The organism is Agromyces zhanjiangensis (genome assembly GCF_040496055.1).
GTDB lineage: Bacteria > Actinomycetota > Actinomycetes > Actinomycetales > Microbacteriaceae > Agromyces > Agromyces zhanjiangensis.
The window spans coordinates 1-163,099 of the sequence record NZ_JBEPKB010000010.1 but is presented as its reverse complement, the minus strand read 5'-3'; the positions used below and the strand labels follow the sequence as shown (position 1 = coordinate 163,099).

Annotated in this window: 148 protein-coding genes, 4 tRNA genes, 1 pseudogene and 1 riboswitch; of the genes and pseudogenes, 89 read left to right on the top strand and 64 right to left on the bottom strand. The window is 72.4% G+C overall.

Annotated features, from left to right (window positions below; genetic code table 11):
- Positions 1-90: 90 nt before the first annotated feature.
- Positions 91-2,769 carry a prealbumin-like fold domain-containing protein gene (locus ABME02_RS16805; RefSeq protein WP_353816489.1) on the bottom strand — a complete coding sequence of 893 codons (2,679 nt, stop codon included), beginning with the start codon at positions 2,767-2,769 and terminating at the stop codon, positions 91-93.
- Between the two features lie 242 nt (positions 2,770-3,011).
- Here ABME02_RS16805 and ABME02_RS16800 point away from each other — a divergent pair, with 242 nt between their 5' ends.
- From ABME02_RS16800 to ABME02_RS16755, 10 genes are all read left to right on the top strand, one after another.
- Entirely contained in the window at positions 3,012-3,575 is a 564-nt protein-coding gene (locus tag ABME02_RS16800) for a hypothetical protein (RefSeq protein ID WP_353816488.1), read from the top strand.
- A 102-nt stretch (positions 3,576-3,677) separates the two neighbouring features.
- Positions 3,678-5,084 carry a hypothetical protein gene (locus tag ABME02_RS16795; protein ID WP_353816487.1) on the top strand — a complete coding sequence of 469 codons (1,407 nt, stop codon included), beginning with the start codon at positions 3,678-3,680 and terminating at the stop codon, positions 5,082-5,084.
- Between the two features lie 103 nt (positions 5,085-5,187).
- Positions 5,188-6,528, top strand: a complete 1,341-nt coding sequence (locus ABME02_RS16790) for a cell division protein PerM (protein ID WP_353816486.1) — start codon at positions 5,188-5,190, stop codon at positions 6,526-6,528.
- A gap of 125 nt (positions 6,529-6,653) precedes the next feature.
- On the top strand, positions 6,654-8,234 hold the full coding sequence (locus tag ABME02_RS16785) for an APC family permease (protein WP_353816485.1): 1,581 nt from the start codon (positions 6,654-6,656) through the stop codon (positions 8,232-8,234).
- A gap of 146 nt (positions 8,235-8,380) precedes the next feature.
- Positions 8,381-8,974 (top strand): phosphoribosylglycinamide formyltransferase, encoded by a 594-nt coding sequence (gene purN / locus ABME02_RS16780; protein WP_353816484.1) that lies wholly within the window; start codon positions 8,381-8,383, stop codon positions 8,972-8,974.
- Positions 8,971-10,581: a bifunctional phosphoribosylaminoimidazolecarboxamide formyltransferase/IMP cyclohydrolase gene (gene purH / locus ABME02_RS16775; protein WP_353816483.1), complete on the top strand. Its 1,611-nt coding sequence runs from the start codon at positions 8,971-8,973 to the stop codon at positions 10,579-10,581. The genes purN and purH overlap by 4 nt, the downstream gene beginning before the upstream one ends.
- Before the next feature lie 236 nt (positions 10,582-10,817).
- Positions 10,818-11,915 carry a Glu/Leu/Phe/Val dehydrogenase dimerization domain-containing protein gene (locus ABME02_RS16770; protein WP_353816482.1) on the top strand — a complete coding sequence of 366 codons (1,098 nt, stop codon included), beginning with the start codon at positions 10,818-10,820 and terminating at the stop codon, positions 11,913-11,915.
- A 130-nt stretch (positions 11,916-12,045) separates the two neighbouring features.
- A complete protein-coding gene (gene ddaH, locus ABME02_RS16765; protein ID WP_353816481.1) occupies positions 12,046-13,302 on the top strand; it encodes a dimethylargininase in 1,257 nt (418 codons plus the stop codon).
- A 396-nt stretch (positions 13,303-13,698) separates the two neighbouring features.
- Positions 13,699-15,642: an ABC transporter ATP-binding protein gene (locus ABME02_RS16760; protein WP_436408291.1), complete on the top strand. Its 1,944-nt coding sequence runs from the start codon at positions 13,699-13,701 to the stop codon at positions 15,640-15,642.
- Positions 15,639-17,447 (top strand): ABC transporter ATP-binding protein, encoded by a 1,809-nt coding sequence (locus tag ABME02_RS16755; protein WP_353816480.1) that lies wholly within the window; start codon positions 15,639-15,641, stop codon positions 17,445-17,447. Before ABME02_RS16760 ends, ABME02_RS16755 begins: the two co-directional genes overlap by 4 nt.
- 63 nt (positions 17,448-17,510) lie before the next feature.
- Here the strand turns inward: ABME02_RS16755 and ABME02_RS16750 are convergent, their stop codons facing one another.
- The 3 genes from ABME02_RS16750 to ABME02_RS16740 form a co-directional block, all read right to left on the bottom strand.
- Entirely contained in the window at positions 17,511-18,875 is a 1,365-nt protein-coding gene (locus ABME02_RS16750) for a type III PLP-dependent enzyme (RefSeq protein ID WP_353816479.1), read from the bottom strand.
- Positions 18,872-19,465, bottom strand: coding sequence for a hypothetical protein (locus ABME02_RS16745; RefSeq protein WP_353816478.1), 594 nt, complete (start codon positions 19,463-19,465; stop codon positions 18,872-18,874). Before ABME02_RS16745 ends, ABME02_RS16750 begins: the two co-directional genes overlap by 4 nt.
- A 113-nt stretch (positions 19,466-19,578) precedes the next feature.
- Positions 19,579-23,277: a DUF3376 domain-containing protein gene (locus tag ABME02_RS16740; RefSeq protein WP_353816477.1), complete on the bottom strand. Its 3,699-nt coding sequence runs from the start codon at positions 23,275-23,277 to the stop codon at positions 19,579-19,581.
- A 217-nt stretch (positions 23,278-23,494) separates the two neighbouring features.
- Between ABME02_RS16740 and ABME02_RS16735 the strand changes: the two genes are divergently transcribed.
- Both ABME02_RS16735 and ABME02_RS16730 read left to right on the top strand, forming a co-directional pair.
- Positions 23,495-24,166: a LuxR C-terminal-related transcriptional regulator gene (locus ABME02_RS16735; protein ID WP_353816476.1), complete on the top strand. Its 672-nt coding sequence runs from the start codon at positions 23,495-23,497 to the stop codon at positions 24,164-24,166.
- Positions 24,167-24,176: 10 nt separating this feature from the next.
- Complete coding sequence (locus ABME02_RS16730) at positions 24,177-26,090, top strand: sensor histidine kinase (RefSeq protein WP_353816475.1); 1,914 nt, start codon at positions 24,177-24,179, stop codon at positions 26,088-26,090.
- 49 nt (positions 26,091-26,139) lie between these two features.
- Here the strand turns inward: ABME02_RS16730 and ABME02_RS16725 are convergent, their stop codons facing one another.
- Positions 26,140-26,454 carry an MGMT family protein gene (locus ABME02_RS16725; RefSeq protein ID WP_353816473.1) on the bottom strand — a complete coding sequence of 105 codons (315 nt, stop codon included), beginning with the start codon at positions 26,452-26,454 and terminating at the stop codon, positions 26,140-26,142.
- Between the two features lie 34 nt (positions 26,455-26,488).
- The gene (locus ABME02_RS16720; RefSeq protein ID WP_353816472.1) at positions 26,489-26,947 is read right to left on the bottom strand and encodes a GNAT family N-acetyltransferase; all 459 of its coding nucleotides are present in this window, start codon (positions 26,945-26,947) and stop codon (positions 26,489-26,491) included.
- A 250-nt stretch (positions 26,948-27,197) separates the two neighbouring features.
- Here ABME02_RS16720 and ABME02_RS16715 point away from each other — a divergent pair, with 250 nt between their 5' ends.
- Complete coding sequence (locus ABME02_RS16715) at positions 27,198-28,415, top strand: NADP-dependent isocitrate dehydrogenase (protein WP_353816471.1); 1,218 nt, start codon at positions 27,198-27,200, stop codon at positions 28,413-28,415.
- Positions 28,416-28,608: 193 nt separating this feature from the next.
- Complete coding sequence (locus ABME02_RS16710) at positions 28,609-30,510, top strand: heavy metal translocating P-type ATPase (RefSeq protein WP_353816470.1); 1,902 nt, start codon at positions 28,609-28,611, stop codon at positions 30,508-30,510.
- 28 nt (positions 30,511-30,538) lie between these two features.
- Here ABME02_RS16710 and ABME02_RS16705 read toward each other — a convergent pair whose 3' ends face one another.
- Together ABME02_RS16705 and ABME02_RS16700 are read right to left on the bottom strand one after the other, a co-directional pair.
- Positions 30,539-31,180, bottom strand: a complete 642-nt coding sequence (locus tag ABME02_RS16705) for a response regulator (protein WP_353816469.1) — start codon at positions 31,178-31,180, stop codon at positions 30,539-30,541.
- Complete coding sequence (locus ABME02_RS16700; RefSeq protein ID WP_353816468.1) at positions 31,177-32,922, bottom strand: sensor histidine kinase; 1,746 nt, start codon at positions 32,920-32,922, stop codon at positions 31,177-31,179. Before ABME02_RS16700 ends, ABME02_RS16705 begins: the two co-directional genes overlap by 4 nt.
- Positions 32,923-33,123: 201 nt before the next feature.
- Between ABME02_RS16700 and ABME02_RS16695 the strand changes: the two genes are divergently transcribed.
- The 8 genes from ABME02_RS16695 (at position 33,124) to nagB (ending at position 41,803) form a co-directional block, all read left to right on the top strand.
- Positions 33,124-33,732 carry a hypothetical protein gene (locus ABME02_RS16695; RefSeq protein WP_353816467.1) on the top strand — a complete coding sequence of 203 codons (609 nt, stop codon included), beginning with the start codon at positions 33,124-33,126 and terminating at the stop codon, positions 33,730-33,732.
- 232 nt (positions 33,733-33,964) lie between these two features.
- A complete protein-coding gene (locus ABME02_RS16690; protein ID WP_436408294.1) occupies positions 33,965-35,158 on the top strand; it encodes an ROK family transcriptional regulator in 1,194 nt (397 codons plus the stop codon).
- A gap of 71 nt (positions 35,159-35,229) precedes the next feature.
- Positions 35,230-36,495: an extracellular solute-binding protein gene (locus tag ABME02_RS16685; RefSeq protein ID WP_353816466.1), complete on the top strand. Its 1,266-nt coding sequence runs from the start codon at positions 35,230-35,232 to the stop codon at positions 36,493-36,495.
- Positions 36,496-36,656: 161 nt separating this feature from the next.
- Positions 36,657-37,655, top strand: a complete 999-nt coding sequence (locus ABME02_RS16680; RefSeq protein WP_353816465.1) for a carbohydrate ABC transporter permease — start codon at positions 36,657-36,659, stop codon at positions 37,653-37,655.
- Complete coding sequence (locus ABME02_RS16675; RefSeq protein ID WP_353816464.1) at positions 37,652-38,554, top strand: carbohydrate ABC transporter permease; 903 nt, start codon at positions 37,652-37,654, stop codon at positions 38,552-38,554. The genes ABME02_RS16680 and ABME02_RS16675 overlap by 4 nt, the downstream gene beginning before the upstream one ends.
- A complete protein-coding gene (locus ABME02_RS16670; RefSeq protein ID WP_353816463.1) occupies positions 38,551-40,098 on the top strand; it encodes a glycoside hydrolase family 3 protein in 1,548 nt (515 codons plus the stop codon). Before ABME02_RS16675 ends, ABME02_RS16670 begins: the two co-directional genes overlap by 4 nt.
- Positions 40,095-41,033 (top strand): ROK family protein, encoded by a 939-nt coding sequence (locus ABME02_RS16665; RefSeq protein WP_353816462.1) that lies wholly within the window; start codon positions 40,095-40,097, stop codon positions 41,031-41,033. The genes ABME02_RS16670 and ABME02_RS16665 overlap by 4 nt, the downstream gene beginning before the upstream one ends.
- Entirely contained in the window at positions 41,018-41,803 is a 786-nt protein-coding gene (gene nagB, locus ABME02_RS16660) for a glucosamine-6-phosphate deaminase (protein WP_353816461.1), read from the top strand. The genes ABME02_RS16665 and nagB overlap by 16 nt, the downstream gene beginning before the upstream one ends.
- A gap of 60 nt (positions 41,804-41,863) precedes the next feature.
- On the opposite strand, the gene ABME02_RS16655 is transcribed toward nagB, so the two are convergent.
- A complete protein-coding gene (locus ABME02_RS16655) occupies positions 41,864-42,457 on the bottom strand; it encodes a TetR/AcrR family transcriptional regulator (protein ID WP_353816460.1) in 594 nt (197 codons plus the stop codon).
- An 83-nt stretch (positions 42,458-42,540) separates the two neighbouring features.
- On the opposite strand from ABME02_RS16655, the gene ABME02_RS16650 reads away from it, so the two are divergent.
- Positions 42,541-43,761 (top strand): ABC transporter permease, encoded by a 1,221-nt coding sequence (locus ABME02_RS16650; RefSeq protein ID WP_353816459.1) that lies wholly within the window; start codon positions 42,541-42,543, stop codon positions 43,759-43,761.
- Positions 43,762-43,859: 98 nt separating this feature from the next.
- Positions 43,860-44,225 carry a YrdB family protein gene (locus tag ABME02_RS16645; RefSeq protein WP_353816458.1) on the top strand — a complete coding sequence of 122 codons (366 nt, stop codon included), beginning with the start codon at positions 43,860-43,862 and terminating at the stop codon, positions 44,223-44,225.
- 17 nt (positions 44,226-44,242) lie between these two features.
- On the opposite strand, the gene purU is transcribed toward ABME02_RS16645, so the two are convergent.
- Positions 44,243-45,121 carry a formyltetrahydrofolate deformylase gene (purU, locus tag ABME02_RS16640; RefSeq protein ID WP_353816456.1) on the bottom strand — a complete coding sequence of 293 codons (879 nt, stop codon included), beginning with the start codon at positions 45,119-45,121 and terminating at the stop codon, positions 44,243-44,245.
- 157 nt (positions 45,122-45,278) lie between these two features.
- Here purU and ABME02_RS16635 point away from each other — a divergent pair, with 157 nt between their 5' ends.
- Positions 45,279-46,520, top strand: a complete 1,242-nt coding sequence (locus tag ABME02_RS16635) for an MFS transporter (protein WP_353816455.1) — start codon at positions 45,279-45,281, stop codon at positions 46,518-46,520.
- Positions 46,521-46,540: 20 nt separating this feature from the next.
- On the opposite strand, the gene ABME02_RS16630 is transcribed toward ABME02_RS16635, so the two are convergent.
- Entirely contained in the window at positions 46,541-48,046 is a 1,506-nt protein-coding gene (locus ABME02_RS16630) for a sigma-70 family RNA polymerase sigma factor (protein WP_353816454.1), read from the bottom strand.
- 378 nt (positions 48,047-48,424) lie between these two features.
- Positions 48,425-49,594, bottom strand: coding sequence for an N-acetylglucosamine-6-phosphate deacetylase (nagA, locus tag ABME02_RS16625; RefSeq protein ID WP_353816453.1), 1,170 nt, complete (start codon positions 49,592-49,594; stop codon positions 48,425-48,427).
- A gap of 94 nt (positions 49,595-49,688) precedes the next feature.
- Positions 49,689-49,770, top strand: a riboswitch (ZMP/ZTP riboswitch).
- Positions 49,771-49,843: 73 nt separating this feature from the next.
- On the opposite strand from nagA, the gene glyA reads away from it, so the two are divergent.
- The 5 genes and pseudogenes from glyA to ABME02_RS16600 all read left to right on the top strand — a co-directional run.
- Positions 49,844-51,163: a serine hydroxymethyltransferase gene (gene glyA / locus ABME02_RS16620; RefSeq protein ID WP_436408290.1), complete on the top strand. Its 1,320-nt coding sequence runs from the start codon at positions 49,844-49,846 to the stop codon at positions 51,161-51,163.
- A 142-nt stretch (positions 51,164-51,305) separates the two neighbouring features.
- The gene (locus ABME02_RS16615) at positions 51,306-52,193 is read left to right on the top strand and encodes a bifunctional methylenetetrahydrofolate dehydrogenase/methenyltetrahydrofolate cyclohydrolase (RefSeq protein ID WP_353816452.1); all 888 of its coding nucleotides are present in this window, start codon (positions 51,306-51,308) and stop codon (positions 52,191-52,193) included.
- A 101-nt stretch (positions 52,194-52,294) separates the two neighbouring features.
- Entirely contained in the window at positions 52,295-53,803 is a 1,509-nt protein-coding gene (locus tag ABME02_RS16610; RefSeq protein ID WP_353816451.1) for a cytidylyltransferase domain-containing protein, read from the top strand.
- A gap of 22 nt (positions 53,804-53,825) precedes the next feature.
- Entirely contained in the window at positions 53,826-54,698 is an 873-nt protein-coding gene (locus ABME02_RS16605; protein ID WP_353816450.1) for an N-acetylneuraminate synthase family protein, read from the top strand.
- 11 nt (positions 54,699-54,709) lie between these two features.
- A pseudogene (locus tag ABME02_RS16600) lies at positions 54,710-55,804 on the top strand (DUF6716 putative glycosyltransferase); the annotation flags it as partial.
- Between the two features lie 312 nt (positions 55,805-56,116).
- Here ABME02_RS16600 and ABME02_RS16595 read toward each other — a convergent pair.
- Positions 56,117-56,653 carry a gamma carbonic anhydrase family protein gene (locus ABME02_RS16595; protein WP_353816449.1) on the bottom strand — a complete coding sequence of 179 codons (537 nt, stop codon included), beginning with the start codon at positions 56,651-56,653 and terminating at the stop codon, positions 56,117-56,119.
- 94 nt (positions 56,654-56,747) lie between these two features.
- On the bottom strand, positions 56,748-58,076 hold the full coding sequence (locus ABME02_RS16590) for an APC family permease (protein WP_353816448.1): 1,329 nt from the start codon (positions 58,074-58,076) through the stop codon (positions 56,748-56,750).
- Between the two features lie 76 nt (positions 58,077-58,152).
- Here ABME02_RS16590 and ABME02_RS16585 point away from each other — a divergent pair, with 76 nt between their 5' ends.
- The gene (locus tag ABME02_RS16585) at positions 58,153-58,647 is read left to right on the top strand and encodes a YbaK/EbsC family protein (RefSeq protein ID WP_353816447.1); all 495 of its coding nucleotides are present in this window, start codon (positions 58,153-58,155) and stop codon (positions 58,645-58,647) included.
- A gap of 54 nt (positions 58,648-58,701) precedes the next feature.
- Here ABME02_RS16585 and galK read toward each other — a convergent pair whose 3' ends face one another.
- The gene (gene galK, locus ABME02_RS16580; protein ID WP_353816446.1) at positions 58,702-59,862 is read right to left on the bottom strand and encodes a galactokinase; all 1,161 of its coding nucleotides are present in this window, start codon (positions 59,860-59,862) and stop codon (positions 58,702-58,704) included.
- The gene (gene galT, locus ABME02_RS16575) at positions 59,859-61,022 is read right to left on the bottom strand and encodes a galactose-1-phosphate uridylyltransferase (RefSeq protein WP_353816445.1); all 1,164 of its coding nucleotides are present in this window, start codon (positions 61,020-61,022) and stop codon (positions 59,859-59,861) included. Before galT ends, galK begins: the two co-directional genes overlap by 4 nt.
- Before the next feature lie 84 nt (positions 61,023-61,106).
- Here galT and ABME02_RS16570 point away from each other — a divergent pair, with 84 nt between their 5' ends.
- Positions 61,107-61,922 carry a DeoR/GlpR family DNA-binding transcription regulator gene (locus ABME02_RS16570; protein WP_353816444.1) on the top strand — a complete coding sequence of 272 codons (816 nt, stop codon included), beginning with the start codon at positions 61,107-61,109 and terminating at the stop codon, positions 61,920-61,922.
- 10 nt (positions 61,923-61,932) lie between these two features.
- Positions 61,933-62,859, top strand: coding sequence for an aldose 1-epimerase family protein (locus tag ABME02_RS16565; protein ID WP_353816443.1), 927 nt, complete (start codon positions 61,933-61,935; stop codon positions 62,857-62,859).
- A gap of 48 nt (positions 62,860-62,907) precedes the next feature.
- On the opposite strand, the gene ABME02_RS16560 is transcribed toward ABME02_RS16565, so the two are convergent.
- Both ABME02_RS16560 and ABME02_RS16555 read right to left on the bottom strand, forming a co-directional pair.
- The gene (locus ABME02_RS16560) at positions 62,908-64,086 is read right to left on the bottom strand and encodes a MarP family serine protease (protein WP_353816442.1); all 1,179 of its coding nucleotides are present in this window, start codon (positions 64,084-64,086) and stop codon (positions 62,908-62,910) included.
- 169 nt (positions 64,087-64,255) lie between these two features.
- Positions 64,256-64,921 carry a fasciclin domain-containing protein gene (locus ABME02_RS16555; RefSeq protein ID WP_353816441.1) on the bottom strand — a complete coding sequence of 222 codons (666 nt, stop codon included), beginning with the start codon at positions 64,919-64,921 and terminating at the stop codon, positions 64,256-64,258.
- Between the two features lie 166 nt (positions 64,922-65,087).
- Between ABME02_RS16555 and ABME02_RS16550 the strand changes: the two genes are divergently transcribed.
- From ABME02_RS16550 to ABME02_RS16520, 7 genes are all read left to right on the top strand, one after another.
- The gene (locus ABME02_RS16550) at positions 65,088-65,774 is read left to right on the top strand and encodes a DedA family protein (RefSeq protein ID WP_353816440.1); all 687 of its coding nucleotides are present in this window, start codon (positions 65,088-65,090) and stop codon (positions 65,772-65,774) included.
- Between the two features lie 117 nt (positions 65,775-65,891).
- Positions 65,892-67,253: an alpha/beta fold hydrolase gene (locus ABME02_RS16545; protein WP_353816439.1), complete on the top strand. Its 1,362-nt coding sequence runs from the start codon at positions 65,892-65,894 to the stop codon at positions 67,251-67,253.
- 164 nt (positions 67,254-67,417) lie between these two features.
- Positions 67,418-68,008, top strand: coding sequence for an ECF RNA polymerase sigma factor SigK (gene sigK, locus ABME02_RS16540; RefSeq protein ID WP_436408293.1), 591 nt, complete (start codon positions 67,418-67,420; stop codon positions 68,006-68,008).
- On the top strand, positions 68,005-68,853 hold the full coding sequence (locus ABME02_RS16535) for an anti-sigma factor (protein WP_353816437.1): 849 nt from the start codon (positions 68,005-68,007) through the stop codon (positions 68,851-68,853). Before sigK ends, ABME02_RS16535 begins: the two co-directional genes overlap by 4 nt.
- Before the next feature lie 68 nt (positions 68,854-68,921).
- Positions 68,922-69,971, top strand: coding sequence for an LLM class F420-dependent oxidoreductase (locus ABME02_RS16530; RefSeq protein WP_353816436.1), 1,050 nt, complete (start codon positions 68,922-68,924; stop codon positions 69,969-69,971).
- 276 nt (positions 69,972-70,247) lie between these two features.
- A complete protein-coding gene (locus tag ABME02_RS16525; protein WP_353816435.1) occupies positions 70,248-71,702 on the top strand; it encodes a phytoene desaturase family protein in 1,455 nt (484 codons plus the stop codon).
- A gap of 194 nt (positions 71,703-71,896) precedes the next feature.
- On the top strand, positions 71,897-73,177 hold the full coding sequence (locus ABME02_RS16520) for a hypothetical protein (protein WP_353816434.1): 1,281 nt from the start codon (positions 71,897-71,899) through the stop codon (positions 73,175-73,177).
- A 4-nt stretch (positions 73,178-73,181) separates the two neighbouring features.
- Here the strand turns inward: ABME02_RS16520 and ABME02_RS16515 are convergent, their stop codons facing one another.
- The gene (locus tag ABME02_RS16515; RefSeq protein WP_353816433.1) at positions 73,182-74,069 is read right to left on the bottom strand and encodes an LURP-one-related family protein; all 888 of its coding nucleotides are present in this window, start codon (positions 74,067-74,069) and stop codon (positions 73,182-73,184) included.
- A gap of 253 nt (positions 74,070-74,322) precedes the next feature.
- A tRNA-Lys gene (locus tag ABME02_RS16510) sits at positions 74,323-74,394 on the bottom strand.
- Between the two features lie 579 nt (positions 74,395-74,973).
- On the opposite strand from ABME02_RS16510, the gene ABME02_RS16505 reads away from it, so the two are divergent.
- Together ABME02_RS16505 and ABME02_RS16500 are read left to right on the top strand one after the other, a co-directional pair.
- Positions 74,974-75,612, top strand: a complete 639-nt coding sequence (locus tag ABME02_RS16505) for a DNA-directed RNA polymerase subunit beta (RefSeq protein ID WP_353816432.1) — start codon at positions 74,974-74,976, stop codon at positions 75,610-75,612.
- Between the two features lie 226 nt (positions 75,613-75,838).
- On the top strand, positions 75,839-76,726 hold the full coding sequence (locus tag ABME02_RS16500; RefSeq protein ID WP_353816431.1) for an aminodeoxychorismate lyase: 888 nt from the start codon (positions 75,839-75,841) through the stop codon (positions 76,724-76,726).
- A gap of 98 nt (positions 76,727-76,824) precedes the next feature.
- Here the strand turns inward: ABME02_RS16500 and pstB are convergent, their stop codons facing one another.
- The 8 genes from pstB to ABME02_RS16460 all read right to left on the bottom strand — a co-directional run bounded on the left by pstB (position 76,825) and on the right by ABME02_RS16460 (position 86,202).
- Positions 76,825-77,604, bottom strand: a complete 780-nt coding sequence (gene pstB, locus ABME02_RS16495) for a phosphate ABC transporter ATP-binding protein PstB (RefSeq protein ID WP_353816430.1) — start codon at positions 77,602-77,604, stop codon at positions 76,825-76,827.
- 18 nt (positions 77,605-77,622) lie between these two features.
- The gene (gene pstA, locus ABME02_RS16490; protein ID WP_353816429.1) at positions 77,623-78,723 is read right to left on the bottom strand and encodes a phosphate ABC transporter permease PstA; all 1,101 of its coding nucleotides are present in this window, start codon (positions 78,721-78,723) and stop codon (positions 77,623-77,625) included.
- Positions 78,723-79,661 carry a phosphate ABC transporter permease subunit PstC gene (gene pstC, locus ABME02_RS16485; RefSeq protein WP_353816428.1) on the bottom strand — a complete coding sequence of 313 codons (939 nt, stop codon included), beginning with the start codon at positions 79,659-79,661 and terminating at the stop codon, positions 78,723-78,725. The genes pstA and pstC overlap by 1 nt, the downstream gene beginning before the upstream one ends.
- Positions 79,662-79,746: 85 nt before the next feature.
- Positions 79,747-80,841 carry a phosphate ABC transporter substrate-binding protein PstS gene (locus ABME02_RS16480; RefSeq protein ID WP_436408289.1) on the bottom strand — a complete coding sequence of 365 codons (1,095 nt, stop codon included), beginning with the start codon at positions 80,839-80,841 and terminating at the stop codon, positions 79,747-79,749.
- A gap of 194 nt (positions 80,842-81,035) precedes the next feature.
- Positions 81,036-82,124 (bottom strand): phosphate ABC transporter substrate-binding protein PstS, encoded by a 1,089-nt coding sequence (locus tag ABME02_RS16475; RefSeq protein ID WP_353816427.1) that lies wholly within the window; start codon positions 82,122-82,124, stop codon positions 81,036-81,038.
- A gap of 203 nt (positions 82,125-82,327) precedes the next feature.
- Positions 82,328-83,272: an NUDIX hydrolase gene (locus ABME02_RS16470; RefSeq protein ID WP_353816426.1), complete on the bottom strand. Its 945-nt coding sequence runs from the start codon at positions 83,270-83,272 to the stop codon at positions 82,328-82,330.
- The gene (locus ABME02_RS16465; RefSeq protein ID WP_353816425.1) at positions 83,269-85,467 is read right to left on the bottom strand and encodes an RNA degradosome polyphosphate kinase; all 2,199 of its coding nucleotides are present in this window, start codon (positions 85,465-85,467) and stop codon (positions 83,269-83,271) included. The genes ABME02_RS16470 and ABME02_RS16465 overlap by 4 nt, the downstream gene beginning before the upstream one ends.
- Before the next feature lie 45 nt (positions 85,468-85,512).
- Positions 85,513-86,202 carry a response regulator transcription factor gene (locus ABME02_RS16460; protein WP_353816424.1) on the bottom strand — a complete coding sequence of 230 codons (690 nt, stop codon included), beginning with the start codon at positions 86,200-86,202 and terminating at the stop codon, positions 85,513-85,515.
- Between the two features lie 74 nt (positions 86,203-86,276).
- Between ABME02_RS16460 and ABME02_RS16455 the strand changes: the two genes are divergently transcribed.
- From ABME02_RS16455 to ABME02_RS16440, 4 genes are all read left to right on the top strand, one after another.
- Positions 86,277-86,600: a hypothetical protein gene (locus ABME02_RS16455; RefSeq protein ID WP_353816423.1), complete on the top strand. Its 324-nt coding sequence runs from the start codon at positions 86,277-86,279 to the stop codon at positions 86,598-86,600.
- Positions 86,601-86,740: 140 nt separating this feature from the next.
- Positions 86,741-87,349 (top strand): nitrobindin family protein, encoded by a 609-nt coding sequence (locus tag ABME02_RS16450; protein ID WP_353816422.1) that lies wholly within the window; start codon positions 86,741-86,743, stop codon positions 87,347-87,349.
- A complete protein-coding gene (gene ygfZ / locus ABME02_RS16445; RefSeq protein ID WP_353816421.1) occupies positions 87,349-88,494 on the top strand; it encodes a CAF17-like 4Fe-4S cluster assembly/insertion protein YgfZ in 1,146 nt (381 codons plus the stop codon). The genes ABME02_RS16450 and ygfZ overlap by 1 nt, the downstream gene beginning before the upstream one ends.
- Positions 88,491-89,570 (top strand): FUSC family protein, encoded by a 1,080-nt coding sequence (locus tag ABME02_RS16440; protein ID WP_353816420.1) that lies wholly within the window; start codon positions 88,491-88,493, stop codon positions 89,568-89,570. The genes ygfZ and ABME02_RS16440 overlap by 4 nt, the downstream gene beginning before the upstream one ends.
- A gap of 7 nt (positions 89,571-89,577) precedes the next feature.
- Here ABME02_RS16440 and ABME02_RS16435 read toward each other — a convergent pair whose 3' ends face one another.
- The gene (locus tag ABME02_RS16435) at positions 89,578-90,387 is read right to left on the bottom strand and encodes a class I SAM-dependent methyltransferase (protein WP_353816419.1); all 810 of its coding nucleotides are present in this window, start codon (positions 90,385-90,387) and stop codon (positions 89,578-89,580) included.
- A gap of 93 nt (positions 90,388-90,480) precedes the next feature.
- Between ABME02_RS16435 and ABME02_RS16430 the strand changes: the two genes are divergently transcribed.
- Positions 90,481-91,227: a phosphoglyceromutase gene (locus ABME02_RS16430; RefSeq protein ID WP_353816418.1), complete on the top strand. Its 747-nt coding sequence runs from the start codon at positions 90,481-90,483 to the stop codon at positions 91,225-91,227.
- Positions 91,228-91,300: 73 nt separating this feature from the next.
- On the opposite strand, the gene phoU is transcribed toward ABME02_RS16430, so the two are convergent.
- Positions 91,301-91,957 (bottom strand): phosphate signaling complex protein PhoU, encoded by a 657-nt coding sequence (phoU, locus tag ABME02_RS16425; protein WP_353816417.1) that lies wholly within the window; start codon positions 91,955-91,957, stop codon positions 91,301-91,303.
- A 191-nt stretch (positions 91,958-92,148) separates the two neighbouring features.
- On the opposite strand from phoU, the gene ABME02_RS16420 reads away from it, so the two are divergent.
- Positions 92,149-93,399 carry a sensor histidine kinase gene (locus ABME02_RS16420; protein WP_353816416.1) on the top strand — a complete coding sequence of 417 codons (1,251 nt, stop codon included), beginning with the start codon at positions 92,149-92,151 and terminating at the stop codon, positions 93,397-93,399.
- Positions 93,396-94,076, top strand: coding sequence for a response regulator (locus ABME02_RS16415; protein WP_353816415.1), 681 nt, complete (start codon positions 93,396-93,398; stop codon positions 94,074-94,076). The genes ABME02_RS16420 and ABME02_RS16415 overlap by 4 nt, the downstream gene beginning before the upstream one ends.
- A 67-nt stretch (positions 94,077-94,143) precedes the next feature.
- On the opposite strand, the gene ABME02_RS16410 is transcribed toward ABME02_RS16415, so the two are convergent.
- Positions 94,144-94,605: a hypothetical protein gene (locus ABME02_RS16410; protein WP_353816414.1), complete on the bottom strand. Its 462-nt coding sequence runs from the start codon at positions 94,603-94,605 to the stop codon at positions 94,144-94,146.
- A 160-nt stretch (positions 94,606-94,765) separates the two neighbouring features.
- On the opposite strand from ABME02_RS16410, the gene ABME02_RS16405 reads away from it, so the two are divergent.
- From ABME02_RS16405 to rlmB, 4 genes are all read left to right on the top strand, one after another.
- Positions 94,766-95,248, top strand: coding sequence for a CarD family transcriptional regulator (locus ABME02_RS16405; protein ID WP_067948714.1), 483 nt, complete (start codon positions 94,766-94,768; stop codon positions 95,246-95,248).
- A 93-nt stretch (positions 95,249-95,341) separates the two neighbouring features.
- Positions 95,342-96,607, top strand: coding sequence for a 2-C-methyl-D-erythritol 4-phosphate cytidylyltransferase (gene ispD, locus ABME02_RS16400; RefSeq protein ID WP_436408292.1), 1,266 nt, complete (start codon positions 95,342-95,344; stop codon positions 96,605-96,607).
- A gap of 101 nt (positions 96,608-96,708) precedes the next feature.
- Positions 96,709-98,133 carry a cysteine--tRNA ligase gene (gene cysS / locus ABME02_RS16395; RefSeq protein ID WP_353816412.1) on the top strand — a complete coding sequence of 475 codons (1,425 nt, stop codon included), beginning with the start codon at positions 96,709-96,711 and terminating at the stop codon, positions 98,131-98,133.
- A complete protein-coding gene (gene rlmB / locus ABME02_RS16390) occupies positions 98,130-99,149 on the top strand; it encodes a 23S rRNA (guanosine(2251)-2'-O)-methyltransferase RlmB (protein WP_353816411.1) in 1,020 nt (339 codons plus the stop codon). The genes cysS and rlmB overlap by 4 nt, the downstream gene beginning before the upstream one ends.
- A gap of 38 nt (positions 99,150-99,187) precedes the next feature.
- Here the strand turns inward: rlmB and ABME02_RS16385 are convergent, their stop codons facing one another.
- Positions 99,188-100,504, bottom strand: coding sequence for a DUF4032 domain-containing protein (locus ABME02_RS16385; protein ID WP_353816410.1), 1,317 nt, complete (start codon positions 100,502-100,504; stop codon positions 99,188-99,190).
- 76 nt (positions 100,505-100,580) lie between these two features.
- Positions 100,581-101,681, bottom strand: coding sequence for an ABC transporter ATP-binding protein (locus tag ABME02_RS16380; protein ID WP_353816409.1), 1,101 nt, complete (start codon positions 101,679-101,681; stop codon positions 100,581-100,583).
- A gap of 337 nt (positions 101,682-102,018) precedes the next feature.
- Here ABME02_RS16380 and ABME02_RS16375 point away from each other — a divergent pair, with 337 nt between their 5' ends.
- The 3 genes from ABME02_RS16375 to ABME02_RS16365 all read left to right on the top strand — a co-directional run bounded on the left by ABME02_RS16375 (position 102,019) and on the right by ABME02_RS16365 (position 104,141).
- A complete protein-coding gene (locus ABME02_RS16375; protein ID WP_353816408.1) occupies positions 102,019-102,867 on the top strand; it encodes a DsbA family protein in 849 nt (282 codons plus the stop codon).
- Between the two features lie 98 nt (positions 102,868-102,965).
- Positions 102,966-103,038 (top strand) — tRNA-Thr (locus tag ABME02_RS16370).
- A gap of 116 nt (positions 103,039-103,154) precedes the next feature.
- Positions 103,155-104,141: a DMT family transporter gene (locus ABME02_RS16365; RefSeq protein ID WP_353816407.1), complete on the top strand. Its 987-nt coding sequence runs from the start codon at positions 103,155-103,157 to the stop codon at positions 104,139-104,141.
- Here the strand turns inward: ABME02_RS16365 and ABME02_RS16360 are convergent.
- Complete coding sequence (locus ABME02_RS16360; RefSeq protein ID WP_353816406.1) at positions 104,125-104,676, bottom strand: nitroreductase family protein; 552 nt, start codon at positions 104,674-104,676, stop codon at positions 104,125-104,127. The two genes, ABME02_RS16365 and ABME02_RS16360, sit on opposite strands and share 17 nt — an antisense overlap.
- Before the next feature lie 2 nt (positions 104,677-104,678).
- Positions 104,679-105,080: a peptide-methionine (R)-S-oxide reductase MsrB gene (msrB, locus tag ABME02_RS16355; RefSeq protein ID WP_353816405.1), complete on the bottom strand. Its 402-nt coding sequence runs from the start codon at positions 105,078-105,080 to the stop codon at positions 104,679-104,681.
- A 228-nt stretch (positions 105,081-105,308) separates the two neighbouring features.
- Here msrB and ABME02_RS16350 point away from each other — a divergent pair, with 228 nt between their 5' ends.
- The 4 genes from ABME02_RS16350 (at position 105,309) to groL (ending at position 108,361) form a co-directional block, all read left to right on the top strand.
- Positions 105,309-105,578 (top strand): DUF3263 domain-containing protein, encoded by a 270-nt coding sequence (locus ABME02_RS16350; RefSeq protein ID WP_353816404.1) that lies wholly within the window; start codon positions 105,309-105,311, stop codon positions 105,576-105,578.
- A 24-nt stretch (positions 105,579-105,602) separates the two neighbouring features.
- Positions 105,603-106,145 (top strand): LytR C-terminal domain-containing protein, encoded by a 543-nt coding sequence (locus ABME02_RS16345; RefSeq protein ID WP_353816403.1) that lies wholly within the window; start codon positions 105,603-105,605, stop codon positions 106,143-106,145.
- A gap of 209 nt (positions 106,146-106,354) precedes the next feature.
- Entirely contained in the window at positions 106,355-106,558 is a 204-nt protein-coding gene (locus ABME02_RS16340; protein WP_353816402.1) for a cold-shock protein, read from the top strand.
- Between the two features lie 183 nt (positions 106,559-106,741).
- Positions 106,742-108,361, top strand: coding sequence for a chaperonin GroEL (gene groL, locus ABME02_RS16335; protein ID WP_353816401.1), 1,620 nt, complete (start codon positions 106,742-106,744; stop codon positions 108,359-108,361).
- A gap of 121 nt (positions 108,362-108,482) precedes the next feature.
- On the opposite strand, the gene ABME02_RS16330 is transcribed toward groL, so the two are convergent.
- The 3 genes from ABME02_RS16330 to ABME02_RS16320 all read right to left on the bottom strand — a co-directional run bounded on the left by ABME02_RS16330 (position 108,483) and on the right by ABME02_RS16320 (position 111,505).
- Positions 108,483-108,773, bottom strand: coding sequence for a WXG100 family type VII secretion target (locus ABME02_RS16330; RefSeq protein WP_353816400.1), 291 nt, complete (start codon positions 108,771-108,773; stop codon positions 108,483-108,485).
- 144 nt (positions 108,774-108,917) lie between these two features.
- Positions 108,918-110,774 carry a sensor histidine kinase gene (locus ABME02_RS16325; protein WP_353816399.1) on the bottom strand — a complete coding sequence of 619 codons (1,857 nt, stop codon included), beginning with the start codon at positions 110,772-110,774 and terminating at the stop codon, positions 108,918-108,920.
- Between the two features lie 41 nt (positions 110,775-110,815).
- Entirely contained in the window at positions 110,816-111,505 is a 690-nt protein-coding gene (locus ABME02_RS16320; RefSeq protein WP_129235187.1) for a response regulator transcription factor, read from the bottom strand.
- Between the two features lie 112 nt (positions 111,506-111,617).
- On the opposite strand from ABME02_RS16320, the gene ABME02_RS16315 reads away from it, so the two are divergent.
- The 4 genes from ABME02_RS16315 to ABME02_RS16300 all read left to right on the top strand — a co-directional run bounded on the left by ABME02_RS16315 (position 111,618) and on the right by ABME02_RS16300 (position 115,321).
- Positions 111,618-112,853: an NAD(P)/FAD-dependent oxidoreductase gene (locus ABME02_RS16315; RefSeq protein WP_353816398.1), complete on the top strand. Its 1,236-nt coding sequence runs from the start codon at positions 111,618-111,620 to the stop codon at positions 112,851-112,853.
- Between the two features lie 59 nt (positions 112,854-112,912).
- Positions 112,913-113,734: a dihydropteroate synthase gene (folP, locus tag ABME02_RS16310; RefSeq protein ID WP_353816495.1), complete on the top strand. Its 822-nt coding sequence runs from the start codon at positions 112,913-112,915 to the stop codon at positions 113,732-113,734.
- A complete protein-coding gene (locus ABME02_RS16305) occupies positions 113,731-114,486 on the top strand; it encodes a pyrimidine reductase family protein (RefSeq protein ID WP_353816397.1) in 756 nt (251 codons plus the stop codon). The genes folP and ABME02_RS16305 overlap by 4 nt, the downstream gene beginning before the upstream one ends.
- 97 nt (positions 114,487-114,583) lie before the next feature.
- On the top strand, positions 114,584-115,321 hold the full coding sequence (locus ABME02_RS16300; RefSeq protein WP_353816396.1) for a Pr6Pr family membrane protein: 738 nt from the start codon (positions 114,584-114,586) through the stop codon (positions 115,319-115,321).
- Positions 115,322-115,328: 7 nt separating this feature from the next.
- On the opposite strand, the gene ABME02_RS16295 is transcribed toward ABME02_RS16300, so the two are convergent.
- The 3 genes from ABME02_RS16295 to ABME02_RS16285 all read right to left on the bottom strand — a co-directional run bounded on the left by ABME02_RS16295 (position 115,329) and on the right by ABME02_RS16285 (position 119,220).
- Positions 115,329-116,972, bottom strand: coding sequence for a DNA repair helicase XPB (locus ABME02_RS16295; RefSeq protein WP_353816395.1), 1,644 nt, complete (start codon positions 116,970-116,972; stop codon positions 115,329-115,331).
- A 92-nt stretch (positions 116,973-117,064) separates the two neighbouring features.
- Entirely contained in the window at positions 117,065-118,939 is a 1,875-nt protein-coding gene (locus ABME02_RS16290) for a helicase-associated domain-containing protein (RefSeq protein WP_353816393.1), read from the bottom strand.
- A gap of 5 nt (positions 118,940-118,944) precedes the next feature.
- A complete protein-coding gene (locus tag ABME02_RS16285; protein WP_353816392.1) occupies positions 118,945-119,220 on the bottom strand; it encodes a hypothetical protein in 276 nt (91 codons plus the stop codon).
- Between the two features lie 109 nt (positions 119,221-119,329).
- Here ABME02_RS16285 and ABME02_RS16280 point away from each other — a divergent pair, with 109 nt between their 5' ends.
- Together ABME02_RS16280 and ABME02_RS16275 are read left to right on the top strand one after the other, a co-directional pair.
- Positions 119,330-119,710: a cold-shock protein gene (locus ABME02_RS16280; protein WP_353816391.1), complete on the top strand. Its 381-nt coding sequence runs from the start codon at positions 119,330-119,332 to the stop codon at positions 119,708-119,710.
- Positions 119,703-120,347 carry a DUF3027 domain-containing protein gene (locus ABME02_RS16275; protein ID WP_353816390.1) on the top strand — a complete coding sequence of 215 codons (645 nt, stop codon included), beginning with the start codon at positions 119,703-119,705 and terminating at the stop codon, positions 120,345-120,347. Before ABME02_RS16280 ends, ABME02_RS16275 begins: the two co-directional genes overlap by 8 nt.
- A 16-nt stretch (positions 120,348-120,363) precedes the next feature.
- Here ABME02_RS16275 and ABME02_RS16270 read toward each other — a convergent pair whose 3' ends face one another.
- On the bottom strand, positions 120,364-120,633 hold the full coding sequence (locus tag ABME02_RS16270) for a DUF2530 domain-containing protein (protein ID WP_353816389.1): 270 nt from the start codon (positions 120,631-120,633) through the stop codon (positions 120,364-120,366).
- A 10-nt stretch (positions 120,634-120,643) separates the two neighbouring features.
- Positions 120,644-121,759, bottom strand: a complete 1,116-nt coding sequence (gene serC / locus ABME02_RS16265; protein ID WP_353816388.1) for a phosphoserine transaminase — start codon at positions 121,757-121,759, stop codon at positions 120,644-120,646.
- 152 nt (positions 121,760-121,911) lie between these two features.
- Between serC and ABME02_RS16260 the strand changes: the two genes are divergently transcribed.
- The 6 genes from ABME02_RS16260 (at position 121,912) to pgi (ending at position 128,577) form a co-directional block, all read left to right on the top strand.
- Entirely contained in the window at positions 121,912-122,604 is a 693-nt protein-coding gene (locus tag ABME02_RS16260; protein ID WP_353816387.1) for an iron-dependent transcriptional repressor DtxR, read from the top strand.
- A 277-nt stretch (positions 122,605-122,881) separates the two neighbouring features.
- Positions 122,882-123,742: a C40 family peptidase gene (locus ABME02_RS16255; RefSeq protein WP_353816386.1), complete on the top strand. Its 861-nt coding sequence runs from the start codon at positions 122,882-122,884 to the stop codon at positions 123,740-123,742.
- Positions 123,743-124,081: 339 nt separating this feature from the next.
- Entirely contained in the window at positions 124,082-124,579 is a 498-nt protein-coding gene (locus ABME02_RS16250; protein WP_353816385.1) for an HNH endonuclease, read from the top strand.
- Positions 124,580-124,799: 220 nt separating this feature from the next.
- Positions 124,800-126,413: a CHAP domain-containing protein gene (locus ABME02_RS16245; RefSeq protein WP_353816383.1), complete on the top strand. Its 1,614-nt coding sequence runs from the start codon at positions 124,800-124,802 to the stop codon at positions 126,411-126,413.
- A gap of 323 nt (positions 126,414-126,736) precedes the next feature.
- Positions 126,737-126,808 (top strand) — tRNA-Arg (locus tag ABME02_RS16240).
- Positions 126,809-126,894: 86 nt separating this feature from the next.
- Positions 126,895-128,577 carry a glucose-6-phosphate isomerase gene (gene pgi, locus ABME02_RS16235; protein ID WP_353816381.1) on the top strand — a complete coding sequence of 561 codons (1,683 nt, stop codon included), beginning with the start codon at positions 126,895-126,897 and terminating at the stop codon, positions 128,575-128,577.
- Between the two features lie 85 nt (positions 128,578-128,662).
- On the opposite strand, the gene ABME02_RS16230 is transcribed toward pgi, so the two are convergent.
- Positions 128,663-128,914, bottom strand: a complete 252-nt coding sequence (locus ABME02_RS16230) for a hypothetical protein (RefSeq protein ID WP_353816380.1) — start codon at positions 128,912-128,914, stop codon at positions 128,663-128,665.
- A 167-nt stretch (positions 128,915-129,081) separates the two neighbouring features.
- Here ABME02_RS16230 and ABME02_RS16225 point away from each other — a divergent pair, with 167 nt between their 5' ends.
- On the top strand, positions 129,082-129,417 hold the full coding sequence (locus ABME02_RS16225) for a DUF7882 family protein (RefSeq protein WP_353816379.1): 336 nt from the start codon (positions 129,082-129,084) through the stop codon (positions 129,415-129,417).
- On the top strand, positions 129,414-129,728 hold the full coding sequence (locus ABME02_RS16220; RefSeq protein ID WP_353816378.1) for a hypothetical protein: 315 nt from the start codon (positions 129,414-129,416) through the stop codon (positions 129,726-129,728). Before ABME02_RS16225 ends, ABME02_RS16220 begins: the two co-directional genes overlap by 4 nt.
- 18 nt (positions 129,729-129,746) lie before the next feature.
- Here the strand turns inward: ABME02_RS16220 and ABME02_RS16215 are convergent, their stop codons facing one another.
- From ABME02_RS16215 to ABME02_RS16205, 3 genes are all read right to left on the bottom strand, one after another.
- Positions 129,747-130,103: a hypothetical protein gene (locus ABME02_RS16215; protein WP_353816377.1), complete on the bottom strand. Its 357-nt coding sequence runs from the start codon at positions 130,101-130,103 to the stop codon at positions 129,747-129,749.
- Between the two features lie 83 nt (positions 130,104-130,186).
- Positions 130,187-130,456 (bottom strand): hypothetical protein, encoded by a 270-nt coding sequence (locus tag ABME02_RS16210; protein WP_353816376.1) that lies wholly within the window; start codon positions 130,454-130,456, stop codon positions 130,187-130,189.
- Positions 130,453-130,629: a hypothetical protein gene (locus ABME02_RS16205; RefSeq protein ID WP_353816375.1), complete on the bottom strand. Its 177-nt coding sequence runs from the start codon at positions 130,627-130,629 to the stop codon at positions 130,453-130,455. The genes ABME02_RS16210 and ABME02_RS16205 overlap by 4 nt, the downstream gene beginning before the upstream one ends.
- Before the next feature lie 182 nt (positions 130,630-130,811).
- On the opposite strand from ABME02_RS16205, the gene ABME02_RS16200 reads away from it, so the two are divergent.
- Positions 130,812-131,879 (top strand): ATP-dependent DNA ligase, encoded by a 1,068-nt coding sequence (locus ABME02_RS16200; protein ID WP_353816374.1) that lies wholly within the window; start codon positions 130,812-130,814, stop codon positions 131,877-131,879.
- Positions 131,880-131,910: 31 nt separating this feature from the next.
- Here the strand turns inward: ABME02_RS16200 and ABME02_RS16195 are convergent, their stop codons facing one another.
- Positions 131,911-132,414, bottom strand: a complete 504-nt coding sequence (locus ABME02_RS16195; protein ID WP_129233701.1) for an Lrp/AsnC family transcriptional regulator — start codon at positions 132,412-132,414, stop codon at positions 131,911-131,913.
- Between the two features lie 132 nt (positions 132,415-132,546).
- On the opposite strand from ABME02_RS16195, the gene ald reads away from it, so the two are divergent.
- Entirely contained in the window at positions 132,547-133,647 is a 1,101-nt protein-coding gene (gene ald / locus ABME02_RS16190) for an alanine dehydrogenase (protein WP_353816373.1), read from the top strand.
- A 93-nt stretch (positions 133,648-133,740) separates the two neighbouring features.
- On the opposite strand, the gene ABME02_RS16185 is transcribed toward ald, so the two are convergent.
- Both ABME02_RS16185 and ABME02_RS16180 read right to left on the bottom strand, forming a co-directional pair.
- On the bottom strand, positions 133,741-134,037 hold the full coding sequence (locus tag ABME02_RS16185; protein WP_353816372.1) for a metal-sensitive transcriptional regulator: 297 nt from the start codon (positions 134,035-134,037) through the stop codon (positions 133,741-133,743).
- Positions 134,034-134,342 (bottom strand): rhodanese-like domain-containing protein, encoded by a 309-nt coding sequence (locus ABME02_RS16180; protein WP_353816371.1) that lies wholly within the window; start codon positions 134,340-134,342, stop codon positions 134,034-134,036. The genes ABME02_RS16185 and ABME02_RS16180 overlap by 4 nt, the downstream gene beginning before the upstream one ends.
- A 45-nt stretch (positions 134,343-134,387) precedes the next feature.
- Here ABME02_RS16180 and ABME02_RS16175 point away from each other — a divergent pair, with 45 nt between their 5' ends.
- A complete protein-coding gene (locus tag ABME02_RS16175; protein ID WP_436408288.1) occupies positions 134,388-138,236 on the top strand; it encodes an AAA family ATPase in 3,849 nt (1,282 codons plus the stop codon).
- Positions 138,236-138,466 carry a hypothetical protein gene (locus ABME02_RS16170; RefSeq protein WP_353816492.1) on the top strand — a complete coding sequence of 77 codons (231 nt, stop codon included), beginning with the start codon at positions 138,236-138,238 and terminating at the stop codon, positions 138,464-138,466. Before ABME02_RS16175 ends, ABME02_RS16170 begins: the two co-directional genes overlap by 1 nt.
- 52 nt (positions 138,467-138,518) lie before the next feature.
- On the opposite strand, the gene mscL is transcribed toward ABME02_RS16170, so the two are convergent.
- From mscL to ABME02_RS16155, 3 genes are read right to left on the bottom strand one after another with little or no spacing between them, the layout of a single operon-like run.
- Positions 138,519-138,959 carry a large conductance mechanosensitive channel protein MscL gene (gene mscL / locus ABME02_RS16165; RefSeq protein WP_353816370.1) on the bottom strand — a complete coding sequence of 147 codons (441 nt, stop codon included), beginning with the start codon at positions 138,957-138,959 and terminating at the stop codon, positions 138,519-138,521.
- Positions 138,960-139,010: 51 nt separating this feature from the next.
- Positions 139,011-139,346 carry an FmdB family zinc ribbon protein gene (locus tag ABME02_RS16160; RefSeq protein WP_353816369.1) on the bottom strand — a complete coding sequence of 112 codons (336 nt, stop codon included), beginning with the start codon at positions 139,344-139,346 and terminating at the stop codon, positions 139,011-139,013.
- A 50-nt stretch (positions 139,347-139,396) separates the two neighbouring features.
- Positions 139,397-139,975 (bottom strand): 5-formyltetrahydrofolate cyclo-ligase, encoded by a 579-nt coding sequence (locus tag ABME02_RS16155; RefSeq protein WP_353816368.1) that lies wholly within the window; start codon positions 139,973-139,975, stop codon positions 139,397-139,399.
- 62 nt (positions 139,976-140,037) lie between these two features.
- On the opposite strand from ABME02_RS16155, the gene galU reads away from it, so the two are divergent.
- The 6 genes from galU to ABME02_RS16125 all read left to right on the top strand — a co-directional run bounded on the left by galU (position 140,038) and on the right by ABME02_RS16125 (position 145,346).
- The gene (gene galU / locus ABME02_RS16150) at positions 140,038-140,937 is read left to right on the top strand and encodes a UTP--glucose-1-phosphate uridylyltransferase GalU (protein WP_353816367.1); all 900 of its coding nucleotides are present in this window, start codon (positions 140,038-140,040) and stop codon (positions 140,935-140,937) included.
- 7 nt (positions 140,938-140,944) lie between these two features.
- Positions 140,945-141,601, top strand: coding sequence for a GNAT family N-acetyltransferase (locus tag ABME02_RS16145; protein WP_353816491.1), 657 nt, complete (start codon positions 140,945-140,947; stop codon positions 141,599-141,601).
- Between the two features lie 52 nt (positions 141,602-141,653).
- On the top strand, positions 141,654-142,751 hold the full coding sequence (locus tag ABME02_RS16140; RefSeq protein ID WP_353816366.1) for a hypothetical protein: 1,098 nt from the start codon (positions 141,654-141,656) through the stop codon (positions 142,749-142,751).
- Between the two features lie 51 nt (positions 142,752-142,802).
- A tRNA-Ala gene (locus tag ABME02_RS16135) sits at positions 142,803-142,878 on the top strand.
- Between the two features lie 67 nt (positions 142,879-142,945).
- Positions 142,946-143,671, top strand: coding sequence for a pyridoxamine 5'-phosphate oxidase (pdxH, locus tag ABME02_RS16130; protein WP_353816365.1), 726 nt, complete (start codon positions 142,946-142,948; stop codon positions 143,669-143,671).
- Positions 143,672-143,756: 85 nt separating this feature from the next.
- Entirely contained in the window at positions 143,757-145,346 is a 1,590-nt protein-coding gene (locus ABME02_RS16125) for an MFS transporter (protein WP_353816364.1), read from the top strand.
- Between the two features lie 27 nt (positions 145,347-145,373).
- Here the strand turns inward: ABME02_RS16125 and ABME02_RS16120 are convergent, their stop codons facing one another.
- A complete protein-coding gene (locus ABME02_RS16120; protein WP_353816490.1) occupies positions 145,374-146,039 on the bottom strand; it encodes an NADPH-dependent F420 reductase in 666 nt (221 codons plus the stop codon).
- A 171-nt stretch (positions 146,040-146,210) separates the two neighbouring features.
- Here ABME02_RS16120 and ABME02_RS16115 point away from each other — a divergent pair, with 171 nt between their 5' ends.
- Entirely contained in the window at positions 146,211-147,329 is a 1,119-nt protein-coding gene (locus ABME02_RS16115) for an LLM class flavin-dependent oxidoreductase (protein ID WP_353816363.1), read from the top strand.
- 16 nt (positions 147,330-147,345) lie between these two features.
- Here the strand turns inward: ABME02_RS16115 and ABME02_RS16110 are convergent, their stop codons facing one another.
- From ABME02_RS16110 to ABME02_RS16075, 8 genes are all read right to left on the bottom strand, one after another.
- Positions 147,346-148,548, bottom strand: a complete 1,203-nt coding sequence (locus ABME02_RS16110) for a cation:proton antiporter (RefSeq protein WP_353816362.1) — start codon at positions 148,546-148,548, stop codon at positions 147,346-147,348.
- Positions 148,549-148,561: 13 nt separating this feature from the next.
- Positions 148,562-149,056 carry a cation:proton antiporter regulatory subunit gene (locus tag ABME02_RS16105; RefSeq protein ID WP_353816361.1) on the bottom strand — a complete coding sequence of 165 codons (495 nt, stop codon included), beginning with the start codon at positions 149,054-149,056 and terminating at the stop codon, positions 148,562-148,564.
- Positions 149,057-149,154: 98 nt separating this feature from the next.
- Complete coding sequence (locus ABME02_RS16100) at positions 149,155-150,021, bottom strand: alanyl-tRNA editing protein (RefSeq protein WP_353816359.1); 867 nt, start codon at positions 150,019-150,021, stop codon at positions 149,155-149,157.
- Entirely contained in the window at positions 150,021-150,200 is a 180-nt protein-coding gene (locus ABME02_RS16095; RefSeq protein WP_353816358.1) for a hypothetical protein, read from the bottom strand. The genes ABME02_RS16100 and ABME02_RS16095 overlap by 1 nt, the downstream gene beginning before the upstream one ends.
- Before the next feature lie 74 nt (positions 150,201-150,274).
- The gene (locus ABME02_RS16090) at positions 150,275-151,441 is read right to left on the bottom strand and encodes an acyl-CoA dehydrogenase family protein (protein ID WP_353816357.1); all 1,167 of its coding nucleotides are present in this window, start codon (positions 151,439-151,441) and stop codon (positions 150,275-150,277) included.
- A gap of 9 nt (positions 151,442-151,450) precedes the next feature.
- On the bottom strand, positions 151,451-152,368 hold the full coding sequence (locus tag ABME02_RS16085) for a DUF4349 domain-containing protein (protein WP_353816356.1): 918 nt from the start codon (positions 152,366-152,368) through the stop codon (positions 151,451-151,453).
- A 124-nt stretch (positions 152,369-152,492) separates the two neighbouring features.
- On the bottom strand, positions 152,493-153,323 hold the full coding sequence (locus tag ABME02_RS16080) for an aldo/keto reductase (protein ID WP_353816355.1): 831 nt from the start codon (positions 153,321-153,323) through the stop codon (positions 152,493-152,495).
- Positions 153,324-153,350: 27 nt separating this feature from the next.
- Positions 153,351-154,559 carry an MFS transporter gene (locus ABME02_RS16075; RefSeq protein ID WP_353816354.1) on the bottom strand — a complete coding sequence of 403 codons (1,209 nt, stop codon included), beginning with the start codon at positions 154,557-154,559 and terminating at the stop codon, positions 153,351-153,353.
- A 95-nt stretch (positions 154,560-154,654) separates the two neighbouring features.
- Here ABME02_RS16075 and ABME02_RS16070 point away from each other — a divergent pair, with 95 nt between their 5' ends.
- The gene (locus tag ABME02_RS16070; RefSeq protein ID WP_353816353.1) at positions 154,655-154,990 is read left to right on the top strand and encodes an ArsR/SmtB family transcription factor; all 336 of its coding nucleotides are present in this window, start codon (positions 154,655-154,657) and stop codon (positions 154,988-154,990) included.
- Positions 154,990-155,490 carry an SRPBCC domain-containing protein gene (locus tag ABME02_RS16065; RefSeq protein ID WP_353816351.1) on the top strand — a complete coding sequence of 167 codons (501 nt, stop codon included), beginning with the start codon at positions 154,990-154,992 and terminating at the stop codon, positions 155,488-155,490. Before ABME02_RS16070 ends, ABME02_RS16065 begins: the two co-directional genes overlap by 1 nt.
- Here the strand turns inward: ABME02_RS16065 and hrpA are convergent.
- The gene (hrpA, locus tag ABME02_RS16060) at positions 155,480-159,523 is read right to left on the bottom strand and encodes an ATP-dependent RNA helicase HrpA (RefSeq protein ID WP_353816350.1); all 4,044 of its coding nucleotides are present in this window, start codon (positions 159,521-159,523) and stop codon (positions 155,480-155,482) included. The two genes, ABME02_RS16065 and hrpA, sit on opposite strands and share 11 nt — an antisense overlap.
- A gap of 84 nt (positions 159,524-159,607) precedes the next feature.
- Positions 159,608-160,969 carry an FAD-binding oxidoreductase gene (locus tag ABME02_RS16055; protein WP_353816349.1) on the bottom strand — a complete coding sequence of 454 codons (1,362 nt, stop codon included), beginning with the start codon at positions 160,967-160,969 and terminating at the stop codon, positions 159,608-159,610.
- Between the two features lie 104 nt (positions 160,970-161,073).
- Between ABME02_RS16055 and ABME02_RS16050 the strand changes: the two genes are divergently transcribed.
- Positions 161,074-161,691, top strand: a complete 618-nt coding sequence (locus ABME02_RS16050) for a TetR/AcrR family transcriptional regulator (protein WP_353816348.1) — start codon at positions 161,074-161,076, stop codon at positions 161,689-161,691.
- Positions 161,692-161,776: 85 nt separating this feature from the next.
- Positions 161,777-162,613: an aldo/keto reductase gene (locus ABME02_RS16045; RefSeq protein ID WP_353816347.1), complete on the top strand. Its 837-nt coding sequence runs from the start codon at positions 161,777-161,779 to the stop codon at positions 162,611-162,613.
- The last annotated feature ends 486 nt before the right edge of the window (positions 162,614-163,099 follow it).

Sequence of the window (163,099 nt, the reverse complement as noted above, 5' to 3'; positions counted from 1 at the left end):
CCCGAGCCCCCTGGGGGGGGGATGCCGCGCGGGCCCCGCCGGCGATCGCCGGCGGGACCCTCGGATTCAGGATCGAACTGCCTCCTCAGCTCACGGGTCGATCACGATGGTGCACACGACCGTCCTCGGTTCGAGGTCGGTGATCGTGATGCTCGGGTCGTCGATCGCGTCGGCGATCGAGACCGAGTCGGAGCCGGCCACGTCGCACTCGATGCTCGAGAACGTGCCGCCCGGCACCTGGGAGTCGACGCTCACCGTGATGTCCGTGAGCGGGGTGTTCACGAACTCCTTCACGGCTCCGGCGTTGGCGTTCGCGCAGTCGGCCGCTTCGGTCACGTTCGCCGTCTGCGTCCCGACCTCCGCGTAGCCGCCGGGGACCGCTTCTTCGATCGTGTACATCCCGGCGAGTCCGCTCACCAGGAGCCCGGTGGCGCACGCCACGCCGTTCGCGTCGGTCGTGACCGTGATGCCCTCGGCCGGCAGTTCGCCGCCCGTGATCACGAAGTCGACGCCCTCATGCGGGTGATTCACACCCAGGCCGTCGGCCGCGTGCTTCCGCAGCTTCGTGATCTCGATCGCACCGACCTCGCGCTCGTCGTGGAAGGTGCAGGTGACGTCCTCACCCGCGCTCAGCCCGATGGAAGCCGGGTCCGAGCCGTCGTCGCACGTCGCGCTGACGAGGTTCCAGTAGTCCGGAATCGTCTCAGCGACGTCGTACGTGCCGGGGTCGAGGTTCGAGAACGTCTTCGAGTCCTTGCCGGCCGCACCCGCGCCGCTCGTAGTCAGCGTGAAGGGCGACGGCGAGAGCGTCGTCGAGGTGAACTCGAACGAACCGCTGCCGCTGTCGGTGATCTTCTCGACCACGATCGACCCGAACGCCCGGTTGGTGTACGTGCAGTCGAGCACGTCATCGGCGTCGTCGATCGTGAACGTCACGACCTCGTCGACGACGACCGGCGTCACACCGCTGCTCGCGCTGCAGTCGACGTCGATGAGCTCCCAGCCTGCGGGCAGCGCGTCCTCGGCCACGGTCAGCCCGGTGCCGAACAGCACGTCGCTGTAGGTCTGCTGCTCACCGTCCTTGAGCGAGAACGTCGGGTCCGTCGCGCCGGACAGCGTCGAGAACGCCGTCGAGTAGTCGAAGGACGTGTCGCTCTCGTCCGGGCTCGGCTGGGTCGCCTTGCGCACGATCACCGTGCCACCGGTCTGGTTGCCGTAGGTGCAGTCGAGCACGTCGCTGGCATCGTCGATGTCGAACGTCACGGTCGCTCCGACGATGTTCGGCGAGACACCCGAGCTGGCACTGCAGTCGAGGTCCTCGAAGGCCCAGCCCGTCGGCAGCGAGTCCTCGGTGATCGTGTACCCGGTCCCGAGCAGCACGTCATCGTAGGTCTGGCTGTCGCCGTTGCCGAGGCTGAACGACGGGTCCGTCCCGTTGGTCAGCGTGTCGAGCACCGTCGAGTACCCGAAGCTCGCATCGCTCGGATCCGGGTCGGGATCCGTCACCTTGCGGACGATCACGGTTCCACCGGTCTCGTTGTAGTAGGTGCAGTCCACGACGTCGGAGTTCTCGTCGAGGTCGAACGTGATCGTGCCGGTCGCGACATCCGTCAGCGGAGTCACGCCCGAGCTCGCCGAGCAGTCGATCGAGTCGAGCTTCCACCCGGCGGGCAGCGCTGCGAGGTCCTCGGTCACGGTCAGGCCGGTTCCGATGAACACCTGGCTGTAATCCTGCGACTCGCCGTTCTTCAGGTCGAACGTCGGGTCGGTCTCGGTCGGCGTCACGAAATTGCTCGTGGTGTACGAGAACGTCGAGTCGCTCGGGTCCGGGTTCGGATCGGTCACCTTCCGGATGATCACCTGGGCGCAGCTGTCGATGCCCGTGTCGAGCGGTGCGATGAAGTCCTTCATCGCGGCCGTGAACGAGTCGGACGAGCGGCTCTTCAGGTAGGCGCTGCCGAACGTCACGCAGCCGTCGCCGACGATGGCCGAGAAGTCGACCGACGCCTCGCCGAAGGTGCGCGGCGAGATGTCGCCGAGCCCGTCGGCGTCAGCAGCTGGGATCGCGGACGTGTTGATCGAGCCGGTCGCGTCGCCCGCGGCCGACAGGTTCACGCGAGCGCCCCAGCACGGGGTGCTGTTGGCGGCCTCGCACTGCGACTTCGGTCCGCTGGCGACCCAGCGGGAGAGGAAGAGCTCGGGGTTGGTGCCGCCGTTGGCGAGGTCGTACTGGATGAGCAGGTCGCCGTCGGTGCGGACCGGCGTGACGCCGTTGGCCGAGAGCACGTCGGACTGGTTGAACTCGAAGTCCATGTTCGTCGTGCCGGTCGGATCCTGGACGCGGTGCCAGAACATGTGCAGGAAGTCCCCGCCCGGGGTCTCCTCGAGGTAGGTGCCGAAGGTCTTCAGGTCCGACTTGTTCGGCGGGATGGAGCCAGAGACGACCGTCGGAACCGGCGTGTCCTCCTTGGACCCTTGGCCGAACGAGTCATCGCCGGTGCCGCTCTCGAGGTCGGCCTGACGGGCCTCCGTGACATTCGCCCAATCGAGCGAGGGAGGATCGGCGTGATCGACCTTGAGGTTGGCGTCCGTGTCGATCTCGAAGTCGCTCCCGACCAGGCTCACGTCGCCGTGAGCTGCGAGCGCGGGCCCGCCGATGAACGCGGTCGCTCCGAGCGCGAGGATGCCGGTGACCGCGGCTCCGCGCAGACATCGCCGCCGGAACGTCATCCGCTCCTCGGGCGTTCGGATTCGGGTTGTGTGGGGCATCATCGCCTCCGGTGTCGCAGGCTTCATCCGGTCCGGGCGGACCGGACGTCTCCGCTGCGGGCGGTGGGCGGACTCGGGCAGTCCGTCTTCGGCGCGTCCGGCGAAGTGGGTAGGTGCATCGCCGGGCGTGCATCGCGCCGTAGGGGTCTCTCACGCCATTCCGCACGATACTCCGGTTCGTGAGCATGCCTCATGTCCCCAGATGGGGGGCATGTTCTCCGGACGCATGCGACGATGTCAGGATGAGCGAGACGTCCCGATCGGCGGACGCGGCGGACGCGGTCGGCCCCGCGCCCTCCCCAGCCGGGAGGCCCACCCCCGCCCACATCCTCCGCACGAGCTTCGTCACCGAGGAGTCGGTCTACGGCGTCATCCTCGTCTCGGGCATGATCGTGGTCGCCGGCGGGCACGGCGAGAGTTCCTGGCGGGTCTTCTGGACGGTCGTCATCACGGTCCTCGTCTTCTGGGCCGCGCACGTGTACGCCGGCACGGTCGCCCACCACGGCTTCGACGACCACCGCATGGTGAGCCTCGGCGAGGCGTTCCGCGGGGCGCTCCGCCGCTCGTTGGGCATGCTCGTCGCGGCGCTCATCCCGTCGTCGATCCTGCTGTTCGGCGCGGCTCGCGTCGTCCCCGACCTCCTGGCCATCTGGACCGCGCTCTGGGTCGGCGTCATCGTGCTCGCCGTCCTCGGCTTCATCGCCTTCCGCCGGCGCGGCGCGAGCCTGCTGATGCAGGTCGTCGGCGCCCTCGGCACGGCGGCGTTCGGGATCGCGATGATCCTGCTGAAGGCCATCATCCACTGAGACCGGATGCCGCGGGCGGCGTGTCGCGGGACCATCGACCCGTTCGCGCGGGGCGACGTCGATATCGTCGGCAGCGAAGCCGAGCCGGGGGAGTGGGCGCAGATGAGCGACGCGACGAACACCGACGACGACCTGCGCGCCAGGATCGCCGAGCTCGAGGCCGAGAACGACCGATTGCGTGCCGACGCCGCGGAGACGCGCGACCTGTCCGCGGACGTCGCGGCCGCGGCATCCGCCGCGCCCGAACGCCCGAAGCGCCGCCGCGGCCGGAGCGTGGCCGCGGTCGTGCTCGTCGTGGTGGGCCTGCTCCTCGCACCGATCGCGGTGATCACCGCGTGGGCCCGCGCAGAGCTCGTCGACACCGACCGCTTCGTGGCCACGTTCGGCCCGCTGGCGGAGGACCCCGCCGTGCAGGCCTTCCTCGCCGACCAGGTCACGGCCGCGATCGAGGAGCAGGTCGACATCCAACAGCTCACCTCGGACGTCTTCGACGGCATCAAGTCGCTCGACCTGCCGCCGCGTGCCGAGGACGCGCTGTCCCTGCTCGAGGCGCCCGCCGCGCAGGGCCTGAGCTCCCTGCTGTCATCGACGGTGGACCGCGTCATCCAGTCCGAGGCGTTCGCGAACGTGTGGGATGCCGCGCTCCGAGCGAGCCACACGCAGATGGTCGCGGCGCTGCAGGGCGACCCGGACGCCATGCTCGAGATCGGCGGGGACGGCACGCTCTCGGTGCAGCTCGGCCCGATCATCGAGGCGGTCAAGGAGCGCCTCGGCGAGCAGGGCGTGGGCTTCGCCTCGGCGATCCCGGTCGTGGACCGCAGCGTGCAGGTCGCCCAGGCCGACTCGCTCGTGCTCGTGCAGACGATCTACACGCTCGCGGTGGCGGTCGGCACCTGGTTGCCGCTCATCGCGCTGCTGCTCCTCATCGCGGGCGTCGTGGTCGCGAAGCGGCGGAGCGTCGCGCTCGCCTGGACCGCGGGCGGATTCGCGCTGGTCATGCTCCTGACCCTTGCAGGCTTCGGGACGGGCAAGCTCTTCTTCGTCGGAACCGTGAGCCCGTCGATCATGCCGAAGGATGCGGCCGAGGCGATCTTCGGCGGCCTGACCGAGCTGATGGTCTCGACGTTCACCGCGCTCACGGTGCTCGCGATCGCCCTCGCGATCATCGCGTGGCTCTCGGGGCCGTGGTCGACGTCGCGGCGCGTGCGCGGCTTCTCGGATGACGCGTTCGGCGCGGTCCGGACGAGCGCTGCCGAGCACGGCATCACGACGGGCCGCTTCGGCATCGGCCTGCACCGCTGGCGGGTCGCGGCCTACGCCGTCATCGCGGTCGTCGCCTCGCTGTTCCTCTGGTTCTCGAGGCCCCTCCAGACGTCGACCGTCGTCTGGACCGTGGTCATCGCACTGCTCGCGGTGCTCCTCGTCGAACTGCTGCGGCGACCGGATCCGGTGGTCGAGGTCGTCGTGGTCGAGGCCGAGCTCGAGTCCGAACCGCCGGCGAGCGCCTGACCCGACGCGGTCGCGCCGGGTGAGGCGCGACGCGGCATCCGCTCGCCCGTCACGGGCACGTCGCGCGCCCCGCCCGGCCGTGCCCGGGTTAGGCTCGCGTGCGATGAGACGCACGACGATCGCCCTGCTGGCCGCACTCGAGGCCACGGTCGCCGTCCTCGTCGGCCTCGGCCTGGCGCTCGTGCCGCTGATGCTGCTCTGGGCGGTCCACTTCGGCCTCGCCGCCCCGGTGGAGGCGTTCTTCCGTGCCGCGGCCGATGCCTGGCTCATCGGCCACGGCGTCGACGTCGTCGTGCACCTCGACGCCGCGACCGCGGCGACCGTCGGCGTCGCCGGTGCGGATGCGCCGTTCACGATCGGCATCGCCCTGCTCGGGTTCGCCCTGGTCACCTTCCTCTTCGGGCTGCGCATCGGCCGCCGCGCCACCGCGACCGGCACGCCGATCGTCGGAGCCGTGTCGTCCGTGCTCGTGACCGCGCTCCTCGGGGCGGTGCTCGCCGTGCTGGCCACGGCGCCGGTGGCGCAACCGGTGGTCTGGCAGGCGGCGGTGCTGCCCGGGCTCGTGATGGGCGGCGGCGTCCTCTCGGGCGTGATGGTCGCCTTCGGCCGGTCGGGGTGGGCGACGGATGCCACGACGAGCGCGGTGCGCGACCGGCTCGACACGCTCCCGTTCGTCGCCTGGGCGGGCATCCGCTCGGCGATCCGGATCGGCGTGGGGGCGGCGGTCGGCGTGGTCGGGGTCGCCGCGGCGATCCTCGCGGTGCGCATCGTCGTCGACCATCCGACGATCATCGGCCTCTACCAGGCGCTCGGCGCGGGCGTCGACGGCGGCATCGCGATCACGCTCATCGAGCTCGCGCTGCTGCCGAACCTCGTCGTCTGGGCCGCGTCGTGGATGCTCGGTCCCGGCTTCGCGCTCGGTGCGGGCACGATCGTGTCGCCCAGCGTGACGCTCATCGGTCCGGTTCCGGGCCTGCCGATCCTCGGCGCGCTGCCGGCCGAGGGGGCGCCGCTCGGCGTGCTCTGGCTCGCGCTGCCCGTCCTGCTCGGCTTCGGCGGCGCCGTGCTCGTCGGCCGGGGCAAGCGCGAACGCGACGACGAGCCGTGGTGGGCGACGCTGTCGGTCGGCGCGGGCGCCGGCCTCGTCGCCGGGCTCGTCCTGGGCGCGCTCGCGTGGGGTTCGGGCGGAGCGGTCGGGCCAGGCAACCTCGCCGAGGTCGGACCCGACGCGCTCCTCGTCGCCGGGGTGGCCGCCGCGAGCGTCGGCGTCGGGGCGATCGCGGGCGCGTTCGCCGCGCGCGCCCGTTCCCGGCAGGGCGACGACGATGACGCTCCGACGAACGCATCACGGTGGGACGACACCGCGGCCGACGAGCGGGCGTCGTCGGACGACGTCGAGACGGTCGAGTTCGAGGGCCTGATGCGCGGGAGCGGCGGCCGCTGAGCGGCGATTTCAGCGCCCTCCGGCACCATGTTATCCTCACGGACAACAAGCCCCGGGTCCCCTGACGCGCTGACGCGCGCCCCGGCGGCTGCGCACCGAACGCACCGCACTCGACGAGGAGTCACATGACCGAGACCGCTGCCCGACCGCGGCCCGCATCCGCCCCCGACCCGGCGCCCGCCCGACACGACGGCAAGGGCCTCGCCACCGGGACCCTCGGCCTCTGGGGCTCGACCGTCATCGGCCTCGCCTCCACCGCGCCCGTGTACTCGCTCGCCGCGACGCTCGGCTGGGTCGTCCTCGCCGTCGGCGCGCAGGCGCCCATCGCGTTCATCATCGCCTTCGCGCCGATGCTCCTCATCGCGTTCGCCTACCGCGAGCTCAACCGCGAGATCCCCGACTGCGGCACCACGTTCACCTGGGGCACCAAGGCGTTCGGCCCGTGGATCGGCTGGATGGGCGGCTGGGGCGTCGCGGTCTCCGGCGTCGTCGTACTGGCCAACCTCGCGCAGATCGGCGGCATCTACTTCTTGCTGCTCATCGACGCCTCGCTCGCGGAGGATCCGGTCGTCGTGACTCTCACCGGCGTCGTCTTCATCGCCGCGATGACCTGGATCAGCTGGCGCGGCCTCGAGATCGGCGAGCGCCTGCAGAACGTGCTGCTCGCCATCCAGTACGTTGCGCTCGCCGCGTTCGTGGTGCTCGTCATCGTGCAGTTCGCCACCGGCACCGCGCCCGCGACCGCGACCCTCCCGACCCTCGAGTGGTTCAACCCGTTCGGCTTCGAGGACTTCTCCGGCTTCGTCGAGGCGATCCTGCTCGCGCTCTTCATCTACTGGGGCTGGGACACCTGCCTCGCGCTCAACGAGGAGACGAAGGACCCCAAGCGCACGCCCGGCCGTGCCGCGGTGCTCACGACCGTGATCCTGCTCGTCACCTACGTCGGCGTCACCGTCGCCGCAATGGCGTACGCGGGCCTCGGCAGCGAGGGCTTCGGGCTCGGCAACGAGGCCAACGCCGATGACGTGTTCTTCGCGCTGAAGGACGCCGTCTTCGGCCCGTGGTCGTGGCTGCTCGTCGTCGCCGTGATGATCTCGGCGGTCTCGTCGACGCAGACCACGATCCTGCCCACCGCGCGCGGCACGCTCGCGATGGCGGTCTACCGCGCGCTCCCCGAGAAGTTCGCGAGCGTCCACCCGCGCTTCAAGACCCCGGCGTTCTCGACCCTGCTCATGGGCGCGGTCGCCATCCTGTTCTTCGTCGGGATGTCGCTCATCAGCGACAACCTCATGCAGGACACGATCCTCTCGCTCGGCCTCGCGATCGCGTTCTACTACGCCATCACCGGGTTCGCCTGCGTCTGGTACTTCCGGCGGACCCTGCGCGAGAGCGCGCGCAACCTCTGGTTCCGCGGCATCCTGCCCTTCATCGGCGCGCTCCTGCTCGCTGCGGCGTTCGTGTTCTCGGTCGTCGACATGCTCGACCCCGACTACGGCTACACGGTGCTCTTCGGCGTCGGCGGGGTCTTCGTCGTCGGCGTCGGATCGCTCGCGCTCGGCGTCGTGCTCATGCTCGTGTGGGCCGCGCTCCCCGCCTCGCGGCCGTTCTTCCGCGGCGAGGCGCTGAACGAGGAGACCGAGGTGCTCGTGCCCGATGACGAGGACCTCGTCATCGCCGACGCGGAGCGTCAGGTCGCGGCCCGGTAGTCCGGTCCGACACGGCGAGCGGATGCCGCGGCGCGAGCCCGCGGCATCCGCTCGCCTCGTCTCGGGCCCGCCTGCCTCGTCGGCCGCGCACGTGCGCGCCCGAGCCCGTGTCATCCGCTCACCTGCGCGACGGGTACCCTCGTAGGGTGCTGAAGCTCGTCGTGCTGATCTCGGGCACGGGATCGAACCTCCGCGCGCTCCTCGAGGCGTCGGAGGACGCCGAGTTCCCCGCGAGGGTCGTCGCCATCGGCGCCGACCGCGACTGCGAGGGATTGGCGCTCGGCGAGGAGTTCGGGATCCCGGCCTTCACCGTCCCCTACACGGCCTACGACTCGCGAGACGAGTGGGGCGATGCGCTCATCGCGCAGGTCCGCGCCTGGGGTGCCGACCTCGTGATCCTGTCGGGGCTCATGCGGCTCGTGCCGCCCGCCGTCGTCGACGCGTTCAGCCCGAACCTCATCAACACGCACCCCGCGTTCCTGCCCGAGTTCCCCGGCGCGCACGGCGTGCGCGACGCGCTCGCCGCGGGCGCCACCGAGACCGGCGCCAGCCTCATCGTCGTCGACAACTCGGTCGATGGCGGGCCGATCATCGCGCAGGAGCGCGTGCCGATCCTGCCGGGCGACACCGAGTCGACCCTCCACGACCGCATCAAGCCCGTCGAGCGGCGCCTGCTCATCCGGGCCGTCCTCGACATCGCCAACTCGCACCTCGACCTGAAGGAGCTCGCCGCATCATGAGCGGAGCACGCATCGACCCGAGCCTCTACCGCGAACGGGACCTCGTCTCCGTCAAGCGCGCGCTCATCGCCGTGAGCGACAAGACCGGGCTCGTCGAGCTCGCCACGGCGCTCGTCGAGGCCGGCGTCGAGATCGTGTCGACCGGCGGCACCTCGAAGGCGATCGCCGACGCGGGGCTCCCCGTGACCCAGGTGGCCGACGTCACGGGCTACCCCGAGCACCTCGACGGGCGCGTGCGGACGCTGCACCCCGCCGTGCACTCGGGCCTCCTCGCCGATCTCCGTCTCGAGCACCACGAGCGCGAGCTGGCGCAGCTCGCGATCGCGCCGTACGAGCTCGTCGTCGTGAACCTCTACCCGTTCGTCGAGACCGTCGCCTCCGGCGCCGAGGCCGGCGAGATCGTCGAGCAGATCGACATCGGCGGGCCCGCCATGGTGCGCGCCTCGGCGAAGAACCACGCCAACGTCGCCGTCGTCGTCTCGCCCGACCGCTACGACGAGATCGTCTCGGCCGTGCGCGACGGCGGCACGACGCTCGTGCAGCGCCGCGCGCTCGCGCGCGAGGCGTTCCGCCACACCGCGACGTACGACATCGCCGTGGCCTCGTGGATCGGCAGCGTCGTCGCGCCCGACCAGGCGGCCGAGGAGTCGCCGTTCCCCGCCTGGGTGGGTGCGGCGTGGACCAAGGACGCCGACCTCCGTTACGGCGAGAACTCGCACCAGCAGGCGGCCCGCTACTCGGCCGTCGGCGGCCGACCCGGAATCGCCCAGGCCCGGCAGCTCCACGGCAAGGAGATGTCGTACAACAACTACGTCGACGCGGATGCCGCGGTGCGGGCGGCGTACGACTTCGACGCGCCGGCCGTGGCGATCATCAAGCACGCCAACCCGTGCGGCATCGCCGTCGCGCCATCCGGTGCGGCCGACCCCATCGCCGACGCGCACCGCCGCGCGCACGAGTGCGACCCCGTGTCGGCCTTCGGCGGGGTCATCGCCGCCAACCGCACGGTCACGCGCGAGATGGCCGAGACGGTCTCCGGCATCTTCACCGAGGTGCTCGTCGCGCCCGGCTTCGAGCCCGAGGCGGTCGAGGTGCTCACGCAGAAGAAGAACATCCGCCTGCTCGAGCTGCCGGAGGGCTTCACGCCGCCTGCCACCGAGATCCGCCAGGTCTCCGGCGGCCTCCTGCTGCAGCAGGCCGACCGGTCGTTCGCGCCCGCCGCCGAGTGGACGCTCGCCGCGGGCGAGCCGGCCGAGGACGCGACGCTCGCCGACCTCGAGTTCGCGTGGCGCGCGTGCCGCGCGGTGAAGTCGAACGCGATCCTGCTGGCCTCGGGCGGCGCCTCGGTGGGCGTCGGCATGGGCCAGGTCAACCGCGTCGACTCGTGCAAGCTCGCCGTCGAGCGCGCGGGCGACCGCGCGGCCGGATCGGTCGCGGCATCCGACGCGTTCTTCCCCTTCGCCGACGGGCTCCAGATCCTGCTCGACGCGGGCGTGACGGCCGTGGTCCAGCCCGGCGGATCGGTGCGCGACGAGGAGGTCGTCGAGGCCGCGAAGGCCGCCGGCGTCACCATGTACTTCACGGGCGAGCGGCACTTCTTCCACTGACCCGCGGACGCCCGTCCGCTGCCGCCCGGAGGGTCGGTCCACGTCGGCGGATATATGATCCGGCTCCCCGTGAGCTGCGGCCTTCGTCCGGCGCGCCCGATCGTATATCCGCACTTCTGAGCGGCGGGCGGGGCGGGACCGGGCGGCGTCTCCGCGGCGGTACCCTTGAGGTGAGGGCGCCCACGAAGCGCCCGCACAGCCGCGCCCACAAGGCGATGAACACAAGGAGCCGATCGATGTCGATCACCCACGCCCCCGCGCCGTCCCCGTCCAACGGGGTCCACGCCGCACTGCCCGCCGACGCACCCGACCACGAACGCGTGCTCATCACGCGGGGTCCCCGCTCCGGGCTCACCATCATCGTCGCGGTGCACTCCACCGCCCTCGGCCAGGCCCTCGGCGGAGCCCGGGTCTGGCACTACGAGCACTGGACCGATGCGCTCGCCGACGCGCTCCGCCTGTCGCAGGCCATGACGCTGAAGAACGCCGCGGCCGGCCTCGCTCGCGGCGGCGGCAAGTCGGTCGTCTGCATCCCCGCCGGCGAGACCCTCGACGAGGCCCGTCGCCACGACGCGATGCTCGACCTCGGCGACGCCGTCGAGTCCCTCGGCGGCGCCTACATGACCGCTGAAGACGTCGGCACGAGCGCCGAGCTCATGTCGGTCGTGCACGAGCGCACCGAGCACGTGTGCGGCCTGCCCGCCGACGAGGGCGGGGTCGGCGAGCCCGCCGACGCCACCGCGGCCGGCGTGCACGCCGGCATCCTCGCCACGCTCGACCATTTGTTCGGGTCGCGCGACGTCGCCGGTCGCCACTTCGTCATCGCGGGCCTCGGGCAGGTCGGCGGGCGCCTCGCCCGGGCGCTCGCCGCGGGCGGCGCGCGCCTCACGGTCGCCGACGTGCACGAGGGCAAGCGCGCGCTCGCCGACGAGCTCGGCGCCGAGTGGGTCTCCCCGGCCGAGGCGCACCGCGTCGAGGCCGACATGTTCGTGCCGTGCGGCCTCGGCGGCGTGCTCACGCCCGAGGTCGTCCAGGAGCTGCGGGTCCGCGCGGTCGTCGGTGCGGCGAACAACCAGCTCGCCGAGCGCGACGTGGCACGGATGCTCCGTGGCCGCGGCATCGCGTGGGCGCCCGACTTCGTCGTGAACGCCGGCGGGGTCGTCTACCTCGACCTCGCGTCCGCACCGGGCATCGGCCAGGAGGAGCTCGACCGCCGCATCGCCGGCATCGGCGACGTCGTCGCCGCGGTCCACCGCGACGCCGACGCGGCCGGGATCACCACGCTCGAGGCCGCCGAGCGGCTCGCGGCGGCGCGTCTCGACGCGGCGCGCTGACCCGATCGGGGTGCGGGGCGACGGTGCGCCGTCGCCCCGCACCGTCGCCTCCGGATGCCTCGGACGGCGCGCATCGGGGCCCTCCGGGGCGTGCGCGACGGCCCCCCGCCCGGCCGATAGGCTCGACCGCATGACACCGCCCGCGACCCAGCCCCCGGCCGTGCCCGCCCTCGATCCCGCGCAGGCGACGGTCGCCCGTCGCTCGGTCGCGGCGATGGCGTCGGCCGGGGCGGTCGCGCTCATCGCGTTCGGTACCGGCGTGCTCGCGAACCTCGTCTCGCGCGACCAGAACCCCGTCGTGCTCGCCCAGGTCGTGCCCTACTTCGCACTCGCGGCGGTCGTGCTCTGGGGCCTGCTGTGCATCGGGAACGCCCTCGGCGCGCTCCGCGCGTGGTTCCTCGCGCTTCCGGTCGCGCTCACCTCGGCGGTCCTCGCCACGCTCCTCGCGGCGAGTGCCAACGTGCTGACGAGCGGCGTCCAGGTGTCGGCGCAGGTCTTCTCGCTCGTGCTCTCGAGCCTGCTCGGGCTCAACCTCCTCTTCATCGTCGCCGCCGTGGTCGCCGAGGTGTTCGTCGCCCCGCGCGTGGCCGCGTGGGTGCTCGCGCATCGTCCGCGCCGTGCCGCGCGACGCCTCGCGCTCGTGCGCATCCCCGCCTCGAACCTGGAGGAGGCCGAGCTGACCCACCTCGAGCGCCGCCCCGTCGACCAGGCGCTCGCCGACGAGCAGTGGGACGACTACTGCGCCGCGCTCGTGGCCGAGGGGTGGGAGACCGTCGAGGTCGACGCCGCACCCGACCTGCCCGACTCGGTGTTCATCGAGGACGCCGTCGTCTTCTTCGACGGACTCGCGGTGCTGGCGAACCCCGGCGCCGACTCGCGCAAGCCCGAGGTCGACGCCGTGGAGCGCGCCGTCCGCGCCTTCCCGGGCGTCGCGGTCGCACGGATCGCCGCGCCCGGCACCCTCGACGGCGGCGACGTCCTCAAGGTCGGCTCGATCGTCTACGTCGGTGCGTCCTCTCGGACCAACGCCGAGGGCATCCGCCAGCTCCGAGGCATCCTGTCACCGCTCGGCTACACGGTCGTCGCCGTGCCGATCACGCGGGCGCTGCACCTGAAGAGCGCGGTGACGGCCCTGCCCGACGGCACCGTCATCGGGTTCCCCGACCTCCTCGAGTCGACGTCGCTGTTCCCGCGGTTCCTTGCTGTGCCCGAGCCCGAGGGCGTCGCGGTGGTGGTCCTGTCGGACGAGACGCTGCTCATGTCGGCGTCGGCGCCGAAGTCCGCCGAGCTCGTCTCCGGACTCGGCTACCGCGTGGTCACGGTCGACATCAGCGAGTTCGAGAAGCTCGAGGGCTGCGTGACGTGCCTGTCGGTGCGCGTGCGCTGACGGGACCCGGGTCCGCGAACGACGCTCGCGCCTGATCGGGATTCGGTCTTGCGCCGCCCGCTGGCGCGGGCATATTCTGAAGGGCTGTCCGCTCGGGGAACCATCCGGCGGGCGATGGGCTCGTGACCACGACGCAGGAGGACGACATGAAGTACACCGGCATTCCCGCCCGCACCGTCGCGGCGTTCGGTGCATTCGTCCCGGCGCTCGCCTCCACCGTCACGGTCGACCGGGGCTAGCTCCCGGAACCGTCCAGCCGGCGGGACGCCGGCCGATTCCCTGCGGGGCACCGCCTCGCACCTCTCGTCCGCGCGCGATCACGTGCGCGACATCCGCGTCTCCCTTCGACGAGTCCGCATCCTCGCGACCCGTCGCGCTTCCCGGAAGGACCCCGGCGTGACCGCCACCCGACCCGCTCTCCACCCACCCCACGCCGAGCGCACCGGAACGGTGCGCGCACTCATGCGGCTGCGCGAGTTCGTGGGACCCGCCATGCCCGCGATCTACGCCAGCATGGCCGCCTACCTCGTCGCGCAGCTCATCGCGCTCGCGATCCCGCAGGTGCTCGAGGCGATCGTCGACGGCCCGCTCGCCGACGGCGACCGCGCCGCGATCGTCCCGCTCGCGCTGCTCGTGCTCGCCCTCGGGGCGGGCGAGGCCGCGATGTTCGCCCTGCGACGCTGGCTCGTGATCGGCCCGACCACCAGGGTCGAGGCGCGCATGCGCGACGCGCTGTACGCCAGGCTGCAGGACCTCCCCGTGAGCTTCCACGACCGCTGGCCGAGCGGCCAGCTGCTCTCGCGTGCGGTGAGCGACCTCGGCCTCATCCGCCGCTGGCTCGCCTTCGGCCTCGTGCTCCTCGTGATGAACCTCGTCGTCATCGTCGTCGGCGCCGTGGTGCTGATCTCGATGAGCTGGATGCTGGGACTCGTGTTCCTCGCCTGCTCGATCCCGCTGTGGATCGTCGGCTACCGGTTCGAGGGGCGGTACTCCGAGGTCTCGCGGCGCAGCCAGGACCAGTCGGGCGACCTCGCCACCGCGGTCGAGGAATCGGTGCACGGCATCCGCGTGCTCAAGGCGTTCGGCCGGGGCAAGCACGCCCTGAGCTCCTTCCGTGCGCAGGCCGAGCAGCTCCGTTCGACCGAGATCGAGAAGGCGCGCCTCGACGCGAACATCTGGGTGTGGATCCTGATCGTGCCGGCCGTGGCGATCGCGATCTGCCTCGTGCTCGGCGTCCAGCTCGCCGCGCAGGGCGAACTGTCGGTCGGGCAGCTCGTGGCGTTCTTCGCGACCGCCGCCGTGCTCGCCTGGCCCATCGAGTCGATCGGCTTCCTGCTGGCGTTCTCGCTCGATGCGCGGACCGCGACGGACCGCTACTTCGACATCATGGACAGCGAGAACGCCGTCCGCGACCCGGAGCGACCGGGCGAGCTCGGGTCGCCCCGCGGCGAACTCGCGTTCACCGACGTCCACTTCCGCTACCAGGACTCGCCGGATCGCTTCGGCGACCTCCTCGACGGCGTCGACCTCGTGCTGCGGCCGGGCGAGACGATGGCGCTCGTCGGCCTCACCGGGTGCGGGAAGACGACGATGACGGCGCTCACCACGCGCCTCTACGACGTCACGAGCGGCTCGGTGACGCTCGACGGCGTCGACGTGCGCGCATTCCGGCGCGAGGAACTGCGCCGCCACATCGCGATGGCGTTCGAGGACGCCACGCTCTTCTCCGCCTCCGTGCGCGAGAACGTGCTGCTCGGCCGGCCCGAGCTCACGGGCGACGCCGCGGCGGACCCGGCGGTCTCGGCCGAGGCGGAGCGGGTGCTGGACGAGGCGCTGCGCATCGCGCAGGCCGGCTTCGCGTACGACCTGCCCGACGGAGTCGACACGAAGGTCGGCGAGGAGGGCATGAGCCTCTCGGGCGGACAGCGCCAACGACTCGCGCTCGCGCGCGCGGTGGCCGCGAAGCCCGCGGTGCTCGTGCTCGACGACCCGCTGTCGGCGCTCGACGTGGCGACCGAGGCGCGCGTCGAGGCCGAACTCCGGTCCGTGCTCGCCTCGACGACCGCGCTGATCGTGGCGCACCGTCCGTCGACGGTGATGCTCGCCGACCGCGTCGCCCTCCTCGAGGACGGGCGGATCACCGCGGTCGGCACCCACTCCGAGCTCCTGCGCGAGTCGCAGCACTACCGCTTCGTCATCTCGAGCCTGGAGGACGAGGAGCGCCGCGCCCACGCGGAGGCGTCCGACCTGATCGACGGCGAGGGCCGCGACACGCGGCCGACGGAGTCGGTTGCAGCCCGAACACCCGTGGAGTCCGAACCGAAGGAGGCGATCCGATGAGCACCGTGACCGGCGTGCAGGGCGAGGAGCGCGACGAGTACACGAAGGCGGAGTCCCGGTGGATCCGCCGGCGGAGCCTGCGCCTGCTCGGCTCCCTGCTGCACCCGCTGCGGGCGCAGCTCTGGGTGACGATGGCCGTCATCGTCGTCTCGACGGCCGCCCAGGTGGCCGGCCCGGCGATCATCGCGTACGGCATCGACCAGGGCCTTCCCGCGCTCATGCGGCAGGACTGGCTGCCCGTCGGGCTCGCAGGGCTCGCGTACCTCGTGACGGGCGCCATGGGCGCGTTCCTCATCGCGTGGTACATCCGCATGGCCGCGCGCGTCAGCCAGGCCGTGCTCATCGACCTGCGGACGCGCGTGTTCCTGCACACGCAGAAGCTGTCGCTCGAGTTCCACGAGTCGTACACGTCGGGCCGGATCATCTCGCGCCAGACGAGCGACCTCGACGCGATCCGCGAGCTCATGGACGAGGGCATCAACCAGCTCGTGCGGGGGCTGCTGTACATGCTCTTCACGGCGATCGCGCTCGTGTGGCTGGACTGGCTCTCCGGGCTCGTCCTGCTCGCGACCCTGCTCCCGCTCGTCGCGCTGACCCGCTGGTTCCAGGTGCGATCGCAGAAGCTGTTCCGGCGCTCGCGCGTCGCCAGCGCGAAGCTCATCGTCCAGTTCGTCGAGACCATGACGGGCATCCGGGCGGTCCAGGCGTTCCGCTCGGAGCGGCGCAACGAGCGCGTGTTCGGCGACCTCGTCGAGGACTACCGCGACGTGAACGCCCGGGCGCTCGGGCTGTTCGCCGTGTACAACCCCGCGCTCAACTTCATGGGCTACGTCGCGGTCGCCGGCGTGCTGCTCATCGGCGGCTTCCGCGTGGCCGACGGGGTGCTCGAGGTCGGCGTGCTGCTCGCGGCGGTGCTCTACACGAAGCGCTTCTTCGACCCGATGGAGGAGCTGGCGATGTTCTACAACTCCTACCAGTCGGCCGCGTCGGCGCTCGAGAAGATCTCGGGCGTCCTCGAGGAGCAGCCGAGCGTGCCCGATCCGACCGAACCGGTCGACCTCTGGACGGCCGAGGGGCGGGTGCGATTCGAGTCCGTCGAGTTCGCGTACACGCCCGACCGGGTCGTGCTGCCGAGGTTCGACCTCGACGTGCCGGCCGGGCAGACGGTCGCGCTCGTCGGGTCGACGGGCGCCGGCAAGTCGACGCTCGCGAAGCTGATCTCGCGGTTCTACGACCCGAGCGACGGCGTCGTCGAGCTCGACGGGGTCGACCTGCGCCGCATGCACCCGAAGGACCTGCGCCGCGCGATCGTCATGGTCACGCAGGAGGCGTACCTCTTCTCCGGGTCGGTGGCCGACAACATCGCGCTCGGCAAGCCCGACGCGAGCTTCGACGAGATCGTCGGCGCCGCGAAGGCGGTCGGCGCGCACGAGTTCATCGAGGGCCTGCCGAACGGCTACGACACCGACGTGAACAAGCGCGGCGGGCGCGTCTCGGCGGGCCAGCGCCAGCTGATCTCGTTCGCGCGCGCGTTCCTCGCCGACCCCGCGGTGCTGATCCTCGACGAGGCGACGAGCTCGCTTGACATCCCGAGCGAGCGGCTCGTGCAGGAAGGCCTGCAGACCCTGCTCGCCGACCGCACGGCGGTCATCATCGCGCACCGCCTGTCGACGGTCGCGATCGCCGATCGCGTGCTCGTCATGGAGCACGGCCGCATCGTCGAGGACGGCTCGCCCGCCGACCTCATCGGCGGCACGGGCCGGTTCGCGGCGCTGCACGCGGCCTGGCGCGACTCGCTCGTCTAGGGGGAGGAGTGCGGCGAGCGGATGCCCCGGGCGCGAGCCCGGGGCATCCGCCCTGTCGTCGGCTCAGGCCGGCGACACCTCCACGACCGGTGTGCGCGCGATCCCGTTGAAGCCGGTCGCGGTCGCCCAGGTGTAGGCGCCCATCATCGGCGAGACCAGAAGGTCGCCGTCGGCGAGCGGCGGGAGCGGCAGGTGCCGCGCGACGACGTCCACGCTGTCGCAGGTCGGCCCGGCGAGCGTCACCGGAACACGCGTCCGCGTGAGCACGCGCCGCGTCGCACGCTCGGCCGCGTCGTCGCCGACCGGCCGCACGCCGAGCTCGGCCGCCGCGAAGACCAGCGCGTGCACGTCCTCGGCCGGGATGTTCGAGTAGCCGCCGTACACGCCGTCGTCGAGGTGGTGCCAGCGTCCGTCGGCGCGGTCGTTCGTCCCGATCACGCGAGTGACGAGCGTCATCGCCGGCGCGGCGACGAAGCGGCCGGGCTCGATGACCACCCGCACGTGCTCGGGCACGGCGGCGAGCGCAGGGCGGATGCCTCGCGCCAGTTCGGGGAGCGGCGGCACCGGTTCGTCGTAGCCGACGGGGAACCCGCCGCCGAGGTCGAGCACCTCGAAGCGGATGCCGTGCCGCGCCTCGAGCGAGCGCATGAGCTGCACCGTCGTCGCGATCGCCCGCACCCACGGCGTCGCCGAGGTCGTCTGGCTGCCGACGTGGAACGTGAACCCGCGCACCGCGAGGCGGGACCGCCGGCACAGGTCGACGAGCGCCGGCGCGTCCTCGGGTGCGACGCCGAACTTCGATGACAGGTCGGACTTCGCGTCGGGGTTCGGGAACGACAGCCGCACGAGCACGCCCACGTCATGGGTCGGGAGCCCTGCGAACTTCGCGACCTCCGACGGGCTGTCCACCACGAAGGTGCGGATGCCGCGCAGGTACGCGCCCGTGATGTCGGCCACCGACTTCACCGGGTGCGTGTGCAGGCACCGCCCGATGGGGACGCCCTCGCGTTCGAGCAGGTCGATCTCCCCGCGGGACGCCACCTCGAAGGAGGCGCCGAACCCGTGCACCGCGCGGATGACCGCCGGGTGGGGGAGCGACTTCGTCGCGAAGTGGATCGCGGCGGACGGCAGCTCGCGGCGGAGCGCGAGCAGTTGCGTCGCGACCCGGTCGACGTCGAGCAGGAACAGCGGCGAGCCGTGCTCGCGCACGAGCGGGCCGAGGCGGATGCGCTGCGCGTACGCCGCGAGCTCGCGCCGGACGAGCTCGCGGTGCGGCGGCGGCACTGCGATCGGGCCCGTCGCGGTGCCGAGGAGGCGGCGGCCCGGGTGGGGGCGGCGCGGGCGCAGGTCGCCAGGGGCGGCAGGCGCGTCGGGCGGGCTCGGCGCGACCCGGTCGAGGTCCGTCGGAGACTCGGGCACGAGCGTCATCGGAGCGCTCCTTCGAGACGGGGCGCCGTCGGCGCCGGAGTGGCGGGATCGCGGGCGGGCTCCGCGCGGCGGCGGCGTCGCGGCGGGGCCGGCCGGCTCGCGGCATCCGCCCCGCCGTCGGGCAGGATCAGGCGCCGCCCGAGCTCGAACGAGACGATCGCGACGGCGTAGAACACGACGTCGGCGGCGAGCTTGCCGACGAGCCAGCCCGTCGGGTTCGGCCCCAGCACGGTCGTCGCCGCGACGAGGAGCGCGGGCCTGACGAGGAACGTGTCGAGCGCCTCGGCGGGTCCGAACTCCGTGACGAGCCCCCGCAGCGTGAGCACGACCGCGACGAACGCGCGCCGCGGCGCGCCCCGATGGCGGCGCACGCGCCTCGATCGCAGGTGCCCGCGGATGCCGCGGACGACGACGAGCGCGTAGTAGCCGACCCCCTCGGCGACCGTGCCGGCCACTGCGGCCGCGACGAGCGACCCGGAGGCCTCGTACGCCGCCGCCGCACCCGCGATCGCCGCCACGGTGCCGAGCACCTCGAGCGGCAGGTATCGCGCGATCCACTGCGCGATGCGTCCGCGTTCCGATCCGAGCATGCGCCAAGCGTCGCGGGCGGCGTCGCCCGCCGGATCGGGGCGGTCACCGCCGGTCGGTCCGGGTCATCACTGAACGCCTGCAGCGGCGCGGGCGCGGTGGAGCTCCGCTCGGCTCAGCCGAGCGGAGCGCGGTCCACCCGGTCGTCCATCTCCGGCAGCCGGCTCACGGCGTCCGGCATCCACCAGACCACGTTCGCCCAGGCGATGATGAACGCCGCGGCCGCGACGGTGTCCTCGAGCAGCGGGGCGATGCCGGCCGTGACGGCCGTCGCCAGCGCGTAGGCGACGAGGCCGGCCGCGACCGACAGGAGGGTCACGGTGAGCCAGTTGACCAGGTTGACGGGGAGACCCCGACCGGCGGGGGACGGATCGGGTGCGGTGGCGATGTCGACGCAGTCCTCGTCGGACCCGGCCCCCGGGCGGCGGTAGCGGATGAGCAGCCAGTCCCAGGTGAGCGAGATCGTGACGGCCGCGGCGCCGATCGCGAGCGCGATCCAGTTGAACTCCTGGGGGACCTCGAGCACGGCGGGGGTCTCGTCCGCCGTCGCGAGCTCGACGCCGAGCTGCACGAGCGGCAGCACCCCGCCGAGCAGCGCGAAGACCGAGATCATGGCGACCGTCCGCCGGTCGCGCCCCGGGATCGGCGCGCGCGTGGCCGCGGTCGCGAAGTGCACGGCGAGGGCGCCGAGCGTGGCCGTGACGGCGATGCAGAGCAGGATGAGCAGGAAGTTGCTGCCGATGATCGCGATCATGAGCGGCACCACGCTCGCGATGGCGACGCCGGCCATGAACCAGGCGGGCCTGCGGGCCCTGAGGCGCGCACGCTCCGCGTCGTCGCGGGCGGTGCCGTGGAGGTGGTCGACGACCCGTGACCAATGACGGAATCGCGACGCCACCTGGCCCACCACGACCGCGACGGCGGCCAGGCCGGTCAACAGGGCGAGACCCATCCACAGGCCGGACCTGAGTTCGAGGTCGTCCCAGGTGAGCAGCCAGGCGGTCGCCGCCGCGAAGGCCGACACGAGCGCCAGTCGCGGCGGATCGACCACGGTCGGCACGGCGACGAGGATCGGGCGGAGGAGGGCGAGCACCGCGCCGGCGATCCAGCGCGTGCCCTTCCGCGTCGGCTGCACCACGACTCGGTCGAGCAGCCTGACGGCCCGCGACGCCATCGCGAACCGGTAGGCGGGGTCGAGGTTGAAGATCGTGTCGGTGCCGGCGCGGAGCCGACCCCGTCGGGCCGCAGCCGGGTCCGCGGCGGCGGGGGCGCCCGGCGCCGCTCCGGGCACGGGCTCGAACGGTGACAGCCCGCACTCCGCGTACCTCGGATCGTCGGCCTCGGCGAGCACCGCGTCCTGCAGGGACTCGACCGCCGGGTCGGCGAGGATCTCCTCGGGAGCGAGCGAGGCGAGGAACCGCGTCACCCCGGCGGCCCCGTCGAGGCGGCCCCACCACCAGTCGTTGACCCGCCAGTCGCGGGCGAGGAACCCGAGGAAGTTCCCGATCCCGTACCCTGCGAGCTTCGAGCCGCGGTCGAGCGCCGCCGTCTCGGACGACGCCTGGATCGCGGCGGCGGCCTGCTCGGCGGTGAGGTCGCCCTTCCTGAGGACCGCGCTCAGCATCGTGAACCAGCGATCGGCCACGAGCGCATCGAAGTCCCCGACGCGGGCGGGCGGCTCATCGACGCCGATCGCCCAGTACCGCACGTTGGAGAGCGCGGGCGGGATCCCTGCTGCGTGGTAGAGCGGCGGGAGGTCGGCGGCCGAGAGCACCGGAGCGTGCGCGAGCGGGCGCCAGGCGGAGGCCGTCCAGGCGGGCTCGGGCGGTCGGGTGCCGTCGGCGATCTCGGCCTCGACCGTCTTCGCGGCGATCCGGAGACGCGCGACGGCACGGTCGAGGTTGTCCCAGAGTTCGTGCTCGCGGTCCCGACGGCTCTCCGCCAACCACGCATCGATCCACTCGCGCAGGTCGTCGGGGGCGGGCTTCCGGTCGCCGTCCGCGAACGCCGCGGTGAGTTCGAGGACCTTCGCCGTCGCGCGATCCCGACCGTCGATCGCGGCGGTGAGCGCGTCGTACGCGGCCGTGCGGACGGTGGCGAACGCGAAGCCGTGTCGTGAACCGGGCTCTGCGGGCAGCGCCTCGAGCGCCCGCGCCCATCCGAGGACGCAGTTGGCCGCGTCGGCGAGGGCGAGCGGCGACCGGGCGAACGCGTCGCGGTGCGTCGACGAGAGCCCGGAGACCCGCTGGGCCGCGACATCCGCCATGGCCGTCAGGTCGACGAGCGGAATCGGCCGGTAGCGTCGGCGATGCCCGAGCGACGAGTGCAGCTGCCACAGGCTGGGCGCGGCGATCGTCTCGGCCAGGTGGTCGGCCAGGTCGACGCCGAGCGCTCGCTGGTAGGCCCGGCGCCGATCGGGGACGGCCGCCGGGTCGGCGAGGGAACTCGCGACGAGCGGCGCCGCGCTCTCGAATCGCGCCCTGGCGACCTGCTGCGCGGTGTTGAAGCGCTCGAGCTCCGCGACCTCGCGCGTCACCGACTCGCGCCGCAACTGCTTGTCGGTCATGGCCTTGATCGCCCGGAAGAAGCGGGAGGCGTTCGGGTCCCAGTCGACTCGCCCGCCGAGCGGCGGATCGGGTTCCGGGTCGAGGAAGAGCATCGCGCGGTCCGCCCGGCGCTGGGACATCCTCGAGCGCGCCGCACGGAGCGCGCGCTCGATCGGGACGTTGTCGAAGACCGCGCCGTCGACGACGCGGTAGGGGGTCGCAGCGCTCGACCGATGCCCGGCGAACGCGAACCGCATCCCGGGCCCGCCCGGCAGGTCGGCCTCGTCGCCGCTGTCGGCCCGGCCCCCGAACGACTCGATGTTCCCGGGCTCGAACCCGCCGGGCAGCGATGACGTCGATCGGGCGGCGAGTGCGAGCCTGCTGAGGTTCACCAGGTCGTCATGGCGGTCGTCCGCCGGCTGCGGACGCTCCGGCGTCTCTCGCTCCCGATGCCGCGCCGGGATCCGGTTGTCCAGCAGGTGCGCCTCGTGGCCGACGAACCGGAAGTGCCCGCGCCCCTCGTTCGCGTCCTCCTCGTACTCGTCGCCCGCGTCGATGACGGTGACGGAGAGGTCGACCGCGGTGTACTCGGACGCGAGGTCGGGATGCCGGTCCTCGGTGTCGTAGATCCCCGTGAGGGCCTTCGCGGTCTCACGGCGGAAGTAGTCCTCGCCCTGCATGAGCGCCAGGATTCCGCGCGCGCCGGGCGGGTGCAGGAGCCCCCAGAACCCGCCGACCGTGCCCCAGGTGCTCAGGAGGAGGTCGAGGCCGGTTCCGGCCCGTTGCGCGACGGCGTACACGACCGCATTGAGCCCGCCGGCGCTCGCACCGGCCAGGAGGTCGAACTCGACGCGGTCGTAGCCCGCCGCGTCGAGCAGCTCGGCGTACACCTGCAGGCGGGCGAGGACGGGCTCGGTCAGCGGGCGCTTCGCGGTCTCGGGGACGAGCGCGACGGTCTCGTCGCCGACGTCGAACAGGCGGATGCGACGCAGCAGGTCGAGTTCTGCGACGGTGCCGCCGATCCAGACTGCGAGGCTCACACCGCCGCGCATCGCGAGTGCGACGCGGAGCGTGCGGTTGAAGGATGCCACGGCCCCCGGGTGATCGCGCTCGAGCACGTCGGACACGGATTCGCCGGGCCGGACGACGACCAGCCGGACGGGCCGATCCGTGCCGGTGACGCGCGCCGGAGGCGGGACCGCCGCCGCGGTGACGTGCGACGGCGACGGGGACGGGGCGGATGCCGGCGACGAACCGGATCGGACCATGACGCTCCTCGGGTGGACGGCGCGGGCCGGCGCCTCGGGGTGCGCGCGGCGGGCAGGGTGCGCGACCTGCACCCAGCGTGGCACGGTCGGCGCCCCGGGCGCACGGCCCTGTCCCCACAACGGGGTCCCCCACGGGTGCGGCCCTGCGCGTATTGTCGGCAGAAGGCGGCGCATGGACGTCGGGGGCTCACGCACGCCTTCGATCGGAGGTGCCCGGATGGTTGAGCGCACGGAGGACCGGCCCCTGAGGGTCGCCATCGCTGACGACGCGCTGCTGCTTCGCGAGGGGATCGCGAAGGTGCTCGAGGGCGGCGGCATCGAGGTGGTGTCTTCCGTCGGGACCGCCGACGAACTGCTCGCCACGATCGACGACCTCGACCTCGACGCCGCCGTGCTCGACATCCGCATGCCGCCGACCCATCGCGACGAGGGCATCGTGGCGCTCGAGCGCATCCGGCAGGACGGGTCCGACATCGGCATCCTCCTGCTCTCGATGTACGCCACGCCCGAGTACGCGCTCCGCGTCATGGGTGCCGGCAGCGGCACCGGCTACCTGCTCAAGGAACGCGTGTCCGAGCCGCAGACGCTCGTGCGCGCCGTGCAGACCGTCGCCTCGGGCGGTTCGGTCGTCGACCCCGAGGTGGTCGAGCAGCTCGTCCAGCGCACGCGCGCCGACGACCCGCTCGCGCGGCTCACCGAACGCGAGCGGTCGGTGCTCGAGCTCATGGCCCAGGGGTACTCCAACGGCGGCATCGCGCAGGCCCTGTTCCTGGGCCTGAAGACCGTCGAGACCCACGTCCGCAGCATCCTGCAGAAGCTCGACCTCGAGGAGTCGCCCGAGCACCACCGCCGCGTGCTCGCGGTGCTGACGCTCCTCGGCCAGAGGTGATGCCCTGGTGATGGCCCCGGGCCGCCGCGGGCGGATCGCACGACGGACCGCGGTGATCGCGACCGTCGTCGCGATCAGCCTGTTCATGGAGGTCTCGGGCTACCTCGCGACGCCCGAGGCCCTGCGTCCCGAGCTGTCGTGGACGACCGTGCACGCGATGGTGCCGCTCGTGTTCGCGGCGTGTGCCGGCGTGGCGTGGGCGATCGGGCCGAACCCGGTGCCGGCGCGGCTCATGATCGTGTTCGTCCTGTTCTGGATCCCGCAGGCGTTCTACCCGGTCATCGAGTCGCTCGGCTGGCTCTGGCCGATCCTCCGCGGCGTCGACCTCGGGTGGGCGGTGGTCGCCGGCATCCTCGTGCTCGTCTACCCGCGCGGCGGCCTCGGCGACCGGTTCGACCGGTTCATCGCGTCGACGGCGCTCGTGGCGACCGTCGTCAACTTCTTCACGGTGCTCGCGCTCGCCGGGCCGGATTCGGTGCCGTGCGACTGCGTGCCGAACCCGTACCGGCTCGCCGAGGCCCCGACCGTCTTCGCCATCGTCGACATCGGGTACCGCTTCGTCGGGGTGGCGCTGGCGATCGCGATCGCCATCAGGCTGCTGCTGCGCTGGGTCCGCGGGAGCGTGCCGGCGCGCACGGTCGCGTTCCTGATGCCGGTCGCGCTGCTGTCGTGGGTGAGCACGCTCGCCGCGCAGATGGTCCGGTACGCGACCGGAGCCGCGCCGAACCTCGCGCTCGAGACCGTCTCGCTCATCGCGATGGCGTCGGTGCCGGTGTGCTTCGTCGCGGGCATCGCGCACGCGCGCAACATGCGCGCCCGCGTCGCCGACCTCATGCGCATCACGCGCGAGGGCGCCGACCGCGGGCTGTGGGCCGAGTCGCTCGCGCGCACGCTCCGCGACGACTCGGTGCGGGTCTTCTGGTGGGAGGAGGAGCGCGGACGGTACGTGGACGCCGCCGGTCGCCCGATCGACTCGGCCGAGGAGGGTCGGGGCCACAGCATCCTGCCGGTCGCGTCGCCGAGCGGCCTGCCGATCGCGCTGATCCGGCACGATCGGGTCCTGACGGACAACATGCGACTGCTCGACGGCGTCTCGAGCGCCCTCCGGCTCTCCGTCGACAACGGCCGGCTCCGGTCGGAGATCGAGCGGACGCTCGAGCAGGTGCGCCAGTCGCGCCAGCGCATCGTCGAGGCGGGGGACGAGGCGCGCCGGCGCATCGAGCGGGACCTCCACGACGGAGCGCAGCAGCACCTCGTCGCGGTGGGCATGCAGCTGCGGATCGCCGCGAACGCGGCGCGCGCCACCGACGACGACGACCTCGCGAGCGAGCTGGAGGAGTCGATCGCGACCCTGAACCAGGGCCTCAAGGAACTGCGCGAGCTCGCGCACGGCATCCACCCGAGCCTGCTGTCGCAGGGCGGCCTCGCGCTCGCGCTGCCCGAGCTCGCCGGGCGATGCCCGGTGCCCGTCGACATCGCGGTCCAACCCGAGGGGCGGCTCGCCGAGCTCGTCGAGTCGACCGCGTACTTCGCCGTCGCCGAGTCGCTCGCGAACGTCGCCAAGCACTCGCAGGCGACGCGCGCGTGGGTCAGGGCGTACGTCGAGGGCGACGAGCTCGTCCTGACGATCCGCGACAACGGCGTCGGCGGCGCCTCGCTCGACCGCGGTACCGGCATGCTCGGCATCGTCGACCGGATCGACGCGGTGGGCGGGGTGATCGACCTCGACTCGCCGCCCGGCGCGGGGACCAGCGTGACCATCCGGATGCCGGCGCACCTCGAGGCCGCGGAGGACCTCCCGGCATCCGGGTCAGGGCTCCTCGTGGCCGCAGAACCCGGCGTCGAGCCGCCGGATGCGGCCGCCTCGCCCTCGCCCGCGAACTCCGTTGCGCCGGGCATCGTCTCATCGCCGGCCGATCTCTGAGGGCGGCGGACGCCCCGTGGTGCGGGCCGCGTCCCGGCACCGTCGGTGCTCAGCCGCGCCAGCGGCACGCCGCGATGTCGATCCGGTACCCGTCCTCGTCATCGACGGACCGGATCGGGACGCCCTCTGCGTCGTAGTGCGGCCGCGCGGCGTCGGCGTGCCCGGCCGGCGGGCGCCCGCCCGCGCGGATCACCCGCCACCAGGGCACGTCGCCGCCGTAGCGCGCCATGACCTGCCCGACCGCGCGCGCACCGCGCGAGCCGAGCGCCGCGGCGACGTCGCCGTACGTCATGACCATGCCGGGCGGGATGTCGGACACGACCGCGAGCACGGCGTCGACGAAGCCCTCGCCGTGCCGCGGCATCCGTCGCCCCTCCGACCGGTCGCGAGCGACCGGCTCAGCTCGCGAGCTGGAGCGCGCCGATGACGTCGCCGTACTGGGTCTCGCCGATGTCGCGGAAGCCGATGCGGTGGAAGAACTCGCCTGGGCCGCCCTCGCCGGGCTCCCACAGCACGGTGATGCGGTCGAACCCGCGGCTCTTCGCCTCTTCGGCGAGCGCGTGCGCGAGGAACCGGCCGACGCCCTTGCCCTGCGCCTCGGCGTCGACGTTGATGCGCCAGATGCAGGCCCGGAACTCCTCGTGCTCGTTCTCGGGGTCGAAGTTGCCGTGGATGAAGCCGACGACCTTGTCGTCGTTGAGCGCGACGCGCTGCCATGCGGTCGCAGGGTCGACGACGGAGGACTCGGCGGCGTAGGTGACCGGTGCGATGAACTGCTCCTGGCCCGGCTTCAGCGACAGGGTGTTCGCGGCGACGATGTTCGTCGCGTTCAGTTCTTCGAGTCGCAGATCAGCCATGCATCGCAGCCTAACCGCATGAGGTGGCGGGCCGGTAACCCTCATGCGACCGGATGGAACGACGACGGTCGGCGCGGCTCCGCCGGAACACCGGCGGGCGACGGGGGTCGGTGGGCGCAGCCGTGCCTCGTCGATCTCTCGATGTCGAGATATTCCGACGACGCGGTAAGCTGGTCGACGGCGTGTCCGGACACCCCCGAGACTTCCTCGCTTCCCAAGCAATCCCACGAGATCCCAAGGAGACCGCCCCTTGTCGAAGATCAAGGTCGAAGGTACCGTCGTCGAACTCGACGGCGACGAGATGACCCGCATCATCTGGCAGGCCATCAAGGACCAGCTCATCCACCCGTACCTCGACGTCAACCTCGAGTACTACGACCTCTCCATCCAGAAGCGCGACGAGACCGACGACCAGATCACGGTCGACGCCGCCAACGCGATCAAGCAGCACGGCGTCGGCGTCAAGTGCGCGACGATCACGCCCGACGAGGCGCGTGTCGAGGAGTTCGGCCTGAAGAAGATGTGGCGGTCGCCGAACGGCACCATCCGCAACATCCTCGGCGGCGTCATCTTCCGCGAGCCGATCATCATCTCGAACATCCCGCGGCTCGTGCCCGGATGGAACAAGCCGATCATCGTCGGCCGCCACGCGTTCGGCGACCAGTACCGCGCCACCGACTTCAAGTTCGAGGGCCCCGGCACGCTCACGATGACCTTCACCCCGCAGGACGGCTCCGAGCCGCAGCAGTTCGAGGTCTTCCAGGCGCCGGGCTCCGGCATCGCGATGGGGATGTACAACCTCGACGCGTCGATCCGCGACTTCGCGCGCGCCTCGCTGAACTACGGCCTCGACCGGAACTACCCGGTCTACCTCTCGACGAAGAACACGATCCTGAAGGCCTACGACGGCCGCTTCAAGGACATCTTCCAGGAGGTGTTCGACACCGAGTTCAAGGACAAGTTCGAGGCCGCCGGCATCACCTACGAGCACCGCCTCATCGACGACATGGTCGCGGCCTCGCTCAAGTGGGAGGGCGGCTACGTCTGGGCGTGCAAGAACTACGACGGCGACGTCCAGTCCGACACCGTCGCGCAGGGCTTCGGCTCGCTCGGCCTCATGACCTCGGTGCTCACCACGCCCGACGGCAGCATCGTCGAGGCCGAGGCGGCGCACGGCACGGTCACGCGCCACTACCGCCAGCACCAGCAGGGCAAGCCCACCTCGACCAACCCGATCGCCTCGATCTTCGCCTGGACGCGCGGCCTCGCGCACCGCGGCAAGCTCGACGGCAACCAGGAGCTGATCGACTTCTCGCACACGCTCGAGGACGTCATCATCACGACGGTCGAGTCCGGCGCCATGACGAAGGACCTCGCGCTCCTCGTCGGCCCCGACCAGGAGTTCCAGACCACCGAGCAGTTCCTCAACACGATCGACGCGAACCTCAAGGCGCGCCTCGGCGCCTGAGCCGCCCCGCTCGAGCGGTCCGAAGGGCCGGATGCCTCGCGCATCCGGCCCTTCGCCGTGTCCGCGACGCCTCGGTCGCCCTCGCGCGCATCCGAGTGCCGTTTCTGCGGTGGAGTACGGGATCAACCCGCACTCCACCGCAGAAACGGATCTTCGTCGCGGCTGGGTCGAGGGAGTGGGCGAGGATGGAGGCATGGCCCGCGGCATCCGTCTCATCCGGCGCTACCCCGTCGTCTCGCTCACGCTCGCGATCGGGGTCGTCGGCATCGTGCTGGCGCTCTCAGGGCAGGGCTGGCTCGTCGCGTGGATCTTCAGCGCGTACGCGCTCGCGATCGCCGCATGGCAGGCGGTCGGCATGGTGCGCGACATCCTGCGCGGGCACTGGGGGCTCGACATCCTGGCGGTCACCGCCATCGTCGCGACGGTCGTCGTGGGGGAGTACGTCGCCGCCCTGATCGTCGTGCTCATGCTCACCGGCGGCGAGGCGCTCGAGGACTACGCCAACCGCCGCGCCAAGCGCGAGCTCGACGCGCTGCTGACGCGGGCGCCGCAGCACGCGCATCGCGTGGTCGACGACCACTTCGTCGACGTGCCCGTCGACGAGGTGCGGCCGGGCGACCTGCTGCTCGTGCGGCCGAGCGAGATCGTGCCCGTCGACGGGACGCTGCGCTCCGACGAGGCATCCGTCGACGAGTCCTCGATCACGGGCGAGAGCATCCCCGTCGAGAAGGGCCCGGGCGATGAGCTGCTCTCCGGGTCGGTGAACGGCCCGGCCGCCATCGAGATCGTCGCGACCGCCCGCGCGGCCGACAGCCAGTACCAGCAGATCGTCGCGCTCGTCGCCGAGGCGGCAGCGAGCAAGGCGCCCGTCGTGCGGCTGGCGGACCGGTACGCCGTGCCGTTCACGGTCTTCTCGCTGCTGCTCGCGGGCGCCGCCTGGTGGGTCTCCGGAGATCCGGTGCGCTTCGCCGAGGTGCTCGTGCTGGCGACGCCCTGCCCGCTGCTCATCGCGGCGCCCGTCGCATTCATCGGGGGCATGAGCCGGGCCGCGCGCAACGGCGTGATCGTGAAGGGCGGCGGGGTGCTCGAGCAGCTCGCCCGCGCCCGGACGGCGGTCTTCGACAAGACCGGCACGCTGACGCACGGCGCGCCCGAGCTCGTCGCCGTCCGGCCCGAGCCGGCGTACGGCGAAGACGAACTGCTGGGGTTCGTCGCTTCGGCGGAGCAGTACTCGTCGCACGTCCTCGCGGCGTCGATGATCGACGCCGCGACCGACCGCGGCATCCCGCTCGTCGAGGCGACCGCCGCGCGCGAGGCCGCCACGAACGGCGTGGTCGCCCGGATCGACGGGCGGGAGGTCGTCGTCGGCAAGTTCGCGTTCGTCGCGGAGCACACCCCGGCGGCTCGCCGCACCGAGATCGCGCCCGGCGAGCTCGCGGTCTACGTCGCGGTCGACGGCGCGTACGCGGGGGCCGTGCTCGCCCGCGACCGCCTGCGCGGCAACGCGCCGGCGACGCTCGAACGGCTCGACCGGCTCGGCGTCCACCACACGATGATGCTCACGGGCGACGCGCAGGCGACGGCCGACCACATCGCGGCCGAGCTCGGCATCGAGCGCGTGCGGGCGGAGTGCCTGCCCGCCGACAAGGTGCACGAGGTGGCCGGCATCGCGGAGCGCCCGGTCATCATGGTCGGCGACGGCGTCAACGACGCGCCCGTGCTCGCGGCCGCCGACGTCGGGATCGCGATGGGGGCGCGCGGCGCCACGGCGGCGAGCGAATCCGCGGACGCCGTGATCCTCGTCGACGACATCTCCCGCACCGCGAAGGCCGTCGAGATCGGCCGCGACACGGTGCGGATCGCCCTGCAGTCGATCTGGCTCGGCATCATCGTGAGCGTCGTGCTCATGCTCGTCGCCGCGTTCGGGCTCATCCCGGCGACCGCGGGGGCGCTGCTGCAGGAACTCGTGGACCTCGCGACGATCCTGGCCGCCCTGCGCGCCATCGGCGGGCGCCGCGACGCCCGTTCGGCCGGGGTCGGCGGTCGCGCCGAGGTCGGGTCCGGGTCCGCGAGGTCGGACGCCGCGCGGCGCTGAGCGCCCGCGCGTCGGACCTCGCGCCGCCTCAGTCCGCGAGACCCGAGGTGTGCGCCACGACGACGGCCTGCACGCGGTCGCGCACGCCGAGCTTCAGGAGCACGCGCGCGACGTGCGTCTTCACGGTCGTCTCCGCGAGGAACAGCTCGGCGCCGATCTCGGCGTTCGAGAGGCCACGCGCCATGGCGCGGAGCACCTCGAGCTCGCGCGGGGTCAGCTCGGCGGCTCCGGCCGGTACGACCTCGGCCGGGCGCTCGATGTAGCTCTGCACGAGCCGGGCCATCACGCTCGGCCCGAAGGTCGACTCGCCGGCGGCGCACGCCTTCACCGCGGCGATCAGGTCGCGCGGCGGCGTGGTCTTGATGAGGAACCCGGATGCACCGGCACGCAGCGCGCCCGCGACGTAGTCGTCGAGGTCGAACATGGTGAGCACCATGACCCGTGCAGACGGGGCCGCGCGCAGGACCGGCGCGATCGCCGGGATGCCGTCGCCGCCCGGCATCTCGACGTCCATGAGCACGAGGTCCGGCAGCAGGCGAGCGGCCTCGGCCACGGCCGTCGGCCCGTCGTCGCAGACGGCGACGACCTCGAGGTCGGGGTCGCTCTCGAGGATCGAGACGAGCCCGCTCCTGAGCAGTTCGTGGTCATCGGCGAGGATCAGGCGGATCATCCGGGAGCTCCGCCCACGCGCGCGAGCGGCAGTCGCGCGACCACACGGAACCCGCGCTCGTCTCCCGGGCCCGCGGCGAACTCTCCGCCGACTCCGGCCACGCGCTCGGCCAGCCCCGTGAGCCCGTAGCCGGCACGGGATCGAGGGGCCACCGGTGCGCCGTCGTCGACCACGGAGACCTCCACCGTGTCGCCCACCAACTCGAGCCGGAGCGCGATGCGCGAACCCTGCGCATGGCGCACGGCGTTCGCGACGCCCTCCTGGGCGACTCGATACGCCGTCTCAGCGAGGTGGCGGGGCAGGTCGGGCACCGGTTCGGGCAGTGTCGCGACGACGTCGACGCCCGCGCGCCGCATCCGCTCGACCAGTGACGGCAGGTCGGCCGGGCCGCGGTCCGCGGAACCGCCGATCGCCGAGCCGGCCAGACGCGGCATCAGGTCGTCGAGCTCGTCGACGGCCTGATCCGCCGCCCCGACGAGCACCTCGATCGCCCGGATCGCGGCGGGCCGGTCGGAGGCCCACCGCACCTCGGCGGCGCCGGCCTGCATGACGATGACGCCGATCGTGGCGGACACCGCGTCGTGAAGCTCGCGCGCGGTCGCGACGCGGTCGCGCCGCACGGCCGCGTCGGCCTCGCGCGCGAGGACCGCTTCGTGCAGAGCGGCCCGGGCAGCGCTCCGGCGACGGCGGTCGTCGAGCACGCGGCTCGCGGCCCCGGTGATCGCGGCCGCGGCGAGGATGACGACGAGGACGCCGACGTTGTCGGGCGACCAGGCCACCTGCGACCACGTGGCGATCGCCGCGAGTGCGACCGGACCCGCGATCACGAGCGGTCCGCGCCGCGGGTGAGCGACGGCCGCCCACATCGGGAGACCGAATGCGAGCACGGTCCAGGTGCCGAATCGGATCGGCGACCCGAGCACGACTCCAACCGCCACCGCCGCCGCCTGGACGGCGAGCGCGGCCCCGGGGTCCACCCGCCAGGCCAGGGTCGCTGCGGCGGCGACGACGCCCAGGAGGACGGCGACGACGGATGGGCCGGGGAGGTCGAGCGCCGGACCGGCCAGCGACTCGACCAGGCACACTGCGACTGCGACCGCGGCGAGGACGAGGTCGGGGGCGCCCGGGCGCGGGCGCGGCGATGCGACCGGTCCTGCTCCCGCGGGCACGGGCCCGCCGTCGCCGCCGGGCGCTCGCAGCAGTTCGAGCAGGCGTCTGAGCTCGGCCGTCGCGGCGCGTCCGTCGTGCTGGATCGCGCGGAGGACGGCGGGAACGTCGGCAGGCGAGACGGGCGTCGTCGGGCCGGCGGTCGCGGGTTCGCCCGGGGCAGCTGCAGCGAGGTCGTGCCGCGAGCCCGCGGTGTCGTCGCCCTCCGAGCCCGCGGCCGGGGGGCGGAGCGGCGACGGAAGGGCGGCGGCGTGCGCCCGGATGCCGAGCACCGCGCGACGCACGACCGCCTCGATGTCCGCGGACATCCTCGCCCGTTCCTCGTCGACCGCGGCACGGGCGGCCTCCTCCGGCGAGCGCACGATCGTCGCCGCCGCGAGCGAGGCGGCGCGGTGCGCGGACCGCCACGCGAGGACCGCCGCGCGCGCCCCGAGGCCGAGGAACGCGAAGAGGATCGACACGAACGCGACGTCGAGCGGCGGCAGAGCGCCCCCGTTCAGGGCTGCGACGGCGGCGACGGCCGCGGTGATCGCGACGACCGCCACGACGGCGAACGACCGGATGCGCGGACCCATGCGACGAACGCTAGTGCTCAGCCGAGGCTGTGCGCATCCTCCGTGGGAACGACCCCGATGCCCTGCCCGCGGAGGAGGGCGATCGGTCCCGACCGAGGACGACCGCGGTCCCCCTCGGCGGATGCGGCCGCGCACGTGCGACGGGAACCTGCTCCCGGTGGTCGTCGACCACCGCACCCAGTCGAACCGGAGGAACCAGCCATGTCCCGCATCCGCCTCGCCGCACTCATCTGCGCGATCGCCACGTCCGCGATCGCCCTCTCCGACGCGCTCACGCGCATCGTCACCGGCTCCGACTCGGTCTTCGCCGACGGAAGCGCACTGCCGTTCGTCTCCGCGGTGGGCGGCGCGGTCCACGTCGCCTGCTATGCGCTGATCGTGGTCGTCCTGTTCACGGTCGCGGCACCGGCGTTCCGTGGACGCCCGTGGCGTTCGGTCGTGCGGTGGGCCCTCGCGGCCGTGTACGGCACGATGGCGATCGGGCTGACCGTGCACCTGTTCGGCATCGAGCCCGAGGGCGTGCTCGGCATCGCCGTCAACGTCGGGTTCTTCGGGATGCTGCTCCTGCCGGCAGTGCTCGGCATCACGATGCTCGTGCAGGGCGACCGCTCGCCGTCGGCCTGGCTCCTGATCCTGACGCTGCCCGCGACGGTGCTCCTCTTCGTCCTGCCCGAGTCCGCGGCGCACCCGGGGTACGCGGAGACCTTCGCGAACCTGGGTCTCGTCCTGCTCGGCGTCGGCGCCGCGACCACGCGTGCCACGCGTGCGGCAGCGGGCCGGGTGCGTCCCGTCGGGTCGGTCGCGGCCTGAGGCCGAGGATCCGACCACGGCCCGCGACCCCGGTGCCGGAACGGCGCTCCGACCGCCCGTTCCGGCACCGGCCCGCGTCGGGGTCGTGCCGTCCATCCTCGAACCGGCAGGTCACGGGTTTGTAAAGAACATGAACGAATTTAGTCGGAAGGGTTGCGCGGAGGTTTGTTCGTAAGGTGTACTAACAAACGTGACGGCAACGGAAGCAGCACCCGGGCAGACGCCCGCAGGCATCGCACTCGGCAGCGAGCGCACGGCAGGGACGGCGACGCCGACGGCCACCGCGGGCCAGCTCTTCGCAGGCCGCGCGCTGCGGACCTCGGGCAAGGTGCTCCCCGAGCACGCCCGCAGCCACAACCGCTCGCTCGTCCTGCAGACGCTCTACAGCCTGGGCGCGCAGAGCCGGGCGGATGTCGCCCGCGAGACCGGCCTCACGCGCGTCACCGTCTCCGACCTCGTCGCCGACCTCCTCGCCGAGGGGCTCGTCGTCGAGCTCGGCCAGCGCGAGGACGCCCGCCCCGGCAAGCCCGCGACGCTCATCGACATCGACCGCACCGGTCACCACGTGGTCGCCCTCGACCTCTCCGAGCACACGCGCTTCCGCGGTGCGGTGCTCGACCTCGACGGTTCGACCGTCGCCCGCGCCGAGGTCGCGCTCGACGGCGCGTCGGGGGAGCGGGCGGTCGAACTCGTCACCGAGCTGCTCGACGGCCTGCTCGCCCTCACGACCTCCCCGGTGCTCGGCATCGGCGTCGGCTCGCCCGGCGTCGTCGGCCCGAACGGCGTCGTCCACTCCGCTCCGAACCTCGGCTGGACCGACCTCCCGCTCCAGGAGCGACTGCAGGCGGCATTCCACCTGCCCGTGCACGTCGCCAACGACGCGAACGTCGCGGTGCTCGCCGAGCACGCGGGCGCGCCGGGCGACCTCGTGCTCGTCAAGGTCGGCCACGGCGTCGGCGCCGGCCTCATCGTCGGCGGCCGCCCCGTGCTCGGCGCAGGCAGCGCCGCGGGCGAGATCGGCCACGTCGTGGTCGGCACCGACGGCGGCCCGCGCTGCGCGTGCGGCAAGCACGGCTGCCTCGAGGCCTGGCTCGCCGTGCCCCGCCTCACCGCCGAGCTCGAACGGCTCGGCGACGCGGATGCCGCGGCATCCGCTCGCGAAGAGACCCTGCGGGAAGCGGGCCGGCGCCTCGGCATCGTGCTCGCCCCCGTCGTCGGTGCGCTGAACCTCTCCGAGGTCGTGCTCAGCGGACCGGCGGAACTGCTTGACGGCCCGCTGCTCGAGGCGGCCGTCGAGACGGTCCGGAACCGGACGATGACGGAACACCACCGGGAACTGAGGCTCCGGATGACCGCGCACGGGCAGGACATCGTCCTGCGCGGCGCGGCCGTCATGGTCCTCTCCGGCCAACTCGGGGTCTCCTAGGCCCCAACCCCCTGCACCACGGGTGGCAGCACCCCCGCTCCCACCTTCCCCCTACGAAAGGAAACCACGCAATGAGGAACCTCGGCATCGTGGCGCTCGGCGCCGCGGCTGCGCTGACCCTCGCCGGGTGCGCCACCACCGGAGGCGACGCGGCCTCCGAGGACGGCGCGGAGATCCGCGTCTGGCTCGTCGGCACCGACACCCCCGACGCGGCGCGCGAGCTGCTCGTCGAGACCTTCGAGGAGGAGCACCCCGGCTCCACGCTCGTGATCGAGGAGCAGTCGTGGGACGGCCTCGTCGACCGCCTCACCACGAGCCTCTCCGGCTCGGACAGCCCCGACGTCGTCGAGGTCGGCAACACGCAGGCGCCGGCGTTCACCTCGGCGGGCGCGTTCATGGACCTCACCGACCACTACGACGAGCTCGGCGGCGACGACCTCCTGCCCGGCTTCGTCGAGGTGGGCTCGTACGACGAGAAGTTCTACGCGGCACCGCTGTACTCGGGCTCATCGCTCGTGTTCTACAAGAAGGACGCGCTCGCCGCGTCGGGCCTCGAGGTCCCGACCACGCTCGACCAGTACGTCGACCAGGCGATCCAGCTGGCGGACGACAACCCCGGCAAGTCGGGCGTGTGGTGGCCCGGCCAGAACTGGTACGCCGCGCTGCCCTACATCTGGGAAGCCGGCGGCGAGGTCGCCGTCCCGGACGGCGAGGAGTGGGACGCGCAGCTCAGCTCCGCCGAGTCGATCGAGGGCCTCGAGATGGTCCAGAAGGTCATGACCGAGGCGTCGAAGGCCCCGAAGGACGCCAACGAGTCGAACCCGCAGGTCGGCTTCTGCGACGGCACGTCGCTGCAGCTCGCTGCTCCGGCCTGGGTGAAGTGGTCGATCCTCGCGCCCGAGGACGCCGAGACCCCCGGCTGCCCCGACCAGGAGGAGAACCTCGGCGTCTACGCGCTCCCGGGCGCTGACGGCGACGCGGCGCAGGTCTTCGCCGGCGGCTCGAACATCGGCATCTCGGCCAACACGAAGCACCCGGAGCTCGCGCTCGACGCGCTGAAGATCATCCTCTCGGACGAGTTCCAGACGATCTACGGCGAGAACGGCCTCGTCCCGGCGAAGCTCTCGCTCGGCGACACGGTCGGCACCGACGAGGTCGCCCAGGCGATCTCCGCGGCGGCCGGAAACGCGAAGCTCACCCCGGCCTCGCCGAAGTGGGCCGACGTCGAGGCGGCGGGCATCCTGCAGGACCTCTTCGTCAACATCGCGCAGGGCGGCGACGTCGCCCAGCTCGCCGAGGAGGCGGACCAGCAGATCGAGGACATCCTCAACGGCTAGTCCTTCCTCCGCGGTGCGGCCGCGCGCACACTTGACGTGCGGCCGCACCGACTCCCACAGGCCCCGGGCCGGCAGCGCCCCACACACGCTGCCGGCCCGGCACCATGAGCGGGCACCGCCCGCGGCATCCCCACCTCGCCGTCCGACGCAGGAGCCCCACCATGACCACCACCGACACCGGCCTCGCCCCGGCCGTGAGCGCGGTCGATGGCGAACGGATCGTCACGCCGCAGCCCGTCGAGCCGCCGAAGCGACGCCGCTTCAGCCGCCGCGCCGGGGGCCTCACCCCCTACGGACTGCTCGTCCCCGCCTCGCTCGTGCTCGCCGCGATCGTCGGCTGGCCCCTCATCCAGCTGCTCATCACCTCGATGCAGGAGTTCGGCCGCGCGCAGGTCTTCGGCGCCCCGCCGACCTGGGTCTGGTTCGAGAACTACGTCTCCGTCCTCACCGACGCCACCTTCTACGAGGTGCTGGGCCGGAGCCTCGTCTTCGCCGCGGTGTGCGTCGTGACCACGATGGTCCTCGGCACGCTCATGGCGCTCCTGCTGCAGCGCCTGCCGAAGGGCTTCCGCCTGCTGCTCTCGCTCGGCATGCTGCTCGCGTGGGCGATGCCGCCGCTCTCGGCGACCATCGTCTGGGGGTGGATGTTCGACACCGACTACGGCATCATCAACTCGGTCCTCGTGAACGGGTTCGGGCTCGAGCAGTTCCAGCAGCACTCCTGGCTCATCGACCCGCTGAGCTTCTTCCTCGTCGCGGGCATCATCATCGTCTGGGGCGCCGTGCCGTTCGTGGCGTTCACCATCTACGCGGGCCTCACGCAGGTGCCCGACGAGGTGCTCGAGGCGGCCCAGCTCGACGGCGCCGGCGCGTTCAAGCGCTTCCGGCTCATCACCTTCCCCTACCTCAAGCCGATCTTCCTCATCACGACGATCCTGCAGATCATCTGGGACCTCAAGGTGTTCACGCAGATCTTCGCGCTGCAGGACATCGGCGGCATCCGAGCCCTCACCAACACGCTCGGCGTGTACATCTACCAGGTCTCGATCGCGGGCGGCGACTTCGGCACGGGCGGTGCGATCGCGGTGATCACGGCGATCATCCTCATGACCGTCTCGCTCTACTACGTCCGCCAGACCATCAAGGAGGAGGAGCTGTGAGCGCCACCACCGCCATCGTGACGGGCTCGAGTGCGCGCCCGGTTCCCGGTCGCCGGCGCGGCCGCACCCGCCTCTCGACCGCGCTCTGGAGCGCCCTGTCGGTCGTGCTGTTCGCGCTGTTCGCGTTCCCCGTCTACTGGATGGTGAACACCTCCTTCCAGCCGAACAACGAGGTCCGCGGGTCCGAGATCCACTTCTGGCCCGACAACTTCACGCTCCGCAACTACGCCACGGTGCTCTTCGACCCGGGTCGCACCCCGTTCGCGCCCGCCGCGGTGAACTCGCTCGTCGTGACGCTCACGACCGTGCTCGTCGCGCTGATCTTCGCGTTCCTCGCGGCCATCGCGGTCACGCGGTTCCGGTTCAAGAGCCGGCGCGGGTTCATCGTGATGATCCTCGTGATCCAGATGATCCCGGGCGAGGCGATGATCGTCTCGATCTTCCGGGTGATCGACGGATGGCACCTGCTGAACACCCTGATCGGCCTCACGATCGTGTACGTCGCGACGGTGCTGCCGTTCACGATCTGGACCCTCCGCGGGTTCGTCAACGGCGTCCCGGCCGACCTCGAGGAGGCGGCCATGATCGACGGATGCTCCAGGGCCGGCGCCTTCTGGCGGGTCACGTTCCCGCTGCTCGCCCCCGGGCTCGTCGCGACCGGCGTGTTCGGCTTCATCCAGGCGTGGAACGAGTTCGTGATCGCCCTCGTGCTGAACGCCAGGCCCGAGATGATGACGCTGCCCGTGTGGCTGCGCACGTTCCTGGTGGCGAACGGCACGACGAACTGGGCGGCCATCATGGCGGGCTCGACCCTCATGGCGATCCCGGTGATCGTCTTCTTCCTCATCGTCCAGGGACGGATGACGAGCGGACTCGTGAGCGGAGCGGTCAAGGGATGAACGACGTGATCCGGGGCGGCGCCGAGCAGGACCTGCGCCGCGACATCCTCACGACCCTGCTGCCCGGCTTCGCGGGGCCCGAGGCGCCCGAATGGCTGCTCGCCCTGCTGGCCGAGGGCCTCGGCGGCGTGTGCGTCTTCGGCTCGAACGTGGCCTCGCCCGCCCAGCTGGCCGGCCTCACGGCCGAGCTCCGCACCGCGAACCCGCTCGCGGTCGTCGCCATCGACGAGGAGGGCGGCGACGTCACGCGCCTGTTCTTCGACCGCGGCGCGCCCTACCCCGGCAACGCCGTGCTCGGCCGCATCGACGACCTCGAGCTCACACGCGCCGTCGGGCGTGCGGTGGGCGATGCCCTGGTCGCGGTCGGCTGCACGATGACGTTCGCGCCCGACGCCGACATCAACTCGAACGCCGCGAACCCGGTGATCGGCGTGCGCAGCTTCGGTGCCGAGCCCGGGCTCGTGGCCCGGCACACCGCGGCGTGGGTGGAGGGGGTGCAGTCCGCGGGCATCGACGCGAGCGCGAAGCACTTCCCCGGCCACGGCGACACCGCGACGGACTCGCACCTGGCGCTGCCGGTCGTCGACCTGCCCCTCGAGGCGCTGGACGAGCGCGAGCTCGCGCCGTTCCGCGCCGCGATCGCTGCCGGGTCCCGCTCGATCATGACCTCGCACATCCTGCTCCCGCAGCTCGACGCGGAGCACCCCGCCACCCTGTCTCACCGCATCCTGCACGGCCTGCTCCGCGGCGAGCTGGGGTACGAGGGCGTCATCGTGTCCGACGCCCTCGACATGGCCGGGGCGAGCGGCGGGCGCGGCATCCCCGAGGCTGCCGTGCTCGCGCTCGCCGCCGGCTGCGACCTGCTGTGCATCGGCACCGACAACACGGGCGAGCAGATGGAGGAGATCGCCCTGGCGATCGGCGAGGCCGTCGCCTCGGGTCGCCTCGCCGCCGAGCGGGTGGCGGATGCCGCGGCCCGCGTGCGTGCGCTCGCGGCCGTCGCCCGCCCGACCGGCGCGCCCGCGGCATCCGGCACGGGCCTCCCGCTCGGCCTGCCCGACGGGCTCGCGGACCGCGTCGCGGCGTCGTTCCACGTCGCGCCCGGCACGCTCGACCGGCTCTGCGCGACCGGGTCGGTCGGCACGATCGTCCGCGTCGAGACGGTCGCGAACATCGCGGTCGGCGGCGTGCCGTGGGGGCCGTTCGCCCTCGCCGCTGCCCCGGACCCGGAGCGCCCTGCGCCCGCGTGGCTGACGGATGCCGCCGAGGTCGTCGTGGACGCCGCGACGCCGCTGGCCGACCCCGCGGCGCTCGCCGGCCCCGTCGTCGTCATCGGCAAGGACCTCCACCGCCACGCCTTCGCGGTCGCGGCGATCGAGGACCTGCGCTCGGCGCGCGCCGACGTGGTGACGGTCGACATGGGCTGGCCGAGCGAGGACCTCGCGTTCGCCGACCTCGCGACGTTCGGCGCGTCGCGCGGCGTCGCCGCGACCTTCGCCGAACTCGTCCAGGACGCCCTGACCGCCGCGGCGGAGGTGTCGTGAGGCTCGGGATCGACATCGGCGGCACCAAGACCGCGGCCGTCGCGATCGGCGAGGACGGAGAGCTCAGCGACCAGGTGCGCATGCCGACCGGCTTCGGCGCGGAGGCCGTCGTCGCGACGGCGTTGGCCACGGTCGAGCGGATGACCGACCTCGCCGGCGTGGACGCCCGCGCGTTCCGCTCGATCGGCATCGGCATCCCGGGTTCGGTCGACTCGGCCACCGGCCGCGTGACCCACGCGGTGAACCTCGGACTCGAGGGGCTCGACCTCGGCCCGCGGCTCGCGGACCGGCTCGGCGTCGAGGTCAGGATCGAGAACGACGTGAAGGCGGCCGCGCTCGGCGCGCACCACCTGCTCGGCGTCGCCGACGGCATCCGCGCGCACTCGATGGCCTACCTGAACCTCGGCACCGGACTCGCGGCGGGCATCGTGCTCGACGGGCACCTCCTGCGCGGGGGCCGCGGGGTCGCCGGCGAGATCGGGCACATCCCGGTCGACCCGGCGGGCGAGCGATGCGCCTGCGGGCAGCGCGGCTGCCTCGAGACGCTGGCGTCGGGCTCCGCGCTCGCGACGCTGTGGCCGAGCGCGCACCGGTACCCGGCGCTCGACCTGTTCGACCGGGCGGACGCCGGCGAGTCGGACGCCGTCGCGGTGCGCGAGCGCTTCCTCGTGGGCGTCGCGTCGGCGGTGCGCCTGCTCGCGCTCACGACCGACGTGGACGACATCGTGATCGGCGGCGGGCTCGCCGCGCTCGGGGATCGACTGCTCGAGGGCACCCGTCGCGTGCTCGCCGACTGGGCCGACGGCTCCGGGTTCCTCGCCTCGCTCGACCTGGCCCGCCGGGTGCAGGTCATCCCGCGCGGATTCCCCGCGGCGGCGGTGGGCGCCGCCCTGATCGGAGAGGAACTGGAGGAACCGGCATGGCAGAGGTCGTGATCGTCGGCGATGAGGCGGAGGCCGGCGAGCTCGCCGCATCCGCCATCGTCGACCTGCTGCGGGCCCGCGCCGACGCGGTGCTCGGGCTGGCGACGGGTTCGACCCCGCTCAGCACCTACCGTGCGCTCGCGCGACGCATCGGGGCCGAGGACATCGCCGTGGCCGGCGTGCGCGGCTTCGCGCTCGACGAGTACGTCGGGCTGCCCGCCGGTCACCCGGAGGGCTACCGCCAGGTCATCACCCGCGAGGTCGTGGAGCCGCTCGGGCTCACGCCGGGGCTCATCCGCGTGCCGAACGGCGATCCGTCGACGATCCGCACGGCGGCCGAGGACTACGAGGCGGCGATCGATGCCGCGGGCGGGGTCGACCTGCAGGTCCTCGGCATCGGACGCACCGGCCACATCGGGTTCAACGAGCCGGGGTCCTCGCTCGCCTCGCGCACGCGCGTGAAGACGTTGACCCAGCAGACCCGCATCGACAACGCACGGTTCTTCGACTCGATCGACGACGTGCCGATGCACTGCATCACCCAGGGGATCGGCACGATCCTCCGCGCCCGCCACCTCGTCCTGCTCGCGTTCGGCGAGGCGAAGGCCGACGCGATCGCGGCGGCGGTGGAGGGGCCGGTCTCCGCGAGCCGGCCGGGCTCGGCGATCCAGTTGCACCCGCACGCCACGGTCATCGTGGACGAGGCGGCCGGGTCGAGGCTCGAGCACGCCGGGTACTACCGGCACGCGTGGGCGAACAAGCCCGACTGGCAGGGCATCTGAGCCGGGCCGACGGATGACGCGGCCTCCGTCGGCCGACCGCCGCGGGCCGGGAGCGGGGGCTCAGTGGACGAGCGCCTCGCCGAGGGCGCCGAGGTAGGCGTCCTCGTCGAAGTCGTCGAGGAGCGCGCGCTGCAGGATGAACCCGGGTGCCGCCGAGAGGATGACGGGCGTCACCCGCTCAGCCCAGGCCGCCGGGTCGCCCTCGACGCGGTCGGGGTGCGTGCGCCCCCACTCGGCGAGCTGCATGCCGATCGCGCCGCGCAGGCGGAGGAAGACGACCTGCACGAGCTCGCGGATCTCGCGGTCGATGATGGCCTCCGACCAGAGCTGGGGGAGGACCGCGCTGAACGGCTCGTTCCGGATGCCCCCGAGCAGCGTCGCGATGATCTCACCGGGCGAGAGCGGACCGCCGTCACGGCGGCGCTCGGCGAGCTCGATCCGGCGGGACTCGAGCACGCGCGCGGCGGCCGCGGCGAAGAGCTCCTTCTTGCCGTCGGGGAAGTTGCCGTAGATCGCGCCGGCCGAGAGCCCTGAGGCCTCCACCAGGTCGGCGATCGAGGTCTTGGCGTAGCCGCGCTCGGCGAAGCACCTCAGCGCGACGTCGAGGATCTCCTCGCGGCGCGCGGCGCGGTACTCCTCGCTCACCTTGGGCATCGTCATCCTCCCGTCGCTTGACGATCCTACGTCGCAGGTCCATTATAAAGAACGAGCATTCGTTTTTTATGAAAGGACGGATCATGTCCTCCCACACCACACAGCGGACCCCGATGGTCCGCGCCGTCGGCATCGGCGCCATCCTCTCGCTCGTGGTCGGCGTCATCCTGCTCGCGTTCGCCTGGCCGTCGGTCACCGCCGATCCCAACGGCCTCCCCGTGGGCGTCGTGGGCCCCGACGCGTCGGTGAGCCAGGTCGAGCAGCGCATCGCCGACGAGGCCGAGGGCGCCATCGCGCTCGAGCGCTACGACGACCGCGACGCCGCGGTCACGGCGATCGAGCAGCGCGAGGTCTACGGCGCCGTCGTGCTCGGCGACGCCCCGACCGACGCGCCCGAGGTCCTCATCGCGACCGCCGCGAGTGCGCCGGTCGCGCAGCAGCTCACCGCCCTCGCGCAGCAGCTGCAGGCGGGCATCGACGAGCAGGTGCGCGCCGCGCTCCCGGAGCAGCTCCAGCAGGTGCTCGAGTCGGCCGTGAAGGCCGCCGTCGCACAGGCCACCGGGCAGGCGGGGGCCGGCGCCCCGACCGCCCCGTCCGTGCCCGAGCTCCCGCAGGTCACCGTGACAGTGACCGACGTCGTGCCGCTGGCCGACACCGACCCGCGCGGCACGGGCCTCGCGGTCGCCATGTTCCCGCTCGTGCTCGGCGGCATGCTCGGCGGCATCGCCATCTCGCTCGCGGTCATCGGCGCCATGCGCCGCGTCGTGGCCGTGATCACGTACGCGATCGCCGCGGGCCTCGTGCTCGCCGGCATCCTGCAGGGCTGGTTCGGAGCGCTGCAGGGCGACTACTGGGTGAATGCCGCCGCCATCGCGCTCGCCGTCGCCGCGATCGCCGCGCCCATCACCGGGCTCGTCGCGATCATGGGGCGAGCGGGCATCGGCGTGGGCGCCGTGCTGTTCATCCTGGTCGCGAACCCGATCTCGGCGGCGACCGTGCCGGTCGAGTTCCTCGTCTCGCCGTGGGGCGCGATCGGGCAGTGGTTCCCGCCGGGGGCCGCGGCCACGCTCCTGCGCGACCTGTCGTACTTCCCCGACGCGCCGATGGCGTTCCCGTGGCTGGTCCTCGCGGGCTGGGCCGCAGGCGGCATCCTCCTCTCGCTCGTCGGGCACTTCCGCACCGCCGGCGGAGCGGAGTCCGACGCCGAGGCGGGCCACGCCGATGAGGAGCTCGCCGAGGCGGACGCCGCGGGCGACCGCCCCGCGCCGACCTCGACGCATCGCGACGCCGCTCCGGTCGGCTGAGCCGCCCGACGACCACGGCAGTGCTCCGCCGCGCCGCGGCATCCTCCATCGGATGCCGCGGCGTCGGCGTCCGTCGGGCGCGGTTAGGCTTGAACCTCGTGAACGATGCCACCCCCGAGCCGACTCCGAAGGTCGGCGTGAACGACCTGCTGCGATTCCTGCTCGAGATCTTCGCGATCGTGACGCTCGGCATCTTCGGCTTCGCCGGGTTCGCCCTGCCGTGGCCCGGCGTGTTCATCGGGATCGGCCTGCCGCTCCTCGCGATCCTGCTCTGGGGCCTCTTCCGCTCGCCGAAGGCGGTCTTCCACGTCGACCCGTTCGTCAAGGCGCTCGTCGAGATCGCCGTCTTCTCGACCGCCGCGATCGCCTGGTGGATCATGGGCCAGCCCGTCGTGGCCGTCGTCTTCGCCGTCGTGGCCGCAGTGAGCGGCGTGGTCAACGGTCGTCGCGAGTTCCGCGACTGAGTCGCGCCCGCGCCCGGTCAGCGGAAGATGACCGTGCGCTGGCCGTCGAGCAGCACCCGGCGCTCCGCGAACCACTTCACGGCCTGCGAGAGCGTGCGGCTCTCCTCGTCCTGCCCGATGGCCACGAGCTCGGCGACCGAGCGCGAGTGCTCGACGCGGACCACGTTCTGCTCGATGATCGGACCCTCGTCGAGGTCGCTCGTGACGAAGTGCGCCGTGGCCCCGATGAGCTTCACCCCGCGGGCGTGCGCCTGCCGGTACGGATTCGCCCCCTTGAACCCGGGCAGGAACGAATGGTGGATGTTGATGCATCGCCCGGCGAGCGCCTCGCACAGCTCGGGGGAGAGGATCTGCATGTACCGCGCGAGCACGACGAGCTCGATGTCGTGCTCGTCGACCGCCTGCAGGACGCGCCGCTCGAACTCGGCCTTCGTCTCGGGCGAGGTGACCGGCGCCGACTCGAACGGCACGCCGTAGAAGTCGACGAGGTCGCGGAGCGTGCCGTGGTTGGAGAGCACGAGGGGGATCTCGACGGGCAGCTGGCCGCCGCGCTGGCGGAAGAGCAGGTCGTTCACGCAGTGCCCCGCGGTCGACGCGAGCACGAGCGTGCGGAGCGGGCGGCCGACCTCGTCGAGGTGCAGGTCCATCTGCCAGCGATCGATGACGGGCGCGAGCGCGGCCTCGAACTCGGTGCGGTCGGCCGGCGACTCGACCTGGACGCGCATGAAGAAGCGCCCGGTGTCGTGGCTGGCGAACTGCTGGCTCTCGGTGATGTTGCCGCGCGCCGCGACGATCGCGCCGCTCACCGCGTGCACGATCCCCGGCCCGTCGGTGCAGCTCAGCGTGACGACCCAGTGGGACAGGTGCGTGCCGTGCGGCTCGGGCTCCGTGCTCATCGGGACAGCGTACCGCCCGGCGAATACGCAGGTGCGCCCCGCTACACTTGGTGGCGGTCGTGCGGACACCGTCGGCCCCGGGCGCGCACGTGAGCGCGTAGTCGACCCGCTGCAGGCCGTGCCGCCTCGCGGGGAACGCCGTCGGATGACCTTCCTCATGCCGATCACCTCATCGTCGCGCGCCGACGCGACCACCATGCCCTGGCGTGCGCTCGTCGCACTCGCCGCGGCCGTCTTCCTGTCCATCACCATCGAGATGCTGCCCACCGGGCTGCTGCCCGAGATGAGCGCCGACCTCGGCGTCGGCGCGCCCCTCGTGGGCCTCCTCGTCTCGGTGTTCGCCTTCACCGTCGTCGCGACCTCGACCCCGCTCACCGCACTCCTGAAGCGGATGCCGCGGCGCACCCTCATCACGATCGTGCTCGTCGTGCTCGGGCTCTCGACCGCGGCCTCGGCACTCGTGCCCGACTACGGGCAGCTCGTCGCCTTCCGCATCGTCGGCGGCGTCGCGCACGGCCTGTTCTGGGCGCTCGTCGGCGCCTATCCGGCCCGGCTCGTCGGCGAGCAGCACCTCGGCCGCGCCGTGTCGGTCGTGCTCGGCGGCGGCACCCTCGCGCTGATCGCCGGCGTGCCGCTCGCGACCGCGCTCGGCCAGGCGGTCGGCTGGCGCTGGGCGTTCGGCGTGGTCGCCGCGCTCACGCTCGCCGGGGCCGCGGTCGTGCGCGCCGTGCTGCCGCCGGACGGCACCCCGGCCCCGTCGACGGCATCGGCCGACCGCGCGGAGGCCACGGGCGGGCCGGCCGCTGAGCCCGCCGCCGCGCGTCGCAGCATGCGCGGGGTCGTCGCCGTGAGCATCGTCACCGCCGTCGTGATGATCGGCCAGTACGCCGCCCTCACGTACGTGGCCCCGCTGCTCACCGACGTGGTCGGGGCATCCTCGGCCGCGGTCGCGCCGCTGCTGTTCGCCTCGGGCCTCGCCGGCGCCGTCGGCCTCTTCGTCGCCGGCAGCCCGATCGCGCGCGACAGCGCGCGGGCGCTCGTCGGCGCCATGCTGCTGCTCGCCGTCGCGCTGCTCGTGATCGCCGCCGAGCCCGGACTCTGGCCCGCGATCATCGCCTACACCGTGTGGGGCTTCGCCTTCGGCGCGATCCCGCCGCTCCTGCAGACGCGCCTGCTCCAGGCCGCGCCGGCCGAGCGGCGCGACGCCGCGAGTGCGCTCTACACGACCGCGTTCAACGTCGGCATCGGCGGCGGTGCGTTGGTCGGCGCCGTGCTGTTCGACGCGGTCGGCGTCGGCGCGGTGCCGGTCGCGTACGCGGTGCTGCTCGTCGTCGCGATGCTCGTCGTCGTGCGCTCCTCGCGCGCGGCGCGGGCCCGGGCGCGCGTGGTCGAGGCCTGAGCGCCGACGGGTGGGCGCCGTCAGGCGTAGCGGGCCGAGGCGGTCCACTTGTGGTTCGCAGGCGCCAGGTACTCGACGACGGCGAGCCCCGACTGGTCGAGCACCACGGTCGCGAAGGGCACGCCGTCGGCGAGCAGTTCGACCGCGGCACCGGGTTCGCCCGCCAGCTGCAGCGTGAGGCTCGAGCCGTGCGCGTCGACGACGAGGCCGAGGTCGGCGACCGGCTCGGGTGACGGCTCCGGCTCGGGCGACGGCTCGGGGTCGGGCGACGCCTCGGGTCCGGGCGGCGGGTCGGCCACGACCGCCGTCGCGGCGGGCGCGGGTTCCGTCGCAGGCTCCGGCTCGGTCGGCGGCTCGACGACGTCGGGCACCGGTTCCTCCACGGGCGGCGCGGCATCGGGAACGGACGCGACCGGCGATGATCCGGGCTCGGCGGGCGCCGGGGCGGCGATCGCCGTCGACGCCTGACCGGGTGCGGCATCCGTCGACGCGACCTGCGGCAGCACGAGCAGCGCGACCGCGGTGGCCGCGACCAGCACGGCGCCGCCGACGCCGGCGCCGACCGCGACGGCACCGCTCGCGCCCGAGGCCGCGCCCGCACCGACGGCCGTGCCCGCCGCGGTGCCCGTCGCATGCCCGGTGCCGCCGATCGCGGCCCCTGCGATCGCGTCCGCACCGGCCGAGGTCGCGCCGCCGACGGCGGCCAGTCCCGTCGCACCCGCGGCCGTCGTCGCGGCCTGGCCCGCGGTCCCGAGCCACGCCGAGTACGCGGTGGCCGCGGCCGGCCCGGCGGCGAGCGGCAGGAGCACGAACGCGAGTCGCATGCCGACCTCGCGCGCTTCGGCGGCCACGACCGTGCACTTCGCGCATCCGTCGAGGTGCGCCTCGACCTTCGCGGTGTCGCGGCTCCGCAGCCGGCCGCGCATGTACGCACCGAGTCGGTCCACCGTCCATCCGCACTCGGGCTCGTGGTGGGCGTCGGCCAGGTGCGCCCGGATCCACTGCTGCCGGAGGCCCTCGCGGGCGCGATACGCGAGGGCGGCCGTCGCGTTGGCGCTCATGCCGAGCAGCGGCGCGATCTCGTGCGGAGACATCCGCTCGACCTCGGCGTACCAGAGCACCTCCTGCCAGCGACCGGGGAGGGCTCGGAAGGCGGTGGCCGTCGTCGACCGGTCGAGCGCCTCGAGCGCGGCCGCGTCGCCGGTCGTGGGGTCCTCCAGCGACTCGAGGTCGTCCAGCGGTGTCTCGCGGTTGGCGCGGCCCCACGTCGCAGCCGTGTTCCGGATCGTCGTGAACAGGTACGGGCGGAACGCGCCCTGCGGACCCTTGCCCGAGCGGATCGCGTCGTAGGTCCGCGTGAACGCCTCGGCGACGAGGTCGTCGGCGTCGAGCGTGGTGTGCGAGCGGGCGACGGTGCGAGCGGATGCCTCGTGGCGCCGCCAGAGTTCGGCGTAGGCGTCGCGGTCTCCGGCGCGGGTCGCTGCGATCAGGTCGGCGTCGGCGGGCGCTGGGCGTGCTGGGGTCACGTGCCTGGTCCTCCTCGTGCGGGCGCGGGGGTGCCCGGGAGCGCACTCGTCGCCTTCGGGTGCCGGCGGTCCGCGCCGGTCGGGCTGTTGTGCGGTCCCGCTCATTCAAGCCGATGAGCGAGCCGATCGACGAAACGCGAGACCCGACGACCGGCTTCCGTCGGCGGATCGTGCGAAGTCGCGTCATGATCCCGCCGCATCGCAGTCTCTCTGGTGAGGGGCCGCGCACCGGGAAGGGGCCGGGAGGTCCCTCGGGGTCCGTCCGGGCCGCGTGGGGGAGATCTCGCGGAACGGCGACCGGGACGGAGCGCGGGGCGAAGGGGAACAGGCCCCCCGCTCCGCCCGGGTCGGCCGCCCGCACGGCCTTCGGCCGATCGTTCAGGCGAGACGCGTGCCGGCGCCCCACACCGCCGCGACCGCGAGGTCGTCGCCGAGGAGCACCGCATCGGCGGCGAAGCCGACGTCGAGCCGTCCCAGGTCGCCCGCGCGTCCGATCGCCGATGCGGGCGTGACCGTCAGCGCTCCGACCGCCTCGTGCAGCGGGATGCCCGAATCGAGGACGGCGCGCCGCAGCGCCTCGTCCTGCGTGAGCGTCGAACCGGCGATCGCGCCCGTGTCGGCGAGCCGCGCGACGCCGTCGCGCACGTCGACGGAGAGCGACCCGAGCGCGTACGCGCCGTCGGACGCGCCGGTTGCGGCCATCGCGTCCGTCACGAGCGCGACCCGGCCCGGTGCGCCGGAGAACGCCAGCCGCACGACGTCGGGGTGCACGTGCACCCCGTCGCCGATGACCTCGAGCGTGACGTGGTCGGCGCGCATCGCGGCGACCACGGGCCCGGGGGCGCGGTGGTGGATGCCCCGCATGCCGTTGAACGCATGCGTCAGGATCGACGCGCCCGCGTCGAACGCGCGGAGCGCGGTGTCGAAGTCGGCGCCCGTGTGCCCGACCGCGACCGCGACGTCGGCGTCGACCAGTCGCGCGATCGCGGACTCGGCGCCGTCGTGCTCGGGCGCGATCGTGACCTGTCGGAGCGTGCCTCCGGCCGCCTCGAGCAGGTGATCGAGCGCGTCGTCGTCGGCCGTCCGCAGCATCGACGGGTCGTGCGCCCCGCGGAACTCGTGGTCGAGGAACGGACCCTCGAGGTGGGCTCCGAGCACGAGCGGGTCGGATGCCGCGACCGACGCGATCGCGCGGAGTCGGTCGGCGAGCACCTCGACGGGCGCGGTGACGAGCGAGCACACGCTCCGGGTCGTGCCGTGCGCCCGGTGCACGGCGAGCGCCGTGCCGATGGCGCCGGCGCCATCGTCGAACGCCGACCCTCCCGCACCGTGGCAGTGGATGTCGACGAAGCCGGGCGTGAGCCAGCGGCCCGTGGCATCAGTCACCTCGGCCGCGCCGTCCCGCACCGCCGGCGCGTCGCGCCAGGACTCGCCGATGCCGCGCCCCGCGATCCGGTCGCCCTCGAACCGGACCCACGCGTCCGGGACGGCGTCGCCGCCCGAGACGATTCGGGCGGAGTGGATGACGGTCGTCGGCGCGGAGGTCACCGGGCCACGATATCGCCGGCACCCCCACGGTCGCCGGGCCCCGCGACCACGCGCGTCATCCGCGGCATGGGCTCGCGGCATCCGTTGCTATGCTTGGCGGCGTCGCGACTGGCGTTGAGATGGGTGACCATCGGGGAGCGACTGGCACGGACCGACCGCACGCCTGGGCCGGTACGCGAGGCCTCGGGGCGCGAGTCGCGCACGAGGCGATTTCCGCAGGTCCGCATGTCATCCCGAAGGAGCCATCCATTGGCTGAGTCACTCACCACCGACGCCCCCGCCGACGCCGTCGCGGGCGCCGAGTCCGTCTTCAACCAGCCGCTCGCGCAGGTCGATCCCGAGATCGCCGATGTCCTCGAGCTCGAGCTGAACCGCCAGCGCACCACGCTCGAGATGATCGCGAGCGAGAACTTCGTGCCCGTCTCGGTGCTGCAGTCGCAGGGCTCGGTGCTCACGAACAAGTACGCCGAGGGCTACCCGGGCCGCCGCTACTACGGCGGCTGCGAGTTCGTCGACGTCGCCGAGAACCTCGCCATCCAGCGCGCGAAGAGCCTGTTCGGCGCCGAGTACGCCAACGTGCAGCCGCACTCGGGTGCGACCGCCAATGCGGCCGTGCTCTCGGCGATCGCGACGCCCGGCGACACGATCCTCGGCCTCGAGCTCGCGCACGGCGGCCACCTCACCCACGGCATGAAGCTGAACTTCTCGGGCAAGCTCTACAACGCCGTCGCCTACGGCGTCGACCCCGAGACCTTCCAGGTCGACATGGACGTGGTCCGCGACAAGGCCCTCGAGCACAAGCCCCAGGTCATCATCGCGGGCTGGTCGGCCTACCCCCGCCAGCTCGACTTCGCCGCGTTCCGCGAGATCGCCGACGAGGTCGGCGCGAAGCTCTGGGTCGACATGGCGCACTTCGCCGGCCTCGTCGCCGCGGGCCTGCACCCCAACCCCGTGCCGCACGCCGACGTCGTCTCGTCGACCGTGCACAAGACGATCGGCGGCCCGCGCTCGGGCTTCATCCTGTCGCGCGACATGGAGCTGGCGAAGAAGCTGAACTCGAACGTCTTCCCCGGCCAGCAGGGCGGTCCGCTCATGCACGTGATCGCCGCCAAGGCGACCGCGTTCAAGATCGCCGCGTCCGAGGAGTTCCGCGACCGCCAGGAGCGCACCGTCCGCGGCGCACGCATCCTCGCCGAGCGCCTCATCGCCGACGACTCGCGCGCCGCGGGCGTCGACGTCCTCACGGGCGGCACCGACGTGCACCTCGTGCTCGCCGACCTCCGCACCTCGGAGCTCGACGGCCAGCAGGCGGAGGACCGCCTGCACGAGGTCGGCATCACCGTGAACCGCAACGCGGTGCCGTTCGACCCGCGCCCGCCGATGGTCACCTCGGGCCTGCGCATCGGCACGCCGGCCCTCGCGACGCGCGGCTTCGGTGACGCCGAGTTCACCGAGGTGGCCGACGTGATCGCGCTCGCGCTGCAGTCGAACCCGGATGTCGCTGCGCTCCGCTCGCGCGTCGAGGCGCTGACCGAGGCGTTCCCGCTCTACCCCGGCCTGCAGCAGTAGTCCGGCCCGACCACCTGGTGTGTTCGGAATTCAGGAGCGTGCGCCTCGCGCGACCTCGTTCGGGCGCGGATCCCGCCCCCGACCGGCGTCGCGGGCGTCGCGCTCCTGAATTCCGAACCTCGACGACAGCGGAGGAGACCGCATGACCGCCATCACCCTCGACGGCGTCGCCACCGCGGCGGCCGTGAAGTCCGAGCTCGTCTCGCGCATCACCGACCTCCGAGCGAACGGCGTCGTGCCGGGTCTCGGCACCCTGCTCGTCGGCGACGACCCCGCCTCCCGCTCCTACGTCGCGGGCAAGCACCGCGACTGCGCCGAGGTCGGCATCGAGTCGATCCGCGTCGACCTGCCCGCCTCGGCCACCACCGCCGACGTGCGCGCCGCGATCCACGACCTCAACTCGGCGCGCGAGGTGACCGGCTACATCGTGCAGCTTCCGCTGCCGGCCGGCCACGACGAGAACGCCATGCTCGAGCTCATCGACCCCGACAAGGACGCCGACGGGCTGCACCCGACCAACCTCGGCCGTCTCGTGCTCGGCATCGAGGGCGAGCTCCGCTCGCCGCTGCCGTGCACCCCGGCCGGCATCGTCGAGATGCTCCAGCGCTACGACGTCCCGATCCGCGGCCGGCACGTGGCGGTGATCGGCCGCGGCCTGACCGTCGGGCGCCCGCTCGGCCTGCTCTTCACGCGCAAGGGACTCGACGCCACGGTCACCCTCACGCACTCGCGCACCCAGGACCTCGCCGCCGAGGTCGCCCGCGCCGACATCGTGGTCGCGGCCGTCGGCGTGCCGCACATGGTGAAGGCCGAGTGGATCAAGCCCGGCGCCGCCGTCCTCGACGTCGGCATCACGCGCGTCGCCGACGAGGAGACGGGCAAGGGCAGGCTCACGGGCGACGTCGACCCCGCGGTCGCCGAGGTCGCCGGCCACCTCTCGCCGAACCCCGGCGGCGTCGGCCCGATGACCCGGGCGATGCTGCTCGCCAACGTCGTGAAGGCCGCGGAGATCAAGCTGCACGGCCGCTGAGGCAGGCGACGGATGCCGCGGCATCCGCTGTCAGCCTGAACGTCGCCGGTCGTTCACCGGGCGTGCACCGCGCGGACGCGTCGCCCGCGTAGCTTCGCGGCATGAGCCGCAGCGACTCCATCGAGGCCACCGCCGCCGGCGCGGCCGCGTCTGGATCCGCCCGGGACGGCGACGGCGCGTCGGGGGACCGCGCCGCCCGCACCGGGCAGGGCCCCGCCGCGACCGGCGGCGGTACGCAGGCCGGCGCCGCGCGCGCCGTCGCCATCATCCCGGCCAGGGGCGGGTCGCGGGGCCTGCCCGGCAAGAACGTGGCACGCGTCGGGGGAGTGCCGCTCGTCGCCAGGGCCGTGCACGCCGCGCTCGCCGCGGATCGCATCGGGCGCGTCGTCGTGACCACCGACGACGCGGAGATCGCGGATGCCGCGCGCGGCGCCGGCGCCGAGGTCGTCACCCGCCCGCCCGAACTCGCGAACGCGACCGCGTCGAGCGAGTCGGCGCTGCTCCACGCGATCGATGCGCTCGTGCGCGAGCCGGGCCCGGCCGACGGGCGCCCGGTTCCCGAGGTCACCGTCTTCATCCAGGCCACCTCGCCCTTCATCGACCCCGCCGACCTCGACGCGGCCGTCGCGCGCGTCGCGTCGGGCGAACGCGACGTGGTCTTCGCCGCGACCCCGACCCACGGGTTCATCTGGCGCGAGCGGGACGACGACGCCGATGGCGCGAGTGCGGTCGGCGTGAACCACGACCCGACGAACCGGCCGCGCCGGCAGGACCGGGAGCAGGAGTTCCTCGAGACGGGCGCGTTCTACGTGTTCCGCACCGACGGCTTCCTCCTCGCGGAGCACCGCTTCTTCGGACGGATCGGCATCCAGCGGGTCCACCCCGACACCGCGATCGAGATCGACGACGCCGCCGACCTCGCGCGGGCCCGCGTGCTCGCACCGCGCATCGACCGGCGGCTCGCGGGCGGCATCGCCGCCTCGCTCGCCCGGCGCGAGGGCGTGGCGTGGGTCGCCGACCCGCGGCATCCGTTCGTCGACGTCGACGCCGTCGTGACCGACTTCGACGGCGTGCACACCGACGACACCGCCGCCGTCGACGAGCTCGGGCGCGAGTCGGTGCGCGTCAGCCGGGCCGACGGTCACGGCGTGGCCCGGCTGCGCGACGCCGGCATCCCCGTGCTGATCCTGTCGGCCGAGGCGAACCCGGTCGTCAGCCGGCGCGCGGAGAAGCTGGGGGTCGACGTCATCCAGGGGCTGGCCGACAAGGGCGCCGCGCTCCGCGAGTGGGCCGCCGCCCGCGGCATCCGCCTCGACCGCATCGCCTACCTCGGCAACGACCGGGGCGACATCCCCGCGCTCGACCTCGCGGGCTGGCCGCTCGCCGTGCCGGATGCGGCACCGGACGCGCTCGAGCGCGCCCGCCACGTGCTCGAGCAGCACGGCGGCCACGGCGCGGTGCGCGAACTCGCCGAGCTCGTGCTCGCCGCGCGCGAGGCGAAGCTCGGCTCCGGCGCCTCCGACCTCGTGCGCGAGTCGCGCGAGCTCGACCCCGCGCACCCGACCCGCGAGCAGCGCGAGGCCATCGCCGCGGCGTCCTCCGCGTCCTGACCACCCACGAAAGCGAGCCACCATGTCCGTGCGCATCGGCCACGCCGCCATCGGCGAGTACGACCCCGTCTACGTCATCGCCGAGATCGGCCTGAACCACAACGGCGACGTCGAGATCGCCAAGCGGCTCATCGAGGTCGCGGCGCACGCCGGCGCGCAGGCCGTCAAGTTCCAGAAGCGCACGCCCGACCTCTCCACGCCCGAGCACATGAAGCCCATGCCGCGCGAGACGCCGTGGGGCACCATGACGTACCTCGAGTACCGGCACCGCGTCGAGTTCGGGCGCGACGAGTACGCCGAGGTCGCCCGGCACGCCGCCCTGCACGGCCTGGACTGGTTCGCGTCGCCGTGGGACGCGCCCGCCGTGGCCGACCTGGAGTCGTACGGCGTCGTCGCCCACAAGATCGCGTCGGCGTCGGTCACCGACCTCGAGCTCCTCGAGGCGGTCCGCGACACGGGCAGGCCCGTGATCCTCTCGACCGGCATGTCGACCCTCGACGAGATCGATCGCGCCGTCACCGTGCTCGGCACCGAGCGCCTCGTGCTCATGCACGCCACGTCGAGCTACCCGATGCCGTCGGAGGAGGCGAACCTCCTCATGATCCCGGCGCTGAAGCGCCGCTACCCCGGCGTCCCGGTCGGCTACTCGGGCCACGAGCGCGGCCTGCAGATCTCGATCGCCGCGGTCGCGCTCGGCGCGGTCGCCGTCGAGCGCCACATCACGCTCGACCGCACCATGTGGGGCTCCGACCACTCGGCCTCGCTCGAGCCGCAGGGCCTGGAGCACCTCGTGCGCGACATCCGCATCATCGGCGAAGCGCTCGGAGACGGCGTGAAGCGCGTCTACCCGGGCGAGGAGGCCCCGAAGGCCAAGCTCCGCCGGGTGCTCGCGTGACGGATGGACCCATGGCGGGCTCCACGGGTGCATCGGATGCCCCGGTGCCGGATGACACGGCCCGCCGACTGCTCGTCGTCGGCGACTCCGACTCGTACGTGAAGTGGGGCGCGGCGCTCGCCTCGACGCTGCCCCGCGAGTGGACGTCGCGACTCGTCGTCGTCGCCTCGCCGGTGCAGCCGTCAGGGCGGCAGCTCGAGCACGCCCTCGACGGCACGCGCTTCGCGCCGGGCGACGTGCGCTTCCTGCCGCTCGAGGGGCGCGGCGGGGTGCCCGGCCTCGACGACGAGCTCGACGCCTTCGTCCCGCACGCCGTGCTGCTCGCGCTGCGCGGGCCGTTCGTCCGGGTGATCGCGCCGCGGCTGCTGCGGCGCCGCGACCGTCCGGTGCTCGTGAGCGGCTTCCCCGGCCTCACGATCCCCGCGGTGCCGAAGGCCGTGATCTACCGCGAGCAGACCGACCTCATGGTGCTGCACAGCCGCCGCGAGGTGCGCGAGTTCCGTGCGAACGCCGCCGAGCTCGGCGTGGACCGGATGTTCGGACTCGCGACGCTGCCGTTCCTCTCGACCGGTGACGGGTCGACGGATGCCGCAGCCACGGGCGGCACGGACGTGATCTTCGCCGCGCAGGCGAAGGTCCCCGTCGGCCGCGACGACCGGATGCGCGTGCTCTCGGCGCTCGCCGAGCTCGCCGGGCGGCGGCCCGAGGGGCGCGTCGTCGTCAAGGTCCGTGCCCGCGCCGGCGAGGCGCAGACGCACGAGGAGGCGCACGACTACGCCGACCTCCTGGCCGACCTCGGCGCGACGCGGGAGCTCCCGCCGAACCTCGTCGTCGAGGACGGGCCGATGGCGGGCCACCTCGCGCGCGCCGGCGCGCTCGTCACCGTCAGCTCGACGGCCGCGCTCGAGTCGATCGCGCTCGGCCTGCCGACGCTGCTGCTCGACGACTTCGGCGTCTCGCCGTCGATGATCAACACGGTGTTCGAGGGCGCCGGGCTGTTCGGCTCGACCGAGGCGCTCGCCGCGGGGCGGTTCGGGTTCGCCCAACCGGCGTGGCTCGCCGACAACTACTTCCACGGGCCAGACGTCGACGACTGGGCGGCGCGGCTCGCCGCGCTCGTGGAGGCGCGCGAGATCGTGCCGCTCCCGCACCTCGAGCGACGCCACAACCTGTCGGGCGGTGCGATGCGCGCCGCGTTCGAGCGGCGCCGGATGCTCGGCGAGCACGATCGCAGCCTCACCGGTGCGCTGGCCTGGGGCGTCGGCGTCCCGGCTCGCGGGGTGGTCCGACGCGTCCGGCGCGCGCAGCGCCGCCTCGCGCGCGTGCTGGCGGGCACGGCGATCGGCGGGATGGCATCGGGCCCGGCCGCCGAGGGGTCGACGCAGGCGGAGGCGGAGGCGGGGGCAGCGCGCGCCGCGTCAGTCGACGGGGGCCGTGTGGCGGGCGACGTGCGCGAGGTACGCCTCGGCGTTGCGCCGGATTCCGGCCTGCTCGTCGGCGGTGAGTTCGCGACGGACCTTGCCGGGGACGCCCGCGACGAGCGAGCCGGGCGGCACGACGGTGCCCTCGAGCACCACGGCGCCGGCCGCGACGAGTGACCCGCGTCCGATCACGGCGCCGTTGAGGATCGTCGCACCCATCCCGATGAGGCAGTCGTCCTCCACGGTGCATCCGTGCAGCACGGCGCGGTGGCCGACCGACACGCCCGTGCCGATCGCGACCGGGTAGCCCGCGTCGACGTGGCAGACCACGCCGTCCTGCAGGTTCGAGCGCTCGCCGAGGGTGATCGGCTCGGCCTCGGCTCGCAGCACGGCGTTGTACCAGACGCTCGACTGCGCGGCGAGGCGCACCTGCCCGACGACGACGGCGCCGAGCGCGACGAAGGCGGTCGGCTCCAGCTCGGGCGCCGGCACGTCGGCGATGGTCAGGATGCGGGCGGACGGATCGGCGCTCATGCCGCCAGCCTATTCCCGGGGATCCGATCGAGAGGATGCCGTCCGCACCGTCGCTGGGCCCGACCGGTGCAGTCGGCATCCTCTCGATGTCGGACTACTCCTCGGGAGCGCCCGAACGCCGGGCGACGGCGAGACGGATGCCGCGCACCGCGGCGCCCACGGCGAACACCGCGACGCCCGCCGTGATCGATGCGACCGGGAGCGTGACGACGAGCACGACGCATCCGATCGCCCCGAACCACGAGAGCCATCGCGGCACGAGCCGTTCGGCGGCGGGCTGCGTGATCGCCGAGGCGTTCGCCACGAGGTAGTAGAGCAGCACGCCGAACGACGAGAACCCGATCGCGCCGCGGAGGTCGGCGACGAGCAGCAGCACGATCACGGCGGCACCCGTCGCGGGCTCGGCCACGTGCGGCACGCCGAACCGCGCGTGCACCGCAGTCAGCTGTCGGGGCAGCTCGCCGTCCCGCGCCATCGCGAGGCCCGTGCGCCCGACGCCGGCGACGAGTGCGAGCAGCGACCCGAGGGCAGCCACGCCGGCCGCGATGCGCACGACGGGCTCGGCCCACAGCCATCCGGCGATCGCGACGACGTCGACGAGCGGGGCGACCGATGCCGCGAGCCCGCCCGCCCCGAGCGCACCCAGCGTCGCGGTGCCGACGAGCGCGTACACGACCACGACGATCGCGAAGGCGACGCCGATCGCCCGCGGGATGGTGCGTCGCGGCTCGCGCACCTCCTCGCCGAGCGTCGCGATGCGGGCGTAGCCGGCGAACGCGAAGAAGATCAGGGCGGCGGCCTGCAGCACGCCGTACGCGCCGAGGACGCCGGGCGCGTCATCCGAGGCATCCGTCGCCTGCAGCGCCGCCTCCGACGCGGCCGCGCCGACACCCCATCCCACTCCGGCGACCGCGGCGAACCCGGCCGCGACGACCACGGCGAGCACCGCGAGCACGGCCGACACGATCATCGAGGCCACCCGCGCCGTGCGCGTGACGCCGAGCACGTTCACGCCGACGAGCACCACGACGGCGGCGATCGCGACCGGCTTCTGCCATGCGGGCGGCACGAGGTAGGCGGCGGCGGTCAGGGCCATGGCCGCGCAGCTCGCGGTCTTGCCGATCACGAAGCCCCATCCGGCGAGGAAGCCGGGCCAGGCTCCGAGCCGCTCGCGGCCGTACCGGTACGCGCCGCCGGACTCGGGGTACCGCACGGCGAGCTGCGCCGTCGACCCCGCGTTGGCGAACGCGACGGCCGCGGCGATCGCGAGCCCGGCGAGCAGCCACCCGCCCGCGGCCCGGGCCGCCGGCGCCCACACCGCGAACACGCCCGCGCCGATCATCGCCGCGAGCCCGATCGCGACCGCGCCGCGGAGGCCCAGGCGGCGGGCGAGGCGGTCGTGCGGTGCGGCGGAGGCGGTCACGCTCGAACCCTACGGCAGCGTGGTGAACCGCCGGCCCGGCGACGGATGCCGCGTCACCCGCTCGTAGGATCGACGCATGACCGACGAGCAGACCGCCGCCCCCTCGCACGCCGCAGTGGATCGCGTGGCCGCCGCACTCGCCGCGGACGGCGTCGACCCGCGCATCGTGTGGTTCGACGACGCCGTGACGACCGCGAAGCTCGCCGCCGACGCGCTCGGGGTCGAGGTCGGCCAGATCGCGAACTCGCTCGTCTTCACGCTCGACGGCGAGCCGATCCTCGTGCTCACCTCGGGCGCGCACCGCGTCGACACCGAGTGGCTCGGCGCCGAGCTCGGCGGCACGATCGGGCGCGCATCGAAGGAGGTCGTGAAGTCCGCGACCGGCCAGGTGATCGGCGGGGTCGCCCCGGTCGGCCACCCCGCACCGGTGCGCACGTTCGTCGACATCGACCTCGCCGGCTACGACGAGGTGTGGGCCGCCGCCGGGCACGCCAAGACGGTCTTCCCGACCACGTTCGACGAGCTCGTGCGCATCACCGGCGGCACGCCGACGGCGGTCGAGCCGCGCTGAGGCGACGGTGCGGCCGCGGGCCGCGCCGGGCCTGCGCGCCTCGCCGAGCCCGGCTCAGGCGTCGCGCCGCGCGCCCTGTGCGGCGTGCACCGTGAACACGCCCGGCTCGCGGTAGCCGTGCTCCGCGAACGCCTCGGCCACCTTGCGCGCGACGACGGGCACGAGGGCGTCGATCACGAGCGCGATGGCGGCGCCGCCGAAGCCGCCGCCCGTCATGCGCGCGCCGATCGCGCCGTTCGCCTGCGCGGTCTCCACCGCGAGGTCGAGCTCGGGCACCGAGATCTCGAAGTCGTCGCGCATGGAAACGTGCGAGGCGTCGAGGAGCGGGCCGATCGCGCCGGGGCCCTGTTCGCGGAGCGTGCGGACCGTGTCGAGCACGCGCTGGTTCTCGGTGACGACGTGCCGCACGCGGCGGAAGGTCTCGTCGTCGAGCAGTTCCCGTGCCCGGTCGAGGTCGTCGACGCGCACGTCGCGGAGCGACTCCGCCCCGAGCGAGGCCGCCCCCGCCTCGCAGGACGCCCGGCGCGCCGCGTACCCGCCGGTCGCATGCGCGTGGCTGACCCGCGTGTCGATCACGAGCAGCGACAGGCCCGCCTCGGCGAACCCGAGCGGGATCACGTCGGCGTCGAGGCTGCGGCAGTCGAGGAACACGCCGGCATCGGCCTCGCCGAGGAGCGACGCGGACTGGTCCATGATGCCCGTCGGCGCGCCGACGACCCGGTTCTCGGCGAGTCGGCCGATTTTCGCGAGCGTCGGGCGGTCGAAGCCGAGCCCCCAGTGCTCGTCGAGGGCGAGCGCGACGGCGCTCTCGATCGCGGCCGACGACGACAGGCCCGCCCCGACCGGCACGTCGGAGTCGATGTAGAGGTCGACGCCGCGCACGTGGGCGAGGTCGGCGCCGAACTCGCCGAGCGCCCACACCACGCCGAGCGGGTAGGCGGCCCAGCCGCTCACGGCGTCGGGGGTGAGGTCGTCGAGGTGCACCTCGATCGTCTCGGGCGAGAACGTCGATGAGACGCGCACGACCCGGTCGTCGCGGTCGCCGAGCGCGACCGTGGTGCGCCGGTCGATCGCGAAGGGGAAGACGAACCCGTCGTTGTAGTCGGTGTGCTCGCCGATGAGGTTGACGCGGCCGGGCGCCGACCAGACGCCGGCGGGGCGACGGCCGTACTGCTCGGCGAAGAGGTGCTGGGCGGAGGCCACGGCGTCGGTCACAGGTCCACTCCTTCGATGGCGGTGCGCAGCGCGGCGGCCTGCGCCTCGGGCGGCACGTCGCCGATCCAGGCCCCCATGGCGGCCTCGGACCCGGCGAGGTACTTCAGGCGATCGGCGGCGCGGCGCGGGCTGGTCAGCTGCATCGTGAGCCGCACGTCGTCGCGGTGCTCGCGCACCGGGGCCTGGTGCCAGGCCGCGATGTACGGTGTCGGCGTGTCGTAGAGGCGGTCGACGCCGCGGAGGAGGCGGAGGTACACGCGCGAGAGCTCGTCGCGCTCCTCGGCCGTGGTCTCGGCGAGGTCGGGCACGTGCCGGTTCGGCACGAGGTGGATCTCGATGGGCCAGCGGGCCGCGAACGGCACGTACGCGGTCCAGTGCTCGGCGGCGAGGAGCACCCGCTCGCCCGACCGCTCGCGGTCGAGCACGTCGGCCTGGAGCGTGGGCCCGTACGCGTCGATCGCGGCGAGCAGTCGCTCGGTGCGCGGGGTCACGTACGGGTAGGCGTAGATCTGGCCGTGCGGGTGGGGGAGCGTCACGCCGATCTCGCGGCCGCGGTTCTCGAACGGGAACACCTGCTGCACGCCGGGGAGCGCCGAGAGCGCCGCGGTGCGGTGCGCCCAGGCCTCGATGACCGTTCGTGCGCGCGAGACGGACTGCGTGCCGAACGAGCCCTCGTGCTCGGGGCTGAAGCAGACGACCTCGCAGCGCCCGTGCGAGGGGAGCCGACGGCCGATGCCGACGGTGCGCACGTCGGCGAGGGCGGATGCCGCGGCATCCGCCACCCCCTCGGCCGAGTCGGGCCAGTCGGGCAGGTCGGGCCCGAACGAGGGGGAGCGGTTCTCGAACACGGCGACGTCGTAGGTGCTCGGGATCTCGGACGGGTTCGTCGCGGTCTGGGGTGCGAGGGGGTCGGCATCGGCCGGGGGGAGGAACACGCGGTTCTGGCGTGCGGCGGCGATCGAGACCCATTCGCCCGTGAGCGGGTCCTGGCGCATCTCGGCGACCGCCGGCCGCGGATCGAGGGTGCGCGCGTCGATCGCACGCTCGGGCGGGAGCGCGGTGTCGGCGTCGTCGAAGTAGATCAGCTCGCGGCCGTCGGCGAGCGTCGAGCGGCGCACGGCGATGCGCGGGTCGAGGAGGCCGGGTTCGGTCTGGTGCACGGCGCCACCGTACGCGAGTTTCGTTTCAGAAACAAGTGGGTTTCGTATTGCAAAGTCAGGATGGCGCGACGCACACTGGACGTCATGCAGCCAGACGCCGCGCATCGCCGCAGGCTCACCGCCGACCTCGTCACCGAGCGCGGGTTCGTGCGCGTCGTGGAGCTCAGCGAGTCGTTCGGCGTGACCCCGGTCACCGCGCGCGCCGACCTCGACGCGCTCGAGCGCGCCGGCCTCGTCCGTCGCGTCCACGGCGGAGCCGTGCCCTCCGGCGCGGGCGCCGTCGACCCCCGACCGGAGCGGGAGCCGAGCTTCGAGGAGGCCCTCGCGGCCTCCGTCGTCCCCAAGCAGCTCATCGGCGAACGGGCCGCGGCGCTCGTGCGGAGCGGGCAGAGCGTCATCCTCGACGTCGGCACCACGACGCTCCAGGTCGCCCGGGCGCTCCGGGCACGCGACGACCTCGAGGACCTCACGATCTTCACCAACGGCCTCTCGATCGCCCTGGAGCTCGAGCCCGAGATCCCGCGGTTCACCGTCGTCGTGACGGGCGGCACGCTCCGGCCCCGCCAGCACTCGCTCGTCCACCCCCTCGCCGGCTCCGTCCTCGACGAGATCCACGTCGACCTCGCGGTCATCGGATGCAACGGCGTCGACCCGAGGCTCGGCGTCACGAACGCCAACCTGCCCGAGGCCTCGGTGAAGTCCCTCATGCTCCGGCGCGCCGCGCGCTCCGTCGTCGTGGCCGACGCGTCGAAGCTCGGCGAGGTCCACCTCGGCCGGATCGCCCCGGTCGACGCGTTCGACGCGCTCGTGACGGATGCCGCGGCCCCCGGCGTCCTCATCGGCGAACTGCGCGACGCCGGACTCGACGTGCTCGTCGCCCGAGCCGCCGAGCGGTCATAGGGTGGTGTGCATGAATCTCCCCACGGGCGATCAGTTCGAGCTCGAGACGACCACCTCCACGGGCGACGTGCGCGCGACCATCACCGCCGTCGCCGCCGGACTCCGCACCCTCACGATCAACGGCGTCGACCTGGTCCCGCCCTACGGCGAGGACCAGACACCGCCGTCGGGCTCCGGCATCGTCCTCGTCCCGTGGCCGAACCGCATCCGCGACGGCGTCTGGCGCCACGGCGAGCGGACGTACCAGCTCGCGATCACCGAGCCGGCGAGGGGGAACGCGATCCACGGCCTGCTGCGCTACGCCGAGTACGTCCCGGTCGAGCAGGACCGCGACTCGGTGACCCTCGCAGCGACGATCTTCCCCCAGCTCGGCTACCCGTTCCTCGTGCGCACCGCGGTGCGCTACGAGCTCGTCTCAGACGGGCTCAAGGTCACGCACTTCCTCGAGAACGTCGGCGGCGAGCCGGCCCCCGTCGCGGTCGGCACCCATCCGTTCGTGAAGATCGGCGGCGTGCCCACGGAGGACCTCGTGCTCCGGCTCGACGCCGCGAGCCACCTCGAGGTCGACGAGCGGCTGCTCCCGACCGGCGAGGTCCCCGTCGACGGCACCGAGTGGGACTTCCGAGAGGGGCGCCGCGTCGGCGACGTCGACCTCGACGACGCGTTCGGCGAAGTGGCCTCGGTCGACGGCACGGTCGAGCACACGCTCGTCGCGCCCGACGGCCGGTCGGTGTCGGTGTGGGCCGACGACGAGTTCGCCTACGTGCAGGTCTTCACGACCGAGAACTACCCGGGCGAGAGCCGTGCGATCGCGGTCGAGCCGATGACGGCACCTGCCGAGGCGTTCAACTCGGGCAAGGGCCTCCGCTGGCTCGACCCGGGCGAGCAGTGGGAGCTCAGCTGGGGCATCCGCTTCGCCGGCTTCACTGCGGAGTGACGGCGATGCCGGCCACGTGCCGGCTGCCGCACCGCGGTCGCGACCGCGTCAGAACGCGCAGCTGCCCGAATCGACCCGCTCGCTGAGCGACGGCGCGTCGTCGGCGAGCGGCTCGAGGGTGCCGACGGGAACGGCGAAGCCGACGTTGTCGACGGTCTGCGACTTCGCGAACACGACGCCGCCCACCTCGCCGTCACCGGTCAGGACCGGCCCGCCGGAGTTGCCGTGGTCCACCTCGGCGGCGAGCGTCACGACCTCGCGCGAGGTCGTGTCGCCGTCGATCGAGATCGTGATCGGACCCGTCGCCATGACCCGCGCGGCCCGCAGCTCCAGCGGTCCGCCGAACGGGTACCCCGCCACGGCGACGTCCGTCTCGGCGCCCGGCGCGTCGGCGATCTCGAGCGGGGCGACGTCCAGGCCGTCGACCGCGATGACCGCCAGGTCGGCGTCGGGATCGTACGCGACCACCCGACCGGCGACGGGACCACGACCGGGCGCCTCGACGATCGGCTCGGTGACGCCCGCGACGACGTGGGCGTTCGTCACGACCCGGTCCGGCGCGACGACGAAGCCGGACCCGGTGAGGTTCCCGCCGCACTCGAACGCGAGCCCGGTGACCCTGACGACGGATGCCGCCGCCGCGCGGAGCTCGGGATCGTCGACGCCGCCCGACGGCAGCTCCGGTGCGACCGTCGGTCCGTCGAGGACCCCCGTGAGCCACGGGATCGCCTCTCCGAACGCCGCCGTGCGGAGCTCGGCCATGACCGTGCGCGCCGGCGGCGGCGTGACCTGGTCGATCCCGCGGACGACCCATGAGCCGGCGACCGCCGGGGAGACCACGGGCACGCCCATCGAACCGACGCCGGAGGCGACGAGCGCGACGACGAACGCGGTGACCATCGTGTTCACGATGGCGCCGAGCACGCGGTCGACCGGGCCGAGCTTCACGGTCTCGGCGCCGCGGCCGAGCGCACGCCCGATCGCGCCGCCGATCGAAGCGCCCGCGACGAGGAGCAGCACGGCGACCGCGATCGCGATCGGCGCCCGCCATTCGGGCGCCGCGACGAACGACACGACCCACGGCATCGCGATGTAGGCGGCGATGCCGCCGCCGATGAGGCCGAGCAGCCCGCCGAGGGTCCGGAGCAGGCCGGCGCGCCATCCGTGCACGAGCGCGCCGATGAGGACGAGCACGAGCAGGATGTCGAGGACGAGGCTCCAGGCCATGGGGTTCGCTCCGATCTGCCGGACGACCAGCCTGTCGCATCCGCCTCGGAGGCCGCTGAGGGTGCGCGTGGCGGCGAGGGGGCGGGATGCGGGCGCGTGACGCGGGCGGCCCCTCCAGCGTCGCTGGAGGGGCCGGCGTCGGTCGCGGGCCCGAGCCCGCGGTGTCCGACTACTGCGGCATGAGCACCGAGTCGATGAGGTACACGGTCGCGTTCGCGGTCATGACGCCGCCGCAGATCACGTTCGCGTCGTTCACCATGAGCTCGTCGCCCGAGCCGGTCACCTCGACGGTGCCGCCCTGGACGGTGGTCTGCGTGCCGACGACCGCGTCGGGCGCGAGCTGCCCGGGCACCACGTGGTAGGTGAGGATCGAGGTCAGCAGTTCGCTGTCGCCCTGCAGGGTCTCGATCGTGGCCGCGTCGATCTCGGCGAAGGCGTCGTCGACGGGCGCGAAGACGGTGAACTCGTCGCCGTTCAGCGTGTCGACGAGGTCGACGTCGGGGTTGATCCCGCCCGAGACCGCCGCGACGAGCGTCGTGAGCAGCGGGTTGTTCGAGGCCGCCACGGCGACGGGATCCATCGCCATGCCCTCGACGGAGCCGGCGCCGTCCGGCACCTGCTCGGCGTACCCGGCGCATCCGGGGCCGACCAGGTTCGCGGCCGGGTCGGCCATCGTCTCCTCGGTCTCCATGGGCTCCTCGCTCATCGAGGTCTCGTCGTCGGTCGCGGGCTCGTCGGTCGTGCCGGCGCTGCAGCCGGCGAGGCCGAGCGCGGCGACGGCCACGATCGAGAACGCCGCGAGTGCGGTGCGGTGCGTGCTGCGCGTGGATCGCATCGGTCTCCTCCTTGGGTGGTGCGGCCCGCCCTCGGGGCCGTCGGATGGGGTTCGGGGCAGCCGGCTCGTCGGTTTGGAGTTCGTCGACCCGGGCGTGTCGGCGCCGGTACCGCGGCGGAGAGCCGCGATCAGGTTCCGTTCATCGCCGTCTCGTACCCTCGTCACCATGACGACGACCCTTCTCGCCGCCACCGAACCCGAACTCACCGGCCTCGCGGCCTTCGCCGTCGACCTCATGGAGACGCTCGGCGCCCCAGGCGCCGGACTCGCGATCGCGCTCGAGAACCTGTTCCCCCCGCTGCCGAGCGAGGTCATCCTGCCGCTCGCGGGGTTCACGGCCAGCCAGGGCTCGTTCTCACTCGTCGAGGTGCTGTTCTGGACCACGCTCGGCTCGGTCGTCGGCGCCCTCGCGCTGTACGCGGTCGGCGCGCTCCTCGGTCGCGAGCGCACGCGGGCGATCATCAAGGCCGTGCCGCTCGTCGACGTCGCCGATGTCGACCGCACCGAGGCCTGGTTCACGCGCCACGGGAAGAAGGCGGTGTTCCTCGGCCGGATGATCCCGCTGTTCCGCAGCCTCATCTCCGTGCCGGCCGGCGTCACGCGCATGAACCTCGCGCTGTTCCTCGCGCTGACGACGACCGGCAGCCTCATCTGGAACACGGTCTTCGTGCTCGCGGGCTACGTGCTCGGCGAGAACTGGGCGGTGGTCGAGCCCTGGGCCGACGGATTCCAGGTGATCGTGATCGTGGCGGTCGTGATCGCCGTCGGCGCGTTCGTCTGGAAGCGGATCGTCCGCAATCGCGAGCACCGGCGCCGGGTGGCGGCCGGCCAGGAGACCCGCGGCGGGATCTGAGCCGCGACGTCCCGTCACGTCCCGCGGCGCGCCGCCCGCGGCATCCGTTCCCCGAGGCGCCGGCCGGGACTACCCTGATCGCGTGGGCAGCCCCCGAGGTCGTCGCGGAGCGGGATCGTGATCCCGGCGACGCGGTACGCCGTCCGGAACGGCGTCGACCTCGCCTACAAGGTGTTCGGCGAGGGCGACCGCGACATCGTGCTCGCGTTCGCGTTCATCTCCAACGTCGACGTGTTCTGCGAACTGCCCGAGCACCTCGAGTTCATCGAGCGGCTCCAGGGCCTCGGCGCGCGCGTGATCCTGTTCGACAAGCGCGGCACGGGGCTCTCCGATCGCGGCGGGCTCGACGCGACCGTCGAGGACCACGCCGACGACCTCGTCGCCATCCTCGACGCCGCCGGAAGCACCCGGGCGACGGTCATCGGCTGGTTCGACGGCGGCGCGACGGCGCTCGTCACCGCCGCGCGCCATCCCGACCGCGTCGAGTCGGTCATCGCCTACGAGGTGCTCGCGGTCGGACACGCCGAGGACGGGTTCCCCTGGGAGCTCGACGCCGCCTGGATCGCGAGCCTCATGGCCGGCCTCGAGCCGTCGGAATGGGGTCGCGGGCACGTCGTCCGCCAGTTCTGGCAGGCGGAGGGCGCCGAGCGCCTGGTCGCATGGTGGGAGCGCTACGAGAGCATGTCGGCGACGCCGACCGCCGCGCGGCGGCTCGCCGAGGGCATCCGGCGCGTCGACATCCGTCCGTACCTCGCCGACGTGCACGCGCCGGTCCTCGTGCTCCACGACACCGCGCTCGAGGCGTTCGACGAGGCGCCGATGCGGTGGCTGGCGGACGCGCTTCCGGCCGGCCGGCTCCAACTCGTGCACCGCTCGTCGGCGCTGCCGGCGATCCTCCCCGACACCGCGCTGGTCGACGAGATGGAGGAGTTCCTCACCGGCAGCCGCAGCGGAGGACGACGCGACGTGCTCTCGACCGTCTTCACCGATATCGTCGGCTCCACGGCCGCGCTCGCGAAGACCGGCGACGAACGCTGGCGCAGCATCCACGCCGCGCACGACGAGGCGCTGCGGCGCTCGATCGCCCGGTTCTCGGGCACCGAGGCGAACACGACGGGCGACGGGATCGTGGCGACCTTCCCGTTGCCCTCCTCCGCACTGCACTTCGCGACGCAGGCGCTCGACTCGGCCGCCGCGCTCGGCCTCGAGCTGCGCGTCGGAATCCACGCGGGCGAGCTGATCATGCGCGGCGACGGCCTCGTCGGGATCGCCGTGCACGCGGCGGCCCGGATCTGCGCGATCGCCGACCCCGGTCGCATCATGGTGAGCGACACGGTCCGTTCGCTCCTGCTCGGCTTCCCGTTCGCCTTCGAGCCGGCAGGGGAGCACGAACTGAAGGGCGTGCCGGACCGGTGGCCGCTCTGGTACTGCGTCGACGGGCCCGACGACGCCCCGGCGCCCCCGGACCGACCGCGGTGACGCGGGCCGGGCTCGGCCCGGCCAATCCTCGTGGCGGCCCGCGCCGAACCACCTGCGACCGTCCCGCACCGCAGGAGCACCGCATGACCCTCGTCCAGGCCCCGCGCCGGGTCCCGCTCCGCGCCGCACCCGCTGCGGCGCGGAATCGACCGGTGCGGTCTGTCATGCTGGGACCCGTGGAACACGGCGAGCACGGGCACGGGGCATCCGACCCGCCCCTCGACGACCTGCTCGTCGCCACCGGCGTCGGCGACCGGGCGGCGTTCGGAGCGCTGTACGACCGCACCGCAGGCCGCATCCTCGGCCTCGTGCGCCGGGTCGTGGTCGACCCGGCCCAGGCCGAGGAGGTCGCACAGGACGTGTTCCTCGAGGTGTGGCAGACCGCGCCGCGGTTCGACGCCGCGCGAGGATCGGCGATCGCGTGGATGTTCACCCTCGCCCACCGCCGCGCCGTCGACCGGGTGCGCTCGGCGCAGTCCGCGCGCGACCGCGATGCCCGCATCGGGGCGCGCGACATCGACGTGCCGGTCGACAGCGTCGCCGAGGCGGTCGAGGTGCGACTCGACCACGAGCGCGCCCACGAGGCGCTCGCCGAGCTCAGCGACCTGCAGCGCGAATGCGTCACGCTCGCGTACTACGGCGGGCTGACGCAGTCCGAGATCGCCGAGCGGCTCGACGTGCCGCTCGGCACCGTGAAGACGAGGATGCGCGACGGCATGATCCGCCTGCGCCGCGTGATGGGGGTGAGCACATGACCGACTCCGAGTCCCCGGCACGTCGGGAGCCCGACGACTTCGACGCATTGCTCGCGGCCTACGCGCTCGACGCGGTGACCGACGAGGAACGTGCGATCGTCGAGGCCCGCCTCGCCGAATCGCCCGAGCTCCGGGCCGAGCTCGCCGCGCACCGGGAGGCGGCCGCCGCGCTCGCCGACGGCGCCGGGCAGGTCGCAACGCCGCCGTCGCTCAAGGCCTCGATCTTCGACCGGCTCGACGACGTCGAGCAGGTTCCCGCCGAGCCCCGGCGCGAGTCGGCCGCGGAAGCCGTCGCCGCGCCCGGAGCCGCCTCCTCCGCGGCCGACTCCGCCGCCGAGCGGCGTGGGCCGAAGGCATCCGTCGCCGGGCCCGTCGAGCGCGCCGCCCAACGTCGCTGGTTCCAGCGCCCCGCCGCCATCGTCGCCGCGGCCGCCGCGGCCGTGCTCGTCATCGCCGGCGCCGTCGTCGGCGTGAACTGGCCGGGGCCGACCGGATGGGGCGCGCAGCGCTCGGTCCAGGAGATCGCCGCGGCGCCCGACGCCGAGTCTGTCACGGTCGCGTCGGCCGACGGCGGCGAGCTGACGATCGTGTGGTCCGCGGAGCTCGGTCGTTCGGCGGTCCGTGCGTCCGCGCTGCCCGACGTCGGCGCGGAGTCGACCTACGAGCTCTGGTACATCGACGAGGCCGGCGCGCGGCCGGCCGGCACCTTCGACCCCGACGACGGCGATGCGTACGTCGTGCTCGATGGCGAGTTCACGCCGGGCGTCGTCGTCGGCGTGACGGTCGAACCGGCCGGCGGCTCCGAGGCGCCGACGACCGACCCCATCGTCGTCGTCGAGACCTGAACCGGTCGGCTAGGGTCTGAGGGGGCCGCGCGCCCCCGACCACCACCCCCGACGACGAGGAGTGACGCATGCGCATCGGCATGTTCCTGAGCTACGCAGGCGGCTTCCGCGAGGCCGCCGCCGAGGTCGCCGAGCTCGAGCGCGCCGGGGTCGACCTCGTCGTCGTCCCCGAGGTGTACTCGTTCGACGCGGTGAGCCAGCTCGGGTTCCTCGCAGCGCGCACGTCGCGGATGACGCTCATGAGCGGCATCCTGCAGCTCTACACGCGCACGCCGTCGCTCACCGCGATGACCGCGGCCGGCCTCGACTACGTCTCGGAGGGCCGCTTCGAGCTCGGCATCGGCGCCTCGGGGCCGCAGGTCATCGAGGGCTTCCACGGCGTGCCGTACGACGCCCCGCTCGGCCGGATGCGCGAGATCGTCGACGTGTGCCGGATGGTGTGGCGTCGCGAGCGCGTCGTCCACGAGGGGAAGAACTACACGATCCCGCTCCCGGCGGGTCGGGGCACCGGCCTCGGCAAGCCGCTGAAGCTCATCAACGAGCCGGTGCGCGAGCGGATCCCGATCACGATCGCCTCGCTCGGCCCGAAGTCGGTCGAGCAGACGGCGGAGATCGCCGAGGGCTGGCTGCCGATGTTCTTCCACCCCGAGCGCGCCGCCGACGTGTGGGGCGCATCGCTCGAGGCGGGTCGCGCGCGCCGGTCTTCCGAGCTCGGTCCGCTTGACGTCTTCGCGAGCCCGGCCCTCGCCATCACCGACCGACCCGAGCTGATCGAGGCCGCGATCGCGGCGGTGCGGCCGAACCTCGGCCTGTACATCGGCGGGATGGGCGCTCGCGGCAAGAACTTCTACAACGACCTCATCGCGAGCTACGGCTTCGCCGCCGAGGCCGAGCGGATCCAGGACCTCTACCTCGACGGCCATCGCGAGGAGGCGATCGCCGCGGTGCCCGACGAGCTCGTCCGCGCGATCTCGCTGATCGGCTCGCCCGCCGAGGTCGCCCAGCGCGTCGCCGCCTTCGCGCGCGCCGGCGTCACGACGCTGAACGTGACCCCCCTCGGACGGAACGGCGACGAGCGCCTCGCGCTCATGGCGGGGCTGCGCCGCATCGTCGGCTGACGCGCGACCAGCCGCCGATCCGCGGGTCGAGTGGGCGGGTGTCCCCACTTCGAGGGTGTTCCCCGAGGCGGAGGCGGGACGTACGCTCGGTCCACCGCACGTGGCAGTGCGGAAGGGGACACCTGGGGAGGAGCCGCCGCGTCGGGGCATCGGGGCCCAGCACGTCTCCGAGCCCCCACGGCGGTGCCCCGGTCCGCCGCCGGCGTCGATGCGCCGATCGCGTGGCATCATGGTGCCGACCGCGGGAGCACGCCCGCCCGCGAACGGGGAGGTCGGATGGCCCGGAGCGATGCCGTCGACGCGGTCGTGGTGGGATCGGGCCCGAACGGGCTCGCGGCTGCCGTGACCCTCGCGCGGGCCGGGCTGTCGGTTCGTGTGTTCGAGGCCGCGGTCGAACCCGGCGGCGGCGCCCGCACGGCCGAGCTCACGCTCCCGGGCTTCCGCCACGACGTCTGCTCCGCCGTCCACCCCATGGCGCTCGCCTCGCCGTTCTTCCGTGCCTTCGGCCTCGACCGGCGCATCGAGCTCCGGGTGCCCGAACTCTCCTTCGGGCACCCGCTCGACGGCGGGCGCGCCGGGCTCGCGTGGCACGACCTCGAGCGCACCGTCGACGGCCTCGGTCGCGACGGGCGCGCCTACCGCCGCCTCATCGCACCACTCGTCGCGCATGAGGGGGCCGTGACGGAGTTCACGGGCTCGACGCTGCTGCGCCTGCCGAGGCATCCGCTCGTCGCCGCGCGCTTCGGGGTGCGGGCGCTCGAACAGGGCACGCCCGCGTGGAACCTTCGATTCCGTGGCGACCTGGCGCGCGCGATGCTCACCGGCGTCGCGGCGCACGCCATCCGCCCGCTGCCGAGCCTCGGGACGGCGGGCACGGAGCTCGTGCTCACGATGCACGCGCACGCGCGCGGGTGGCCCATCCCGGTCGGAGGCAGCGGCGCGATCGTCGCCGCGCTCGTCGACGACCTGCTGGCCCACGGCGGCGAGGTGGTGACGGATGCCGCGGTGGACGACCTCGCCGCGCTGCCGCATGCCCGTGCCGTCCTGCTCGACGTCACCCCGCGCGCGCTCGCGCGCCTCGCCGGCGACCGGCTTCCGACGCGGTACCGCCGCGCGCTTCGCGGATTCCGGTACGGCAACGCGGCCGCGAAGGTCGACTTCGCGCTCGCCGGGCCCGTGCCCTGGGCGAACCCGGACCTCGCCCGGGCCGGCACGCTGCACCTCGGGGGCACGCGGGACGAGATCGCCGCGGGGGAGCGCGAGGTGGCGCGCGGGCGGCATCCGTCGTCACCGTACGTGCTGGTGTCGCAGCCGTCGATGCTCGACGACTCGCGCGCGCCCGCCGGTCGGCACGTGCTCTGGACGTACACGCACGTCCCCGCCGGGTCGACGCTCGACCCGACCGAGGCGGTCACCCGGCAGGTCGAGCGCTTCGCGCCGGGCTTCCGCGACCTCGTGCTCGCGACGTCCTCGCGCTCGGCCGCGCAGATGCAGGCCGAGAACGCCAACTACATCGGGGGCGACATCGCCTCGGGCGCCCCATCGCTCGCCCAGCTCGTGCGGCGCCCCGTGCTCTCGCCCGACCCGTGGCGCACGCCGCTCGCGGGCGTCTACCTCGCATCGGCCTCCACGCCGCCCGGTCCGGGCGTTCACGGCCTCGCCGGCTGGCACGCGGCCGCGAGCGCACTGCGGCACGAGTTCGGGCTGGGGATGCCGCGGCTCGCGCCGTGACGGCTCGGCGTTGCGACGCATGATCGTGCTGCCGGCGCCTCTTCGCGGCCAAGGCTGCCCTGAGACGGTCGGGTTCGACTCCCTGCCGAGGAAGTCGAACCCGACCACCCGCGCCCGCGTCGTGCTGTTGACGCGTCGGATACGGTGAGAGCGCAGTTGGGCTCGGATCGAGCCGTGCAATGGTTGGGGGCGATGTGAGCGACGAGATCGAGCTCTTCAGTGACGGAGACGGGCTCGCTGTGATCGGGGAACCCGGAGCGGTCGATCGGTTCCTCTCGTCTGCCGGAGTGCGGTCGAAGGATCTCCAGCTTCATCAGAGGCTTGGAGGCGCGCTCAGCGCCGGATCCAGCGTCGCTCAAGCGGGGTCTCAGGTTGCTGCGAACTCGGGTCGCTGGGTACGGCTCACTGAGGAGTCCGCAAAGGCCATGAAGGTCGGCCACCTCATGAAGGGCTCGTCGGACGGGGTCAGCCGCGCCATCGCGACGACCAGCAAAGGCAAGGTGACGAAGATCCTTGAGTTCACGAAGCCCGGTTCGGTCGGCTCGATGCTCACCAATCCGGCCATGCTCGCCGGCGCTGCAGGCATCATGGCCCAACTGGCCATGCAACAGACGATGGAGGAGATCACCGAGTATCTCGCCGTCATCGACGAGAAGGTCGACGACGTCCTCCGGACCCAGAAGGACGCAGCCATCGCAGAGATGATCGGCGTGGGCATGGTGGTCGACGACGCCATGCTCAAGCGGGAGCACGTGGGCCGCGTTTCCGATGTGACCTGGTCCAGCCTGCACGGTGCTGCCCAAACCATCGCCACGACCCAGGCCTATGCGCTCCGTCAACTCGACGCTTTGGCCGAGAAGATCGAGAAGAAGTCCAAGATCGGCGATCTCGCCAAGCTGGCGGGCAGTGCCGAAGCCACCGTCGAGGAATGGCTTGCGGTCCTTGCGCGCTGTTTCCAGCTCCAGGACGGTCTTGCCGTGCTTGAACTGGACCGTGTACTGGACACCAGTCCCGATGACGTCGATCTTCATCGCGCTGCCGTCCGGGCAGCCCGCGCGAAACGCCGGGACCTGATCTCGAAGAGCACTGGTCGACTTCTTGGAAGGATGGATGCTGCCGCGCTGAGCGCCAACCGGCAGGTACTGTTCCATCCGCTCAAGTCCGGCACGGTGGTGCGGTCCGGCAATGAAGTCGCGGCGGACGTGATCGTCTTCCGCGAACGGCTCGGCATTGAGGCCGCGCGCGAACCGATCAGAGCCAAGCGATGGCGCGAGGCAGTCGGCGAGGCCAAGGACACGACGATCGAGACCGGCGGCAAGGCTGCCGAGGCTGTCGCCCAGTTCGGTGCGAGTACGTTCGAGGGCGCGAAGTCCAGCGCCGGGAAGCTTTCAGCAGTGGTCGCAGCGCGTCTGCCGAACCGCCGCTACGACGCCCCGCCCGCAACCGATGGGTCGGAGCGCGACAGCGCCTCGTAGCTGCTCAGCGATTGCGCTTGTTGTCGGCGCCCTGCTTGAGCACCGTGTCGACCACCAGCGCAGCCGAAACCACCAAGGACAGCAGCGGGTCCTCCATGCCCCGATGTATCTCGAGGACGTAGTTGTCTGCCTTGGTGAAGTTCTCCTTGCCGAATCCTGCCCAGGTCTTCGTAATACGGGCGACCTCGGCTCCCGCCGGATCCTGGATGCTGAAGTCCCATGCACGCCAGTCCTCGGCGTTGATCGTGCCCAACATCTCGCCGTCCGACTCCATTCGGAATCGGACGTTGAATCTCCCGCCGAGCACCGGGGCCATCACGCCGAAGTTCTCCTGCGCGATCTGGCCCACGTGACTGCCATCCTCACGCATGACAACGACCTTCGACTTCAGCACCGTCGCCGGCCGAGTGAGCGTCAGAACCGGGCGGCCGTCCGCGTCGACGATCTGCAGGCGCTTCGTGGAGTTCTCGCGTCCGACCACCATCCGCGACATGCTCGACCCGTACTCGCGAACGCCGCCCACCTTGTGGCCGTGCTGGTTGAAGACCTGATACTCGGCCTTCCTCTCGAAGAGCTTTGCCTTCTGATTCACCACGAGCACGTGCTCGGTGAACAGCGTTCCGCCGCCGCTGCGAGCCGGGTCACCAACGCCGAGCTTCTGCAGTTGTCGCCGCACCTTCTTCGTGGCAACCGGAGGCCGCGAGGCGACCTGAACCGGGGCGACTCGCGCCGTTTGCGTCACCGTCGGAGCGGGCGGCGCAACGACCGGTGCATCGACGTGCTGGCGCCCCTGCGACCCGACGTGCTCCGTCCAGTTCGCGCCGTCCCAGTAGCGGTGCTCGTGCCGGCCGAAGGGATCGGGAAACCACCCGGCGGGTGCTTGGTCGCTCATGGATGGAGGCTAACAGCGGCGTGTTCACGTGGTGCGACGAACATCCGTCGAACACTGAGCGGGCTGGCACGCGGCCGCGAGCGCCTGGACACGAGTTCGGGCTGGGGACGCCGCGGCTCGCGCTGTGATGTGCGCTTGAAGGGGAGCATCGCGCTCCACGAGGGGGCTCCGATGACGGTGGGCTGTCGTACCTTCGAGCTCACGACACCCGTGCGACTGAAGGAGAAGCCGTGGAGAGGAGTCCTTCTTCCGGTGCCCCCGGGGAATTCCGACATCCCGACCCGCTGATTAAAAGTCAGCTGCTCTGCCTCTGAGCTACGGGGGCGAAGTGACGCAATGAAGCGATGCGCCAGCTGCAAGCAGTCTAGGCCACTCACTGAATTCAACCGTCGAACGCAGTCGCGAGACGGCCTCCAACCGACGTGCCGGGAGTGCAACCGAGCGTCGGCCCGCGCCTACTACGCCCGGAATCGTGAGTCTCACGTACGACGCATCGTCGCTGCGAAGGGCGAGCGCCGTCGTCGGGGGATCGAGGTCGTCGGTGCGTATCTCCTCGCGCATCCGTGCGTCGATTGCGGAGAGTCAGACGTCCGCGTGCTCGATTTCGACCATCGGGATGCGTCGACGAAGGGGAACGAGGTCATGCGCCTCGCTCAAGATGGGCATGCTCTGGAGCGGATTCGTGCCGAGATCGCGAAGTGCGACGTCCGCTGCCGCAACTGTCATGCGAAAATCACCTATCTCCGGCAGGGAGGCACCTGGCGCGATCTCCTCTTCGAGAAATCCCCGCGACCTCAGGATTCGTCGAGAGAACCCGACTGATCCAGTCAACCCGGATTCCGCCCGCCGCGGAACGCGGCCCGACCCCGGGCGATTCTCGGCGGGCGGGGGTATCGTGTCCGCGATGACCGCAGACTTCCACCGTCCCACGCGCTTCCCGCCGCGCATGTTCGAGGGATACCTGGGCGCAGAGGACCCGGCGTACGTGAGCCGTGTCGCGCACGACACCGCGGCGGCCGTGCTCTCGCGCGTGCGCGACGACCCCGACCCCGAGGTCGTCGCCCGGCTCGTCACGTACACCGACGAGCACGGCATCGACGCGATCGCCGAGCTGTGGTCTCAGGCGTCGCCGAAGAGCCTGCCTGGTGCGCTGTGGCGGATCTACTTGCTGCGCACCATGATCCGACAGGACGCGCAGGGCGTCAGCCTCGCGTTCCAGCGCGGCACCGAGGTCTCGCACACGATCGACCAGGTCGTCGCGGGCGCACCGACGCCGGCGGGCCCGGCCGAGGTGCGCGAACTTGCCGACACGATCCTGCGCGGCGTGTTCTCCGGCGACTTCGCCGCGGCGCTCGAGCGGGCGACGGCGTTCTGCCGGGTCGCGTCGGCCGGCTTCGCGAGCCTCGCCGACGACGCGGATGCCGCGGACGCGGCGCACCCGGAGCGGCCCGGCCTCCTCACGCAGCGCGCCCTGCGGCTCTCCTCGCTCGCCGAGGAGCTCGCCGCATGCGCGCGACTCTGGCGGCACGACAGCCTCGACTGAACGGGCTCCGGCGGCCGGGAATAGACCCGCCGCCGACCTCGTTTAGACTGTTCGTGGCCGGTCGCAGTAACCCCGGGCTCCAATATTCGCCGCTTCGAGCGGCCTCGCGCCGAGAGGCGTTCTGCGGCCGGCCATCTTCATGCCCGGGCAACGGCTCGGCCCGGTGACGGCGCGGCTCGATGGTCGGCGACAGGCGGGGCGCGGGCTCGCGGCGTAGCATCGAGCCATGGCCGACACCGTCTCGTTCCTCGTCGACCCGATGCCCGTCGACGCGTCACCGGAGTTCCTCGAGGCGTCGTTCCGCGAGATCGAGCCGGGCTCCGGCGCGCTCGCCGTGAACGACCTCGCGCCGCACCGCGGCGACGGCGTCTTCGAGACGCTCGCCGTCGTCGACGGCCACGTGCAGGAGATCGGACCGCACCTCGCCCGCCTGGCGAACTCGGCCCGGCTCACCGAGCTGCCCGAGCCGAACCTCGACCAGTGGCGGCTCGTCATCGTCCGCGCCGCCGAGCGGGTGCCGGCCGAGGGCGAGTTCGCCCTGAAGATCGCGCTCAGCCGCGGCGTCGATCCGGGCACCACGCCGACGGGGTGGGTGCACGTGACGCCGGGCGCGGACTTCAGCGCGGCGCGGGAGCGCGGGATCCGCGTCGTCAGCCTCGACCGGGGCGTGTCCCGCGGCGCGGGGGAACGGGCTCCGTGGCTGCTCCTCGGCGCGAAGACGCTGAGCTACGCGGCGAACATGGCGGCGATCCGGGAGGCCAAGCGCCGTGGCGCCGACGACGCGCTGTTCACCTCGTCGGACGGGTTCGTCCTCGAGGGCCCCACGTCGAGCGTGATCGCGCGGATCGGCGACGAGTTCGTCACTCCGCCGCCCGCGGCCGGCATCCTGCACGGCACGACCCAGCGCAGCATCTTCGCGCACCTCGAGACGCAGGGGCGCCGCGTCGCCTACCGCGACCTCGAGCTCGACGACCTCAGGCGGGCGGATGCCGCGTGGCTCGTGTCGAGCGTGCGCATGGCCGCGCCGATCGTCGAGCTCGATGGGTCTCCCGTGGCCGTCGACGCCGACGAGACCGCCGCGCTGAACGCGTACCTCCTGAGCCCGCGCGACTGAGCAGCGGCACCGGCGACGCCCCCCTCGGCCGACAGCGACGGCCCGGCCCCCGAGCGGGGACCGGGCCGTGATGCGCCGGTGCGAGGATCGACCGAGGATCAGCCGAAGCGGCCGGAGACGTAGTCCTCCGTCGCCTTCTCGGACGGGTTCGAGAAGATCGTCGTGGTCTCGTCGTACTCGATGAGCTTGCCGGGCTTGCCGGTGCCGGCGATGTTGAAGAACGCGGTCTTGTCGGAGACGCGCGAGGCCTGCTGCATGTTGTGGGTCACGATCACGATCGTGTAGTCCTGCTTGAGCTCCTCGATCAGGTCCTCGATCGCGAGCGTCGAGATCGGGTCGAGTGCCGAGCACGGCTCGTCCATGAGGATGACCTCGGGCGAGACCGCGATCGCGCGGGCGATGCAGAGGCGCTGCTGCTGGCCGCCCGAGAGGCCCGAGCCCGGGCGGTCGAGGCGGTCCTTGACCTCGTTCCAGAGGTTGGCCCCCTGCAGCGACTTCTCGACGAGGTCGTCGGCGTCGGACTTCGAGATGCGCTTGTTGTTGAGCTTCACGCCCGCGAGCACGTTCTCCTTGATCGACATCGTCGGGAACGGGTTGGGCCGCTGGAAGACCATGCCGACCTGGCGGCGCACGAGCACCGGGTCGACCTCGGGGTCGTAGAGGTTGTTGCCGTCGATCAGCACCTCGCCCTCGACGCGGGCGCCGGGGATGACCTCGTGCATGCGGTTGAGGGTGCGGAGGAAGGTCGACTTGCCGCAGCCCGACGGGCCGATGAACGCCGTCACGCTCCGCGGCTCGATCTCGAGGGAGACCCCCTCGACCGCGAGGAACTTGCTGTAGTAGACGTTCAGGTCTCGGACTTCGATGCGCTTGGACACTGTGGTTCCTATCTGGGGTCAGCGACCGTACTTGGGGGCGAAGAACCGCGCGACGAGTCGGGCGACGAGGTTCAGCACCATGACGATGAGGATGAGCGTGAGGGCGGCCGCCCACGCGCGGTCGAGGTACGCCTCGGGCGGGTTCCCCTGGTTGGCGTACTGGGTGTAGACGAACACCGGGAGCGACTGCATGCGCCCCTCGGTCATGTCGTAGTTCATGCTGTTCGTGAAGCCGGCCGCGATGAGGAGCGGCGCGGTCTCGCCGATGACGCGGGCGATCGCGAGCATGATGCCGGTCGTGATGCCGGCGATGGAGGTGGGCAGCACGACCTTCACGATCGTCAGCCACTTCGGCACGCCGAGGGCGTACGAGGCCTCGCGGAGCTCGACCGGCACGAGCCGCAGCATCTCCTCGCTGGAGCGCACGACGACCGGGATCATCAGCACCGCGAGGGCGACGGCACCGGCGATGCCGGTGCGCGTGCCGGGGCCCCAGAAGATCGCGAAGAGCGCGTAGGCGAAGAGGCCCGCGACGATCGACGGGATGCCGGTCATGACGTCGACGAGGAAGGTGATGCCCCGGGCGAGGCGACCGCGGCCGTACTCGACGAGGTAGATCGAGGTCATCAGGCCGATCGGGATCGAGATCAGCGCCGCGGTGCCGGTCATGAGCACCGTTCCGACGATGGCGTGGAGGGCGCCGCCGCCCTCGCCGGTGACGTTGCGCATCGAGTACGAGAAGAACTCGACATCGAAGCGGTTGAGCCCGAACGTCACGACCGTGATCGAGAGCGAGATCAGCGGGATCATCGCGAGGAGGAACGCGCCGGTGACCAGCGCGGTCACGAAGCGGTCGGTCGCGCGCCGGGAGCCCTCGACGATCCGCGAGAGCAGCGTGATCGTCACGACGTAGAAGAGCGCCGCGACCACGAACATGCCGACCCAGTTGAACTCGGCGCCGCTGAACGCGATGACACCGAACAGGCCGGCCGACACCAGGAGGCTGCCGCCCAGCACCATCCACGATGCGCCGTTGGGGAGCTTGCCGGCGGTCAGCGAGTTGCTGACCGGCGCCGCGGCCGGGCCGCGCGTCTCGGGAGGGGTGATCGTCGTGGTCATCAGTTCGCTCCCGAGAACTCGGCACGGCGAGCGACGATCCAGCGAGCGATCGCGTTCACCGCGAAGGTGACGATGAAGAGGATGAGGCCCGTCGCGATGAGGACGTTGACGTTGATGCCGTACGCCTCGGGGAAGCTCAGGGCGATGTTCGCGGCGATCGTCGACGGGTTGACCGACGTGAGCAGCTGGAACGTGACCGCGCCCGTCGCCGAGAGCACCATGGCCACGGCCATCGTCTCGCCCAGGGCGCGACCGAGGCCGAGCACGGCGGCCGAGATGATGCCGGGGCGGCCGAACGGCAGGACCGCGGTGCGGATCATCTCCCACCGCGTCGCGCCGAGTGCGAGCGCGGCCTCCTCGTGGAGGACCGGCGTCTGCAGGAAGACCTCGCGCGAGATCGCGGTGATGATCGGGATGATCATGACGGCGAGCACGAGGGCCGCGGTGAGGATCGTGCGGCCGGTGCCGGAGACCGGGCCGGCGAAGAGCGGGAACCAGCCGAGGTTGTCCACGAGCCAGGAGTAGAGCGGCTGGACGGCGGGGGCCAGCACGCCGATGCCCCACAGGCCGAAGACGACCGACGGGACGGCGGCCAGCAGATCGACGACGTAGCCCAGCACCGAGGCGAGCCGACGCGGGGCGTAGTGCGAGATGAAGAGCGCGATGCCGATCGAGATCGGCAGGGCGATGAGCAGCGCGAGCGCCGCCGCCCAGATCGTGCCGAAGACGAGGGGGCCGACGTAGGCCCAGAAGTTCGTGTCGAGGATCGAGGCGTCCTCGCCGTCGGCGAAGAGCGCCGGGATGCTCTGGACGATGAGGAACGTCGCGACCGCGGCGAGCGTGACGAGGATCATCGAGCCGGCGAAGACCGCCGACTTTGAGAAGACGCGGTCGCCTGGGCGCTGCTTCGCCCGGATCGGCGCGGCTGCGGTGGTCATCTGGGGATCCTCCGGTCAGTGGTGCGTGGGACATGGCCGTGCCCGGCCCCGGGTGCTGACGCTACCGGGGCCGGGCACGAACCACCTACTGGATCGAGTCGATCGCCGCGGTGACCTTCTCGCGGAGCGAGTCGGAGATCGGGGCGGAGCCGGCGGCCTCGGCCGCGACGTCCTGGCCCTCGGCGCTGGCCATGTAGGAGAGGTACGACGTGACGAGCTCGACGTTCTCGGGCTCGGCGTACTCCTGGCAGGCGATGATGTAGCTGACGAGGACGATCGGGTAGACGCCGGCCTCCTCCGAGGTGCGGTCGAGCTCGATCGCGAGGTCGTGCTCGTCACGGCCCTCGACGAACGGCGACGCGTCGACGATGGCGGCCGCGGCCTCGGGCGAGTACTCGACGAACTCGCCGCCGACGCCGATCGCCACGGTGCCGAGGTCACCGGCGCGCGAGGCGTCGGCGTACCCGATGGTGCCGGTGCCGTTGGTCACGGCGTCGACGACACCCGAGGTGCCCTGGGCGCCCTCGCCGCCTTCGAACGGCCACACGCCGTCGGCCTCGTAGGTCCACACGTCGGGCGCAGCCGCACCGAGGTAGTCGGTGAAGTTCTCGGTGGTGCCCGAGTCGTCCGAGCGGTGGACCGGGGTGATCGCGAGGTCGGGGAGCTCGACGCCCTCGTTCGTGGCGGCGATCGCCTCGTCGTTCCACTTCGTGATGTCGCCGGCGAAGATGCCCGCGAGGGTGGCCGCGTCGAGGTTGAGGCTGTCCACGCCCTCGAGGTTGAAGATCACGGCGATGGGCGAGATGTAGAGCGGGAGCTCGACGACGCTCGTGTCGGGCGCGCACTTCTCGAAGCCGCCCGCGGCGATCTCCTCGTCGTTGAACGCACGGTCGGAGCCCGCGTAGTCGCTGGCGCCCGAGAGGAAGGTGTCGCGACCGGCGCCCGATCCCGAGGGGTCGTAGTCGATGGTCACGTCGGGGTTCGCGGTCTGGAAGCCGGCGATCCACGCCTGCTGGGCCGAGTCCTGCGACGAGGCGCCGGCACCGACCAGGTTGCCCGAGAGCGTCGACTCGGAGGCGGCGGGCTCGCCCGAGCCGCCCTCGTTCGCGGCGCAGGAGCTGAGCGCGAGGGCCGCCGTCATGGCGATGACGGCAGGCGCGCCGAAACGCTTGAGGTTCACGTGATTCCCTTCCGGGGGTTTGGATTGCAGGTGGTGGGGCCGGGTGCCGACCCGCCTGCGACGCTAACCAGCGTGCGTGACGAGCGTCCCCCACGGCGGTGAACGGAAGGTGAACTGGGCCTGACCGGCCGGGATGCCACGGCTGTGAGTCCGCCGTGACGGCGACGCTCCGGCGACCGTCGGGTGGGCGGGTCCTATCCCCGGATGGACTCGATCGCCAGCAGGGCGCGCTCGCGCAGGGATTCCGAGATGGGCGCCGATCCCGCGCCCGCGGCGGCGGCCTGCTGGCCCTCCTCGCTCGCGATGTACTCCAGGTACTGCCGCACGACCTCGACGTTCCGAGGCGAGGCGTACTGCTCGCAGGCGATCAGGTAGCTGACGAGGACGATGGGGTAGACGCCGGCCTGCTCCGTGGTGCGGTCGATGCTGATGGCCAGGTCGCCCTCGGCTCGACCCTCCTCGAGTGGGGACGCGTCGACGATCGCCGCGGCCGCCTCGGGGGAGAAGGAGACGAACTCGTCGCCGACGCCGACCGCCACGGTGCCGAGGCCTCCGGCGCGCGACGCATCGGCGTAGCCGATGGTCCCCACGCCGTTGCCGACCGTGTCGACGACGCCCGAATTGCCCTGAGCAGCCTCGCCGCCCGAGAAGGGCCACACGCCATCGGCCTCCCATTCCCAGACCTCGGGTGCGGCGGCGTGCAGGTAGTCGGTGAAGTTCTCGGTCGTGCCCGAGTCGTCGGAGCGGTGCACCGCCGTGATCGGGAGGTCGGGGAGGGTCGCCCCGGGATTCGTCGCGGCGATCGCCGGGTCGTCCCAGTCGGTGATGGCGCCGGCGAAGATGCCCGCGATCGTCCCGGGGTCGAGGTTCAGCGAGTCGATGTCGTCCAGGCGGAAGACCACGGCGATCGGGGAGATGTACAGGGGCAACTCGATGACCGTCGAGTCGGGCGCGCAGCGGCCGAAACCGCCGTCCTCCAGTTCGTCCATGGAGTAGGCGCGATCCGACCCGGCGAAGTCGCTCGCGCCCTCCATGAAGGTGTCGCGGCCGGCCCCGGACCCGGCCGGGTCGTAGTCGACCGTGACCCGGGGGTGGTCGGTCTGGAACGCCGCGATCCACGACTGCTGCGCGGCGCCCTGCGCCGATGAACCGGCGCCGACGACGTAGCCCTCGAGCGTCGACCCCGTGTCGCCGGTCCCCATCTCGTTGACGGCGCAGGAGGAGAGGACGGATGCGGCGGCGACGGCGAGCGCGACGGCCGCGAGCGAGCGCGTGCGGTTCACTGGGATCCTTCGGGAGGTTCGGGAGGTTCGGGAGGTTCGGGAGGTTCGGGAGCGGCTGGGAGCCGACCGGTCCGGGCCGGATCCCACGCCATGTCCGGTGAACATCGAAACCGAATCAGGTGAACGAATGGTGAACACTCGGGGACGCGTCGGTGTGCGGAACCTGCGTATCCCCTGCGTCCCCACGCCGCCCGGGCGGCGGCCTAGGCGGCCGGCGCGTGCGTCTCGATGGCGATGATGCCCGAGGACGGGTTCGTCGAGGAGAGGTGCACCACGCTGAACGCGCCCACCTCGAGGCTCGCGGCATCCGTCACGTAGGAGCCGAGCGGGGTCCCGGTGGCCAGGGCGATCTCGCGCATCATCTCGGGCATCACGGGGCCGTGTCCGCAGATCACGGCCGTCTTGCCGACGCGCACGCGCTTGCCGATCACGCGGCGCACCTCGTCGTTCCCGGCCTCCCAGGCGTCCTGGCTGATGCCCTCGTCGCGCTTGACGGTGATCCCCGTCTTCGCCGACAGGGGGGCGACAGTGGTTACGCACCGCACGGCCGGGCTGGAGACGATCCTCTTCGGCCTCCACGCCATGACCGTGTCCACGACCGCGGCGGCCTGCTGCACGCCCCGCTCGACGAGGGGGCGGCCGGCGTCCTCCCCCTTCCACGACGACCTCGCCTGCGCCTTGCCGTGCCGCAGCACGATCAGCGCGAACGTCTCCGTGACGCCCTGGTCGACGAGCGCGGAGAAGTTGTCGAGGATCTCGCGGTCTGGTCCGTAGGTGAGGTAGCCGCGGGCGCGCTTGATCGTGACCCACTCGAGCGCGGCGATCTCGGAGTTCGGCCGGAAGGTCGAGGCCTGCACGGCCTTCTCGGTGACCTCCGCCGCCCAGTAGTGCACGATCTTCTCGCGACCGCTCGGGAGCGGGTACCGCGAGACGCCCACCGGCACGCCCAACGCGACGGCGAGCCCGGTCTCCTCCGCGATCTCGCGGACGGCGGTCTGCGGGAGCGTCTCGCCGGGGTCGACCTTGCCCTTCGGGATCGTCACGTCGCCGTGCACCGTGCGGTGCACGACGAGCACGTGGATGCGCCCGTCGATGACGCGCCAGCAGACCGCGCCGGCCGCGTAGACGGCGGTGGCGACCTGGCTCATCGGCGCGCCGCTCGCGTCGCGCGCTGGGCGACGCGCTTGCTGCGCTGCGCGACGCGCTGGATGCGGAGGTGCTGCAGGTCGTCGAGCGGCCGGCCCGAGTCATCCGTGGAGTGCCGCGTCCAGGTGCCGTCGCCGTCGAGCCACCACGACCCGGTCCGCTCGTCCATCGCCTCGTCGAAGAGTCCGGCGATCGCCCCGACGTGGTCGGGGTCGGTGAGCCGGACGAGCGCTTCGACGCGTCGGTCGAGGTTGCGGTGCATCATGTCGGCCGAGCCGATGTAGACGACCGGGTCGCCGTCATTCCGGAACGAGAAGATGCGCGAGTGCTCGAGGTAGCGACCCAGGATGGACCGGACCCGGATGTTCTCGCTCAGCCCCGGGATCCCGGGTCGGAGGCTGCAGATGCCCCGCACCCAGACCTCGACCGGCACGCCCTCGTTCGACGCGCGGTAGAGCGCATCGATGATGGCCTCGTCGACCATCGAGTTGACCTTGATGCGGATGCCGGCCGGCTTGCCCTCCTGCGCGTTCCGGGTCTCCTGGGCGATGAGCTTCAGCAGCCCCTTGCGGAGGTGGAGCGGCGCGACGAGCAGGCGCTTGAACTTCTTCTCGATCGCGTAGCCGGAGAGCTCGTTGAACAACCGGGTGAGGTCCTTGCCGACCTGGTCGTCGGCGGTCAGCAGGCCGAGGTCCTCGTAGATGCGGCTCGTCTTCGGGTTGTAGTTGCCGGTGCCGATGTGGCTGTAGTGCTTGAGGCCGTCCTTCTCCTGGCGGATGACGAGCGCGAGCTTGCAGTGCGTCTTCAGTCCGACGAGGCCGTAGACGACGTGCACGCCCGCCTTCTCGAGCTTGCGCGCCCACGTGATGTTCGCGGCCTCGTCGAAGCGGGCCTTGATCTCGACGAGCGCGAGGACCTGCTTGCCCGACTCGGCGGCGTCGATCAGTGCCTCGACAATCGGGCTGTCGCCCGAGGTGCGGTAGAGGGTCTGCTTGATCGCGAGCACGTCGGGGTCGGCCGCGGCCTGCTCGAGGAATGCCTGGACGCTCGTCGCGAAGGATTCGTACGGGTGGTGGAGCAGGACGTCCTTCTCCGCGACGGCGGCGAAGATGTCGGCCTGCCGGTTGGGCTCGGAGGGCTGGAGCTGCACGTTCGTCGTGGGGACGTGCGTCGGGTAGTGCAGTTCGGGCCGATCGATGCGCGCGAGGTCGAACAGGCCGCCGAGGTCGAGCGGCGATGGCAGGGTGTAGACCTCCTGCTCGGTGACGTCGAGCTCGCGCACCAGCAGGCCGAGGGTGACGTCGTCCATGTCGTCGGAGATCTCGAGCCGGATCGGCGGGCCGAACCGCCGGCGCAGGAGTTCCTTCTCGAGCGCCTTGATGAGGTTCTCGGTCTCGTCCTCCTCGATCTCGACGTCCTCGTTGCGGGTGACGCGGAACACGTGGTGGTCGAGGACCTCCATGCCGGGGAAGAGGTCGCCGAGGTGGTTCGCGATGAGGTCCTCGAGTGCGATGTAGCCGGCGTCCTCGACCGACTCGGTCGGGTCGACGCGCACGAAGCGCGGCAGCATCTGCGGCACCTTCACGCGTGCGAACTCCTGCCGGCCGGTACGGCTGTTGCGCACGCGCACCGACAGGTTCAGCGAGAGGCCCGAGATGTACGGGAACGGGTGCGCGGGATCGACCGCGAGCGGCATGAGCACGGGGAAGATCTGGGTGCTGAAGTACCCGTGCAGGTGCTCGCGGTGCTCCTCGTCGAGTTCGCCCCACGAGACGATGCGGATGCCGGCTTCGGCCAGCGCCGGCTTGACGAGCTCCTGGTACGCGACGGCGTGCCGCCACTGCAGCTCGTGTGCCTTCTGCGAGATGTCGGCGAGTACCTCGTGCGGGGTCCGGCCGACGTTCGTCGGGACGGCGAGCCCGGTGTTGATGCGGCGCTTCAGGCCGGCGACGCGGACCATGAAGAACTCGTCGAGGTTGGAGGCGAAGATCGCGAGGAAGTTCGCGCGTTCGAGCACCGGCAGTCGGGGATCCTCGGCGAGCTCGAGGACCCGCTGGTTGAAGGCGAGCCAACTGAGCTCGCGGTCGAGGTAGCGCTCGGCGAGGAGTTCGGGCGCGCCGTCGGTGTCGAGCGGCTCGAAGTCGTCGTCGAAGTCGCTCGCGGTGCGGTCTTCGTCGAGGGTGCTCTCCGCAGTCATCCACACATCATGCCACCGGGCCGCGACGCGGTGGTGAAGCGCAGGTCACCGGGCGGTGACGTTCGCGTCCTGCTCGTCGTCCTCGTGGACGTTGAAGCGGTAGCCCACGTTCCGCACGGTGCCGATGAGGCTGTCGAGGTCGCCGAGCTTCGCGCGGAGGCGTCGCACGTGCACGTCGACCGTGCGAGTGCCGCCGAAGTAGTCGTAGCCCCACACCTCGCTGAGCAGCTGCTCGCGCGTGAACACGCGCGACGGGTGGGCCGCGAGGAAGCGGAGGAGCTCGAACTCCTTGTAGGTGAGGTCGAGGGTGCGACCGTGGACCTTGGCGGAGTAGCTCGCCTCGTCGATCACGACGCCGGAGGTCTGGATGCGCTCGGCCGGCTGTGCGGCCTGCGCCCGGCCGAGTGCGAGCCGGATCCGCGCGTCGATCTCGGCGGGGCCCGCCTGCTCGAGGATCACGTCGTCGACGCCCCAGTCGGCGTTCACCGCGGTGAGCCCGCCCTCGGTCACGACGAGGATCAGCGGCACGGAGAGGCCGGTCGTGCGCAGGATCTGGGCGAGCGCCTTCGCGCCCGCGAGGTTGGTGCGGGCATCGAGGAAGACCAGGTCGGCCTCGGGCGCGCGCACGAGCTGGTCGGGTGACGCCGGAATCACGCGCACCCGATGCGTCAGGAGAGACAGGGCCGGGAGAACGTCTTCGTTTGCTGCCGGCGTCAGGATCAGCAGCTGCGCCACGCACACACTCCAGTAGTAAGGTGCGGTCAATACTACGGGACGCCGAGCAGTGGGCGACGGAGAACGGGGGACGCGTGACGCAGGACGACGCGGGAGCACCGGCGACGGGCCTCGCACGATGGGCCGTGCCCGCCGTCTGGCTCCTCTCCACGGTCGGGTCCGTCGTGGTCGTCGGCTTCGCGTGGTCCGGTACCAGGGTCTGGTTCCACGACTCCGGCCCGTCTGCCGCGCTGGGTGTGCTCGGCATGGTGTTCGCGGCATCCGTCATCGCCGCACTGCTGCTGCAGCTCGCGTCGCGGAGGCCGCACGGCTACGTCGGCCGGGCCAGCGCGTCGATCGCGGGCGCCGTGGTCCCGGTGGCCGTCGGGGCGCTCGCGCTGCTGCCGGTCGTCGGCTGACCAACGGGTAGACTCGCACCATGTCCTCGCTGCTCGCGCTCGAACTCTTCTTCATCGGCCTGCTCGGTCTCGCGAGCCTCACGATCGCCTGGATCAGCGGCGTGGTCGTCTACAAGCTCTTCAAGGGGCAGCGCTAGATCGTGATCGAGCTGCCGGTCGACCTCCCCGCGGAGCTCGTTCCGCTCTCCTGGCTCATCGGGGTCTGGGAGGGTTCCGGCGTGATCGACTACGCCGTCGGCGACGGCTCGGTCACGCACGAGTTCGGTCAGCGCGTGAGCTTCAGCCACGACGGCCTTCCCTACCTCAACTACACGTCCTACACCTGGCTGTTCCCGACGACGGATGACGGCGAGCCGACGCCGCTGGCGGCCGAGACGGGCTACTGGCGGCTCGCGCGCCCGCTCGGCGAGGGCGACCAGGGTCCGGCCATGCTGCCCGCGGTCGGGGCGACGCGCTTCCCCGACGCCGAGGCCGTGGAGACGCTGCGCAACGACGCCGGCGGCTTCGACCTCGAGGTCTCGATCGTGCACCCCGGCGGGGTGAGCGAGCTCTACCTCGGGCAGGTGAAGGGGCCGCGCATCGACCTCGCGACCGACGCCGTCATGCGCACCGCCGGCGCCAAGGAGTACGCCGCGGCGACGAGGCTCTACGGGCTCGTCGAGAACCACCTCCTCTGGGCGTGGGACATCGCCGCGCTCGGCCAGGACCTCCGCACGCACGCGTCGGCCCGGCTCGCGAAGGTCGACTGATGAGCGGTTCGCCCTTCCTCGCCCTGCCCGGCGCGGTCGTCGGCGACGCGCCCGACGAGGGCGTCGCCGCGCACTACGGCAATCCGATGGTCGAGCAGCGCCGCCTCGAGGAGGGGCGCGCGATCGTCGACCTGTCGAACCGGGGCGTGATCACGGTGACGGGGCCCGACCGCCGCTCGTGGCTCAACTCGATGGCGAGCCGCGCGCTCGACCACCTGGAACCGGGCGAGAGCGCCGAAGCGCTGTTCCTCGACGCCTCGGGGCACGTCGAGCACGCCGTCCACGTCGTCGACGACGGCGAGCGCACCTGGCTCGTGCTCGAGGGCGACGCCGCTCCGGCGCTCGCGACGTGGCTCGACCGCATGCGGTTCATGCTGCGCGTCGAGGTCGCCGACGTGAGCGAGGGGTTCGCCGTCGTCGGCGCGATGCCGGCGGGCGATGGGTTCCCGGCCGAGCTCCCCGTCGGCGCCCTGGTCTGGCACGACCCCTGGCGGCAGGTGCTCGCCGACGGCTACGGCTACGCGCCGGAGGCGGGGCACGCGGGCGCAGGATGGCGGTTCGCCGAGGCCATCGTCCCCCGCGACGCACTCGCGACCCTCGCGGGCGCGGTCCGGTCCGGTTCGGTCGAGGTGGCCGGCACGTTCGCACTCGAGGCGCTGCGCGTCGCGGCGTGGCGACCGCGCTTCGCGACCGAGGTCGACGAGCGCACCCTGCCGCACGAGCTCGACTGGCTCCGCAGCGCCGTCGACCTCCACAAGGGCTGCTACCGCGGGCAGGAGACCGTCGCGAAGGTCGTGAACCTCGGCCGACCGCCGCGCCGCCTCGTGATGCTGCACCTCGACGGAAGCGACACGGTCCTCCCGACGCAGGGCGACGCGGTCATCGGCCTGAAGGCCCGTCCCGAGCCCGCGCCGGGGGAGGAGCCCGAGCGCCGCGCGGTCGGCGCCGTCACGTCGTCGGCGATGCACCACGAGCTCGGCCCGATCGCCCTCGCGGTCGTCAAGCGCGCGGTACCGGCCGACCTCGAGCTCATCGTGGAGAGCCACGGCATCGACGTCGCCGCGGCGCAGGTCGAGATCGTGCCCGCCGGCGCGGCCGCGGCGGTCGAGGTGCCGCGACTGCCGAGGCTCGGCATCCGCCCGTGACCCGACCGCCCGGCGGGGCGACCCCCCTGGGCCGGCGGTTCGGCCGGCTCCGCGACTCGCTGCCGGCGATCCTGCAGATCACCGTCACCGCGATCGCGGCGTACTCGTTCTCCCTGCTCGTCGTCGGCCACGAGCAGCCGCTCATCTCCGCCCTCGTCGCGATCACGTCGCTCGGGTTCGTCCGTGACGCGCGCCCGGTCCGCGTGCTCGAGACCGTCATCGCGATGACGCTCGGCATCGCGCTCGCCGAGGGGCTGCTGCTCGTCGCGGGCAGCGGCATCTGGCAGTACGCGCTCGCGCTCGTGGTCACGCTCGCCGTCGCCCGGTTCCTGTCGGGCAATGCATCCTTCGCCATCGCGGCGGCGGTGCAGTGCTCGCTGGTGATGCTCGTCCCGGCTCCCGAGGGCGGGCCGTTCGTGCGAACGCTCGACGCCGTGGTGGGCGGGGCGTTCGCCCTGCTCGCGACCGCGGTGATCCCGCGCGATCCGCGCCGCACCGCCCTCCGCGACGGCCGGCGGCTGCTCGACGAGCACGTCGCGGTGCTCCTCGAGCTCGCGGCCGCGCTTCGATCGGGTGAGGCGGATGCCGCGGGGCGGGCGCTCTCCCGCGCCCGGGCCACCCAGCCCGCGGTCGAGGCGTGGACCGCGAGCGTCGACTCCGGCATCGCGATCGCGCGGCTGTCGCCGATCGTGCGCCGGGCGAGGTTCGACCTGGAGCGCCAGCGCGCCATGCTCTCGGGCGTCGACCTCGCGACGCGCAACCTCCGCATCGTCGCGCGGCGGGTCGAGTGGAGCCTGCGGGACGGACGTCGGCGCGAGGCGGTCGCCGACGTCGTGGCCCGGATCGCGGTCGCCGTCGAGGTGTTCGACGAGTCGTTGCGCGACGTGGCGCAGCAGCCGGTCGCGAGGCAGGGCTTCGCCGAGATACTCCGGCACCTCGACCCCGTCGCGATCCTGCCGGACGGATCGCAGGGCGACCGGAACACGCTGGCGGCGCTCCGCCCGTACCTCGTGGACCTGCTCACGGCGACCGGGCTCGGGCTCGAGGAGGCTCGGGCACTGCTTCCCGGGGACTGAGCCAGGGTCAGCGCGGCGCGACGGACGCCCAGTCGAGCGTGAGCTCGCCGAGCCGCCAGCGCCGAACCCCGCCGTGCACCGGCCACCCGGCATCGCGGAGGCCGCGGGCCACCGCGATCCATCGCTGCGACGGGCCGTACACCGACAGCGGCGCGTGCACGCGCCAGCCGAGGTCGAGCGCGGCGAGCAGTGCGTGGACGCGCTCGCCGGGGACGTTCCGGTGGATCAGCGCCTTCGGCAGTCGTTCGGCCACCACCGACGGTGCGTCGAGCCCGGTCAGGCGCAGGCTGATCGTGAAGCTCCGGGGGCCGGCATCCGTCACGCCCACCCAGCTCGAGATGCGACCGAGCTCGTCGCACGTGCCCTCGACGAGCAGGCCGCCGGGCGCGAGGCGGTCGACCATGCGCGACCACGCCGCCGGGACGTCGGCCTCCTCGTACTGGCGGAGCACGTTGAACGCGCGGATCACCGCGGGTCGGCGGCCGTCGGGCACGGGCACCTCGAAGCCGCCCACGCCGAACGCGACGGGCAGGTCGCGGGCGAAGGGGGTGCGGTCGGCACGAACGTCGGCCAGCTGCGACTCCGCGGTCCGGACCCGTGCCGGATCGATCTCGAGCCCCAGGACCTGCACGTCCGAGCGGGCCCGGCGGAGCCGGGAGGCGAGTTCGAACGCGGTCACGCCGCTCGCCCCGTAGCCGAGGTCTACCACGAGCGGATCGGCGGCGCGGCGGAATGCGGGCTGCTCGGCGATCCAGCGGTCGACGCGACGCAGGCGGTTCGTGTTCGTCGTGCCCCGCGTGATGGATCCGACCGGCATGCCCTCCAGTGTCGCAGCCCGCCCGGTCCGCGGCATCCGTCACGGTTCGACGCCGCAGACGACGCCCGCGACCGGGTCGCTAGGCTGGACCGCATGGTCTACACCCTCGTGCTGCTGCGCCACGGCCAGAGCGACTGGAACCAGAAGAACCTGTTCACCGGCTGGGTCGACGTCCGGCTCAGCGACCAAGGACGCGCCGAGGCGACCCGCGGCGGCGAACTGCTCGTCGAGAAGGGGGTCCTGCCCGACGTGCTGCACACCTCGGTGCTGACCCGCGCGATCCAGACCGCGGACCTCGCCCTCGAGGCGGCGGACCGCCTCTGGATCGACGTCCGCCGGTCGTGGCGCCTGAACGAGCGCCACTACGGCGCGCTGCAGGGCCTCGACAAGGCCGAGACGCTCGAGAAGTACGGCCAGGAGCAGTTCATGCTCTGGCGCCGTTCGTTCGACACCCCGCCGCCGCCGCTCGACGACGACGCCGAGTGGTCGCAGGTCGGCGACCCGCGCTACGCCGGCCTCTCGGACGACGAGATGCCGCGCACGGAGTGCCTGAAGGACGTCATCGCGCGCATGCTCCCGTACTGGGAGTCCGACATCATCCCCGACCTGAAGGCCGGGAAGACGGTCCTCGTCACCGCGCACGGCAACTCGCTGCGCGCGCTCGTCAAGCACCTCGACGGCATCTCCGACGAGGAGATCGCCGAGCTGAACATCCCGACCGGCATCCCGCTGGTCTACGAGCTCGGCGACGACTTCATGCCGACCAAGCCCGGCGAGTACCTCGACCCCGAGGCGGCCGCCGCCGGAGCCGCCGCGGTCGCGGCCCAGGGCAAGAAGTAGTCCGACCCGTCAGACGACGAGGGCCGAGCGGATGTCGCATCCGCTCGGCCCTCGTCGCATGTCGGGCTCCGACTCAGCCGACGGGCTCGGGCACCCAGTCGCCGGTGGCGAGGTAGTCGACCTTCTGGGCGATCGCGACGGCGTGGTCGGCGAACCGCTCGTGGTAGCGGCTCGCGAGGGTCGAGTCGACGGTGTCGACCGCCTGGCCCTTCCAGGTCTCGCCGAGCACCTTGTCGAAGACCGAGAGGTGCAGTGCGTCGACCTTGTCGTCCTCGTTGCGGATGGCCTTGGCCAGTTCGACGTCCTCGTTCTGGAGGAGCGTGACGAGCTTGCGCGCGATCTCGACGTCGAGCGCGCCCATCTCGATGAACGTCGGGCGGAGCGACTTCGGGACCACCTTGTCGGGGAAGCGGTACCGGGCGAGCTGCGAGATGTGCGTCGCGAGGTCGCCCATGCGCTCGAGCGAGGCCGAGATGCGCAGCGCGCTGACGACGATGCGCAGGTCGCGCGCGACCGGCTGCTGGCGGGCGAGGATCGTGATCGCGAGCTCGTCGAGCGCCTGGGCGCGCTGGTCGATGAGGTGGTCGTCGGCGATGACCTCCTCGGCGAGGCTCACGTTCGACTCGTTGAACGCACGCGTCGCCTTCTCGATGGCCTGGGCGACGAGCGTCGCGATCTCGACGAGGCCGTCCTGAACCTCGCGCAGTTCCTGCTGGAACACCTCACGCATGTGTTTGACCCCTTCGATGGTCTCGGGCTCCCACGCCGGGCACGCGGGACGACCGGTCACTGACCGGCACGCGACATCCTCGCCGTCGAAGGTGAACGGCAGGTGCCGTGCTGCTGAACTCTCCCTAACCTACCCCCGGCCGGCGTCCACCCGGGTGAAACCGGGGTGACCGGCATGGTTAGGGTGGTGCCATGGACTCCACCTGGTCGGTGCTGGTCGCGCTGACCTTCGGCATCCTCCTCGGGGCCGGGTTCACGGTCGTGCTGCACATGGCCGAACGCCGCGGCCAGAGCGCAGCCCGCGTCGTCGCACCGACGATCCCCGACGGCGTCGACCAAGTGCTCGACGTGCTGGAGTCCGCCGGCGTCGTGCTCGATCCCTCCAACAACGTGCTCCGCGCCTCGCCGGGTGCGCTCGCGATGGGCCTGGTCCGCAACCAGATGCTCGCCCACGCCGAGCTCGTCGACCTCGTGTCGGACGTGCGCCGGACCGGCGAGCCGATCGCGCTCGAGATCGAGCTTCCGCGGGGGCCGTTCGGCGACGCGACCATGCGACTTCAGGTGCGCGTCGCCCGGCTCGGCACGCGCTTCGTGCTGCTGCTCGCCGACGACCGCACCGAGGCGCACCGGCTCGACGAGGTGCGCCGCGACTTCATCGCGAACATCAGCCACGAGCTGAAGACGCCGATCGCCTCGGTGAGCCTGCTCGCCGAGGCCCTCGACCAGGCCGCCGACGAGCCCGACCAGGTGCGCCGCTTCGCCGATCGGCTCGGAATCGAGTCGACCCGGCTCGCGCACATCACGGGCGAGGTCATCGAATTGTCCCGACTGCAGGCGCGCGATGCGCTCCGGCGCGACGAGCTCATCGACGTCGATCGCGTCGTGGCGGCCGCCGTCGACCAGAACCGCGTGGTCGCCGCCGCGAAGGGCGTCGACGTCGCCGTCCGGGCGAAGTCCCGCGCCGAGGTCTACGGCGACGAGGCGCTCCTCGTCGTCGCCCTGCACAACCTGATCTCGAACGCGATCGCCTACTCGAGCGAGGGCGGTCGGGTCGGGGTCGGCGTCATCGTCGACGACGACGCGGTCGAGATCTCGATCGCCGACCAGGGCATCGGCATCGCGCCGGAGGACCTCGACCGCGTGTTCGAGCGCTTCTACCGCGTCGACCAGGCCCGCTCGCGCAACACCGGCGGTTCCGGCCTCGGCCTCAGCATCGTCAAGCACACCGTGCAGAACCACGGCGGCGACGTGCGGGTATGGTCGCGTCCCGGCCGGGGCTCGACGTTCACGATCCGACTGCCGCTCGCCGAGCGACCCATCGCGCGCGAGGCCGCCGAGCCCGCCGAATCCGCCTCCGACGCGCCGGCACCCGTCGCCGAGGACGCCAAGACCCGTATCGCCGCGGCACTTCCCGCCGCGCCAGCCCGAGGAGACCGAGAGTGACCCGCATCCTGCTCGTCGAGGACGAGATCGCGCTGAGCGACCCGCTGAGCTTCCTGCTCGAGCGCGAGGGCTACGAGGTGGAGGTGGCCGCGGACGGCCTCGCCGCCGTGGCCGCGTTCGACCGCGAGGGCGCCGACCTCGTGCTGCTCGACCTCATGCTGCCCGGCCTGCCGGGGACCGAGGTGTGCCGCGAGATCCGCCAGCGCTCCACCGTGCCGATCATCATGCTCACCGCGAAGGACTCCGAGGTGGACATCGTCGTGGGTCTCGAGCTCGGCGCCGACGACTACGTGACGAAGCCCTACTCGACGCGCGAGCTGCTCGCGCGAATCCGGGCGGTGCTCCGCCGGCGCATCGAGCCCGAGGACCTCGACGAGGCCGTCATCGAGGGCGGCAGGGTCAGGATGGACGTCGACCGCCACACGGTCGAGGTCGACGGCGAGTCCGTCGCGATGCCGCTCAAGGAGTTCGAGCTGCTCGAGCTGCTCATGCGGAACGCCGGCCGGGTCCTGACCCGCGGCCAGCTCATCGACCGGGTCTGGGGCAGCGACTACTTCGGCGACACGAAGACCCTCGACGTCCACATCAAGCGGATCCGGTCGAAGATCGAGGTCACTCCCTCCGAGCCCGTGCAGCTCGTGACCGTGCGCGGGCTCGGCTACCGCTTCGAGGCCTAGCCCCGAACGACGAGAGCGGATGCCGCCGGCTCGCGCCGCGGCATCCGCTCTCGGTGTCTTCGGGCCCCTACGGGACCAGGTCCTCGTACTCGGGGAGGCGGCCGTCGAGGACGGGCACCTGGATCTCGACGCCCTCGGCGCTGCCTGCCTGCAGGTAGACGGCGATGAGGCCGCCGACCTCGGCGTCGAGGTTCTCGATGAGCAGCGGGTCCTCCTCGGCGGTGCCGAGGGAGACGGTCTCTCCGCCGTCGACGTCGATCTCGAAGGTGTCGCCCCCGTCGACGAGCTGGATCGAGAGCGTCTCGTCGTCGGTGCTCGTGTTGGTGACGGACAGGACGAGGTTGCCCTCCTCGCCGTCGTCGCTCACGACGAGGACGTTGCGGACGTCGAGGGCGCCGACATCGGCGGAGACGCCGTCGCTCGCGTCGTACTTCTCGGTGGTCGCCTGGTAGGTCAGCATGGCGCAGCCGCTGCCGCCGATGGCGATGCCGAGAGCCAGTGCAGCGGATACCGCGAGACGCGCCTTCACAGAACCTCCAAGGACGAGCGTGCGCGCAGCGGAATGCGACCCGCGCGCGTGGGATCGAGTCGAGTGTAGCCTACGGCGTCGGCGTCGCCCGGGCGTGGAGGCGGAACCTTAGCACTACCTCGGTGTGATATCCTGAAAGTTGCCGAAAGGACGTCTATTCATGCTTTTTGAGGTTGGCGAGACCGTCGTTTACCCCCACCACGGTGCCGCAACGATCGTCGAAGTCAAGAAACGCATCATCAAGGGCGAAGAGAAGCTCTACCTCAAGCTGAACGTCACGCAGGGAGACCTCGTGATCGAGGTGCCCGCCGAGAACGTCGACCTGGTCGGCGTTCGTGACGTGATCGGCAAGGAGGGCCTCGACAAGGTCTTCGAGGTGCTTCGCGCCCCCTTCACCGAGGAGCCGACCAACTGGTCGCGCCGCTACAAGGCGAACCTCGAGAAGCTCGCCTCGGGCGACGTGATCAAGGTCTCCGAGGTCGTCCGCGACCTCTGGCGCCGCGATCAGGACCGCGGCCTGTCCGCGGGTGAGAAGCGCATGCTCGCGAAGGCCCGCCAGATCCTGATCTCCGAGCTCGCGCTCGCAGAGAAGACCGACGAGGAGCAGGCTTCGACCGTCCTCGACGAGGTGCTCGCCTCCTAGGCGGAGCCCCTTCGACGATCGCCGCCGGCGCGGAAGCGCACGGCGGCGATCGTCGTCTCCGGTGCCGGCCCGCAACGGAGTCGGACCGGGGCGATCGGCCCGGTGACGTATCGTTCCGGCGGCTACGGTGGAGGAGTGAACGACTCCACCGTCGCCGTCATCGTCGTCGCCGCCGGCTCAGGCACCCGGCTCGGGCATCCGGAACCGAAGGCCCTCGTCCCGCTCGGCGACGACACGATCCTCGGGGTCGCGTTGGATGCCGTCCTCGGCATGCGCGAGGCGCCGTTCGTGGTCGTCGTGGCTCCGGCCGATCGCGTGGACGAGGTGCGCGAGCGCTCCGCTGCGCGCGCGGCCGCGGCATCCGTCGACCTCGTGGTCGTGCCCGGCGGGCTCACCCGGCAGGAGTCGGTCGCGCGCGGCATCGCCGAACTCCCGCGCGAGATCGAGGTCGTGCTCGTGCACGACGCGGCGCGGCCGCTCGCGCCCTCTGCGGTGTTCGACGAGGTGGCCGCGGCGGTCGAGGCTCGTGGCCGCGGCATCGTGCCCGGCCTCCCCGTCGTCGACACCGTCAAGCGCGTCGACGGCGAGGGTCACGTCCTGGAAACGGTCGATCGGTCGGAGCTCGCCGCCATGCAGACGCCGCAGGGCTTCCCCCGCGAGGTGCTCGAGTCGGCCTACGCCGCTGCCGGTGCCGACTTCACGGATGACGCGGCCCTCGTCGCCGCCGCCGGCGTGCCCGTCGACGTGGTCCCCGGTGACGCGCGCGCGTTCAAGATCACGGTGCCCTCCGACCTGCACCGTGCCGAGCAGCTGCTCGCCGATCGGGCTGCGAGCACGCCCGCGGCCGAGCGGTCGGCGCCGCGCGCACTCGCGGCGCGCGCGTCGGTGCCCCGCGTCGGCACCGGCATCGACGTGCACGGCTTCGCGGACGACCCCGACAGCGCACTCTGGCTCGCGGGTCTCCACTGGCCGGGGGAGCGCGGGCTGTCCGGGCACTCCGACGGCGACGCCGTCGCGCACGCGATCTGCGATGCGCTCCTCGCCGCCGCCGGGTTGGGCGACATCGGCGGCATGTTCGGCACCGACGACCCGCGGTTCTCCGGCGCGCACGGCGAGGTGTTCCTCGCCGAGACCGTGCGCCGACTCGCCGAGGCCGGATGGCGCGTCGGCAACGTGTCGGTCCAGGTCGTCGGCAACCGTCCGAAGCTCGCGCCCCGCCGCGCCGAGGCCGAGGCCGTGCTGACCGGCATCGTCGGCGCCCCCGTCAGCCTCGCCGCGACGACGACCGACGGCCTCGGGTTCACCGGGCGCGGCGAGGGCGTCACGGCGATCGCGACCGCCCTGGTGCTGCCCGCCTGACGCTGGCCCGCCATCGGGCCGCAACGGGGAGCCGCCCATGCGCTGAGGCGCGACATCCGGCTTCACCGTTCTGAGAGCGGGCGCGCCGGTACGCTTGACGGGTGACCGTGCGACTCCACGATTCGAAGGCCCAGGCCCTGCGTGACTTCGTGCCCCTCGAGGAGGGGCACGTCGGCATGTACGTCTGCGGACCGACCGTGCAGTCGAGCCCGCACATCGGGCACCTCCGCAGCGCGCTGGTGTACGACATCATGCGCCGCTGGTTCATGGCGCGCGGGTACGCGGTGACCTTCGTGCGGAACGTGACCGACATCGACGACAAGATCCTGAACGCCGCCGCCGAAGAGGGCATCGGCGAGCAGTGGTGGTCGCTCGCGTACCGGGTCGAGCTGGAGTTCACCGCCGCCTACAACGCGCTCGGCATCCTGCCGCCGACCTACGAGCCGCGCGCCACCGCGAGCGTCACGCAGATGCAGCGGATCATCCAGCGCCTCATCGACCGCGGGCACGCCTACCCGGCGCCCGACGGCTCCGGCGACGTCTACTTCGACACCGGCAGCTGGACGACCTACGGCGAGCTGACCCGGCAGGCCCGCGAGAACATGGAGGCCGCGGCCGACTCCGACCCGCGCGGCAAGCGAGACCCGCGCGACTTCGCGCTCTGGAAGGGGCACAAGGCGACCGAGCCGCGCTCCGCGGGCTGGGAATCGCCGTGGGGACCGGGCCGACCCGGATGGCACATCGAGTGCTCGGCGATGGCCGCGCGCTACCTCGGGCCCGAGTTCGACATCCACGGCGGCGGGCTCGACCTGCGCTTCCCCCACCACGAGAACGAGCTCGCCCAGTCGACCGCGGCCGGCGACGGCTTCGCGCGCTACTGGGTGCACAACGGCCTCGTGAACATCGGCGGCCAGAAGATGTCGAAGTCGCTCGGCAACTCGGTCTACGCGAGCGAGCTCACGGCGCTCGCCTCGCCCCTCGCCGTCAGGTACCTGCTCGGCCAGGCGCACTACCGCTCGACGCTCGACTACTCGCCCGACTCGCTCGCCGAGGCCGAGGCGGCGGTCGACCGCATCCGCACCTTCCTCACGCGCGTCGAGCGGCGCCTCGCGGGCACCCGCTACGCCGATGCGGGGGCGGATGCCACGTGGCCGGAGTCGTTCGCCGAGGCCATGGACGACGACCTCGGCGTGCCGCAGGCGCTCGCCGTCCTGCACGAGACCGTCCGCGCGGGCAACCAGGCGCTCGACGGGGAGGACCTCGGCAGCGCGGCCGACCTTCGCGGGCAGGCACTCGCGATGGTCCGGGTGCTCGGCATCGACCCGACCGACGCGCTCTGGGCGACGGATGCCGGTCCGGTCGCCACCGCGCTCGACACCCTCGTCGCCCGGCTCCTCGAGGATCGCCGCGCAGCGCGCGCCTCGAAGGACTGGGCCGCCGCCGACCGCATCCGCGCCGAACTCGCCGATGCCGGCATCACCATCGAAGACAGCCAGACCGGAACGCATTGGAGCCTCACCTCATGAAGGGCAGCAGCGGAAAGCCTCGCGCCGGAGCCGTGCGCAAGAAGGGCAAGGGCCAGAAGGTCGGGACCGGCGGCCACAGCCGCAAGGCCCTCGAGGGCAAGGGCCCGACGCCGAAGGCGGAGGATCGCCCGTATCACCAGGCGTACAAGAAGAAGGTCGCCGCCGAGCGCGCCGCCGCCAAGTCCGGCGGTCGCGGCGGGCAGCGCCCGGGCGCCCCGCGCGGCGCGTCGGGTGCGGCACGTCGCGCGAAGTCGGGCGACGAGTCCGAGATCGTGACCGGCCGCAACGCCGTCGTCGAGGCGCTGCGCACGCGCATCCCCGCGACGACGCTGTACATCGCGGCTCGGATCGAGATGGACGACCGCGTCAAGGAGGCCGTGAAGGTCGCCACGGGCCGCGGCATCCCGATCCTCGAGGTCATGCGGCCCGAGCTCGACCGGCTCGCGGGTGAGGGCGGCGTGCACCAGGGGCTCGCGCTCAAGGTGCCGCCGTACGAGTACGCGCACCCCGTCGACCTGCTCGACGAGGTGATCGATTCCGGCGAGACGCCGCTGTTCATCGCGCTCGACGGCGTGACCGATCCGCGCAACCTCGGTGCCATCATCCGCTCGACCGCCGCCTTCGGCGGCCAGGGCGTCATCGTTCCGCAGCGCCGATCGGTCGGCGTCACCGCGTCCGCATGGAAGACCTCGGCGGGTGCCGCCGCGCGCGTGCCCGTCGCGATGGCCTCGAACCTCACGCAGACGCTCAAGGCGCTGAAGGAGCGCGGCGTGTTCGTGCTCGGGCTCGACGGCGGTGGCGACGTCTCACTGCCGGGCCTCGACTTCGCCGATCGGCCGATCGTGATCGTCGTCGGCTCCGAGGGCAAGGGGCTCTCGCGCCTGGTCACCGAGACGTGCGACGCGGTCGTGTCGATCCCCATCTCGGCGGCGACCGAGTCGCTGAACGCCGGCATCGCGGCATCCGTCACGCTGTACGAGATCGCGAAGCTGCGCGCCGAGGCCGCGGTCGGGTAGGACGTCGCCCGGCGCTCGACGAGGGCACGGAACTCGCGTCACACCTTGAGGCGCCAGTCGCCCTCGTCGTCGGGGTGGTGCACGGGCACGGCGGCGGTGTCGGGGGCGACCGCCGGCATGGCGGTCGTGATCGCCTCGGTCGGCGGCCCGATGACGGTCGCCTCGTCGCGACGATGCCGCAGCACGTCGTTGATGTACGCGGTGAGCGCCTCGGCGAGGGGGATGTCGCGGCCCTCGGTCTGCGCCATGTACCACCGGTGCTCCAGGAGCTGGTGGAAGATCTCCGCGGGCTCCAGCTTGCCGCGCAACTCCGACGGCACCGCGCGGACGACCGGCTCGAACACGCGCATGAGCCACTCGTGGGCGACCATCTCCTCGTCGGCGTCCTTGCGGTAGGCCGCGCGATACGAGTCGAGGTCGTTGAGCAGGCGACGCGCCTGGTTCTCGCCGGCATCGAGGCCGGTGAGCCTGAGCAGCCGGCGCTGGTGATGGCCGGCGTCGACGACCTTGGGCTGGATGCGGAGCGTCGTGCCCGACTCGTCGGTCCGGATCGCGAGCTCCTCGATGTCGAACCCCAGCTCGTTGAGGCGGTTCACGCGCTCGTTGATGCGCCAGCGCTCGGCCATGCCGAAGGACTCGCTGCCGGTGAGCTCGCGCCAGAGGTTCCGATAGGCGTCGACGATGCCGTTCGAGATGCGCACGGGGTCGAGCTCGTCGGCGACGCGCCCACCCGCCTCGAGGTCGAGCAGCTCGCCTGCGATGTTGACGCGGGCGATCTCGAGGTCGTTCTCGCGCTGGCCGTTGGAGAGCCCGCCCTCGTAGAGCTTGCCGGTCTCGGCGTCGACGAGGTACGCCGCGAACGCACCCGCATCGCGCCGGAACAGCGTGTTCGAGAGCGAGACGTCGCCCCAGAAGAACCCGATGATGTGCAGGCGCACCAGCAGCACCGCGAGGGCGTCGACGAGCCGGGTCGCGGTGTCGGGGCGGAGCGTCTGCGAGAACAGCGCGCGGTACGGCAACGAGAAACGGAGGTGCCTCGTCACGAGCACCGGCGCGAGGGCCTCGCCGTCGGCGTCGGTGCGGTTCGTGATCACGGCCACCGGCTCGACGCACGGGATCTCGAGGCGCTGCAGCGTCCGCAGCATCTCGTACTCGCCCTTCGCCATCTCCGCGGTCGTCTCCTTGATGGCCACCACGTGGCCTCCCAGGTGGGCGAAGCGGACGAGGTGACGGGAGATGCCCTTGGGCAGCGCAGCGATGTGCTCGCTCGGCCAGGCCTCGAGTGGGAGGTCCCACGGGAGGTCGAGCAGTGCGGGGTCGGTCATCGCCGACGTGATCGAGAGAGTGCCGCTCATCAGGGACAGCGTACCGGGGAACGACGAAGCCGGCCGGGCCGAGGGCCCGACCGGCGTCGTGGATGACCGGAGTCGGTCAGCTGGCGACCGCCTCCTTGAGCAGGCGCTCGCCCGACTCGGCGTCGAAGACGTGCACGTGCTTCGGGGTGGGGAGCAGGTAGACGGTGTCGCCCGCGAACGGGTGGCTGCGGCCGTCGACGCGCGCGACGATGTCGGTGCGCTTGCCCTCGATCTCGGAGTGGCCGTAGAGGTAGCCGTCGGCGCCGAGCTCCTCGACGAGGTCGACCTTCACCTCGAGGCCCTCGCCGGGCGTGTTCGAGACCTGGATGTCCTCGGGGCGGACGCCCACGGTCACGATGTTGCTCGAGGCGGTCGCGAGCGCTTCGCGCTGCACGTCCACCGTGGCGGTGCCGAACTTGATGCCGCCCTCGACCAGCTCCGCGTGGAACAGGTTCATCGCGGGCGATCCGATGAAGCCGGCGACGAACACGTTGCTCGGCCGCTCGTACAGCTCGCGCGGGGTGCCGACCTGCTGGAGGACGCCGTCCTTGAGGACCGCGATGCGGTCGCCCATGGTGAGCGCCTCGGTCTGGTCGTGCGTGACGTAGACCGTCGTGACGCCGAGGCGGCGCTGGAGCGACGCGATCTGGGTGCGGGTCTGGACCCGGAGCTTGGCGTCGAGGTTCGACAGCGGCTCGTCCATGAGGAACACCTGGGGCTGGCGCACGATCGCGCGGCCCATGGCGACGCGCTGGCGCTGGCCGCCGGAGAGGGCCTTCGGCTTGCGGTTGAGGTACGGCTCGAGGTCGAGCAGCTTGGCCGCCTCGAGGACGCGCGCGGCGCGCTCCTCCTTGCCGACGCCGGCGATCTTGAGCGCGAAGCCCATGTTCTCGGCGACGGTCATGTGCGGGTACAGCGCGTAGTTCTGGAAGACCATCGCGATGTCGCGGTCCTTCGGGGGCACGTCGGTGACGTTGCGGTCGCCGATGAAGATGTTGCCCTCGTTGACCTCTTCGAGGCCCGCCAGCATGCGGAGCGAGGTGGACTTGCCGCAGCCCGAGGGACCGACGAGGACGAGGAACTCGCCGTCTGCGATCTCGAGGTCGAGCTGGTCGACGGCGGGACGGGTGCCACCCGGGTACAGGCGGGTGGCCTTGTCGAACGTGACTGACGCCATGGTTCTGTTCTCCTTCACCGGCAGGTACGTGCCGGACGATCCGTAGTGAATGGAAACGCCGACCTCGATGTCGACGCCCCCCTAGTATGCCATGCGTTCTCGCGGGGGTCGTCCGCGTGATGTCCGCACGGGCGCCCGCCTCGGATGCCGCATCCAGTCCGCGTCCGGGCGTCGTTTGGACGATTCCCAGTGATCGCTCCTACACTCTTCGGTGCGTGCGCCTGCAATCGCGCGCGCCCCCACAGCGACCCGGAGTTGACCCACGATGAGCACTGGCGGATCAGAGCCACGCCCCACCCGCAACCAACGCCGCGAGGCGGCCCGCGAGAAGGCCCGCGTGCTCCGGGAGGAGCAGCGCAAGCGCGACCGCCGGAACAAGTTCCTCATCCAGGGCGGCGTGGTGCTGGCGATCGTCGCGGTGGCGGCGCTGATCGGCGGCCTGATCTTCAACAGCGTCCGCCCCGAGGGCCCCGGTCCCCGGAACATGGCGAGCGACGGCATCCTCATGATCGGCGGCGAGGCCGGCATCGAGGCCGTCGAGACCCCCGCGATCCCCGCCGGCGGGCAGCCGACCCCGACCGTCCCCGACGAGAGCGGCACGGTCGCCAACATCGTCGTCTACCTCGACTACCTGTGCCCGTTCTGCGGCCAGTTCGAGACGACCAACTCCGCGACCATGCGCACCATGGTCGAGCAGGGCGCCGCGACGCTCGAGATCCACCCGATCGCCATCCTCACGAACAAGTCCGCCGGCACGCAGTACTCGCTGCGCGCGGCGAACGCCGCCGCCTGCGTGGCGGAGGAGTCGCCCGAGGCGTTCTTCGACTTCAACTCCCTCATGTTCGAGAACCAGCCCGAGGAGCTCACCGCGGGCCTCACGAACGACGAGATCAAGGACCTCGCCGCGACGGCCGGCGCCGCGTCGTCGGTCGACTCCTGCATCGACGACACCCAGTTCAAGAGCTGGGTGCAGGATGCCACGGAGCGTGCGCTCACCGAGCCGATCCCGAACTCCGACCTGGCGTCGGTGACGGGCACGCCCACGGTGCTCGTGAACGGCAAGCAGTACGTCGGTTCCCTCGAGGACCCGGCCGAGTTCCAGGCGTTCGTGCTCCAGGCCACCGGCGAGAGCTACTCGGAGTCCGAGGCGACGCCCACGCCGACGCCCACTCCCGAGGCGGGCTGAGCGCAGACCCCCGTTCGTCCGACGACGGCTCGGCCGACCGGCCGGGCCGTCGTCATGCGCGCGTGCCACGCGTGCCTCGATAGGATGTCAGGGTCCCTGCCGGCTTGGCGCAATTGGTAGCGCACCGCTCTTGTAAAGCGGTGGTTACGGGTTCGAGTCCCGTAGCCGGCTCGATGTCGAGTTCCTCCGCTCCTCCGGACCCGACTCCGGTCGCGCCGCCTCCCGGCGTACCGGGTGGTCCGGCCAACGCCCATCATCACGCCCACGCGGAGTCGTCCCGGATTCCGATGTGGGCCGCCATCGCGCTCACGATCGTGTCGGGCGGCTTCGTCGCGCTCCAGTCGCGGGTCAACGGCGAGCTCGCGAGGGAGCTCGACGACTTCTCGGTCGCCGCGGCGATCTCGTTCGGGTCGGGCCTCGCGATCCTCGCGCTGCTCGCCGCGCTGTGGCCGGAGGGCCGCCGCGGCCTCCGGCGGCTGCGCGACGCGGTGCGAGCCGGGCGGCTGGCGTGGTGGATGCTGCTCGGCGGGGTCGCCGGCGCGTGGTTCGTGGCGACCCAGGGGCTCGCGGTCGGCGTGCTCGGCGTGGCGTTGTTCACGGTGGCCATCGTCGCCGGGCAGACCCTCGGCGGGGTGGTCTTCGACGCGATCGGCCTGGGACCCGGCGGACGCCGCCCGCTCAGCCCGACCCGCATCGCCGGGGCCGTGCTCGCCCTGGTGGCGATCGGCTGGGCGGTGTCGGCCCAGGTCGCCGGGACCGTGCCCCTCTGGCTCATGCTGCTGCCGTTCTCGGCCGGAATCGGCGCGTCCTGGCAGCAGGCGATGAACGGTCGCGTGCGCACGGGATCGGCGAGTGCACTCGCGGCGACGCTCACGAACTTCCTCGTCGGCACCTCGGTGCTCGTCGTCGTGATGCTGGTGCACGCGGCATCCGTCGGCTGGCCGACCGCATTCCCGACGTCGCCGTGGCTCTACGCGGGCGGTGCGATCGGCTGCGTCTTCATCGCGGCGCAGGCCGTGCTGGTCCGGCGGGTGGGCGTGCTCGTGCTGGCCCTCGGCCTGGTCGCCGGCCAGCTCGCTGCCGCCCTCGCGCTCGACCTGCTGCTGCCGACCTCGGCGCGGCCGGTGGGCTTCGCGACCGTCGGCGGGACCGTGCTCGCGCTCGTCGCCGTCGCGCTCGCGAGCATCCGCTGGCGCCCGGCGCGGCATCTCGCGGCGGAGGGCGCCGGGACGGCGACGGCCGGGGGAGCCGGCGGGGTCACGTCAGGGCGGTGAACCGGTCCGCGGCGCGCGTCCCGAGGCGGCGCTGGGGTCGGTCGGCGGCGCTGCGGCCGCCCACGTAGAGCCAGCCGAGCAGGTGCTCGTCGTCGGCGAGGCCGTGCATCCGCGAGACGGCCGGATCCCGCGTGAAGGGCCCCGTGCGCCACATGACGCCCCAGCCGGCATCGTCGAGCAGCAGCGCGAGCAGGTGCCCGACGCCGGCGGCCGACGCGTCCTGCTCCCAGGCGGGCACCTTCGGGTGCCGCCGCACGACGGCGACGAGTGCGAGCAGCAGGGGAGCGCGGAGCGGCTTGGCCGCGAGCTTGTCGGCCGCCGTGCCGTCGAACCCTGACGCCTCGACGAGCGCCTGCCCGAGGCGCGCACGGGCATCGCCGCGCAGCGCGATCACCCGCCACGGCCCGAGGGCGGCGTGGTCGGGCACGGTCGACGCGGCCTCGAGGAGCTCGACGAGCTCGGCGTCGGTCGGCGCGCCGTCCGTGACCTCCGGCCACGACCGACGCGCGAGGACGGCGTCTCGGGCGGCGCCCACGCTCAGGACTCGGGGGTGAACTCGAGCGCGATCGAGTTCATGCAGTAGCGGTCGCCCGTCGGCGTGCCGAAGCCGTCGGGGAAGACGTGACCGAGGTGCGAACCGCAGTTCGCGCAGCGCACCTCGGTGCGCAGCATCCCGAGCGAGGTGTCCTCGATGAGCTCGACGGCCTCGGGTCGCACCGACTCGTAGAAGCTCGGCCAGCCGCAGCCGGAGTCGAACTTCGTGCCGGACTTGAAGAGCTCGCTGGCGCACGCGGCGCACGCGTAGATCCCCGCGCGCTCCTCGTCGAGGAGCTCGCCCGTCCACGGGCGCTCGGTCGCGGCCTCGCGGAGCACCGCGTACTGCTCGTCGCCGAGTTCTGCGCGCCACTCGTCGTCGGACTTGTTCACCTGGTACGCCATGCGGTCTCCTCCGGGTCGGTCGGCCGTCTTCCATCGTCGCAGCTTTGCGGGACGTCGGATGCAACGTGTCCCGGTGCGACGGTGTTCCCGTCGATGCGCGGGCGTCTGGAACCCGCACCGTCGGCGCGCTCCGATGGCCGTGTTCGGGCCGCGCCGTCGCATGGGGCGGGCTCCCGGCATCCGCTCCCTAGGATGTGGTCGACGGCGGACTCCGGTGAGTGAGGTGCGATGGACGCAGACGGGCTCGACGACGCGCAACGCGCGATCCTCGCCTTCGAATCCCGACCGTGGCGCGACCCCGCCCGGAAGGCCGACGCCATCCGCGACGAGCTCGGGCTCTCCGCGGCCCGGTACTATCGGCTCCTCGGCGCGCTCGTCGATTCGCCGGCCGCCCTGCGGTTCGACCCGATGCTCATCGGTCGCCTGCAGCGGCAGCGCGAGGCACGTGCGCACTCGCGTGCGCGCCGTGCCATCCCGACCGCCCGGCCGCTCGCCTGAGCGCCCCGACCGACTGGACCACAGGTGCAGAAGTTCCCCCGCGACCGGTTCGATTCGATCCCGCACGGCATGGACCGGGTCGGCGCGCACCGCGCGCCCGCCCGACGCGGGCGGCGCTGGGTGACCCTCGCGTGGGCGGCGCTCGCGACCGTCGTGCTCGCCGGCGCCGGCATCGCCGCCGTCGCCGCCTACAACCAGCGACTCGACTTCGACGACACGGCGCTGCCGACGGCGCCGGCCTCGGCCGTCCCGACCGCGGAGCCCACCCTCGCCCCCGACGTGACGGTCGCGGTGCTGAACGGCACCTCGACCACCGGTCTGGCCGCGCAGGCGGGCGAGGCGCTCACCGCTGCGGGCGTCCCCGTCGGCATCACCGCGAACGCCGATCGCAACGACATCGAGCAGACGGTCGTGTACTACGCCTCCGCCGACCTCGAGGGCGCCGCCCGAGGCGTCGCGCAGCAGCTGCCGGAGTCCGAGGTGCGGCTCTCCGAGGAGTTCGGCGAGGAGGGCATGCAGCTCGTGGTCGTCCTCGGAGCGGACTACGCCGACGCCGTCGCGGAGTGACGGGACGGTGAATCGTTGCCATTCTGCGACCATTCGCGGCGTCGGAGACCTTGTGCGCGGCCGTCGCGACGTGAGTATCTAGAAACGGCCGCTCGAACACCCGTGTGAGCACCCGGCGCCGGTCCCCGTCGTCGACGTCGGCACGACGACGGCCCGGTACAGCCGACGGCACGTGCTGACTTCGATACACGGCAACATGGGAGCAACGCATGGCGAACGGAACCGTGAAGTGGTTCAACGCTGAAAAGGGATACGGATTCATCACCGTCGACGGTGGGGGACAGGACGTCTTCGTCCACTACTCCGCCATCGACATGGCCGGCTACAAGGTCCTCGAAGAGGGCCAGCAGGTGATCTTCGAGGTGGGCTCCGGCTCGAAGGGCCCGCAGGCCGAGGCGGTCCGTCCCGCCTGAGTTCGATTCTTCGGAAGCGCCGCCGGATGCCCCCGGCGGCGCTTCCGCATGTCCGCTCGCCCCGGTCGGGCGCCGCCTCGCTTGCACTCGACGCATGCGAGTGCCAGAATCGGTTTAGCACTCAGTCGATTCGAGTGCTAACCCCACGGTTCTTAGACGTCCGGGAAGGGACGAGAGACACACATGGCAAAGATCATTGCTTTCGATGAGGAGGCCCGTCGCGGCCTCGAGCGTGGCCTCAACACGCTCGCCGACGCGGTCAAGGTGACCCTCGGCCCGCGCGGCCGCAACGTCGTGCTCGAGAAGAAGTGGGGCGCCCCCACCATCACGAACGACGGCGTGTCGATCGCCAAGGAGATCGAGCTCGACGACCCGTACGAGAAGATCGGCGCGGAGCTCGTCAAGGAGGTCGCGAAGAAGACCGACGACGTCGCCGGCGACGGCACCACGACCTCGGTCGTGCTCGCCCAGGCGCTCGTGCGCGAGGGCCTCCGCAACGTGGCCGCAGGCGCCGACCCCATCTCGCTCAAGCGCGGCATCGAGAAGGCCGTCTCGGCCGTCTCCGAGGAGCTCCTCGCCACCGCCAAGGAGGTCGAGACCAAGGACGAGATCGCCGCGACCGCGTCCATCTCGGCGGCCGACCCGCAGATCGGCGAGATCATCGCCGAGGCGATCGACAAGGTCGGCAAGGAGGGCGTCGTCACCGTCGAGGAGTCGAACACCTTCGGCACCGAGCTCGAGCTGACCGAGGGCATGCGCTTCGACAAGGGCTACCTGTCGGCGTACTTCGTCACCGACCCTGAGCGCCAGGAGGCGGTCTTCGAGGACCCGTACATCCTCATCGCCAACCAGAAGATCTCGAACATCAAGGACCTGCTCCCGATCGTCGACAAGGTGATCCAGTCGGGCAAGCAGCTCCTGATCATCGCCGAGGACGTCGACGGTGAGGCCCTGGCCACGCTCGTCGTCAACAAGATCCGCGGCATCTTCAAGTCGGTCGCCGTCAAGGCGCCGGGCTTCGGCGACCGCCGCAAGGCGCAGCTCCAGGACATCGCGATCCTCACCGGCGGCCAGGTCATCTCCGAGGAGGTCGGCCTCAAGCTCGAGAACGCCACGCTCGACCTGCTCGGCCAGGCCCGCAAGGTCGTCATCACCAAGGACGAGACGACCATCGTCGAGGGTGCCGGCGACCCCGACCAGATCGCGGGCCGCGTCGCCCAGATCCGTTCGGAGATCGACAACACCGACTCGGACTACGACCGCGAGAAGCTCCAGGAGCGCCTCGCCAAGCTCGCGGGCGGCGTCGCCGTCATCAAGGCGGGCGCGGCCACCGAGGTCGAGCTCAAGGAGCGCAAGCACCGCATCGAGGACGCCGTCCGCAACGCGAAGGCCGCCGTCGAGGAGGGCATCGTCGCCGGTGGTGGCGTGGCCCTCATCCAGGCCGGCAAGGCCGCGTTCGGCAAGCTCGAGCTCGCGGGCGACGAGGCGACCGGTGCGAACATCGTCAAGGTCGCCATCGAGGCGCCGCTCAAGCAGATCGCCCTCAATGCCGGCCTCGAGCCGGGCGTCGTCGCGAACAAGGTCTCGGAGCTCCCCGCGGGCCACGGCCTGAACGCCGCGACCGGCGAGTACGGCGACCTGCTCGCGCAGGGCATCATCGACCCCGCCAAGGTGACCCGCTCGGCGCTGCAGAACGCCGCGTCGATCGCCGGCCTCTTCCTCACGACCGAGGCCGTCGTCGCCGACAAGCCGGAGAAGGCTGCGCCGGTCCCCGCCGACCCGACGGGCGGCATGGACTTCTAGTCCCGAGCGGGCCCCCGGGTCCGCATGGCCGCGAGCGCCGCATCCAACGCGCGAAGGGCGCCTCCTCCGGGAGGCGCCCTTCGTCGTGCCGGCCGGGGTCGTTCGGGCCCGACCGCCGCCGTCAGCGCACGAACAGGCGCGCATTCGCCTGCTCGGCGTCGGCGTAGTGCATCGCGGCGGCGCCCAGCGCCTGGTTCAGCCCGGCGAGGCTCTGCTCGACGTGCTGCTGCGTCAGGCGCCAGTCGGCGACCGCGGCCTGGAACGCCGCCGACGCCTGGCCCGACCACGACCCCTGCAGCCCGGTGAGCTGTGCCAGCAGGGCACCCACCTCGGACTGGATCCGCCCGATCGTGCCCTGCATGCTCTGCGTCGCCGCGTGCACCTGCTCGCTGTCGACCTGGTACCTCGTCATGTCATCCCTCCGGTTCGTCGTGCAGCGACCGTATGCGGGCGTTGCGAGGCGCGATGCGCCCCTGCCCGGTCGGGATGGGTCAGGGCCGCCGCCACGGCCTGTCGAGGACGAGTCGCGGGCCCGGTCGGCCCGGTGGTGCCGCGCTCAGGCGTTCGCGACCCGCTGCGGTGCCGAGCTCGAGCCGGCGAGCGGCAGCGACACCCGGAACGTCGCGCCGCCGCCCGGCGTCTCGACCACGTCGACGTGGCCGTTGTGCGCGGAGACGATGGACGACACGATCGCGAGTCCCAGGCCGGACCCGCCCGTCTCGCGCGTGCGCGAGGTGTCGGCGCGCCAGAACCGCTGGAAGATCTTCTCGCGGATCTGGGGCGGGATGCCCTCGCCGTGGTCCACGATCTCGAGCAGCGCCCGCTCGGCGTCGTCGTCGACCGACACGCGGATCTCGATCGGGCCCTCGACCGGCGTGAACCGGATCGCGTTGCCCATCAGGTTGGTGATGACCTGGCGGATCTTGTTCTCCTCGGCGAGCACGATCGCCCGGCGCACCGGCACGATCTCCGCGGGCGCAGCGGCTGCGGCCGATCTCGCACTCCGGGCCGAACCGGCCGCCCCGGCATCGCCGACCGCGGCCGTCGCCAGGCCGGCATCCGCCGCCGCGGTGCCCCGCGCCGATCCGCCGCGACCGGACCGCGCCGTCGTCGCACCTCGCCCGCCGCGGCGACCCGACCGGGACGGGGCGCCGTTCTCCTCGCCCGGTTCGCCGGCGCGGCGGCCGCGCAGTCGGGCGAGGGTGGCGCCGGCGAAGGCCATCGGGCCGGTCGATCGCGCGGATCCCGAGTCGAGGTCGACCTCGACGTCGACCGGGACGGCCTCGGTCGAACCGGTGGCGACGGCCTCCGGCGCGATGACGGTCACGGTGCGCCCCGGGTTCGCGGCCATGGCGTCGAGCGCGGCGTCGCGGGCGAGCGGCACCAGGTCGACCTCGGCCAGGTCGAGCGGCTTCGCCTCGTCGAGGCGCGCGAGGGCGAGGAGGTCCTCGACGAGCCCGCCCATCCGGATCGCCTCCTTCTCGATGCGATCCATCGCCTGGGCGACGTCCTCGGGGTTCTGCAGGGCGCCCATGCGGTACAGCTCGGCGTACCCGCGCACCGAGACCAGGGGCGTGCGGAGCTCGTGCGAGGCATCCCCCACGAAGCGCCGCATCTGGTCGATCGTCCGCGCGCGATCCCGGAACGCCCGGTCGATGCGGTTCAGCATGGTGTTGAGCGAGCGGTTGAGTCGCCCGACCTCGGTGTTGGGCGTGGCGCCGCCGAGACGCTGGCTGAAGTCGCCGTCGGCGATGGCGGCCGCCGTGGCCTCGACCTCGCGCAGCGGGGTGAAGGTCGTCGTGACGAGCATCCGCGTCAGGAGCGCGCCGACGAGCACCACGCCGATGCCGAAGCCGAGGAAGATCGTGAGGTATGCGGCGAGCAGCCGCTCGGTGTCCTGCGACGAGATCGCGATGAGGATCGGCGCGAGGTTGCCCTGGTCGTCGGCGTACATGACCGCGTACACGCCCCGGAAGGTGAGGTCGCCGTTGGCGTCGGGGAGCGAGAAGACGCGGTAGCCCCCACCGGCGTTCTGCGCGTAGACGTCGGCCTGCGACAGCTGCTTGGGGATGAGCGGGAACACGCCGGGGTCGCGCATGCCCCAGTTGTGCGTGAGGAACCTGCCGGAATTCGCGTCGTAGACGGCCACGAAGACGTCGTCGGACGCGTTGAAGTCGAACGCGTCGTCGGATCCCGACGCGCCCCCGTCGCCGCGGGTGAGGTACTCGGAGATCCGGCTCGACGCGATCGACTCGAGCTTGGTCTCGAGCTGCGACTCCACGTAGGACCGGAGCATCGCCGCCGTGCCGATTCCGGAGACCAGGAGGCCGAGCGTCAGCATGAGGACGGTGACGCCCGTGATCTTGGTCCGGAGCGAGATCCGGCTCCAACGGTCGGCGAGGGTCTGGTGCATGGCGGGCCGAGTCTACGGATCCTCCCTGTACCGGGCCTGTACTACGACTTCGACTTCAGCATGTACCCGAAGCCGCGCTTGGTCTGGATGAGCGGCTCGGACGAGTGCTGGTCGAGCTTGCGACGCAGGTACGAGATGTAGCTCTCGACGATGCCGGCATCGCCGTTGAAGTCGTACTCCCACACGTGGTCGAGGATCTGCGCCTTGGACAGCACGCGGTTGGGGTTCAGCATCAGGTAGCGCAGCAGCTTGAACTCGGTGGGGGAGAGTTCGACGGGCGTGTCGCCGACGAGCACCTCGTGCGTGTCCTGGTCCATGGTGAGCTCGCCGGTGCGGATCACCGCGTCCTCCTCGGCGTGCATCGTGCGCCGGAGGATGGCGCGGATGCGCGCGACGATCTCGTCGAGGCTGAACGGCTTGGTCACGTAGTCGTCGCCGCCGACCGTGAGGCCGGTGATCTTGTCCTCGGTGTCGTCCTTGGCCGTGAGGAAGAGGATCGGCGCCGTGTACCCGGCCGATCGCAGTCGCTTGGTGACGCCGAAGCCGTTCATGTCGGGCAGCATGACGTCGAGGATGATCAGGTCGGGCTCCTCCTCGAGCACGGCCGAGATGGTCTGCGCGCCGTTCGCCACCGCGCGCACCGCGAAGCCAGCGAAGCGGAGGCTCGTCGTCAGCAGGTCGCGGATGTTGGGCTCGTCGTCGACGATGAGGATGCGTGGTCCGTCGCTCATGCAACGATTCTGCTGCGCGTGGGCTGGAACTTGGCTGGGAATTGCTCGAACGCCGTGCGAGCAGACGCCATGAGCCTTCGACGCCCGACGGCGACCGTGCAAGACTCGCCGCATGGCACGCGAACGAGTGGTGGTCGTCGGTGGTGGCCTGACCGCGGCGCGAGCGGTCGAGTCCCTGCGCGAGCACGGCGTCGACGACGAGGTCGTGGTCGTCACCGAGGAACGGCGCCGCCCGTACGAGCGGCCGCCGCTCTCGAAGGGCTACCTCGCGGGCGACGAGCCTTCGAGTGCGATCTACCCCTCGGATGCCGCGTGGTACCGCGACCACGACGTCGACCTGCGCCTCGGCGTGCGGGCCACCGCGCTCGACCCCGTCGCGCGCACGCTGACGACCGACGCGGGGGAGCTCGCGTGGGACCGGCTGCTCCTCGCGACCGGCGCGTCCCCCCGGCGGTTCGAGGGGCCCGGTGCGGGCCTCCGCGGCATCCACGTGCTGCGATCGCTGCCCGACGCCACACGCCTCCGGACCGCACTCCGCGCGGGCGACCGGCGCGTCGTGGTGATCGGCTCAGGCTGGATCGGGCTGGAGGTCGCGGCCGCGGCACGCGGGTACGGCGACGCCGTCACCGTACTGGGCCGGACGGAGGCGCCGCTCGTCGGCGCCGTCGGCCGCGAGCTGGGCGGCATGTTCACCGACCTGCACCGCGAGCACGGCGTCGACGTCCGGACCGGTGTCGCGGTCGCGTCGATCGAGGGTGAGCGGGGTCGGGTGCGCGCCGTCGTCCTGTCCACGGGGGAGGAGGTTCCGGCCGATGTCGTCGTCGTCGGCATCGGGGCGACGCCGAACGTCGGGCTCGCGGCATCCGCTCGCCTCACGGTCGACGACGGCATCGCGACGGATGCCGCGTTCCGGACGAGTGCCGACGGGATCTACGCCGCGGGCGACGTCGCGAACGTCTTCAATCCCACGCTCGGGCACCGGCTGCGCGTCGAGCACTGGGCGAACGCCGAGGCGAGCGGGCGCGCGGTGGGGCGCGTGCTCGCGGGCCAGGAACTGGAGTACGACGAGATCCCGTACTTCTACACCGACCAGTACGACCTCGGCATGGAGTACTCGGGGTACGGCGAGCTCGCCGACCGGGGCGAACTCGTCGTGCGTGGCGATCTCGCCGCGCGCGAGTGCATCGCGTTCTGGCTCCTCGACGGGCGGGTCGTGGCCGGCATGAACGTGAACGTGTGGGACGTGAACGACGAGGTGCAGCGGCTCATCCGTTCGGGGGCGGCCGTCGATCCGGCCCGACTCGCCGACGCCGAGGTGCCGCTCGCCGAGATCGGCGTCGACGCGTGAACGCCGCGATCCGGCGCATCGGACCACGCGAGTTCGACTTCGCCAGGCAGGTCGCGGTGATGGCGATCGTGAACCGCACGCCCGACTCGTTCTACGACCGCGGGGCGACCTTCGCGTTCGACCGGGCCGTCGAGGCCGCGCGGGCGGCCGTGGCCGACGGCGCCGACTGGGTCGACGTCGGAGGCGCGAAGTTCGCGCCCGGCCCGCCGATCCCGGTCGACGAGGAGGCGGAGCGCGTCGTCCCGGTCGTCGCGGCGCTCGCCGGATCGGGCGCCGTCGTCTCGGTCGACACCTTCCACCCCGAGGTGGCGCGGCGGGCGATCGAGGCCGGCGCGCACGTGATCAACGACACGACCGGCATCCACGACCCCGCCATGGCCGACGTCGTCGCCGACAGCGACGCCACGATCGTGATCACGCACAGCCTGGCCGCGCCGCGAACGCCGCACCCGATGCCGCACTACGGCGACGTCGTCGCGGAGGTCGCCGCGTTCCTGCGCGAGCGCATCGACCTCGCCCGGTCTCGCGGCGTCCCAGACGGGCGGATCGTCATCGATCCCGGGCACGACCTGAACAAGAACACGCTGCACTCGCTCGAGCTGACGCGGCGACTCGGCGAGATCGCCGAGGTCGGGCCGCCGCTGCTCGTCGCGCTCTCCAACAAGGACTTCGTCGGCGAGAGCCTGGGCCGGCGCGACCGGCGCGACCGGCTCGCGGGCTCCCTCGCCGCGGCGGTCTACTGCATCGATCGCGGTGCGCGGATCGTCCGGGTGCACAACGTGCGCGAGACGGTCGACGCGGTCCGGATGGTCGAGGCGATCGAGGGATGGCGCGAGCCGGTGTTCCTCGAGCACAACCTGCGGCCGGGCGGCGAGCCGTGAGCCCCGGGATCACGTCGTCGGATCGCGGGCCGTTCGACGCCGATCGGATGCACGCCGCGTACGCGGTCGACGTCGTCGATTCGGGCGGAGGGCCCGACGCCGTGTTCTGCCGCGTGAACATGGTCGAGAGCCTCGACGGCGCGGCGACGATCGGCGGCCGCAGCGGCGGGCTCGGCGACGCCGAGGACCAGCGACTGATGTCCGTCCTGCGCTCGCACGCCGACGTCGTGCTCGTCGGGTCGGGCACGGTGCGCGCCGAGGGCTACGGCGGCGCGGCCGTCGTCGAGGCGGATGCCGCATGGCGGGCCGCGCGCGGACGGGAACCGCAGCCGCGCTTCGCGGTCGTGTCGTCGCGGCTCGACCTCGAGCCGACGCATCCGTTCTTCGTCGAGTCGACGACCCGCCCGATCGTCGTCACGGGGGAGGCCGCGCCGCCCGACCGGCGCGACGCGCTCGCCCGCGTCGCCGACGTCATCGTCGCGGGAGGCCGCCGAGTCCACCTCGCCGAGGCGATGGCGGAACTGGGGCGGCGGGGCCTGCGCTCGATCCTCTCGGAGGGCGGCCCCGGCCTGCTCGGCGCCCTCGCCGAGTCCGACCTCGTCGACGAGCTGTGCGTGACGCTCAGCCCGGTGCTGGTCGGCGGCACGGCGCCGCGCATCTCGCGTTCGGCGGAGGAGCGCCCGCGAGGGATGCGACTGGTGCACGCGATCCCGGGCGAGCGGATGCTCTTCCTGCGCTACGCGCGGGGCTGAGCGCGACGCACCCGGCGCGTTGACACCGCCCGCGGGCGCCGCCTAGCCTCTGCGTGCGGCGCGATCCGCCGCACCTTCGACGAGGAGAGGTGATGGGGTGAGCGTCGACGCCGCCGACCGGACTCGACCGGAGCCGCGCCCCGACGTGGCGCAGCGCGTGAACGTCTGGGCGGCGCCCGCATTCTGGTGGCGCGTCGCGATCGTGCTCGTCGTGCTCTGGGGGCTCGTCGCCGGCGAGCGGCGCCTGGCCTACTTCACCACGCAGAGCAACGTCATCGTCTTCGCCTACTTCGCCGGCACGCTGTACTGGATGCTGCGCCGGGGAACGGCGGCGGCCCCTGCGCCGGTGCTCCGCGGCGGGGTCACGACGTGGATCCTCACCACGATGGTCGTCTCGCACGTCCTGCTGAACCATTTCGAGAACCCGATCCCCGGTCTCGTCGTCGCAGACCCGACCGATCAGCTCGCGAATCGCGCGATCTTCGCGATGCACTACGTCGTCCCCGTCATGGTCCTCGTCGACTGGGTCGCGTTCGGGCCGCACCGCGTGGTGCGGTGGCGGGATGCCGCGTGGTGGCTGCTGTACCCCGCCGCGTACGGGCTCGTCTTCCTCTGGCGTGCCCTCGCCCTGCCCGAGGTCCCCGACCGGTTCCCGTACCCGTTCCTCGACACCGATGCCCTCGGCGCCCTCGGGTCCCTCCTCGAGATGCTGCGCGTGGTCGCCTACATCGCCGTGCTGGGGCTCGTCGTCATGGCGCTCGACCGGCTCTCCTGGTGGGTCGGCGTTCGGCTCGGGCGCGTGCGGCACGGGCAGGGCCCCGGGGCATCCGCCTGATCTCGACTCAGGCGGCCTCGAGGGCGTGCGCGTCGAGGATCGTGTAGCTGTAGCCCTGCTCCGCGAGGAACCGCTGGCGGTTCAGCGCGAAGTCCTGGTCGACCGTGTCGCGCGCGACCAGCGTGTAGAAGTTCGCCGAGAGTCCCGACTCCTTCGGGCGGAGCAGCCGGCCGAGGCGCTGGGCCTCCTCCTGCCGGGAGCCGAACGAGCCCGACACCTGGATCGCGACCGTGGCCTCGGGGAGGTCGACCGAGAAGTTGGCGACCTTCGACACCACCAGCACCGGTGTCCGGCCGTCGCGGAACTCCTGGAAGAGCCGCTCGCGCTCGTCGACGGGCGTGGCGCCGGTCAGCTGCGGCGCGCCGAGCGTCTCGGCGAGCTCGTCGATCTGGTCGAGGTACTGGCCGATGACGAGGATCCGCTCGCCGGAGTGCCTGGCCACGAGCTCCTTGACGACCCCGAGCTTCGCAGGCGCGGTCGCGGCGAGCCGGTAGCGCTCGTCGTCGGCGGATGCCGCGTAGGCGAGCCGCTCGGACTGCGGCAGGTCGATGCGCACCTCGTAGCAGGCGGCGGGCGAGATGAAGCCCTGCGCCTCGATCTCCTTCCACGGGGCGTCGAACCGCTTGGGCCCGATGAGCGAGAAGACGTCGCCCTCGCGGCCGTCCTCGCGCACGAGCGTCGCGGTGAGCCCCAGCCGGCGGCGGGCCTGCAGTTCGGCGGTGAGCTTGAACACGGGCGCGGGCAGCAGGTGCACCTCGTCGTACACGACGAGGCCCCAGTCGAGCGCGTCGAGGAGCGCGAGGTGCGCGTACTCGCCCTTCCGCTTCGCGGTGAGGATCTGGTACGTCGCGATCGTGACCGGCTTGACCTCCTTGGTCTGGCCGGAGTACTCGCCGATCTCCTCGGCCGTGAGGCTCGTGCGGCGCAGCAGTTCGTCGCGCCACTGGCGCGCCGACACCGTGTTCGTCACGAGGATGAGCGTGGTGGTCTTCGCCGTGGCCATCGCCCCGGCGCCGACGAGCGTCTTGCCCGCACCGCAGGGGAGTACGACCACGCCCGAACCGCCCTCGAAGAAGTTGTCGACCGCCTTCTGCTGGTAGTCGCGCAGGTGCCAGCCGTCCTGTTCGAGGTCGATCTCGTGCGGCGTGCCCGGCGTGTAGCCCGCGAGGTCCTCGGCCGGCCAGCCGAGCTTCACGAGCTCCTGCTTGAGCGCACCGCGCGCCCACGCCTCGACGAGGAAGCTGGTGTCGTCGATGCGCTCGGTGAGCAGCGGGGCGACGCGCTTCGCGCCCGCGACCTCGGTGAGCACAGCGAGGTCGTCGCTGCGGAGCCGGAGTGCGCCGTCGTCGGTGCGATCGACCACGAGGCGGCCGTACCGGTCGACGGTCTCGCGCATGTCGACGGCGACCGTCTGCGGCACGGGGAACTTCGCGTAGCGCTCGAGCGTGCCCAGCATGTCGTCGGCCGTGTGCCCCGCGGCGCGTGCGTTCCACAGGCCCAGCCGCGTGATGCGGTACGTGTGGATGTGCTCGGGCGCGCGCTCGAGCTCGGCGAAGATGGCGAGGTCGTGGCGCGCATCCTCGGCGAGCGGGTTCGCCACCTCGAGGAGCACGGTGCGATCGCTCTGGACGATCAGGGGGCCGTCTGACATAGCGGACCAGTCTATCCGGGTTTCCGGAGGGCAGGTCCGAGGACGACCGGATGTCTCGGCGCGGGTCGTCCCGCGCGGATCGGCCGGAGCGCTCAGCTCCCCGCGGGCGCGGGGGCGACCGCGGCGATCGCGGAGATCGGCAGCGTGCGCTCGATGTCGGACTTGCGATCCCGTGCCCGCAGCCGGCCGTTCGCGACGCTGGCCGGCGCGAGGAGGTAGTCGGCGGTGTCGCCGCCCGGCATCCGCACGGTGACCGTCAGCGTCTCCTTCGCGCGCGCCGCCGCCTCGAGCTGCCTCGCGAGCCAGGCCTGCTCGGTGCCCCCCTCGGCGGCTGCCTCGGCGAGCCGGTCGAGCAGGGCCTCGACGGGGTCCGTGCGCGGTGCGGGCGTCGGTGCGTGCCCGACGTGGTGGCGACGGAGGCGGACGATCCTTCCCTCCGCGTCCTCGGCGGCGACCGGGTAGCGTGCGTCGCTCAGGCCCCAGAACACCACCTCGGGTGGGAATCGCGACAACAGGCGGTTCGCGCCGTCCTGCCGGAGCCCGAGCGACGAGAGGGACTGGTCGACGAGGAGCGTGCCGATGAGCTGCGGATCGTCGGACCGCACCGAGGCGCGGGCGGGCGCCTCGGACGGGTCGGCCGCACCGACGCGGACGGCGCCGAATCGCGTCGCCGATTCGCTCAGGAGGTAGGCGAGCGGCTGGGGGATCCCGGTCAGCGAGATCCCCTCGAGGAAGCCCCGGATCGCCTGCTCGCTGTCGCCGGCGGCGAGGGCGCGGTTGACGGATGCCGCGGTCACGCGGTAGCTCGACGCGAGGTCGCGGCCCTCGACCTCGGCGAACGCGCGCAACCGGGCGTCGAGGGAGGGTTCGAGCGGGCCGGGCGAGACGATCGTGAGGTCGTGCTGGACGTAGACCTTGTCGACCTGCGCCGGGAAGTGGCGCGCGAGGCGCTCGGCGGCGCCGCCCACGTCGCCCGAGAGCACGAGCGACGCCGTCTCGAGCGGCTCCCCGGCCACGGCGAGGCCCAGTGCCTCGGCATCCTCCAGCAGCCGGTCCATGCCGTCGCGCAGCCAGGCGCCGCCGCCGGGGTAGTACCAGGCGACGTCGTCCCTGATCGAGGCGGAGCTGAGTGCCTCGCTGCGGCGCACGACCAGGTCGCGCAGCGGCGCCGGGATGCGGGCGCGCCAGGCCTCGGCGAGCCGGGACCACCGAGCGCCCGTCCCGAGCATGATCCACTCGGCGCCGGCGTCGGACTCGAGCCAGACCGGGCCGTCGCGGACGATCAGGCCCGCCTCGATCGCGCGGCGCACGAGCCGCGGGAACTCGTCGAGCTCGACGGCAGCGGCTTCGGCGAGGCGCTTCGCGTCGGGCAGCGCGAAGCCGCCCTTCGCGAGCTCGCGAGCGGGCTGCACGGCGAGCCCCGAAAGCAGCTCGGCGGTCGCGGCGACGGTGCCGTGCGCGGTCTCGGCGGCGCGTCGGTCGAGCAGGCCGGTGTCGGGGCGGTCGCCCGGCACGGCGACCGGCGGCGCGTGCCCCGCGAGCGACTCGAGGCTCGGCAGGTCGTCGTCGAGCCTGGAGCCGAGGCGGGCGGCGATCTCGATCGGCACGTGAATCCGGTCTCCGTCGCGGAGCAGCAGGAGCCTCGACTCGAGGCGCTCCAGCACCGCGGCCGGGTCGCCGGCCAGGGCGTCGCCGAGCTCGTCGGCGCCGAGTCCGCGCAGTTCGTCGGCCACGCGGTCGAGGTCGGTCCATCCCGCCTCGTCGGAGGTCGCCGCCGCTGCGGCGAGGACGGCGAGCGACGGGCGCTCGAGCCGGTCGACCGCGTGGTCGATGGAGTCGGACGCGGTCAGCGCCTCGGCGAGGTCGAAGAGGTCGCGGACGCTCGAGTGATCGAGCTCGCGCGCCGCCAGCGCGGCCGCGAGTCGCTCGCGCGGAATCGCGCGGAGGCTCGCGGCGAGCACCAGCATGGCCGTCAGTCCGTGCCCTGCCGGGACTCCCGCGACCGACGCACGCCGTTGACGATGAGCAACGCGACCAGGAGGACGAAGCCGATGGGCAGCCCGATGAGCGGCAGGACCAGGACGAACGGCCAGATGCCCTCGCTGAAGCCGTCGTCGGCGCCGACCCCGGAGAGCGTGCCGATCATGACCGCGAAGAACGCGATGATCGAGAGGCCGACGGTCGCGGCGACCATGTAGGCGAGGATGCGCTCGAGACGATGGTCGGTGATCGGGCCCTGATTGCTCACGCTCCCAGAATAGGCCCCCCGGCCGTCCCGGGGCATGCCGGACCGTAGACTGGGGGCCGACGTCGCCGCGGTTCCCGGCGCGCCCACCGAGACAGCGGGAGTTCCATCGATGCCCACCGGCAAGGTCAAGTTCTACGACGAGGAGAAGGGGTTCGGCTTCATCCACGGCGATGACGGCCAGGAGGTCTTCCTCCACGCCTCTGCGCTTCCCGCCGGCGCGACCGTGCGCTCGGGCACCCGCCTGGAGTTCGGGATCGCCCAGGGCAAGCGCGGCGCGCAGGCGCTCTCGGTGCGCGTCCTCGACGCGCCCCCCAGCCTCGCCAGGATGCACCGCAAGCCCGCCGACGACATGGCGGTCATCGTCGAGGACCTCGTCAAGGTCCTCGACGGCATCGGCGCCAACCTGAAGCGCGGGCGGTACCCCGACAACGCGCACAGCCGCAAGATCGCGGCGCTCCTTCGCAAGGTCGCGGACGAGCTGGATGCCTGACCTGGAATCCGCCGGCGCGGCGATCGAGGCATCCGACGGCGCGGGCATCGTGGCGGAGCCGGCGCCGATCGTCGCCGACGAGGTGCTCCTCGCCGCGGTCGACCTGGCGCGCGGCGCGCTGCTCGAGGTCACGCCGGCGCAGTCGGTCGGCTCCGTGGTCGGCCACGTCGCCGACGGCGAGCACGTGCTCTCGCTGCACTTCGCCGCCGACCTGCCGGGCTACCCCGGATGGCACTGGTCCGTCACGCTCGCCCGCGTCGAGGACGCCGACCCGACGGTGCTCGAGACCGAGCTGCTCCCCGGCGAGCAGGCGCTCCTCGCCCCCGAGTGGGTGCCGTGGTCGGAGCGGCTCGCCGAGTACCGCGCGTCGCAGGCGGCGGCCGCCGCCGAGGCGGAGTCGGGCGACGAGGAGTCGGACGTCGACGACGGGCGCGACGGCGACGATGCGCCCGCCGCCGACGAGGCGGACGGCGACGAGGACGCCGAGGTCGGGGACGAGGTCGATGACGACTTCGGCGACGAGGACGCCGGTGACGACGTCTTCGACGGCATCGACATCGACGCGCTCGACGAGGGCGATGAGGACGCCGAGGACGGCGGGGACGCCGACGAGGAGGGCGCGGACGAGTCGGACTGACGTGTCCGAGCGGTGCTCAGCGCGATTCCGGCCCGCCGGCCGAGGGCGGATGATGTCGCCGACGCAACTGCACGACGACGAGTCCGACGATCCCGAGCACGACGCCGATCGCGGCCGCGATCGTGAACCAGCCGAACCCGGCATCCGCGAGTGCGCCCGAGAACGTCAGGGCGAGGACCAGTGCGACGACCCATCCGATGGTTCCGGCGAGCAGTGCCTTGCGTGCGTCGGCCCTGACCGGCTCGGGGTCGGGACGCCGCTCGGACTCGGACAGCCACAGCCGCATGGCCGTCACCCTATCCGTCCTGCGCGAGCACCCAGTCCAGCGACGCGGTGAGAGCGCGCACGTCGTCGGGCTCGATCGCGGTGAACGTCGCGACGCGGAGCTGGTTGCGCCCGAGCTTGCGGTACGGCTCGGTGTCGACGATGCCGTTGGCCCGCAGCGTCCTCGCGAGGGCCGCGGCGTCCGTCGACTCGTCGAAGTCGATCGTGACGACCACCTGCGAGCGATGCCCGGGGTCGGCCACGAACGGCTGCGCCGCACCGGTCCGTGCGGCCCAGTCGTACAGGATGCCGGAGGACTCGCGCGTGCGCGCGTCGGCCCAGGCGAGTCCGCCGGACGCATTCATCCACTCGAGCTGGCTCTCGAGGAGCAGCAGGGTGGCGAGGGCGGGCGTGTTGAGCGTCTGGTCGAGCCGTGAGTTGTCGACGGCGTTCTTCAGCGACAGGAAGTCCGGGATGTACCGGCCGGAGGCCGCCACGCGCTCGACGCGCTCGATCGCCGCGGGCGACATGATCGCGAACCAGAGCCCGCCGTCGGAGGCGAAGTTCTTCTGCGGAGCGAAGTAGAGGACGTCGAACTCCGCCGGGTCGGCGAGGGCGCCGCCTGCGGCGCTCGTCGCGTCGATCACGGTGAGCGCGCCCGGGTCGCCGTCGACCCGGCGGACGGGCGCCTGGACGCCGGTCGAGGTCTCGTTCTGCGGCCAGCCGTAGACGTCGACGCCCTCGACCGCCTCGGCATCGACCCGGGACCCGGGCTCGGCCGTGCGGACGTCGGGCGCCTCGAGCCACGGCGCGGCGGCGGCCTTGGCGAACTTCGCGCCGAACTCGCCGAACGAGCAGAGCTGCGCGCGTCGCTCGATGAGGCCGAACGCCGCGGCATCCCAGAACGCGGTCGAGCCGCCGTTGCCCAGGACGACCTCGTAGCCCTCGGGGAGCGAGTAGAGGTCGGCGATGCCCCGTCGGACCCGGCCGACGAGCTGCTTGACCGGCGCCTGCCGGTGCGAGGTCCCGAGCAGGCTCGGGCCGACCTCGGCGAGGTGGGCGAGCTGCTCGGCGCGCACCTTCGACGGGCCGCAGCCGAAACGGCCGTCGGCGGGCAGGAGCGACGAGGGGATCACGAGCTCAGGCATGGTCCGATCTTAGGCGCGGCGCATTCGCCATGGCGGCGGATGACGCGGACCGCGACGTTCGTCGCGTCCACCCCGGCAGGTCGGCAGCATGTCGCCCGCGGCCAGTAGTCTGTTCTGATGCACGAGGCGCCCGACGGCCGAGGGGGAGCGAATTGACCGACCTCATCGACACGACCGAGATGTACCTGCGCACCATCCTCGACCTCGAGGAGGAGGGCATCGTGCCGCTCCGTGCCCGCATCTCGGAGCGCCTCGGACACTCCGGGCCCACCGTGTCGCAGACGGTCGCCCGGATGGAGCGCGACGGGCTCGTCGTCGTCTCGGGCGACCGCCACCTCGAGCTCACGACCGACGGCCGCCAGAAGGCGGTCCACGTGATGCGCAAGCACCGCCTCGCCGAACGCCTGCTCGCCGACGTGATCGGACTCGACTGGGAGTACGTCCACGAGGAGGCGTGCCGCTGGGAGCACGTGATGAGCGAGCACGTCGAGCGCCGCCTCGTCGAGATCCTCGGCCAGCCGACCCACTCGCCCTACGGCAACCCGATCCCCGGGCTCGAGGAACTCGGCGTCGAGCCCGCTGCGCCCTTCATGCAGGGCGTGCGCAACGTGCTGACGGCCCTCGACGAGGGCGGTGGCGAGGCGGAGGGCGTCATCCGTCGGCTCGCCGAGCCCGCGCAGTTCGAGCCCGAGCTGCTCGGTCGGCTGAAGGCAGCCGGCGTCCTGCCCGGAACCCGGGTGTCGCTCCGGCGCGACGGTGCGGCCGTGGTGGTCTCGGTCGAGGGTCGCGACGACGCGCTCGAGCTCCCGGCGGACCTCGCCGGCCACCTCTTCATCGGGGACTGATCCCGGGGCCGGGCACGCGACCGGAGCGTGCCGTCGCCGATGAGTCCGTATCCCTCCGTCGCCGAGGTCGCGGAGCGCGGATTCCGGCGCACCGTGACCGAAATGTGACAATCGACGACCTCTCGCGTATCCTCGATCGAGTCCGCCGGCGACAAGCCAGCCGGAGGAACAGGGTCGAGACGCCTCCCGCGCTCACCGCTCGGCCCCGATACCCGTGACGCGCCCCCAAGCGCACAGGTGAGACGGAGCTTCGGCATCGTGGGGCGGAGGACACGTTTTGGCTCGATTCCCCCGGCGCCGTTCAGGCGCGATCACCGCCCCCAAGCCCAGGACCGGAACGGCACTCGTTCGTCGCACGACGCCGGCCGCGCCTGCGGCCGCGACGGACGTCGCAGCGGAGGCGAAGCTCCAGAAGGACTCGCTCGGTCGCCGCCTCCGCCGAGGCAGCGCGAAGAACGTCATGGTCATGTCCGTCGCCGCGGGCCTGGTCGGCACGCTCGCGATCCCCGCCTACGCCTTCGCGCCGGGGACCGACGGGATCCAGTTCGGCGCGACCGCCCAGACGCAGCTCACGAAGGCGGCCCCGCAGGACGTCGAGGTCGCCGAGGACGTGATCGCCGCCCCGATCTCCGAGGACGGGTACGACGCCGTCACGGGCGAGGAGATCCGCGCGGCCGAGGAGGCGCAGCGCGCCGCCGAGGAAGCCGCCGCCGCCGCGGAGGCCGCCCGGCAGGCCGCCGCCGAGCAGATGACCTCCTACGCCGCGGCCGCGAGCGAGTACACGCCCGCCGCCGTCTATGGTTCGGCCGACCCCGCCAGTGTGTTCTCGGTCGCCCAGCAGTACCTCGGCGTCCCCTACGTCTACGGCGGCGCGACGCCGGCCGGCTTCGACTGCTCCGGCCTCGTCCAGTACGTCTACGCGCAGTTCGGCATCAGCCTCCCGCACTCGTCCTCCGCGCAGGGTGCCGCCGGCACGCAGATCCCGCTCTCCGAGGCCGTCCCCGGCGACCTCGTCGTCATGAGCGGCCACATCGGCTTCTACGCCGGCAACGGCATGATCCTCCACGCCCCCTACGAGGGCACGGTCGTACGGACCCAGCCGATCTGGACCAGCGACTACTGGATCGTGCGGATCTGACGTGTGAACAGCGTGTGAAGCGTGTCGCGAATGGCGTGCCGGGGGGACCCGGCACGCCATTCGTGTCGTAGCCTTGACCCTGACGATTCCGAATACCGGGTAGGGGAAGTCCGATGGTCGGTCCGCGCAGCAGCACCCATTCCGCGGGTGCGCGCGTGCTCTACGACCAGCGGCGCAGTAGTCAGCCGAGTCGCGACCGCGCCGGGATGCCGACGGGCACTGTCTTCACGACGGTGCCCGTTTCGCGTCTCCGGGGCGGGTGCGCGCACCCCGCGGCATCCGGATCGTCCTTCCCTTCACGCGGCTGGAAGCCATCCAGCACCGATCGAAAGGCACCCCATGCGCACGCTCGTGCTCAATGCCGGATATGAACCCCTCGCGATCGTCTCGTTCAAGCGCGCCCTCCTGCTCGTCATGAACGAGAAGGCCACCGTGATCCTCCACGACGAGGGCAATCCGGTGCACGGAGCGACCGGCGAATGGGTCAGGCCGAGCGTCATCCTGCTCACCCGGTACGTGCGCACGCCGCGCGTGCACCAGGTCCCGGTCAGTCGCCGAGGGGTGCTCCGGCGCGACGAGCACCGCTGCGCCTACTGCGGCAAGTCGGCGGGAACGATCGACCACGTGCTGCCGCGATCCCGCGGTGGACGCGACACGTGGGAGAACCTGGTGGCCTGCTGCCTGCGATGCAACAACTCGAAGGGCGACCACACCCCCGCGGAGATGGGCTGGACGCTGCGGATCACGCCGCGCATGCCGCATGGGCGCGGGTGGGTGGTTCGCGGGTTCGAGCGGCCGCTTCCGCAGTGGAGCGACTACCTCGAGCGCGCCGCGTGAAGTGCGCCCCGGCGCGCCGGTGCGCGGCATCGTGACAAGCGCTCGGAGCGTGCCTTAGGGTGGTACGAGTCCGGAGCACCCCCGGCTCCGGAGACCCGCAACGCCCCCGCTTCCGCCTCCCCCGAGCCGGTGCGGGACCGGAGGTTCACGATCCTTGTACGGTGACGACGCGCACGGCCGACCCCCAGGCCTGCGGCCCCGACGCCAGTCCGCCCTGCCCATGGACGGGTTCGCCGGCTGGTCGCCCGAGCGCGGCGAGGCCGACCCGCGACCGGATGCCGCATCCGGTCCGCCCGCGACCGGTCGCCGAACGGACCGCGAGCGACCCGCCGACGGGATCGCAGCCCGGGAGGCGTCGCCGCGGCGCGACCGGTCGGCGCTCCGGGACACCGGAGCGGGTCCGGAGCAGCCGTCCGGCCGTCCGGAGCCGCCGCGGGCGGCACTCGCGCCGACGCCCCCGCACCCCGGATCGCGCGCCGCGCGCGACGAGCCGCGGTCCGGGCAGGGCGAGCGCCGGGTGACTGCGCCGCGCACCGAGGTCGACCAGTGGCGCCGCGACCGGGTCCGACCCGCCGCGGAGACGCCGGTCGCCGGTCGCCCCGACCTGCCCTCGGCCGCACCCCGACGCGACGCCGGCGCGGGCCGGCGCACGATGCCCGGCGCCGACCGCGTCCCGGGCCCCGCACCCACCTCCGGTCGTCCGCCGATGGGCGAGCGGCCGGCGGCATCCGCCCGACCGACCCGGCCCGACGGCCTCGGGACGGCATCCGATCGGCGCGAACCCGCGCGGGCCGCGATGTCGCCCCGTCCCGCCGAACGCCCCGCACCGCCGGCACCCCCGGCGCGGCGCGCGCCGGCGCCCGAGGCCATCGCCATGACGTCGGCGACGGCGGCGGATCCCGCTGGAATCCCGACGGCGGCCGCGGCCGAGGCCCTGCCGACCGGCTCGCCCGCCGTCGCCGTCGCCGTGGCCGCCGCCACCGGCGGCGCACCGTCATCCACCGGTGCGCGACCGACCGGGCGTCGTCGCGGGACCGCACGCACCGCCGCCGCGCGCGCGGCGATCGCACCGTCGTCGCCCGGCGCACGCGCCTCCGGTCCGGTCTCCCGCCGGAACGGGCCCATGCGTGTGGCGGCCACCGTCCTCCTGGTGCCGGCGCTCGTCGGCACCGTCGCGCTCCCGGCCTACGCGTTCCTGCCCGGCGGCCACCTTCCGGGTGGGACGCCGACGAAGTTCAGCCTGTCGATCGCCGAGGCGCAGGCGCTCGAGGTCTCGGACCTCGCCGCCGGGGCCCCGGTGTCGAGCGACACCTTCGCCGTGACGACGCGGGAGGAGATCGACGCCGCGGCCGCGGAGGCCGAGCGTGCGGCGTGGGAGGCGGAGCTCGCCTCGCGCGGCACCGGCGAGTACGCCATCGTGGCGCAGCAGGCCGAGGGCGACGACTACCCGTGGTGGTACGAGACCCCCGACGACTACGGCGGCGGCCTCTCGCCCCTGCGCTACTACTACCGCGAGTGCGTCGATTTCGTCGCCTGGCGGCTCAACCGCGATGCCGGCGTCACCGGGGCGCCGTGGAAGTGGGACTGGGGCAACCTCGCGTCGGGCAGCGCCTGGATGTGGGCCGACGCGTGGGCGGCGAAGGGATGGCCGTCGAGCAGCGAGCCCGTCGTCGGCGCCGTCGCGTGGTTCCCGTACAACCACGTGGCGTACGTGCAGTCGGTCAACGGCGACGGCACGGTCACGATCGAGGAGTACAACTGGAACTCCGACCACTCGTACCACGTGCGGACGATCCCGGTGAGCGAGGCGCTCTACCTGTACCCGCCGGCCTGATCCCGGGTCGCCGCAGCCGGTTGGGTGACATCATGGCGAAACCGGCGCTCGAACTTGGACGTTCCGGACAATGACCGCATCGAACGCCCGCCGGTAGCCTGAGGCTTCCCTCCCCAGAGAAGCGAAGCAAGGTGACCGCGATGACGCAGCCCTCAGACGACAACCGGTTCGACGAGAACGGGTTCGTCGACGAGCTCGCCCCCTCGACGTCGGCGATCGTGGTGCTCGGCTACAACTGACCCGCGCACCGTCCAGCCGCCCCGTGCGCGTGCCGCCGCCCATGGCCGGAGCCGCTCCACGCGCCCGCTAGACTCGTCCGGTCAGCCTCTGTAGCTCAATGGAAGAGCAGCTCCGTCCTAAGGAGAGGGTTGGGGGTTCGAGTCCCTCCAGGGGCACGGTGGAGGATGCCGCGCCCTGGCCGCTTCCGTAGCCCGGCGTCGCACGGGTTCACGTGCCGGATCGGGGGCGGTAGCGTGGGCGGGTGAGCACCCCGATCGATCCCATCGCCACCGCCGCCTGGTCCGAGCTCGAGGCGCACCGCGAGTCGTTCTCGCCCGACCTCCGAGGCTGGTTCGCCGCCGACCCCGGCCGCGTCGAACGACTCAGCCTGCCCCTCGCCGACCTGCACGTCGACCTGTCGAAGAACCTCGTCACCGATGGGATCCTCGCCTCGCTCGTGCGCCTCGCCGAGGAGACCGGGGTCGCCGAGCGGTACTCGTCGATGCTCGCCGGCGAGCACATCAACACCACCGAGGACCGCGCGGTCCTGCACACGGCGCTCCGCCGTCCGAAGGGCGCGCAGCCCCCGCTCGTCGTCGATGGGCAGGAGATCGACCACGACGTCCACGAGGTGCTCGACCGGGTCGCGGCATTCGCCGACCGCGTCCGCTCCGGCGACTGGCTCGGCGCGTCCGGCAAGCGCGTGACCGACGTCGTGAACATCGGCATCGGCGGCTCCGACCTCGGCCCGGTGATGGTCTCCGAGGCGCTGAAGCCCTACGCCGACGCCGGCATCCGCGCGCACTTCGTGTCGAACATCGACCCGACCGACCTCGCGCAGAAGACGGCCGACCTCGATGCCGAGACGACGCTCTTCATCGTCGCCTCGAAGACCTTCACGACCCTCGAGACGCTGACGAACGCGCGGCTCGCACGCGACTGGCTGTGGGCGGGCCTCGAGGCATCCGGTGCGATCGGCGGCGACGAGTCATCCCGCACCGACGCCGTCGCCCACCACTTCGTCGCCGTCTCGACAGCCCTCGACAAGGTCGCGGCGTTCGGCATCGACCCGGAGAACGCGTTCGGGTTCTGGGACTGGGTCGGCGGCCGGTACTCGGCCGACTCGGCGATCGGACTGTCGCTCGCGATCGAGCTCGGACCCGAGGCGTTCGGCGACCTGCTCGCGGGCTTCCACGCGGTGGACGAGCACGTCCGGACGACGCCGCTCGAGCGCAACGTCCCGGTGCTGATGGGCCTCCTCAACGTCTGGTACTCCAACTTCCTCGGATCCCAGTCGCACGCGGTCCTGCCGTACGCGCAGCAGCTGCACCGCTTCCCGGCCTACCTGCAGCAGCTCACGATGGAGTCGAACGGCAAGTCGGTCCGCTGGGACGGCTCGCCCGTCACGACCACGACGGGCGAGGTCTTCTGGGGCGAGCCCGGCACGAACGGCCAGCACGCGTTCTACCAGCTGATCCACCAGGGCACGCGCCTGATCCCCGCCGACTTCATCGCCTTCGTGAACCCGGCGTATCCGCTGACCGACGACGGCCGCGACGTGCACGGGCTGTTCCTCGCGAACTTCCTCGCCCAGACGAAGGCGCTCGCGTTCGGGAAGACGTCCGAGGAGGTCGAGGCGGAGGGGACGACCGGGCCGCTCGTGGCGGCGCGCACCTTCGCCGGCAACCGCCCGACGACGTCGATCTTCGCGCCCGCCCTCACCCCGTCGGTGCTGGGCCAGCTGATCGCGCTGTACGAGCACATCACGTTCACCCAGGGCGTCGTGTGGGGCATCAACTCGTTCGACCAGTGGGGCGTCGAACTCGGAAAGCAGCTCGCCCTGCAGATCGCCCCGGCGATCGAGGGCGACCAGGCGGCGCTGGCAGGGCAGGATGCCTCGACCCGCGCGCTGCTCGAGTACTACCGCGCGCACCGGTCGAGCTGATGCCGGCACGCGGTGACGTCCCCGCGCGGCGCGTCACCGCGGCATCCGCCGCCCGCGCGCGCCGTCGGGTCGTCGACCGATCCGATCAGTCGCGTCGCCGCAGCGTCCGCAGGTGCCGCGCGGTCTCGTCGACCGCCTCGACGAAGTCGCCGTAGCGTCGCGTGACCCCGGGGCGGGGGCGCATCCAGAGCATCTCGAATCCGTCCTCGGTCTCGTGGATGTACCCCAGGATGCCCCGCGTCCCGCCGCCCGACCCGCGGTCCGAGACCCGCCAGGTCGCCCGGCCGATCGGCGTCACGTCGAGTGCGTCGCTGATCGTCGTGCCGCGGTACGTCATCGTCGTCCTCCCTCGACTCGGTTCCGGTCCATGGTCATCGCTACCCGAATCCGGAGGCGTCCGACAGGCCCTTGACAAGCCCCTGTCCCCGATCGGTCCCGCAGGGCTACGCTGTACGGACGTCGGTGCGGGCCGGGAGCGGTTCCGTCCGTTGCGCGGAGGTGGTTGTGGGGAAGTTGACGTACGACTCGACCCTCGGTGTGGACTTCGACGATCGCGTGCTCGCGCACCTGCAGCTCGTGATCGGCGCGAAGCTCCGCCGAGGCGAATCGTTCTACTTCAGTTGGCGCGACGATCCTGCGATCGGCGACGGCCGGAGCACGCTCTGGATGCACCCGCGGATCTCGCTCGTCTTCAAGTACGCGGGCGGCCGTCAGCCGTCGATCAACCGGGCCTGGGTCGATGCGCTCATGTCGACGGCGAACTCGCCCGGCGGGTTGGTCCTCGTGCCGGAGCCGGAGGCGAGGAACGCCGTCGATCCGAACGGAGGCCACGAGTCGTGAAGCGCGTGAACATCATGTACGGCGGCGCCCAGTACTCTGTCGGCGAGGCCGACGTGGAGGCCATCAAGGCGGCGATCGAGCAAGCGCACGAACGCGGCCTCGCCGATTGGATCACGGTGAACTTCGGCGAGGGGCGCCCGCAGCCGGCGCAGCTGCTGGTGGGTCCGGGGATCCCGGTGAGCATCGTGCCGATCCCGGCGGACGACCCGCTCCCGGGCGAGGGCGAAGGCGACGGGGATGCCGAGGGTCGCTCGACGACCCCCCTCGAGGTTCCCGCCGGCGACGCCGACAAGGTCGACCTCGGCGACTGAACGCCCACCGCGCGACGATCAGCGGATCGGCGGCCACTCCAGCTCGTCCGTGTCGCCGCCGTCGCCGAAGCCGGGCTCCGGTGCCTCGACCATGGGTCGGATGGCGGACAGCGCCGTCGTCGCGGCCCTGAGGCGCGAGACGAGCTCCTCGTCGACGAGTTCCTCGAGGTCGGTCTCCACGGGCTCCGTGAGGAGTTGGCTGGCCGGTCCGATCAGCATGTGCGCTCGCGCGGTCGAACCGTCATCCGCCCGGATCGGGATGTCGACGGATGCCGCGGATCGTCGCGACGCGAGCGCAGCCGCGTAATCGACGATCGCGTCGGCGATCGCACTTCCGGTGAGCAGCTCACCGCCTGCGTAGTGGATCCGATCCATACCTGCTGGTCTATCGGCCCGGGTCGGGTCGCTTCAACCGCTTGCATTCGAGGCCTCGACGTGGTCTCATCCGGGTTCCGTCCTCACGTCCAGTCGGCGGCGTGCGTCCAGCCCGCCAGGTACGCGCGCTCGTTCTCGTCGAGACGCACGCCCGAGCGCGGCACGGGCCGATCGTCCTGTTCGCACAGCTCGAGGATCCGCCTGACCACCACTGCGCGCAGGGGTGCGGTCGGGTGCTCGATGATCTCCCGCTGCAGCGGGGCCTCGAGCATCGGCCACCAGATCCCGATCGACGGAAGCGGACGGGCCCCGCGGTCGGTGCCGTGGTCGGGTCGGTCGATCACGGAGCTCATTGCGCGCGCTCCTCGGTGATCCGCCCGTCGTCGTCGCGGACGGCGACGTGCTCGTCGGCGTCGGCGTCCTCCTGCGCGCGTGCGCGTCGTTCGACCTCCTCGACTGCGGCGTCCAGGACGCGATCCTCCTCCGAGCGGTTCCCCCCCGGTCTGTGTCCCTCCGATTCGGACATGGTCACCCTCACCTCTCCGGTGGTCCGTGCGCCCCGAACGCGATCCCCGTCATGGAGGTTACGCGGTGAGTCCCGTCGGCGGCAGGCCCTTGATCGGCGGTGGGGGTGGTGCTAGCCGGGCGGCTCCGGGGGCGTCGCGGATGGCGGGTGCGAGTGTCGGCGGAGGGGAGCATGATGGGCGGATGGACCTGCCGGTGATGCCTCCCGTGAAGCCGATGCTGGCGAAGGCGGTGAAGGGCATCCCCGACGTCGGGCACGTCGAGCCCAAGTGGGACGGCTTCCGCACGATCGTGTTCCGCGACGGCGACGAGGTCGAACTCGGCAGTCGCAACGAGCGGCCGATGACCCGGTACTTCCCCGAGCTCGTCGAGGCGCTGACGCAGAACCTCCCCGAGCGCTGCGTCGTCGACGGGGAGATCGTGCTCGTCCGCGACGGCCGGCTCGACTTCGACGCCCTGCAGCAGCGCATCCACCCCGCGACGAGCCGGGTGCGGCTGCTCGCCGAGCAGACGCCCGTCTCCTTCGTCGCGTTCGACCTCCTGGCGCTCGGCGACGACGACCTCACGGGCCGCCCGTTCGCCGAGCGGCGAGCGCTGCTCGTCGACGCGCTCGCCGGGGCGTCCGACCCCGTCTTCGTCACGCCGGCCACCGCAGACCTCGGCGAGGCCGACGACTGGTTCGCCCGGTTCGAGGGCGCAGGGCTCGACGGCGTGGTCGCGAAGCCGCTGGACGGCACGTACCAGCCCGACAAGCGGACGATGTTCAAGGTCAAGCACGAGCGGACCGCCGATTGCGTGGTCGCCGGGTATCGCTGGCACAAGACCGGCGGCATCGTCGGGTCCCTCCTGCTCGGGCTCTGGGGCGACGACGGGCGCCTGCATCACGTCGGGGTCGCCGCGTCGTTCCCGATGGCGAAGCGACGCGAGCTCGTCGAGACGCTCGCGCCGTACGTCGCGGACGACCTCTCGCAGCATCCGTGGGGGGAGTGGGCCGACCAGGAGGCCCATCGGGGCGGCCGGATGCCCGGCGCGGTCAGCCGATGGAGCGCGGGCAAGGACCTCTCGTTCGTGCCGCTGCGCCCCGAACTGGTCGTCGAGGTCGCCTACGACCACATGGAGGGCGATCGGTTCCGGCACACGGCGCAGTTCCGCCGCTGGCGGGCGGATCGCACGCCCGAGAGCTGCACCTACGGGCAACTGGAGGCGCCCGCGGGGCTCGACCTCGCCGAGATCCTGCCCGTGGCCCGCTGAGTGCGCCCCCGCGGCGACCCGCGCCGCGCGGTCACAGCACGGCGCGCAGCCCCGCCGACTCGGCGGTGTGGTGCTCGAAGACCAGGTTCGTCTCGGTGAGCGCGACCGCAGGGTTCGCCGAGAGGTTCTTCAGGACGAACTGCCGCACGTGCTCGCTGTCGCGGACGCGGACGTGGATGAGGAAGTCCTCGCTGCCGCCCAGGAAGAAGAGCTGCGCCACCTCGGGTTCGCGTCGCAGGTCGTCGGAGATCTGCTCCATCAGGTGGCGGGCGCCGGGGCGGATGCGGACGGAGACGAGCGCCTGGAGGGTGAAGCCGAGTGCGGTGGGGTTGATCTCGGCCGTGTAGCGCGTGATGACGCCGCGCTCGCGCAGCGAGCGTACGCGCGCGAGGCACGTCGACGGGGAGACGCCCACCTCGCGCGCGAGGTCGACGTTCGGGATGCGGGCGTTCTCGTGCAGCAGGGCGATGATCTGCCGGTCGATGTCGTCGAGGACGACCCGGGCAGGTTCGCTGAACTTCGGCAGATCGGACATGGCGGTGCTCCTCGACGAACATTCGGGACAGATGCCGTGAGTCTACCGAACATCATGCGGATGCACTTCACAAAGAGCGAACATGAGGCGACCATGGAAGCACACATCCACACAGCATTCGGAGCGAGAACCATGCACGTCGGCGTGCCTGCAGAGATCAAGAACAACGAATTCCGCGTCGCCATGACGCCGGCCGGAGCACACGCGCTCGCCCAGCGCGGCCACCGGGTCGACATCCAGGCCGGGGCCGGCGAGGGCGCCGGCTACCACGACGCCGAGTACCGCGCGGCCGGCGCGAACATCGTCGCCACCGCCGAGGAGGCGTGGTCGGCCGAGCTCGTGCTGAAGGTCAAGGAGCCCATCGCGCAGGAGTACGGCTTCCTGCGCGAGGACCTCACGCTCTTCACCTACCTCCACCTCGCCGCCGACCTTCCGCTCACGCGCGCGATCCTCGACTCCGGCGTCACCGCCATCGCGTACGAGACCGTGCAGCTCGCCGACCGGTCGCTGCCGCTGCTCACACCGATGAGCGAGGTCGCCGGGCGTCTCGCGCCGCAGGTCGGCGCCATGTCGCTGCACGCCTCGATGGGCGGGCGCGGCGTCCTGCTCGGCGGGGTTCCCGGTACGGCCCCCGCCAAGGTGCTCGTCATCGGCGGCGGCGTCGCCGGCGAGCAGGCCGCGGCCACGGCGATGGGCCTCGGCGCGGACGTCACGGTCATGGACATCTCGCTGCCGAAGCTCCGCGAGATCGACGCCCGCTACGAGCACCGCATCAAGACGCTCGCCTCGTCGCCGTACGAGGTCGCCCGACAGATCCGCGAGGCGGACCTGGTGATCGGCGCGGTGCTCGTGCCCGGCGCGGCGGCCCCGAAGGTGATCACCGACGAGATGGTGTCGACCATGAAGCGCGGCGCCGTGCTCGTCGACATCGCGATCGACCAGGGCGGCTGCTTCGAGGGCTCGCGTGCCACCACGCACGCCGAGCCGACGTACTCGGTGCACGACGCGATCTACTACTGCGTCGCGAACATGCCCGGCGCGGTCCCCGCGACCTCGACGCCGGCGCTCACCAACGCGACGCTGCCGTATGCGCTGAAGATCGCCGACCTCGGCTGGGAGGCCGCGCTCGCCGCGGACCCGGCCCTCGCCAAGGGGCTGAACGCCACCTCCGGCAAGCTGACCAACGAGGGCGTCGCCAAGGCGCACGGACTGGAGCTGTCCTCCCTCGTCTGACGCCGGGGTGCCCGACCAGGCGCTCCGTGAGCACACGACGGCCGCCGACCCGATCCGCATCGGGCGGCGGCCGTCGTGGCGTCCGGGGGCGTGTCAGGAGAGCGAGAGGAACAGCTTCTCGAGCTCGTCGAAGTCGAGGCGCCCGCCCGAACCGTCGACCTTGCCCTCGGGGTCGGCGGCGCAGTCGCGCATCGCGGTCGAGATCACGGCGAAGCCGGCGCGGTCCAGCGCGCTCGACACGGCGGCGAGCTGGTTGACGACCGTGCGGCAGTCGGCGCCGGACTCGACCGCGTCGATCACGGCGTTGAGCTGCCCGCGGGCGCGCTTCAGGCGGTTCGCGATGCGACGCTGCGCGTCGGCGGTGGTCTCGGTGGCGACGTGGGTGGTCATGCGGTACCTCCGATGGTGAGGGGGAGCCCGGCGCGGTACCACTCGGTGATCCCGCCCGAGATGTTCACGGCGTCGACGCCCTGTGCCGAGAGGTACTGGGTCGCCTGGGCGCTCCGTCCGCCGGCATGGCACATCACGTAGACGGTCCGGTCGCGGGGCACCTCGTCGAGCCGTTCGACGAGCGTGCCGAGGGGGATGTGGTGGGCGTCGTCGACGCGCGCCTGCTCGAGTTCGTGGTCCTCGCGGACGTCGAGGATCCACGCGTCGGACACGGCGTGCGCATCGGCGGGTGAGATCGACTTCATGTGCTGCTCCTCATGCGATCGGATGCCAGGGAAAAGCATACCCCCATGGTATCAATACCCAGTGGGTATCGAAATCCGTCGGAGTGCGGCGATGCTCCGGGGGATCCGGCCGCGCCGCCGTATGGTGTCGATGTGCAACGGCTCGATCGGAACGACGGGGACGAGTTCCCCGACGATGGGACCGAGACCCCTGCCGCCGAGCGTGCCGGGTCGACGGATCCGACACGCGACCCCGCGACACCGCACGCGGTGACGATCGGCGACCCCTCGGTCGTCGCCGGCAACATCGCCGAGCCGAGCTGGCGCCGCTGGCACGCCGAACTCCGCGACCTCGGCGGGCGCTCCCCGCTCATCCACTTCGACGACGCGCCGCGCACCAGGATCGAGCTCTCCACGACGCACCCCGGCGGCCTGCCGCAGTTCATCACCGGCAAGTCCACGCTCCTGTCGAGCCTGATCCGAGACGAGCTCGCCCTCCGCAACGCGCGGCTCGCGGCGGCCGAGATCACGCAGAAGGGCGTCGAGCTCCGGTCCGTGCGCGGCATCGAGTCGGTCCACCTCGCGATCGGGCTGGCGTCCTGGCAGTCGGCGGGCGAGGACTTCCTCGCCCCGGTGCTGCTCCGACCCCTCGCGATCCGTCGCTACGGGCGCGACTTCGAGCTGAAGCTGAAGGGCCAGCCCTTCCTCAACCCGGCGCTCGCCCGCGAACTGCACGAGCGGTTCCAGATCACCCTCGACGCCGACGCGTTCGTCGCGCTCGCGATCACCAACGGCGTGTTCAAGCCGCAGCCCGTGATCGACCGGCTCAGGGGGCTCACCTCGCACCTGCCGTACTTCCACGTCGCCCCGCGCCTCGTGGTCTCGTCGTTCGCCGAGGTCGGTCCGTCGATGGGGGCGGATGCCGCGCGGCTGGAGCATCCCGTCATCGACGCGATCGCCGGGAACCCGAACGCCCGCGCCGCCGTGTCGCGGCAGGCGGAGCCGCCCCGCATCGTCCCGCAGGACGAGCGGCCGCCCTCGACCGACCGTCTCCTGCTCGACGCCGACCCCGAGCAGGAGCGGGTGATCGCCCGCATCGAGCAGGGCGACTCGATCGTCGTGAAGACGCTCCCAGGCACCGGCGGTACGCAGACCATCGTGAATGCGATCGGCGCGCTGCTCGCGAACGAGCGCCGCGTCCTCGTCGTCGGAGCCCGTCGCGCGAGCCTCGATGGCATCGCGCACCGGCTCGGGCAGGTCGGCCTCGGCGGGCTCGCCGTGAGCACGGAGCGCCTGCGGCGGGACCTCATCCAGTCGATCACTCGGAACGAGAAGGCCGAGCAGCCGCGCATCGCCGACATCGACGACGCGCTGGTGCGCCTGCGCCGCGTGCTGCTCGACTACCGGAACGCGCTCACGCGCGACGAGGGCGAGCTCGGCGTCTCCGTGCTCGACGCGCTCACCGCCCTCGCCGGTCTCGCGTCGATGCCCGTGCCGCCGGACACCACCGCGAGGCTCGACCGCGCGTCGCTCGTCGCGCTCGCCGAGGGACGCGACGCCGTCGCGGCCGACCTCGTCCGCGCGGCGACCCTCGGCGAGTTCCGCTACGGGCCGGGGGACTCGCCCTGGTATGGCGCCGACTTCACGACATCCGAGGAGGCGACGGCCGCCCACGAGCTCGCCAAGCGGCTGAGCACGGCCGACGTGCCCCGGTTGCTCGACCGGGGGCGCGCGCTCATCGCGCAGACGCGCCTGCGCCAGTTCGAGTCCGTCGCCGAGCTCGGGGTCTTCCTGCGGCTGCTCCACGACGTGCGCGACACGCTCGACAAGTTCCTGCCCGCGGTGTACGACCGTCCGCTCGGCGAGCTCATCGCCGCGACCGCGCCGCGCCGGGAGACCGGGATGTCGGGCGCGAACCGGCGCCGACTGAAGCGACTCGCACTGGAGTACGTGCGCCCCGGCGTCCACGTCGGCGACCTGAACGCCTCGCTCCGCGGCATCCAGCAGCAGCGCACGCTGTGGCACCGCTATTCGGAGGCGGGGGCCGTGCCGAGCGTGCCCGTCGGGCTCGACGACGTGCACGTGGCCTACCACACGGTCGCCGCCGACCTGCAGGAGCTCGATGCGCCGCTCGGGCTCGCCGGCACCCCCAGGCGGCTCGCCGCGCGGCCGCTCCGCGACCTCGAGGCGACCCTCGTGGGGCTCGCCGCGGAGTCGGAGGTGCTGCTCAACCTGCAGGAGCGGACGGCGCTGCTGCAGAAGCTCCGCGGCCTCGGGCTCGACCCGCTGCTCGTCGACCTGGCCAAGCGCCACGTGCCCGAGCAGCAGGTGGCCTCCGAGCTCGAACTCGCCTGGTGGCAGTCCGTGTTCGAGACGATGCTCGCGGGGGACCCGGCCCTGCTCGGCGCGAACACGAGCGTGCTCGACCGACTGGAATCCGACTTCCGCCTCGTCGACGATGCGCACGCCTCCGCGGCCGGGCCGCTGCTCGCGTGGCGTCTCGCCGAGGCGTGGCGCGTGGCGCTCGTCGACCAGCCCGACGAGGCCGAGCGCCTGCGGCGGATGCTCCGCGGCGACCGGGTCCGTCCGGATCGGCTCCACCGCGAGGCGCCCCACCTGTTCCGCCTGCTCGCGCCCGTCTGGCTCGCGTCGCCGTACGAGGTGCCGGAGATCGACGATGCCATCCGGTTCGACACCGTCCTCCTCGTCGATGCCGGCGCGACCACGATCGCCGAGAACCTGGGCGCGATCCGGCGGGCGAGCCAGGTCGTCGCCTTCGGCGACCCGGTGACGCAGACGCCCACGAGGTTCGAGGTCGCGATCCCGGCCGACGCCGACGCCGCCCCGCGCCCCGCGGCCGAGCACGGCGTCGACGCGCTGCACGCCGACTCGGCGCTCGCGCGCCTCGCCGACCTGCTGCCGACGATGACGCTCACGCGCAGCTACCGTGCGGGCGGCGAGGACCTCGCCGAGCTCGTGAACCGACGCTTCTACGGCGGCCGCATCGTCTCGATGCCGTGGGCCGGGAGCTTCCTCGGGCATGGGAGCCTCGGATTGCACTACGTCCGCGGCAACGGGCTGCCCGACCCGGTCACCGGCACGGTGGAGAGCCTCGACGCCGAGGTCGCGAAGGTCGTCGAGCTGGTCATGGACCACGCCGTGAAGCGACCGCGCGAGTCGCTCATGGTCATCACCGCGAGCGCACGGCACGCCGCGCGCGTGCACCAGGCCGTGCTGGCGGCATTCGCCAAGCGCAGCGACCTGTCGGACTTCATCCTCCGCGACCGCGCCGAGCCGTTCACGGTGCTGACCCTCGAGCAGGCCGTGGCGCAGAGCCGCGATCGGGTCGTGTTCTCGATCGGCTACGGTCGAACGCCGCACGGACGGCTGCTGTCGAACTTCGGCGCGCTCGGCGAGCCGGGCGGCGAGCGGCTCCTGGCGGTCGCGATGACGCGAGCCCGCCGCTCGATGGACATCGTCTCCGCCTTCCGGCCGGAGGACATCGACGAGGACCGCCAGCGCCACGGCGTGGTCGCGCTCGCGAGCGTGCTCTCGCATACCGAGGAGCAGAAGGACGCGGTGCGCGACCGCGGCCGGGGCGACCCGATGCTCGTCGACCTCGCGACGCGACTCGAGCGACGCGGCATCCGCGTGAGCGTCGGCCATCGCGACACGCTCTCCCTCGCGGCCTCCTACGCGGGCAAGGCCGTCGTGGTCGAGACCGACCAGGCGCTCGTCGGGCAGAGCCTCCGGGAGTCGCTGCGCCTCCGACCCGACGTGCTGCGACGGCTCGGATGGCACTACCTGCGCGTGCACAGCTTCGAGCTGTTCGGCGACCCCGAGTCCGTCGCCGAGCGCGTCGCCTCCGTCCTCGGGAGGGGAGCGCCGGCGGTCGAGGAGGCCGAGACCGCGTGATGGCCCCATCCGAGCACGACGACGCCGGCGGACCGGATGCCGAGGCCCCGCGCCAACGCGTCGAGCGCGCACGCGGCGCACGTCGCGCCCGGCTGACCCCGGCACCCGGCACCGACCCCGAGCCCGAGTCGGCGGTGCCGGGCGCGCATGACGGGAGCGAGGGCGGGGCGCCGCGACCCTCGCGTCCCGATGACGAGCGGATCACGCGCGAGCGGCCGCCGCACTGGTGAGACGGCCGGGGCGCCCGCCGACTCCGTCGACGGGCGCCTGCGCGGTGCGCGGCTACTCGGCGCGCTCGGGATCGGACTGCCGCGCGCGGTCGGCGGCGAGCAGGTCGCGGATCTCGGCGAGCACCGTGAGCTCGGTCTCCGGGTCCTCGGCCTTCGGCTGCCCCGCCTGGCGGCGCGACTCGGCACGCTCCTTCAACAGGTTCATGGGCATGACGAAGACGAAGTACACGACGGCCGCGACGATGACGAAGGTGAGGATCGCGCCGAGCACGGCGCCGAACTTCACCTCGGCGACGCTGCCGTCCATCGTGGGGATCTCCCAGACGAATGCCGAGTCGAGGCTGTCGGCGCGGAAGAGCGCCCCGATCAGCGGGTTGAACAGGTTGTTCACGATCGAGTTGACGACCGCCGTGAACGCGGCGCCGATGACGACCGCGACCGCGAGGTCGATGACGTTCCCCCGGAGGATGAACTCCTTGAATCCCTTGAGCACGCGGTCGGCCCCCTTCGTTTCCGGTGTGGTGTTCGCGGACAGGACGCGGACCTACGCGGCGGTCGACGAGGAACTCGTCGAGCCCGATGCCGAACCGGACGACGTCGACGTCGACGACGAACCCGTGCCGGAGGCGCCCGACGCGGTCGACCCGCCGGAGCCGGACTCCGAGCCGGACGAGGATCCGGCCTTCGCGCCCGTGGAACCGGACTCGCGGGAGTCGGTCCGGTAGAACCCGGACCCGTTGAAGGTCACCCCGACGGAGCCGAAGAGCTTGCGCAGTCGCCCCGAGCACGCCGGGCACTCGGTCAGCGTGTCGTCGGTGAAGGCCTGCTGGATGTCGAAGGCCTCGCCGCACTCGGTGCAGCGGTAGGAATAGGTGGGCATGGTGGTCTCTCGATGTCCGTCGGTGGAGTGTGGGGTGTGCGCCTGCGAGGTCAGAACGCGACGATCCGCGTGGGGGTCACGACGCCGTTCACCGGCTGGTCGTGGACCTCCCGCGGCACCTCCTCGACGAACTCGCCGTCGAAGACGATGGCGTACACCGGAGGACATTTTCCCATCGAACCGAGGGTCTTGTCGAAATACCCTCGTCCCCAGCCGAGGCGCATGCCCGTGGCATCCACCGCGGCGGCCGGCACGAGGATCAGGTCGACGTCGTTGATCGCCATCGGACCGAGCAGTTCGCCGACCGCCTCGGGCATGCCGTGCAGGCCGGTGACCTCGTCCTCCTCCTCGCCGACCGTCCAGTCGAGCAGGCCGTCCTCGCGCGTGATCGGGAACAGGACGCGGATCCCGTTCGCCTCGGCCCAGTTCACGAACGGCCGGGTGTCGGGTTCGGTGGGCATCGAGAGGTAGCACGAGATCGAATTCGCCTCGCTCGAGCCGACCAGCTCCTGCAGGCGCGACGTGAAGCCCTCCGTGGCCTGCTCGCGTTCGTGCGCGGGCATGTTCCGCCGGCGCTCGCGGAGTTCGGCGCGGAGGATCCGCTTGACCACGGTCGGATCGTCGGGCATGGCAGCCATCCTAGGACGATGCATCCGCCGGAGGCCGATGTCGTACGGCTACGCTGATGCGCATGACTGAACGGATCACGAAGGCCGTCATCCCCGCCGCCGGCCTGGGAACGCGCTTCCTGCCCGCGACCAAGGCGATGCCGAAGGAGATGCTGCCGGTCGTCGACAAGCCCGCCATCCAGTACGTGGTCGAGGAAGCCGTGGGGGCGGGACTCACCGACGTGCTCATGATCACGGGCCGCAACAAGAACGCGCTCGAGAACCACTTCGACCGCGTCGCCGAGCTCGAGTACACGCTCGAGCAGAAGGGCGACACGGCCAAGCTGCAGAAGGTGAACGAGTCGACCGAGCTCGCGCAGATGCACTACGTCCGCCAGGGCGACCCGAAGGGCCTCGGCCACGCGGTGCTGCGCGCCGAGATGCACGTGGGCGACGAGCCGTTCGCGGTGCTGCTCGGCGACGACATCATCGACGAGCGCGACGTGCTGCTCACGCGGATGCTCGAGGAGCAGGTCGCGCGCGACGCGACCATCGTCGCCCTGCTCGAGGTCGACCCCGACAGCATCCACCTCTACGGCGCGGCCGAGATCGAGGAGACCGACGACCCCGACGTCGTGCGGATCACGGGCCTCGTGGAGAAGCCCGCGAAGGAGGTCGCACCTTCGAACTACGCCGTCATCGGCCGTTACGTCATCAAGCCCGAGGTGTTCGAGGTGCTGCACCGCACCGAGCCGGGCAAGGGCGGCGAGATCCAGCTGACCGATGCGCTCATGGAGATGGCGGGCGACGTCGAGGGCACGGGTGGCGTCTACGGGGTCGTCTTCCGCGGCCGGCGGTACGACACGGGCGACAAGCTCGACTACATCAAGGCGGTCATCCAGCTCGCCTCGGATCGCGAGGACCTCGGGGCCGACCTGCGCCCGTGGCTCGTCGAGTTCGCCGCCGGGCTCGAACGAGGCTGACGTGCCGGTGGCATCCGTTCCGACCCTCGTGGACGGGTCGCTGACGCTCCGACCGATCAGGGTGCGCGATGCGCGCCAGCTCGAACGGGTGCTGCTCGACAACCGTGCGTGGCTGCGGCGGTGGGAGGCGACGTACCCCGGCGGGGGCACCGTGATCGACGCGCGAGCGAGCATCCGCAACCTCAACGCGCACGCGCGCGCCGGCACCGCGCTGCCGTTCGTGCTCGAATGGGAGGGTGAACTCGTCGGCCAGTTGAACGTCTCCTCGATCACGCACGGGTCGCTCGCGTCGGCGTCGATCGGGTACTGGGTCGCCAAGGACGTCGCCGGTCGCGGCATCACCCCCACCGCCGTCGCGCTCGCGACCGACCACTGCTTCCGGAGCCTCCGGCTCCACCGCATGGAGATCTGCATCCGCCCCGAGAACGGGCCCTCGCTCCGGGTCGTCGAGAAGCTGGGGTTCCGCTACGAGGGACTGCGTCGCCGCTTCATCCACATCGACGGCGACTGGCGCGACCACTTCGCGTTCGCGCTCGTCGCGGAGGAGGTGCCGGGCGGGGTGCTCAGGCGGTGGCGCGAGGGTCGCGCGCCGACGGCGGCCGCAGCCATCCCCGAGGCCGACCGCGAGGCCGCGCGTACCCCCCTTCGGGTGGGGGATCGCTGACACGCCCCACGGCGGATACCGGCGGCAGCGCCCGGTGACCTAGCGTGGTGCCATGGACCCGATCGGCGGCGGAGTACTCGTGGCGGTCGCCGCGACGCTCTGGATCGCCTACCTGCTCCCGAGCTGGCTCCGCCGACGCCAGTACCTCGCCACCGAGCGCAACGCGGTGCGCCTGCAGCAGACCCTCCGGATCCTCGCCGAGACGGCCGAGGCGCCCGAGGAGGTCCGCACCGGCGTGACGGCGCGCGAGGTGGCCGCGCAGGAGCGGATCCTCCACGAGCACGAGCTCGCGGCGCGCCTCGAGGCGCAGGCCGCGGAGAACCTGGCGATCGCCGAGCGCATCGCCGCCGAGGAGGCGGCCGCCGCCGCGGCGCGCGAACTCGCCGCCCAGGCGGAGCGGATCGCGGCGGCCGAGCGAGCCGCCGCCGAGCGTGCGGAGGCCGAGCGTCGTCAGGCGGAGCGGGCGTCCGGGGCGGATGCCGCGGCCGCGCACCGCGCGTCGACGCCCGTCGCACCGAACGCCGCCGCCCGTCGCGCGCGTCGCCGACGTCGAGCGATGTGCTCGCTGCTCCTCCTCGCCTCGCTCCTCGCGGTCGTCGTCGGAGTCGTCGTGCTCGCGCTCGGCGGCACCGGTCTCATCGCCCTCGGCGGCGGCGCCGGCATCGTCACGGCGATGACCGGCCTCGTCGTGCTCGCCCGCCGACGTCCGGTCCCGGTCGCGGTGGCGACCGTACCGGTGCCGGCCGCGGAGCCCTTCGAGCCCATCGACGTCGAGGAGGCCGACGCTCCCGAGGGAGCCGGCTGGACGCCGCAACCGCTGCCGAAGCCGTTGCACCTCTCGCGCGGCACGATCGCCGCGAGCGTCATGGCGTCCATCGCGGAGGCCGAGCAGTTGAAGCGGGCCGCGAGCGACGCGGAGCTCGCCGAGCGCGCGGAGCGGATGGAGCCCCAGGTCCCCGTGCTCCGGCCGCCCGCGGCATCCGTCGACCAGGCGCCGACGCAGGCGGCCGGCGACGCGGGGACGCGCCGCCAGGCCGCTTCGGCGTCCGAGCCGGCGAATCCCTATGCCCGGATGGGCATCGTCGAAGGCGCGGAACCCGGCATGGGCGACCTCGACCAAGTGCTCCGGCGGCGCCGCACCGCCGTCTGATCGGGGTGGTCCGGACCACCCCTCGGGGGATGGTAGAGTCGTTGACGGCTCGGGCCCATGGCGCAGTTGGTAGCGCGTCTCGTTCGCAATGAGAAGGTCGGGGGTTCGAATCCCCCTGGGTCCACCAACCTGATGAAGCCCCCGGAATCCGCTCGGATCCCGGGGGCTTCGTCGTTCCCTCGTACGCTGGTGGCATGAGCGATGCGATCGACCCCGACCGGATCGACCCGGACCGGATCGACCCGGACCGGATCGATCGGGCCGTGGTGCACGCGCTGACCCGCCGCAAGGACTACGGCGAGGAGCGGCTCGACGAGAGCTGGCTCGCCTCCGACCCGTTCGTGCAGTTCGACCGGTGGCTCGCCGAAGCCGACGAGCGGGGCGTGTACGAGCCCAACGCGATGGTGCTCGGCACGGTCGACGCCGACGGCGTGCCGTCGAGCAGGACCGTGCTGCTGCGCGGGGTCGACGATCGGGGATTCGTCTTCTACACGGACCGTTCGTCGAGGAAGGGCCGGGCGCTGGCGGCGAACCCGACCGCGACGCTGCTGTTCCCCTGGTACCCCATCCACCGGCAGGTGATCGTCACGGGCGCCGTCGGGACGATCGAGGACGACGAGTCCGACGCGTACTGGGCGACGCGTCCGTACGGCTCGCGCATCGCCGCGAGCGCGAGCCGCCAGTCGCAGCCCATCGGTTCGCGCGCCGAGCTCGAGGAACGCGTGCGCGAACTCGAGGAGGAGTACGCGGGCGCCGACGAGATCCGCCGCCCGGATCGGTGGGGCGGGTACCGGCTCCGTCCGTCGAGGGTGGAGTTCTGGCAGGGGCGGACGTCGCGGCTGCACGACCGGCTCGTCTTCGAACGCGACGGGGATGCCGCGGCGGGATCGCCGTGGCGCGTCGGGCGACTGCAGCCCTAGCCGGCTGCCTCCGGCGGCGGCCGGCTGGTTCGAAGCGCGACCCCGGCGGCAGGGGCATCGGATCGGCGGGCGTAGGCTGGAGCGGATGTCGCACCACCCAGGGCCTCCCGTTCGCGAGGCGACCGACCACCGCTGGCGTGCCTACTGGGTGTGCGTCGGCGTCGCCGCGCTCACGATCATGGACCTGACGAAGGTCAACGTGGCACTGCCGTCGATCGAGGAGGCGCTCGGCGCCGGGCCGACCGAGCTCGGCCTGCTCGTCTCCGGCTTCGTGCTCGCGTTCGGCCTCACGCTCGTGCCCGCGGGCCGACTCGGCGACCAGGGGTCGCGGAAGACGATGTTCATCGTCGGCCTCAGCCTGTTCGCGCTCACGAGCCTCGTCTGCGCCATCGCCCCGAGCGCGCCGGTGCTGCTCGCCGGCCGCCTGCTGCAGGGCGTGGCCGCCGGCATCCAGATGCCGCAGGTGCTCGGCATGGTCCAGCAGCTCTTCCAGGGTGCGGAGCGCGGGGCGGCCTTCGGCCTGTTCGGTGCGACGATCGGCATCGCGACCGCGTTCGGCCCGACGCTCGGCGGCCTCGCGATCGCGATCGGCGGGCCCGAGGACGGATGGCGCGGCATCTTCTGGATGAACGTGCCGCTCGCGCTCGTCGCCATCGCCTTCGCGGCGCGCCTGCTGCCAGGCCGGCCGCCGGGCGAGGCGAGGCGGATCTCGCTCGACCCGGTGGGCGTCGTGATCTTCGGCGTGGTCGTCGCATCGCTGATGTGGCCGTTCCTGCTCACGACGGGCTCGCCGGACGACGACCCGGCGCGATGGTGGACGCTCGCCGTCTTCGTGGTCGCGCTCGGCGCGTTCCTGTGGTGGGAGCGCCGGTACGCCGCATCCGGCCGTGCCCCGCTCGTGCCCCTCGACCTGTTCTCGCTGCGCTCCTACCGGAACGGCACGCTGCTCGCGACCGTGTACTTCGCGGCGATGCCGGCGTCGTTCCTCCTGACCACGTTGTACCTGCAGCAGGGCCTCGGTCTCGAGCCGGTCTTCGCCGGCATGGTGACGATCGGCTTCGCGCTCACGAGCGCCTTCACGTCGTGGCTCGGCGGCCGGCTCGTGAACCGCGTCGGGCGACCGCTCGTCGTCGCGGGCCTCGTGCTGCTGCTCATCGGGTTCGCACTGCTCGTGCTCGTCGCGGTCGCGACGCCACCCGCGCTCACGCCCTGGCTCATGGCCGCGGTGATGCTGATCGGCGGAGCCGGAGGAGGCTTCGTCATCGCGCCGAACCAGGTGCTCGCGCTGGCCGACATCCCGATCCGGCGGGGCGGGCTGGCGGGGTCCGTCGGGCAGCTCGGGCAGCGCATCGGCACCGCGATCGGCACGGCCGTCGCGCTCTCGCTGTTCTACTCGACGGTCTACCGCGGCCAGGGGGCCGAGCCCCGCATCGACGTGTTCCACCAGGCGTACGCCGCCGGCATCGCGGCCGTCGGCGCACTGCTCGTGGTCGCGCTCGTGGTCGGGCTCGTGGACCTGCGTCAGCGTCTGGGCGCCGCGCGAGCGGGTGACGGAGGCGGTGACGGACCCGGCGCCGAGGCCGGCGACGTCCGCGGCGAGCCGCGCGCCGGCGAGACGGGGGAGCGTTCGCGCTCGCTGCGCGATCCGGAGGGCGACGGCCCGGCCCCGGCGTGACGGCGGCGGAACCGACCGCGCCGCGCGTCAGGCGGCGACGGCGCGCTCGGCCTCGAGAAGGCGCGCGAGCTCGCCGGCGGACAGTTCACGGCCGAATGCCGGATGACCGGGCTCGAGCGCGCGCCCGTTGTCGAGCGTGCCGCCGTCGACGGGATCGAAGCCGAGGTCGTCGATGATGCGGGCGACCGCCTCGCGCGCGCCGGCGTCGTCGCCGACGACCGCGATCGCACGCCGGAGCGGCGAGCCGGGCGGCATGGGGTCGTCCTCCATGTCGTGGTAGCCGAGGTGGTTGAGCGACTTCACGACGCGTGCGGCGGGGTTCAGGGCCGCGTGGATCTCGCTCGTGGTGCGCTCGTCGGCGTCGACCTCGGCGATGTGGCCGTCGACCGGAGGCCAGTAGTTCGTGGCGTCCACCACGACCTTGCCGTCGAAGGCGTCCCATGGCACGGTCGACGCCTTGCCGAACGGCACCGCGACGACGATCACGTCGGATTCGGCGGCGAGGCGATTGGCATCGGCCACGCGGGCTCCGGGTGCCACGACCGACACCAGGAGCTCGAGCGCCGTCTGGCGCGGCGATCCGGCGAGGGCGACCTCGTAGCCCGCATCGACGAGCAGGCGCGCGAGCGCGGTGCCCACCTTCCCGGCGCCGAAGATGCCGATCGTCGGTCGTTCCGCCACGCGCTCCTCCAGTCCTGCCGGCCGCCGGGCGCGCCGCTGCGATGTCGGCCGTCCGGCGCCGTCTCCATCCTGAACGCGTCGATGGGGGAGGGCATTCCCCGAGCCCCACGGAATAGTCTCTCAGCAGACGGGGTTCCGATCAGGTGCATGCAGATGCATCGATCACAGGACAGGGAGCAGCGGATGGCGCGCAACCACGAATTCGGACTCGACACCTTCGGCGATGTCACCCTCGGCCCTGGCGGCGATCCGCTGCCCCAGGCCCAGGTCCTGCGGAACGTCGTCGAGGAGGCGGAACTCGCCGATCGGCTCGGCCTCGACTTCTTCGGCGTCGGCGAGCATCACCGGCACGAGTTCGCCATCTCCGCCCCCGAGGTCGTCCTCGCCGCCATCGCCGGGCGCACCGACCGCATCCACCTCGGCTCGGCGGTCACGGTGCTGAGCTCCGACGACCCGGTGCGCGTCCACCAGCGGTTCGCGACGCTCGACGCGGTCTCCGGCGGGCGAGCGGAGGTCATCCTCGGTCGCGGCTCGTTCATCGAGTCCTTCCCGCTGTTCGGCTACGACCTGAGCCAGTACCAGGACCTCTTCGAGGAGAAGCTCAACCTGTTCTCCGCCCTCCTCCCGCAGGAGCCGGTGACGTGGAGCGGCAAGCTGCGCGCCCCGCTCACCGACCAGGAGGTCTTCCCGAAGGTGGAGCACGGCTCGCTCCGGACCTGGGTGGGCGTGGGCGGCAGCCCGGAGTCCGTCGTGCGCGCCGCGCACTACGGACTGCCGCTCGTCCTCGCGATCATCGGCGGCAGCCCGGCACGGTTCGTCCCGCTCGCCGACCTCTACCGCAAGGCGCTCGCCCAGTTCGGCCACGGGCCGCAGCCCGTCGCCGTGCACTCGCCCGGCATCGTCGCCGAGACCGACGAGCAGGCGCTCGCGACCCTCTGGCCGCACTACGAGGTCATCATGAACCGCATCGGGCGTGAGCGCGGATGGGGCGCCGTGACCCGGGAGCACTTCGAGGGCGAGGCGCGCCCGAACGGCGCGCTCTACGCCGGCTCGCCCGAGACCGTCGCGCAGAAGATCGCGGCCACGCTGCGCTCGCTCGGCGCGCAGCGCTTCGACCTGAAGTACTCCAACGGCACGCTGCCGCACGAGGCGATGCTCCGCACGATCGAGCTCTATGCCACCGAGGTCGTCCCCCGCGTGCGCGAACTCCTCGCCGAGGGCGAGGGCGAGGGCGAGGGCGAGGGCGACGCCGTCGACGAGCAGCCGGCCGTCCAGGTCGCCGACGCGGACGACGGCACCTGACAGCCGCGCCGACGCGCTACGGCTTGGCCGTCCGCACCCGCGCCGACCCCGGCTTCGACCGGCGCCGCACCGCGGAGCGGAACCACTCAGCGTCGGGGAGGCGGGCGAGGAACGAACCCGCGAGGATCGTGATGAGCACGTAGCCGGTGGCGAGCGGGGCGAGCGCGGGCTCGATGCCCGAGCCGACCGCGAGTCCGGCGATGACGATCGAGAACTCCCCGCGAGGGGCGAGCACGAGTCCGGCGCGCCACTGTCCGAGCGTCCCCACGCCCGCGCGCCGGGCCGCGTACGCCCCAGACACGAGCTTCGTGAGGATGGTGAGCGCGGCGAGCGCCGCGGCGGGGAGCAGCATGGAGAGGATCTCGGACGAGTCCGTCGCGAGCCCGAAGAAGACGAAGAAGATCGCCGCGAAGAGGTCGCGGAGCGGCGTGAGCACCGCACTCGCGTTCGCCGCCACCCGGCCCGAGAGCGCGATCCCGACGAGGAACGCGCCGACCGCTGCCGAGACGCTCACCTCGGCGGCGAGCCCGGCGACGAGCATCACGAGTCCCAGCACGCCGAGCAGCAGCGGCTCGGCGTGCTCGGCGGGGAAGAACCGCGAGATCACGTGGCCGTGCCGGAGCGCGAGGAAGAGGATCACGACCACGATCGTGACGGCGATCGCGACGCCGATCGCGCCCTGCACGAGGCTGGCGCCGACCACCAGCGCCGACAGCACCGGCAGGTAGAACGCCATGGCGAGGTCCTCCATGACGAGCACGGCGAGCACCGATGGCGTCTCGCGGTTCGAGAGCCGGCCGAGGTCGCGCAGCAGCTTGGCGATGACGCCCGACGAGGAGACCCAGGTGACGCCGGCGAGGGCGACCGCGGCGATGGGTCCCCATCCGAGCAGGAGTGCGAACGCCGCGCCGGGCAGCGCGTTCAGCAGCGCGTCGAGGATGCCGGCGCGACGCGACGACCGCAGGCCGATCACCAGCTCCTCCGCGGTGTACTCGAGTCCGAGGAGCGCGAGCAGCAGGATGACGCCGATCTCGGCGCCGGTCGCGAAGAACTCCTCGCTCGCATCGAACGGGAGCAGGCCCCCGTTGCCGAACGCGAGGCCGAGCAACAGGTAGAACGGGATCGGTGAGAGGCCGATGCGGATGGCGAGGCGCCCCAGGAGGCTCATGGCGAGGAGCAGCGCGCCGACTTCGATGAGGAGCAGCGTGGTCTCGTGCATCGGGCCCCCGGCGTCAGTCGGGGCCGTTGGCGAGCAGTCGGGCCAGTCCGTCGAGGCCGTCGCGCGTTCCGACGGCGACGATCACGTCGCCGGCGCGGAGCATGTCGGCCGGGGTGGGCGACGGGATCACCTGTCCGTCGCGCATGATCGCCACGATCGACGAGTGCGTGCGCGTGCGCGCCTTGGTGTCGCCGAGGGGGTGGTTCAGGTACGGCGAGTCCGTCGGCAGCGCGATCTGCTCCGTGAACAGACCGGTCGTCATGTCGGAGAGGCTGGTCAGTCGAGCCAGCATGACGGAGGCGCCGAGCACGTCGGCGAGGGCGGCGGCCTCGTCGTCGCTCAGCGGGATGGTGTCGCGGCACTCGTCGGGGTCGTCCTCGTCGAAGACCCCGAGATCGCGCTCGCCGTCCCGGTGCGACACCACGCTGATGCGTCGACCGCTGTCGGTGACGAGGTCGTGGCGGAAGCCGATCCCGGGCAGGTCGACCTTCTCGATGCGAATTCCCACGTTCGCCATCGTATCCCCGCCGGACGACCTCGCGGCTGACGAACGCTCAGGGACGAGCGGATCCGCGGCGCGTCCCGGCCGAGGGCGCGGCCCGGGCCTCAGGCGGAGGCGCGGGTGGTCATCACGAGGACGGCCGTGCCGCCGTCGTCCTCGAGCTCGAACGAGACCCGGACGGTCCCGAGTTCGCCGAGCGAACCGACGTGCGTCCCTCCGCACGGGATCCGCGCGGAGGCGTGCGGGAGCTCGCAGACCCACGTGCGCCGGTCGGTGAGGTCGTCGCCGACGCGTTCGACCCGAACCTTCGCCGCTTCGCCCACCCACTCGGCCAGGGTCGCGTCGACGGATGCCGCGAGCTCGTCGAGCCCGTCGGCGAGCCCGGTCGCGTCGAATCCCGCCCGGCGCAGCGACTTGTTCAACCGGTAGCGGTCGACCGAGCCTGACGGCTCGATGCGCGAGGACGCGATCGCGATGCCGTCGAAGTCGGGCGCGCCGAGCGCGTCCTCGCGCGCGGCCTTCGACCAACGGTCGGCCAGTGCGCGGTTCAGGGCGAGCGACGCCGCATGGCACGCGGTGTGGCCGATCGACAGCGCACGTCGCGTCGCGGCATCCGCTTCGAGCTCGACCTCGTCGCCTTCGCCGACCTCGGCGTCGGCATCGATGAGGTGCGCGACGAGGAACGACCAGCCCTCGGTGCCGGGACGGGCGGGAACGGCGCCGATGTGCAGCTCATTGCCGTCGGTCGCGGCCACGACCGCATCGCGGATGGCGTACTCCCGCGCCCCGGCGCGGAGCACGCCCGCATCGGCGGGCTGGTCGGGCCAGGCGGCATCGACCGGGTGGATGCTCGTCCGGTCGGTGATCACCGCGAGGTGGTCGCCGTGCGGCGAGACGACGAGGACCCGCGCGTCGGCGCGCAGGTCGCCCGCCGGATACGTGACGATCGTGTCGGCGTCGGGCAGCCCCATCAGACGCCGGACTCGCGCCGGCCGAGGACGTTGAACGGGATGGCGAGGGCGAGCGACACGCAGACGATGCCGCTGAAGAAGACGATCGCCTCGAAGCCCGGCACCGCGTCGGCGATGCTGAACACCCACATTCCGAACACGAACAGCGCCATGGCGATGAGGAACGGGAACACGCTCACAAGGGACCTCCTTCGGACGCGGCGGGCCGCCGCGGCGCCAGTCTAGCGAGGCGGACGAGTGCTCGGACGAGCCGTCAGTCCTGCACCGGGCCGAGCCAGGCGTTCGCGATCGTGTTCAGCGCGCTGTCGTCGCTCGAGGGGTGGAAGACGCCCGCGAGCACGTCGCGCTGGAGGCGGCCGAGTTCGTTGCCGGCGAAGTAGGTGGCACCGCCGGCGACCCGGACCGCCGCGTCGACGACGTCGCGCGCGACCTGCACGGTGCGCACCTTCGCGCCGGAGAGCTTCGCGAACCAGAACGGGCCGTGATCGGTGCCGTCGGCGACGTCGTCGGCGAGCCCGACGAGCTGCGGCGGGACGCCGTCGAGGGCGAGCGCGGCCTCGGCGATCCGCCGGCGCACCGCGGGGTCCTCGGAACGTGGCAGGCCGGTCCGAGCCGACGTCCGCGAGCGGGCGGCGTCGACCGCGATCGCCAGCGCCCGCTCGGCGAGGCCGGCGTACACGGCGCTCAGGAAGAGCTCGAAGCACGCGAAGATCGCGAAGACGAACGGATCGGGGTTCGGGCCGGGATCCAGCCGGCGCACGATGCGATCGGGTGCCGCGACCGCACCGTCGAGGACGGTCGTGCGGCTCTGCGTGGCGCGCATGCCGATCGTGTCCCAGTCGTCGAGGGTCCGAACGTCGGGGTCCTCGCGGTCGATGAAGCCGTAGACGAGCTTCGGCCCGTCGGTCGAGGCGGTGTCGAGCCCGTGCACGCCGAGTCGCGTCCAGGCGGGCGACAGCGAGGTGAAGATCTTGCGGCCCGTGTACCGCACGCTGCCGTCGGACTGCGGATCGGCGACGGTGCCCGAGCCGAAGAGCATGAGGTCGTTGCCGACCTCGCTGATGCCGAACGCGAACACCTCGCCGTCGGCGGCCTCGGACAGCACGAAGTCGAGCCCGTCGTCGCCGCGATCGTGGAGGATGCGCGCGACGCCCGTCCACACGAGGTGCATGTTCACGCCGAGCGCGGTCGCCGGGGCCGCGGTCGCCAGTCGGGACTGGGCGCGGACGACGTCGGCGAGGCTCCACCCGAGGCCGCCGAGCCCGACCGGCGCGAGGGCGCGCAGGTAGCCGCGTTCCGCGAGCTCGGCGAGGTCCTCCGCGAAGAACGCGTTCTCGCGGTCGTAGCGGGCCGCGCGGTCGCGGAACCGCGAGAGCAGGTCGTCGTCGAGCAGGGTCTCCGGAGTGCGGTCGGCGGTCACGGCGCCAGCCTACGCCGGGCGGTCCCCGCCGGTGTCGGCCTTCGCATCGCCGCCTCTCGGCCGCCGTCCGCTGCGGGTCGCGAGGACGATGATGCCGATGACGATCCCGGCGATCACGGCGAGCAGCGCGATCCACGGCAGCAGGACGCCGACCGCCACGAGCAGCCCCGAGACGAACGCGGTGAGCGCGTTCCACCCGGCGACGACGCCGCTCCAGAAGTCGTTCGGGCCGACCTGGGGCGCGAGCCCCTCCGAGAGCAGCTCGACCGTCAGCGTGGAGTAGTCCACCTGGTCGGCGAGCCAGTCGCGCCGGGTCGTGAGGGCGTCGAGCTCGGTCTGGCGCGTGGTGAGCTCGGACTCGATGGCGATGAGGTCGCCCACGTCGTCCGCCTGGGCGATGAGCGCCCGGAGCCGGTCGACCGAGGTCTCGAGCGACGCGATCCGCGAGTCGAGGTCCCGCCTCTGCGGGGTGACGTCGGAGGCGTCGAGCTGCAGCGAGTCGACGTCGCCGAGTTCGCGGAGGTCGGCGAGGACGTCGTCGAACCGGTCGGCGGGGATGCGCACGACGAGGGTGGCCCGCGCCTGCTGGGTCTCGGTCCCCGGCGTCTCGTTGCGACTGTCGACCCGCCCATCGGCGGCGTCGACGAGCGCGGCCACGTCGGCGGCCGAGTCGATGGGGTCCTCGACGGTGATCGCCATCCAGCCGGTCGTGATGACACTGCGATCCTCGTCGATCGCCCCGGCCTGCTCGTCCTCGGTGAAGGGCTGCTCGTCGCGCGGAGCGACGCCGCCGTCGGCCGGCGCCTCGACCCCGATGTCGGGTTCCGACATCCCGCTGTCGGATCCCCCCGAGGCCATGCTGCAGCCCGTGAGGAGGAGCGCGGAGAGGGCCACGAGCCCTGCGGTTCGGATTCCTCGGCTGTCCATGCGGTCACGGTAGCCCCGCGCCCGGTCCCGATGTCTGGATGCCGGCTGCAAGTCGGGTCACGATCGGGTTGCGGCCGGCTGTGAGCCCGCGGCGAGGAGCCGAGGCCGCTGCTCGGCGTCCGAGTCAGTCGACGTCGGGGTCGCGCCCCGTGCGCTCGCCGGTCTCGAGCGTCGCGATCGCCGCGACGTCCTCGTCGTCGAGCCGGAACGAGAAGACGTCGAGGTTCTCGGCGATGCGTTCGGGGCTCGAGGCCTTCGGGATCACGATCGTGCCCTGTGCGACATGCCACGCGAGCACGACCTGGGCCACCGAGCGGCCGTGCTTCGCGGCGATGGGTTCGAGCACGGGGTCGCCGAGCAGCCGGCCCCGCGCGAGCGGCGACCATGCCTCGGTGCGGATGCCCGCCCCCTCGTGGAACTCCCGCAGCTCGCGCTGGGGGAGCCACGGGTGCAGTTCGACCTGGTTCACGACGGGCGCCGTCCCGGTCTCGTCGATGATCCGCCGGAGGTGGTGCGCGTGGAAGTTCGAGACGCCGATCGACGACACGCGCCCCTCGTCGCGGAGCCTGGCCAGCGCACGCCAGGTGTCGACGTAGCGGTCCTGCGACGGCACCGGCCAGTGGATGAGGTAGAGGTCGAGTCGCTCGAGCCCGAACCGGTCCATCGCGGCGTCGAAGGCGCGGAGGGTCTCGTCGTAGCCGTGGTCGTCGTTCCAGACCTTGCTGGTGACGAAGAGCTCGTCGCGCGGCAGCCCGCTCTCGCGCACCGCGGCGCCCGCCTCGGCCTCGTTGCCGTACAGCGCGGCCGTATCGAGGTGGCGGTACCCGAGTCCGATCGCGCTGAGCGCGAGGCGCGTGGCATCCGCCGACGGGACCTTGTACATGCCGTAGCCGACCTGCGGGATCGACCGGCCGTCGGCGAGGGGGACCAGGGGCGCGAGGGGTGGATGCGGCATCCGTTCGCCTTTCGTTCTGCGGGCGGGTCAGCTCGGGGTGATCGTGACCGGTTCGGTGTCGGGGATCGGGCTCGCGTCGCGACCTCGCAGGTCGGGGTGCCATCGACGCGCGAGGGCAGGGACGAGGAAGCCGAGGAAGGCGAGCACCGTGGCGGCCCAGAACGCGCCGACCGCCTCGTAGCCGTCGATGAGGAAGCCCGCGAGCGCGGAGCCGAGCGCGGCGCCGATGAGCTGGCCGGTGCCGACCCATCCGTACGCCTCGGCCGTGTCGGAGAACTTCACGCTCGCCGAGACGATCGCGAACAGGACGGCGAGGGCGGGCGCGATGCCGATGCCCGCGATGAACAGGGTGACCGCGAGCCACCAGAAGTCCATCGAGAAGGCGGCGAGCGCCGTGCCGGCGAACACGATGAACATGCGGCGGGCCGTCGACCACGGGCCGATCGGGACGTGGCCGAACCCGAGGCCTCCGGCGAGGCTGCCGATCGAGAAGATGGCGAGCACGATGCCCGCCTCGGCGCCGTCGTGGCCGAATGCGGCGACCACCCCGGCCTCGATCGCGGCGCACGCGCCGATGAGGAGGAAGCCGACGATCGTCGCGAGCATGACCGGCGGGCGGGCGAGCACCGTGCCGAAGGCGCGCTTGGATCGCGGGATGCGCACGCGCCCGAGTTCGGGGGATGAGATGAACCACGTGCCCCCGACGACCATGAGCGCCGCGGCGAGCAGGATGCCCCAGACGGTGCCGACCTGCGTCGAGACGAACGTCGTGACGACGGGCCCGACGACCCAGATGATCTCCTGCGCCGAGGCGTCGAGCGAGAAGAGCGGGGTCAGCTGCCGCGAGTTCACCATCTTCGGGTAGATGGTGCGCACGGCCGGCTGCACGGGCGGCGTCGCGAGGCCGCACACGAACCCGATCGCCATGTACATGGGGACGGTGAGCGGCAGCACGCCGATCGCGACGACGGATGCCACGCACACGACGAGCGTCGTGACGAGCACGGGTCGCATGCCGAACCGGCCCATGAGCCGGCTGGTCAGCGGGCCGGCGATCGCCTGCCCGATCGAGGTGGCGGCGAGCACGAGGCCGGCGGCCCCGTACGACCCGGTCTGCTGCTCGACGTGCAGGAGGAACGCGAGGGAGAGCATGCCCGACGGGAACCGTGCGGTCAGCTGGGCGGCGATGATGCGCGCGACGCCCTTGGTCCTGAGGAGATCTGTGTAGCCGGCCACGGTGGCTCGATCCTATCGACGCGGTCGGCGCGCGCCGGTGCAGCGGCATCGCATCAGTTCTTCCCTATATAACAAGAAAATGATACGATGTCGACGTGCACGCGTTCGACGTCCTCGGAGACCCGGTGCGCCGCCGCATCCTCGACCTCCTGGCCGACGGCGAGCGGCCGGCGGGCTCGGTGGTCGACGTCGTCGCAGCGGAGTTCGGCATCACGCAGCCGGCCGTGTCCCGGCACCTGCGGATCCTGCGCGAGCACGGATTCGCGACGGTGCGAGCCGACGGGGCGCGCCGGATCTACGCACTCGAACGCACTGGGCTCGACGCGGCCGACGCGCAGCTCGAACGCTACCGACGGCTCTGGCCGCAGCGGCTCGACGCGCTGCACACCGAGATCGCGCGCGGAGCGCGCGCCCGACGGAAGGACGCATGATGGCCGTGACCGGAGAGATCCACGCCGACGAGCCCGGATTCCGGCTCGCGTTCGACGACGTGTACGACACCGACCCCGACGACCTGTGGGAGGCGATCACCACGCCCGAGCGCCTCGCGCGCTGGATGGCGGCCTATCGCGGCGAATTCAGGCTCGGCGGGCACTGGCAGGCGCTCACGCGCGACGGCGCCGTCTACTGCGACGGCGAGGTCGTCTCGTGCGACCGGCCCCGCGGGTTCACGACGACGTGGACCGTGGTCGGCGAAGCGCCGACGCTCCTCACCGTCCGCCTCGTTCCCGAGGGCGACCGCACGCGGCTCAGCCTGCAGCACGAGCACGTCACGCGGCCCGACTACGGGCCCGGCTGGCACACGTACCTCGAGAGCCTCGCCTGGCACCTCGCCGATCCGGACGCGCCGAAGGACCGCGCCCGGTGGGACGCGCGGTTCGCGGAGCTGGAGCCCGGCTACGCGGATCGGCTCGCCGCGCTCACTCGCTGAGCGCCTTGACGACGCGCTTGACCGAGACCGTCTCGGCGGTGCGCAGCTCCTGTGCGAAGAGCCCGACGCGGAGCTCCTCGAGCATCCACCTGGCGCGCACGAGTCGAGGGTCGGCCTCGGGGTCGATCGGGAACGTGCCGCCCGCCTTCACGTAGGCGGAGCGGGCCTGGTCGAACTCCGTCATCACCTGGCGGTCGCGGCCCGGGTTCTCCTCCATGCGCCGGACGCGGACGGTGATCGCCTCGAGGTAGCGCGGCAGGTGGCGGAGCCGCCCGAGCCCGGTGGTCGAGACGAATCCGGACGGCACGAGCGCCTCGAGCTGCGAGCGGGCGTCGGCGAGCGCCGACATCAGCTGCAGGCTCGACGCCTTCGCGATCGCGCGGTCGGCACCGCGCGCGGCGACCAGGATCCTCGACACCAGGCCGACGGTCTCGAACATCCGATCGACGACGCGCGCGGAGACCGCGTCTCGCACGGCCTCGAACTCGGCGCGCGTACGCACGAGCCCGTCCGCGTGCCGTTCCCGCAGTTCCGCGTCGACGACGGCCGCCAGGCAGTCGTCGAGCAGCGCACGCGGCCCCGGATACGCACTCGACGCCAGCGCCAGCTTCTCCTGGTTCGACAGGTGCTCCTGCACGTACGCCACCGGCGTCGGGGTCGCGAGGATCAGCAGGCGACGGATGCCCCGCCGCGACGCCCGATCGCGCTCGTCGTCGGTCGCGACGAGCCGAAGGGCGACGGACGAGCCCTCGTCGACGAGCGCCGGGTAGGCGCGCACGACGTTGCCCGACTGCCGGGTGTCGACGTGCTCTGGCAGGTCGTTCCAGTCCCACGCCGTGAGGCCCGTGCGCTCGGCGAACGACGGGCCGGTGGAGTCGGGGGCGGCGCGCCCGCCGCGTCGGGACGGACCGCGACCGTCGCGCCCGGGGGCGACGCCGCCCGTCGACGATCCGCCGGGCACCGGGTCCGCGGCATCCGCCCCGCCCTGCCCTCGGCGTCCCGAGGGGACGCTCGAGAACGTCGACGCGACCGCCCGCCCCGCTCGCTCGGCGAGGCGCGCCTGCAGCGCGCCGAGGTCCTTGTCGTCGCCCGCCGTGCGGCCGCGCTCGTCGACCGCGCGGAAGGTGACGCGCAGGTGCGGCGGCACCCGGTCGAGGTCGAAGTCGTCGGCCGTGACGGGCGCATAGGTCAGCCGCTTGATCACGCTCGCGACGGTCTCGGTGAACGGCGCGCGCGCCTCGCCGGACTCGGGGCCGGCCGGCAGCTCCGCCGCGATCTTCGCGGCCCACTCCGCGGCCGGGACCACCTGGCGCCGCAGCACCTTCGGGAGCGTCCGCAGCATGGCCGTGATGAGCTCGTCCCGGAATCCGGGCACCTGCCAGTCGAATCCCGTCGGCTCCAGTCGCGGAAGCAGGACGAGCGGCACCTGCACGGTCACGCCGTCGTCGTCGGCACCGGGCTCGAACCGGTACCGGAGCGTCAGGGTCTGGTCGCCCTGCCGCCAGCGGTCGGGGAGCCCGCCGTCGGACGACGGCTCGTCCTCGCCCAGCAGGTCGCCACGGGTCATCGTGAGCAGGTCGGGGCGCGAGCGGTGCTCGGCGCGCCACCAGCGCTCGAACGCGCGCGCGTCCGTGGCATCCGCCGGCAGTCGCTGCTCGTAGAACGCGACGACCGCCTCATCGCCCGCGAGCACGTCGCGGCGGCGCGTCCGCTCCTCGAGCTCGCCGAGCTCGCGACGCAGGTCGCGGTTGCGGCGGATGAATGCGAAGACGCGCGTGTCGAGGCGGCTCCAGTCCCAGTCCTCCTCGACGAGCGCGTGCCGCACGAAGAGTTCGCGCGCGAGCGCGGCATCGACCCGCGCGAGCTGGATGCGCCGCTTCGGGATGATCGGCACGCCGAACAGCAGCACCTTCTCGTCCGCGACTGCCGACCCCTGACGTCGCTCCCACCTCGGCGACGAGTACGAGCGCTTCGCGAGCGGGCCCGCGAGCTGCTCCGCCCACGCCGGATCGATCGCCGCGGCGGTGCGCGCGAACAGGCGGCTCGTCTCGACGAGCTCGGCCGACATGATCGCCGCCGGCGGCTTCTTCGCGAGCGCCGAGCCCGGGAACACCACGAAGCGCGTGTTGCGCGCGCCCGCGAACTCCGCCTGCTGGCGGCGGCCGCGGCGCTCGGTCTCGCGTTGGCCGCCGGCGCCGCCGCGCCCGCTCGACGTGCGGCTGTCGTCGCGGATGCCGATCTGGGAGAGCAGCCCCGCGAGGAGCGACCGGTGGATTCCGTCGGGGTTCGGCGCCCCCGCCGCGCTCGCGACGTGCAGTCCGAGGGGCTTCGCCAGCCGCACGAGCTGCCGGTAGAGGTCCTGCCACTCGCGCACGCGCAGGTAGTTGAGGAACTCGGTGCGGCACATGCGGCGGAACGCGCTGCCGGAGAGCTCGCGCTGCTGCTCCTCGAGGTGGTTCCAGAGGTTCAGCAGCGTCAGGAAGTCGCTCGTCGGATCGACGAAGCGTCGATGCGACTCGTCGGCCTGCTCGCGGCGCTCCAGCGGGCGCTCGCGCGGGTCCTGGATCGTGAGGCCCGCGACGATCGCGAGCACCTCGCGGCTCACGCCCTGCGACTTCGACTCGAGCACCATGCGCGCGAAGCGCGGCTCGATCGGGAGGCGGGCCAGCTGGCGGCCGATCCGGGTCAGCTGCGGGCCGGCCGCGGCATCCGCCTCGTCGATCGCACCGAGCTCGCGCAGCAGGTCGACGCCGTCGCGGATGCCGCGGGCGTCGGGCGGCGTGAGGAACGGGAAGTCCTCGACGGCGCCGAGCCCGAGCGAGGCCATCTGCAGGATGACCGCCGCGAGGTTGGTGCGCAGGACCTCTGGGTCGGTGAACTCGGCGCGCCTGTCGAAGTCGTCCTCGGAATACAGGCGGATCGCGATGCCGTCGCTCGTGCGGCCGGAGCGGCCCGAGCGCTGGTTCGCCGACGCCTGCGAGATCGGCTCGATCGGGAGGCGCTGCACCTTAGACCGCACCGAGTAGCGGCTGATGCGCGCCGTGCCGGCGTCGACGACGTAGCGGATGCCGGGCACCGTGAGGCTCGTCTCCGCGACGTTGGTCGCGAGTACGACGCGTCGCCGCAGCCCCGCGACCTTCGACGGCTCGAAGACGCGGTGCTGGTCGGCCGACGAAAGCCGGCCGTAGAGGGGGAGCACCTCGGTGACGTCGGCTGCGCCGCGGCGCGCGGCGTGCGCCCGGACGGCGGCCTCGGCGTCGCGGATCTCGCTCTCGCCGGAGAGGAAGACGAGCACGTCGCCCGGCGCCTCGCGGCCGAGTTCGTCGAGCGCGTCGAGGATGCCCTGCTGGATGTCGCGGTCCTCCGCGGCCGCCCCCTCGTCGTCGGCGTCCTCGCCCGCACCCGATCCGGCGGACTCGGCCACCAGCGGGCGGTAGCGGACCTCCACCGGGTAGGTGCGTCCGGACACCTCGATGATCGGGGCGGGCTCGCCCGACGCATCTGCGAAGTGGGCCGCGAAGCTCTCGGGGTCGATCGTCGCGCTCGTGATGATCACGCGCAGCTCGGGGCGGCGTGGGAGCAGGCGCTTGAGGTAGCCGAGCAGGAAGTCGATGTTGAGGCTGCGCTCGTGCGCCTCGTCGATGATGATCGTGTCGTAGCGGCGAAGGTCGCGATCGCGGTGGATCTCGTTCAGCAGGATGCCGTCGGTCATCACCTTGATGCGCGTGGCCTCGCTCGCGCGGTCGGTGAAGCGCACCTGGTAGCCCACGAGGTCGCCGAGCTCGACCCCGAGCTCCTCCGAGACCCGCTCGGCGATCGTGCGCGCGGCGATCCGCCGCGGCTGCGTGTGCGCGATCGACTCCCGCCCCAGCTCCAGGCAGATCTTCGGGAGCTGGGTGGTCTTGCCCGAGCCGGTCGCGCCCGCGACGACGACGACCTGGTGGTCGCGGACGGCGCGCGCGATGTCGTCGCGGCGACCGCTGACCGGCAGGTCGGCCGGGTAGGTGATCGTGGCGGGGACGGGCGCGGGCATAGCCCTCCATCCTAGCCTCGCCTCGCCTCGCCGGGACCCGCGGCCGGAGGTCCCGATCCCCCCGGCCGCGCCGGTCTCCCGCGCTCAGGCGGCGGCCTGCTCTCTCGCCGGCGGCACGTGGTGGTTGCCGCGGACGCGGTCGGCCGGATCCCAGGTCGCCTTCACCGCGCGGAGCCGCGCCCAGGTCGCGTCGTCGAAGAAGCGGCTCGCGTCGACGGGGTGCTCGACGAAGTTCGGGTACTCGCCGACGAGGAGGGGTGCGAGGAGGTCGTCGACCGCAGCCAGCCCGCGGGCGACGGCGGCGCCGGACTCGGCGTCCATCGGCACGCCGAGTCCGAAGACGAGGATCTCGCCGGGCAGCGTCGCGCGGGCGCCCGCGCCCGCCGGCCGCCGCCCGAAGGCGCCGCCGATGTGGCGGATCTGGAGCATCGCGAGCGGACCGCCGGTTCCCGCGAGTTCGGCGAGCGCCTCGACGGTGTCGTCGGGGAGCGCGTCGACGAGCGCCGTCGTCGAGCGGTACGGCAGCGGCGACTCGGGGTCCATCGCGAGCGTGCCGAGCGCGATCGGCGCCTGCGCGCCGAGCGTGTCCATCGCCGGGCCGAGCGCCTCGATCGGACCCAGCAGCCGACGGGCCTCGGACTCGCGGCCGAGGTGGGCCGCCATCACGATCGCGAACGATCCGCCGCGCACGACCTCGGGGATGTCCGGCGTCGGCGGGAAGTGGATGACCGTCACCCAGGTCGTGAGCTCCTCCGGGAAGGTCGGCAGCAGCCGCGTCCAGGTCCGCAGCACCTCGGCCGTGCGGTCGACCGGGAAGTAGAGTGCTCCCGCGGTGAGCTCGCGCACGGACACGACGTCGAATTCGATCGCGGTGACGACGCCGAAGTTGCCGCCGCCGCCGCGCAGCGCCCAGAAGAGGTCGGCGTGGTGCACGGCGTCGGCGCGCACGACCTCGCCGTCGGCGGTGACCAGCTCGATCGCGCGGACGGCGTTGGCCTGCAGGCCGTGCCGCCGCGTGAGCCATCCGATGCCGCCGCCCATCGAGTACCCGGCGATGCCGACGTCGAGCGAGGAGCCGTGCAACCCCGCGAGCCCGCGTTCGGACAGCAACGGCGCGACGTGCTCCCACTTGGCCGCGGCGCCGACGCGGACCCGCAGTGCGGCGTGGTCGATCTCGACGTCGATCATGCGGGACGTGTTGACGAGCATCGCGCCGGCGAGCGTGTCGCGCGATGAGGCGCCGTGGCCCGTGCCCTGCGCCGCGAGACGGAGCCCGGCACGCCGGGCGATCGCCACGGCCTCCACGACCTCAGCGGCGTCGCGCGGGAGCGCGATGAGTTCGGGGCGCTGGTCGTCGAGGAGGTTGAACGTGGCGCGCGCCTCGTCCCAACCGTCGTCGCCGGGGGCGAGGACGGTGCACGCGGCGTCGATGTCGATCGTGGTCATGGTGGTCGGCCTTTCAGTGAACAGTGGTGTGTAACGAAAGCACGTTACGACTCGGATCGACGGAATGTCAATTGATCGAACACATCTGTGCGTAGAATTCAGGGGTGGCACGGAGATACGAGCAGAAGGCGCGTGCGGAGCAGCAGGAGCAGACCCGCCGACGCATCGTCGAGGCAGCGCTCGAACTGCACCGGACGGTCGGTCCCGGCGAGAGCTCGTTCAGCGCCGTCGCCGAGCACGCGGGGGTGCAGCGCAGCACCCTCTACCGGCACTTCCCCGACGACCGCGCGCTCTTCCTCGCCTGCTCTGGCCTGCACGTCGACGAGCATCCGTTCCCCGACGCCGCGCCGTGGCGGGCGATCGCGCCGCCCCGCGCGCGTGCCGAGTCCGGCATCGGCGCCGTCTACGGGTACTGGGCCGAGAACGAATCGCTGATCGCCAACGTGCTGCGCGACGCGGAGCGCGACCCCGTGCTGCACGAGGTGAACGAGCTCCGCATGGGCGGCCCCATGGCCCTCGCCCGCGACGTGCTCGTCGAGGCCTGGCCCGAGCGCGCTCGGACGCCGGAACTCGTCGCGGCCGCGGCGCTCGCCGTGGACTTCCGGACCTGGCAGACGCTGGTGCGCCGGAGCGGGCTCGATCAGGCGGCGGCCGCGGCGTTCATGGCATCGAGCCTCGCGGTCGCCGCCGAGCACGGCGCCGCGTCGGCCTCGGCCGCCTGAGACACGGCGGCCCGGTCGACGCACGGCCCGTTCGCGCGCCGCGAACGGGGATGGCTCGTCCACCCGGAGCGTGTTGCATGGCGGTATGAGCCAGACCTCCGTACCGCGCATCCAGTTGAACGACGGCCACTCGATCCCCCAGCTCGGCTTCGGGGTGTTCAAGGTCGACCCGGCCGAGACCGAGCGCATCGTCACCGATGCGCTCGAGGTGGGGTACCGCCACCTCGACACCGCGCGAATCTACGGCAACGAGGACGGCGTCGGCCGGGCCGTCGCGGCCTCCGGTATCCCGCGCGACGAGCTCTACGTGACGACGAAGCTCTGGAACGACGACCAGGGCACGCGATCGGCGATCGACGCCTTCGAGGGCAGCCTCGAGCGCCTCGGTCTCGAGTACGTCGACCTGTACCTGATCCACTGGCCGGTGCCCGCCCAGGACCGCTACGTCGAATCGTGGCGGGCGCTCGAGCAGATCCGCGAATCGGGTCGTGCCCGCTCGATCGGCGTCTCGAACTTCATGGCGCCGCACCTCCAGCGACTGCTCGACGAGACCGATGTCGTGCCGGCGGTCGACCAGATCGAACTGCACCCGGCGCACCAGCAGCCCGAGACGACCGAGTTCGCCGCCGAGCGCGGCATCGCGATCGAGTCGTGGGGGCCGCTCGGACAGGGGAAGTACCCGCTCCTCGAACTGCCCGAGGTGACCGAGGCCGCGTCAGCGCACGGGAAGACGCCGGCGCAGGTCGTCATCCGGTGGCACCTGCAGCGCGGCTTCATCGTCTTCCCCAAGTCGAACCGGCGCGAGCGCATGGCCGAGAACTTCGACGTCTTCGACTTCGCGCTGTCCGGCGGCGAGATGGAGCGCCTCGATGCGATCGAGCGTGCGGGTCGCCTGGGACCGGATCCTCAGCACTTCGGCTGACCAGATCGGCTCCTGACCGGGGGTTCGGCACGGCGTCCGTGCCTCCGGTCGGGCTCGGCGGATGCCGCGACACGCGCGGGATCCGAGACCGATTTGTGATCGCGGCCGAGCGCTGCGTATGGTTGAACCCGTCGCCGCGGCGGCCGGGAGCGAGCAGCTCACGGACGAAGCGGTCAGGTCTTAGCCAAACAGCCTCGAAGGCGCTTCATTGCGACTCGGTTGCTTCAAGCCTAAGATGACGATTCCACACCTCCTCGGACTCGACGGCTTCGCGGCTGCGGTCCGGGATCACGACCCGAACTCGGCTCAGCCGGGCGGATCGGATCCGCGGGGACACGTGGTACAGTAGGGAAGTTGCCTTGAGGGCAGGCTGTGGTGGCTGTAACTCGGGTGCGTCCGTTCCTTGAGAACTCAACAGCGTGCACTATGTTCAATGCCATTTTTTTGAACCCCGTCCTGCTTCGGCAGGTGGGATATTTCTTTGGT

Excerpts from the sequence above, each read along its gene's own strand:
- ABME02_RS16805 (WP_353816489.1), bottom strand. The coding sequence starts at position 2,769 with ATGCCCCACACAACCCGAATCCGAACGCCCGAGGAGCGGATGACGTTC.
- ABME02_RS16800 (WP_353816488.1), top strand. The coding sequence starts at position 3,012 with ATGAGCGAGACGTCCCGATCGGCGGACGCGGCGGACGCGGTCGGCCCC.
- ABME02_RS16795 (WP_353816487.1), top strand. The coding sequence starts at position 3,678 with ATGAGCGACGCGACGAACACCGACGACGACCTGCGCGCCAGGATCGCC.
- ABME02_RS16790 (WP_353816486.1), top strand. The coding sequence starts at position 5,188 with ATGAGACGCACGACGATCGCCCTGCTGGCCGCACTCGAGGCCACGGTC.
- ABME02_RS16785 (WP_353816485.1), top strand. The coding sequence starts at position 6,654 with ATGACCGAGACCGCTGCCCGACCGCGGCCCGCATCCGCCCCCGACCCG.
- purH (WP_353816483.1), top strand. The coding sequence starts at position 8,971 with ATGAGCGGAGCACGCATCGACCCGAGCCTCTACCGCGAACGGGACCTC.
- ABME02_RS16770 (WP_353816482.1), top strand. The coding sequence starts at position 10,818 with ATGTCGATCACCCACGCCCCCGCGCCGTCCCCGTCCAACGGGGTCCAC.
- ddaH (WP_353816481.1), top strand. The coding sequence starts at position 12,046 with ATGACACCGCCCGCGACCCAGCCCCCGGCCGTGCCCGCCCTCGATCCC.
- ABME02_RS16755 (WP_353816480.1), top strand. The coding sequence starts at position 15,639 with ATGAGCACCGTGACCGGCGTGCAGGGCGAGGAGCGCGACGAGTACACG.
- ABME02_RS16750 (WP_353816479.1), bottom strand. The coding sequence starts at position 18,875 with ATGACGCTCGTGCCCGAGTCTCCGACGGACCTCGACCGGGTCGCGCCG.
- ABME02_RS16745 (WP_353816478.1), bottom strand. The coding sequence starts at position 19,465 with ATGCTCGGATCGGAACGCGGACGCATCGCGCAGTGGATCGCGCGATAC.
- ABME02_RS16740 (WP_353816477.1), bottom strand. The coding sequence starts at position 23,277 with ATGGTCCGATCCGGTTCGTCGCCGGCATCCGCCCCGTCCCCGTCGCCG.
- ABME02_RS16735 (WP_353816476.1), top strand. The coding sequence starts at position 23,495 with ATGGTTGAGCGCACGGAGGACCGGCCCCTGAGGGTCGCCATCGCTGAC.
- ABME02_RS16730 (WP_353816475.1), top strand. The coding sequence starts at position 24,177 with ATGGCCCCGGGCCGCCGCGGGCGGATCGCACGACGGACCGCGGTGATC.
- ABME02_RS16725 (WP_353816473.1), bottom strand. The coding sequence starts at position 26,454 with ATGCCGCGGCACGGCGAGGGCTTCGTCGACGCCGTGCTCGCGGTCGTG.
- ABME02_RS16720 (WP_353816472.1), bottom strand. The coding sequence starts at position 26,947 with ATGGCTGATCTGCGACTCGAAGAACTGAACGCGACGAACATCGTCGCC.
- ABME02_RS16710 (WP_353816470.1), top strand. The coding sequence starts at position 28,609 with ATGGCCCGCGGCATCCGTCTCATCCGGCGCTACCCCGTCGTCTCGCTC.
- ABME02_RS16705 (WP_353816469.1), bottom strand. The coding sequence starts at position 31,180 with ATGATCCGCCTGATCCTCGCCGATGACCACGAACTGCTCAGGAGCGGG.
- ABME02_RS16700 (WP_353816468.1), bottom strand. The coding sequence starts at position 32,922 with ATGGGTCCGCGCATCCGGTCGTTCGCCGTCGTGGCGGTCGTCGCGATC.
- ABME02_RS16695 (WP_353816467.1), top strand. The coding sequence starts at position 33,124 with ATGTCCCGCATCCGCCTCGCCGCACTCATCTGCGCGATCGCCACGTCC.
- ABME02_RS16685 (WP_353816466.1), top strand. The coding sequence starts at position 35,230 with ATGAGGAACCTCGGCATCGTGGCGCTCGGCGCCGCGGCTGCGCTGACC.
- ABME02_RS16680 (WP_353816465.1), top strand. The coding sequence starts at position 36,657 with ATGACCACCACCGACACCGGCCTCGCCCCGGCCGTGAGCGCGGTCGAT.
- ABME02_RS16670 (WP_353816463.1), top strand. The coding sequence starts at position 38,551 with ATGAACGACGTGATCCGGGGCGGCGCCGAGCAGGACCTGCGCCGCGAC.
- nagB (WP_353816461.1), top strand. The coding sequence starts at position 41,018 with ATGGCAGAGGTCGTGATCGTCGGCGATGAGGCGGAGGCCGGCGAGCTC.
- ABME02_RS16655 (WP_353816460.1), bottom strand. The coding sequence starts at position 42,457 with ATGCCCAAGGTGAGCGAGGAGTACCGCGCCGCGCGCCGCGAGGAGATC.
- ABME02_RS16650 (WP_353816459.1), top strand. The coding sequence starts at position 42,541 with ATGTCCTCCCACACCACACAGCGGACCCCGATGGTCCGCGCCGTCGGC.
- purU (WP_353816456.1), bottom strand. The coding sequence starts at position 45,121 with ATGAGCACGGAGCCCGAGCCGCACGGCACGCACCTGTCCCACTGGGTC.
- ABME02_RS16635 (WP_353816455.1), top strand. The coding sequence starts at position 45,279 with ATGCCGATCACCTCATCGTCGCGCGCCGACGCGACCACCATGCCCTGG.
- ABME02_RS16615 (WP_353816452.1), top strand. The coding sequence starts at position 51,306 with ATGACCGCCATCACCCTCGACGGCGTCGCCACCGCGGCGGCCGTGAAG.
- ABME02_RS16610 (WP_353816451.1), top strand. The coding sequence starts at position 52,295 with ATGAGCCGCAGCGACTCCATCGAGGCCACCGCCGCCGGCGCGGCCGCG.
- ABME02_RS16605 (WP_353816450.1), top strand. The coding sequence starts at position 53,826 with ATGTCCGTGCGCATCGGCCACGCCGCCATCGGCGAGTACGACCCCGTC.
- ABME02_RS16595 (WP_353816449.1), bottom strand. The coding sequence starts at position 56,653 with ATGAGCGCCGATCCGTCCGCCCGCATCCTGACCATCGCCGACGTGCCG.
- ABME02_RS16585 (WP_353816447.1), top strand. The coding sequence starts at position 58,153 with ATGACCGACGAGCAGACCGCCGCCCCCTCGCACGCCGCAGTGGATCGC.
- ABME02_RS16570 (WP_353816444.1), top strand. The coding sequence starts at position 61,107 with ATGCAGCCAGACGCCGCGCATCGCCGCAGGCTCACCGCCGACCTCGTC.
- ABME02_RS16565 (WP_353816443.1), top strand. The coding sequence starts at position 61,933 with ATGAATCTCCCCACGGGCGATCAGTTCGAGCTCGAGACGACCACCTCC.
- ABME02_RS16560 (WP_353816442.1), bottom strand. The coding sequence starts at position 64,086 with ATGGCCTGGAGCCTCGTCCTCGACATCCTGCTCGTGCTCGTCCTCATC.
- ABME02_RS16555 (WP_353816441.1), bottom strand. The coding sequence starts at position 64,921 with ATGCGATCCACGCGCAGCACGCACCGCACCGCACTCGCGGCGTTCTCG.
- ABME02_RS16550 (WP_353816440.1), top strand. The coding sequence starts at position 65,088 with ATGACGACGACCCTTCTCGCCGCCACCGAACCCGAACTCACCGGCCTC.
- sigK (WP_436408293.1), top strand. The coding sequence starts at position 67,418 with ATGCTGGGACCCGTGGAACACGGCGAGCACGGGCACGGGGCATCCGAC.
- ABME02_RS16535 (WP_353816437.1), top strand. The coding sequence starts at position 68,005 with ATGACCGACTCCGAGTCCCCGGCACGTCGGGAGCCCGACGACTTCGAC.
- ABME02_RS16530 (WP_353816436.1), top strand. The coding sequence starts at position 68,922 with ATGCGCATCGGCATGTTCCTGAGCTACGCAGGCGGCTTCCGCGAGGCC.
- ABME02_RS16525 (WP_353816435.1), top strand. The coding sequence starts at position 70,248 with ATGGCCCGGAGCGATGCCGTCGACGCGGTCGTGGTGGGATCGGGCCCG.
- ABME02_RS16515 (WP_353816433.1), bottom strand. The coding sequence starts at position 74,069 with ATGAGCGACCAAGCACCCGCCGGGTGGTTTCCCGATCCCTTCGGCCGG.
- ABME02_RS16505 (WP_353816432.1), top strand. The coding sequence starts at position 74,974 with ATGACCGCAGACTTCCACCGTCCCACGCGCTTCCCGCCGCGCATGTTC.
- ABME02_RS16500 (WP_353816431.1), top strand. The coding sequence starts at position 75,839 with ATGGCCGACACCGTCTCGTTCCTCGTCGACCCGATGCCCGTCGACGCG.
- pstA (WP_353816429.1), bottom strand. The coding sequence starts at position 78,723 with ATGACCACGACGATCACCCCTCCCGAGACGCGCGGCCCGGCCGCGGCG.
- pstC (WP_353816428.1), bottom strand. The coding sequence starts at position 79,661 with ATGACCACCGCAGCCGCGCCGATCCGGGCGAAGCAGCGCCCAGGCGAC.
- ABME02_RS16470 (WP_353816426.1), bottom strand. The coding sequence starts at position 83,272 with ATGAGCCAGGTCGCCACCGCCGTCTACGCGGCCGGCGCGGTCTGCTGG.
- ABME02_RS16465 (WP_353816425.1), bottom strand. The coding sequence starts at position 85,467 with ATGACTGCGGAGAGCACCCTCGACGAAGACCGCACCGCGAGCGACTTC.
- ygfZ (WP_353816421.1), top strand. The coding sequence starts at position 87,349 with ATGAGCGGTTCGCCCTTCCTCGCCCTGCCCGGCGCGGTCGTCGGCGAC.
- ABME02_RS16435 (WP_353816419.1), bottom strand. The coding sequence starts at position 90,387 with ATGCCGGTCGGATCCATCACGCGGGGCACGACGAACACGAACCGCCTG.
- ABME02_RS16430 (WP_353816418.1), top strand. The coding sequence starts at position 90,481 with ATGGTCTACACCCTCGTGCTGCTGCGCCACGGCCAGAGCGACTGGAAC.
- phoU (WP_353816417.1), bottom strand. The coding sequence starts at position 91,957 with ATGCGTGAGGTGTTCCAGCAGGAACTGCGCGAGGTTCAGGACGGCCTC.
- ABME02_RS16420 (WP_353816416.1), top strand. The coding sequence starts at position 92,149 with ATGGACTCCACCTGGTCGGTGCTGGTCGCGCTGACCTTCGGCATCCTC.
- ABME02_RS16405 (WP_067948714.1), top strand. The coding sequence starts at position 94,766 with ATGCTTTTTGAGGTTGGCGAGACCGTCGTTTACCCCCACCACGGTGCC.
- rlmB (WP_353816411.1), top strand. The coding sequence starts at position 98,130 with ATGAAGGGCAGCAGCGGAAAGCCTCGCGCCGGAGCCGTGCGCAAGAAG.
- ABME02_RS16385 (WP_353816410.1), bottom strand. The coding sequence starts at position 100,504 with ATGAGCGGCACTCTCTCGATCACGTCGGCGATGACCGACCCCGCACTG.
- ABME02_RS16380 (WP_353816409.1), bottom strand. The coding sequence starts at position 101,681 with ATGGCGTCAGTCACGTTCGACAAGGCCACCCGCCTGTACCCGGGTGGC.
- ABME02_RS16365 (WP_353816407.1), top strand. The coding sequence starts at position 103,155 with ATGTGGGCCGCCATCGCGCTCACGATCGTGTCGGGCGGCTTCGTCGCG.
- msrB (WP_353816405.1), bottom strand. The coding sequence starts at position 105,080 with ATGGCGTACCAGGTGAACAAGTCCGACGACGAGTGGCGCGCAGAACTC.
- ABME02_RS16350 (WP_353816404.1), top strand. The coding sequence starts at position 105,309 with ATGGACGCAGACGGGCTCGACGACGCGCAACGCGCGATCCTCGCCTTC.
- ABME02_RS16340 (WP_353816402.1), top strand. The coding sequence starts at position 106,355 with ATGGCGAACGGAACCGTGAAGTGGTTCAACGCTGAAAAGGGATACGGA.
- groL (WP_353816401.1), top strand. The coding sequence starts at position 106,742 with ATGGCAAAGATCATTGCTTTCGATGAGGAGGCCCGTCGCGGCCTCGAG.
- ABME02_RS16330 (WP_353816400.1), bottom strand. The coding sequence starts at position 108,773 with ATGACGAGGTACCAGGTCGACAGCGAGCAGGTGCACGCGGCGACGCAG.
- ABME02_RS16325 (WP_353816399.1), bottom strand. The coding sequence starts at position 110,774 with ATGCACCAGACCCTCGCCGACCGTTGGAGCCGGATCTCGCTCCGGACC.
- ABME02_RS16320 (WP_129235187.1), bottom strand. The coding sequence starts at position 111,505 with ATGAGCGACGGACCACGCATCCTCATCGTCGACGACGAGCCCAACATC.
- ABME02_RS16315 (WP_353816398.1), top strand. The coding sequence starts at position 111,618 with ATGGCACGCGAACGAGTGGTGGTCGTCGGTGGTGGCCTGACCGCGGCG.
- folP (WP_353816495.1), top strand. The coding sequence starts at position 112,913 with ATGGCGATCGTGAACCGCACGCCCGACTCGTTCTACGACCGCGGGGCG.
- ABME02_RS16295 (WP_353816395.1), bottom strand. The coding sequence starts at position 116,972 with ATGTCAGACGGCCCCCTGATCGTCCAGAGCGATCGCACCGTGCTCCTC.
- ABME02_RS16290 (WP_353816393.1), bottom strand. The coding sequence starts at position 118,939 with ATGCTGGTGCTCGCCGCGAGCCTCCGCGCGATTCCGCGCGAGCGACTC.
- ABME02_RS16280 (WP_353816391.1), top strand. The coding sequence starts at position 119,330 with ATGCCCACCGGCAAGGTCAAGTTCTACGACGAGGAGAAGGGGTTCGGC.
- ABME02_RS16275 (WP_353816390.1), top strand. The coding sequence starts at position 119,703 with ATGCCTGACCTGGAATCCGCCGGCGCGGCGATCGAGGCATCCGACGGC.
- ABME02_RS16270 (WP_353816389.1), bottom strand. The coding sequence starts at position 120,633 with ATGCGGCTGTGGCTGTCCGAGTCCGAGCGGCGTCCCGACCCCGAGCCG.
- serC (WP_353816388.1), bottom strand. The coding sequence starts at position 121,759 with ATGCCTGAGCTCGTGATCCCCTCGTCGCTCCTGCCCGCCGACGGCCGT.
- ABME02_RS16250 (WP_353816385.1), top strand. The coding sequence starts at position 124,082 with ATGCGCACGCTCGTGCTCAATGCCGGATATGAACCCCTCGCGATCGTC.
- ABME02_RS16245 (WP_353816383.1), top strand. The coding sequence starts at position 124,800 with ATGGACGGGTTCGCCGGCTGGTCGCCCGAGCGCGGCGAGGCCGACCCG.
- ABME02_RS16230 (WP_353816380.1), bottom strand. The coding sequence starts at position 128,914 with ATGACGTACCGCGGCACGACGATCAGCGACGCACTCGACGTGACGCCG.
- ABME02_RS16215 (WP_353816377.1), bottom strand. The coding sequence starts at position 130,103 with ATGGATCGGATCCACTACGCAGGCGGTGAGCTGCTCACCGGAAGTGCG.
- ABME02_RS16210 (WP_353816376.1), bottom strand. The coding sequence starts at position 130,456 with ATGAGCTCCGTGATCGACCGACCCGACCACGGCACCGACCGCGGGGCC.
- ABME02_RS16205 (WP_353816375.1), bottom strand. The coding sequence starts at position 130,629 with ATGTCCGAATCGGAGGGACACAGACCGGGGGGGAACCGCTCGGAGGAG.
- ABME02_RS16200 (WP_353816374.1), top strand. The coding sequence starts at position 130,812 with ATGGACCTGCCGGTGATGCCTCCCGTGAAGCCGATGCTGGCGAAGGCG.
- ABME02_RS16195 (WP_129233701.1), bottom strand. The coding sequence starts at position 132,414 with ATGTCCGATCTGCCGAAGTTCAGCGAACCTGCCCGGGTCGTCCTCGAC.
- ald (WP_353816373.1), top strand. The coding sequence starts at position 132,547 with ATGCACGTCGGCGTGCCTGCAGAGATCAAGAACAACGAATTCCGCGTC.
- ABME02_RS16185 (WP_353816372.1), bottom strand. The coding sequence starts at position 134,037 with ATGACCACCCACGTCGCCACCGAGACCACCGCCGACGCGCAGCGTCGC.
- ABME02_RS16180 (WP_353816371.1), bottom strand. The coding sequence starts at position 134,342 with ATGAAGTCGATCTCACCCGCCGATGCGCACGCCGTGTCCGACGCGTGG.
- ABME02_RS16175 (WP_436408288.1), top strand. The coding sequence starts at position 134,388 with ATGGTATCAATACCCAGTGGGTATCGAAATCCGTCGGAGTGCGGCGAT.
- ABME02_RS16170 (WP_353816492.1), top strand. The coding sequence starts at position 138,236 with ATGGCCCCATCCGAGCACGACGACGCCGGCGGACCGGATGCCGAGGCC.
- ABME02_RS16160 (WP_353816369.1), bottom strand. The coding sequence starts at position 139,346 with ATGCCCACCTATTCCTACCGCTGCACCGAGTGCGGCGAGGCCTTCGAC.
- ABME02_RS16155 (WP_353816368.1), bottom strand. The coding sequence starts at position 139,975 with ATGCCCGACGATCCGACCGTGGTCAAGCGGATCCTCCGCGCCGAACTC.
- galU (WP_353816367.1), top strand. The coding sequence starts at position 140,038 with ATGACTGAACGGATCACGAAGGCCGTCATCCCCGCCGCCGGCCTGGGA.
- ABME02_RS16140 (WP_353816366.1), top strand. The coding sequence starts at position 141,654 with ATGGACCCGATCGGCGGCGGAGTACTCGTGGCGGTCGCCGCGACGCTC.
- pdxH (WP_353816365.1), top strand. The coding sequence starts at position 142,946 with ATGAGCGATGCGATCGACCCCGACCGGATCGACCCGGACCGGATCGAC.
- ABME02_RS16125 (WP_353816364.1), top strand. The coding sequence starts at position 143,757 with ATGTCGCACCACCCAGGGCCTCCCGTTCGCGAGGCGACCGACCACCGC.
- ABME02_RS16115 (WP_353816363.1), top strand. The coding sequence starts at position 146,211 with ATGGCGCGCAACCACGAATTCGGACTCGACACCTTCGGCGATGTCACC.
- ABME02_RS16110 (WP_353816362.1), bottom strand. The coding sequence starts at position 148,548 with ATGCACGAGACCACGCTGCTCCTCATCGAAGTCGGCGCGCTGCTCCTC.
- ABME02_RS16100 (WP_353816359.1), bottom strand. The coding sequence starts at position 150,021 with ATGGGGCTGCCCGACGCCGACACGATCGTCACGTATCCGGCGGGCGAC.
- ABME02_RS16085 (WP_353816356.1), bottom strand. The coding sequence starts at position 152,368 with ATGGACAGCCGAGGAATCCGAACCGCAGGGCTCGTGGCCCTCTCCGCG.
- ABME02_RS16080 (WP_353816355.1), bottom strand. The coding sequence starts at position 153,323 with ATGCCGCATCCACCCCTCGCGCCCCTGGTCCCCCTCGCCGACGGCCGG.
- ABME02_RS16065 (WP_353816351.1), top strand. The coding sequence starts at position 154,990 with ATGGCCGTGACCGGAGAGATCCACGCCGACGAGCCCGGATTCCGGCTC.
- hrpA (WP_353816350.1), bottom strand. The coding sequence starts at position 159,523 with ATGCCCGCGCCCGTCCCCGCCACGATCACCTACCCGGCCGACCTGCCG.
- ABME02_RS16055 (WP_353816349.1), bottom strand. The coding sequence starts at position 160,969 with ATGACCACGATCGACATCGACGCCGCGTGCACCGTCCTCGCCCCCGGC.
- ABME02_RS16045 (WP_353816347.1), top strand. The coding sequence starts at position 161,777 with ATGAGCCAGACCTCCGTACCGCGCATCCAGTTGAACGACGGCCACTCG.